Origin of the sequence: Microbacterium sp. KHB019, assembly GCF_037285405.1 — a bacterium.
GTDB lineage: Bacteria > Actinomycetota > Actinomycetes > Actinomycetales > Microbacteriaceae > Microbacterium.
On record NZ_JBBDHF010000004.1, the window covers coordinates 1 to 224,076 of the forward strand.

226 protein-coding genes and 3 tRNA genes (1 of these 229 only partly in view) are annotated in these 224,076 nt (G+C 67.6%); 65 read left to right on the forward strand and 164 right to left on the reverse strand.

Translation table 11 applies throughout. The features are described 5' to 3' along the window. Positions 1–477: 477 nt before the first annotated feature. The 16 genes from rplA to gabT all read right to left on the reverse strand — a co-directional run bounded on the left by rplA (position 478) and on the right by gabT (position 18,083). Positions 478–1,164: a 50S ribosomal protein L1 gene (gene rplA / locus KHB019_RS13120; RefSeq protein ID WP_230104166.1), complete on the reverse strand. Its 687-nt coding sequence runs from the start codon at positions 1,162–1,164 to the stop codon at positions 478–480. Between the two features lie 11 nt (positions 1,165–1,175). Further along, positions 1,176–1,607 carry a 50S ribosomal protein L11 gene (gene rplK / locus KHB019_RS13125; protein ID WP_144792427.1) on the reverse strand — a complete coding sequence of 144 codons (432 nt, stop codon included), beginning with the start codon at positions 1,605–1,607 and terminating at the stop codon, positions 1,176–1,178. A gap of 187 nt (positions 1,608–1,794) precedes the next feature. After that, positions 1,795–2,826: a transcription termination/antitermination protein NusG gene (gene nusG / locus KHB019_RS13130; protein ID WP_230104167.1), complete on the reverse strand. Its 1,032-nt coding sequence runs from the start codon at positions 2,824–2,826 to the stop codon at positions 1,795–1,797. A gap of 45 nt (positions 2,827–2,871) precedes the next feature. Then, positions 2,872–3,135, reverse strand: coding sequence for a preprotein translocase subunit SecE (gene secE / locus KHB019_RS13135; protein ID WP_337459166.1), 264 nt, complete (start codon positions 3,133–3,135; stop codon positions 2,872–2,874). Between the two features lie 40 nt (positions 3,136–3,175). Continuing rightward, positions 3,176–3,248, reverse strand: a tRNA-Trp gene (locus KHB019_RS13140). 128 nt (positions 3,249–3,376) lie between these two features. Beyond that, positions 3,377–5,101: a ubiquinone-dependent pyruvate dehydrogenase gene (gene poxB / locus KHB019_RS13145; RefSeq protein ID WP_230104169.1), complete on the reverse strand. Its 1,725-nt coding sequence runs from the start codon at positions 5,099–5,101 to the stop codon at positions 3,377–3,379. Between the two features lie 89 nt (positions 5,102–5,190). Further along, positions 5,191–6,612, reverse strand: a complete 1,422-nt coding sequence (locus KHB019_RS13150) for a GntP family transporter (RefSeq protein ID WP_325471820.1) — start codon at positions 6,610–6,612, stop codon at positions 5,191–5,193. 69 nt (positions 6,613–6,681) lie between these two features. Continuing rightward, a complete protein-coding gene (locus KHB019_RS13155) occupies positions 6,682–7,572 on the reverse strand; it encodes an NAD(P)-dependent oxidoreductase (protein ID WP_337459167.1) in 891 nt (296 codons plus the stop codon). A 50-nt stretch (positions 7,573–7,622) separates the two neighbouring features. Continuing rightward, positions 7,623–9,017 (reverse strand): four-carbon acid sugar kinase family protein, encoded by a 1,395-nt coding sequence (locus KHB019_RS13160; RefSeq protein WP_337459168.1) that lies wholly within the window; start codon positions 9,015–9,017, stop codon positions 7,623–7,625. A gap of 128 nt (positions 9,018–9,145) precedes the next feature. Next, a complete protein-coding gene (locus KHB019_RS13165) occupies positions 9,146–9,853 on the reverse strand; it encodes a FadR/GntR family transcriptional regulator (RefSeq protein WP_337459169.1) in 708 nt (235 codons plus the stop codon). A 44-nt stretch (positions 9,854–9,897) separates the two neighbouring features. Next, a complete protein-coding gene (locus KHB019_RS13170) occupies positions 9,898–11,259 on the reverse strand; it encodes an aldehyde dehydrogenase family protein (RefSeq protein WP_337459170.1) in 1,362 nt (453 codons plus the stop codon). 27 nt (positions 11,260–11,286) lie between these two features. Then, on the reverse strand, positions 11,287–12,762 hold the full coding sequence (locus tag KHB019_RS13175) for an NAD-dependent succinate-semialdehyde dehydrogenase (protein ID WP_337459171.1): 1,476 nt from the start codon (positions 12,760–12,762) through the stop codon (positions 11,287–11,289). A 33-nt stretch (positions 12,763–12,795) separates the two neighbouring features. Next, entirely contained in the window at positions 12,796–14,352 is a 1,557-nt protein-coding gene (locus tag KHB019_RS13180; RefSeq protein ID WP_337459172.1) for an APC family permease, read from the reverse strand. After that, positions 14,349–15,254, reverse strand: a complete 906-nt coding sequence (locus tag KHB019_RS13185) for a universal stress protein (protein ID WP_337459173.1) — start codon at positions 15,252–15,254, stop codon at positions 14,349–14,351. Before KHB019_RS13185 ends, KHB019_RS13180 begins: the two co-directional genes overlap by 4 nt. Further along, complete coding sequence (locus KHB019_RS13190; RefSeq protein ID WP_337459174.1) at positions 15,251–16,636, reverse strand: flavin monoamine oxidase family protein; 1,386 nt, start codon at positions 16,634–16,636, stop codon at positions 15,251–15,253. Before KHB019_RS13190 ends, KHB019_RS13185 begins: the two co-directional genes overlap by 4 nt. An 85-nt stretch (positions 16,637–16,721) precedes the next feature. Further along, a complete protein-coding gene (gabT, locus tag KHB019_RS13195) occupies positions 16,722–18,083 on the reverse strand; it encodes a 4-aminobutyrate--2-oxoglutarate transaminase (RefSeq protein WP_337459175.1) in 1,362 nt (453 codons plus the stop codon). Positions 18,084–18,139: 56 nt separating this feature from the next. Between gabT and KHB019_RS13200 the strand changes: the two genes are divergently transcribed. Continuing rightward, on the forward strand, positions 18,140–19,705 hold the full coding sequence (locus KHB019_RS13200; protein WP_337459176.1) for a PucR family transcriptional regulator: 1,566 nt from the start codon (positions 18,140–18,142) through the stop codon (positions 19,703–19,705). 30 nt (positions 19,706–19,735) lie between these two features. On the opposite strand, the gene KHB019_RS13205 is transcribed toward KHB019_RS13200, so the two are convergent. Then, the gene (locus tag KHB019_RS13205) at positions 19,736–20,566 is read right to left on the reverse strand and encodes a hypothetical protein (RefSeq protein WP_337459177.1); all 831 of its coding nucleotides are present in this window, start codon (positions 20,564–20,566) and stop codon (positions 19,736–19,738) included. Between the two features lie 76 nt (positions 20,567–20,642). Between KHB019_RS13205 and KHB019_RS13210 the strand changes: the two genes are divergently transcribed. Then, positions 20,643–21,077: a GNAT family N-acetyltransferase gene (locus KHB019_RS13210; RefSeq protein ID WP_230104182.1), complete on the forward strand. Its 435-nt coding sequence runs from the start codon at positions 20,643–20,645 to the stop codon at positions 21,075–21,077. Between the two features lie 7 nt (positions 21,078–21,084). On the opposite strand, the gene KHB019_RS13215 is transcribed toward KHB019_RS13210, so the two are convergent. Further along, positions 21,085–22,536 (reverse strand): helix-turn-helix domain-containing protein, encoded by a 1,452-nt coding sequence (locus KHB019_RS13215; RefSeq protein WP_230104183.1) that lies wholly within the window; start codon positions 22,534–22,536, stop codon positions 21,085–21,087. A gap of 159 nt (positions 22,537–22,695) precedes the next feature. On the opposite strand from KHB019_RS13215, the gene aceB reads away from it, so the two are divergent. Continuing rightward, complete coding sequence (gene aceB / locus KHB019_RS13220; RefSeq protein WP_230104184.1) at positions 22,696–24,366, forward strand: malate synthase A; 1,671 nt, start codon at positions 22,696–22,698, stop codon at positions 24,364–24,366. A gap of 142 nt (positions 24,367–24,508) precedes the next feature. On the opposite strand, the gene KHB019_RS13225 is transcribed toward aceB, so the two are convergent. Beyond that, positions 24,509–26,233 (reverse strand): acyl-CoA dehydrogenase, encoded by a 1,725-nt coding sequence (locus KHB019_RS13225; protein ID WP_337459178.1) that lies wholly within the window; start codon positions 26,231–26,233, stop codon positions 24,509–24,511. Between the two features lie 102 nt (positions 26,234–26,335). On the opposite strand from KHB019_RS13225, the gene KHB019_RS13230 reads away from it, so the two are divergent. After that, positions 26,336–26,770 carry a hypothetical protein gene (locus tag KHB019_RS13230; RefSeq protein WP_230104187.1) on the forward strand — a complete coding sequence of 145 codons (435 nt, stop codon included), beginning with the start codon at positions 26,336–26,338 and terminating at the stop codon, positions 26,768–26,770. A gap of 39 nt (positions 26,771–26,809) precedes the next feature. After that, on the forward strand, positions 26,810–28,009 hold the full coding sequence (locus KHB019_RS13235) for a pyridoxal phosphate-dependent aminotransferase (protein ID WP_337459179.1): 1,200 nt from the start codon (positions 26,810–26,812) through the stop codon (positions 28,007–28,009). Positions 28,010–28,134: 125 nt separating this feature from the next. On the opposite strand, the gene KHB019_RS13240 is transcribed toward KHB019_RS13235, so the two are convergent. The 12 genes from KHB019_RS13240 to KHB019_RS13295 all read right to left on the reverse strand — a co-directional run bounded on the left by KHB019_RS13240 (position 28,135) and on the right by KHB019_RS13295 (position 35,653). After that, positions 28,135–28,533 (reverse strand): VOC family protein, encoded by a 399-nt coding sequence (locus tag KHB019_RS13240; RefSeq protein ID WP_337459180.1) that lies wholly within the window; start codon positions 28,531–28,533, stop codon positions 28,135–28,137. Between the two features lie 29 nt (positions 28,534–28,562). Then, on the reverse strand, positions 28,563–29,699 hold the full coding sequence (locus tag KHB019_RS13245) for a UDP-N-acetylmuramate dehydrogenase (RefSeq protein ID WP_337459181.1): 1,137 nt from the start codon (positions 29,697–29,699) through the stop codon (positions 28,563–28,565). A 17-nt stretch (positions 29,700–29,716) separates the two neighbouring features. Beyond that, a complete protein-coding gene (locus KHB019_RS13250; RefSeq protein WP_337459182.1) occupies positions 29,717–30,115 on the reverse strand; it encodes a MaoC/PaaZ C-terminal domain-containing protein in 399 nt (132 codons plus the stop codon). Next, on the reverse strand, positions 30,112–30,573 hold the full coding sequence (locus KHB019_RS13255; RefSeq protein WP_337459183.1) for an FAS1-like dehydratase domain-containing protein: 462 nt from the start codon (positions 30,571–30,573) through the stop codon (positions 30,112–30,114). The genes KHB019_RS13250 and KHB019_RS13255 overlap by 4 nt, the downstream gene beginning before the upstream one ends. 65 nt (positions 30,574–30,638) lie before the next feature. Then, on the reverse strand, positions 30,639–31,436 hold the full coding sequence (locus KHB019_RS13260; RefSeq protein ID WP_325470644.1) for a sulfite exporter TauE/SafE family protein: 798 nt from the start codon (positions 31,434–31,436) through the stop codon (positions 30,639–30,641). Between the two features lie 122 nt (positions 31,437–31,558). Continuing rightward, the gene (gene rplQ / locus KHB019_RS13265) at positions 31,559–32,257 is read right to left on the reverse strand and encodes a 50S ribosomal protein L17, sunset domain variant (protein WP_325470643.1); all 699 of its coding nucleotides are present in this window, start codon (positions 32,255–32,257) and stop codon (positions 31,559–31,561) included. A 34-nt stretch (positions 32,258–32,291) separates the two neighbouring features. Next, the gene (locus KHB019_RS13270) at positions 32,292–33,281 is read right to left on the reverse strand and encodes a DNA-directed RNA polymerase subunit alpha (RefSeq protein ID WP_230104195.1); all 990 of its coding nucleotides are present in this window, start codon (positions 33,279–33,281) and stop codon (positions 32,292–32,294) included. 128 nt (positions 33,282–33,409) lie between these two features. Further along, the gene (rpsK, locus tag KHB019_RS13275) at positions 33,410–33,808 is read right to left on the reverse strand and encodes a 30S ribosomal protein S11 (protein ID WP_033106075.1); all 399 of its coding nucleotides are present in this window, start codon (positions 33,806–33,808) and stop codon (positions 33,410–33,412) included. Positions 33,809–33,838: 30 nt separating this feature from the next. Beyond that, complete coding sequence (gene rpsM, locus KHB019_RS13280; protein WP_047524098.1) at positions 33,839–34,213, reverse strand: 30S ribosomal protein S13; 375 nt, start codon at positions 34,211–34,213, stop codon at positions 33,839–33,841. A 149-nt stretch (positions 34,214–34,362) separates the two neighbouring features. Further along, positions 34,363–34,479: a 50S ribosomal protein L36 gene (gene rpmJ / locus KHB019_RS13285; protein WP_005050492.1), complete on the reverse strand. Its 117-nt coding sequence runs from the start codon at positions 34,477–34,479 to the stop codon at positions 34,363–34,365. A gap of 64 nt (positions 34,480–34,543) precedes the next feature. Continuing rightward, complete coding sequence (infA, locus tag KHB019_RS13290; RefSeq protein WP_017201569.1) at positions 34,544–34,765, reverse strand: translation initiation factor IF-1; 222 nt, start codon at positions 34,763–34,765, stop codon at positions 34,544–34,546. 225 nt (positions 34,766–34,990) lie between these two features. Continuing rightward, positions 34,991–35,653 carry a DsbA family protein gene (locus tag KHB019_RS13295; protein ID WP_337459184.1) on the reverse strand — a complete coding sequence of 221 codons (663 nt, stop codon included), beginning with the start codon at positions 35,651–35,653 and terminating at the stop codon, positions 34,991–34,993. A gap of 389 nt (positions 35,654–36,042) precedes the next feature. On the opposite strand from KHB019_RS13295, the gene KHB019_RS13300 reads away from it, so the two are divergent. After that, entirely contained in the window at positions 36,043–36,939 is an 897-nt protein-coding gene (locus KHB019_RS13300) for a hypothetical protein (RefSeq protein ID WP_325470642.1), read from the forward strand. 91 nt (positions 36,940–37,030) lie between these two features. Here KHB019_RS13300 and map read toward each other — a convergent pair whose 3' ends face one another. From map to KHB019_RS13490, 38 genes are all read right to left on the reverse strand, one after another. Continuing rightward, positions 37,031–37,879, reverse strand: a complete 849-nt coding sequence (map, locus tag KHB019_RS13305; RefSeq protein ID WP_290368271.1) for a type I methionyl aminopeptidase — start codon at positions 37,877–37,879, stop codon at positions 37,031–37,033. A gap of 1 nt (position 37,880) precedes the next feature. Next, positions 37,881–38,477 carry an adenylate kinase gene (locus KHB019_RS13310; protein WP_325470641.1) on the reverse strand — a complete coding sequence of 199 codons (597 nt, stop codon included), beginning with the start codon at positions 38,475–38,477 and terminating at the stop codon, positions 37,881–37,883. Next, positions 38,474–39,796 carry a preprotein translocase subunit SecY gene (secY, locus tag KHB019_RS13315; RefSeq protein ID WP_230103681.1) on the reverse strand — a complete coding sequence of 441 codons (1,323 nt, stop codon included), beginning with the start codon at positions 39,794–39,796 and terminating at the stop codon, positions 38,474–38,476. Before secY ends, KHB019_RS13310 begins: the two co-directional genes overlap by 4 nt. Positions 39,797–39,898: 102 nt before the next feature. Then, a complete protein-coding gene (rplO, locus tag KHB019_RS13320) occupies positions 39,899–40,555 on the reverse strand; it encodes a 50S ribosomal protein L15 (RefSeq protein WP_337459185.1) in 657 nt (218 codons plus the stop codon). Next, on the reverse strand, positions 40,555–40,740 hold the full coding sequence (gene rpmD / locus KHB019_RS13325; protein WP_017201575.1) for a 50S ribosomal protein L30: 186 nt from the start codon (positions 40,738–40,740) through the stop codon (positions 40,555–40,557). Before rpmD ends, rplO begins: the two co-directional genes overlap by 1 nt. Next, positions 40,740–41,444, reverse strand: coding sequence for a 30S ribosomal protein S5 (gene rpsE, locus KHB019_RS13330; RefSeq protein ID WP_230103683.1), 705 nt, complete (start codon positions 41,442–41,444; stop codon positions 40,740–40,742). Before rpsE ends, rpmD begins: the two co-directional genes overlap by 1 nt. Continuing rightward, positions 41,441–41,800 (reverse strand): 50S ribosomal protein L18, encoded by a 360-nt coding sequence (gene rplR / locus KHB019_RS13335; protein WP_230103684.1) that lies wholly within the window; start codon positions 41,798–41,800, stop codon positions 41,441–41,443. The genes rpsE and rplR overlap by 4 nt, the downstream gene beginning before the upstream one ends. 2 nt (positions 41,801–41,802) lie before the next feature. Then, positions 41,803–42,339 (reverse strand): 50S ribosomal protein L6, encoded by a 537-nt coding sequence (rplF, locus tag KHB019_RS13340; protein ID WP_230103685.1) that lies wholly within the window; start codon positions 42,337–42,339, stop codon positions 41,803–41,805. A 6-nt stretch (positions 42,340–42,345) separates the two neighbouring features. After that, the gene (gene rpsH / locus KHB019_RS13345) at positions 42,346–42,744 is read right to left on the reverse strand and encodes a 30S ribosomal protein S8 (RefSeq protein ID WP_230103686.1); all 399 of its coding nucleotides are present in this window, start codon (positions 42,742–42,744) and stop codon (positions 42,346–42,348) included. Positions 42,745–42,867: 123 nt separating this feature from the next. Beyond that, positions 42,868–43,458: a 50S ribosomal protein L5 gene (rplE, locus tag KHB019_RS13350; RefSeq protein WP_337459186.1), complete on the reverse strand. Its 591-nt coding sequence runs from the start codon at positions 43,456–43,458 to the stop codon at positions 42,868–42,870. Then, positions 43,458–43,817 carry a 50S ribosomal protein L24 gene (gene rplX / locus KHB019_RS13355; RefSeq protein ID WP_325470640.1) on the reverse strand — a complete coding sequence of 120 codons (360 nt, stop codon included), beginning with the start codon at positions 43,815–43,817 and terminating at the stop codon, positions 43,458–43,460. Before rplX ends, rplE begins: the two co-directional genes overlap by 1 nt. 2 nt (positions 43,818–43,819) lie before the next feature. Continuing rightward, the gene (rplN, locus tag KHB019_RS13360; RefSeq protein WP_230103689.1) at positions 43,820–44,188 is read right to left on the reverse strand and encodes a 50S ribosomal protein L14; all 369 of its coding nucleotides are present in this window, start codon (positions 44,186–44,188) and stop codon (positions 43,820–43,822) included. Between the two features lie 26 nt (positions 44,189–44,214). After that, entirely contained in the window at positions 44,215–44,523 is a 309-nt protein-coding gene (gene rpsQ, locus KHB019_RS13365) for a 30S ribosomal protein S17 (protein ID WP_230103690.1), read from the reverse strand. Continuing rightward, complete coding sequence (gene rpmC / locus KHB019_RS13370; RefSeq protein ID WP_290368272.1) at positions 44,523–44,840, reverse strand: 50S ribosomal protein L29; 318 nt, start codon at positions 44,838–44,840, stop codon at positions 44,523–44,525. Before rpmC ends, rpsQ begins: the two co-directional genes overlap by 1 nt. Further along, on the reverse strand, positions 44,840–45,259 hold the full coding sequence (gene rplP, locus KHB019_RS13375; RefSeq protein ID WP_144792547.1) for a 50S ribosomal protein L16: 420 nt from the start codon (positions 45,257–45,259) through the stop codon (positions 44,840–44,842). The genes rpmC and rplP overlap by 1 nt, the downstream gene beginning before the upstream one ends. Further along, positions 45,259–46,017: a 30S ribosomal protein S3 gene (rpsC, locus tag KHB019_RS13380; RefSeq protein ID WP_230103691.1), complete on the reverse strand. Its 759-nt coding sequence runs from the start codon at positions 46,015–46,017 to the stop codon at positions 45,259–45,261. The genes rplP and rpsC overlap by 1 nt, the downstream gene beginning before the upstream one ends. Continuing rightward, on the reverse strand, positions 46,017–46,415 hold the full coding sequence (gene rplV, locus KHB019_RS13385) for a 50S ribosomal protein L22 (protein ID WP_230103692.1): 399 nt from the start codon (positions 46,413–46,415) through the stop codon (positions 46,017–46,019). Before rplV ends, rpsC begins: the two co-directional genes overlap by 1 nt. Before the next feature lie 25 nt (positions 46,416–46,440). Next, positions 46,441–46,722 (reverse strand): 30S ribosomal protein S19, encoded by a 282-nt coding sequence (rpsS, locus tag KHB019_RS13390; RefSeq protein WP_120229702.1) that lies wholly within the window; start codon positions 46,720–46,722, stop codon positions 46,441–46,443. A 12-nt stretch (positions 46,723–46,734) separates the two neighbouring features. Next, a complete protein-coding gene (gene rplB, locus KHB019_RS13395) occupies positions 46,735–47,574 on the reverse strand; it encodes a 50S ribosomal protein L2 (protein ID WP_230103693.1) in 840 nt (279 codons plus the stop codon). Positions 47,575–47,595: 21 nt separating this feature from the next. Further along, the gene (rplW, locus tag KHB019_RS13400; RefSeq protein WP_230103694.1) at positions 47,596–47,919 is read right to left on the reverse strand and encodes a 50S ribosomal protein L23; all 324 of its coding nucleotides are present in this window, start codon (positions 47,917–47,919) and stop codon (positions 47,596–47,598) included. Next, a complete protein-coding gene (gene rplD / locus KHB019_RS13405; RefSeq protein WP_325471221.1) occupies positions 47,916–48,578 on the reverse strand; it encodes a 50S ribosomal protein L4 in 663 nt (220 codons plus the stop codon). Before rplD ends, rplW begins: the two co-directional genes overlap by 4 nt. A gap of 3 nt (positions 48,579–48,581) precedes the next feature. After that, positions 48,582–49,241, reverse strand: coding sequence for a 50S ribosomal protein L3 (rplC, locus tag KHB019_RS13410; protein ID WP_230103696.1), 660 nt, complete (start codon positions 49,239–49,241; stop codon positions 48,582–48,584). Positions 49,242–49,249: 8 nt separating this feature from the next. Next, positions 49,250–49,558 carry a 30S ribosomal protein S10 gene (rpsJ, locus tag KHB019_RS13415; protein WP_085018734.1) on the reverse strand — a complete coding sequence of 103 codons (309 nt, stop codon included), beginning with the start codon at positions 49,556–49,558 and terminating at the stop codon, positions 49,250–49,252. Positions 49,559–49,998: 440 nt separating this feature from the next. Then, complete coding sequence (locus tag KHB019_RS13420; protein ID WP_230103697.1) at positions 49,999–50,211, reverse strand: hypothetical protein; 213 nt, start codon at positions 50,209–50,211, stop codon at positions 49,999–50,001. Between the two features lie 152 nt (positions 50,212–50,363). After that, a complete protein-coding gene (tuf, locus tag KHB019_RS13425; protein ID WP_194421673.1) occupies positions 50,364–51,554 on the reverse strand; it encodes an elongation factor Tu in 1,191 nt (396 codons plus the stop codon). A 155-nt stretch (positions 51,555–51,709) separates the two neighbouring features. After that, positions 51,710–53,824, reverse strand: coding sequence for an elongation factor G (gene fusA, locus KHB019_RS13430; RefSeq protein WP_230103698.1), 2,115 nt, complete (start codon positions 53,822–53,824; stop codon positions 51,710–51,712). 86 nt (positions 53,825–53,910) lie between these two features. After that, positions 53,911–54,381: a 30S ribosomal protein S7 gene (gene rpsG, locus KHB019_RS13435; RefSeq protein ID WP_017201608.1), complete on the reverse strand. Its 471-nt coding sequence runs from the start codon at positions 54,379–54,381 to the stop codon at positions 53,911–53,913. 5 nt (positions 54,382–54,386) lie between these two features. Then, the gene (gene rpsL, locus KHB019_RS13440) at positions 54,387–54,755 is read right to left on the reverse strand and encodes a 30S ribosomal protein S12 (protein WP_017201609.1); all 369 of its coding nucleotides are present in this window, start codon (positions 54,753–54,755) and stop codon (positions 54,387–54,389) included. 215 nt (positions 54,756–54,970) lie between these two features. Beyond that, positions 54,971–55,618 (reverse strand): spermidine/putrescine ABC transporter substrate-binding protein, encoded by a 648-nt coding sequence (locus KHB019_RS13445; RefSeq protein ID WP_230103699.1) that lies wholly within the window; start codon positions 55,616–55,618, stop codon positions 54,971–54,973. A 53-nt stretch (positions 55,619–55,671) separates the two neighbouring features. Beyond that, entirely contained in the window at positions 55,672–56,163 is a 492-nt protein-coding gene (locus tag KHB019_RS13450; protein WP_337459187.1) for a hypothetical protein, read from the reverse strand. A gap of 7 nt (positions 56,164–56,170) precedes the next feature. Then, complete coding sequence (locus KHB019_RS13455) at positions 56,171–57,235, reverse strand: ABC transporter (protein WP_337459188.1); 1,065 nt, start codon at positions 57,233–57,235, stop codon at positions 56,171–56,173. Between the two features lie 114 nt (positions 57,236–57,349). Beyond that, positions 57,350–57,520 carry a hypothetical protein gene (locus tag KHB019_RS13460; protein WP_230103702.1) on the reverse strand — a complete coding sequence of 57 codons (171 nt, stop codon included), beginning with the start codon at positions 57,518–57,520 and terminating at the stop codon, positions 57,350–57,352. Between the two features lie 91 nt (positions 57,521–57,611). Beyond that, complete coding sequence (locus KHB019_RS13465; RefSeq protein ID WP_337459189.1) at positions 57,612–58,397, reverse strand: hypothetical protein; 786 nt, start codon at positions 58,395–58,397, stop codon at positions 57,612–57,614. Next, on the reverse strand, positions 58,394–60,298 hold the full coding sequence (locus KHB019_RS13470) for a glycoside hydrolase family 13 protein (RefSeq protein ID WP_337459190.1): 1,905 nt from the start codon (positions 60,296–60,298) through the stop codon (positions 58,394–58,396). Before KHB019_RS13470 ends, KHB019_RS13465 begins: the two co-directional genes overlap by 4 nt. 11 nt (positions 60,299–60,309) lie before the next feature. Further along, entirely contained in the window at positions 60,310–61,818 is a 1,509-nt protein-coding gene (locus KHB019_RS13475) for an alpha-amylase (protein WP_337459191.1), read from the reverse strand. A 4-nt stretch (positions 61,819–61,822) separates the two neighbouring features. Further along, positions 61,823–62,758, reverse strand: a complete 936-nt coding sequence (locus tag KHB019_RS13480) for a sugar ABC transporter permease (RefSeq protein WP_337459192.1) — start codon at positions 62,756–62,758, stop codon at positions 61,823–61,825. A 1-nt stretch (position 62,759) separates the two neighbouring features. Then, positions 62,760–64,385: an ABC transporter permease subunit gene (locus KHB019_RS13485; protein WP_230103707.1), complete on the reverse strand. Its 1,626-nt coding sequence runs from the start codon at positions 64,383–64,385 to the stop codon at positions 62,760–62,762. A gap of 79 nt (positions 64,386–64,464) precedes the next feature. Then, positions 64,465–65,703: a sugar ABC transporter substrate-binding protein gene (locus tag KHB019_RS13490; protein ID WP_337459193.1), complete on the reverse strand. Its 1,239-nt coding sequence runs from the start codon at positions 65,701–65,703 to the stop codon at positions 64,465–64,467. 195 nt (positions 65,704–65,898) lie between these two features. Here KHB019_RS13490 and KHB019_RS13495 point away from each other — a divergent pair, with 195 nt between their 5' ends. Further along, positions 65,899–66,387, forward strand: a complete 489-nt coding sequence (locus tag KHB019_RS13495; protein WP_230103709.1) for a YajQ family cyclic di-GMP-binding protein — start codon at positions 65,899–65,901, stop codon at positions 66,385–66,387. 18 nt (positions 66,388–66,405) lie between these two features. Here the strand turns inward: KHB019_RS13495 and KHB019_RS13500 are convergent, their stop codons facing one another. Genes KHB019_RS13500 through KHB019_RS13525 form a run of 6 tightly spaced genes read right to left on the reverse strand, consistent with a single transcriptional unit; the run spans position 66,406 to position 71,945 of the window. Then, on the reverse strand, positions 66,406–66,996 hold the full coding sequence (locus KHB019_RS13500; protein WP_337459194.1) for a class I SAM-dependent methyltransferase: 591 nt from the start codon (positions 66,994–66,996) through the stop codon (positions 66,406–66,408). Between the two features lie 44 nt (positions 66,997–67,040). Then, on the reverse strand, positions 67,041–68,090 hold the full coding sequence (locus KHB019_RS13505; protein WP_325471988.1) for an alpha/beta hydrolase: 1,050 nt from the start codon (positions 68,088–68,090) through the stop codon (positions 67,041–67,043). Positions 68,091–68,114: 24 nt separating this feature from the next. Then, on the reverse strand, positions 68,115–69,488 hold the full coding sequence (locus KHB019_RS13510) for an FAD-dependent oxidoreductase (protein WP_337459195.1): 1,374 nt from the start codon (positions 69,486–69,488) through the stop codon (positions 68,115–68,117). Between the two features lie 37 nt (positions 69,489–69,525). After that, entirely contained in the window at positions 69,526–70,587 is a 1,062-nt protein-coding gene (locus tag KHB019_RS13515) for a polyprenyl synthetase family protein (protein WP_230103723.1), read from the reverse strand. A 21-nt stretch (positions 70,588–70,608) separates the two neighbouring features. Further along, positions 70,609–71,364, reverse strand: a complete 756-nt coding sequence (locus tag KHB019_RS13520) for a class I SAM-dependent methyltransferase (protein WP_325471989.1) — start codon at positions 71,362–71,364, stop codon at positions 70,609–70,611. Then, complete coding sequence (locus KHB019_RS13525) at positions 71,361–71,945, reverse strand: hypothetical protein (protein ID WP_230103724.1); 585 nt, start codon at positions 71,943–71,945, stop codon at positions 71,361–71,363. Before KHB019_RS13525 ends, KHB019_RS13520 begins: the two co-directional genes overlap by 4 nt. A gap of 57 nt (positions 71,946–72,002) precedes the next feature. On the opposite strand from KHB019_RS13525, the gene KHB019_RS13530 reads away from it, so the two are divergent. Further along, the gene (locus KHB019_RS13530; protein ID WP_337459196.1) at positions 72,003–73,280 is read left to right on the forward strand and encodes an isochorismate synthase; all 1,278 of its coding nucleotides are present in this window, start codon (positions 72,003–72,005) and stop codon (positions 73,278–73,280) included. A 4-nt stretch (positions 73,281–73,284) separates the two neighbouring features. On the opposite strand, the gene KHB019_RS13535 is transcribed toward KHB019_RS13530, so the two are convergent. The 4 genes from KHB019_RS13535 to KHB019_RS13550 all read right to left on the reverse strand — a co-directional run bounded on the left by KHB019_RS13535 (position 73,285) and on the right by KHB019_RS13550 (position 76,410). Continuing rightward, positions 73,285–74,139: a PPK2 family polyphosphate kinase gene (locus KHB019_RS13535; protein ID WP_230103726.1), complete on the reverse strand. Its 855-nt coding sequence runs from the start codon at positions 74,137–74,139 to the stop codon at positions 73,285–73,287. 102 nt (positions 74,140–74,241) lie between these two features. Further along, a complete protein-coding gene (gene menD, locus KHB019_RS13540; protein ID WP_337459197.1) occupies positions 74,242–75,915 on the reverse strand; it encodes a 2-succinyl-5-enolpyruvyl-6-hydroxy-3-cyclohexene-1-carboxylic-acid synthase in 1,674 nt (557 codons plus the stop codon). Then, positions 75,912–76,259: a PLD nuclease N-terminal domain-containing protein gene (locus tag KHB019_RS13545; protein WP_230103728.1), complete on the reverse strand. Its 348-nt coding sequence runs from the start codon at positions 76,257–76,259 to the stop codon at positions 75,912–75,914. The genes menD and KHB019_RS13545 overlap by 4 nt, the downstream gene beginning before the upstream one ends. Before the next feature lie 78 nt (positions 76,260–76,337). Continuing rightward, a tRNA-Met gene (locus KHB019_RS13550) sits at positions 76,338–76,410 on the reverse strand. Positions 76,411–76,518: 108 nt separating this feature from the next. Here KHB019_RS13550 and KHB019_RS13555 point away from each other — a divergent pair. Further along, complete coding sequence (locus KHB019_RS13555) at positions 76,519–76,836, forward strand: DUF4229 domain-containing protein (RefSeq protein WP_230103729.1); 318 nt, start codon at positions 76,519–76,521, stop codon at positions 76,834–76,836. A gap of 20 nt (positions 76,837–76,856) precedes the next feature. On the opposite strand, the gene KHB019_RS13560 is transcribed toward KHB019_RS13555, so the two are convergent. The 3 genes from KHB019_RS13560 to KHB019_RS13570 are packed head-to-tail and all read right to left on the reverse strand — an operon-like array spanning position 76,857 to position 78,635. Further along, positions 76,857–77,825 (reverse strand): 1,4-dihydroxy-2-naphthoate polyprenyltransferase, encoded by a 969-nt coding sequence (locus KHB019_RS13560; RefSeq protein ID WP_337459198.1) that lies wholly within the window; start codon positions 77,823–77,825, stop codon positions 76,857–76,859. Positions 77,826–77,856: 31 nt separating this feature from the next. Then, positions 77,857–78,147, reverse strand: a complete 291-nt coding sequence (locus tag KHB019_RS13565; protein ID WP_230103731.1) for a DUF4287 domain-containing protein — start codon at positions 78,145–78,147, stop codon at positions 77,857–77,859. A gap of 35 nt (positions 78,148–78,182) precedes the next feature. Further along, positions 78,183–78,635 carry an Lrp/AsnC family transcriptional regulator gene (locus tag KHB019_RS13570; protein ID WP_325471993.1) on the reverse strand — a complete coding sequence of 151 codons (453 nt, stop codon included), beginning with the start codon at positions 78,633–78,635 and terminating at the stop codon, positions 78,183–78,185. A gap of 71 nt (positions 78,636–78,706) precedes the next feature. Between KHB019_RS13570 and KHB019_RS13575 the strand changes: the two genes are divergently transcribed. Both KHB019_RS13575 and KHB019_RS13580 read left to right on the forward strand, forming a co-directional pair. Beyond that, positions 78,707–80,125, forward strand: a complete 1,419-nt coding sequence (locus KHB019_RS13575) for a DUF6421 family protein (RefSeq protein ID WP_337459199.1) — start codon at positions 78,707–78,709, stop codon at positions 80,123–80,125. 33 nt (positions 80,126–80,158) lie between these two features. Continuing rightward, a complete protein-coding gene (locus KHB019_RS13580) occupies positions 80,159–80,800 on the forward strand; it encodes an SDR family NAD(P)-dependent oxidoreductase (protein WP_337459347.1) in 642 nt (213 codons plus the stop codon). 9 nt (positions 80,801–80,809) lie between these two features. On the opposite strand, the gene KHB019_RS13585 is transcribed toward KHB019_RS13580, so the two are convergent. Continuing rightward, a complete protein-coding gene (locus tag KHB019_RS13585) occupies positions 80,810–82,201 on the reverse strand; it encodes an MFS transporter (RefSeq protein WP_337459200.1) in 1,392 nt (463 codons plus the stop codon). A 70-nt stretch (positions 82,202–82,271) separates the two neighbouring features. On the opposite strand from KHB019_RS13585, the gene KHB019_RS13590 reads away from it, so the two are divergent. Further along, positions 82,272–83,351 carry a threonine aldolase family protein gene (locus KHB019_RS13590; protein ID WP_337459201.1) on the forward strand — a complete coding sequence of 360 codons (1,080 nt, stop codon included), beginning with the start codon at positions 82,272–82,274 and terminating at the stop codon, positions 83,349–83,351. A gap of 97 nt (positions 83,352–83,448) precedes the next feature. Here the strand turns inward: KHB019_RS13590 and KHB019_RS13595 are convergent, their stop codons facing one another. After that, positions 83,449–84,048: an NUDIX hydrolase family protein gene (locus KHB019_RS13595; RefSeq protein ID WP_230103736.1), complete on the reverse strand. Its 600-nt coding sequence runs from the start codon at positions 84,046–84,048 to the stop codon at positions 83,449–83,451. Between the two features lie 44 nt (positions 84,049–84,092). On the opposite strand from KHB019_RS13595, the gene KHB019_RS13600 reads away from it, so the two are divergent. Continuing rightward, positions 84,093–84,746, forward strand: a complete 654-nt coding sequence (locus tag KHB019_RS13600) for an alpha/beta hydrolase (protein WP_337459202.1) — start codon at positions 84,093–84,095, stop codon at positions 84,744–84,746. On the opposite strand, the gene KHB019_RS13605 is transcribed toward KHB019_RS13600, so the two are convergent. Next, complete coding sequence (locus KHB019_RS13605) at positions 84,735–85,046, reverse strand: hypothetical protein (protein WP_337459203.1); 312 nt, start codon at positions 85,044–85,046, stop codon at positions 84,735–84,737. The two genes, KHB019_RS13600 and KHB019_RS13605, sit on opposite strands and share 12 nt — an antisense overlap. A gap of 279 nt (positions 85,047–85,325) precedes the next feature. Between KHB019_RS13605 and KHB019_RS13610 the strand changes: the two genes are divergently transcribed. Beyond that, the gene (locus KHB019_RS13610) at positions 85,326–87,032 is read left to right on the forward strand and encodes an ABC-F family ATP-binding cassette domain-containing protein (RefSeq protein ID WP_230103739.1); all 1,707 of its coding nucleotides are present in this window, start codon (positions 85,326–85,328) and stop codon (positions 87,030–87,032) included. Here the strand turns inward: KHB019_RS13610 and KHB019_RS13615 are convergent. Next, positions 87,025–87,438, reverse strand: coding sequence for a DUF6157 family protein (locus KHB019_RS13615; RefSeq protein WP_230103740.1), 414 nt, complete (start codon positions 87,436–87,438; stop codon positions 87,025–87,027). The two genes, KHB019_RS13610 and KHB019_RS13615, sit on opposite strands and share 8 nt — an antisense overlap. 70 nt (positions 87,439–87,508) lie before the next feature. On the opposite strand from KHB019_RS13615, the gene KHB019_RS13620 reads away from it, so the two are divergent. From KHB019_RS13620 to KHB019_RS13635, 4 genes are all read left to right on the forward strand, one after another. Continuing rightward, positions 87,509–92,215, forward strand: a complete 4,707-nt coding sequence (locus KHB019_RS13620; protein WP_337459204.1) for an Lhr family ATP-dependent helicase — start codon at positions 87,509–87,511, stop codon at positions 92,213–92,215. 2 nt (positions 92,216–92,217) lie between these two features. After that, positions 92,218–93,078 carry an EI24 domain-containing protein gene (locus KHB019_RS13625; protein WP_325471999.1) on the forward strand — a complete coding sequence of 287 codons (861 nt, stop codon included), beginning with the start codon at positions 92,218–92,220 and terminating at the stop codon, positions 93,076–93,078. Further along, positions 93,071–93,844 carry a DNA-formamidopyrimidine glycosylase family protein gene (locus KHB019_RS13630; RefSeq protein ID WP_337459205.1) on the forward strand — a complete coding sequence of 258 codons (774 nt, stop codon included), beginning with the start codon at positions 93,071–93,073 and terminating at the stop codon, positions 93,842–93,844. Before KHB019_RS13625 ends, KHB019_RS13630 begins: the two co-directional genes overlap by 8 nt. Before the next feature lie 79 nt (positions 93,845–93,923). After that, entirely contained in the window at positions 93,924–94,331 is a 408-nt protein-coding gene (locus KHB019_RS13635; RefSeq protein ID WP_230103744.1) for a transferase, read from the forward strand. 8 nt (positions 94,332–94,339) lie between these two features. Here the strand turns inward: KHB019_RS13635 and KHB019_RS13640 are convergent, their stop codons facing one another. From KHB019_RS13640 to KHB019_RS13650, 3 genes are read right to left on the reverse strand one after another with little or no spacing between them, the layout of a single operon-like run. Further along, positions 94,340–96,166, reverse strand: a complete 1,827-nt coding sequence (locus KHB019_RS13640) for a PhnE/PtxC family ABC transporter permease (RefSeq protein WP_325472001.1) — start codon at positions 96,164–96,166, stop codon at positions 94,340–94,342. After that, positions 96,163–97,059, reverse strand: coding sequence for a phosphonate ABC transporter ATP-binding protein (gene phnC, locus KHB019_RS13645; RefSeq protein ID WP_230103746.1), 897 nt, complete (start codon positions 97,057–97,059; stop codon positions 96,163–96,165). Before phnC ends, KHB019_RS13640 begins: the two co-directional genes overlap by 4 nt. Positions 97,060–97,100: 41 nt before the next feature. Continuing rightward, a complete protein-coding gene (locus KHB019_RS13650; protein ID WP_337459206.1) occupies positions 97,101–98,048 on the reverse strand; it encodes a PhnD/SsuA/transferrin family substrate-binding protein in 948 nt (315 codons plus the stop codon). 148 nt (positions 98,049–98,196) lie between these two features. Here KHB019_RS13650 and KHB019_RS13655 point away from each other — a divergent pair, with 148 nt between their 5' ends. Next, a complete protein-coding gene (locus KHB019_RS13655) occupies positions 98,197–98,805 on the forward strand; it encodes a LysR substrate-binding domain-containing protein (RefSeq protein WP_337459207.1) in 609 nt (202 codons plus the stop codon). Positions 98,806–98,819: 14 nt separating this feature from the next. Here the strand turns inward: KHB019_RS13655 and KHB019_RS13660 are convergent, their stop codons facing one another. Then, positions 98,820–101,354 carry an ATP-dependent Clp protease ATP-binding subunit gene (locus KHB019_RS13660; protein WP_337459208.1) on the reverse strand — a complete coding sequence of 845 codons (2,535 nt, stop codon included), beginning with the start codon at positions 101,352–101,354 and terminating at the stop codon, positions 98,820–98,822. Positions 101,355–101,468: 114 nt separating this feature from the next. On the opposite strand from KHB019_RS13660, the gene KHB019_RS13665 reads away from it, so the two are divergent. Continuing rightward, positions 101,469–102,182, forward strand: coding sequence for a glutamine amidotransferase-related protein (locus KHB019_RS13665; RefSeq protein ID WP_337459209.1), 714 nt, complete (start codon positions 101,469–101,471; stop codon positions 102,180–102,182). 60 nt (positions 102,183–102,242) lie between these two features. Here the strand turns inward: KHB019_RS13665 and KHB019_RS13670 are convergent, their stop codons facing one another. Further along, a complete protein-coding gene (locus tag KHB019_RS13670) occupies positions 102,243–102,701 on the reverse strand; it encodes a glutaminase (protein ID WP_230103751.1) in 459 nt (152 codons plus the stop codon). Positions 102,702–102,775: 74 nt separating this feature from the next. Here KHB019_RS13670 and purU point away from each other — a divergent pair, with 74 nt between their 5' ends. Beyond that, the gene (gene purU / locus KHB019_RS13675; RefSeq protein WP_230103752.1) at positions 102,776–103,639 is read left to right on the forward strand and encodes a formyltetrahydrofolate deformylase; all 864 of its coding nucleotides are present in this window, start codon (positions 102,776–102,778) and stop codon (positions 103,637–103,639) included. Between the two features lie 9 nt (positions 103,640–103,648). Here the strand turns inward: purU and KHB019_RS13680 are convergent, their stop codons facing one another. The 6 genes from KHB019_RS13680 to KHB019_RS13705 form a co-directional block, all read right to left on the reverse strand. Further along, the gene (locus tag KHB019_RS13680) at positions 103,649–104,377 is read right to left on the reverse strand and encodes an amino acid ABC transporter ATP-binding protein (RefSeq protein ID WP_230103753.1); all 729 of its coding nucleotides are present in this window, start codon (positions 104,375–104,377) and stop codon (positions 103,649–103,651) included. Next, positions 104,374–105,786, reverse strand: coding sequence for an amino acid ABC transporter substrate-binding protein/permease (locus tag KHB019_RS13685; RefSeq protein WP_337459210.1), 1,413 nt, complete (start codon positions 105,784–105,786; stop codon positions 104,374–104,376). Before KHB019_RS13685 ends, KHB019_RS13680 begins: the two co-directional genes overlap by 4 nt. A 149-nt stretch (positions 105,787–105,935) precedes the next feature. Next, complete coding sequence (locus KHB019_RS13690) at positions 105,936–106,331, reverse strand: type II toxin-antitoxin system VapC family toxin (RefSeq protein WP_337459211.1); 396 nt, start codon at positions 106,329–106,331, stop codon at positions 105,936–105,938. Further along, a complete protein-coding gene (locus KHB019_RS13695; protein WP_337459212.1) occupies positions 106,322–106,573 on the reverse strand; it encodes a type II toxin-antitoxin system Phd/YefM family antitoxin in 252 nt (83 codons plus the stop codon). Before KHB019_RS13695 ends, KHB019_RS13690 begins: the two co-directional genes overlap by 10 nt. A 124-nt stretch (positions 106,574–106,697) precedes the next feature. After that, positions 106,698–107,117, reverse strand: a complete 420-nt coding sequence (locus KHB019_RS13700) for a hypothetical protein (protein WP_230103757.1) — start codon at positions 107,115–107,117, stop codon at positions 106,698–106,700. 40 nt (positions 107,118–107,157) lie between these two features. Next, the gene (locus KHB019_RS13705; RefSeq protein ID WP_337459213.1) at positions 107,158–108,192 is read right to left on the reverse strand and encodes an NAD(P)H-dependent flavin oxidoreductase; all 1,035 of its coding nucleotides are present in this window, start codon (positions 108,190–108,192) and stop codon (positions 107,158–107,160) included. A gap of 45 nt (positions 108,193–108,237) precedes the next feature. Here KHB019_RS13705 and KHB019_RS13710 point away from each other — a divergent pair, with 45 nt between their 5' ends. After that, on the forward strand, positions 108,238–108,525 hold the full coding sequence (locus tag KHB019_RS13710) for a DUF6412 domain-containing protein (protein WP_337459214.1): 288 nt from the start codon (positions 108,238–108,240) through the stop codon (positions 108,523–108,525). Positions 108,526–108,589: 64 nt separating this feature from the next. Then, positions 108,590–109,336: a YidC/Oxa1 family membrane protein insertase gene (locus tag KHB019_RS13715; RefSeq protein WP_337459215.1), complete on the forward strand. Its 747-nt coding sequence runs from the start codon at positions 108,590–108,592 to the stop codon at positions 109,334–109,336. Between the two features lie 8 nt (positions 109,337–109,344). Here the strand turns inward: KHB019_RS13715 and KHB019_RS13720 are convergent, their stop codons facing one another. The 5 genes from KHB019_RS13720 to KHB019_RS13740 all read right to left on the reverse strand — a co-directional run bounded on the left by KHB019_RS13720 (position 109,345) and on the right by KHB019_RS13740 (position 114,793). Then, positions 109,345–110,268, reverse strand: a complete 924-nt coding sequence (locus tag KHB019_RS13720; RefSeq protein ID WP_337459216.1) for an EamA family transporter — start codon at positions 110,266–110,268, stop codon at positions 109,345–109,347. Positions 110,269–110,321: 53 nt separating this feature from the next. Beyond that, complete coding sequence (locus KHB019_RS13725) at positions 110,322–111,410, reverse strand: zinc-binding dehydrogenase (protein ID WP_337459217.1); 1,089 nt, start codon at positions 111,408–111,410, stop codon at positions 110,322–110,324. A gap of 1 nt (position 111,411) precedes the next feature. Continuing rightward, positions 111,412–112,119, reverse strand: coding sequence for a phosphonatase-like hydrolase (locus KHB019_RS13730; RefSeq protein ID WP_325472011.1), 708 nt, complete (start codon positions 112,117–112,119; stop codon positions 111,412–111,414). Further along, positions 112,064–113,296 (reverse strand): TIGR03364 family FAD-dependent oxidoreductase, encoded by a 1,233-nt coding sequence (locus tag KHB019_RS13735; RefSeq protein ID WP_337459218.1) that lies wholly within the window; start codon positions 113,294–113,296, stop codon positions 112,064–112,066. Before KHB019_RS13735 ends, KHB019_RS13730 begins: the two co-directional genes overlap by 56 nt. 357 nt (positions 113,297–113,653) lie before the next feature. Further along, positions 113,654–114,793 carry a sensor histidine kinase gene (locus KHB019_RS13740; RefSeq protein WP_337459219.1) on the reverse strand — a complete coding sequence of 380 codons (1,140 nt, stop codon included), beginning with the start codon at positions 114,791–114,793 and terminating at the stop codon, positions 113,654–113,656. A gap of 231 nt (positions 114,794–115,024) precedes the next feature. Here KHB019_RS13740 and KHB019_RS13745 point away from each other — a divergent pair, with 231 nt between their 5' ends. Continuing rightward, positions 115,025–115,681: a response regulator transcription factor gene (locus KHB019_RS13745; protein ID WP_337459220.1), complete on the forward strand. Its 657-nt coding sequence runs from the start codon at positions 115,025–115,027 to the stop codon at positions 115,679–115,681. Between the two features lie 9 nt (positions 115,682–115,690). Here the strand turns inward: KHB019_RS13745 and KHB019_RS13750 are convergent, their stop codons facing one another. Next, the gene (locus KHB019_RS13750; protein ID WP_337459221.1) at positions 115,691–116,557 is read right to left on the reverse strand and encodes an EamA family transporter; all 867 of its coding nucleotides are present in this window, start codon (positions 116,555–116,557) and stop codon (positions 115,691–115,693) included. A 207-nt stretch (positions 116,558–116,764) separates the two neighbouring features. On the opposite strand from KHB019_RS13750, the gene KHB019_RS13755 reads away from it, so the two are divergent. The 3 genes from KHB019_RS13755 to KHB019_RS13765 all read left to right on the forward strand — a co-directional run bounded on the left by KHB019_RS13755 (position 116,765) and on the right by KHB019_RS13765 (position 120,181). Continuing rightward, entirely contained in the window at positions 116,765–118,048 is a 1,284-nt protein-coding gene (locus KHB019_RS13755; protein WP_337459222.1) for a M18 family aminopeptidase, read from the forward strand. A 112-nt stretch (positions 118,049–118,160) separates the two neighbouring features. Continuing rightward, entirely contained in the window at positions 118,161–119,609 is a 1,449-nt protein-coding gene (locus KHB019_RS13760; protein WP_230103768.1) for a purine-cytosine permease family protein, read from the forward strand. After that, on the forward strand, positions 119,606–120,181 hold the full coding sequence (locus KHB019_RS13765; RefSeq protein WP_230103769.1) for a cysteine hydrolase family protein: 576 nt from the start codon (positions 119,606–119,608) through the stop codon (positions 120,179–120,181). Before KHB019_RS13760 ends, KHB019_RS13765 begins: the two co-directional genes overlap by 4 nt. A 92-nt stretch (positions 120,182–120,273) precedes the next feature. On the opposite strand, the gene KHB019_RS13770 is transcribed toward KHB019_RS13765, so the two are convergent. After that, positions 120,274–120,981: an MBL fold metallo-hydrolase gene (locus KHB019_RS13770; RefSeq protein WP_230103770.1), complete on the reverse strand. Its 708-nt coding sequence runs from the start codon at positions 120,979–120,981 to the stop codon at positions 120,274–120,276. 77 nt (positions 120,982–121,058) lie between these two features. Here KHB019_RS13770 and KHB019_RS13775 point away from each other — a divergent pair, with 77 nt between their 5' ends. From KHB019_RS13775 to KHB019_RS13795, 5 genes are read left to right on the forward strand one after another with little or no spacing between them, the layout of a single operon-like run. Beyond that, positions 121,059–121,589 (forward strand): TetR/AcrR family transcriptional regulator, encoded by a 531-nt coding sequence (locus KHB019_RS13775; protein WP_230103771.1) that lies wholly within the window; start codon positions 121,059–121,061, stop codon positions 121,587–121,589. Positions 121,590–121,634: 45 nt separating this feature from the next. Continuing rightward, complete coding sequence (locus KHB019_RS13780) at positions 121,635–122,699, forward strand: alpha/beta hydrolase (RefSeq protein ID WP_337459223.1); 1,065 nt, start codon at positions 121,635–121,637, stop codon at positions 122,697–122,699. A 41-nt stretch (positions 122,700–122,740) separates the two neighbouring features. After that, complete coding sequence (locus KHB019_RS13785; protein WP_337459224.1) at positions 122,741–123,628, forward strand: tryptophan 2,3-dioxygenase; 888 nt, start codon at positions 122,741–122,743, stop codon at positions 123,626–123,628. After that, positions 123,625–124,671 carry a hydrolase gene (locus tag KHB019_RS13790; RefSeq protein ID WP_337459225.1) on the forward strand — a complete coding sequence of 349 codons (1,047 nt, stop codon included), beginning with the start codon at positions 123,625–123,627 and terminating at the stop codon, positions 124,669–124,671. The genes KHB019_RS13785 and KHB019_RS13790 overlap by 4 nt, the downstream gene beginning before the upstream one ends. A gap of 1 nt (position 124,672) precedes the next feature. After that, entirely contained in the window at positions 124,673–125,884 is a 1,212-nt protein-coding gene (locus tag KHB019_RS13795; RefSeq protein WP_337459226.1) for a kynureninase, read from the forward strand. 172 nt (positions 125,885–126,056) lie between these two features. On the opposite strand, the gene KHB019_RS13800 is transcribed toward KHB019_RS13795, so the two are convergent. Then, complete coding sequence (locus KHB019_RS13800) at positions 126,057–126,542, reverse strand: FBP domain-containing protein (RefSeq protein WP_230103776.1); 486 nt, start codon at positions 126,540–126,542, stop codon at positions 126,057–126,059. Positions 126,543–126,879: 337 nt separating this feature from the next. Here KHB019_RS13800 and KHB019_RS13805 point away from each other — a divergent pair, with 337 nt between their 5' ends. Further along, the gene (locus KHB019_RS13805; protein WP_230103777.1) at positions 126,880–127,224 is read left to right on the forward strand and encodes a hypothetical protein; all 345 of its coding nucleotides are present in this window, start codon (positions 126,880–126,882) and stop codon (positions 127,222–127,224) included. A 121-nt stretch (positions 127,225–127,345) separates the two neighbouring features. On the opposite strand, the gene KHB019_RS13810 is transcribed toward KHB019_RS13805, so the two are convergent. Beyond that, a complete protein-coding gene (locus KHB019_RS13810) occupies positions 127,346–127,750 on the reverse strand; it encodes a hypothetical protein (RefSeq protein WP_337459227.1) in 405 nt (134 codons plus the stop codon). A 166-nt stretch (positions 127,751–127,916) separates the two neighbouring features. On the opposite strand from KHB019_RS13810, the gene KHB019_RS13815 reads away from it, so the two are divergent. Beyond that, a complete protein-coding gene (locus tag KHB019_RS13815) occupies positions 127,917–129,290 on the forward strand; it encodes an MFS transporter (protein WP_337459228.1) in 1,374 nt (457 codons plus the stop codon). Between the two features lie 74 nt (positions 129,291–129,364). Here the strand turns inward: KHB019_RS13815 and KHB019_RS13820 are convergent, their stop codons facing one another. Beyond that, positions 129,365–133,537 (reverse strand): PQQ-dependent sugar dehydrogenase, encoded by a 4,173-nt coding sequence (locus tag KHB019_RS13820; protein WP_337459229.1) that lies wholly within the window; start codon positions 133,535–133,537, stop codon positions 129,365–129,367. A 174-nt stretch (positions 133,538–133,711) separates the two neighbouring features. Here KHB019_RS13820 and KHB019_RS13825 point away from each other — a divergent pair, with 174 nt between their 5' ends. Beyond that, positions 133,712–134,722, forward strand: coding sequence for a LacI family DNA-binding transcriptional regulator (locus KHB019_RS13825; protein WP_337459230.1), 1,011 nt, complete (start codon positions 133,712–133,714; stop codon positions 134,720–134,722). Here KHB019_RS13825 and KHB019_RS13830 read toward each other — a convergent pair whose 3' ends face one another. The 3 genes from KHB019_RS13830 to KHB019_RS13840 are packed head-to-tail and all read right to left on the reverse strand — an operon-like array spanning position 134,723 to position 137,456. Continuing rightward, complete coding sequence (locus KHB019_RS13830) at positions 134,723–135,226, reverse strand: MarR family winged helix-turn-helix transcriptional regulator (RefSeq protein ID WP_337459231.1); 504 nt, start codon at positions 135,224–135,226, stop codon at positions 134,723–134,725. It lies immediately after the preceding gene. Between the two features lie 59 nt (positions 135,227–135,285). Beyond that, positions 135,286–135,741 carry a MarR family winged helix-turn-helix transcriptional regulator gene (locus KHB019_RS13835; protein ID WP_325472017.1) on the reverse strand — a complete coding sequence of 152 codons (456 nt, stop codon included), beginning with the start codon at positions 135,739–135,741 and terminating at the stop codon, positions 135,286–135,288. A 2-nt stretch (positions 135,742–135,743) separates the two neighbouring features. Next, positions 135,744–137,456: an MDR family MFS transporter gene (locus tag KHB019_RS13840; protein WP_337459232.1), complete on the reverse strand. Its 1,713-nt coding sequence runs from the start codon at positions 137,454–137,456 to the stop codon at positions 135,744–135,746. A gap of 141 nt (positions 137,457–137,597) precedes the next feature. On the opposite strand from KHB019_RS13840, the gene KHB019_RS13845 reads away from it, so the two are divergent. Then, on the forward strand, positions 137,598–138,197 hold the full coding sequence (locus KHB019_RS13845; protein ID WP_325472019.1) for a dihydrofolate reductase family protein: 600 nt from the start codon (positions 137,598–137,600) through the stop codon (positions 138,195–138,197). Between the two features lie 52 nt (positions 138,198–138,249). Here the strand turns inward: KHB019_RS13845 and KHB019_RS13850 are convergent, their stop codons facing one another. The 5 genes from KHB019_RS13850 to KHB019_RS13870 all read right to left on the reverse strand — a co-directional run bounded on the left by KHB019_RS13850 (position 138,250) and on the right by KHB019_RS13870 (position 145,211). Next, positions 138,250–139,845 carry an isocitrate lyase gene (locus KHB019_RS13850; RefSeq protein ID WP_337459233.1) on the reverse strand — a complete coding sequence of 532 codons (1,596 nt, stop codon included), beginning with the start codon at positions 139,843–139,845 and terminating at the stop codon, positions 138,250–138,252. Between the two features lie 115 nt (positions 139,846–139,960). Further along, positions 139,961–141,667, reverse strand: coding sequence for an ABC transporter ATP-binding protein (locus KHB019_RS13855; protein ID WP_337459234.1), 1,707 nt, complete (start codon positions 141,665–141,667; stop codon positions 139,961–139,963). 1 nt (position 141,668) lies between these two features. Continuing rightward, positions 141,669–142,517: an ABC transporter permease gene (locus KHB019_RS13860; protein WP_230103788.1), complete on the reverse strand. Its 849-nt coding sequence runs from the start codon at positions 142,515–142,517 to the stop codon at positions 141,669–141,671. Continuing rightward, positions 142,514–143,587 carry an ABC transporter permease gene (locus tag KHB019_RS13865; RefSeq protein WP_325472022.1) on the reverse strand — a complete coding sequence of 358 codons (1,074 nt, stop codon included), beginning with the start codon at positions 143,585–143,587 and terminating at the stop codon, positions 142,514–142,516. Before KHB019_RS13865 ends, KHB019_RS13860 begins: the two co-directional genes overlap by 4 nt. Further along, entirely contained in the window at positions 143,565–145,211 is a 1,647-nt protein-coding gene (locus tag KHB019_RS13870) for an ABC transporter substrate-binding protein (RefSeq protein WP_337459235.1), read from the reverse strand. The genes KHB019_RS13865 and KHB019_RS13870 overlap by 23 nt, the downstream gene beginning before the upstream one ends. 249 nt (positions 145,212–145,460) lie before the next feature. On the opposite strand from KHB019_RS13870, the gene KHB019_RS13875 reads away from it, so the two are divergent. From KHB019_RS13875 to KHB019_RS13885, 3 genes are all read left to right on the forward strand, one after another. After that, positions 145,461–146,879: an NtaA/DmoA family FMN-dependent monooxygenase gene (locus tag KHB019_RS13875; RefSeq protein WP_337459236.1), complete on the forward strand. Its 1,419-nt coding sequence runs from the start codon at positions 145,461–145,463 to the stop codon at positions 146,877–146,879. Positions 146,880–147,089: 210 nt separating this feature from the next. Beyond that, positions 147,090–148,403 carry a VCBS repeat domain-containing M23 family metallopeptidase gene (locus tag KHB019_RS13880; protein ID WP_337459237.1) on the forward strand — a complete coding sequence of 438 codons (1,314 nt, stop codon included), beginning with the start codon at positions 147,090–147,092 and terminating at the stop codon, positions 148,401–148,403. A gap of 65 nt (positions 148,404–148,468) precedes the next feature. Next, positions 148,469–149,002, forward strand: coding sequence for a hypothetical protein (locus tag KHB019_RS13885; RefSeq protein WP_230103793.1), 534 nt, complete (start codon positions 148,469–148,471; stop codon positions 149,000–149,002). Between the two features lie 97 nt (positions 149,003–149,099). Here KHB019_RS13885 and KHB019_RS13890 read toward each other — a convergent pair whose 3' ends face one another. From KHB019_RS13890 to KHB019_RS13900, 3 genes are all read right to left on the reverse strand, one after another. Next, the gene (locus KHB019_RS13890) at positions 149,100–149,507 is read right to left on the reverse strand and encodes a hypothetical protein (RefSeq protein WP_230103794.1); all 408 of its coding nucleotides are present in this window, start codon (positions 149,505–149,507) and stop codon (positions 149,100–149,102) included. Positions 149,508–149,630: 123 nt separating this feature from the next. Then, positions 149,631–149,720 (reverse strand) — tRNA-Ser (locus tag KHB019_RS13895). A gap of 59 nt (positions 149,721–149,779) precedes the next feature. Next, positions 149,780–150,826: a hypothetical protein gene (locus KHB019_RS13900; protein ID WP_337459238.1), complete on the reverse strand. Its 1,047-nt coding sequence runs from the start codon at positions 150,824–150,826 to the stop codon at positions 149,780–149,782. Between the two features lie 101 nt (positions 150,827–150,927). On the opposite strand from KHB019_RS13900, the gene KHB019_RS13905 reads away from it, so the two are divergent. Beyond that, complete coding sequence (locus KHB019_RS13905; protein ID WP_230103796.1) at positions 150,928–151,701, forward strand: aspartyl/asparaginyl beta-hydroxylase domain-containing protein; 774 nt, start codon at positions 150,928–150,930, stop codon at positions 151,699–151,701. Positions 151,702–151,721: 20 nt separating this feature from the next. Next, positions 151,722–152,216, forward strand: a complete 495-nt coding sequence (locus tag KHB019_RS13910; protein WP_230103797.1) for a hypothetical protein — start codon at positions 151,722–151,724, stop codon at positions 152,214–152,216. Positions 152,217–152,243: 27 nt separating this feature from the next. On the opposite strand, the gene cydC is transcribed toward KHB019_RS13910, so the two are convergent. From cydC to KHB019_RS13935, 5 genes are read right to left on the reverse strand one after another with little or no spacing between them, the layout of a single operon-like run. Next, positions 152,244–153,902, reverse strand: a complete 1,659-nt coding sequence (gene cydC / locus KHB019_RS13915; RefSeq protein ID WP_337459239.1) for a thiol reductant ABC exporter subunit CydC — start codon at positions 153,900–153,902, stop codon at positions 152,244–152,246. A 4-nt stretch (positions 153,903–153,906) separates the two neighbouring features. Beyond that, the gene (gene cydD, locus KHB019_RS13920) at positions 153,907–155,553 is read right to left on the reverse strand and encodes a thiol reductant ABC exporter subunit CydD (protein WP_337459240.1); all 1,647 of its coding nucleotides are present in this window, start codon (positions 155,551–155,553) and stop codon (positions 153,907–153,909) included. Further along, a complete protein-coding gene (cydB, locus tag KHB019_RS13925; RefSeq protein WP_230103851.1) occupies positions 155,550–156,575 on the reverse strand; it encodes a cytochrome d ubiquinol oxidase subunit II in 1,026 nt (341 codons plus the stop codon). Before cydB ends, cydD begins: the two co-directional genes overlap by 4 nt. Before the next feature lie 29 nt (positions 156,576–156,604). Further along, complete coding sequence (locus tag KHB019_RS13930; RefSeq protein WP_325472192.1) at positions 156,605–158,020, reverse strand: cytochrome ubiquinol oxidase subunit I; 1,416 nt, start codon at positions 158,018–158,020, stop codon at positions 156,605–156,607. A gap of 27 nt (positions 158,021–158,047) precedes the next feature. After that, the gene (locus KHB019_RS13935; protein ID WP_337459241.1) at positions 158,048–158,683 is read right to left on the reverse strand and encodes a helix-turn-helix transcriptional regulator; all 636 of its coding nucleotides are present in this window, start codon (positions 158,681–158,683) and stop codon (positions 158,048–158,050) included. A gap of 100 nt (positions 158,684–158,783) precedes the next feature. Between KHB019_RS13935 and radA the strand changes: the two genes are divergently transcribed. Then, positions 158,784–160,160: a DNA repair protein RadA gene (radA, locus tag KHB019_RS13940; RefSeq protein WP_337459242.1), complete on the forward strand. Its 1,377-nt coding sequence runs from the start codon at positions 158,784–158,786 to the stop codon at positions 160,158–160,160. Between the two features lie 93 nt (positions 160,161–160,253). Here radA and KHB019_RS13945 read toward each other — a convergent pair whose 3' ends face one another. The 4 genes from KHB019_RS13945 to KHB019_RS13960 all read right to left on the reverse strand — a co-directional run bounded on the left by KHB019_RS13945 (position 160,254) and on the right by KHB019_RS13960 (position 164,717). After that, on the reverse strand, positions 160,254–160,655 hold the full coding sequence (locus KHB019_RS13945; protein WP_337459243.1) for a dehydrogenase: 402 nt from the start codon (positions 160,653–160,655) through the stop codon (positions 160,254–160,256). A gap of 178 nt (positions 160,656–160,833) precedes the next feature. Continuing rightward, positions 160,834–161,493, reverse strand: coding sequence for a hypothetical protein (locus KHB019_RS13950; protein WP_337459244.1), 660 nt, complete (start codon positions 161,491–161,493; stop codon positions 160,834–160,836). Further along, on the reverse strand, positions 161,490–161,990 hold the full coding sequence (locus KHB019_RS13955) for an amino-acid N-acetyltransferase (protein WP_337459245.1): 501 nt from the start codon (positions 161,988–161,990) through the stop codon (positions 161,490–161,492). The genes KHB019_RS13950 and KHB019_RS13955 overlap by 4 nt, the downstream gene beginning before the upstream one ends. A gap of 195 nt (positions 161,991–162,185) precedes the next feature. Continuing rightward, positions 162,186–164,717 carry an ATP-dependent Clp protease ATP-binding subunit gene (locus tag KHB019_RS13960; RefSeq protein ID WP_337459246.1) on the reverse strand — a complete coding sequence of 844 codons (2,532 nt, stop codon included), beginning with the start codon at positions 164,715–164,717 and terminating at the stop codon, positions 162,186–162,188. A gap of 173 nt (positions 164,718–164,890) precedes the next feature. Here KHB019_RS13960 and KHB019_RS13965 point away from each other — a divergent pair, with 173 nt between their 5' ends. The 5 genes from KHB019_RS13965 (at position 164,891) to KHB019_RS13985 (ending at position 167,256) form a co-directional block, all read left to right on the forward strand. Then, positions 164,891–165,652: a hypothetical protein gene (locus KHB019_RS13965; RefSeq protein ID WP_325472196.1), complete on the forward strand. Its 762-nt coding sequence runs from the start codon at positions 164,891–164,893 to the stop codon at positions 165,650–165,652. Next, positions 165,652–166,386, forward strand: a complete 735-nt coding sequence (locus tag KHB019_RS13970; RefSeq protein ID WP_325472197.1) for a hypothetical protein — start codon at positions 165,652–165,654, stop codon at positions 166,384–166,386. The genes KHB019_RS13965 and KHB019_RS13970 overlap by 1 nt, the downstream gene beginning before the upstream one ends. Next, a complete protein-coding gene (locus tag KHB019_RS13975) occupies positions 166,383–166,634 on the forward strand; it encodes a helix-turn-helix domain-containing protein (protein WP_230103809.1) in 252 nt (83 codons plus the stop codon). Before KHB019_RS13970 ends, KHB019_RS13975 begins: the two co-directional genes overlap by 4 nt. Further along, on the forward strand, positions 166,634–166,849 hold the full coding sequence (locus KHB019_RS13980; protein WP_325472198.1) for a hypothetical protein: 216 nt from the start codon (positions 166,634–166,636) through the stop codon (positions 166,847–166,849). Before KHB019_RS13975 ends, KHB019_RS13980 begins: the two co-directional genes overlap by 1 nt. Before the next feature lie 71 nt (positions 166,850–166,920). Continuing rightward, positions 166,921–167,256: a hypothetical protein gene (locus tag KHB019_RS13985; protein ID WP_230103811.1), complete on the forward strand. Its 336-nt coding sequence runs from the start codon at positions 166,921–166,923 to the stop codon at positions 167,254–167,256. A 16-nt stretch (positions 167,257–167,272) separates the two neighbouring features. Here the strand turns inward: KHB019_RS13985 and KHB019_RS13990 are convergent, their stop codons facing one another. Next, positions 167,273–168,985 (reverse strand): cation:proton antiporter, encoded by a 1,713-nt coding sequence (locus KHB019_RS13990; RefSeq protein WP_230103812.1) that lies wholly within the window; start codon positions 168,983–168,985, stop codon positions 167,273–167,275. Between the two features lie 54 nt (positions 168,986–169,039). Here KHB019_RS13990 and KHB019_RS13995 point away from each other — a divergent pair, with 54 nt between their 5' ends. Together KHB019_RS13995 and KHB019_RS14000 are read left to right on the forward strand one after the other, a co-directional pair. Next, positions 169,040–170,086 (forward strand): LLM class flavin-dependent oxidoreductase, encoded by a 1,047-nt coding sequence (locus KHB019_RS13995; RefSeq protein WP_337459247.1) that lies wholly within the window; start codon positions 169,040–169,042, stop codon positions 170,084–170,086. A 184-nt stretch (positions 170,087–170,270) separates the two neighbouring features. Beyond that, positions 170,271–170,480 (forward strand): methyltransferase, encoded by a 210-nt coding sequence (locus KHB019_RS14000; RefSeq protein WP_230103814.1) that lies wholly within the window; start codon positions 170,271–170,273, stop codon positions 170,478–170,480. A gap of 36 nt (positions 170,481–170,516) precedes the next feature. Here KHB019_RS14000 and pheA read toward each other — a convergent pair whose 3' ends face one another. Next, positions 170,517–171,467, reverse strand: a complete 951-nt coding sequence (pheA, locus tag KHB019_RS14005) for a prephenate dehydratase (protein WP_230103815.1) — start codon at positions 171,465–171,467, stop codon at positions 170,517–170,519. Between the two features lie 73 nt (positions 171,468–171,540). Between pheA and pgm the strand changes: the two genes are divergently transcribed. Beyond that, complete coding sequence (gene pgm, locus KHB019_RS14010; RefSeq protein ID WP_337459248.1) at positions 171,541–173,184, forward strand: phosphoglucomutase (alpha-D-glucose-1,6-bisphosphate-dependent); 1,644 nt, start codon at positions 171,541–171,543, stop codon at positions 173,182–173,184. A 78-nt stretch (positions 173,185–173,262) separates the two neighbouring features. Here the strand turns inward: pgm and KHB019_RS14015 are convergent, their stop codons facing one another. The 9 genes from KHB019_RS14015 to KHB019_RS14055 form a co-directional block, all read right to left on the reverse strand. Beyond that, positions 173,263–174,054, reverse strand: a complete 792-nt coding sequence (locus KHB019_RS14015) for an ABC transporter ATP-binding protein (RefSeq protein WP_230103817.1) — start codon at positions 174,052–174,054, stop codon at positions 173,263–173,265. A 44-nt stretch (positions 174,055–174,098) separates the two neighbouring features. Next, positions 174,099–175,133 (reverse strand): ABC transporter substrate-binding protein, encoded by a 1,035-nt coding sequence (locus KHB019_RS14020; protein ID WP_337459249.1) that lies wholly within the window; start codon positions 175,131–175,133, stop codon positions 174,099–174,101. Positions 175,134–175,179: 46 nt separating this feature from the next. Beyond that, entirely contained in the window at positions 175,180–176,034 is an 855-nt protein-coding gene (locus KHB019_RS14025) for an ABC transporter permease (protein WP_230103819.1), read from the reverse strand. Positions 176,035–176,173: 139 nt separating this feature from the next. After that, positions 176,174–177,280: a glycerate kinase gene (locus KHB019_RS14030; protein WP_325472204.1), complete on the reverse strand. Its 1,107-nt coding sequence runs from the start codon at positions 177,278–177,280 to the stop codon at positions 176,174–176,176. Beyond that, positions 177,277–178,308, reverse strand: coding sequence for a LacI family DNA-binding transcriptional regulator (locus KHB019_RS14035; protein ID WP_337459250.1), 1,032 nt, complete (start codon positions 178,306–178,308; stop codon positions 177,277–177,279). Before KHB019_RS14035 ends, KHB019_RS14030 begins: the two co-directional genes overlap by 4 nt. Before the next feature lie 65 nt (positions 178,309–178,373). After that, on the reverse strand, positions 178,374–179,237 hold the full coding sequence (locus tag KHB019_RS14040; protein WP_337459251.1) for a sugar phosphate isomerase/epimerase family protein: 864 nt from the start codon (positions 179,235–179,237) through the stop codon (positions 178,374–178,376). Continuing rightward, the gene (locus KHB019_RS14045; protein WP_230103823.1) at positions 179,234–180,418 is read right to left on the reverse strand and encodes a dihydrodipicolinate synthase family protein; all 1,185 of its coding nucleotides are present in this window, start codon (positions 180,416–180,418) and stop codon (positions 179,234–179,236) included. Before KHB019_RS14045 ends, KHB019_RS14040 begins: the two co-directional genes overlap by 4 nt. A gap of 3 nt (positions 180,419–180,421) precedes the next feature. Then, positions 180,422–181,585, reverse strand: a complete 1,164-nt coding sequence (locus KHB019_RS14050; RefSeq protein WP_230103824.1) for a Gfo/Idh/MocA family protein — start codon at positions 181,583–181,585, stop codon at positions 180,422–180,424. 139 nt (positions 181,586–181,724) lie between these two features. After that, a complete protein-coding gene (locus KHB019_RS14055; RefSeq protein ID WP_337459348.1) occupies positions 181,725–182,738 on the reverse strand; it encodes a LacI family DNA-binding transcriptional regulator in 1,014 nt (337 codons plus the stop codon). A 153-nt stretch (positions 182,739–182,891) separates the two neighbouring features. On the opposite strand from KHB019_RS14055, the gene galT reads away from it, so the two are divergent. The 5 genes from galT to KHB019_RS14080 all read left to right on the forward strand — a co-directional run bounded on the left by galT (position 182,892) and on the right by KHB019_RS14080 (position 188,427). Next, positions 182,892–184,181, forward strand: a complete 1,290-nt coding sequence (gene galT, locus KHB019_RS14060) for a galactose-1-phosphate uridylyltransferase (RefSeq protein WP_337459252.1) — start codon at positions 182,892–182,894, stop codon at positions 184,179–184,181. Beyond that, positions 184,178–185,365: a galactokinase gene (gene galK / locus KHB019_RS14065; protein ID WP_337459253.1), complete on the forward strand. Its 1,188-nt coding sequence runs from the start codon at positions 184,178–184,180 to the stop codon at positions 185,363–185,365. The genes galT and galK overlap by 4 nt, the downstream gene beginning before the upstream one ends. Positions 185,366–185,461: 96 nt before the next feature. Continuing rightward, positions 185,462–186,439 carry a UDP-glucose 4-epimerase GalE gene (gene galE, locus KHB019_RS14070; protein WP_337459254.1) on the forward strand — a complete coding sequence of 326 codons (978 nt, stop codon included), beginning with the start codon at positions 185,462–185,464 and terminating at the stop codon, positions 186,437–186,439. A gap of 3 nt (positions 186,440–186,442) precedes the next feature. Beyond that, complete coding sequence (locus KHB019_RS14075; protein ID WP_337459255.1) at positions 186,443–186,964, forward strand: GNAT family N-acetyltransferase; 522 nt, start codon at positions 186,443–186,445, stop codon at positions 186,962–186,964. Next, positions 186,961–188,427, forward strand: coding sequence for a carboxylesterase/lipase family protein (locus KHB019_RS14080; RefSeq protein WP_337459256.1), 1,467 nt, complete (start codon positions 186,961–186,963; stop codon positions 188,425–188,427). The genes KHB019_RS14075 and KHB019_RS14080 overlap by 4 nt, the downstream gene beginning before the upstream one ends. Positions 188,428–188,508: 81 nt before the next feature. Here KHB019_RS14080 and KHB019_RS14085 read toward each other — a convergent pair whose 3' ends face one another. From KHB019_RS14085 to KHB019_RS14115, 7 genes are all read right to left on the reverse strand, one after another. After that, positions 188,509–189,033 (reverse strand): gluconokinase, encoded by a 525-nt coding sequence (locus tag KHB019_RS14085; protein WP_337459257.1) that lies wholly within the window; start codon positions 189,031–189,033, stop codon positions 188,509–188,511. Then, positions 189,023–190,261, reverse strand: coding sequence for a D-mannonate dehydratase ManD (gene manD, locus KHB019_RS14090; protein ID WP_337459258.1), 1,239 nt, complete (start codon positions 190,259–190,261; stop codon positions 189,023–189,025). The genes KHB019_RS14085 and manD overlap by 11 nt, the downstream gene beginning before the upstream one ends. Further along, on the reverse strand, positions 190,258–190,653 hold the full coding sequence (locus tag KHB019_RS14095) for a hypothetical protein (RefSeq protein ID WP_337459259.1): 396 nt from the start codon (positions 190,651–190,653) through the stop codon (positions 190,258–190,260). The genes manD and KHB019_RS14095 overlap by 4 nt, the downstream gene beginning before the upstream one ends. Before the next feature lie 129 nt (positions 190,654–190,782). Beyond that, positions 190,783–191,760: a DNA-methyltransferase gene (locus KHB019_RS14100; protein WP_337459260.1), complete on the reverse strand. Its 978-nt coding sequence runs from the start codon at positions 191,758–191,760 to the stop codon at positions 190,783–190,785. After that, on the reverse strand, positions 191,757–192,806 hold the full coding sequence (locus KHB019_RS14105) for a lipoate--protein ligase family protein (RefSeq protein ID WP_230104260.1): 1,050 nt from the start codon (positions 192,804–192,806) through the stop codon (positions 191,757–191,759). Before KHB019_RS14105 ends, KHB019_RS14100 begins: the two co-directional genes overlap by 4 nt. Before the next feature lie 43 nt (positions 192,807–192,849). Further along, a complete protein-coding gene (locus KHB019_RS14110; RefSeq protein WP_230104261.1) occupies positions 192,850–193,704 on the reverse strand; it encodes an alpha/beta fold hydrolase in 855 nt (284 codons plus the stop codon). A 32-nt stretch (positions 193,705–193,736) separates the two neighbouring features. Further along, positions 193,737–194,468, reverse strand: coding sequence for a copper homeostasis protein CutC (locus tag KHB019_RS14115; protein ID WP_443193216.1), 732 nt, complete (start codon positions 194,466–194,468; stop codon positions 193,737–193,739). A 56-nt stretch (positions 194,469–194,524) separates the two neighbouring features. Here KHB019_RS14115 and KHB019_RS14120 point away from each other — a divergent pair, with 56 nt between their 5' ends. The 3 genes from KHB019_RS14120 to KHB019_RS14130 are packed head-to-tail and all read left to right on the forward strand — an operon-like array spanning position 194,525 to position 198,239. Then, positions 194,525–194,965, forward strand: coding sequence for a MarR family winged helix-turn-helix transcriptional regulator (locus tag KHB019_RS14120; RefSeq protein WP_337459262.1), 441 nt, complete (start codon positions 194,525–194,527; stop codon positions 194,963–194,965). 5 nt (positions 194,966–194,970) lie between these two features. Then, positions 194,971–196,296 (forward strand): MFS transporter, encoded by a 1,326-nt coding sequence (locus KHB019_RS14125; protein WP_337459349.1) that lies wholly within the window; start codon positions 194,971–194,973, stop codon positions 196,294–196,296. 38 nt (positions 196,297–196,334) lie between these two features. Next, a complete protein-coding gene (locus KHB019_RS14130) occupies positions 196,335–198,239 on the forward strand; it encodes a BCCT family transporter (RefSeq protein WP_337459263.1) in 1,905 nt (634 codons plus the stop codon). A gap of 116 nt (positions 198,240–198,355) precedes the next feature. Here KHB019_RS14130 and rocD read toward each other — a convergent pair whose 3' ends face one another. The 5 genes from rocD to KHB019_RS14155 all read right to left on the reverse strand — a co-directional run bounded on the left by rocD (position 198,356) and on the right by KHB019_RS14155 (position 202,360). Then, a complete protein-coding gene (gene rocD / locus KHB019_RS14135; protein ID WP_337459264.1) occupies positions 198,356–199,573 on the reverse strand; it encodes an ornithine--oxo-acid transaminase in 1,218 nt (405 codons plus the stop codon). Then, a complete protein-coding gene (gene ddaH, locus KHB019_RS14140; RefSeq protein ID WP_230104265.1) occupies positions 199,570–200,448 on the reverse strand; it encodes a dimethylargininase in 879 nt (292 codons plus the stop codon). The genes rocD and ddaH overlap by 4 nt, the downstream gene beginning before the upstream one ends. Positions 200,449–200,708: 260 nt before the next feature. After that, positions 200,709–201,707 (reverse strand): NAD(P)-dependent alcohol dehydrogenase, encoded by a 999-nt coding sequence (locus KHB019_RS14145; RefSeq protein WP_337459265.1) that lies wholly within the window; start codon positions 201,705–201,707, stop codon positions 200,709–200,711. Positions 201,708–201,710: 3 nt separating this feature from the next. Then, complete coding sequence (locus KHB019_RS14150) at positions 201,711–201,926, reverse strand: helix-turn-helix transcriptional regulator (protein WP_337459266.1); 216 nt, start codon at positions 201,924–201,926, stop codon at positions 201,711–201,713. Next, a complete protein-coding gene (locus KHB019_RS14155; protein ID WP_337459267.1) occupies positions 201,926–202,360 on the reverse strand; it encodes a hypothetical protein in 435 nt (144 codons plus the stop codon). Before KHB019_RS14155 ends, KHB019_RS14150 begins: the two co-directional genes overlap by 1 nt. Positions 202,361–203,213: 853 nt before the next feature. Between KHB019_RS14155 and KHB019_RS14160 the strand changes: the two genes are divergently transcribed. Beyond that, positions 203,214–203,531 (forward strand): hypothetical protein, encoded by a 318-nt coding sequence (locus tag KHB019_RS14160; protein WP_337459268.1) that lies wholly within the window; start codon positions 203,214–203,216, stop codon positions 203,529–203,531. Positions 203,532–203,723: 192 nt separating this feature from the next. Here the strand turns inward: KHB019_RS14160 and KHB019_RS14165 are convergent, their stop codons facing one another. Next, positions 203,724–207,392 (reverse strand): proline dehydrogenase family protein, encoded by a 3,669-nt coding sequence (locus tag KHB019_RS14165; RefSeq protein WP_337459269.1) that lies wholly within the window; start codon positions 207,390–207,392, stop codon positions 203,724–203,726. A gap of 58 nt (positions 207,393–207,450) precedes the next feature. Between KHB019_RS14165 and KHB019_RS14170 the strand changes: the two genes are divergently transcribed. From KHB019_RS14170 to KHB019_RS14180, 3 genes are read left to right on the forward strand one after another with little or no spacing between them, the layout of a single operon-like run. Then, positions 207,451–208,137, forward strand: a complete 687-nt coding sequence (locus KHB019_RS14170) for a hypothetical protein (RefSeq protein ID WP_337459270.1) — start codon at positions 207,451–207,453, stop codon at positions 208,135–208,137. Continuing rightward, a complete protein-coding gene (locus KHB019_RS14175) occupies positions 208,134–208,697 on the forward strand; it encodes a DUF4352 domain-containing protein (protein ID WP_230104272.1) in 564 nt (187 codons plus the stop codon). The genes KHB019_RS14170 and KHB019_RS14175 overlap by 4 nt, the downstream gene beginning before the upstream one ends. Then, on the forward strand, positions 208,694–209,284 hold the full coding sequence (locus KHB019_RS14180; protein ID WP_325472039.1) for a hypothetical protein: 591 nt from the start codon (positions 208,694–208,696) through the stop codon (positions 209,282–209,284). The genes KHB019_RS14175 and KHB019_RS14180 overlap by 4 nt, the downstream gene beginning before the upstream one ends. Here the strand turns inward: KHB019_RS14180 and KHB019_RS14185 are convergent. From KHB019_RS14185 to KHB019_RS14195, 3 genes are all read right to left on the reverse strand, one after another. After that, complete coding sequence (locus KHB019_RS14185; protein ID WP_337459271.1) at positions 209,239–210,639, reverse strand: hypothetical protein; 1,401 nt, start codon at positions 210,637–210,639, stop codon at positions 209,239–209,241. The two genes, KHB019_RS14180 and KHB019_RS14185, sit on opposite strands and share 46 nt — an antisense overlap. 54 nt (positions 210,640–210,693) lie before the next feature. Then, positions 210,694–211,116, reverse strand: coding sequence for a hypothetical protein (locus KHB019_RS14190; RefSeq protein WP_230102754.1), 423 nt, complete (start codon positions 211,114–211,116; stop codon positions 210,694–210,696). A gap of 66 nt (positions 211,117–211,182) precedes the next feature. Further along, positions 211,183–211,743, reverse strand: a complete 561-nt coding sequence (locus tag KHB019_RS14195) for an acyl-CoA thioesterase (protein WP_325472041.1) — start codon at positions 211,741–211,743, stop codon at positions 211,183–211,185. Between the two features lie 131 nt (positions 211,744–211,874). On the opposite strand from KHB019_RS14195, the gene KHB019_RS14200 reads away from it, so the two are divergent. Next, complete coding sequence (locus tag KHB019_RS14200; RefSeq protein WP_230102752.1) at positions 211,875–212,384, forward strand: GNAT family N-acetyltransferase; 510 nt, start codon at positions 211,875–211,877, stop codon at positions 212,382–212,384. A 122-nt stretch (positions 212,385–212,506) separates the two neighbouring features. Here KHB019_RS14200 and KHB019_RS14205 read toward each other — a convergent pair whose 3' ends face one another. From KHB019_RS14205 to KHB019_RS14230, 6 genes are all read right to left on the reverse strand, one after another. After that, complete coding sequence (locus tag KHB019_RS14205; RefSeq protein WP_325472042.1) at positions 212,507–213,679, reverse strand: cytochrome b/b6 domain-containing protein; 1,173 nt, start codon at positions 213,677–213,679, stop codon at positions 212,507–212,509. A gap of 536 nt (positions 213,680–214,215) precedes the next feature. Next, the gene (locus KHB019_RS14210) at positions 214,216–215,187 is read right to left on the reverse strand and encodes an electron transfer flavoprotein subunit alpha/FixB family protein (protein WP_230102750.1); all 972 of its coding nucleotides are present in this window, start codon (positions 215,185–215,187) and stop codon (positions 214,216–214,218) included. A 2-nt stretch (positions 215,188–215,189) separates the two neighbouring features. Beyond that, positions 215,190–215,966 carry an electron transfer flavoprotein subunit beta/FixA family protein gene (locus KHB019_RS14215; RefSeq protein WP_230102749.1) on the reverse strand — a complete coding sequence of 259 codons (777 nt, stop codon included), beginning with the start codon at positions 215,964–215,966 and terminating at the stop codon, positions 215,190–215,192. 102 nt (positions 215,967–216,068) lie between these two features. Next, positions 216,069–216,698, reverse strand: a complete 630-nt coding sequence (locus KHB019_RS14220; RefSeq protein ID WP_230102748.1) for an EthD family reductase — start codon at positions 216,696–216,698, stop codon at positions 216,069–216,071. Between the two features lie 4 nt (positions 216,699–216,702). Then, complete coding sequence (locus tag KHB019_RS14225) at positions 216,703–217,038, reverse strand: EthD family reductase (RefSeq protein WP_325472044.1); 336 nt, start codon at positions 217,036–217,038, stop codon at positions 216,703–216,705. Further along, entirely contained in the window at positions 217,038–218,603 is a 1,566-nt protein-coding gene (locus tag KHB019_RS14230; protein WP_337459272.1) for an acyl-CoA carboxylase subunit beta, read from the reverse strand. Before KHB019_RS14230 ends, KHB019_RS14225 begins: the two co-directional genes overlap by 1 nt. 121 nt (positions 218,604–218,724) lie before the next feature. Here KHB019_RS14230 and KHB019_RS14235 point away from each other — a divergent pair, with 121 nt between their 5' ends. Next, a complete protein-coding gene (locus KHB019_RS14235; RefSeq protein ID WP_230102745.1) occupies positions 218,725–219,210 on the forward strand; it encodes a MaoC/PaaZ C-terminal domain-containing protein in 486 nt (161 codons plus the stop codon). Between the two features lie 33 nt (positions 219,211–219,243). On the opposite strand, the gene KHB019_RS14240 is transcribed toward KHB019_RS14235, so the two are convergent. The 4 genes from KHB019_RS14240 to KHB019_RS14255 are packed head-to-tail and all read right to left on the reverse strand — an operon-like array spanning position 219,244 to position 223,840. Further along, positions 219,244–220,251, reverse strand: a complete 1,008-nt coding sequence (locus KHB019_RS14240) for an MBL fold metallo-hydrolase (RefSeq protein ID WP_230102744.1) — start codon at positions 220,249–220,251, stop codon at positions 219,244–219,246. A gap of 1 nt (position 220,252) precedes the next feature. Beyond that, entirely contained in the window at positions 220,253–221,026 is a 774-nt protein-coding gene (locus tag KHB019_RS14245) for an ABC transporter ATP-binding protein (RefSeq protein ID WP_337459273.1), read from the reverse strand. Further along, entirely contained in the window at positions 221,023–222,978 is a 1,956-nt protein-coding gene (locus KHB019_RS14250; protein WP_230102742.1) for a branched-chain amino acid ABC transporter ATP-binding protein/permease, read from the reverse strand. The genes KHB019_RS14245 and KHB019_RS14250 overlap by 4 nt, the downstream gene beginning before the upstream one ends. Then, entirely contained in the window at positions 222,971–223,840 is an 870-nt protein-coding gene (locus KHB019_RS14255; protein ID WP_230102741.1) for a branched-chain amino acid ABC transporter permease, read from the reverse strand. Before KHB019_RS14255 ends, KHB019_RS14250 begins: the two co-directional genes overlap by 8 nt. Before the next feature lie 199 nt (positions 223,841–224,039). Between KHB019_RS14255 and KHB019_RS14260 the strand changes: the two genes are divergently transcribed. Then, positions 224,040–224,076 carry the 5' portion of an ABC transporter substrate-binding protein gene (locus tag KHB019_RS14260; RefSeq protein ID WP_230102740.1) on the forward strand. It continues 1,211 nt past the right edge of the window, so the window shows 37 of its 1,248 coding nt (coding positions 1–37); it begins with the start codon at positions 224,040–224,042; its stop codon lies off the right edge, out of view.

The window sequence follows — 224,076 nt, forward strand, 5'->3', positions numbered from 1 at the left end:
CTCACCCCAACCAAAGGCTGGAGTCGAGGTTATTTGGCATTTGACAAGTGCACGCTGTTGAGTTCTCAAGGATCGGACGCACCCACGACCCAGTCATCACAACCAGGCCCGCAGGGCAACTTCTCAATCTTATCCGCCTCATCTGTCCTGTCAAATCGACGCGCCGACCGGATCTGAGATCCGCTGCGCGGTCGAATTGAACCGCAGAAGAGGTGGAAGCTCCCATTCTAGACGCAAGCGTCCAGGTCTCTCAAGTGAGAGATTCGGGAGGTGGTTCTCCGCTTGAGGGGGGTGAGGCTCTGAGCCTCTCCGCTTCCCTGTGGGGCGAACAAGTAATAACTTACGTGCGATCCTGGGGCCTGGCAAATCGAGCTCGTTTCCCTGGCGTGTCGCGCACTCGCGCCTCCCGCACAACGCCCTGATGGTACGACGAAGGGCCCCCACCGAGACGGTGGAAGCCCTTCGAAACAGTCAGCGTCAGATGGCGTTGACGTCCAGCGGGATGCCGGGGCCGAACGTGGTCGACACAGCGCCCTTCTGGATGTAACGGCCCTTTGCGCTGGACGGCTTGAGGCGGACGATCTCCTCGAGCGCAGCACCGATGTTCTCGTCGAGCTGCTCAGCCGAGAACGAGGCCTTGCCGACGACGAAGTGAACGTTGGCGTGCTTGTCCACGCGGAACTCGATCTTTCCGCCCTTGATCTCCTCGACGGCCTTGGCCGGGTTCGGGGTGACGGTGCCGGTCTTCGGGTTCGGCATCAGGCCACGGGGACCCAGCACCTTTCCGAGACGACCGACCTGGCCCATGAGCTCAGGGGTCGAGACCGCGGAGTCGAAGTCGGTCCAGCCGGCGGCGACCTTCTCGATGAGCTCGGCGCCGCCGACCTCATCTGCACCTGCGGCGATCGCAGCCTCGGCCGCTGGGCCGGTGGCGAACACGATGACGCGGGCGGTCTTTCCGGTGCCGTGCGGCAGGATGACGGTGCCGCGCACCATCTGGTCGGCCTTGCGCGGGTCGACGGCGAGCTTCAGCGCGACCTCGACGGTCGAGTCGAACTTCGCCGAGCCGGTCTCCTTGGCGAGAGCGACAGCCTCGGTCGGAGTGTAGAAACGGTCTGCCTCGATCTTCGCGACGGCAGCCTGGTAAGCCTTGGACTTTGCCATGATTATTCCCCTCAGCCCTCGACCGTGATGCCCATGGAGCGGGCGGTGCCGGCGATGATCTTCGAGGCGGCCTCGATGTCGTTCGCGTTCAGGTCGGCCTGCTTGGTCTCGGCGATCTGACGGACCTGGTCCTTGGTGATCTTGCCGACCTTGACGGTGTGCGGCGTGGCCGAAGCCTTCTGGACACCTGCGGCCTTCTTGATGAGCTCGGCAGCCGGCGGCGTCTTCAGGACGAACGTGAAGCTGCGGTCCTCGTAGACGGTGATCTCGACCGGGATGACGTTGCCGCGCTGCGACTCGGTCGCGGCGTTGTACGCCTTGCAGAACTCCATGATGTTGACGCCGTGCTGACCGAGCGCGGGGCCGATCGGCGGCGCCGGGTTGGCGGCACCGGCGTTGATCTGGAGCTTGATCAGGCCGGTCACCTTCTTCTTAGGTGCCATTTCCTCTTCCTTTCATCGAGCGGATGCCTGAGGCATCCCTCTCCCGCAGATCCGGCGTGTCCGAACCGCGGTGCTGCCTGCGGGCGCGCGAAATGCGCACACAAACCACGCAAGTCTACCTGATCTCCGGCGGATGCCGTAAACCACGAACGGCCGCCCCGAGGGACGGCCGTTCCAGAAGCGTGGATCAGATCATCTTGGTGACCTGGTCGAACGACAGCTCGACCGGGGTCTCGCGCTCGAACAGCGACACGAGCACCGTGAGCTTGCCGCTCTCGGGCTTGATCTCGCTGATCGAACCGGGGAGCCCTGCGAACGAGCCCTCCTTGATCGTGATGGTCTCGCCGATCTCGAAGTCGACCTCGGCGGCGACCGGGCGGGCGACGGCCACGCCGCCCTTGGACTGGACGTTCTTCGCCGTGGAGACGTCCTTGACCTCGACGAGCGCCTTCAGCATGTTGAACGCCTCTTCGAAGCGCAGCGGCGTCGGGTTGTGGGCGTTGCCCACGAAGCCGGTCACCCCGGGGGTGTGGCGAACGACGGACCAGGTGTCCTCGTTGAGCTCCATGCGCACGAGCACGTAGCCCGGGATGCGCACGCGGGTGACCATCTTGCGCTGGCCGTTCTTGATCTCGACGACGTCCTCCATCGGGACCTCGATCTGATAGATGTCGTCCTCGACCTCGAGCGTCGACTTGCGCTGCTCGATGTTGGCCTTCACCTTGCGCTCGAAGCCGGCGTAGGAGTGGATGACGTACCACTTGCCCGGCATCATCCGCAGGTCCATGCGGAAGGCCTCGTAGGGGTCCTCTTCCGCGTCGTCGTCCGAGTCGTCGGGTTCCGCGGCATCCGCGTCGCCGTTCACGTCCGGTCCGTCGTAGGGCGTCACCTCGTCGGCTGCAGCAGCCTCGAGGTCAGCGGCCTCTTCGGCCGTCGAGTCGTTCAGGACCTCGGCGGCAGCTTCGGTCTCTGCCGTCTCGTCCAAGTTGAGAGCGTCGTTCACGATCGCGTCCGCCTCCGGGTCGTCGATTTCGATGTCTTCCGTGCCTTCGTCGTCCGAGCCGTCCTCGTCACCCTCGATGTGCACGGCCTCGCGCTCAGCAGCAGAGGACGCCTTCTCCTCGGCGGAGAGGACGTTGCCCTCCTGCGCCTCGTCGTCCTCGCTGGACTGCTCCGCGGCGGTCGCCCAGTCGGCGTCGTCGGAATATCGTTCAGACACGTTGTTTCTTTCCACTCAGTGCGGCCGGAACCGCGGGAGCGTCGCTTACTGCGGCACTCCGAAGACCTGCGAAGTCAGCCACGAGAATGCTGTGTCCAGACCGTACACGAAGGCCATCACGATCACGACGAACACCAGAACGACTCCGGTGAACTTGAACAGCTCCATGCGGGTCGGCGTGACGACCTTGCGCAGTTCGCCGATGACCTGGCGGAAGAACAATGCGATCCGCCCGAAGAAGCCGAGCCTCTTCACACCGGCGGCGCCGCCTGCCGCGACGATCTCGCCGCGCGGTTCGTCCTGATCCATCCTGAATGTACCTTTCGTGTGCCAGCGTGGCGCTGACGCGCAGGGCGGACAGGAATCGAACCTGCAACCTGCGGTTTTGGAGACCGCTGCTCTGCCAATTGAGCTACCGCCCTAGAGCCCTGGCGGGCTCTGGGTCTGCGTCCTTCCCGCACCCGAGGGCACGGGAAAAGAATGCAGACAACTGCCTGTCCAGTGTAAGGCATGGCGCGCGACGCGGCGAACCGACGCCGGTGCGCACACGTCAGAAGAGCTGTCGCCAGTTCGCCCTGGCGAGATCGAGCAGCTCATCACCGCGCCCCGACATGACCGTGCGGATGGCGTACAGCGCGAAGCCCTTGACCTGTTCTGCTGTGACCGCCGGCGGCATCGAGAGCTCCTGCCGCTCGGTGACGACATCCAGCAGCGCCGGCCCGTCGTGGGCCAGCACCTCCGCGACGGCATCCGGCAGGTCCTCACTGCGCTCCACGCGTCTCGCGAAGATGCCGAGCGCTTCGGCGACTGCCGCGAAGTTCGGATTCTCGAGGTCGGTGGCGTACGTCACGAAGCCCGCCGCCTTCATCTCCAGCTCGACGAAGTTGAGGGATGAGTTGTTCACCACGATCGTCTTGACCGGCAGCTTGTTCTGGGTGAGTGTGATCAGCTCGCCGAGCATCATGGCCAGTCCCCCGTCGCCGGCGAGGGCGACCACCTGACGCCCCGGCTGCGCAGCCTGCGCGCCGATGCCGTGCATGAGGGCGTTCGCCATCGATCCGTGGGTGAACGAGCCGACCAGACGGCGTCGACCGTTCATCGTCAGGTAGCGGGCGGCCCACACCGTCGGCGACCCGACGTCTGCGGTGAAGACGGCGTCATCCGCCGCGTTCTCGTCGAGCAGCCTGGCGAGGTACTGGGGATGGATCGGGTTGTTGCCCTTGGCCGGAACCGCGAGGTCGTCGAGCTTCGCGCGTGTCTTGCGGTAGTGCGCCACGGCGTCGTCGACGTGCGAGCGGTCGCTCTTCTCGGCGATGCGGGGCAGCAGAGCCTCGGCCGTGGCTCGCACATCGCCGACAAGACCGAGGTCGAGTGGATGCCGCTTGCCGAGCTGCGAGCCGCGGATGTCGACCTGGATCGTCGTGGCGTCCTCCGGGTAGAACTGCGTGTACGGGAAGTCGGATCCCAGCACGAGGAGCGTGTCGGCGGATTCCATCGCCCGGTATCCCGATGCGAAGCCCAGCAGACCGGTCATGCCGACGTCGAACGGGTTGTCGTACTCGATGAACTCCTTGCCGCGCAGCGCATGCACGATCGGAGCTGCGAGTCGGTCGGCGAGAGTCACGACCTCGTCGTGCGCCCCCTCCACGCCAGCGCCGGCGAGGATCGTGACCCTGTTCGCCGCGTTCAGCAGCTGCGCTGCGTTCTCGAGTTCGTCCGGACTCGGCACGATGACCGGGCGGGCGCGCTCGATGACCGTCGCACGGTTCTCGGGAACCTCGGCGAGGGCGACATCACCGGGGATGACGATGACGGCGACGCCCCGCTCTTCGATCGCGGCGCGCATGGCGATCTCCAGGACGCGAGGCATCTGCACGGGGTCGGCGACGTACTCGACGTACACGCTGCACTCGCGGAAGAGCTCCTGCGGGTGGGTTTCCTGGAAGTACCCGCTGCCGATCTCCTGCGTGGGGATGTGCGCCGCGATCGCGAGGACGGGCACACGGGACCGGTTCGCGTCGAACAGGCCGTTGATGAGGTGCAGGTTGCCCGGTCCGCAGGAACCGGCGACGACGGCGAGGTCGCCGGTGATCGCGGCATCCGCCGCCGCGGCGAACGCGGCCGACTCCTCGTGACGCACGTGCAGCCACCGGATGGTGCCGTCTTTCCGCAGGGCGTCGGTGAAGCCGTTGAGCGAATCGCCTGGGATGCCGTAGACCCGGTCGATCCGGTTGGCGCGGAGCGTCTGGACGATGTTCTCTGCGACGGTGACCATGGCTCCGACCCTAACCCGACGATCCGTGCAAGACGAGAGGCCCCCGGTTTCCGCTCGCGCGACACCGGGGGCCTCTGACACCGACGGCGTCAGCTCATCGGGATGACGATGTACGCCAGCCAGGTGAGGAGGAACCCGGCGACGCCGAGCACGGTCGTCAGCGGCGTCCAGGTGCGCAGGCCGTCCTTGACCGAGAGGCCGAGGTAGCGGGTGACGACCCAGAATCCGGAGTCGTTCACGTGGCTGAGGCCGAGCGAGCCGTACCCGATCGCGACGGCGACGAGTGCGATGTGGATCGTGTCGAGTCCGAGCACGGCGACCGTCGGCAGCAGCAGACCGGCGGTCGTGGTGATCGCGACCGTGGCCGAGCCCTGCGCTGCGCGCATGACAAGCGAGATGAGGAACGCCGCGAGCAGGATCGGCATGCCGCTGCCTGCCATGAGTTCGGCGACGGCGCCGCCGATTCCGGTCTCGGTGAGGATCTTGCCGAAGGCGCCACCGGCACCGGTGACGAGGATGATGACGGCGGCCGACGGCAGTGCCGACTCCATGACCTCGCCGAGCTTGGCCGGCGACCAGCCACGACGCACTCCGAGGAAGAACATCGCTGCGGCGATGGCGACCATCAGGGCGAAAATCGGCTGGCCGATCATCGACAGGAAGCCGTTCCAGAACGTGCCGGCCTCGAACGCCGGGGCGACGGTGGTGCCGATCATGATGAGCACGAGGGGCAGCAGGATGAGCCCGAGGACCGTGAACGCGCTCGGAGCCTTCTCACCGTCGCGCAGGCCGGCGTTGATCGACGCCTTCTCGGTGCCGAAGCTGTCGAACATCTCCTTGGTCGCCTCGATCATCGCGAACTCGCGACGGTTGATGACCTTGCCGACCCAGAACGAGAGGGCCGCGAGCGGGATCGAGATGATCAGCGCGAAGATGAGCACCCAGCCCATGTCGGCCCCGAGGATCGTGGCGCCGCCCACGATGCCGGGGTGCGGCGGAACCGCGACGTGCACGGCGAGCATGATTCCGGCGACCGGAAGCCCGAACTTGATCGGGTTGAGGCCGGCGATCTTCGAGAACGCGAAGATGATCGGCACGAGGATGATGAAGCCGGCGTCGAAGAACACCGGAATCGCGAGGATCGCGGCGGCGATCACCAGGGCGATGCCGACCCGCTTCGGGCCGAGCCACTTCGTGAACTTGCCGGCGAGGGCTTCTGCCCCGCCCGACAGCTCGATGATCTTGCCGAGCATCGAGCCGAGCGCCACGAGGACGGCGACGGAACCGAGTGTGCCGCCGACACCGGCGATGATCGCCTGGATGATGCCGAGCTGCTCCGGCGCATCCCCGCTGGCGGGGATCGTCGTCATCGGCAGGCCGGCTGCGATCCCGACGAGGATCGACACGAGGATGAGGGCGTAGAACGCCTGCATCTTGAAGCGGATGATCAGCAGGAGCAGCAGGGCGAGGCCTGCGATGCCGATGGCGATCAACGCGGGAAGAGGAAGCATCTCTGGATCTCTTCTTTCGGTTTCACGGGCGCGGGTGCGCCCTTGTTGTTGAGGTTAGGGGCGGGTGGATCAGGACAGGCGCTCTGGAGCGATGACGCGGATGACGGCGGAGTCGTCGTGCGCACCGAGGCCCTGGGCCTCGCCGAGCAGGAAGAGCTGTTCTGCCGCGTTCGCGACGGGCGTCGACAGGTGGGCGGCGCGCGCCGCTGTGCCGACGATTCCCATGTCCTTGACGAAGATGTCGAGGCGGCTGAGCACCTCGGCGCCGTCCTCGTCGTAGGCCTGGAGGCTGCGCGGGCCGCGGTTGCCGAGCATGAAGGAGTTCGCCGCCCCTGCGGTGAGGGCGTCGAGGGTCTTCTCGCGGTCGAGACCCAGAGCGTCGGCGAGAGCGAGGGCCTCGGCGGCCGCTGCGATGTGCACGCCGCAGAGCAGCTGGTTGACCGTCTTCAGCGCCTGCCCGTCGCCGGGCTTGTCCCCCACGATCGAGAGGGTGGACGCGAGCTGCTCGAGCACTGGCAGGGCGACCTCGAGCGCCGACGGGGCTGCGCCGACGACGATGAGGAGATCGCCTTCGCCTGCCCGGACGGGACCGCCGGAGAGCGGAGCATCCACCAGCTGCGCGCCGTGCTCGGCGAGACGGTCGGCGATGTCGCCGATGCCGTCGGTTCCCACGGTGCTCGTGAGGATGACGACGGCGCCTTCTGCGAGGTGCGACGCCAGCCCGGTGCCGTCGAACAGCAGGTCGTTCAGCTGGGCGCCGGTGCGGACGGCGACGAGCACGGCCTCGGCGTTCGCGACTGCTGCCGCTGCGGAGTCGGCGGGCCGGACACCCTTCTCGGCGGCGAGCGCGATGCGGTCGGCTGCGATGTCGAAACCGCTCACCTCGAAGCGCTCCGCGAGGCGGGTGGCCATCGGCAGGCCCATGGCCCCAAGGCCGATGACGGCGACGGTGGAGGTCATTGCTGTTCCTTTCAGGGGTGTCGGCGGGCGCCGGTGCGGCGCGGGCCTGATCAGTCGGCGAGCGTCGAGACGACGCGCGCCAGAGAATCGGTGTCGCCGACGTTGCCGGCGAAGACGATGTACGGGATGCCGACGGCGGGGCCCGTCTGCGGCTGCCACAGCGAGACGATGCCGGGGAGCATCGGGCCGAGCACAGTGGCGCGACGGATCTCGAGCGCTTCGCTCGCGACGTCGCTGGACGTGATGCCGCCCTTCGCGATCACGAATCGCGGGGGCGCGATCGCGAGCACCCTGCGGACGAGTTCGACCACGCCGCTGGAGACCTGGCGCGCAATCTCGAGGCTCGCATCGCCGTCGGCACCCGTGACGAGCTCGCGCGTCGTGTGCACGATGACTGAGTCGGATGCCAGGGCTTCTGCGACCGCATTCGCCTGGGTGTCGAGGTGCTGCTCGCGACGCTCGTCGATCAGCTGACGGACGTCGAGCTCGATCGTGACCGTGTCGGGGCGCCGGCGGCGGAGTTCTTCGAGCTGGGCCGTGGTCAGCGGCACGTGGCTGCCGACGACGACGAGACCGCCGCGGTCGTACGCGAACGGGATATCGGATGCCGAGACGGGTTCGGCGATGTCCTGCCCGATGTGCGCACGCACGTACGGAGGGCCGACACGGAGCAGCACCTCGCGGTCCATCTCGTGCAGGGCGAGCGCGACGACGCGCATGTCGCTCTCGTCGACGACATCGACGGCCACGACGGAGCCGGAGGGCAGACTGCGCAGGAACGTCGTGACGGCGCCGACACCCGTGCGGATGATGTCGATCGTGAGCGCGGCGACAGCAGCGGCCGGAATGCGGTTCTCGGTCTTCTCCGCGACCCAGTCACGCAGGTTCGATGACGCGAACCCGAACGTCGCATCCTGCGCGAACGGCGTCTCGCCGACGGGCGTGGCCTCGCCGTCGGTGACCCAGTAGTGCACCGAGTCGACCGTGATCCGGCCGGCATCGGGGAAGGCGGGGACGAGGAGCGTCAACTCGGGGGCAGCGCCGCCGTGCGCGACGATCTCGGCTGCGAGCACATCGGTCTCGAGCGGGAAGTGTCCGCGCAGGGTCGAGTCACCGCGGGAGACGAAAGTCACGTGCCGATCGGCCTCGGACGCAGCGGCGAGAGCGACGGCGACGACCTCGCGATTGCGCTCAGCGGCTGTCGCCTCGTCGAGCGAGCGCGTGTTCGTGAGCACGTAGACGGCTGGAGCGCCGGTCGCGAAGGCCCCGGCGAGGTCCTCCTTCTCCCATCGGGTGAGCACGGGGAGGTTCGCGACAGACTGCGTGCCGGTCGGGTCGTCGTCCAGGACGACGAGGACACCACGCGGGTCGGACGACTCGCGAACCTCGACGGCGTCGATATCGACGGGGGCCTGGATGCCGGCGAGAAGCGCGTCGATGTGCACGGGAACTCCTTCGTTCAGAGGGGGCTGCGTGATCTCGGAGGGTTATCCGATATCAGATAACGAGCGTACGCCCTAAATTCGCACTCGGCAAACGACGGCGCAGGATCGTCGTTAGCCGAGAGCCGCGACTACTCCCCGAGGACGTAGTGGAGCAGGTCGTCGCGGGTCTGGCGCATGTGGCTGGCCATCGCCTCTCGCGCGGCCTCAGCCGACTTCGACCGCATGGCGTCGAGGACGGCGGTGTGCTCGGTGATGGCGTGCTCGCGGATCTCGAGCACCGAGCTGGTCTCGCTCCGCGAGTCCTGCAGCATCGTGGTCAGCGGGCGCATGGATGCCACGAGGATCCGGTTGTCGGCAGCGGCGAAGATCACGTCGTGGAACGCGAGGTCCGCCTCGACGAAGCCGGGGACGTCCCCGTGCGCATGCGCGACGCGCATGGCCTGCAGCAGCTCGTCGAGCCGGGCGATGTGCTCGTCGGTCGCTCGAGGAGCCGCCAGCTCCGCAGCCCCCGTCTCGAACATCACGCGCATGTCGAGGAGCTCGAGCGATGAACGGCGCCGCGCTCCCCCGCTGCGCGCGTGCCTGACGACGGCCTCGAGACCCGTCCACTCGTCGACCGGGGCGATGCGGTGACGGCTCCCCGGCACGGGGACGATCACGCCCTGCGCCTGCAGTAGTCGGACGCCCTCGCGCAGCGTCAGGCGCGAGACGCCGACGAGCGCTGCGAGATCGGCTTCGGCGGGCAGCGTCTCCCCCGCGACGAGGCGACCCGCGATGATCTCGTCGAGCAGCCCGTCGACGACGGACTGCGTGCGGGTGACTCGCTCGGCCTTCATGCCTCCAACGCTACTGCGATCCGACCCCTGAGCCCGTCGAACGCTCAGGCTCTGCGGATGAGCTTCTTGTTGACGAACTCGTCCGCAGCGAGCAGACCCAGCTCCCGCGAGGTGCCGCTGCGCTTGACCCCGCCGAACGGCAGCTCAGGGCTGTCGGCGAGCACGAGGTTCACGTAGACCATGCCTGCCTCGATCCGGTCTGCGACGCGCTCGGCCTGCTCGGCGTCCGTGGTGAAGACGTACGACCCAAGGCCGAACGGCGTGCCGTTCGCGATCTCGAGCGCGGCATCCTCATCGGCTGCGCGGTACACGACGGCGGCGGGGCCGAACAACTCCTCCCGATAGGCGTCCATGTCCGGCGTGACGTCGGCCAGCACGGTCGGAGCGAAGAACGCTCCCTCGCGGGTGCCGCCGGTCAGCAGGGTCGCGCCCTGTTCGACAGCGCGATCGACCTGCTCCTGCAGCCGCTCTGCGGCCGCCAGCGACGCGAGCGGACCGAGCACCGTGTCCTCCTCGGTGGGATCCTCGGCGTCGACCGCGGCGAGCGCAGCGACGAACTTCGAGGTGAACTCCTCGTACAGGTCGTCGACGACGATGAAGCGCTTGGCGCCGTTGCAGGACTGGCCGTTGTTGTCCAGACGCGCGTCGACCGCGTTCTGCACGACGGCATCCAGATCGTCCGCCGAGAGCACGATGAACGGGTCGGATCCGCCGAGCTCCAGAGCGACCTTCTTCAGGTTGCGGCCGGCGACCTCGGCCACGGCGGCTCCTGCCCGTTCCGACCCGGTGACGGAGACGCCGTGCACGCGCACGTCGGCGATGATCGTCGCCGCCTGATCGTTCGTCGCGTACACGTTCACGTAGGCGCCGTCCGGGAGGCCGGCATCCTGGTAGATGGTCTCGAGCATGGCGGAGGACTCGGGGCACTGCGGTGCGTGCTTGAGGATGATCGTGTTCCCGATCGCGAGGTTCGGACCGGCGAAACGGGCCACCTGGTACGCGGGGAAGTTCCACGGCATGATCCCCAACAGCGGGCCGAGAGGTGCGCGGCGGATGATCGCCGTGCCGTCGCCTGCGATGTCGATCGGCTGGTCGGCCGTGATCTTGTCGATGTTGTCTGCATAGAACTCGATGATGTCGGCAGCGAACTCGACCTCGCCGACGGCAGCGGCGATGGGCTTTCCCATCTCCTTCACGATGATCGCGCCGAGCTCATCCTTGCGTTCGCGGTGCAGCTCGGCGATGCGGCGGATGACGGCGGCGCGGTCTGCCGGCGCCGTCGCCGCCCAGGTCACGGCCGCGGACGCGGCGCGGGCGACCGCCTCCTCGATCCGGGCATCAGTGAACGTGTCGTAGGCGGCGAGAGTTTCGCCGGTGGCCGGGTTGACGACGGCGTAGTCGGTCATGTCTGGTCCTTTCCGGGGATGCTGCGGTCAGCTGTTGGGGATCAGGGTGTACTTGGTGGACAGGTACTCGTGGATGCCCTCGAGTCCGCCCTCACGGCCTACGCCGGACTGCTTGACACCGCCGAACGGAGCCGCGGCGTTGGAGACCACGCCCACGTTCAGCCCCATCATGCCCGTCTCGAGCGCGTCGATCATCCGATGCCCGCGGTCGAGATCCGAGGTGAACACGTATGAGACCAGCCCGTACTCGGTGTCGTTGGCGAGGCGGACGGCATCCTCTTCGCTGTCGAAGGTGGCGATCGCGAGAACCGGGCCGAAGATCTCCTCGCGGAGGATGTCGCTGCCCTTCGCCACGTCGGTGATGACGGTGGGCTCGAAGAAGGTGCCGGCACCGTCGACGGCGTTGCCGCCGGTGCGGATGCTGGCACCGCGGCCGACGGCGTCCTGGACGAGGTCACGGGCCTTGTCGACGGCATCCGCGTCGATCAGCGGACCGATCGCGACGCCGTCCTCCGTGCCGCGGCCGATCTTCATGGCGTTCACGCGCTCGGTGACCCGCGCGGCGAACTCCTCCGCGATCGAGGCGTGGACGATGAATCGGTTCGCCGCAGTGCAGGCCTGCCCGATGTTCCGGAACTTCGCCAGCATCGCGCCATCTACGGCCTTGTCGAGATCCGCGTCCTCGAAGACCACGAACGGGGCGTTTCCGCCGAGCTCCATCGACACGCGCAGGACACCCTCTGCGGCCTGCGCGATGAGCTTGCGGCCGACATCGGTCGACCCGGTGAACGAGAGCTTCCGCAGCCGCGGGTCGGCGATGATCGGGGCGGACAGCTTCGACGACGACGAGGTCTGCACGACGTTGACGACCCCGGCGGGCAGCCCAGCCCGCTCGAGGAGCCGGGTGAAGAACATCGTCGTCAGCGGCGTCAGCGCCGGCGGCTTGATGACGACGGTGCAGCCGGCCGCGAGTGCCGGAGCGATCTTGCGCGTCGCCATCGCGAACGGGAAGTTCCATGGCGTGATGAAGAACGACGGCCCGACTGGACGCTGCGAGACGATCATCCGTCCGGTCCCCTCCGGGTTCTGTCCGTAGCGTCCGGAGATGCGCACCGCCTCCTCGCTGAACCAGCGCAGGAACTCGCCGCCGTAGGCGACCTCTCCCCGCGACTCCGCGAGCGGCTTGCCCATCTCGAGCGTCATGAGGAGTGCGAGGTCCTCCTTGTGCTCCTGCACGAGGTCGAACGCGCGGCGCAGGATGTCGCTGCGCGTTCGCGCCGGCGTCGCAGCCCAGTCGTCCTGTGCGGCCACCGCGGCGTCGAGGGCGCGGACGCCGTCCTCAGCCGTCGCATCCGCGATCGAAGCGATCACGGCGTTCGTCGCGGGATCGCGCACATCGAAGGTGCGGCCGCCCTCGGCATCCGTCCATTGACCTCCGATGAACAGTCCCTTCGGGACATCAGACAGGAGGGCGGTCTCGTTCGCTGCGAGTGCGGTGGTCATCGATCTCTCTTTCCGTGGGGGTGAACAGGTCTTCTATCGGCGGCGCAGACTGGCCGGAGCATCCATTCCGAGGGTCTCCCCGCGGAAGAACGCCGGGCGCTTGATCGCCTGCCAGATCATGATGACGATGCCGAGCGCGATCACCGTGACGCCGAGGATGAACACGAGGCCGACGCCGCCGACGTTGGATCCGCTGCCGTAGTCGGGGTTCATGCTGTCGACGAGCGTCATCACGAACAGCGCGGCGAGGATGACGCCGCCGACCAGCGGGAACAGCAGGGTGAACAGAAACATGCGCGTCGAGTCGAACCACTGCTTGCGGAAGTACCAGACGCACGCGAAGGCCGTGATGCCGTAGTAGAAGCAGATCATCATGCCGAGCGCGGTGATGGTGTCCCAGAGCACGTCCTCGCTGACGAACCGCATGATCGCGTAGAAGGCGGAGGCGACGATGGATGCGACGATCGTCGCGTAGCCGGGCGTGAAGAAGCGCGGGCTCACCTTGGCGAAGCTGTCCGGCAGAGCGCCGTAGTGGCCCATCGCCAGGAGCGTGCGGGCAGGCGAGACGAACGTCGACTGCAGCGACGACGCCGAACTGGTGAGGACGGCGAGCGAGACGAGGAACGCGAGCGGTCCGAGTACTGGTCCGGAGAGGTAGAAGAAGACATTGCTCTGAATGTCTTCGTTGCCGAGTCCCAGCTCACCCGTGCCGATGCCGGCGAATGACAGCAGCGCGATCGAGAGCAGCAGATACAGGACGACGATCGTGATGACCGTGAGAGTCGCCGCGCGGCCGGGGGTCTTCTCCGGGTCCTTCGTCTCCTCGTTCATGGTGAGGGTGACGTCCCATCCCCAGAAGATGAAGATCGACAGCGAGAGCCCGGCGACGATCGCGCCGACCGATCCCACCGCGAACGGGTTGAACCAGCTGATGTCGATCGGACTCGCGTCGAAGGCGTTGCCCTGAGCCACCTGCACGAATGCGGTGATCGAGAAGATCAGCAGCACGAGCACCTGGAACCCGACCAGGAAGTACTGCAGCTTCTGCGTGGTCTGCATGTCGCGGTACGAGATGAGCGTCGCTCCGAGCATGAACAGCAGGCAGACGGCGACGTTGATGAACGGGTTGAAGGCGAGTTCCGCGATCGTGCCGGGGTTGCCGGCGATCTGGTCGATGAGCAGGAAGAGGAACTCGACGGCTATGCCGGCGAGATTGGAGAGCACGAGGATCGTGGCTGCGATCAGTCCCCAGCCGGCCATCCACCCCACCCACGGTCCGAACGCGCGGGCGGCCCACGTGAACGATGTGCCGGAGTCGGGCATGGTGCGGTTGAGCTCGCGGTATCCGAACGCGACGAGCAGCATCGGGATGAAGCCGATCAGGATGATCGCGGGCACCTGGAACCCGACCTCTGAGACGGTCGGGCCCAGCGCCGCGGTGAGCGTGTACGCGGGGGCGATGCACGAGATGCCGATGACGACGGCGCCGATGAGGCCGACCGTCCCCGCGCTCAGGCCCTTCTGGGAGAGTCCACCGGTGACGGGAGCCGGTTCGTCGGTGCTCGGCACCGGCTGGGGTGTTGTGCTCATGTGCGGTCTCCTTCGACCTTGCCATCGACGGCACCGATGCCGGTGCGTGGCACGACGATCATGGGTACGGGGAGGACGTGCAGCATCTTCGCTGCCGTCGACCCGAGGAACAGCCGGCGCGGCTGAGCCAGCCGGCTGGATCCGACGAGGATGACCTCGCCCGGCAGCCACGCCAGGTGCGAGACGGCATCCTCGACGCTGTCTCCTGGGGCCTGCTCGACGGTGGCGGCGACGCCGGCCGGCAGAGCCTCCTGCGCCGCGGCGAGCACCTCGTCGGCGTGCGAACCCGCGACGACACGGATCGCGCCGGTGTCGAGCCCGGGCGGCACGTCGAACGGCACGAGCGAGACGAGACGGAGCGCGCTCGCGCTGTCGGCGGCGAGCGCCACCGCCTCGTCGAGCAGCACGTCGGCTCCTGCCCTGGTTCCCAGGGCTGCGGTGATCCGCGGAACGGCCGCATCATCCGCCTTCGCCGTCCCCGAGGGGGCGAGCGCGACGGGGATCGGCGAGGAGTGCAGCAGTGCGGATGCCACCCCTCCCAGCCTGTGACGTCCCAGAACGGCGCCGGTGGCAGCTCCGACGACGATCAGTCGTGCGCCGAACTCCTCGCCCGCTGCGATCAGCCCCTCGGCGAACGACTCGGCGAATCGCACGTGGCCGCTGCGGGTGAGATCCTGCGGGAGTTCGGTCATCGCCTCGGCGAGCCACTTCTTGCCCTGATTGCGGATGACGTCCTCGTAGGCGCGCTCGGGTGGAACGGCCGCACTGCGGGTGCCGTCGGCCGGGAGCACGATCACGAGGTGCAGTCGAGCGTCGAGACTGCGGGCCAGGCGGGCACCGAGGGCCGCCGCATCCACTCCTGATTCCGTCGCGGTGTACCCGACGACGATCGCGCCGCTCATCGCGAGGTTCCTGCCGTGGCGGCGGCCGAGCGACTCGCCTCGACGATGTTCGAGGCGACCAGGTGGCCCATGCGGATCGCGCCGTCGACGTGCTGGTAGCCGGCGCCGGCGAGGTCGCTGCACGCGAAGTGGATCGGTCCGACCGGTGTGCGCAGATCTGCTCCGTAGCGGTGCAGGCCGCCGAGGTCGAAGCTCGCAGCGTACGCGCCTCGCGTCCACTCCTCGCTTCCCCAGTCGCTCTCGTAGTACACCACCGGGTTCATCGCCTCGGGTCCGTAGTAGTGGGACAGCGACTCGAGGATGCGCTGCTTGCGGTCCTCGGCCGACATCGCGAAGACGTCGTCGGCGTTGCGATCGCTCACGAAGCCGACGAGGGTGCCCCGTTCATCGCCGTGGTTGGTGTTGTCGTAGGCCTCGTGCGACAACTCGTACGGGCTGAACGCCGTGCCGCTGAGTCCCTGCTCCCGCCAGAACGGACGGTCGTAGACCGCGTGCACCTTGATGACGAAGCCCATCGAGAGATGCTGGTGCAGCTGGTGCTGACGCCGCGGCATCGGGGGGATGAACGAGATGCGGTTGTAGAGGACGGGTGCGTGCGCGAGGATCGCGAACCGGGCGGTGACGGTCAGGTCGTCCGTGGTCGCGGTCACGCCGTCCTCGCCCCATTGCAGGGAACGGACGGGCTGGCCGAGGTGCACGTCGTCACCGAGACGTTCGGCGAGCAGCAGCGGAACCTGCTGCAGACCGCCGACCACGCGCTGGTCGAGGATGAAGTCGGCGTCGACGAGGTTCGAGTACGAACCGGCGGATGCCGCCATCAGCAGCGACTGCAGCAACGAGAAGGCATGGGTGGGCTTGGTCAGCATCGCGGAGCCGGTGGCGAAGGCGAGGTTGCGCACGGCCTCGTCGTCGTCGGTCTGCCGGCGGAGCCAGGCGTCCCAGGAGATCTCGTCCCACTCGGCCGCGTTCGGATGCTCCCACGGCCTGTCCGGGTCGATCTCGGCGACCATGGCGTCCAGCCGGTCCGTGATCTCGGCGATGACCTTCTCGGTCTCCGCCGTCACGGGGAACATCTCGCCGGTGAACCGCGCGGCGACACCATCAGGGCCGACGTACACGCTGTCGCCCTCGCGGTAGCGGCTGAAGGTCTCCAGGCCCAGCTCGTCGATCGCGTCCTTGAGCGCGTCCTGGTCCGGCGAGACCCACTGCCCGCCGATCTCGAGCATGGCGCCGTCGATGACGTCGGTCCACAGCCGGCCCCCGACGCGGTCGCGCGCTTCGAGGACCGCCACGGACAGTCCTGCCTTGCGCAGGTCGTTCGCCGCGGTCAGACCGGCAGCACCCGCTCCGACGATGAGCACGTCACGTGTGATCTCAGCCATTTGCAACTCCTTCGTTGTCGTGCCGCTTCGTTGTCATGCCGGTCGCGGCTCCGGAATCCCCCGATCCTGCCGCGACCGGACGGTGTCAGGCTGCGGCGAGTGCCGCTGCGATGATGTCGAGCCCTTCGCTCAGCAGTTCGTCGCCGATGGACAGCGGCGGCAGGAAGCGGATGACGTTGCCGTAGGTGCCGCAGGTCAGGACGATCACGCCCTGGGCGATCGCGGACTTGGCGACGGCTGCGGTGAGCGCCGCATCCGGAGCGTTCGTCTGCGGGTCGACGAACTCGGCGGCGATCATCGCGCCGTGTCCTCGGACGTCCCCGATGCGGGCGTCGGAGGCCTGCAGCTCGCGCAGACGCCCGCCGAGGAGCTCGCCGATCTGCTGCGCTCGCTCGATCACACCGTCGTTCTCGAAGACGTCGATCGCGGCGAGGGCAGCTGCGCAGGCGATCGGGTTGCCGCCGTACGTGCCGCCGAGACCGCCGGCGTGCGAGGCGTCCATGATCTCGGCACGACCGGTGACGGCAGCGAGCGGGAGGCCGCCGGCGATGCCCTTGGCCGTTGTGATGAGGTCGGGTTCGATGCCGAAGATCTCACTCGCGAACATGTGACCGGTGCGGGCGAACCCGGTCTGCACCTCATCGGCGATGAAGACGACGCCGTTCGCTGCGCACCAGGCGGACAGCGCGGGCAGGAAGCCGTCGGCGGGCACGACGAACCCGCCTTCGCCCTGGATGGGCTCGATGATGATCGCGGCCAGGTTGTCCGCGCCGATCTGCTTCTCGATCTGCAGGATCGCTCGTGCCGCGGCGTCGGCGCCGGAGAGCCCGTCGCGGAACGGGTACGACATCGGAGCCCGGTAGACCTCGGGGGCGAACGGACCGAATCCGCTCTTGTACGGCATCGATTTGGCCGTCAGCGCCATGGTGAGGTTGGTGCGGCCGTGATAGCCGTGGTCGAAGGCGACGACGGCTTGGCGGCCGGTGTGCTTCCGCGCGATCTTGATCGCGTTCTCGACGGCCTCGGCTCCCGAGTTGAACAGCGCGGTCTTCTTGGCGAAGTCGCCGGGGGTGAGCCGGTTCAGCGCCTCGGCCACCTCGATGTACGACTCGTACGGCGAGATCATGAAGCAGGTGTGCGTGAACTGGGCGACCTGCGCGGCGACCGCGGCGGCGATCTTCGGATGGGCGTTGCCCACGGTCGTGACGGCGATACCGGATCCGAGATCGATGAGCGAGTTGCCGTCGGCATCCACCACGACTCCCCCGCCGGCTGCCACCGCGGCGACCGGAACGGTGTGTCCGACCCCGGCGGGCACGGCCTCCGCCTTGCGAGCGAGGATCTCGGCCGAGCGCGGCCCTGGCAGGTCGGTGACCAGGCGACGCTCCTGAGGGAGGTCGGGTCCGCCGAGGGGAAGAGCTGGGGCGTCCGTGTCGAGAAGGGCCATGTTCGCGAGCGTAGACCGGACGATGCAGCCTCGCACTCGCCGCCCAGTACAATTTCTTGAATCAGTTCGCCGCTTTGTACAAGCACATCGAACCCTCGGAGGATGCCGTGGACCACCCCACCCTGCGTGCACTGCTCGGGCGCCGGGACCTCGGTCTTCGGCTCGTGGGAGACGAGGCCGAGCTGGACGACGGCGCGCTGGATCAGCCGCTGCGGTGGGTGCACTCCTCCGACCTCGTCGATCCCACTCCGTTCCTCGCCGACGATCTCACCCTGCTCACCACCGGCAGTCAGTTCACCGACGACGACGCAGACGAGTACGTCGCCCGACTCGCGGCGCGCGGAATCCTCGGGCTGGGCTTCGGCACCGGGGTGCGGCGTCCGCAGGTTCCCGACCGGCTGATCGATGCATGTGCACGGGCGAGCATCCCGCTGTTCGAGGTGCCGTACGACACCCCGTTCATCGCGATCGCTCGCGCCCATGCCGAGGCGATCGCCGCCCAGACCTACGCCAGACGAACCTGGGCGCTGGACGCGCAGCGTGCTCTCGCCGTCGCGGCGCTCCGGCCGCGCGGCTTGGAGTCCACCCTCACCGAGCTCGCCAGGAGACTCGAACACTGGGTCGGGATGTTCGACGCGACCGGACTGCTGGTGCACGAGCATCCGCACGAGGCGCTGCACCCGGACGACCTCGCCGGCCTGACCGCGCGGGCGACCGAGCTCATCACCCGAGGAGGCCAGGCAGGGCAATCCCTGACGCTCGGAACCGACTCGTTCACCCTCTTCACTCTCGGCCGCACCGGCCACCTGCGCGGGGTGATCGCCATCGGGACCGCCTCGCTCGACGCCGAGGCGCGCGCTGTCGTGACCTCCGTGATCGCGATGGCCGGGCTCGCTCTGGAGCAGAACGAGCAGCTCGACCGCAGTCGGCGCCGCCTGCGGTCGCAGGTGCTCGCCTCGCTTCTGCTTGACGATCCGACCCTCGCGCGCCGTGTGCTGGGCTCCGTTCCTCCCGCACCGATCATGATCGCGATCGCGGATGCGGATGCCCCCGCCGACGCGATCGCGGACTGGTGGGAGCGCCGGCGGGCCGAGTACGGCACGGCGGTGTTCGGCGGAATGTCGGACGCCGGGATCACGATGGTCGTGTCCGCCGAAGACGTCGGCCTCTTCGACGAGCTCGCCGAACGTTTCGGCATCCGGCTCGGGGTATCGGGCCCTGTGGGGTACGGCGCGTTCTCTCGCGCGCACGCCCAGGCTGCCGCAGCCCTCCGGCACGCCGTGGGGCGCGGTGCCGGAGACAGCAGCGGCGTGCGGGCTGTGCGCTACGCCGACACGGTGGCGACGAGCATTCTCAGCACTCTCGTGACGGACGACGCGCGATTGGTGGCGGAGTCGCGGTTGGCTCCGATGCGGGCCGACGGACGGGAGCTGGAAGCATCGCTGCGCACCTGGCTGCAGCACGACGCGCGATTCGAGTCGGCCGCCGCGGAGCTCGGCATCCATCGACACACGCTGCGTTCACGCGTGACGCAGGCGAGTCGCCTGCTGGACACGGATCTGTCGACGTTCCCGGCACGCGCCGAACTATGGGCGCTGCTGCAGGCGTCGCCCGCCTCCTGACCCCGCGCTGGGAGGGGGGGATGGCACGAGTCAGCCGCGTGCGGCGCGGGTGCGCGCGAACAGCACGCGTACGCATCCCCAACCCATAACGGCGACTCCGGCCACGACGAACACGACGCCGAGCAGCCACATCGCGTCCTCCCAGTCGAAGTAGCCGTACGACATCGAACGCAGGAAGCGCCCGAGGTCCTCCGGGAACTCGAGGATGCTGCCGCCGTCGCCGAACACCCAGAGCACGATGCCCAGCGTCGTCGCGCCGAGCCCGACGAAGACGAACGCAGTGATCGACATGCGGTTGCCGACCTCGACCTTCTCGAGGTGCGAGCCATGTGCGGCGATGTGCGGAGCACGGATCGAGATGATCGGCAACACGATGATGAGGGCGATGCCGAGCGGGATGCACATGCCGACGACGTAGCCGCCGAAAGGCACGAGAAACAGCTGCGAGGCGATTCCCTCGTTCCAGTAGTAGTGGAAACCGCTGTTCCGCGACTCGGCCTCGGCGATCGCGGCACCCACCCCCGGAAAGGCGACGGCGATCAATTGGATCAGTCCGACGGGCACCGCGACGAACGCGGGCGCGAAGAAGCACGCGGAGACGAGCCTCAGCAGCACCGTCGCGATCGACGCCAGCTTCTTCCATGCGATCTCGAGCATGCACCATCCGGCGTATATGCCGGGAGCCGCGACGACGAGGTTGCCCGCGAAACGGTCGCCGTCGGCATCCGTCATCGAGTCGAAGACGCCCCACGTGCCGCCCGCGACAGCGGCGACCAGCACGACGAGGTTGAGGCCGGTCAGAAGCGACCTTGTCTCTTCCCGCCAGAGATGTGCATCCGTATCGGCAGCCTGTTCCGCCATGGCATCCCCTCCCGAGTCACGACCTCGACAGGCTATCGCGGCTGGTGGGGCAGGTCGCGAGGCTAGGGTTGCGTACGTGAGTTGGATCCTCCGCCCGAGCGTCGTCGCCGACGCGGAGTGGATCGCCGAGCTGCGTGCCGTCGTTCTGCGCGCCGATCTCGAGCGACTCGGGCGCTTCGATCCGGTGCGGGTTCGGCACCGATTCCGCGCGGCGTTCGACCCGGCGGTGACCCACGTGATCGTGGTCGACGGTCGAGAGGCGGGATCGATCGCACTCCGGCCCGCCGATGACGGGATCTGGCTCGAGCACTTCTACCTGGATGCCGCGCTGCAGGGGCACGGCATCGGAAGCGGCATCCTCGCATCCGTTCTCGACGCACCAGACACGTTCCGTCTGAACGTGCTGCAGGGCAGTCCGGCGCGACGCCTTTATGAACGTCACGGATTCGAACCGGCATCCGAGGACGAGATCGACGTGTTCATGGTCCGACCGTCGCGAACCGACCGCTGATACCGCCTCAGCGCGGCGCGTGCGCCTCGAGGAACTCGTACACGTCGGTGGTGTCGACACCCGGGAACGATCCGGTGGGCAGCGTGGCGAGCAGAGTGCGCGGGGTCTTGACGTTCGGCCAGGACTGCTCGCGCCAGCGCTCCTCCAAGTCTGCGGGCGCGCGGCGGCAGCACACCTCGACGGAATGCTTCGAGACGCCGCGGTGTGTCGTGTCGCGCCCGACGAACCACTTCGTGTCGTCGAAGCGCACGCCGACGCTCACCGAGTGCAGACCTTCGCTGGATGCCTCGACGCGAGCCGTGCACCAGTACGTCCCGTTGCCGGTGTCGGTGTACTGGTAGTACGGGTTGAAGCGGTCGTCCTCATCGAAGACGACCCGGCTCGTCCAGCGGCGGCAGCACATCTGCCCCTCGATGGAACCCAGACGGTCTGTCGGGAAGTTCACGTCGTCATTCTCGTACGCCTTCGTGATCGTGCCCGACTCGTGCACCTTGAGGAAGTGCACGGGAATGTCGAGGTGCCGGGTGGCGAGGTTCGTGAAGCGGTGCGCCGCCGTCTCGTACGAGACCGAGTAGGCGTCGCGCAGGTCCTCGATCGAGATCGCCCGGCGGTCCTTCGCGGCCTTGAGGGTCGGCACCACGTGGGCCTCGGGGATGAGCAGGGCCCCGGTGAGGTAGTTCGTCTCGACGCGCTGACGAAGGAACTCGGCGTAGCTGTGCGGTTCGGCGTGCCCGAGCATGCGGCTCGACAGCGCCTGGAGGACGGCGGTTCGCGCATCGCCCTTGGCCGGGATGCTGCTCGAGAGATACAGCCGCCCGTTGGCGAGGTCGGCGACGCTGCGCGTCGTCTGCGGCAGGTCTGGGGCGTAGTGCAGCGTGAACCCCAGATAGGCGGCGATCTCGGATGCCGTGCGCTGGGTCAGCGGGCCCCCGGGGTGCCCGACCGCGGCGAGGATCTCGGCGGCCTTCTTCTCGAGGTCCTCGAAGTGGTTGTCCTGGCTGCGCATGAGGTGGCGCAGCTCGACGTTCGCGCGGCGCGCTTCTTCCGGGGTCGCCGCGCGCTCGTCCTTCAGGCGATCGATCTCGCCGTGCAGCGCGAGCAGTGCCTTGAGCGCATCCGTCGGCATCGTCTTGGAGATGCGGAACGGCTCGATCCCGAGGGCCTGGAACGTCTGCCCCTTCATCGCGCGCTCGAGCGCGATCTCGGCGGCGCTGCGCTCGTCGAGCGGCTCGCCCTCGAGTAGAGCGTCGATCGTGACTCCGAGGGCGCGCGCGATGGCCTGCAGCTGCGTGAGCTTCGGCTCGCGCTTGCCCGTCTCGATCATCGACAGCTGGCTCGGGGCCCGGTCGACGGCTGTGGCGAGATCGTCGAGCGTCATCCCCCGCGACGTTCGGAGCTGGCGGATGCGACGACCGATCGTGAGGGCGTCGGTGTCTTCTGCGGCGTCAACGGCGGTCATGCGGCCGATTCTGTCACGAAAGCAGAATATTGAGAATTCTTCACCCCGAAAATGTCCAGTGGCGGTGCTGATCTTCACTCAGAGTGGGTGTCAAGCCAGTCATATCGCGAGGCAGACCCGCCCCATTCTCGACACAGACACTCGCAAAGGACCACGATCATGACCACTCCCACCGCTCCCCCGACCACCGCCGGCCCGACGACCGAGCCCACGCAGACGATCCAGCAGGGGCCGACCCTCACGGTCACCGGTCCGATCCGCGATCGGTTCGACGAGATCCTGACGCCCGACGCGCTCGCGTTCCTCACCGAGCTGCACCACCGCTTCGCGCACCGCCGTCACGATCGGATGGCCGACCGCCTGCGTCGGCGCTTCGAGATCGGCAGCGGGCACGACCCGCACTTCCGAGACGACACCAAGCACATCCGCGAGGACGCCGACTGGCGCGTCGCCGGTGCCGGCCCTGGACTCGAGGACCGCCGTGTGGAGATCACCGGCCCCACCGACCCGAAGATGACGATCAACGCGCTGAACTCCGGAGCGAAGGTGTGGCTCGCCGACCAGGAGGACGCCACCAGCCCGACCTGGAACAACGTCATCGGCGGCCAGCTGTCGCTGCGCGACGCCATCAGAGGCGAGCTCAGCTTCACCAACGATCAGGGCAAGACCTACGAGGTCACCGCCGAGCAGACGCCGACCATCGTGATGCGTCCGCGCGGCTGGCACCTGGTCGAGAAGCACCTCACCTTCATCGATCGCACGGGCCGCAGCATGGCGGCATCCGGATCGCTGATCGACTTCGGCCTGTACTTCTTCCACAACGCGAAGGAGCTGATCGAGGCGGGCCGCGGCCCGTACTTCTACATCGCCAAGCTCGAGTCCAGCGAAGAGGCGAAGCTCTGGGATGACGTGTTCACGTTCGCCGAGGAGTACGTCGGAATCGAGCACGGCACGATCCGCGCGACGGTGCTCATCGAGACGCTGCCCGCGGCGTTCGAGATGGATGAGATCCTCTACGAGCTGCGCGACCACTGCGCAGGGCTCAACGCCGGACGCTGGGACTACATCTTCTCGATCATCAAGAACTACCGCGGTCGCGGCGCACGCTTCGTACTCCCCGACCGCAGCGAGATCACGATGACCGTGCCGTTCATGCGCGCGTACACCGAGCTGCTGGTGCAGACCTGCCACAAGCGTGGCGCTTTCGCGATCGGCGGCATGAGCGCGTTCATCCCGAACCGACGCGACCCCGAGGTGACCGCGAGCGCGATCGAGAAGGTCTCCGCCGACAAGAAGCGCGAGGCCGGCGACGGCTTCGACGGCACCTGGGTCGCGCATCCCGACCTGATCCCGACGGCTCAGGCGGAGTTCGACGCCGTGCTCGGCGACCGGCCGAACCAGATCGACCGGCAGCGCGAGGACGTCCGTGTGACGGCCGAGCAGCTGCTCGACCTGCGCATCGGGCGACCGATCACCGCACAGGGCGTGCGCGACAACGTCTCCGTGGCGATCCGCTACATCGAGGCGTGGCTGCGGGGTCTCGGCGCGGTCGCCATCGACAACCTGATGGAGGATGCCGCGACCGCGGAGATCTCGCGTTCGCAGGTGTGGCAGTGGATCCACCAGGACCGCTCGACCGACGACGGTACCCGCATCACCCCGGAGTACATCGAGGGGCTGATCGCCGAGGTGCTGGCGCAGACCACGCGGTCGGTGGGCGACCGTTTCGACGATGCCGCCGAGATCTTCCGCGAGGTGTCGCTGGGCACGGAGTTCCCGGCGTTCCTCACGCTGTCGGCCTACTCGAAGTTCCTGGTCGAGGAGGACTGACCCCGAAGCACGCGCAGCCCACCGGGCACAACTTCGGGCCCCCGCGACGACACGCCGATGCAGGCGACCACTGCATCGGCGTGTCGGACGCGTAATCCGAAGTTGTGCCCGGTGGGCTGCGTCGGCCTGGCGGGCTGCGCGGTCAGGCGATCTCGCCCGCGGCGACCGTCTCGGCCAGCGCGTGCACGCGGACCAGGTGGTGGGCTGCGTAGAAGTCGGCGTCGGTGAGGCGCGCGGCATCCTCGTCGCGCGGCGTCTGGTGTGCGACGACGGCGACGACGGCGAGCGCGTGCATCCAGCCGCCGGCGAGCGTGCCAAGCAGCATGAGATACGGGACGCTGACGGCAGAGGCATCGCGCCCGGCCCCGAAGCCCAGGAGGGCGTCGGTGGCGGTGCGTGCGGCATCCACCGCTCGACCGAGCCGGTCCGCGACACGGACGGCGACCTCGCCACCTGCCGCGCGCAATGCTGCGACCGTCGCGTCGATCTGTGCGAACAGCGCGCTCACCGTCCCTCCCTGGTCGCGCAGCACCTTGCGACCGATCAGATCGTTCGACTGGATCGCCGTCGTGCCCTCGTAGATGGGGATGATGCGCGAGTCCCGGTAGTGCTGGGCAGCGCCGGTCTCCTCGACGAAGCCCATGCCCCCGTACACCTGGATGCCGTCGCTGGTGACGCGCAGCGCCTCTTCGCTCGCCCATCCCTTGAAGATCGGGACGAAAAGCTCGGCCATCGCCAGAGTGGCATCGTCATCGCCTGCACGATCGAACAGGTCGCCGACGTGGACGGCGAGCGCCCGCATCGCGAACACCCGGCTCGACATGGACCGCAGGATACGACGCACATCCGGGTGCTCGGCGATCGGCGTCCCGGCGGGGCGGCCCTGGACCGGTCCCTGGAGCCGACCGGCCGCGTAGGCAGCCGCGCCCTGGAGCGCCCGATCCGAGATGCCGGTCGCCTGGTGCCCCATGCCCACCCGAGCCGAGTTCATCATGACGAACATCCCCGCGAGGCCGCCGTGCAGCTCGCCGACGAGGTAGCCGGTGGCGTCGTCGTACGACAGCACGCACGTGGGGCTGGCGTGGATGCCGAGCTTGTGCTCGATCGCGATGGTCTCGATGCCGTTGCGGTCTCCGAGCGAGCCATCGGCGTTCACGAGTACGCGCGGCGCGACGAAGAGCGAGAGGCCCTTGGCGCCTTCCGGCGCACCGGGGGTGCGCGCGAGGACGAGGTGGACGATGTTCTCGGCGATGTCGTGGTCGCCCCAGGTGATGAAGATCTTCTGGCCGCTGATCGCGTAGGTGCCGTCTTCTCGCGGCGTGGCGGTGGTGCGGATCGCGCCGAGGTCGGTGCCGGCCTCGGGCTCGGTGAGGTTCATCGTGCCGGTCCACTCGCCGCTGACGAGTTTGGTGAGGTAGGTCTCGCGCAATTCATCGGATGCCGCGGCGTCGAGCGCGTGGATGGCTCCGGCACCCAGCATCCAGCACAGCGCGAAGGCCATGTTGGAGGCGTTCCAGACCTCGCCGAGGCCGGCGCCGACCGACTCAGGGAGACCGTCGCCTCCGGCGGACTCCGGGGCGGTCGCACTCACCCATCCCGATTCGACGAGCGCCTGGTACGCCTCGGCGAAGCCGTCGGGCAGGTGCACCTGGCCGTTCTCGAGGCGCGCGCCGACCTGGTCGCCCTGCCGGTCGAGCGGAGCGAGCACCGAGGCTCCGAACTCGCCGGCACCCGCGATGATCTCGACGGCGTCGTCGGCGGTGATCGCTCCGCCGGATGCCTCGGCGACGATGTCGCGGCCGAACGCCTCCCGGTAGAGGAAGGCGTAGTCCGCGGTCGGCGGGATGTAGGGGGTGGCAGCGCTCATCGTTCACTCCTGATCAGGTGTTGCGAGACTGAGAACCAGTGTAACTGGAACTCAGTCTCACAACCAGGGCCGCATGACCTCCGACGGGCGTACCCTGGGCGCATGAGCACGGTCTGGGATGACATCGCCGCGGAGTTCCTGCATCTCTACAAGCGAGGAGCGCGCCTCCTCGCGGTGGCCGGAGAGGATGCCGAGCGCTCCCGCAGTGCGGCCGACGACCTGGCAGCCGCGCTGATCGCCGCCGACCAGACGGTCGAGCGGATGCACACCGCCGACGGCGACGAGCAGAGGCTCCGGGATGAGGTCATCGCTCCGTTCCGCGCCGACCCGCAGACCGATCGCATCGTCATCGTGTCCGGACCCGCCGATCTCATGAGTCAGAGCGTCAGGGGCCTGTGGAACTACCTGCTGTGGCAACTGGCCGGAGACGAGCAGCCGCACAGCGCGGCATCCGCCCTCGTCGACGTCACCGACCCGGCGAATCCGACCAGGCGATTCGCCGACTACTGCGCGCTCCCCTCGTCATACGGCGCCTGAGCCCGACGGCCGCGGACGCAGCCGAGTACCATCTGAGGTGTGACCGAACGCGCTCCTCTCTCCCGCAAGCTGTCCGCCATCGCCGAATCGGCGACGCTCAAGGTCGATGCCAAGGCCAAGGCGCTCAAGGCCGAGGGCAAGCCCGTCATCTCTTACGCTGCCGGCGAACCCGATTTCGCGACGCCGCAGTTCATCGTGGATGCCGCAGCAGAGGCCCTCGCCGACCCGGCGAACTACCGCTACACCCCGGCCCCCGGCCTGCCGGCGCTGCGCGAGGCAATCGCGGCGAAGACCCTGCGCGACTCAGGGCTCGAGGTTTCCCCCAGCCAGGTGATCGTTACCAACGGCGGCAAGCAGTCGGTTTATCAGGCCTTCCAGGCTGTCGTGAACCCGGGCGATGAGGTGCTGCTGCCCGCTCCGTACTGGACGACCTATCCCGAGGCGATCCGTCTGGCCGACGGCATCCCGGTCGAGGTCTTCGCCGGTGCCGATCAGGACTACAAGGTCACGGTCGAGCAGCTCGAGGCCGCTCGCACCGAACGGACCACCGTGCTGGTGTTCGTCTCGCCGTCGAACCCGACCGGCTCGGTCTACACGACCGAGGAGACCACGGCCATCGGCGAGTGGGCGGTCGAGCACGGCATCTGGATCATCTCGGATGAGATCTACCAGAACCTCACCTACGAAGGCGTGAAGGCGACGTCGATCGTCGAGGCGGTCCCGGATGCCGCCGGCCAGACGATCCTCGTCAACGGCGTCGCCAAGACCTACGCGATGACCGGTTGGCGGGTGGGCTGGATGGTCGGCCCCGCGGACGCGATCAAGGTCGCCGGAAACCTGCAGTCGCACCTGACGAGCAACGTGAACAACGTCGCCCAGCGCGCGGCGATCGCGGCGCTCAGCGGCCCGCAGACCGAGGCGCTCGCGTTCCGCGATGCGTTCGATCGTCGTCGGAAGCTCATCGTGTCCGAGCTCTCGAAGATCGACGGGGTCCGTGTGCCGAACCCGCTCGGAGCGTTCTACGTCTACCCCGACGTGCAGGGTCTGCTCGATCGCACGTGGGCGGGCAAGACCCCCACCACGTCGCTGGAACTCGCCGACCTCATCCTCGACGAGACCGAGGTCGCTGTGGTGCCCGGCGAGGCGTTCGGCCCGTCCGGATACCTGCGCCTGTCGTACGCACTCGGCGACGACCAACTGCTCGAGGGCATCCAGCGCCTGCAGCAGCTGTTCGCGTAGTCCGCGCGTTCATCTGCTTCGCCGAGCCCCCGTCTTGCTGTCGACACCCCGTCGTATCGTCGTGCGCACGACGGGGGCTCGGCGCTAAGACGGGGGCTCGGCGCTCGGAATGTGCGGCGCCCGGATCAGGATTCCTGGTAGCCGATCAGCCAGTGGACGCCGTAACGGTCGGTGACCTGCCCGTCGTAGTCGCCCCACGGGCGCTTCTGAAGCGGGCCGGTGATCGTGCCGCCGTCGCCGAGCGCGGCGAACCACCGCTGCAGCGTCGCGGCATCCGCGGTTCCGAGCAACGAGAAGGTCGCGCCGGAGATCTGCACGGCATCCTGATCTCCCGCGGCATCCGAGCCGAAGATCTCGACGGCGCCGCGCACCAGGCCGTGCGCTATCGCATCGCCCGGTCCGTCGGTGCGACCGAACTGTTCGTACGTGAACAGCTCCATCTCACCGCCGAACACATCGCGATAGAAGGTCAGCGCCTCGGCTGCGTTGCCGGGGAAGAACAGGTACGGCACGAGTCCACTCATCCCGCGAGTGTAGACCCAGTGGTCTCAGTTCAGAGTTCGACACCCACCAGGACGGGCTCCGGTTGGAGCAGCAGCCCGAACTCGGAGTGCACACGCGCCTGGATGTAGCGCGCGAGTTCGGCGAGTTCCGCGCCTGTCGCATGACCGCGGTTGGTGAGCGCCAGAGCGTGTTTCGTCGAGATCCCGGCGCGCGACCGCGGCAAGCGGAAGCCCTTCGTGATGCCGGAGTTCTCGATGAGCCACGCGGCGCTGACCTTCACTTCGGGGCGCACGGTCTGCGTCGGCGGGACGTAGCCGTCGAACGATTCGAGCGGGATCACGGTCGCGGCATCCAGGTCGGGGGCTACCTGCCAGCGCGGGCACGCGGAAGGCAGCTGCGCCGCGACGACCTCGGGGACGATGAGGTTCTGGAAGAACGAACCTGCGCTGCTCGTGTCCGGATCGTGGGGGTCGAGGAGCATGCCCTTGGCCGCGCGGATCGCGAGGATCTGTTCGCGCACCCGGGCGAGCGGAACGGTCTCGTCACCGGTGATTCCGAGCGCGCGACGCAGCTGGTCGCCGCCGATCGCGCGCCCCGTCTCGCCGACCTCGGCGAGATCGAGGGTGACCGACAGGATGACGGCCCGCCGGATCGGCGCTCCCCCGTAGTGGTGCTTGAGCACGGAGGTCCGGAATCCCAGCCCCAGCTCGGATGCCGGCGCCGTCGACACCTCGCCGGTGGACTCGTCGATCAGCTCGACCTCGACGAGCGTCTCCTGGATCTCCTGGCCGTAGGCGCCGACGTTCTGTACCGGAGCCGCGCCCACGGTTCCGGGGATGCCGCTCATCGCCTCGATCCCGGCGAGACCGTGCTCGACGGTGTAGGCGACGAGATCGTCCCAGTTGTGCCCCGCCTGAACCCGCACCCGGACGCGGCCCGCGTGCGGGGAAGCGAGGCGCTCGATGCCCGTGGTGAGGATGCGGATGACCGTGCCGTCGAAGGGCTCGTCGCCGACGAACAGGTTCGACCCTCCCCCGAGGACGAACCACTCCTCGTGGCGCGACCACACCTCGCGCAGCGCGTCGACGAGCTGGTCGGTGGTCGTCGCATCCAGCATCCGCTCCGGGGCGGCACCGGTGCGCAGGGTCGTGAGCTCAGCGAGCGGAATCGGGGTGATCTCTGCCATCGGGTCTCGGCCGCTTCTCAGAGCGCGACGCGCAGCTGCGCCTTGACGAGCACGGTCGTGTCGACGTGCTTCACAGTGAGGTCGATACGCGCAGAGGCGTCATCGACAGCGCCGACCTTGGCGAGCACCGAGACGTCGGCGCCGTTGTCGGGGTCGACGACGACGGGGCGGGTGAATCGCACGCCATAGTCGGTGATCTTCGCGTCGGCGTCGAGAGCGGCGACCACGACGGACGATGCGAGACCCATCGTCAGCATCCCGTGGGCGAGGACGCCCGGCAGGCCGACGGAGGCCGCGACGTCGTCGCGGTAGTGGATCGGGTTGAAGTCTCCCGATGCACCGGCATAGCGGACGAGGGACTCGCGGGTGAGGTGGACGGTGCGCTCGGCGATCACGTCTCCGACTTCATACGTCATGCCGCTGCCTCCTCATCGTCGGAGCCGACGAGCAGGACGCTCGTCGCGGTGACGACATGGTCACCGGCGGCATCCGTGATCTCGGCTTCGCTGGTGATCATCGCGTTTCCCGCCATCATGCGGATGCCGGTGACCTTCAGCTGCCCGGTGAGCTCGTCACCGGCGACGATCGGCTTCGAGTAACTGAACTTCTGCTCGGCATGGATGGTACGGGCCAGCACGATGCCGGAGTCCGGCTCGGCGAGAAGCTGCTGGAGCGTGAGGTCCTGGATGACCATCGCGAAGGTCGGAGGCGCCACGACATCAGCGTGGCCGAGGGCGCGCGCGGCCTCGACGTCGGTGTGCAGCGGAGCGTCGGCGAAGACGGCGCGGGCGAACTCGCGCACCTTCTCGCGGCCGACCAGGTACGGCGGTGTCGGCGGGAACTCCCAGCCGATCAGTTCGTTGTTCACAGGCACCAGACGAGTCTACCGAGCGGATGCCGCGGCAGTCTGTGCGGGCGGCCGTGGAAAGGTGCGGAGACTCAGCGGCGCCGAGCGCGCAGCGCCTTGATCGCCATCTGCACGGCGATGAACGCCAGGTACGCGGCGAAGAGCATGTTTCCGAGGAACGGGTCGATCAGGGTGGCGAGCCACGCGCCGAGCGCCGTCATCGTGCACGCGGAGACACCGATGATGCCGGCTGCGAGCAGGTCGACGTTGCGGTGGCGGAGGTTGCCGATCGTCCCGGAGATCGCTGTGGGGATCATCATGAGCAGTGACGTCCCCTTCGCCTCGAGATCGCTGGTGCCGAAGGCGAGCATCAGGACGGGAACGACGATGACGCCGCCGCCGACGCCGATCAGCCCGGCGATGATCCCTGTGCCGACGCCGACGAGCGCGAGCGCTGCGCCGTTGATCCAGCCGAGTTCGAACACGGCATCACGCGACGGGATCACCAGGAACAGGCTGACGATCACGATGACGAGGAATCCGACGAAGCCCCATCGGAGGGCGCTCTGCGAGATCCGAGGGAGCAGGCGCGTGCCGATCTGCGCGCCGATGACGGCGCCGACGGCGAGGATGAGGGCGGGGATCCAGGCAACAGAACCACTGACCGCGTACGAGATAACGCCGACGCTGGCCGTCGGAACGATCGCGGCGAGTGAGGTGCCGGCGGCCAGGCGCTGGTCGAAGTGCAGCATCAGCACGAGCAGCGGGACGATGACGGTGCCGCCACCGACTCCGAAGAGTCCGGAGAGCAGGCCGGCGATCAGGCCGATGATGATGAAGGTCAGGTACGCGCGGGGGCCGCGGACCCTTGCATCCTGGATTTCACTCACTCGCGCAAGCCTAGCGCGGGCAGCATCCTCCCCCGCGTCGACGGCGCCGGCGTGGACTCGCCGAGTACGCGAGAAGGCCCGCCCATCCCTGATCGGGATGGGCGGGCCTTCTGCGCGGTGATTTACTCGCCGGCCTCGGTGAAGCCTGCAGCCTGGGCAGCCTCAGCGGTGCGGAACCACACCTCGGCGACGGTCTGCTCGTACCACTGGCCATCGGGGCGGTGGAACTTCATGGAGTCCTTGTTGCCCTTGATGTCGAAGCCCTCGGGGGCGGAGCCGTCCTCGTTCGCGGGAGCGGAGTCCGCACCGAACTCACCGTCGACGAGTGCAGCGGCGGCCACGGCCTCAGCGGCTGCGCCCTCCTCCTGCGACTCGGCACCGGCGTCAGCGGCATCCTCGGCGGGCTTCTCGGCCTTGGGGGCCTTCTCAGCCTTGGGTGCGGCCTTCTTCGCCTTGGGGGTGACGGGCTCGAGAACGAGTTCGATCACGGCCATGGGGGCGTTGTCGCCCTTACGGTTGCCGACCTTCGTGATGCGGGTGTAGCCACCCTCGCGCTCGGCGACAAGCGGCGCGATCTCGGCGAAGAGGACGTGGACGGCCTCCTTGTTGCCGAGGATCGACAGCACGCGGCGGCGCGCATGCAGGTCGCCGCGCTTGGCGAACGTGATCATGCGCTCAGCGAGCGGACGCAGGCGCTTGGCCTTGGTCTCGGTCGTCTTGATCGACTTGTGGGTGAACAGTGCCGATGCGAGGTTGGCAAGCAGCAGGCGCTCGTGGGCGGGGCCGCCTCCGAGGCGGGGTCCCTTGTTGGGCTTAGGCATATTCGTCTAACTCCTGGTCAGATATTCGGGAAGGTCAGAAGGACTCGTCTTCGCCTGCGCCGTAGAAGTGGGCGCCGTCGAAACCGGGCACCGAATCCTTGAGCGACAGACCGAGCGAGATGAGCTTGTCGCGCACCTCGTCGACCGACTTCTGGCCGAAGTTGCGGATGTTCATGAGCTGCGTCTCCGACAGAGCCACGAGCTCGGACACCGTGTTGATGCCCTCGCGCTTGAGGCAGTTGTAGGAGCGAACCGACAGGTCGAGGTCTTCGATCGGCATGGACAGCTCGCTGGAGAGCACGGGCTCCACAGGTGCCGGGCCGATCTCGATGCCCTCAGCCTCGACGTTCAGCTCGCGAGCGAGGCCGAACAGCTCGGTCAGGGTCTTCGCGGCAGAGGCGACGGCGTCCCGCGGGAGGATGCTGTTCTTCGTCTCGACATCGAGGATGAGCTTGTCGAAGTCGGTGCGCTCACCGGCACGAGTCGCCTCGACGCGGTAGCTGACCTTGAGGACCGGCGAGTAGATCGAGTCGACGGGGATCTGCCCGGCCTCGGCGTACTCGTTGCGGTTCTGGGTGGCAGACACGTAGCCGCGCCCGCGCTCGATGGTGAGCTCGAGCTCGAACTTGGCGGTGTCGTTGAGGGTCGCGATGACGAGCTCGGGGTTGTGCACCTCGACACCGGCCGGAGCCGAGATGTCAGCGGCGGTCACTTCACCCGCACCGGTCTTGCGCAGGTAAGCGGTGATGGGCTCGTCGCGCTCGGACGAGACGACCAGCTGCTTGATGTTGAGGATGATCTCGGTGACATCCTCCTTCACGCCGGGGATGGTGCTGAACTCGTGCAGGACACCATCGATGCGGATGCTGGTGACAGCAGCGCCGGGGATCGACGAGAGCAGGCTGCGACGCAGCGCGTTTCCGATGGTGTAGCCGAAGCCGGGCTCGAGCGGCTCGACGATGAACCGGCTGCGGTTCTCGGCGATCTTTTCCTCGGTCAGTGTGGGACGCTGTGCAATGAGCACTCTGTGTTCCTTTCGATCACATGCCCGCTATATGACATGTGGTGGGTGAGGTCTTGAGTTGTGAAGTTCGTGCCCGTGATCGGGCGTGTGCCGCTCGCCGAGGAATGGCGAGCGACACACGAGCCGGATCAGACGCGGCGACGCTTCGGCGGACGGCAGCCGTTGTGAGCCTGAGGCGTCACGTCCTGGATCGAACCGACCTCGAGGCCGGCGGCCGTGAGCGAGCGGATCGCGGTCTCGCGGCCGGAGCCCGGACCCTTCACGAAGACGTCGACCTTCTTGACGCCGTGCTCCTGAGCCTGGCGGGCAGCCGACTCGGCAGCCATACCAGCGGCGTACGGGGTCGACTTGCGCGAGCCCTTGAAGCCCACGCCGCCGGACGATGCCCAGCTGATGACGGCGCCGGACGGGTCGGTGATCGAGACGATGGTGTTGTTGAACGTCGACTTGATGTGGGCCTGGCCCAGCGCGATGTTCTTCTTCTCCTTGCGGCGCGGCTTGCGCGCGGCGGCCTTAGGTGCAGCCATGAAAGTTTTCTCCTGTTCCCTGGCCGCTGCTTAGCGGGCCTTCTTCTTGCCGGCGACGGTGCGCTTCGGGCCCTTGCGGGTGCGGGCGTTGGTCTTGGTGCGCTGACCGCGGACCGGAAGGCCACGACGGTGGCGGATGCCCTCGTAGGAGCCGATCTCGACCTTGCGGCGGATGTCTGCGGCGACCTCGCGGCGCAGGTCACCCTCCACCTTGTAGTTGCCTTCGATGTAGTCGCGGAGTGCGATGAGCTGGTCGTCGGAAAGGTCCTTGACACGGATCGACTCGTCGATCTCGGTGGCCTTGAGGATCTCGACCGAGCGGGTACGGCCGACGCCGTAGATGTAGGTAAGGGCGATCACCACGCGCTTGTCGCGCGGGATGTCAACGCCGGCAAGACGTGCCATGCGGTTTCTCCTGGGATGAGTAGAGGTGTGGGGCAGGATGTGGACCCGGGCCTCTGTCCCGAGGTGTCAGCCGTGGCCCCTGAGCTTGTCGAAGGGTCGGCGTCTTGATCCTGCCTGTTCGTATTGAGTTGTGTGTCAGATCCGGTAGATCAGCCTTGGCGCTGCTTGTGGCGCGGGTTGCTCTTGCAGATCACCATGACGCGGCCGTGACGGCGGATCACCTTGCAGTGATCGCAGATGGGCTTGACGCTGGGGTTGACCTTCATTGTGTTTCCTGTTCGCTGTCTTCACCGGGCAGGCGGAAAGCCTGGGGCGTTACTTCTCGACCGATCAGCGGTAGCGGTAGACGATGCGGCCGCGGGTGAGGTCGTAGGGGCTGAGCTCCACGACTACGCGGTCCTCGGGGATGATGCGGATGTAGTTCTGCCGCATCTTGCCAGAGATCGTGGCGAGCACCTTGTGTCCGTTGGAGAGCTCAACGCGGAACATCGCGTTGGGCAACGCCTCGGAAATGACGCCCTCGATCTCGATGACACCGTCTTTCTTAGCCATAGCCTCGCTGACGCTTCTGCAGACCGGTCGATCTGCGGTGGATGGATGATTGTGATGCCAGCATCGGACGGACACGCCGAAACCGGGCGCAAGGCACCAACGCTCTATCTTATCCGCTTCGGTTCCGTGCGGCAACTCGGGCAGACAACAGCGGGCCGTCCCGAAGGAACGGCCCGCTCAGAGTCGGCCCTGCACAGCCGAGGATGTGCTCAGCCGAGAGTCTGCTCAGCCGAGGATCTGGGCGAAGCGCGCGCCGATCTCGGAGTTCTCGATGCGCTCACCGTCGATCTCCACGGTCGGAGTGCCCTGGATGTCGTGGTCGTTCGTCTGCGAGGTGACGAAGCGCTTGTACGTGCCGTCGGCGATGCAATCAGCAGCCGCGCCGGCACCGACCTGATCGGCGAGGGACACGAGCTCGTCATCCGACAGACCGGCGGTGTTCTCCTCCGGCTGGTTGGCGAAGAGCAGGTTGAAGTAATCGAGAGCGGAGTCGGGGGCCTCGGCGGCGACGCAGTAGACTGCGCTCGCGGCGCGCGTCGAGAACTCGGTGTTCTGCGAGTAGCGGTCGAGGATCGAGATCGGGTGCAGATTCAGCGTGATCTTGTCATCGGCTGCGGCGCTCTGGAGCTGCTCGCCGTACGTGTCCTCGAAGTCGCCGCAGATCGGGCACATGAAGTCGACGAACGTGTCGACCTCTGTCTCGCCCTCGCCGAAGCTGATCGCGCCGGTCTCCTCGTTCACGATCGCGCTGCTCGGGGCCGTTCCGGGTGCGGTCGCCTGGTTGTTGAGGACCACGACGAGGGCGCCGAGGGCAACGAGGACGACGACGACCGCGGCGGAGATTCCGATCGCGAACCAGTTGGTGTTGCTCTTGGCAGCAGCGGCCATGCTTTTCCGTTCTTTCAGGCCCGCGCTGTGAGCGGGTCAGGGCAGGGGGCTGTCCAATCTTCCCGCGTAATCCTATGCCCCTCTTGTGAGCGGCCTCCCGCCTCTTGTCCCCGAGAAACCATCATTGGCTTGAGACACCACGCCCCACGTGATGTCTCAGCCGTCGAATGGTGTCTCGGCCTGGCGTCTTGTCCTGCACACCTGCAGCAACTCGGCGCCTCGTTGGAAATATGTGGATAGCGCGGATTCCTCGTGTGCGCGCGATGCAGGATGCTGGAATGCCATTGCTCCTCGCCGATCGCGCCGTACTCGCATCTCCGTCGGCACTGCTCACGCCGGCGGATTGCCGGATGCTCGGAATACCGCTTTCTCCACAAAGACTCCATCGCGTGCGCAAGGGCACCTACGTCGATCGTGAGCAGTACGAGAATCTCCCGTCCTGGGCGAAGTACGCCGTCCGAGTGCATGCCTTCGCACTGAGTCACCCCGACGCGATCCTCGCATTCGAATCCGCCAGTGTCGTGCACGGCCTCCCCCGCTTCGGTGAGACCCGCGACATCCACCTCTTCGATCCGGATCGCACCCGATCACGCCGATTCGGCGACGTCGTCGTTCACACCAGCAACGATCCGCGCGAGTTCGATCGCGTGCACGGTTTGCTGACCACCGGCATCCTCGATACCGTCGTCGACCTGGCCAGGGCGCTTCCGCCGGCCCGAGCACTGGCCGTCATGGACGCAGCGATCTCCACCGTCCAGGGCGGTCCACTGAGTCTCGATGACATCCGCATTCGGGCAGGCGAGCAGGAGAACCGCCGGGGTCGCGCACGCCTCGCCTGGCTCCTCGCGCATGCCGACGGCGCCGCGGAGTCCCCGTCAGAGAGCGTCAGCCGAGCGGTCATCGAATGGTGCGGCTTCGAGACCCCGGAACTGCAGAAGGAGTTCCGCTACGAAGGCTCACTGGACCGCGGCGACTTCTACTTCCCGACGAGTCGGACGATCGGAGAGGCCGACGGCTGGCAGAAGTATCAGCTCGATGACCCGGAGCAGGCAGCTCAAAGCCTGACCGATGAGAAGCGGCGTGAAGACCGGCTGCGACGCCACGGGCATTCCGTGGCGCGATGGGAATTCGCCGACGCGTGGAAGGTCGATCCGCTCGCACGGGCTCTCGATGCCTCGGGTGTGCGGCGTGTGTCGCATCCCCAGCAGGCGATGCTCGCCACGTTGCGGCGGGATCCGCGCGAGCAGCCCCCGACACGTCGTCGCGAGACATCAACGCGCGCGTGAGAAACCATTCGCCACGTGGTGTCTCGAGTGGCAGATGATTTCTCAGCGAAATGCTGGGCGCGGGGCGCGGGGCGGCGGGGCAGCGCGGGGGCTACGCCGGGCGAACGGGAACGACGCCGAAGGGGGCGAGGCCGGCCGCGCCGCCGTCGGGCGCGGTCAGCACCCAGATGCCGTCGGCATGAACCGCGACGCTGTGCTCCCAGTGACTCCCGTCGCTGCCGTCGACGGTCGAGACCGTCCAGTCGTCGTCCTCGACGAACGTCTCCTCGGATCCCGCTGTGACCATGGGCTCGATCGCGAGCACGAGCCCCGGCTTCACCTCGGCACCGGGGTCGGGCGTGCGGTAGTTGAACACGCTCGGCGCCTCGTGCATCTTGCGGCCGATGCCGTGGCCGACGTACTCGCGCAGGATGCCGTACGTCTCGCCGGAGACCGCAGAGGGCCCCTGAGCCTCGATGTACTCCTGGATCGCTGCACCGATCTCGCCGATGTGACCGGCGGATGCCATCGCTGCGATGCCCGCCCACATCGATCCCTCAGTGACACGCGAGAGCTCTGAACGAGCGGCGACGAGATCAGGACGCGCCGGGTCCGGAACGACGAACGTCCGCGCACTGTCGCCGTTCCATCCCTGGAACTGGGCGCCGCTGTCGACCGACACGATGTCGCCGGGCTCGAGCACGCGCGCGCCGGGGATGCCGTGCACGACCTGCTCGTTGACCGAGATGCATGTGGTGTGGTGGTAGCCGCGCACGAGCTTGAAGTTCGACTCGGCCCCACGGGAGAGTACGGCGGCAGACGCAGCCTCATCGACGGAGGCGGTCGTCGCCCCGGCGCGGATCGCGGCGCCCGCGGCATCCAGTGACGCCGCGGTGATGAGACCGGGTTCGATCATCGACCGGAGCTGAGCCGGCGTCTTGTAGATCGAGCGACGGAACACGTCAGGCAGCGAGCGTCAGCCCGCGCGCAGCGAGCGCCGACATGATGCGCTCGGTGATCTCGTCGAGGGAGCCGACGCCGTCGATCCGGTCGACGATGCCACGCTCGCCGTACACGGCGAGGATCGGCTCGGTCTCCTTCTCGTAGATGTCGAGGCGGTGCGCGATGCCGTCTTCGGTGTCGTCCGAACGACCCTGCTCCTCGGCACGAAGCTTCAGGCGCGAGATGCTCTCGTCCCGCGGGACGTCCAGCAGGATCACCGCATCCAGAGCCTCACCACGGCCGCTGAGGAACTCGTCGAGATGCCCGACCTGTGCGGCGTTGCGAGGATAGCCGTCCAGCAGGAACCCGTTCTCGGCGTCGTCCTGCGACAGCCGGTCGCGTACGATCTCACCGGTCAGCTCGTCCGGCACGAGGTCGCCGCGATCGAGGATCGCCGTGACCTTGAGGCCGAGCTCGGTCCCGCCCTTGATGTTGGCGCGGAAGATGTCTCCGGTCGAGACGACCGGGATGCCGAAGGCCGAAGCGATGCGCACGCCCTGCGTGCCCTTGCCGGAGCCCTGCGGGCCGACGATGAGAAGTCGTGCGGATGCTGTCAACGGAGAAGCCCTTCGTAATGGCGCTGCTGGAGCTGTGCGTCGATCTGCTTGACCGTCTCGAGTCCCACACCGACGATGATGAGGATCGATGCGCCACCGAACGGGAAGTTCTGGTTGGCGCCGACGGTCGCGAGTGCGATCAGCGGAATCAGCGCGATCAGACCGAGGTAGATCGAGCCGGGGAACGTGATGCGGGTGAGCACGAAGTCGAGGTACTCGGCCGTGGGCCGACCGGCACGGATGCCGGGGATGAACCCGCCGTACTTCTTCATGTTGTCGGCGACCTCGACAGGGTTGAACGTGATCGCGACGTAGAAGTACGCGAACCCGATGATCAGCAGGAAGTACGCCGCCATGTAGAGCGGGTGGTCGCCTGTGGTGAAGTACTGCGAGACCCAGACCACCCAGCCGGCCGGCTCCGTGCCATCCTGCGGGGTGTTGAACTGGGCGACGAGCATCGGGATGTACAGCAGCGACGACGCGAAGATGATCGGGATCACACCCGCCATGTTCACCTTGATCGGGATGTACGTGTTCGTGCCGCCGTAGGTGCGGCGGCCCACCATGCGCTTGGCGTACTGAACGGGTATGCGCCGCTGGGATTGCTCGACGAACACGACAAGCCCGGTGACGACGATTCCGATCGCGAGCACCAGCAGGAACGTCTCGAAGCCGTTGGTCTCGAAGATCGTCCACATCGCGGCGGGGAAGGTCGCGGCGATGGACGTGAAGATGAGCAGCGACATGCCGTTGCCGATGCCGCGTTCGGTGACGAGCTCGGCGAACCACATGATGAGGCCGGTACCGGCGGTCATCGCGATGATGATGAGCAGCTGCGCCCACCAGACATCGTTCGTGAGGAGCTGCTGACACGCGGCGACGTCAGTGGTGCCGAACAGCTGACCGCTGCGAGCGACCGTCACCAGAGTCGTCGACTGCAGCAGTGCAAGCGCGATCGTGAGGTAGCGGGTGTACTGCGTCAGACGGGCCTGCCCGGCCTGGCCCTCCTTGTGGAGCGCCTCGAAGTGCGGGATGACCACGCGCAGCAGCTGCGTGATGATGGTCGCCGTGATGTAGGGCATGACGCCCAGGGCGAAGATGGAGAGCTGGAGGAGCGCGCCACCCGAGAACAGGTTGACCAGGCTCAGCAGTCCCTCGGTGCCCGCGTTGATGCGCAGGCACTCCTCGACGTTCGGGAAGTGCACGAACGGAGCCGGAACGTGGGAGCCGAGCCGGTAGATGGCGATGATCGCCAGAGTGAAACCGATCTTCCGACGCAGGTCGGGAGTGCGGAAGATCCGCGCGATAGCGCTAAACAAGGGCGTTCCTCCAGAAAAGGGTAGCCAGTCCGCGGCGGACGGCCGAAAGACCAGCGTAACGCAGAGAGGGGCCGGAGAATCTCCGACCCCTCTCTGATGCGGTTACTTGACGGATCCGCCCGCAGCCACGATCTTCTGCTCGGCAGAACCCGAGACCTTGTCGACCGAGACGGTGAGCTTCACGTCGATGTCGCCGTTGCCGAGAACCTTGACCTTCTCGTTCTTGCGAACAGCGCCCTTGGCGACCAGATCGCTGACGGTGACATCGCCGCCCTTCGGGTACAGCTCCGCGAGCTTGGCCAGGTTCACGACCTGGTACTCGACGCGGAACGGGTTCTTGAACCCGCGCAGCTTCGGGGTGCGCATGTGCAGAGGCATCTGCCCACCCTCGAAGCCGACCCGAACGGTGTTGCGAGCCTTGGTGCCCTTGGTTCCGCGACCGGCGGTCTTGCCCTTGGAGCCCTCACCGCGACCGACACGGGTCTTCGCGGTGTTGGCGCCGGGGACGGGACGCAGGTGGTGGACCTTGAGGACACCGGGGCGGGATGCCGTGGCATCCGCCTTCGGAGCGGCCTTCTTGGCAGCCAGCTTCTTGGCAGCAGTCTCAGCCTTGGCGTCAGCGGCCTGAGCAGGAGCCTTCTTCTCAGCAGGCTTCTTGGCAGCGGCCTTGGGAGCAGCCTTCTTCTCGGCAGCGGCCTTGGGAGCAGCAGCCTTCTTCGTGGTCTTCTCGGCCTCGGCCGAAACGTTCTTCTCAGCCATTAGTCGATCTCCTCAACCTTGACGAGGTGTGCGACGGTCTTGACGTAGCCGCGCGTCTGCGCGTCGTCGGGGCGAACGGTGGTGTCACCGATGCGCTTGAGACCGAGGCTGCGCAGCGTGTCGCGCTGGTTCTGCTTCTCGCTCACCTTGGACTTGATCTGGGTCACCTTGAGACGGGCGGCCATCAGGCACCTACCTTTGCAGCGGCCGCAGCGGCGGCCTTTGCCTCGTTGCGGATGATGATGCCCGGAACGACGGCGTCGTAGTCGAGACCACGGCGGGCCGCGACAGCACGAGGCTCCTCGAGGCCCTTCAGCGCCTCAACGGTCGCATGCACGATGTTGATCGTGTTCGACGAGCCGAGCGACTTCGACAGGACGTCGTGGACACCGGCGCACTCGAGCACGGCGCGGACCGGACCACCGGCGATGACACCGGTACCGGCAGCAGCCGGGCGCAGCAGCACTACGCCGGCAGCGGCCTCGCCCTGCACCGGGTGCGGGATCGTGGTGCCGACGCGGGGCACGCGGAAGAAGTTCCGCTTGGCCTCTTCGACACCCTTGGAGATGGCCAGGGGAACCTCGCGGGCCTTGCCGTATCCGACACCGACCAGACCGTTGCCGTCACCGACGACCACGAGAGCGGTGAAGCTGAAGCGACGACCACCCTTCACGACCTTCGAGACGCGGTTGATGGTGACGACGCGCTCCAGGAACTGGTTGTCGCCACGATCGCGCGAGTTGCGGTCACGGCCGCCCTGGTTGCGGTCACGGCCGCCGCGGCGGCCTTCGCGCTGCTCGCGAGCGGGCTCGGCTGCCTCAGTGGCAGCGGCCGTCTCCGGAGCGGCAGCAGCCGTTTCGGTCACTTCGTTCTCCTTGTTGTCACTCACAGTGCCAGCCCCCCTTCGCGGGCGCCATCGGCGATGGCCGCAACGCGACCGGCGTAGCGGTTTCCACCACGGTCGAACACGACCTCGGTGACACCGGCGGCCTTCGCGCGCTCGGCGACGAGCTCGCCGACCTTGCGGGCCTTGGCGGTCTTGTCGCCGTCGAACGAGCGCAGCTCGGTCTCGAGCGTGGATGCCGAGGCGACGGTGTGGCCCTTGCTGTCATCGACCAGCTGGACGAAGACGTGGCGAGCCGAACGGTTGACGACGAGGCGCGGACGCGACTCGGTGCCGACGATCTTCTTGCGAAGGCGGCTGTGACGACGCGCGCGGGCGTCAGACTTTGACTTGAGAGCCATGGTTACTTACCACTCTTTCCGGCCTTGCGACGCACGTTCTCGCCGGCGTAGCGCACGCCCTTGCCCTTGTACGGCTCGGGCTTGCGGATCTTGCGGATGTTGGCAGCTGCCTCACCGACAGCCTGCTTGTCGATGCCACTCACGGTGAGCTTGTTGGTGCCCTCGACCGTCAAGGTGATGCCGGCGGGCGGGTCGATCAGGACCGGGTGCGAGAAGCCGAGAGCGAACTCGACCGAGCTGCCCTTCTGCTGCACGCGGTAACCGGTGCCGACGACCTCGAGGCCCTTGGTGTAGCCCTGGGTGACGCCGATGATGTTGTTGTTGATGAGCGTGCGGGTCAGGCCGTGAAGCGACCGCGACTCGCGCTCGTCGTCGGGACGGGAGACAACCACCTGGTTGTCCTCGACCGCGACCTCGATGGGCTTGGCCACGTTCAGGGTGAGCTCACCCTTGGGGCCCTTCACCGCAACCGCACGGCCGTCGACCGAAACGGTGACGCCCGCGGGGATCTCGATGGGAAGTCGTCCAATACGCGACATTTGGGATTACCACACGTAGGCGAGAACTTCTCCGCCCACGCCCTTCTGCTCAGCCTGACGGTCCGTGAGGAGACCGGAGGAAGTGGACAGGATGGCCACGCCGAGGCCGCCGAGGACCTTGGGGAGCTCCGTGGACTTCGCGTAAACGCGCAGACCCGGCTTCGACACGCGCTTGATGCCCGCGATCGAACGCTCACGGTTGGGGCCGTACTTCAGCGTGAGGGTGAGGCTCTGGCCGACGCGTGCGTCGGTGATCTCGTAGCCGGCGATGTAGCCCTCCTGCTGGAGGATGTCGGCGATGTGCGTCTTGAGCTTGCTCGACGGCAGCGACACAGTGTCGTGGTGAGCCGAGTTCGCGTTGCGCAGACGGGTCAGCATGTCTGCGACCGGGTCTGTCATTGTCATGGGTTGTTTCCTTTGGTCATGAGGTTTCGGCTGCCGTTACACGACAGACGACCTTCGATGAGTCGCAATCTTCAATTGTAAGCGCACGCGGAACCCCCGCCCGACGGGCGGGGGTTCGAAGCGTCACGCCTTGGCGTCCTCCGACTGGAACGGGAAGCCGAGGTGGCGGAGCAGTGCCCGACCCTCGTCATCCGTCTTCGCCGAGGTGACGACAGTGATGTCGAAGCCGCGGACGCGGTCGATCTTGTCCTGATCGATCTCGTGGAACACGCTCTGCTCCTGGAGACCGAAGGTGTAGTTGCCGTGGCCGTCGAACTGCTTGGCCGACAGCCCGCGGAAGTCGCGGATGCGGGGCAGCGCCAGCGAGACCAGGCGGTCGATGAACTCCCACGCACGGTCGCCACGGAGGGTGACGTGCGCGCCGATGGCCTGGCCCTCACGCAGCTTGAACTGCGCGATGGACTTGCGGGCCTTCGTGACGATCGGCTTCTGGCCGGTGATCTTGGTGAGGTCCTCGACCGCGCCATCGATCACCTTGCTGTCGCGAGCCGCCTCACCGACACCGGTGTTGACGACGACCTTGACGAGGCCGGGGATCTGCATCACATTCTGGTAGCCGAACTCATCCTGCATCTTCTGCTGGATCTCGGCCTTGTACTTCTGCTTCAGGCGCGGCTGGATCTTGCCAGCCGGCGCGGCAGTGTCGGTGCTCATCAGAGGTCCTTACCTGACTTCTTCGCGTAACGCACGCGGACGGTGCGCTTGACGCCGTCCTTGGTCTGCTCCTCGACCCGGCGGCCGACACGGGTCGGCTTTTTGGTCTCGGGGTCGACGAGTGCGACGTTCGAGATGTGGATGGGAGCCTCGAGGGTCTCGATGCCACCCGTCTTGGTGCCACGCTGCGTCTGACCGACGCGGGTGTGCTTGGTGACGTAGTTCACGCCCTCGACGATGACGCGGTTCTGCTCGGAAAGGACCTCGAGGACCTTGCCCTGCTTGCCGCGGTCGCCGCCACGCTCCTGCTTGGCGCCGGTGATGACCTGAACCAGGTCACCCTTCTTGATGTTCGCCATGATCAGATAACCTCCGGGGCGAGCGAGACGATCTTCATGAACTTCTTGTCACGAAGCTCACGACCGACCGGGCCGAAGATGCGGGTGCCGCGAGGCTCCCCGTCGCTCTTCAGGATGACGGCGGCGTTCTCGTCGAACTTGATGTACGAGCCGTCCGGACGACGGACTTCCTTCTTCGTGCGAACGATGACCGCCTTGACGACGTCGCCCTTCTTCACGTTGCCGCCCGGGATCGCGTCCTTGACCGTGGCGACGATGGTGTCACCCAGACCTGCGTAACGACGGCGAGAGCCACCGAGAACGCGGATCGTGAGCAGCTCCTTCGCGCCGGTGTTGTCGGCGACCTTGAGGCGGGATTCCTGCTGAATCACAATTACTCCTTAAGCAAGCCGAGGGCTTACTTGGCCTTCTCGACGATCTCGACCAGACGCCAGCGCTTGGTGGCGCTGAGCGGACGGGTCTCGCTGATGACGACGAGGTCGCCGATGCCCGCCGAGTTGTTCTCGTCGTGCACCTTGCGCTTCTCCGTGCGGCGGATGACCTTGCCGTACAGGGGGTGCTTCACGCGGTCCTCGACCTCGACGACGATGGTCTTGTCCATCTTGTCGCTGACGACGTAACCACGCTGCGTCTTGCGGTAACCGCGAGCGTCCTCGTCACGCACGTCGTGCGAGACGGGAGCTTCCGCTTCCTTCTTGGTGGCCATTACTCAGCCTTCCCTTCGGCGTCAGACGAGGAATCCTCGGTCTTCTTCGCCTTCGACTTGGACGCCTTCTTCGCCGGCGCCTCGACCGGAGCGGGCGTCGCACGGATGCCCAGCTCGCGCTCGCGGATCACCGTGTAGAGGCGCGCGATGTCGCGCTTGACGGCGCGGATGCGGCCGTGGCTCTCCAGCTGGCCTGTGGCCGACTGGAAACGGAGGTTGAACAGCTCCTCCTTGGCCTTGCGCAGCTCCTCAACGAGGCGCTGGTCTTCGAACGTGTCGAGCTCCGCCGGGGCGAGCTCCTTGGTGCCGATCGCCATTACGCGTCGCCCTCCTCGCGCTTGATGATGCGTGCCTTGAGAGGCAGCTTGTGAATGGCTCGGGTCAGTGCTTCGCGAGCGAGTTCCTCGCTGACACCAGCGACCTCGAAGAGGACGCGACCCGGCTTGACGTTTGCGACCCACCACTCGGGCGAACCCTTACCGGAACCCATGCGGGTTTCAGCAGGCTTCTTCGTGAGCGGACGGTCGGGGTAGATGTTGATCCACACCTTTCCACCACGCTTGATGTGACGCGTCATCGCGATACGAGCTGCCTCGATCTGACGGTTGGTCACATAAGCGGGAGTCAGGGCCTGGATGCCGTACTCGCCGAAGGAGACCTTCGTGCCGCCGGTAGCCTGACCCGAGCGACCCGGGTGGTGCTGCTTGCGGAACTTGACCTTACGGGGGATGAGCATTATGCCGACGCTCCTTCTGCAACAGGTGCCTCGTTGCGCGGGCCACGACGACGGTCGCCACCGCGGTCATCGCGACCACGGGACTTCGGCGCGTTGGCCTGCTCGCGAGCAAGTTCCTTGGCGGTGAGGTCGCCCTTGTAGATCCAGACCTTCACGCCGATACGGCCGAAGGTGGTCTTCGCCTCGTAGAAGCCGTAGTCGATGTTCGCGCGCAGCGTGTGCAGAGGCACACGTCCCTCGCGGTAGAACTCCGAGCGGCTCATCTCCGCGCCGCCGAGGCGGCCGGAGACCTGGATGCGGATGCCCTTGGCGCCGGCGCGCTGAGCGCCCTGCAGACCCTTGCGCATCGCGCGACGGAACGCCACACGAGCAGAGAGCTGCTCGGCGATGCCCTGGGCGACGAGCTGAGCGTCGGCCTCGGGGTTCTTGACCTCGAGGATGTTCAGCTGGATCTGCTTGCCGGTGAGCTTCTCGAGGTCGCCGCGGATGCGCTCGGCCTCGGCGCCACGACGACCGATCACGATGCCCGGGCGGGCGGTGTGGATGTCGACGCGGACGCGGTCACGGGTGCGCTCGATCTCGATGCTCGAGACACCAGCGCGGTCGAGCTGAGTCTTCAGCAGGTTGCGGATCTTGACGTCCTCGGCCACGTAGTCGGCGTAACGCTGGCCCGGCTTCGTCGAGTCCGAGAACCAACGGGACACGTGGTCCGTGGTGATTCCGAGGCGGAAGCCGTACGGGTTTACTTTCTGGCCCATTACTTGCTCGCCTTCTTCTTGCTGTCGCCGTCAGCCGCAGCAGCGACCTCAGGCGTCGAGAGCACGACCGTGATGTGGCTCGTGCGCTTCTTGATCTGGAAAGCGCGACCCTGAGCGCGGGGGCGGAAACGCTTGAGCGTCGTGCCCTCGTCGACGTACGCGTTTGCCACGTACAGGTCCTGCTCGTCGAGGAACTCGCCGTCGCGATCCGCCTTCACCTGTGCGTTGGCCATGGCCGACGCGACAAGCTTGTAGATCGGCTCACTGGCGCTCTGCGGGGCGAACTTCAAGATCGCCAGAGCCTCCTGGGCCTGCTTGCCCTTGATGAGCGCGACGACACGACGAGCCTTCTGAGGGGTCACGCGGATGTGTCGCACGCGTGCGATGGACTCCACCATTTCTCTCTCCTCTATCGTCCCCGCGTCAGCGGCGACGGCCCTTCTTGTCGTCCTTCTCGTGGCCGCGGAAGGTGCGGGTGGGCGCGAACTCGCCCAGCTTGTGACCGACCATGGTCTCGGTGACAAACACAGGAATGTGCTTGCGACCGTCGTGGACCGCGATCGTGTGACCCAGCATGGCCGGGATGATCATGGACCGGCGAGACCAGGTCTTGATGACGTTCTTGGTACCGGCTTCGTTCTGCACGACGACCTTGCGAAGCAGGTGCTCGTCGACGAAGGGGCCCTTCTTGAGACTCCGTGGCATCTTCTTCTACTCCTACTTGCGCTTCTTGCCGGCGGTGCGACGGCGCACGATGTACTTGTCGCTTTCCTTGTTGGCGTGACGGGTACGACCCTCAGCCTGACCCCAGGGGGAGACGGGGTGACGTCCACCGGACGTCTTGCCCTCACCACCACCGTGCGGGTGGTCAACCGGGTTCATCGCGACACCGCGGACGGTCGGGCGGATGCCCTTCCAGCGGCTGCGGCCTGCCTTGCCCCAGTTGATGTTCGACTGCTCGGCGTTGCCGACCTCGCCGATCGTGGCGCGGCAGCGTGCGTCGACGTTGCGGATCTCACCCGACGGCAGGCGGAGCTGCGCGTAGGGGCCGTCCTTGGCGACGAGGCGAACGGATGCTCCAGCCGAACGAGCGAGCTTCGCTCCTCCACCGGGACGGAGCTCGATCGCGTGGATCACCGTACCGGTCGGGATGTTCTTCAGCGGGAGGTTGTTGCCCGGCTTGATATCAGCCGATGCACCGTTCTCGATGATGTCGCCCTGCTTCAGCTTGTTCGGCGCGAGGATGTAGCGCTTCTCGCCGTCGAAGTAGTGCAGCAGCGCGATGCGCGCGGTGCGGTTGGGGTCGTACTCGATGTGAGCGACCTTGGCGTTGACGCCGTCCTTGTCATTGCGACGGAAGTCGATGACACGGTACTGGCGCTTGTGTCCACCACCGATGTGACGGGTCGTGATGCGGCCCTGGTTGTTGCGACCACCGGTCTTCGAGAGCGGGCGCAGCAGCGACTTCTCCGGCGTCGATCGAGTGATCTCGGCGAAGTCAGCCACCGACGAGCCACGGCGACCCGGGGTCGTGGGCTTGTACTTGCGAATAGCCATGATTGTCCTTTATCCCCCGGATCAGCCGATTGCCGTGAAGATGTCGATGGTGCCCGACTTCAGGCTCACGATGGCGCGCTTGGTGTCCTTGCGCTTACCGGTGCCGAAACGGGTGCGACGGGCCTTGCCGACGCGGTTGATCGTGTTGACCGACGCGACCTTGACATCGAAGATCTTCTCGATGGCGAGCTTGATCTCGGTCTTCGAAGCGCGCGGGTCGACGAGGAAGGTGTACTTGCCTTCGTCGATCAGCGAGTAGCTCTTCTCAGAGACAACCGGCTTCAGGATGACGTCACGGGGGTCCTTGTTGAACGCCGTCTGGAGGGCGCCGTTCTGCTCGGTCATGCCGAGACCTCCTCGGTTGCGCCGGTCTTGGAGGCGATGAAGCCCTTGAGAGCGGCCTGGGTGAAGACGATGTCGTCGGAGACGAGCACGTCGTAGGCGTTGAGCTGGTCGAAGCTGATCACGTGGAGGTTCGGAAGGTTCCGGATGCTCTTGGTGGTCAGTTCATCGTTGCGCTCGGTCACGACCAGCACGTTCTTCGACGAGGCGACGGTCGCGAGGAACTTCGCGGCGGTCTTCGTCGAAGGCGCACCGTCGATGCCGAAGGACTCGATGGCGTGCAGGCGGTCACCGCGGAAGCGGTCGCTGAGCGCACCCAGGAGGGCGGCCGCGATCATCTTCTTGGGGGTGCGCTGCGAGTAGTCACGCGGCTTCGGGCCGTGGACGATGCCACCGCCGGTCATGTGCGGCGCGCGGATCGAGCCCTGACGGGCGTTACCCGTGCCCTTCTGCTTGAAGGGCTTGCGGCCGGCACCGGAGACCTCGCCACGACGCTTGGTCGAGTGCGTGCCCTGGCGAGCCGCCGCGAGCTGCGCGACGACGACCTGGTGGATGAGCGGAATGTTCGTCTTGACGTCGAAGAGCGCGGCGGGCAGCTCGATGGAGCCGGCCTTCTTGCCGTCGGCCTTGAGGACGTCGAGCGCGAGAGTCGAGTCAGCCATGGACTAGGCCCCCTTCACTGCGTTGCGGACGTAGACGACGCGGCCACGAGCACCGGGGACGGCGCCCTTGACGAGCAGCAGACCCTTCTCGGCGTCGATGCCGTGCACCGTCAGGTTGAGGACGGTCACGCGCTCGCCACCCATACGGCCGGCCATGCGCATGCCCTTGAAGACGCGGCTCGGGGTCGACGATGCGCCGATCGAGCCGGGCTTGCGGTGGTTGCGGTGTGCACCGTGCGATGCCGAGACGCCCTTGAAGTTGTGGCGCTTCATGACACCCGCGGTGCCCTTGCCCTTGCTGGTGCCGACGACGTCGACCAGCTGGCCCGCTTCGAACACGCCGTCGACCGTGATCTCCTGACCGAGTGAGTAGTCAGCAGCATCCGCAGTGCGGATCTCGGTGACGTGACGGCGCGGCGTGACGCCGGCGGCCTCGAAGTGAGCGGTGAGGGGCTTGTTCACCTTGCGGGGGTCGATCTGACCGGCCGCGATCTGAACAGCGTTGTAGCCGTCCTTCTCGGGCGTACGGACCTGAGTGACCACGTTGGGTGCCAGCTCGATGACGGTGACGGGGACGAGCTTGCCGTCCGCGTTCCACACCTGGGTCATGCCGAGCTTCGTGCCCAGCATCCCCTTGGAAATCTTTGCGTTGATGTCAGCCATGTCGATCCTTACAGCTTGATCTCGATGTTGACGTCAGCCGGGAGGTCGAGACGCATAAGCGAGTCGACGGCCTTCGGCGTCGGGTCGACGATGTCGATCAGACGCTTGTGCGTGCGCATCTCGAAGTGCTCGCGGCTGTCCTTGTACTTGTGGGGAGAACGGATCACGGCGACCACGTTCTTCTCCGTCGGAAGCGGCACGGGGCCGACGACAGTCGCGCCCGCACGGGTCACGGTGTCGACGATCTTGCGCGCCGACGTGTCGATGACCTCATGGTCATACGACTTCAGGCGAATGCGGATCTTCTGTCCCGCCATTGTCTGCTCACTCTCTTTAAAGCGTCTTACCGTCCTGGATCGGGTGACCCAGGGGCATTGGACGCACGTCGGCGCTGTTCACGCCAGGCACTCCCCCCATCAACTCGACTCATTGAGCCGGCTGAAGAGCTGCGCACCACTGTTCTTCTGTCAGCCCGCACGCCTCTCAGCGCACGGCAGAACCTCCTGGTGGAGGTGGTGATGTTCTGCTGCCCGCGGCCTAGAACCCTGCATCTTCTTGTTCGGGAGAACGGATGCCGTCTATGCACTGCCCTGGCAGTGATCCTGCGGACGCACTGGGCGCACCGCTGGAATGTGGAACTTATCTATTCTGCCATGCCGGATTTCACTTACGCAAACCCGGGCGTGTCGCGCCCGTCGTCCGCGTGAACACGGCGAAGGCGGCGCATCCGAGGATGCGCCGCCCGAGGGTGATGCGACTACTCGTTACCGATCGACTTGTCGGCGGAATCGCGGATCTCATCGATCTTCTCAGAGGCTCCGGGCGCGATCTTCTTAGCGAAATCGGCCACGCCGTCGAGGACCTTGTCGCTGACGTCCTCGGCCTGCTCGCTCTTGACCGCCTCCGCGATCTTGTCCTTGTTCTGCTCGTACAGATCCTTGCCCTTGTTGACGATGTCGTCGATACCCATGAGATCCCCCTTCAGAGGCCGTGTCGCCGGCGAGACATCCCCGCGGCCCTCTCATTGTGCACGCGGAGACCGCCGGACGGAAGAGCGCAGCACAGAAACGACGACAGCGGGGCCGGACCCGAAGGCCCGACCCCGCTGTGAAGCAAGCGAACTTACTTGATGATCTTCGTGACCGTACCGGCACCCACGGTGCGTCCACCCTCACGGATGGCGAAGCCGAGGCCCTCCTCCATGGCGATCGGCTGGATCAGCTCGACCGTCATGTCGGTGGTGTCGCCGGGCATGACCATCTCGGTGCCCTCAGGCAGCGAGATGACGCCGGTGACGTCGGTGGTGCGGAAGTAGAACTGCGGGCGGTAGTTCGTGTAGAACGGGTTGTGACGCCCACCCTCGTCCTTGGACAGGATGTACGCGGTGCCCTCGAAGTTCGTGTGAGGGGTGACCGAACCCGGCTTCACGACGACCTGGCCGCGCTCGACGTCCTCACGCTTGAGGCCACGGAGCAGCAGACCACAGTTCTCGCCGGCCCATGCCTCGTCGAGCTGCTTGTGGAACATCTCGATACCGGTGACCGTGGTCTTCTGCGTCGGGCGGATGCCGACGATCTCGACCTCGGAGTTGATGGCGAGGGTGCCGCGCTCGGCGCGGCCGGTGACGACCGTTCCACGACCGGTGATCGTGAAGACGTCCTCGATCGGCATGAGGAACGGCTTGTCGCGGTCACGCTCCGGGTCCGGAACGCTGTCGTCGACGGCCTGCATGAGCTCGAGGATCGCGTCGACCCACTTCTCTTCGCCCTCGAGCGCCTTGAGCGCCGAGACCTTGACGACAGGAGCGTCCTCGTCGAAGCCCTGGCCTGCGAGCAGCTCGCGGACCTCGAGCTCGACGAGCTCCAGGATCTCCTCGTCGTCGACCATGTCGGACTTGTTCAGCGCGACGAGCAGGTACGGAACGCCGACCTGCTTGGCGAGCAGAACGTGCTCACGGGTCTGAGCCATCGGGCCGTCGGTGGCGGCGACCACGAGGATGGCGCCGTCCATCTGAGCAGCACCGGTGATCATGTTCTTGACGTAGTCGGCGTGGCCGGGAGCGTCAACGTGCGCGTAGTGGCGCTTGGGGGTCTCGTACTCGATGTGCGAGATGTTGATCGTGATACCACGCTGGCGCTCTTCCGGCGCCGAGTCGATGGAAGCGAAGTCACGCTGGACGTTGGTGTCCGACGGGTACTTGTCAGCGAGCACCTTGGAGATGGCTGCGGACAGCGTCGTCTTGCCGTGGTCAACGTGACCGATCGTTCCGATGTTCACGTGCGGCTTGGTCCGCTCGAACTTGGCCTTGGCCACTGGGTCCTCCTCAGGACGTTCGTGTAGAGATTGCCGGGCACTGGATTGTGACCGGTTCTCTACGGGGTTTGATTCTCAGTTTAGTAGAGAGGGCTTTGTGAAGTTGTGTGTTGTCCGACCGGCCTCCGGCGAAGGAGGCCGGCCGGGTTCAGGGCTTACTCGCCCTTGGTCTTCTGGATGATCTCGTCGGCGACGGCCCTGGGGACCTCGGAGTACGAGTCGAACTCCATCGAGTACACCGCGCGACCGGAGGTCTTCGAGCGCAGGTCGCCGATGTAGCCGAACATCTCGGACAGCGGGACCGACGCGCGGACGACCTTGACGCCTGCGGCATCCTCCATGGACTGGATCTGGCCACGACGCGAGTTCAGGTCGCCGATGACGTCGCCCATGTACTCCTCAGGAGTACGGACCTCGACGGCCATCAGCGGCTCGAGGAGCACGGGGTTCGCGCGGCGCGCGGCCTCCTTGAAGCCCATCGATCCGGCGATCTTGAACGCCATCTCCGAGGAGTCGACGTCGTGAGCAGCACCGTCGACGATGGTCGCCTTGACGCCCACCATCGGGTAGCCGGCGAGCACGCCGACGTTCATCGCATCCTGGAAACCAGCATCGATGGAGCCGATGTACTCGCGCGGGATACGACCACCGGTGACCGAGTTGACGAACTCGTACGTCTTGTCGGCCGTGACCTCAAGAGGCTCGATGTTGAACTGGATCTTCGCGAACTGACCAGAACCACCGGTCTGCTTCTTGTGCGTGTAGTCGTGCTTCTCGACGGCCTTCTTGATCGTCTCGCGGTAGGCCACCTGGGGCTTTCCGACGTTCGCCTCGACGCGGAACTCGCGCTTCATGCGATCGACGAGGATGTCGAGGTGCAGCTCGCCCATGCCCTTGATGGTCGTCTGACCGGTCTCGGGGTTGAGCTCCGTGCGGAAGGTCGGGTCCTCCTCAGCGAGCTTCTGGATGGCGACACCCAGCTTCTCCTGGTCGGCCTTGGTCTTCGGCTCGATGGCGACCTCGATGACGGGCTCGGGGAACGTCATCGACTCGAGGACGACCGGGGCGGCCGGGTCGGCGAGGGTGTCACCGGTGGTGGTGTCCTTCAGGCCGATGACGGCGTAGATGTTGCCCGCGGTGAGCGAGTCGACCGGGTTCTCCTTGTTGGCGTGCATCTGGAAGATCTTTCCGATGCGCTCCTTCTTGCCCTTGGTCGAGTTGACCACGGCCGAACCGGAGTCGAGGTGACCCGAGTAGACGCGGACGTAGGTGAGGCGACCGAAGAACGGGTGCACGGCGACCTTGAAGGCCAGCGCTGCGAAGGGGTCCTTCGCGTCGGGGTGACGCTCGATGACCTTCTCCTCGTCCTTCGGGTCGTGCGCCTCGATGGCACCGACGTCGAGAGGGTTGGGGAGGTAGTCGACGACGGCGTCCAGCATCGGCTGCACGCCACGGTTCTTGAACGCCGATCCGCAGAGCACGGGGTAGATCTCCGAGGCGACGACCATCTTGCGGATGGCGCCCTTGATCTCGGCGACCGTGAGCTCCTCGCCACCGAAGAACTTCTCGAGCAGGACGTCGTCGGTCTCGGCGACGGTCTCGAGGAGCAGCTGACGGTACTCCGCAGCCTTCTCCTTGAGGTCCTCGGGGATCTCCCGCACCTCGTAAGAGGCGCCCATGGTGACATCACCCTTCGAGTCGCCGGGCCACACCAGGGCACGCATCTCGACGAGGTCGATGACGCCGACGAAGTCGTTCTCAGCGCCGATGGGGAGCTGGATCACGAGCGGCTTGGCGCCGAGGCGCTTGACGATGGTGTCGACGGTGAAGTAGAAGTCGGCGCCGAGCTTGTCCATCTTGTTGACGAAGCAGATGCGCGGGACGTTGTACTTGTCGGCCTGACGCCACACGGTCTCGGACTGGGGCTCGACGCCCTCCTTGCCGTCGAAGACGGCAACGGCACCGTCGAGGACGCGGAGCGAGCGCTCCACCTCGACCGTGAAGTCCACGTGACCGGGGGTGTCGATGATGTTGATCTGGTTGTTGTTCCAGAAGCAGGTCACGGCGGCAGACGTGATCGTGATGCCGCGCTCCTTCTCCTGCTCCATCCAGTCGGTGGTCGAGGCGCCATCGTGCGTCTCGCCCAGCTTGTGGTTCACGCCCGTGTAGAACAGGATGCGCTCGGTGGTGGTGGTCTTTCCGGCATCGATGTGGGCCATGATGCCGATGTTGCGGACCTTGCTCAGGTCGGTGAGCACGTCTTGTGCCACAGGAGTGTCCTTTTCTGTCTAGCAGTGCGACTGCGAAGAGAGGGGGTGCCCGCCTCCGATGCGGAGACCGGAGGCGGGCGAGGCTGTTACCAGCGGTAGTGAGCGAACGCGCGGTTCGACTCGGCCATCTTGTGAGTGTCCTCACGGCGCTTGACTGCAGCGCCCAGACCGTTCGAGGCGTCCAGGATCTCGTTCTGGAGACGCTCGGTCATCGTCTTCTCACGACGACCCTTCGCGTAGCTGACGAGCCAGCGCAGCGCGAGCGTGTTGGCGCGGTGAGGCTTGACCTCGACCGGCACCTGGTAGGTCGAGCCACCGACGCGGCGGCTGCGGACCTCAAGGGTGGGGCGCACGTTGTCGAGCGCCTTCTTGAGGGTGGCGACGGCATCCTGGCCGTTCTTCGCCTCGACACCGCGGAGGGCGCCGTAGACGATCGACTCGGCCAGCGACTTCTTGCCGTCGACGAGGATCTTGTTCACCAGCGAGGTGACGATCGGAGCGCCGTATACGGGGTCGTTGACGACGGGGCGCTTGGGGGCGGGACCCTTACGAGGCATCTAACTCAACCCTTCTTCGCGCCGTAGCGGGAACGAGCCTGCTTACGGTTCTTGACTGCCTGGGTGTCCAGGGCGCCACGGACGATCTTGTAACGCACACCGGGGAGGTCCTTGACACGACCGCCGCGGACGAGCACCAGCGAGTGCTCCTGCAGGTTGTGGCCCTCACCGGGGATGTAGGCGGTGACCTCGGTGCCGTTGCGGAGCTTCACACGTGCGACCTTGCGCATCGCCGAGTTCGGCTTCTTCGGCGTGGTGGTGTAGACGCGGGTGCATACCCCGGCCTGCTGGGGGTTCGACTTCAGGGCGGGCGCCTTGGTCTTGGTGACCTTGGGCGAGCGACCCTTGCGAACCAACTGCTGAATGGTTGGCACGTTCTCTCCTCATAATGCTGCACGGTGACAGCGTGATGGGTTTCACATCATGACCCACCGGCGCGCCTGATCAGACGCGCTTTTGGTGTGATGGGTATGCCGTGGGGGCTGACCGATACGGATCGGAGCCCGTGTGCAGGCACGCCGAGACGTGCACACACCTGATCAAGTGTAATCCTGCGTAACGCAGCGGTCAAATGATCGCGGGATCGCTGCTACGGCGTCTCCGGATCGAACGGAGAGTCGAGCGCCCGCGTGAGCTCGGCGAGCATCGCCTCGATCTGCGGCTCCACATGCTGCGAGATCGCCGCCTGCACCGCCAGGCGGTGGCGCAGCAGCATCCCGCAGATCTCGCGCCCGACCATGTTCGCGTACTCGTCGGCGAGGGCGACCTCCTGCCGAAGCGCCGCTTTGGCCTCGTCGGAGAGCGGGGGCAGCGGAGGCAGCTCGGCCACGTCGTCATCGGCGAGCCCGGCGATCGTGAAGAGGAACGGAGCGCCCGGCACCGGGTCCGGGTCCAGAGGCATCCCCTCGTACTCGGGGTCGAGGTCCTCTGAAGGGCGATAGCTGCGGGCACGATTGCGCGCCGCCTGCTGATCGAGCTCGGCCTGCAGCATCGGCAGGTTTCGTGCGGTGTACTCGGCGACCGCGTGGTCGACGACCGTCTTGATGCGCGTGGAGAGTCCGTGCTGCACGCCGTGCGGCACGTTCGAACCGATTCCGACGGCGGAGAGGATCGGCGACCCGAGGCAGCGGCGGCACGGCGCGACGCGACCGCGATGAGTCGCCGGCTCCCAGCGCGGCACCCATCGCAGCCAGGCCTCGACGGCCAGGTCCACCTGCGTCTCCAGTGAGCGCTCCACAGGTCAAGGGTACGGGGAACGAGCGCGAACACCGCAGATTTCCGGCATCCCGTTCAGCCGGCGTCGTCACGCTCCCACGGCCAGCGGGGTCGACTCGCGCGCGTGCGGCGCAGGGCGACGCCCGCCCAGCCGGCGATCGCCGCAGCGACCAGGACGATGAGGCTCGCTCCCCCGGTGATCAACCCGCCCATGACGGCCAGCGCGGTGACGAACTCGCCGGTGACGACGAGGACCGTGAATCCGACCGCCAGCAGGTGCGCGAGTGTCGTCGCGATCGCGATCGTCCACACCGAACGGAACCGCGGGCGAGCGATCCGGACGGCGAGCCACAGGATGCCGGCGAACACGATGATCGCGATGATCATGCCGGTGATGCCCGGCGCCTGACCGAGGCCGGGCACCGGGATGATGTCGGCATCGGTCGCGATGCTCAGCGCCCCGAGCCCGAATACGGCGAGCGCGAAGAAGCCGATCGTCGTCATCGTCGTGGCCAGAATCGCCGAGACCCCCGCCGGCGCGGGGCCGCGGGGGTCTGACGTGGTCATGATCCGACTACCTCGAGAGCTGCGGACCGGCCTCGAGCGTGCGCTCGTACTCGCGCTGGGCCTCGTCGTTGAGCTCGGTCTTGCGGGCGCCGCTGCGGGCGACCCACGCGCCGAACCAGATGGTGAGCTCGCGGCCCAGGACGAAAGCTGCGAGGGCGAGCGGGGTGAACAGCTGCTGGCCGACCAGTTCGGATGCCTCGGATGCCGTCACGAGCCAGAACGGCGCCTCGAAGAGCTGACCGAGGATGTAGCCGAAGTACGCCGCGACGCCGACCAGAAGGCCGAACACGACCCACAGGCCCCAACGACCGCGATTGATGATCGCGCCGAGCAGCCAGAATCCGATGAAGAAGACGACCACGGGGGTCCAGAACGCCCAGGTCATCAGCGGCGCCAGAACGGCATCGACCAGACCATCCGCCGTGACGTCGCCTGCCAGCGCGCCGAGGCCGAGCGTGATGCCGAGGTACAGGACCGCGAACGCGAGCGTCGCCAGCAGACCGATCGCCCCGGCGGTGCCGCGGTTGCCGCGCTCACGGGGAGGCTCGGGCGCCTGGACGAAGATGGGCTGCTGCGCCTGCGTCACCGGTACGGCGACCACGGTCTCCGCAACGGTCGGCTCGGACGGGACGACCCGAGTCTCGGTGTCGTCGGCGGCCGACGACAGGTAAGCGGAGTCCGCGATCGACGCGTCCGCGACCGCTGCGGAGTGGTCCCGGGGGCGGAAGCCACCGGTCTCGTCCGCACGCGAAGAATCTGCGTCGGAAGAATCGAAGGGCGACGAGTCGGTGCGCGACGAACGGAAGCCGTCGCCGGATGCCGCGAAGGTGCCGGGGTGGTCCCGCTCTGCAGCGTCGAACGCTGCCAGATCGGGGTCGACGGCCTCGCGGTCCGCGGGCGCGCCAGCGCTCTCCGCGGCGGCGATGTCAGGGGCATCGGCGTCGTCGGCCACGGGGGCGCCGTTGACATCGGCGCGCGCTGCCTCGGCCTCCGCAAGGCCAGCGTTGGCGCTGTCGACGACGTCGTCGACGTCGGACTTCTGCTCGTGCTGGGGGACCTCGGGGTCACTCATAGGGGGCGCCTCTCCTCGTTATCTGCAGTGCGAGGATATCGCCGCGGCACCGCGCCCGAGCGCAGGCGTGCCGACGTGTCGTCTGACCCGCTGCCGCAGGGTTTTCGCGGTGGGTCAGGGAGATTCCGCCGTACCAGGAGCCACAGTGCGCAGCGTGTCGCCGACGAACTGCACCATGACCGGGCCCATCGGCAGGGCGAGCCAGAGCAGTGCCGCGACGATGCCGGCGCTGATGACGCCTGCGATCCAGCTCATCGCGATGTTGCTGCCGTCTGCCCGTGCCATGCTCCCACGGTACGACCGTGCGCGCCCGTCCCCGAGCTGGACACGCTGTGCGGTCGCTCCGACCCGATCAGTACGACGACGAAAGGGGCGTTCATGCCCAGCCGAGCCGGACTTCGACCGTCTCGACCGCCTTCGTCGGGAACTCGTCCCAGCCGCGCTCGAGCTCCTTGAGCACCGCGAGGAGCGCCTTCGCGGCATCTTCCTCCGGTTGCGCGAGTGCGACGGCGATGCGCTCTCCCCAATCAGGGAAGTCCCGCTCGAACCGGCGCATCGGATCATTCACGTCGCGCAGGGACGTCGACGACTCGGCGAATCGTCCGCGGATCGCTTTCGCCAGGTGCGCGACCGCCCATTGACGTATGAAGGCTCCGCCGTTGAGTCGTTCGCCCCGCCGGACTCTGCCGACGCCGATCAGCAGCTTCACCAGCACGAGACGCGCATCGTTGGCCGGGTCGAACGAGTCGGCCGTGTTCGCCCTGGCCTGCGCACGCCCGACCAGCCCGGCCACGGTCTGCTCCGCGTCGTCCACCACGATCGTCGCGTCCACCGCGACAGCGCCACTGAGCTCCTGGGCATCCGCGAGGGCGAACTCGCACACATGACCGTCGTCGTACAGGGCGACGAAACCGATCTCGCCCTCCCGAGCTGTGAGCACGATCCGCTCCTGATCGGGCAGCCAGGACAGGTCAGGCCGCACATCGACTCCTCGGCCGTCAGCCGTGATCGCGAAGAAATCGTGATCAGACCACTCATCGCGGCGGAATCGCGCGCTGTCCGCGGCAGAGCCGAGGAGGACGAGCCCGATCAATCCGTCTCGCTCGCGAACGCCCGCGGCCAGCCCCTGGCTGATCGCCTCGTACCGCGCGGGTGTCGTCATGCGCCCGGCACCTCGACACCCGGCAGGGACCATGCCGCGAACGCCGGCCCGTCGGCGATGAGAAGGACGCCGCCGTCGGATGCCACGGCGAGTGTCGCATCGCCGTGCAGAGCCTCGGCGCGGGCGGCTCCGGCGAGCGCGCCGAGGGGGATCGTGACATCCGCTCCCCCTCTGGTCGCGAGCGCGAGCACGGACTCGTCCGCCGACTCGCGTACGAAGACCATGGTCTCGTCGTCGACGTGGAGCCAGCGCATTCCGCCGGTGCCGAGCACGACGTGCTCGCGACGCAGTCGCACCAGGGAGCGGTACAGCTCGAGTATCGGAGCGACGGACGGGTGCGCCTCGCTCCCCCACGGCATCGGAGTCCTTGATGCCTCGCCATCGGCACCGACCATGCCGAACTCATCACCGGCGAAGACGACGGGGACACCGGGGAGCGTCATCGACAGTCCCAGCGCCACCGGCACCGTGCCCGGGGCCGCGTTCGTCGCGAACCGCCCGGTGTCATGCGTGTCGAGCGGCTGCATGTTGCCCAGGCGCACCCGCCACGGGACGCCGGCGGTGAACCGCGTGATCGCCCCGGCGACGTCCTCGGCGGTGTACCGAGGGATGCCGCCGATGGGCTGACCGAAGAACCAGGGCTCGGTGCGGACTTCGCCCTCAGCCGTCGTCCAGGGCTCGAACTCGTCGCCACACAGCCAGCCCCACACAGGGCGCGTGAACGACGGGTATGTCATGGCGCCGTGCCAGCCGTCGCCCTGCAAGTCGCTGATCGCGTCGTTGGTCGACTCCCCGAGCAGAACCGTGTCAGGATCGATGCGCAGCATCGTCTCGCGCAGCAGACCACGCACCTCGGCGTTCAGATCGACATCGCCCAGGCGTCCCGTCATGTTCGCCACGTCGATGCGCCAGCCATCGGCGTTGAACGGCGGCTTCAGCCATTTCGCGACGATGGAGTCCTCACCGGAGATGAAGCGCTCGCGCAGGGCCGCGGAGGACCAGTCGAACTTCGGCAGCGTGGGCGTGCCGAGCCACGACACGTACTCGGTGTTCCCGTCGTCGGTGAAGTAGTAGTAGCTCTCGGTCTCAGCGCCGGGGTTGCCGAGCGCCTGCTGGAACCACTCGTGCCGGTCGCCGGAATGGTTGCTGGTGAGATCGCCGATCACTCGGATGCCGCGGGCGTGCGCTTCCTCGATGAGGCGGATGTACGCCTCCTCGCCGCCCAGCAGCGGGTCGATGCGGTCGAAGCTCGACGCGTCATAGCGGTGGTTCGATCCGGCAGGGAAGATCGGCGTCAGGTACAGCAGGTTGACACCGAGCTCCACCAGGTGATCGAGGTGTTCGATGATTCCGGGGAGATCTCCGCCGTAGAACTGCTGCGAGCGTCCGGGCATCGCCGGATCCACAGGATCAGTCCACGCCGCGGGGATCGCCCAGTCCGGCGTCGGGTGCTCGTCCGCCTGCGCCGAACGCGCGAAGCGGTCGGGGAACACCTGGTACATGACGCTGTCGCTAAGCCAGGCCGGCGGCGCCGGGTGCGCGACGAGTGCGAAATCCTCGGCATCCAGCGTCTCACCACGATGAACGCCCGACTGGTTGACCCATTCGACCGTGCCGTCGTCGTGCTGCAGCACGAAGCGGTATCCGTGTCGACGGTTGCGCACCGTGATCGGCGCTTCCCACCAGTCCCAGCCGTCCGCACTGCCGACCAGCCGAGCCGTCGTCCACTCGGGTTCGTGGTCGGGGTTCGATCGGGTACGCACCGCCGCGAGGGGACCGTAGCCGTGTGGCACTCGGAGTCGAACCGTGACGACGTCGCCGAGCTGCGGCGCCGAATCGGAGACGTACAGCTCGGAGCCGTCGTGGTGCGGAAGCACGTGATGCGAACGGGTGTCTGTCATGTCGGTTCCCTTCAGGATGCCGGCGGCGCAGCCGCGTCGATGTGGATGGCGGCCGCGGTGCGGCCGGGGAGCTTCAGCGTGGCGACGCCGTCGTCGACGATGAACACCGCGCCGCGGCATCCGTCCTCGGTCGTCGCGTCCGGCCCACCGGAGACGACGTCGCAGTAATCGCCGGCTGGCATGGTCGTGGGGATCTCGAGCGTCTCTGCCGCTTCGCCCGGGTTCACGGCGACGACGCCGCGCCCTGCGCGCTCGAAGCCGTAGGCGTCGCCGGACTCGACGCCCGGCATACGGTGCACGTCGCCGACGGCGTCGTGGAACGCCAGCATCCCGCGGATCGCCGTCCACGACTGCACGCAGGTTCGTTCGCCGTCCTCGTACGCATCGACGGGTCCGTCGACGCCGGCGCACGATGCGTCCTGCGCTCGGCCGTCCTCGTCGGCGCGGGGTCCGGCATCACGATCCGTGAACGCGTAGCCGGAGTACACCACCGGCGTGCCGTAGTCATCGCCGAGCATGAGCACGTTGGCGAGCACGTAGAGGTCGCCGCGCTTGTAGGTGATCTTCGCCTCTCCGCGCTCGGTGTCGTGATTGTCGACGAACACGATCGCGCGGTCGGACGGCACATGCTGCGCACGGACGTACTCGTCATCGGCGTCCCGAAGGGTCGGGTCGGACCAGACGCCGGACTGCAGGGGCTGCGCGAGATCACGCCCGTAAGTGAACTCGAACACGTCTCCGAACCCGGTGTACTCCTCGGGCTGAACGGGCTCTCCCGCCCCTCGGATGACCTCGCTCAGGATGCGCGTGCCCCCTGGCAGCTGCGAGACGATCGCCTCGACGTCGTCGGCCGCCATGTGCTTGGCGGCATCGACGCGAACGCCTGCGACGCCCAGCGAGAGCAGATCATCGAGGTAGCCGACGGTCTTCGCCCGCACCGCCTCTGATGAGGTGTCGAGGTCGGCGAGATTGACGAGCTCGCAGTCCTGCACCTGCTCACGTGATCCGTAGTCCTCGATGTCGCCGCTCGCGGCCAGGCCGCAGTAGTGGAAGTCGCCAGGACCGTAGAGTCCCGGGTAGTCGTAGTGCTCGAACGCGGTGCCGGCGAAGCCCGTGCCAGCTGTGTTCTGTCCGGTCATGTGGTTGATCACGGCATCCGCCACGATCTCGACTCCGGCTGCGTCGCAACGCGCGACCATGTCGGCGAACTCCTCGCGAGTGCCCAGCCTCGACTCGATGCGATGGCTCACCGGCTGGTAGGACGTCCACCATTGTTCGCCGACGATGTGCTCGTTCGGCGGCGAGGTGAGCACCCATGCGAATCCGGCCGGGCCCAGCGTCTGCTCGCACTCATCGGCGATCGATGTCCAGGGAAGCTGGAACAGCTGAACTCCCGCCCCGGTCGCCTCGCCGGGCTCGACGTGCTCTGTCGGCGCCGGCTGCGCGCTGCATCCGGCCAGTACGGCGACCGCCGTGACGAGGAATCCTGTGAACGTCGCGACCGTCAGGGTGCGAGGCATCCGATCACTTCACGCTTCCCGCGGTGAGTCCGCCCACGATGTACTTCTGCAACGCGAGGAAGAGCGCGACCGGCAGGATCGCGGCGAGAACGGCACCGGCGGCGAACACGCTCCAGTTCTTCGAGAACTCATCCGCAACGAACTTGTACAGGCCGACCGCGAGGGTCTGCTTGTCGGGGTCGATGAGGATGACACTCGCGAGCACGAACTCGCTGCAGGTCCCGATGAAGCTGAGGAGGCCGACCACGGCGAGGATCGGTGCGACCAGGCGAAGGATGATCGTGAAGAAGATCCGTGCATGGCCGGCACCGTCGATCTTCGCAGCCTCGTCGATCGACGCAGGCACCGTGTTGAAGAAGCCGTACATCAGGTAGGTGTTGGCGCCGAGCGCACCGCCGAGGTACACCATGATCAGACCGATCTGAGAGTTCAGTCCGATCGCGGGGAAGATATCGCCGATCCTGACCATCAGCAGGAAGATCGCGACCATCGCGAGCATCTGCGGGAACATCTGCACGACCAGCAGCGAGGTCAGGCTGAACCGTCGGCCGGTGAAGCGCATACGCGAGAAGGAATATGCCGCGAGCGCGCCCAGGATCACGGTGAAGAACGCCGTGACCAGGCCGATCACGAGCGTGTTCATGAACCAGGCGCCGTACGGGTGCTGCGAAGACGTGAACAGCGCCGTGTAGCTCGTGAAGTCGAAGTTGCTGAACAGCGAGTTCGCCGTGAGCAGTGTGCCCCCCGGGTTCAGCGACGCCGAGAAGACGTACAGCAGCGGGAAGATCGCGAAGGCTCCGATCGCGATGCCGACGATGTGCCGCCAGCCCGTCTCGCGGAAGTACTTCTTGAACGGCCGGCGTGGAGCCGCCGCCTCGCCGCGGACGCCTGCGCTCTGCGTCACGATCGCCGTGGTCGATTCGTCCTTGACGGTGCTCATGTCAGTTCAGCTCCTCAAGTGCCTTGGTCCGCCGGAACGCGATGACCGAGATCGTCGCGACGAGGATGAAGATGATGATCGAGAAAGCGCTCGCGAGACCGTAGTCGGAACTCGAGCCGACGAACGCCACCTTGTAGACCATGGTGATCAGGATGTCCGTGGCGCCGACGTTGACATTCGCCGAGACATCGCGCGGTCCTCCGCCGGTGAGCATGTAGATCAGGCTGAAGTTGTTGAAGTTGAACGCGAACGAGGAGATCAGCAGCGGCGCGACCGAGACGAACAACAGCGGCAGCTTGATCGATCGGAACACCTGCCAGGCGCTGGCGCCGTCGACTCGTGCGGCCTCCTGCACATCCTCGGGTATGGCCTGCAGCGCACCGGTGCAGATCAGGAACATGTAGGGGAAGCCGAGCCAGAGGTTCACGAGCAGGATGCTGAACTTCGCCAACCACTCGTTGGTGAGCCACGGGATGTCGGCGCCGCCGAACAGCACGACGTTGAGGAATCCGAACTCCTGGTTCATCATGCCGGCCCAGACGAGTGCCGAGAGGAACCCGGGGAACGCGTACGGCAGGATCATGAGGATGCGGTAATAGCGCTTGGACTTCATGCGCGGGTCGTTGAAGACGATCGCGACGAACAGTCCGAGTGCGAAGCACGTCAGCACCGACATGATCGCGAAAACGAACGTCCACACCAGGACGGAGAAGAACGGCCCGCGGATGGACTCCTCCGCGAATGCGCGGACGAAGTTGTCGACCCCGACGTTGATCTGCCAGCCGGGGCGCAGCTCGGTGCCGTCCTCCGCTGTGAACGCGCCGGTCCCTGTGTCTGCGTAGACGACGCCGGTTCTCGTGTCGGTCATCGTGTCGGCGGCCTCGTCGTAGACCAGCTTCGACAGGTAGACGTACGCGCTCGATCCGTCAGGGGTCCGCAGGGCGCCGTCGTTCGGGTCGTCGCTGATCGGCACCGACATGTCGGCGATCGCCTTCTGGTTGGCGACGATCTGCTGGAAGCCGAGCGTGTTGTAACCGGCCAGCCCTGTGGCCTTGCCGCCGTCCATCTCGGCGCCGTCGACCTCTTCGAGCGGACGTTCGTCGCCGCCGATCGACACGTCGCCGTCCGGGGAGGTGACGAGGAAGGAGAACTCGCCGAGCTGCTCGACGATGCTCAGGTCGTACGCCGGAGAGTCGGGCACGCGCTCCTGTGCGGACAGCATCAGCGAGTTGATCGCGCTGTCCTTGTCGCTGTTGTGGCCAGTGCCGTAGTTCGTGAACGCGATGTACCCGGTGTAGAGCGCCGCGAACACCTGGAAGATGAACAGGAAGATGAGTCCGGGGACCAGGTACTTCGCCGGAAGGTTGCCGCGACTGAAGTAGATCCAGTTCGCGAACGCCGTGACCGCGAGCACGATGACCGCGGGGACGATCTGATCGCTGCGCCACAGCACGAAGATCGCGTAGATCGCGAGGGCGTCGATGACACCCAGCGCGACGACCTTGAACAGCAGCAGCTTCCAGCCGACGCCGGCGTGTTCGGCGATGTGCGCTGCGCGCTTCTGGTTGCGGTCACGTCGGGTCCGCTGGATCGCAGCGTCGCGTTCGTCTGTGGTGGGCGTCGTCATCGATAACCTCGGTGTGCTCAGCGGTACGGCGGGCGCGGGCGGCACCCGAGTGTCGGGTGCCGCCCGCTTCTCAGAGGGATCAGCCGATTGCAGCCTGGATGTCTGCGGCCATCTTCGACCACAGGGCTGCGGAGTCGCCGCCGTTGATGATGGCCGCCTCGGTCACACCCCAGAACTCCCACACAGCACCCATCTCAGGGATGCTGGGCATCGGAACGGCGGTCGCGCCGACCTCGCCGAAGCCGGCGGTGATCGGGTCGGAGGTGACAGCGGCCTCGAAGGCGGAGGTGAGGGCCGGGGCGCGGCCGCCGACCTCGTAAAGGGCGGTCTGCACGTCTTCACTGCCGATGTAGTTCACGAGGAACTCATTGGCCGCGAGGCGGTTCTCGCTCTCAGCGCTCAGGAAGAAGCCCTGTACGCCGGCGAACGGCTGTGCTTCCTGGTCGCCTGCTGCGGGGATCGGGTCGACGGCGATGTTCAGACCCGCCTCGACGGCTGCCGGCGCGTTCCACGGACCCGTCAGGAAGAACGGGGACTTGCCGGAGTTGAAGTTCTCCTTGGCGAGGTCGCCCGTGATGTTGGTGTTCATGACACCCGCTGCGCCCTGCTCCTTCAGCCAGGCGGCGAAGGCGGTGCCGCCCTCGTTGCCGATCTGCAGGTCTGCGGCGTCGTAGCCGCCGTCGGCGGTGGTGCCGAAGACCGGAGCGCCGAACGAGGTCTGGAACGGGTACAGGTGGTACGGATCGGCTGCTTCGGGGTCGAGGCCGACGAGGAACGGGTACTCGGTTCCCGCTGCCTCGCCCTTCGCGATCATGTCGGCGAAGTCGGTCGGCGCCTCGGGGACGAGGTCGGTGTTGCGCAGCAGCGCGATGTTCTCGATCGCGTACGGCACGCCGTAGGTCTGGCCCTCGTAACTCCACGCGTCGATGGCGACCTTCTCGAACTCGGCGGCCTTGTCGCCGAGCTCGACGGGTGCGACGACGCCGTTGGTGGCGAGCACGCCCAGCCAGTCGTGCGCGCCCACCGCGATGTCGGGCCCTTCGCCGGTCGGAACCTGCTGGACGAACTGGTCGCGGATCTCGCCGAACTCCTTCTGGACGAGCGTGACCTTCACGCCGGTGTCCTCGGTGAACGCGTCTGCCGCGTCCTCCAGAACACCTGCACGGTCGGCGTCGACCCAGACCGTGATCTCGCCGGAGAATTCCGCATCACCGGAGTCGGAATCGCCTGCGCCGCCGCTTGCACAGCCGGCGAGCGTCAGTGTGGAAATGGCTGCGATCGCGCCGAAGGCGACGATGCCCCTCTTGTTCACCTTCATTGGTGGTGGCCTCTCTTAGTGCTGATGGGCGCCTGCAACAAAACTGCAAGCGCTTACAGTATGCACGGCAGAGCTGCCGTTAGGCAATGGCTGGATCGGCCGATATCAAGCTGTGACACAAGGGGCGCAGAAGCGTGTCGTGATGGAAGCGCTTCCAAGATCGTGTGGGCAAACGCGAATCGATAGGATGGCGCCATGGCAGACTCATCGTTCGACATCGTCAGCAAGGTCGACCACCAGGAGGCGGAGAACGCCCTCAACCAGGCCCGCAAGGAGGTCGAGCAGCGCTACGACTTCAAGGGCACCGGCGCCTCGGTCGAGTGGAGCGGCGAGTCGATCCTGATCAAGGCGAACACCGAAGAGCGCGCGAAGGCCGTTCTCGACGTGTTCCAGTCCAAGCTCATCAAGCGCGGCATCTCGCTCAAGAGCCTCGAGTCGGGCGACCCGTTCGCCAGCGGCAAGGAGTACCGGATCGTCTCCACGCTCAAGGACGGCATCTCGTCGGAGAACGCGAAGAAGATCGGCAAGATCATCCGCGACGAGGGCCCGAAGGGCGTGAAGAGCCAGATCCAGGGCGACGAGCTGCGCGTGCAGTCGAAGAGCCGCGACGACCTGCAGTCCGTGATCGCGCTGCTCAAGGGGTCGGACCTCGACATCGACCTGCAGTTCATCAACTACCGCTGACCTCCGGCCACTCCCGGATCACGCCGGCGCGCGACCCTCATAGAGCACGACAGGTGTCGGCGGCAGCGGCCGATCACTGACCCGCACGCGGCGGACATCGACGTCGATGAAGCCGGCCTCCGCGAATCTCGAGAGCGTGTCGCGATTCTGATGGCACCCCGCGCACCAGTGCACCGTGAACGGGGTCGCTGCGCGTTGCAGCAGCGGCAGCACCCATCCCCGTGGCGCGAGCACGTGTTCGACGAACAGCATCCGTCCTCCCGGAACGAGGACGCGCCGCAGCTCGTTCAGGGCCGCGCGGACGTCGGGCACCGTGCACAGCACGTATGTCCCGACCACCACATCGATCGAGCCGTCCGGGAGCGGTACGCTCTCGGCCCCGGCCGCCATCGGTACGGCGGCGTGCCCCCACTCGCGCGCCCGACGTGCGAGTTCCTCCCGCCGAACGTCGTCGGGCTCGAGCCCCTGCCACACGACATCGGGCGGCAGCGCCCCGAAGTTCTCACCGCGCCCCGCACCGATCTCGAGCACACGTCCGCGAGCGCGACCGACGAGCTCGCGCTCCAGATCGTCCAGCTGATCGTCATCGGTCAAGGGGTCCTTGGGCACGAACTCAGTCTGCCCCGATGAGGCTCTCGCGGTCGTGACATCCATCACGAACTTCGCGGGCTGCTCGCCGCCCATCCGACGACCCAGCGCTCCAGCCGGGCGTACGACTCGTCGCGCGCTGACTTGCGCGACAGGAAGACGTCGTGGAGTGCGCCGTCGATCCGCTCCACGGTGACCGACGATCCCAGACGCAGGGCGCGCTGGGCGACGCCCTCCACCACGAGCACGGTGTCGGCCGAGGTGAGCTCATCCGACCAGCGCGTGGGCAGAGCCGACCGAGCAGACAGCAGTACGCACACCGGGGCCGTGATCGAGAGCCCCTCGGCGACGGTACGGTGCCCGTGCAGGATGGCGCGCAGCCACCCGGCATGAACGGACATCGCCGGCACCGGGCGCCATTCCGGGTTCGTCTCCATGAGGTCATCGGGGTCGACGACGGCCGCCTGCGCGCGTGCGTAGAAGCCGAGATCGATCTGGGGCGCCGCCTCCATCGGGCGCAGCCGCGCCTGCAGTTCGACCATCGGGGTGATCGCAGCACGCAGCGGCGCGAGCTGGAACTCCAGCCACGGCGAGTTCAGGATGACGGCGTCCGTCGCCTCAGGATGCCGCGACGCCCACAGGCTGAGGACGAGCCCACCGGTCGAATGCCCCATGAGGACGAGCCGACGAGAACCACGGGCATCGGATTCCATGGCCGCGACAGCGGCTTCGATGTCCTCGTCATAGGTCGCGAGGTCGGCGATGTACCCTGGCGTCTGCCCGTCGCGCAGGCTGCGGCCGTATTTGCGCAGGTCGAGCGCGAAGAACCGGGCACCGCGTGAGGTCCAGAACCGCGCCAGCCGCTTCTGGAAGAAGTAGTCGGACCATCCGTGCACGTACAGCACGTCGACGCCGTCGAGCAGCGGCGGCGGAACCTCGACGGGCCGCCCGCGGAGTCGGCGCACGAATCGATTCCACCCGCGCGGCGGTTCGGGGAGAGGATCGGGCAGCGCGCGCACGAGCGTCGCGACGACCTCGCCCTCATGGTCCTCACCCAGCGGCAGCGTGGTCTGCTCGAACTCGTCGCCGAGGACGTCGGGCAGCCAGGCGGTCATGGCGCCAGCCTAGCCGCGGGTGACTCACTCCCCGCGGGAGATGCGCACCATCTCGTCGCGCGGGACCACCTTGATGCGCGCGCGCTCGTGCGGCGCACCGAGGGCGACCTCGTGCTCGTCGAGTCGGTGCCAGCCGTCGAGGTCGGTCCACTGGATGCCGCGAGACTCGAGCAGTGCCGGGATCGCCGCCTCCGACGGATCGGCCGGCTGCCACCACGAGCCCTGGTCGTTAACCAGGTGCTGCACCGTCTCCATCGCGTCGGACTTCGTGTGGCCGATGAGTCCGACCGGTCCGCGCTTGATCCAGCCGGTGGCGTAGATGCCGGGGACGCGCTGATTGGAGTCCTTGGCGATGACCTGACCCTCGCGGTTCGGGATCACCCCGTGCTTCTTGTCGAAGGGGACATCCTTCAAGGGCGACCCGAAGTAACCGACCGCGCGGTACATCTGCCCGATCGCGATCTCTCTCAGCTCGCCCGTGCCAGTCATGCCACCGGAGCCGTCCGACTGCGTGCGCTCGTAGACGATCGCGGCGACTTTGCCCTCGGCATCCGTCTTGATCTCGACCGGCTTCGCCCAGAAGTGCAGGTGCAGACGGCGGGACGCCTCTCCCCCGGCGTTGTTCACCGACGGACGCGTGCGCCACTGCTGCAGGATGCGGTCGATGACCTTGACCTGCTTGTTGCTGGCGACGGCATCCTTGGATGCCTCGTCGTAGTCGAAATCCTCGTCGTAGACGACCATGTCGACGTCGCGCAGCTCACCGAGCTCGCGCAGCTCGAGCGGGGTGAACTTCACCTGGGCCGGCCCTCGGCGCCCGAAGACGTGGACGTCGGTGATCTTCGATGCCTCGAGGCCGGCGTGCACGTTGTCGGGGATCTCGGTCGGCAGCAGGTCCTCCGCATGCTTGGCGAGGATGCGGGCCACGTCGAGCGCGACGTTGCCGTTGCCGAGGACGGCGACGGACTCGGCATCCAGCGTCCAGTCGCGCGGCACGTCGGGGTGGCCGTCGAACCAGCTGACGAAGTCGGCTGCGCCGAAGGACCCGCCCGCGTCGATGCCCGGGATGTCGAGCGTGGTGTCGCGGATGGCGCCGGTGGCGAAGATCACCGCGTTGTAGTGCTTCTTCAGGTCGTCGAGCGTGATGTCCTCGCCGAAGTGCACGTTGCCGAAGACACGGATGTCGCCGCGGTCGAGCACGTCGCGAAGAGCGTTGACGACGCCCTTGATGCGCGGGTGATCGGGGGCCACGCCGTAACGGACGAGGCCGTACGGTGCGGGGAGCTGCTCGAACAGATCGATCGACACGTCGAACGATCGCTCGGTCTTCAGCAGAATGTCAGCGGCGTAGATGCCAGCCGGGCCTGCCCCGACGATGGCCAGCCTGAGCTTGGTCATGGGTGTCCTTTCGGATGCTGCAGCGATACGGATGCGATCAGCTGCTGCGGTCTGCAAGTGTCTCTGCGAAGCGGATCAGCGCATCGCGCACCGTGCCCTTGGGCAGCGGCGCAAGGGCTGCGATGGCATCCCGGGTCCAGGTGCGGGCGAGCTCGAGCGTCTTCTGGGTGACGACGTGGTCACGCAGCTCAGCGAGCGGCTGATCGAGGATGACGGCATCCGCCCCGTCGGCGATGCTGGCCACGCCGTCGTCGATGCGCGTCGCGAGGCCGGCGGACGCGGCATCCGTCTCCGCCTTCAGGAGCAGGTACGGCATGGTCGGCACCCCGGCTCGGAGGTCGGTGCCCGGGACCTTTCCGGTCTCGGCCGGGTTCGCTGACAGGTCGATCACGTCGTCGAGGAGCTGGAACGCGACGCCGACCTTCTCGCCGTAGACCCGAAGCGGCTCCTCGTATTCGGCAGGGGCGTTGGAGAAGATCGCCCCGCCCTGGGTGGCGGCGGCGATGAGGGAGCCGGTCTTGTCAGCGAGCACCTGGAGGTAGAACTCGATCGGGTCATCACCCGGCTGGGCACCCACGGTCTCGTGGAGCTGCCCCATCACGAGCCGCTCGAACGTGTCGGCCTGCAGCCGGATCGCGCGGTCGCCGTAGTGCGACATGAGCTGACTCGCGCGGGAGAACAGGATGTCACCGGTGAGGATGGCCACGTTGTTGCCCCACACCGCGTGCGCTGCTGGTACTCCGCGTCGGCGGTCGGCGCTGTCCATGACGTCATCGTGGTAGAGCGAGCCGAGGTGGGTCATCTCCAGCGCCTTGGCGATGTCGATCACCGGCGCGATGTTGCCCTCGCCGAGCTGTGCCGTGAGCAGCGTGAGAACGGGGCGGATGCGCTTTCCACCGGCCTCGTACAGATAACGAGCAGAGGCGTCGGCGATGGAGTCGGCGACGCGCAGTTCTTCAGCGAGGCCGTTCTCGACGAGGTCGAGCCCTTCTTCGATCTGCCGTGCGATGCGGCGTGCGGCAGGCCCGACGAACACGCGGTCGCTGAAGCCGAGACGGCTCGCGAGGCGCGAACCCGGGGCAGCGGGGCTCGAAGTCACGGTTCCCACCCTACCTGTGGCTCACGCCCGGTCGGTCGCCGCTGCGGCGTCTGCCGCGGGCTGGTCGAGCGGCTTGGTCGCACGGTGAAGCGCGACGATGCCGAAGGAGAGATTGCGGTAGGCCACGTCGGTCCAGCCCGCTTCGCGGATCCAGGCGGACAGGCGCTTCTGGTCGGGCCAGTCGCGGATCGACTCGTTCAGGTAGTCGTAGGCATCGCCGTTGGTGCCGGCCAGACGCGCGACCCGCGGGAGGACCTGCGCGTTGTAGAACCGGTAGAGCCCACGGAACACCTTCGCCGGCGGCGTGGAGAACTCGTTGATCACCATGCGCCCGCCCGGCTTGGTCACGCGGAAGAGCTCGGCGAGCGCCTTCTTCGGATCCTGCACGTTGCGCAGGCCGTAGGACATCGTCACCGCGTCGAACTCGTCATCGGCGAAAGGCAGGTTCGTGGCGTCGGCTTCGACGAACGAGAGGTTCGGCAGGTGGCCGTGCCGGCGCTCGCCCTCGGCCAGCATCCCCGGCGAGAAATCCGCCGCGACGACGTCGGCTCCGCTCGCGGCGAGGGATGCCGAGGAGGATGCCGTGCCCGCCGCGAGATCGAGGATCCGCTCGTAGCGCTGCGGTGCGACGGCACGGGTGGTCGCCGCACGCCAGAACGCGTCATTGCCGAACGTCATGACGGTGTTCGTGCGGTCGTATCCGGCCGCGACCTGGTCGAACATGCCGCTGACGCGCTTCGGGTCCTTGCCGAGGTCGGCGCGGTTGGGCTGGCTCACTCCTCCAGTCTAGATCTGTCCGGCCGCAGCGACTGGAGTCGGTCGAGCCAGCGGTCGGCGGTCGCGTCGTCGAAGGGCGCGGTCTGGGCGCGGACGCGCTCCTCGAGGCTGAGCGTCAGCGCTTCGAGTCGCGCCATGACGTCGGCCGGATAGCCGTACCGGATGCTGTGCTCCGCCCACTCGTCGCGGTCGTCGACCCAGGTGCCGCTCGGGCCTTCCGCCGGGTCCCTCTCCTTCTCGAGCCGGATCACGTCGAGGTCCATGTCGATGCCGGTCGCCAGCAGCGGGTCATCCGACCAGCGGACGTCCCAACCCAGGTCGATGTAGATCCGCATCCCGAACGGATGATCGCGGTTCACGGTCAGGGCGAAGTCACCGGACGGCGGAACGAGCGTGACGTTGGGCGCTTCGGCGTGGAACTCCGCGCCGGGGCGGATGCTGTGCCATCCGATCGGCTGCCCGACCCAGTCGCCCCACTCGTCGGATCCCAGATAGACGCACTCGTGACGCCAGTGCGGCGAGTCGTCCCACTTACGCCACTGGAAGATCATCTCGGTGCCGGGTTCGGGGCGGGAACTCACGCGGCCAGCCTAGTGGCGGCATCCGACCGGTATCGCCCGACGAACTATCCTGGATGGGTGACCAAACGCCTGATCGTGCAGACCCGCGAGTTCGATCCGGTCGACGATCTACTGGCGTATGCCGACCCCGATCGGCCGCTCGCCTGGTTGCGTCGCGGCGACGGCATCGTGGCGGTCGGCTCCTCGGATCCGGCCACAGCACCGGCATCCATCCGTGTCTCGGCCGGGCAGGGCGTGCTGCGCAGCGCGATCATGGCCGACGCTTGGCGCGAGATCGTCGCGAACGCCGAGGTCGACGACCCTGTGGGGTTGCCGGGGACGGGCCTGGTCGGTTTCGGAGCGCTCACCTTCGACGAAGGGTCGGAGGCCGACAGCATCCTGATCGTGCCGTCGATCATCCTCGGCAAACGCGCCGGGCGCGGCTGGATCACCCGGATCGCCATCGCCGGTGATGAGCTGCCGCAGGATCAGCCGGGCGCCACCATCGACCCGTGCGCGTACGGACCCCACTGGGCCGGGACGGTCGGGCCAGGTGCGCAGTCGCCGAACGGCTATCAGGCATCCGTGCGCACGGCACTGGATCGCATCGGGAGCGGCGCGGTCAGCAAGATCGTCCTGGCGCGCGATCTGGCAGGGACGATCCCCAGCGGGTCCGACCTGCGGCGACTCGTCCGCGCACTCTCGACCGGCTACCCCGACACGTGGACGTTCGCGGTCGACGGTCTCGTCGGTGCGAGCCCGGAGACCCTCGTCACGGTGCAGGACGGCACCGTGACCGCGCGCGTGCTCGCCGGGACGATCGGGCGGGGTGCGGATGCCGACCAGGATGCCGCCGCGTCGGCGCATCTGGCGTCGAGCACGAAGGACATCGACGAGCACGAGTACGCGGTGCAGAGTCTGCTCGACTCGTTGCGCCCGCACGTTCGGGCGATGGCTTCGAGCGAGCAGCCGTTCCTGCTGAAGCTGCCGAACCTGTTCCATCTGGCCACCGATGTCGAAGCAGAGCTCTCAGACGGCGGATCGGCACTGGATCTCGTGGGGGCGCTGCACCCGACGGCCGCTGTGGCCGGCACGCCGACGAAAGTCGCTGTGGCGGCGATCCGCGAGATCGAGCCGTTCGACCGCGGCCGATACGCGGGTCCGGTCGGCTGGATCGACGGCGACGGCAACGGCGAGTGGGCGATCGCGCTGCGGTGCGCTCAGTTCACCCCGTCTGCGGACGCGATCGCCGTCACGGCATACGCGGGTGCCGGGATCGTCGCAGCGAGCGACCCCGAGACCGAGCTGCTCGAGACGCGGGTCAAGTTCCGTCCGCTGGTCGACGCGCTGGCCTGAGGCTTCAGCTCGCTGCGAGGCGCTTCTTCTCGGTCTCGACGTCGAAGTCGGCGGGCGGCCACTGCGGATCGATGTCCTGGAGAACGGCGAGCAGCAGTTCCTGGACGGCGAGGCGCGCGTACCACTTGCTGTTCGCCGGCACGACGTACCAGGGCGCATGCTCAGCCGAGGTGCGGTCGAGCACGGCCTGGTATGCCTGCATGTACTGGGGCCACAGCATCCGCTCGTCGACGTCGCCCGGGTTGTACTTCCAGTACTTGTCCGGACGATCGAGGCGCTCGGCGAGGCGCTCCTTCTGCTCGTCGGCCGAAATGTGCAGCATGACCTTGATGATGCGCGTACCGGATCCCGCGATCCGGGCTTCGAACTCGGTGATCGCGTCGTAGCGCCGTTCGATCTCGTCGTCGGAGGCCAGCTTGCGCACCTTGCCGATCAGGACGTCCTCGTAGTGGGAGCGGTCGAAGACGCCGATGAAGCCGGGCTGCGGCAGCCGCTTCTCGACGCGCCAGAGGAAGTCGTGCGCGAGCTCCTCGTCCGTCGGAGCTTTGAACGCGACGAGTTCTATGCCCTGCGGATCGACACCGCCGACGACATGCCGGACGACGCCGCCCTTGCCCGCGGTGTCCATCGCCTGCAGCACGAGCAGCACGGAGTCGTGCGCGTCACCGCCCCGACTCGCGGCGTACAGCCGCTCCTGCAGTTCGCCAAGACTCTGGATGCCGGTTACGAGGTCCTTCTCGCCGTCCTTCTTGTCGCCGCCGTAGCCGGGGTGACTGCCCGGGTCGACGGCGGAGAGCGTGAAGCCCTCCCCTACGCGCAGCAGTTCGGTCGCTTCTGCGCTCCAGCCTCGCTTGCTCATGCGTACATCCTGCCCGGGCCTGCCCGATCGCGCGAGGATCAGAACGCGCCGAGTGCCCGAAGCCCCGCAGTTTCACCGCTCCATGCCGTGAGTCTGTCCTGTTCACTCACGCGGCAGCGGAACCTCGATGATCTGACGGCCTGCCACGGGCGAGGTCAGCGCCTGGTCGAGCGCGGCGCGCGTGGTGATGCGCTGATAGGCCCAGCCGTACGCGAGCGCGAGCTGTTCGAGTCCAGTGGTGTGAGGTGTGTAGAAGACACGGTCGAGATCAGCACGCGGGGCGGAGGCCGCCACCTCGAGCCCGTCGAAGATCGTGCCTCCCCCGTCGTTGCCGACGATGACCTGGATGCGCGGCTCGGTCTCGTCGGGCGGCAGCAGCAGTGCGCCGACATCGTGGAGAAAGGCGAGGTCGCCGAGCAGCACGCGCGTGATTCCGGCCGCGCCGTCGGCCTGACTGGCGATCGCGATGCCGGTGGCCGTGGCTATTGTCCCGTCGATCCCAGCCAGCCCGCGGTTGGAATGCACCGGAACCTTCTTGCCGCCGAGCACCGCGTCGGCGACACGGACGAGCCTGGAGGACCCGAACATCAGCCGGTCGTGCGGCCAGGTCGCACGCCACACGGCGTCGACGAGCAGCTCGCGATCGAGCGGGCGACGAACGGCTTCGAGCTCGGCGCGCATCGCATCGCGGCGCGCCCCGAGGTCGGTGGAGTGCAGGCCGTCCTGGTCGGGTGCGTTCTCGCTGAGGTCGATGACGGAGGCGGCTGACGCCCGCATCCATTCGCCGAGCCAGGCGCGGTCGGCTTCGCCTTCCGCGACCGAGACGGATGCCGCGGCACGGGTGCGTCCGTTGAGGTTCAGCGACTCGCCACCCGAGCGCACGGCGACGATGTCGACGTCGTCGCGCTTCAGCAGCGCAGTCGCCTCCCGGCTGAGGGTCGGATGCCCGAGCACGACGACCCGTTCGATGCGGCCGCCCAGCTGCTCATCGCGCAGGTGCTCGCGGTAGCCGTGCACGACATAGCGTCCGAAGCGCGAGCCGCTGACGATCTCGGCGATGAGCGGCCAGGATCCGGCGAACGAGAGCTCCTCGGCCGCAGGCCCTGCGTCGGCGCCGGCGAGGACGACGGTACGGGGTCCGCGTTCCAGGGCATACGACTCACCGGCATCCGAGGTCGGCGCCGTGCCGGCCACCGCCGCGAAGTCGTCGGGCAGAGCGCTCGAGAGCGGCTCACGAGTCGGGAGGTTCAGATGCACGGGGCCGCGGACGCCCGGCAGGGCGTCGGACGCGGCATCCGCTCCCATGGCGGCTGCGGTCGCGCGCGCGCCGAGGCCGTCCCAAGAACCGTCGCCCGGCACGGGGGCATCGTGCTGCCAGCGCACGAACGGACCGAACATGCCGGGCTGGATCGTCGCCTGATTCGCCCCGACGCCGCGCAGTTCCGGCGGGCGGTCCGCCGTGAGCAGGAGGAGCGGGACTCCGGAGTGGAATGCCTCCATGGCAGCGGGCAGGAGCCCGGCAGCGGCGGTGCCCGAGGTGCAGACCACGGCAGTCGGAACCCCGCTCTCGCGGGCGAGGCCGAGCGCAGTGAAGCCGGCGACGCGCTCGTCGATGCGGATGTGCACGCGGATCGCGCCCTGGCGGGCGAGATGCGAGGCTGCGAGCGCGAGCGCCTGCGAGCGGGAACCGGGCGAGATCACCACGTCGCGGATGCCGGACGCGACGAGCTCCGCGAGCAGGGATGCCGCGGCATCCGCAGCAGGCGATGAGGTCATGAACGCGAGTCCGCGGCCGGGCCGTCGGTCTCGTCGTCGAGGCGCGCGAGTTCCTCCTCGAGGCGCCGGATGCGTTCGTCCTGCTCGCTGTTGCCGAGGCTGCGGAGGAACTCGGGGTCGTCGTCAGGGGCGACGGAGCGCATGCTCTCCTGGTCGCTGCGGCGGCGGCGCCCGATCACGAACCAGAGGATGCCGCCGAGCACGGGGATCAGCACGACGATGGCGATCCAGGCGGCCTTGGGCACACCGCGGTGCCGCGTCGCCGGCTGCACTGCGCAGTCGACGATGCTGAACACCCAGAAGACTAGGGCGAGGAAAGCCAGAACAGCCCATACCCGGAACACGTATCCAGTCTAGGCGGGTTCCGCGATGGCGGGCCCCGGGGTGCGCTCGGACGGTGGACGCTCGAACCTGAGCCGTAGACGCGACGGCGGGAGTCGAACCCGCTGCACTTCCGGGTATGAACCGGAGCCCGGGACCACCCGGATCGCCGCGATGACATCGACGCTACCGGCCGCGGTCCTGCACTCCCAGCATCCGCGCGAAGATCTCGCAATACGACGAAGAATGTCGGGACGTTTCACGCCGATCTAGACTGGTGAGATGAAGTTGCCGCCTATTCTCGTGTACTCCGTGCTGCGGCTGCTGGCGTTTCTCGTACCTCTGGCGATCATGTGGTTCTTCTTCCCGATCCTGCGCGAATACTGGTGGCTGACCGTCATCTTCGCCGCGCTCATCGGTGCGAGCCTGTCGGTGCTGTTCCTCCGCAAGCCGCTCTCCGGGGCATCCGCCGACATCTACGAGCGCCGGGAGGCACGTGGCCCCGGCAAGCAGACGGGCGCACAGCAGGATGCCGGTGCCGAGGACGCCGCCATCGATGACGCGGCCCCCAGCGAGCCCAACCCTCCGCGCGAGAGCTGACGCTCGGCCGACGCTCGCCGTCAGCCCACGAAAGCCCAGTACAGCGCGCCGGCGTACAGCAGAGCCGTGAGCGAGGTCAGCCCCAGCGCCACGACGAGCTCGCGCGGCTGACGGTACGTCCACACGATGACGATCGCCGGGATGCCGGCGAGCAGCGCCATCAGCGCGAGCCAGGCGATCGGGTACAGCAGCGCGATGAAGGCTGCGATCAGGAACGGCACGACGATGAAGACGGTGAAGAGCACGCGCGTCGCGGGGCGGCCGATCTTCACGGTGAGCGTGCGCTTGCCCACCTCGCGGTCCTGATCGATGTCGCGGAGGTTGTTCGCGAGCAGCACGGCGCAACCGAAGAGCCCAGCGGCCACGGCGCCCAGCCACGCCTCCTGAGGCAGGTGGAACGCCTGAACCCACGTCGTGCCGAGCACGGGGACGAGCCCGAAGAACACGAAGACGAAGACCTCGCCGAGTCCCATGTAGCCATAGGGGCGCTTGCCGCCCGTGTAGAACCAGGCCGCGACGATGCAGGCTGCCCCGACCGCCAGCATCCACCATTGTCCGGTGCGGATGACGATCGCGAGGCCGACGAGGGCGGCGAGCGCGAAGAAGGACAACCCGATGATCAGCACCGTGCGCGGATTCACGCGGCCGGATGCCGTCAGGCGGGCAGGACCGACCCGATGGGCATCGGTCCCGCGGACGCCGTCGCTGTAGTCGTTCGTGAAGTTCACGCCGATCTGCAGCAGAACCGCGACCGCGAGGCAGGCGAGCGCGATGACCCAGTGCAGCTCACGATCGACGAGCTGCGCCGCCCCGGTGCCGATGACGACGGGGGCGACGGCGAGCGGCAGTGTGCGCAGACGGGCGGCCCCGATCCAGTCCTCCGCGGTGATCGGCGGAGCCTCGACGATGGGTCGCTTGGCCGGATTTCCGCTGGTGCGGACCGACTTCCGCTTCGTCGCCGACTTCTTGCGCTTCGAGGATGCTGCCACGGAGGGTCAGTTTAGTCGGCGCGCTGATGCGCTACGGATTCGGGTTGCTGTCCTTGCCGTCCAGCCACAGGGTGTCACTGGCGTCCGCATGCGTTCCACCGGAGTCGACGTGCTTGGCGGAGATCCGCGGGCCCTTCGTGATGACATGCACGATCGCCATGCCGTGGCCGCGACCGAGCTCGTAGTCCGCCTTCAACCACTCGAGGATCGGCGTGGCCTTGGTGCTCTGGTCGAAGCCTTTCTCACGAGCGAGGTCGACGATCTGGCGCGGCGTGAGTCCCGTCTTGGTCTCGACGGCATCGAGGTAAGCCTGGAATGACATGACCGCAGATTACCCTTCGACAGGCTCGGGGACCGCTAATCCGGCTCGACTGCGATCGGGCGATTCTCGTAATAGGTCTGCAGGACGATCGTTGTTCGCGTGCGCACATTGGCGACGGCGCGGATGGTGTTGACCAGCTCCTCCAGCGCCCGCGGAGACGCGACCCGCACGAACAGCATGTAGCTCGCCTCACCGGCGATGGAGTGACACGCCTCGATCTCGGCGAACTTCTCGAGGAGCTCCGGTGCGTCGTCTGGTTGCGCCGGGTCGAAGGGAGTGATCTCGATGAACGCCGACAAGGGCTTGCCCAGCGCCTCGGCGTCGAGAACCGGCCGGTACCCGGTGATCACGCCACGGGATTCCAGCCGTCGAAGCCGGGATTGCACGGCCGACGTCGACATCCCGACGGCGTCCGAGAGCTGAGCGAGCGTCGCCCGGGCGTCTCGGGAGATCTCGGCGATGATCCGGCGGTCGACAGCATCCTCCATAGGTGGAATAATATCGGCATACTTACGCTTTCGCCGGATATTTTCCGCTGAGTCATCGATCGGAGGTCCCGATGTCCACTCCTCTTCAGACCACTGCCATCATCGGCGAACCCGAGGTCGTCGAGGACGCAGCCCGCGCAGAGACCAGCGCAGCCTGGCGGATGCTGAAGGACGCGGCCATCGCGATCCGTGAACTGCAGGTGAAGGACGGATCGGTTCCGGATGCTGAAGCGCGCGACGCCGCGCAGCGACATGTCGCCGCGATCGTGGCCGGCATCCGCGCGCTCGCCCCGGCGTTCCCGCACGACGCCGAGTACCTCGCCGCGTCGGTGCGCGACTTCGAACGCTGGGCCGCGGAGGATTTCGGCATTCCGGACTTCCTCGACTCGCTCGTGGCCTTCCAGCCGCAGCAGCACCGCATCGACGGCATCCGGCACCTCGTGGTTTTCCCGATGTACACCCAGAACGGGTCGCCCGACCGGCTGGTCGAGGCCCTCATCGTCGAGACGATCTGGCCCGAGTTCATCGCCGAGCTCGAGGCGGGCGACTACGGCAACAAGCTGTTCGTCTCGCTGCGGCTGATCGACTTCACCCCCGGCTACGACACGAACTCGGCCGTGCTGTTCCCCGAGACGGTCGCGATGCGCGAGATCCCGACGTTCACGTGGGGCGCGATCTTCCAGGACCGCGAGGCCGCCCGGTACCGCCGCGTCGTCCGCGCTGCATCCGAGATCACCAAGCTCGAGCTGCCCGACGACGCCGCGCGGATGCTCGACGACCAGGACCTCACCGAGAAGACGTTCGTGATGTGGGACATCATCCACGACCGCACGCACATGCGCGGTGACCTGCCCTTCGACCCGTTCATGATCAAGCAGCGGATGCCGTTCTTCCTGTACTCGCTCGAAGAGCTGCGCTGCGACCTGACCGCTTTCAGGGAATCGGTCGCGATTCACCGCGCTCTCTCCGCACGCACCGACGAGCTCTCGCGTTCGGAGCAGGAGATGCTCGAGCACGCCGGGCTCGTGCAGTACGCCGTGATCTTCGACCGCATCTTCCGCTTCGCGATCACCGGTTCGCGCGTGCGCAACTACGACGGACTGGGCGGACAGCTGCTGTTCGCGTGGCTTCACCAGCACGGCGTGCTGCACTGGACCGACACCCGGCTCACCTTCGACTGGGACGGTGTGACCGATGCCGTCATCGCCCTCGGCGAGAGCATCGACGAGCTGTACTGGCGTTCCATCGACCGTCCGAAGACGGCGCACTGGCTGGCAGCCTACGAACTGGTGCGCAGCGTGCTGACGCCGAATCCGGCATCCGCCTGGGCTCGCGGCCTGTCGGACGAGGTTCTCGCCGGAGCTCCGAAGGGCTACACGGACGCGGTGATGGACGACGAGTTCCCGCTCTCGATGTTCTTCGAGGCGCTGGAGAAGAAGATGCGACCGGTGATCGAGTCGACCTCGGGCATCCGTGGCACGGATGGCTGACTCGGCCGAGCGCTCTGAAGCATCGGGCGCGTGATGACTGCTGAGGGACGCACGATCGTGCTCGCCGGGGGAACGAGCGCGGCGGGGATAGCGATCACGCGGGCACTGGTGGATGCCGGTGCCCGCGTGATCGCGACCGGCCGGTCTGCGGCCGGCCTCGGAGCCGCGCGGGATGCCGGTGCCGAGACGCACATGGCGGATGCGACCTCGCTCAAAGACATGAACAGGCTTGCTGGGGCGCTCGAGGCCGTCGACGCGGTGATTCCGCTGGTCGGCGGCTGGCGCGGGGGCGGCGGACTCATCGGACAATCCGATGATGACTTCGCCGCCCTCCTGCCGGCGCTTGAGGCCGTCCGTGCGACGTCGCGCGCGTTCGACGCGCTGTTGCACGCGTCGGATGCCGGACGCTTCGCGATCGTGTCATCAACGGCGGTCGCCCGCCCCCTCGCCGGGGGCGCGAACTACGCGGCGGTGAAGGCTGCGAGTGAAGCGTGGGCGCGCGCCCTCGCGCACGGGTTCGCGAAGCACGCTCGGGATGCCGGCGAGCCGCTGCGTGCGGCATCCGTCATCTTCCGAGCCAAGGCGCTTGAGCCGGATGCTCTTGCAACGGCCGTTGTCCGGCTATGGGATGCCGCGGCGGACGAGCTGAACGATCGCGTGATCGAACTGGGCTGAAGCCGAACGTCAGTCGCGCCGCTCCGGCGGGACGCCGGGGACGACCGGCGGAGCATCCGCGGTATCGGGTCCGTCCGGGATCTGCTGCTCGGGTGCGTTCTCGTAGAGCAGCGTGAGCTTGCGGTAGGAACGGGTGAAGAACGCCAGACCGGCGGCGACGACCATGATGAGCCCGGCGAACAGGCAGACCAAGGCGATCCCGCGCGCATCTCCCTCGCCGAGCAGCCAGCCCCACCGCTGTCGACCGGCCGAGCTGTCCATGTACGGGATGATGAGGAACTCGGCGATCGGGGCGATGAGGAACGCCGTGACCGGAGCCGCACTCGCCTCGACCGCTGCCGCTGTGCCGAACACGCGCCCCTGCCTCTGGAAGGGCACCACCTTCTGGATCACGGTCTGCTCCGCCGCCTCGACCGGCGGCACGAGCATCATGTAGAACCACATGCCGACCACGTAGAGCGGCCACCACTCGCGCAGCATGAACACCGCGCCGAGCAGCCCCATCGCGATCACGACGAGCAGCATCGTGCGCACCGGCCGCTTACCGAGCCCGAACTTGGCCACCAGCGCGCCGCCGATGAGGAAGCCGGTCGATGCGAACGCCAGGGCGATCCCCCACAGTTGAGCGTTGAACAGCGTCAGCCCGTACGGGTCCATCAGCGCCATGTAGACGCCGCCGATGAGGTTGTTGAACGTCGAGAAGATGATCAGGGCGAACAGGCCGGCCGCCATCCGGATCGCCTGCACACTGCCGCGGAAGTCGAGGGCGCCGGAAGAGTTCGGGTCTGGGACGGGCTCCGCCTCGGGAATCCGGATGAACAGCAGATGCACGAAGGTCACGCCCATGAAGAAGATGGCGATGACCAGGGTCCATCCCATGCCGAGGAAGCCGATCGACAGCCCGGAGAACACGCTCGTCACCAGGAACGCGATTCCCTGCACCGTTCCGACCAGGCCGTTCGCGTTGGCCCTCTTCTCCTCATCGATCAACAGGGTCACCGTCGTCGACAGCGCGATGTTGCGCAACTGCTCGATCACACCTCCGAGCAGGATGATGCCGGCGAACACCCAGAACCACGGCGCCCCGAGGTCGAGCAATTGCGCCTCGGTGAAGAACAGATACAGCACGCCCGCGGCGCCGAAGGCGACGGCCGAGACGACGCTCGAGAGCAGCATGACGGCGTGTTTGCGGTGCCGGTCGACGACGGTACCGAACACCATCGCGAACAGCGCGACGAAGAGCATGTAGGCCCCGCCGATGATGCCCGTTGCAAGCACCGACTGCGTCTCGATGTACACCCAGAATGTCAGCGCGAACCACAGGAAGCTCGTCGTCACATTGGCGATGAGCGTGTTGACCAGGACGCCTGCGAACGCCCGCCGAGCCGCGGTTCGGTCCATGCGGAAAACACTAATCATGGGGACGGACATTGCACAGAGCCAACGGAAACTTCGCAAGTAGGCTTGTGCGGTGAGCACTCTGCATGACCCACTCCATGACCCTGATATCCGGGGATTCGCGTCGGACAACTACTCCGGCATCCACCCCGAAGTCCTCGCGGCGATCGCGGCGGCGAATGAGGGCCACCAGATCGCCTACGGCGAGGACCAGTACACCGAGCGGCTGCAGGAGGTCTTCCGCAGCCACTTCGGCGACGGCATCCAGGCTTTCCCGGTCTTCAACGGCACCGGCGCGAACGTCGTCGGCCTGCAGTCGATGCTCCCGCGCTGGGGCGCGGTGATCGCGGCATCCACCGCCCACATCAACGTCGACGAGGGCGGCGCTCCCGAGCGCATGGGCGGCATGAAGCTGCTCACCGTCCCGACGGATGACGGCAAGCTCACCCCCGAGCTCGTCGACCGCGAGGCCTGGGGCTGGGGCGACGAGCACCGCGCGCAGCCGCTGGTCGTCTCGATCACGCAGTCCACCGAGCTCGGCACGCTGTACACCCCCGATGAGATCCGCGCCCTCGCGGACCACGCGCACGAGCGCGGCATGCGCCTGCACATGGACGGCTCACGCATCTCGAACGCCGCAGCCGCGCTCGATCTGCCGTTCGCCGCCTTCACCCGCGATGCCGGCGTCGACGTGCTGAGCTTCGGCGGCACCAAGAACGGCGCCATGCTCGGGGAGGCGATCGTGGTGGTGAACCCCGAGGCGTCCGACGGTCTCATCTACAGCCGCAAATACTCGATGCAGCTGGCCTCCAAGATGCGCTTCGTCTCGGCTCAGCTCATCGCACTGCTCGAAGGCGACCTGTGGAAGCGCAACGCCTCGCACTCGAACGCGATGGCCGCGCGCCTGAGGACCGGCATCGAGGCGGGGATCGCCGACGGCACGATCCGCGGCGTCGAGTTCACCCAGCCCACCCAGGTCAACGGCGTCTTCGCGACGCTGCCCGAGGGCATCGCCGACCAGCTGCGCGACGTGTTCCGCTTCTACGACTGGGATGCCGCGCGGCGCGAAGTCCGCTGGATGTGCAGCTTCGATACGCAGGAGTCCGACGTCGACGCGTTCATCGCCGCGCTGGGACGCCTGACGACCGCCTGAAGGCGCGCGAGACCCCGTCTTGTCTCCGAGGCCCCGTCGTAATCTCGGATCTACGACGGGGTGTCGAGCGTAAGACGGGGTCTCGGCGGGAAGGTGCTCAGCGCAGCAGGCCGAGGCTGGCGAGCGCGGTGCGGATCAGCGCGCCCCGTCCGCCTTCCATCTCGTCGGAGACGGCATCCGATGCCGCTTCCTCCGGCGAGAACCAGGTGACCTCGAGGGCGTCCTGACGCGGCTCGCACGTTCCGGTGACAGGCACGACGAACGCGAGCGACACCGCATGCTGCCGGTCGTCGTGATACGCGCTGACACCGGGAAGCGGGAAGTACTCGGCAACGGTGAACGGCACCGGCTGCGGAGGCAGGAGCGGAAAGGCCATCGGGCCGAGGTCGTTCTCGATGTGGCGGAACAGCGCGTCGCGCACGGTCTCACCGAACCGCACGCGTCCGGACACGATCGTGCGAGTCATCTCACCCAGCGGCGTCGAACGCAGCAGGATGCCGAATTCGGTGACCTGACCAGTGCCATCCGTGCGCACGGGGATGGCCTCGACGTACAGCATGGGCAGACGACGCCTAGCCTCGGCGAGCTCGAACTCGCTCAGCCAGGCCGGATTGTTCGCGTCGGAGGGCAGCTCGCTGTACTGCGAGAGATCGTCGCTCTCGCCGTCAGGGTCTGGATCTGGTGTGCGCACCGCCATGATCCATTTCTACCAGTGTCGGTGCGCGCTGGCAGGATGGCTGTGTGAGCGACCTCCTGAATATCGATGCGGATGCCACTCGCTGGGCGCCCGCGCACCGTGACGGCCTGCCGCTTCTCGTGATGCTGCACGGCTACGGCTCGGACGAGAACGACCTCTTCGCGCTGCGACCGTTCCTGCCCGAGGGGATCGCCGTGGCATCCGTGGCCGCGCCCCTCACCCCGCCGTGGCCGTCACCCGGTCGCTCCTGGTACCCGATCGAGGGGTTGGAGAGCCGCAGTTCCGAGGCGACGACCGCGGCGGCCGAAGCTCTGCTGCGTTGGCTGGACGCCGAGGCGGCCGATGTCCCGAAGGTCGCGCTGCTCGGCTTCTCGCAGGGCGCTGCCGTGTCGTTGCAGGCCATGCGTTTGGATGCCGCCCGCTTCGGCGCGATCGTCGCCCTGAGCGGCTACGCGACGCCCGGCGATCTTCCCGACGACGAGGGGCTGCGCGCGTCGAAGCCTCGGGTGTTCTGGGGCCGAGGCACCAACGACGACGTCATCCCCCAGCCGCTGATCGATCACACAGCGCAGTGGCTTCCCGACCACTCCGATCTCACCGGGCGGGTCTATCCCGGCCTGACGCACAGCGTCTCCGAGGACGAGCTGCTGGATGTGCGGGTCTTCCTGGAGAAGTGGCTGGACGACTCAGCGGACTGAGCCGCCGTCCCGGTCATCGGTGTCCGGATCGATGTCCGACCCGCTTGCCCCAGAGGCTTCGTCATCGAAGGTCGGGTCCGCCGCGACGTCGTCTGCCGTGTCGTCAGGGCGCTGACGGCGACCCGCTGCGCCGAACGCCAGCGCGAAGGCGATGCCGATGGCAATGCCGATCGCGATGCCCAGGCCCATGTTGTCGAGTGCGGAGCCCATCGCGACGCCGACGCCTATGCCGAGGGCGATGCCGATTCCCCAGCTCGCGCGCTGGCGGGCCTCGCCGGTGCTCATGTCCCTGTCAGCCATCCTTCAACGGTACGCGCGGGAGGTCGGGGCGGCATCCCCTCACGACGGACAGCGCAACACGCCCGACGGTTGCGCAGTGCGACACGCCCGGGTAGCATCGACGAGTCCTGTCCGCCGTGTTTGGAAGTTCATTGATCTGAGTCGTCGCCTCCGCGCCCATCTTTCCGCGCGCTGACACGACCATTCCTCACGGCCTCGCCCGGCCGATCCGGCGCTCGCTCCGACGCGCCCCGGCCGGCTGCCGGTGTCAGTGCATTCGCACACCCCGGAGACAGACTCATGCACGCACCAACCACACACTCATCGGTCACCCTCGACCGCATCACCCTGACCTGGGCCGACGGCCAGACGGCACTCGACGACGTCACCGGTTCGTTCAGCGCCGGCAGGACAGGACTCGTAGGACGCAACGGGTCAGGCAAGTCGACGCTGCTGCGCCTCATCGCCGGCGACCTCGAGCCGACCTCCGGCGCGATCGTCACGGCAGGCGACGTGGCGTACCTGCCGCAGCGCCTGACGCTCGACACGGATCGACGGGTCGCCGAGCTCCTCGGCATCGCCGCGCCGTTGGACGCCGTCCGTTCGATCGCCTCCGGCGACGTCGACCCGGCGCACTTCGATGCCGTCGGCGACGACTGGGACATCGAGGCGCGCGCCGAAGTGGCCCTCGCCGACGCAGGCCTTGACCCGTCGTTCCTCGACAGGAGCGTCGGAGAGCTGTCGGGCGGCGAGGCCGTGCTCGTCGCCATCGCCGGCATCCGCCTGCGCCGCGCGCCCATCACGCTGCTCGACGAGCCGACCAACAATCTCGACCGCGAGGCGCGAGCCAAGCTCGCCGCGATGGTGCACGCCTGGAAGGGCACACTCATCGTGGTCAGCCACGATGTCGCGCTGCTCGAGCTGATGGATGACACGGCCGAGTTGTACGCACACACCCTCAGCGTGTTCGGCGGGCCGTACTCGGAATGGCGCGCCTGGCTGGAGGCCGAGCAGAACGCCGCGCGTCAGGCAGAGCGCGATGCCAAGCAGAGCCTCAAGAAGGAGAAGCGTCAGCGGATCGAGGCCGAGACGAAGCTCGCGGGTCGCGCTCGTGTCGCCAACAAGGCCTTCGTGGAGAAGCGCGTGCCCAAGATCATCGCGAACGGGCGGAAGATGGCCGCGCAGGTGTCGTCCGGCAGGCTGCGCACGGAGGTCGCCGAGAAGGAGAGCATCGCCCGCGAGGCTCTCGACGCGGCCGGGCATCGCGTCCGCGGGGATGCCTCGATGAAGATCGAGCTGCCGGATCCCGATGTGGCCAGGAGCCGACGCATCGCGACCATCAGTGACGCCGAGCGGTCCTGGGTGGTCCAGGGGCCCGAGCGCGTCGCCATCGTCGGTGCCAACGGCGTCGGAAAGACGACGCTGCTGCAGCGGCTGGTGGCATCCGGCACCCCGCATAACTCCGGAGTTTCTTCGCAGATCCGCGCCGATTCGGCCGCGGAGCGCGCCGAACAGCAGATTCTCCGGAGTTATGCGGCTGAGACGGATCCGCCGACCGTCGACGCGCACGCCCACACCGACCGCATCGGGTATCTGCCGCAGCGGATCGACGGACTCGACGATTCGCGTTCGGTGATCGAGAACGTGGCACTGGCGGCACCGGAGATTCCCGAGAAGGAGCTGCGCAACCGCCTCGCCCGCTTCCTCATCCGCGGGAACACGACGGATCGCGCGGTGAGCACGCTGTCGGGCGGTGAACGCTTCCGGACGGCTCTGGCGACGCTGCTGCTCGCCGACCCGGCCCCGCACCTCGTCGTCCTCGACGAACCGACGAACAACCTCGACCTCGACACGGTCGATCAGGTCGTCGAGGCGCTGCGCGCCTACCGGGGCGCGGTGCTCATCGTCAGCCACGACGACGCGTTCCTCGCCCGACTCGATCTCGATCTGATCCTCGAGATCGAGGCCGATGGACGGTTGACCGAGGTCGCCGCGCTGACTACTTAGCGCGACTGCTGCGCATCGCCCTGGTGTGCGCGAGCGACGAGTCGGCGGCGAGTGCCGCGTACTCCTCGGAATCTCGCGGCACCAGGGCGACGCGTCCCTCCGCATCGTGGTGCGTGCCCCAGCCGTAGCGCTTGCCGAGCGGCGACGACCGGAGGCACGGCTGCCCCTTCGAGAAGAACTCCGCGCGAGCCGCCGCGTCGCTCGGATCGATTCCCCTCCGCAGGGCGTGAGTCTCGAAGAGAACGTCATCCGACGTGCGCCCGTATGGCTTCTCGGAGATCAGCCGGTAGTGCAGCGCGGCGATCGACAGGTTCTCCGCGATCGGCGGTTCGGCACCGTGATCTATCGGACAGTCCTCTGATACCTCGATGAACGTGCCGCTGTAGTTCGTCGTGTGGTCGGTCATGACACCACCATCCCCCGCGGCGCCGACATTGTCGAGAGCGCATGTCGGATGCCTGCACGATGATGGACATGTGGGTGATGTCCTCGACCGCTTCACCCCGGCCACGCAGGACTGGTTCCGGGGTGCATTCGCCGCGCCCACGAACGCGCAGGCCGGAGCCTGGGATGCGATCTCGGCCGGCAAGCACGCGCTCGTGGTCGCACCGACCGGTTCCGGCAAGACGCTGTCGGCGTTCCTCTGGGCGATCGACAGCGTGTTCCGCGAGAAGGCGGATGCCCCTTCGACAGGCTCAGGAACCGATGCCACCGGCACCCGCATCCTGTACATCTCGCCCCTGAAGGCGCTCGGCGTCGACGTCGAGCGCAACCTCCGGTCGCCGCTGGTCGGCATCGGCCAGTCGGCTCGCCGGCTCGGCATCCATGCCCCAGGCGTCACCGTCGGCGTCCGATCCGGTGACACCACATCAAGCGATCGACGCAAGCTCGTCTCGAATCCGCCGGACATCCTGATCACGACGCCGGAGTCGCTTTACCTGATGCTCACCAGCCGCGCCGGCGAGACGCTCCGAGGCGTGCACACGGTGATCATCGACGAGGTGCATGCGGTCGCCGCGACCAAACGCGGAGCGCATCTCGCCGTGAGCCTGGAGCGTCTCGACGCGCTCCGGCGGACCGCGGGGGCGGATGCCGCGGCGCAGCGCATCGGCCTGTCGGCGACCGTGCGCCCCATCGATGAGGTGGCACGGTTCCTGGGCGGGTCGGCGCCCGTCGAGATCGTCGCCCCCAAGGCGTCGAAGACGTTCGAGCTGACCGTGACCGTCCCGATGGACGACATGACCAATCCGCCTCCTCCGCCCGGCGCTCCAGACGCTTCGGCCGACACGGACGCCGAGTACACCGAGGTCACCGGGTCGGTGTGGCCGCACGTCGAAGAGGCCATCGTCGACCGCATCCTCGAGAACAACTCGACCATCGTGTTCTCGAACTCCCGCCGCCTCGCCGAGCGCCTCACCGGCCGGCTCAACGAGATCTACTCCGAGCGGATCGGCGTCCCACTTCCCGACTCGTCAGCGCCTCCGGCCGCCATGATGGCCCAGGCCGGTTCCACCGCAGGCGCCGACCCCGTGCTCGCCAAGGCGCACCACGGCTCCGTCTCGAAGGAGCAGCGGGCACTCGTCGAAGAAGAGCTCAAATCGGGCGTCCTGCGCTGCGTCGTCGCGACCAGCAGTCTCGAGCTCGGCATCGACATGGGCGCCGTCGACCTCGTGATCCAGGTCGAGGCCCCGCCGTCCGCGGCATCCGGTCTGCAACGCGTCGGGCGAGCCGGTCACCAGGTCGGCGAGGTGAGCCGCGCGGCACTCTTCCCCAAGCATCGCGGCGACGTGCTGCACACCGCGATCGTCACCGAGCGGATGCTGGCCGGCAAGATCGAGGCGATCGCCGTGCCGCGCAATCCGCTCGACATCCTCGCCCAGCAGACGGTCGCCGCGTGCGCGCTGGACGCGATCAGCGTCGAGGAGTGGTTCGAGACGGTGCGGCGCTCGGCGCCGTTCCAGTCGCTGCCGCGCTCGGCGTTCGAGGCGACGCTGGACCTGCTCGCCGGACGGTTCCCGTCGGACGAGTTCGCCGAGCTGCGCCCTCGACTCGTCTGGGACCGGGATGCCGGCACCCTCACCGGACGCCCCGGCGCGCAGCGCATCGCGGTCACCAGCGGCGGGACGATCCCCGACCGCGGGCTGTTCGGGGTCTTCGTCGCCGGCGAGGGCGCCGGTCGGCGCGTCGGCGAGCTGGATGAGGAGATGGTCTACGAGTCGCGCGTCGGCGACGTCTTCACGCTCGGCACGACGAGCTGGCGGATCGCCGAGATCACCCACGACCGGGTGAACGTGCTTCCGGCCTACGGGCAGCCGGGCAAGGTGCCGTTCTGGCACGGCGACGGCATCGGTCGTCCCTACGAGCTCGGGGAGGCGCTCGGCGCGTTCTCGCGCGAGGTGGATGCTGCGCCGCCGGAGAAGGCCTCCCAGCGTCTGATCGACGCGGGTCTCGACGAGCAGGCACGGGCGAATCTGCTCGCACACCTCCACGAGCAGCGCGAGGCGACCGGCACGCTGCCCACCGACCGGAACCTCACCGTCGAGCGCGGTCGCGACGAGGTCGGCGACTGGCGCGTCATCCTGCATTCCCCGTACGGCATGAAGGTGCACGCACCGTGGGCGCTGGCCATCAATGCGCGCGTCCGCGAACGTCTCGGCGTCGAAGGTTCGGCGGTGGCGAGTGACGACGGCATCATCGTTCGAATTCCGGATGCCGACGCCGAGCCACCCGGCGCCGACCTGTTCGTCTTCGAAGCCGACGAGATGGAGCACATCGTCACCGAGGAGGTCGGCGGTTCGGCGCTGTTCGCCTCGCGGTTCCGCGAGTGCGCCGCGCGTGCTCTGCTGATGCCCCGGATGAACCCGAACAAGCGCACGCCGCTCTGGCAGCAGCGGCAGCGTTCGGCGCAGCTGCTCGAGGTGGCCAGGCGCCACCCCACGTTCCCTGTCATCCTCGAGACGCTGCGCGAAGTGCTGCAGGACGTCTACGACCTGCCGTCGCTGCGCCGGCTCACGAACGCGATCGCCGAGCGTCGCGTGCGGCTCGTCGAGACTGAGCCAGCCCAGCCCTCGCCGTATGCGCGCGACCTGCTGTTCGGGTACGTCGGCGCGTTCATGTACGAGGGCGATTCGCCGCTGGCCGAGCGCCGGGCAGCCGCGCTCTCGGTGGATCCGGCACTGCTGGGCGAACTGCTCGGCACGGTGGAGATGCGCGAACTCCTCGACCCAGAGGTCATCGCTCAGTTCGAGCACGAGGCGCAGCGGTTGGACCCCTCGCGGCGAGCCCGAGGGCTCGAGGGCGTCGCCGATCTGCTGCGCACGCTCGGCCCGCTGGATGCCGCCGAGGTCGCTGCGCGGCTGGAGCCGGAGGACTCGACTTCCCCCCGCGGGTCGTTCAGCGAGCCGAAGGGGAGACGAAACGGGCTGAGCGAGGACGGCGACGCCGACCGAGTCGAAGCCGCCTCTGAAGCCGAGGCGTCCTCCCACCTCGACGCTCTGATCACCGCGCGCCGTGCCATCCCGGTCACGATCGCCGGCACCGCACGGGTGGCGGCGATCGAGGATGCCGGGCGTCTTCGCGACGCTCTCGGCGCAGCGCTTCCCACCGGCATCCCGGTGGCCTTCCTCGAGCCGGTCGCCGATCCGCTCGGCGACCTGGTGTCGCGTCACGCGCGTACGCACGGACCGTTCACGACGGATGCCGTGGCCACGCGCTTCGGCCTGGGGGCAGCCGTCGCACGGCACACCCTGCAGCGACTCGAGCAGTCCGGACGCGTGACGAGCGGGTACTTCCTGCCCGACGCGGCCGGGAGCGCAACCGAGAACGAGTGGTGCGACACCGAAGTGCTCCGCCGGCTTCGGATGCGCTCGCTCGCCGCGATCCGCGGCAGCGTCGAACCGGTCGCACCGGAGGCGTACGCGCGGTTCCTGCCCGACTGGCAGCATCTCACCCGACCGCTCGAGGGCGTCGACGGGGTGTTGGCAGTGATCGAGCAGCTCGCCGGTGTGCCGATCCCGGCCAGCGCATGGGAATCGCTCGTACTGCCCTCACGCGTGCGCGACTACTCCCCCGCTCTGCTCGACGAACTCACGTCGAGCGGCGAGGTCGTCTGGGCCGGGCACGGCACCCTGCCGGGGCGCGACGGCTGGGTGTCGCTGCATCCCGCAGACCTGGCGCCGTTCACGCTGCCGATCCCCGAACCTGTCGAGGGAGCGGATGACGCGCTCGAACAGGCTCTGCTCGATGCGCTCAGCCGCGGGGGCGCATACTTCGCAGCGCAGCTCAAGGAGATGGCCGGAGCCGAGAACGAGCAGTCGGTGCTCGAGGCCTTGTGGAGCCTGACGTGGTCCGGCCGCGTGACCAACGACACGTTCGCACCGGTGCGGACCCTGCTCGCCGGCGGATCGCAGGCGCACAAGTCTGTGCGGCGGGCTCCGCGCACCCGGACATTCCGCGGGGTCTCGTTCTCGAGCGCAGGGCAGACTGCTCGGCCGACAGCCACGGGTGGACGCTGGTCGCTGCTGCCGGCGGACGCTGCCGCCCCCGCAGGGAGCGAGTCGCGCGCCAGCCGCAGGGCGACCGTGTCGGCAGGCCTTCTGCTCGACCGCTACGGGGTGGTGACGCGCGGCGCGGTGCAGTCCGAGGGGACACCGGGCGGCTTCGCGCAGGCGTACCGCATCCTGGCGGGCTTCGAACAGGCGGGACACTGCCGTCGCGGCTACGTCATCGAGAAGCTGGGAGCCGCCCAGTTCGCGGCATCCACCACCGTCGATCGCCTCCGCACCTTCGCGAATCTGCCCGACCCTGTTCCGATGCGTGCCATCACGCTCGCCGCCACCGACCCGGCGAATCCGTACGGTGCGGCGCTCGCGTGGCCACGCCGAGAGGGCGTCTCGCACCGACCCGGCCGCAAGGCCGGCGGCCTCGTCGTGCTCGTCGATGGATCGCTCGTGCTGTACCTCGAGAGGGGCGGCAGGACCGTGCTGGCCTTCGACGATGATCCAGAAGCGCTGCGTGCCGCGGCATCCGATCTCGTCGCGACCTCGCGCGCGCGGCGTCTCGAGACCCTCACCGTCGAGAAGATCAACGGTGAGCCGATCTACGGCACGACATTCGCGACGGCGTTGCAGGAGGCGGGTTTCGTCGCCACCCCACGTGGCTACGCCCTTCGGAAGGTGATCTGAGCATGTTCCGCGAGTTCTTCGCCGGCGTCGGGACGCTGCTGCGCGGCTTCCGGATGTGGAAGACGCACACGCGACTCATGGCGCTCGGCCTCATCCCCGCGTTCATCGCCTGGGCCGTGCTGCTCGCGGCCATCATCCCGCTCCTGATCTGGCTCGGACCCATCACCGACTGGATGACGCCGTTCGCCGACGGCTGGAGCGAGCCATGGCAAGCGCTGGTGCGGTTCGGACTCGGCGCCGTGATCATCGTCGCGGCTCTGGCACTGGCGGCCGCCGTCTTCACCGCCCTCACCCTCACGATCGGCGACCCGTTCTACCAGCGGATCTGGCGCGGCATCGAGCGATCGCTCGGCGAGGAGCCCACCGGCGAGACCGGATTCTGGTCGACGGTCGGCGAGGGCATCCGGCTCGTCCTGATGGGTCTCCTCGTCGCGCTGCTGACGTTGCTGATCGGGTTCATCCCCGTGATCGGCGGGATCGCGGCGACCGTCATCGGCGTGCTGCTGAACGGACGGGTTCTGGCCCGCGAGCTCACCGGCCGAGCATTCGATGCCCGTGGACTGACCGGATACTCGCGATCAGGGATGCTGCGCGCCGGTCGTGCACGCGTCATCGGGTTCGGGGTCGCGACGCAGCTGTGCTTCCTGGTGCCGTTCGGTGCGATCGTCACGATGCCGGCCGCTGTCGCCGGCTCGACCCTGCTCGCCCACGACCTGCTGCGTCGGGCGAAGCCCGGGCAGCAGGTGGCGCAAGGTGTCGTCTCCACGCCCGCCGGGCGGCGCGAAGCGACACCTCCCGTTGCGGACGGCGCCCCGGCGCCCGTCTCCCCGCCTCCTCCGCCGCCGGGATACTCGCGTGCCTGAGGGCGACACCGTCTTCCGCACTGCGAGACGACTCGACGACGCTCTCGCCGGGCACGAGGTCACGCGATTCGACCTGCGTGTCCCCCAGGCCGCCACTGCCGATCTCACCGGTGCGACGGTCCAGAGTTGTGTCGCGCGCGGCAAGCATCTACTGCTGCGCATCGGCGAGTACACGCTGCATTCGCATCTGCGCATGGACGGCGCCTGGTTCGTCTACCGACCCGGTGACAAGTGGCGGCATCCGGCGTTCAAGGTGCGCGCGATCGTGGGCACGGCCCAGCACGAAGCCGTGGGCGTCGACATCGCCGACATCGAGCTCGTCCGGACCCGTGACGAGGATCAGATCGTGGGTCACCTCGGCCCCGACCCGCTGTCCGAGCACTGGGACGCCGCCGAGGCGGCGCGGCGCGTGAGCGCGGATTCGCGCAGCATCCACGTCGCCCTTCTCGACCAGCGGAACGTCGCGGGCTTCGGCAACGAGTACGCCGCTGAACTGCTGTTCCTGCGCGGAATCCTGCCGACCACGCCCGCTGCGGACGTCGATTCTGCAGCCCTCGTCGACCTCGGTGCGCGCACGATCCGCGCGAATCGCGACCGCGCCGATCGCACCTTCACAGGCGTGAACCGGCCAGGTCAGACCACCTGGGTCTACGGGCGCGGGAATCGTCCGTGTCGACGCTGCGGAACCTCGATCCGACGCGGTGAACAGGGCGCCGATCCGACGCGCGAGCGGGTCACTTTCTGGTGCCCGAGCTGCCAGCGCTGAAGATCATCCCTGAGCGGGAATGAATCCCCCTCTCCCGTGGTTGTTGATATATCCGGGGATGTCCGGACTGGGAGGAATCTTGGGTAAGAACTACATCGATATCGAGGACGACCAGGGCACGACGCTGCGTTACCGCAAGCACGTCAACGGCCGTGGCCTTGTCGCGCACGGCGCGAAGGTGCATCCGAAGGCCGTTGTCGAGGTCGGCGCCTATATCGAACCAGGGGCTCGCGTAGGCGCAGGAGCCAGGGTGATCCGCGGAGCGTGGATCGAACCGGATGCCGTGATCGGCGAGAACGCCTACATCGACGCCCATGCCCACATCGGCCAGGGCGCCGCCGTCGGAGACGGGGCACATATCGGCGTCCGCACCGAGATCGGGGCAGGGGCGCGCATCGCGCGCGGAGCGAAGATCGGCGACGACGAGATCGTCGCAGCTGGCCTGCGGATCGCCACCGACCGCAAGGGGTTGTGGCTGGCGGCGTGAGCCCCCTGCTACTTGAGCGCCCGGCGAATCAGGATCGACGCGCTCTCGACGAGCACGACCATCCCAATGATGACGAGCACGTAGGCGAGCACCTCGTCGAAGTGCCGCCCCTGCAGAGCGTTCAGCAGCAGGAATCCGATACCGCCGGCGCCGACGATGCCGAGCAGCGTCGCGGAGCGGATGTTCTGCTCGAGCAGGTACATGAGGTGGCTGACCATCGCTGGGACCGACATCGGCATCGTCGATGAGAAGAACACCTGCGTGCGGGTGCTGCCACCCGCCTCGAGAGCGCGCTCCGGGCCGTTCGGCACCTCTTCCATCGAGTCGCCGATGAGCTTCGCAAGCAGACCCACACCGCCGATGCCGAGCGCCAACGCGCCCGCCTGCGGTCCGATGCCGGCCGCGATGATGAACAGGATCGCGACGACGAGGTCCGGGATGGCGCGGATCACCAGCGCGATCCCACGGAAGGTGTTGCGCACCCAGCTGTTCGGCGCGACGTTGCGGGCCGAAAGCGGCCCGACCACCGCGGAGATGATCGCGCCCATCAGGGTCGCTGCGAAGGCGATCTGGATGGTCGTGACCACCGCAGCCAGAACGTCGTCCCAGCCGCGGCTGCCGAAGTGCGGCGGCCAGATCGCGCGGTCGCGCGTCGGATCGACGATCTCGTTCCACGACGGCGAGAACATCCTGGTGACGTCGGGCGCCGTGTAGAGGAATGCACCGACCACGACGAGGATGCCGAGCCAGATCCACAGAGTATTGCTGACGCGGCTGCGATCCCACGGTCGATGCATGGCTGCCTCGATGCGCGCGTTGCGGTCCTGCGTCCTGATCGTGCCGGTGCTCGTGGCGCCCTCGGTGGATACTCGGTTGCGCGCGACGGCGCGGGCGACCGCGTTCCCAAACCCCCTGCCGGTGGGCTGCACGCCGAGCAGCTTCGTGCGCAGCAACGACGAGACGATCTCGAAAAGCACGCAGAGGACGATGATGATGACGACGATCGGGATGACGCGGCGCATGCCGGCTGGTCCGCCGTGCAGCGCCTCATCGAGCTCGTAGCCCACACCGATCACGCCGACGACACCGAGGATGACCGTGCCGCGCAGGTTGATGTCAGCCCGGTGCAGGGTGACGGCCACCCAGGCCGGCAGCACCTGCGGCACGACGCCCGACCAGAACTCCTGCGCCTTCGAGCCACCCGCGGATCGGATCGCGAGGCGCGGCCCCTCGTCGATCTGCTCGATCGCGTCGGCGAACATCTTCGAGATCATGCCGACCGAGTGCAGGCCGACCGCGACGATCGCGGGCAGCATCCCGGAATTGAACCAGAGGAACGCGAAGACGACGACGAACACGACATCCGGAATCGCGCGGGCGACGACGCCGATCCCGCGGCAGAGCCCGAGCACCAGGCCGTGCGGGGTCGTGTTCCTGGCTGCGCCGTACGCGACGGGAACCGACAGCACTGCGGCGAGCGCTGTGCCGGCGACGACGAGTGCGAGCGTGATGACGATGGTGAGGAACATCTCCCAGATCGGCTCGAAGCCGACCCAGGTCGTGGTGAAGATCTTGGCGCCGCCGGCACCGACCTCAGCCGTGACGTTCCACCCCGGCCACTGCATCGGCAGCGCCATGCTCAGAAATCGCGAGATGTTGTGCCCTGTGGTCTCCAGGCTCTTCAGGCTGTAGTCCAGGCCGATGAACGACCAGACGCCGAGGCCGAGGATCGCGATGATGACGCCGTAGGAGACGACACTCGACAGTCGGGGCGCCGGACGCGGAACGGTCGCGATGCGTTCTGCGAGAGCGGGGCGCTCCGCGGTGATCGTCATGCGGGCTCCTCGTTCGCGAAGTCCTCGGCGAGGCGTTCGCGGGATGCCGAGCGCTCCGCCTCGCGCTCGCGGATCTGCTCGCGCGCCTCGGCGAGCTCGTCCTCGAGTGCCTGGATCTCGCTCGTCGTCGTGGCGACACGGCCGTAGATCTCCATGACCTCTTCGCGGCTGAGGCCTTGGGTGTGCATGTCGAGCACGACCTGACCGGCGCGCAGGCCGACGATACGGTCGCCCCAACTGAGCGCGAGGTCGACCTGGTGCAGCGAACAGATGACTGTGAGCGAGCGCTCGGCGGCGATCTCGCGGATCAGCGCCATCACCTGGCTGCTCGACTCGGGGTCGAGAGACGCGACCGGCTCGTCGGCGAGCAGGATCTCTGGATCCTGCATGAGCGCACGGGCGATCGCGACGCGCTGCTGCTGCCCACCCGAGAGCTGGTCGGCCCGCTGGTACGCGAACTCGAGCAGGCCGACGCGGTCGAGATGACCGAGGGCCTTCTCACGCTGGGCGCGGGGATAGGTGAAGATGCCGACGCGCGGGCCACGCAGCGTCGACAGGCCACCGGTGAGCACGTTCTCGAGCACCGTGAGTGCTCCGACGAGCTCGAACTGCTGGAAGATGAACCCGATGCGGCCGCGCAGTGCACGGAGGTCGCGCCCTCGCAACGAGGCGACGGATTCGCCGAGCGAGACGACTGCACCCTCTGTGGGAACTTCAAGTCCGTTCACATGACGCAGGAGCGTCGACTTGCCCGAGCCCGAGAGCCCGAGCAGCACGACGATCTCGCCGGGTTCGACGGACAACGACACCCCCGAGAGAGCCGGGGCCTTGGCTCCGGGGTACGTCTTGCCCAGATCAGTGATCCGGACGGCGGGGGTGTCGCTGTTCGTCATGTGCATTGCTCCTGGCTGCGTCTACGTGGTCGGAGTCAGGGTCAGGCCTGGCAGGCCTCGACCTCGTCGGCGATCTCTGTGCACAGGGTGCGGATCAGGTCGTAGTACGCGTCGTCGACCTTGCCGAAGCCGAACCAGCCGTCGGTGAGGAACTCGTTGAGCTCGATTCCGGCGTCGGTCAGGTCCGACTGCGTGCTGTCGGCGAGGGCAGCGGTGAGCTGGTCCTTGACGTCCTGCGGCAGAGCGGCCTGCATCACGATCGGCGCTGCGGGAACCTGCACGCGCGTGACTTCTTCGAGCTCGCCCGACTCGATCAGCGGGTCGGCGTCGATGTCCTGCGCGAACCCGACCTGGCAGTCGGTGCCCTGGGCGACCTTCTTGGCGTTGAGGTCGTGCTCCTCGCCGAACAGGCGGTTGTCGTCGGAGACGGTGACACCGGCCTCGAGCAGGCCGCCCATCGGAACGGCGAAGCCCGAGGTGGAGGTCGGGTTGACGAAGCAGACCGGCTGGTCGGCGAAGTCCTCGAGGGACGTCACGTCGGTCGCTGCCGGGTTCTTGACGGCGACGGAGAAGTAGCCGGGCTCGGCGCCCTCCTGGGTGATCTGCGCACCGATCGGCTCGATGTCGGCGCCGGCGTTCTGCGACTGGAAGTACGTGAAGGCCGAGATCTGCGCGATGTCGATCTGGTCGGCGGCGAGGCCCTGCACGACGGCGGTGTAGTCCGTTGCTTGGAAGAACTCGACGTTCTTGCCGGTGATCTCGGCGATCCAGTCGGCGATCGGCTGAGCGTCCTGGTCGGCGCCCTCGTGGTCGGGGAGGACGGCGAAGACGAGCGTGTCGGAGTCGCCGGAGGCGAAGGTGCCCTCACCGGCATCGGCGGTGCCGCCGTCGGTCGAGGAGTCGGCAGTGTCCGCGGCACACGCCGTGAGACCGAAGGCGAGGGTGAGACCAGCGGCGATCGCGAGACCGCGCTTGAGGGTGGACTGCATGGGGGAACCTTTCGAAGGTGCGGGTGCAGGGTGAATTGTTCGGCAGAGCAGCCGACGTGACGAGCTAAAGCCCGCCCAGCGACGTGCGCGGAGCGAGATCCTGACCGCACCGTGAACTCGACATGAACAGCCGAGTACCCTGAAACGCATGGCATCGCCCTCGTCCCAGCCCCGCGCCTTTCGGTTAGGGGCCGTCCCCGGAGCGACCCCCGGCAAGTGGATCGACACGTGGAAGCAGCGGATGCCCCGGGTGCCGCTCGAACTCGTGCCGATCGAGGTGGCTACCCAGCGCGCCGCTCTCGAGGATCTGGATGCCGCGCTCGTTCGCCGCCCGATCGACGACCCCGACGAGCTGCACGTGATCCCGCTGTACGAAGAAGTGCCCGTGGTCGTGGCATCCGCTGAATCGCATCTCATGGCGGCGGACGAGCTGACAGCCGAGGACCTCGCCGGCGAGGTGCTGATCACGCCGCTCGACGACGTGCTCGGCCCGCTCGGCCTGCCGACCATCGCGCCGAACTTCCCGGCCCTGGCGACCACGGAGGATGCCGTCGCGACGGCGGCGACGGGGGTAGGCATCGTGGTCGTGCCGATGTCGCTGGCGCGCCTGCATCAGCGGAAGGATGCCGGTTACCGGCCGCTCCTGGACGCGCCGACGTCCTCCGTCGCGCTCGCCTGGCTGCGAGATCGCACGACGGAGGACGTCGAGACCTTCATCGGGATCGTCCGCGGTCGCACCGCGAACTCCTCCCGTTAGGGGCGGCCGCCAGATCAGCCGACCAGCACCGGCACCCCGACACGGAGACCGTCGCCCGCGGCATCCACCCGCACGGCGCCGCCGTCGGTGAGCTCACCGGATACCAGCAGGTCGGCGATGCGGTCGTCGACCTCGCGCTGGATGAGCCGGCGCAGCGGCCGGGCGCCGTACTCCGGCTCGTAGCCGTGCTCGCCGAGCCAGTCGACCGCGGCATCCGTCACCTCGACCGACACGGAACGCGATGCGAGCCGCGCCGTCGTCGCACCGAGCATGAGCCGCACGATGCGACCCAGTTCGTCACGCGACAGCTTCTGGAACAGCACGATCTCGTCGATGCGGTTCAGGAACTCCGGACGCATGGCCTCGCGGAGCTTGCCCATGACGCGAGCGCGCAGGTCGGCGGCGGACGCGAACCCGTTGGCCGAGGCATCCTGCGACGAGACGAATCCGAGCGCACCTGAACGCGAGGCGAGGAACTCCGAGCCGATGTTCGAGGTCATCACGATCACCGTGTTGCGGAAGTCGACCGTGCGGCCCTGACCGTCGGTCAGGCGCCCGTCGTCGAGCACCTGCAGAAGCAGGTTGAACACGTCGGGGTGCGCTTTCTCGATCTCGTCGAACAGCACGATCGAGTACGGGTTTCGCCGCACACGCTCGGTCAACTGGCCCGCCTCGTCGTAACCCACGTATCCCGGAGGGGCGCCGACGAGGCGCGACACGGTGTGCCGCTCGCCGAACTCGCTCATGTCGAAGCGGATCACGGCGTTCTCGTCGTCGAAAAGGCGGTCGGCGAGCGACTTCGCGAGCTCGGTCTTGCCGACACCGGTCGGGCCGAGGAACAGGAACGATCCGACAGGGCGACGGGCGTCGCCCATGCCGGTGCGGCTGCGGCGAACGGCGCGAGCGACCGCGGTGACGGCGGCGTCCTGCCCGATCACACGGGCGTGCAGCTCGGTCTCGAGGTCGGCGAGACGCTCGCGCTCGCCTTCCGTCAGACGGCTGGCGGGGATGCCGGTGGCACGAGCGATCACTTCGGCGATCTCTCGCTCATCGACGACGGCGTCGGCCTCGTCGGTGCGGCCGGATGCCGAGTCGATCCGAACCTGCGTGGCAGTGATCTCGTCGCGCAGATGCGAAGCCTCCTCGTACTTCTCCGCGGAGACGGCGGCGTTCTTGCGCGCTTCGAGATCAGCGAGCTCGGTGAGAAGCGCGGACGTGTCGACGGGCAGGCCGAGCTTCAGCCGCAGTCGGGCTCCGGCCTGGTCGATGAGGTCGATCGCCTTGTCGGGCAGCACGCGGTCGGGCAGGTATCGGGCGCTCATGCTCACGGCTGCGCGAAGAGCGGCATCCGTGTACGTCACGGCGTGGTGCTGTTCATACGCATCCTTCAAGCCCTCGAGAATCAGGACGGCATCCGTGATGGACGGCTCATCGATCTTCACGGGCTGGAAGCGGCGCTCCAGCGCCGGGTCCTTCTCGATCTGGCGGTATTCCTTGAGCGTTGTCGCGCCGACCATGTGCAGGTCGCCGCGGGCGAGCCGGGGCTTCAGGATGTTTCCGGCATCCATCGCACCGTCGCCGGCACCGCCAGCGCCCACGACCGTGTGCACCTCGTCGATGAAGACGATGACCTCGTCCTTGCGGGCGGCGATCTCGTCCATCGTCTTGGTCAGACGCTCCTCGAAATCTCCGCGATAGCGCGTGCCGGCGAGCATGCCCGGCAGATCGAGGGTGATCACGCGGCGGCCGGCCAGCTGCGCTGGGACAGCACCGTCGACGATCGCCTGGGCGATACCGTCGATGATCGCGGTCTTGCCGACGCCGGCCTCGCCGATCAGCACGGGGTTGTTCTTCGTCCGGCGGCTGAGGATCTCGATGGTCTGCTCGATCTCGTCGCTGCGGCCGATCACCGGGTCGAGCTCGCCGGCACCGGCGCGGGCGGTGAGGTCGATGCCGTACTTGTCGAGCATGGGCGAGTCGGATGCTGTGGACTCTCCCTCTGTATCCGAACCATCGACCGGGGCCGACACGTGCTCGCGCGCGCCCTGAGTGAGCGCCTCGGCGGTCACGCCGGCGCGCGCGAGGACCTGCCCGGCCGGCACGTCCTGGCCGAGCACGAGCGCGAAGAACAGGTGCTCGGGGTCGATGTAAGTCGCGCCGGAGGAACGGGCGACCTGGTACGCGTGGAACAGCGCTCGGCTCGCGCTCGACGTGATGGTCGCGGCGTCGACGGCCGTCGCCTCGCCGGGCAGCGGGAGGCGCGACTCGACGGCCTCGATGATCTGTGCCGGGTCGACGCCGATGTTCTCGATCGCGCGCACCACGGTGTCGTCCTCGACGATCATGCGCAGCACGTGCAGAGCGTCGAGCTCGGTCTGGCCGCGCTCGAGGGCGAATCGACCTGCGCGCTGCAGAATGCGCTGTGTGCGCGCGGTCAGGAAGCGACTGAGATCGATGGATCGGGCCTGTCGGGACTGCTCGCCCGCAAGGTATCGGGCGAGAAAGTCGTCGAAAGAGCCGGCGCCGGTGTCGCTGAAGTCGTTGGGCACGTTTCCTCCTGAAAGTTGAGCGGACTTCGCTCAGGTATGAAGTTGAGTGTACGGCACTCAAGTTCAACGCGGGCCGACGGCGAGTATTCCCGGGGCGGCGAATAGAATCTTGAGGTGGCCTCGATCCTGTATGTATGCGTGAGGCCGGAGCAGGGCGCGGCGGATGCCGAACACGAGTCCTTCCGGCGCGCTCTCGGCGCACCCGCGCTCGACCGGTGGGATCTGCTGGACCAGCCCCTGGATCCATCGGTCGCGGATCGCTATGACGGCGTCGTCGTCGGCGGGTCGCCGTTCAACGTCGTCGCCGAAGAGCGCAGCGACCTGCAGCGACGCGTCGAGAACGACCTAGAACGTCTGGCTCAGGATGCCGTCGCCGAGCACCTCGCCGGAATGTTCACGTGCTACAGCATCGGGGTCGTCACGCGGATGCTGGGCGGCACCGTCGGCACGGCGGTACCGGAGTCCACCCGCGCCACGAGCATCCGCATCACAGCGGCCGCAGCCGATGACCCGCTGTTCGGGGCCTCCGCACCGGAGATGTCGGTGCTGACAGCGCACAAGGAGGGCTCGATCGAGCCGCCGCCAGGAGCCGTGCTGCTCGCGACGAACGACGACTGCCCTGTGCAGGCGTATCGAGTCGGCGGTCGGCTCTACGCGACGCAGTTCCACCCCGAAGTCACGCCGCAGGACTTCGTCGGCCGCATGGCCTACTACCGGACCACGGGGTACTTCGACCCGCACGAGTACGACCTGACGGCCGAGCGCGTCTTGGCGTCGTCTCCCACGGGCACGGACCTGCTGCGGCGGTTCGCGGGGCTGGTGGGCTGAGCGGCTTCGACTCGTCGCTGCGCTCCTCGCTCGGCTCGTTTCGTCTCGCCTGCGGCTCGCTCAACGACCAGCAAGCAACTCCAGCTGCTCCCGCAGATACTCCTCCAGCGGCCGCCACGACGCCCCCGACCAGCGCACCGACACGACGCCGTCGCGCATCGCGAGCGGACCGGACGCGCCGCCGGCATCCACAGCATCCACGTCGATGACCGACCAGCCGACGTGTGCTACCTCGCCCTCGCGGAAGCCCCCGCGCAGCGCCATCTGGCGCCTCGCCGCACGCTCGCGCGCCGATTCGGCCGTGTACCCGCGGCGTCCTGGATCGGCCGCTCGCAGCACCTCCCCCGTCGCCAGCACTCGGTCGTCCGTGAGCAGCAGCACGCCCACGTGCCACGCCTCACCGATGCGCAGGATCCGGTCGCCTCTCCAGCGCGAGGAGCGCTCTTCGCCGAGCCCCTCCTTCGGGATCCCGGCCAGCACGGTGCGCGCATCGGCGAGCAGTCGGGCTGCGGAAGTCATCCCATCAGGTTACCGATTCGTCACCTCAGGCGCGGACGCGGCAGAATCGATGCACACCCCTGCAAGGAGCATCCATGTCTCAGACCGATACCGCACGTCTGCTCATCGCCTGCGATGACCAGCCCGGGATCGTCGCCGCCGTCGCGAACGTCCTCGCCCAGCACGGCGCGAACATCATCTCGCTCGATCAGCATTCGACGGATGCCGAGGGCGGGCGCTTCTTCCAGCGGACCGTGATCCACCTTCCGGGGCTCGCCGCCGCGCGTCCGGCGCTGGAGGCGTCGATCGACGAGGTGGCCGAGAGGTTCGGCATGGAGTGGTCGCTGCACGACACCTCGCGCCGCAAACGCGTGGCGATCTTCGTGTCCAAGTACGACCACTGCCTGATGGAGCTGCTGTGGCGCCAGCAGCGAGGGCAGCTCGACGTCGACATCACGATGGTGGTCTCGAACCACCCCGACCTCGCCGAGTCGGTGCGTTCGTTCGGCGTGCCGTTCGTGCACATCCCGCGCGGCACCGGCGACGACGCGAAGGAGGCGATGGAGGCCCGCCAGCTCGAGCTGCTGCAGGGCAACGTCGACCTCGTCGTGCTCGCGCGGTACATGCAGATCCTCACCGACGACTTCATCGGCAGGATCGGGGCGCCGGTGATCAACATCCACCACTCGTTCCTGCCGGCGTTCATCGGCGCGAACCCGTACGCGCGCGCCAAGGAGCGCGGCGTGAAGCTCATCGGCGCAACGGCGCACTACGCCACGGCAGACCTCGACGAGGGCCCGATCATCGAGCAGGACGTCACGCGCGTCACGCACTCCGAGTCGGCCGCCGAGCTGCAGAGCCGCGGCGCGGACGTCGAGCGCCTGGTGCTCGCGCGAGCCGTGCAGTGGCACGCGGAGGACCGCGTGATCGTGCACGGCCGCTCGACCGTCATCCTGTAGGCGCGGGCGTTACAGGACCTTCGCGAGGAAGTCCTTCAGGCGGTCGCTCTTCGGAGCCCCGAACAGGTCGGCAGGCACAGCCTCTTCGACGACGACGCCGCCGTCCATGAACACGGTGCGGTCGGAGACCTCGCGCGCGAAGCCCATCTCGTGGGTCACGAGCACCATGGTCATCCCGCCCTCAGCCAGGTCGCGGATGACCTGCAGCACCTCGCCGACCATCTCCGGGTCGAGGGCGCTGGTGGCCTCGTCGAAGAGCATGATCTCGGGGTCCATGGCGAGCGCGCGCGCGATGGCGACGCGCTGCTTCTGACCACCCGAGAGGGATGCCGGCTTGGCATCGACCTTGTCGGACAGGCCGACGCGCTCCAGCAGAGCCAGTGCGCGCTCACGCGCCTCGGTCTTGGACATGCGGCCGAGCTCGATCGGGGCGAGGGTGATGTTCTCGAGCACGGTCATGTGCGGGAACAGGTTGAAGTGCTGGAACACCATGCCGATGCGCTGACGCACCTCGTCGAGCTTGACGCTCTTATCGGTGAGGTCGACGCCGTCGATGATCACCTGGCCGGAGGTCGGCTCCTCGAGCTTGTTCAGGCAGCGCAGCAGCGTGGACTTGCCCGAGCCCGACGGTCCGATGACGGCGACGACCTCGCCGTCGGCGACGGTCAGGTCGATCCCCTGGAGGACCTCGTTGCTCCCGAACGACTTGTGCAGGTCGCGGACGTCGATCTTGCTCATGCGTTGAACTTCCTCTCCAGGCCGTTCGCGAGCAGCGTCAGCAGCGTGATCACGACGAAGTAGATGATGGCGACGATGGTCAGCACCTGGGCCGACAGGTAGGTAGAGGCGATGATCTGCCTCGACTGGAACGTGAGCTCAGCGAGGCCGATGACGCTGATGAGCGACGTGTCCTTGAGGGTGATGATGCCCTGGTTCACGAACGACGGGATCATGATGCGGAACGCCTGCGGCAGGACGACCTTCTGCATCGTCTTCCAGTGGCCGAGGCCCAGCGAGCGCGAGGCTTCGTTCTGCCCTGGGTCGACGGCCTGGATGCCACCGCGGATGATCTCGGTCATGTAGGCGCCGGTGTTCAGCGACAGCGTGATGGCACCGGCGACGAACGGGTTGAACGTGATCCCGGGGAACAGCTGCGGGATCGCGAAGAAGACGAAGAACGCCTGCACGAGGATCGGTGTACCGCGGAACACGTACACGTAGGCGGTGGCGAGCCAACGGAACGGCAGGAACTTCGACAGGCGCCCGAACCCGAACACGATGCCGAGGATGAATGCGGCGACGATCGCGATGATTGTGGAGAGGATCGTCAGCCACAGGCCCTCCATGAGGGCGGGCCAGTACTTCACGGCGACCGAGATGATGTCGGTGGGCTGCGTCGACTCCTCGCCGCCGCTGAGGTATCGGTCGACGATCTCGTCGTACTCGCCGGACTCGGTGACGTTGGCGAGACCGGTGTTGAACATCTCGAGCAGTTCGGCGTTCATGCCCTTGTTGACCGCGAAGCCGTACTCACCGCCGAGCTCCGGTTCGCCGACGAGGCGGAAGCCGGACCCCTGCTGGATGCCGTAGGCGAGCACCGGGAAGTCCTCGAAGTAGCCGACGGCCTGACCGGCCTTGACGGCATCCACCATGTCGGTGGTATCGGTGTACGGGGTGACGCGGAAGCCGTACTCGTCCTTGTTGTCCTCGGCGAAGGTCTGGCCCTGCGTGCCGGTCTTGACGGCGACGGTCTGGCCATCGAGGTCGTCGAGGGACTGGATGTCGCTGGCGTCGAGGACGCCGAGCTGGATGCCGCTGGTGAAATACGGGTCGCTGAAATCGAAGACCTTCTTGCGCTCGTCGGTGATCGACATACCGGCCATGACTGCGTCGACCTGGTTCGACTGCAGCGCCTGCACGGCGGCGTCGAACCCGAGTTGGCGGATCTCGACCTCGAAGCCCTGGTCCTCGGCGATCGCGCGGAGCAGATCCATGTCGATGCCGACGAGGTCGCCGTTGGCGTCGGTGAACTCGAACGGCGCGAACGTCGTGTCAGTGCCGATGACGTAGGTCTCGCCGCTGTCGTCCGCGGCCGTGGCGGGGGCTGGGACGCCCAGCATCACGCCCGCTGCGACGAGCGCAGTCATCGCAAGTGCGGCGATCCTGCGCGCGAGCGGGCGCGAAGGTTCGGAAAGATTTCGGATCACGACGGATGCTCCTCGGATCGGTTGACGACAGCCGGATGGCCGCGCGGTCATCAAGCCTAGAGCAGAGCGTCGGGCGGCATGAGTGCCGTTCACCCGTTGACGATGTCGACGGCTAGGCCGTGGGATGCCGCGGCGAGGCGCCTGTCGTTCGTCCAGAGTTGCGACGCACCGGCGAGTTGTGCGGCCGCGAGGTGGATCGCATCCGGTGTCTTGAGCCCGTGATCAACGCGCAGTTCGGCGGCGCGCAGATAGGCCTCGTCATCGAGTTCGACGGTTTCGAGGTGGTGGTACATCGCGAGATACCGGTCGCGCATCACGTGGTCACCTGTACGCAATGGGCTCACGAGACATTCCGGAAGGACCAGCGGACTCGTGGCCAACGGCTCTCGCGCCCCAGCCATCGCCGCGCGCACGGCGTCGCCGCGCGCACCGGAATCCTCCAGCGCGTATATGAGGATGCAGGCGTCGAGATAGATCACTCCCACGACTCGCGCTCTTCAGCGATCCGCGCGTCGAGTTCCTCCGGCGAGCGCCGGGCCGGAAGCGGGTTGGCCTGGAGCCACTCCACGATGGCAGGACCGTTCATGACGACGTCCGGCCTTCCGACAGGGACGACCTTGACCACCGGCACGCCTCTGTTGGTGATGACGACGTCCTCACCGGAACGCGCGTCGGCGATCAACCGCGAGAGGTTGTTCCGCGCATCGAGAACGCTGTACTGGGCCATGCATCCAGATTAGCCATCTATCTGGCTAAGTTCTACGCCTCATCGAGCAGTACCCCCGCCCGGGTGTTGTCGACAGAACATTGAGGCGAGCCGGCGCCGCAGTGCGGAGCGATCGCAGTGAACGCTACTTCAGCGTGAGCGTGTGCGCCTCGGGCCAGTCCTCGTAGCCGACCTCGACGATGACGGGGCTGCCTGTCACGTCGTTCGGCAGTTCGAATTCGTGCGTCGTCGGTGACATATCCGCGGTGCAGGGATCGTTGGGCGACGACCCGAATGTCACGGCGACGCGGTCCGGCCCGTCCGCGGTGAGGGCTGTCGCGATGGGCGGGCAGCTCCCGCTGCCCCAGGTGACGATGGCGAATGTCTCGCCGCGCTCTATCCAGGTCGCAGCGGGCTCTTCGCTGAGCGGCTCGAAGACGACGCCTTCGGGGATGCCGGGCTTCATCGCCTGGGCGACGCCCGTGCCGGAGCCGCTGCAACCGACCAGGATGCCGGCCGCGACCACGATGGCGAGGCCCGCGCTGCCGACGCGTTTGATCATCACGGCCCCATTGTCGCCGATCGCGGCCGAAAGAGCAGCCGTCTCACACTCCGGCGAGAAGCTCCTCGAAGACCGCACGCGCATCGTCATGGCGAGCGAGCGGCGCCGCCTGCCCGAGCCACAGCGACTGCAGCTCGCCGAGATTCTGCTCGCCTGCCGCCGCGCGGAACCTTCCGGTGAGCCAGTTCTGCATCGGGAACGGAGCAATCGTGCCGCTCGCCTCGATCGCACGAACGGCACGGTTGCGGACGCCGCGTGCGAGTCGCCCGCTCATCGCGCGGGTGAGGACCGTCTCGTCGGCTGCGGTCGCGCGGATCGCCGCACGATGCGCGTCGGTGGCTGCTGACTGCGCCGTCGCGAGGAACGCGGTGCCGACCTGGACTCCCGACGCGCCGAGCGCGAGCGCGGCCGCCACCCCGCGCCGATCGGCGATGCCGCCGGCCGCGATGACGGGGACGGACACGGCATCCACCACCTGCGGCACGAGCGCGATGGTGCCCACGAGCGACTCCTCGGTCGGGCGCAGGAACGACACTCTGTGCCCCGCGGCCTCGGCCCCTGAGGCGATGACGGCGTCGACGCCACCGGCTTCGAGCGCGACGGCCTCGGCGACGGTGGTGGCCGTGCCGATGACCCGCATGCCACGGCGATGCGCCTCTGCGACGACCTCAGCCGATGGGACGCCGAACACGACGCTGAGTGCTGCGGGCGCGGCATCCCAGATCGCCTCGAGCTGTTCCTCGAGCGACGGGAGGTAGCGCTCCGGGCGGTGGGGCACCTCGACACCGACGGCCTCGTAGAACGGCTCCAGCGCTTGAGCGAAAACGGAGTGCTGCGGGCCGGGCAGGGCTTCGTCGCCGGTGGGCAGCCAGATGTTCAGGGCGAAAGGCTTGTCCGTCGCCCTCCGCAGGTCGGCGGCGGTCTCGCGGATGCGGGCCCCGTCGTATCCGTAGAGGCCGTATGCGCCCAGACCGCCGGATTCGCTGACCGCGGCGGTCAGCGCGACGGACGAGATGCCGCCGAATGCGCCGAGGAGGATCGGATGCCGGATGCCCAGAAGCTCGCGCAGATCGCTCATGCTCCCCAAGCTACGCCTCAGCCACCCGCTGGTATCGTCTGTGACATGGTGGACGGACTCGAGCAGTTGCTGCAGCTCATGCTGTCTGCGCTCGGGCTGGTCGCGATGCCCGACTTGGCTTCGCTCGATCTCGCCGCCCTCACCCTCGCCCTCGCCCTGCTGACGGTCGCCGCGCTCATCGTCGCGATCACGCTCGGCGTCGTAGGGGCTGGTCAGGGTTCGGCGCCGCATCCGCTCCGCGCCATCGGAGCATCCGTCGTGCTCGCCCAGAGCGATCCGGATGCCGACGGCCACCCTCGTCCGAGGGCGCCGGGAGTCGCGCGCGCCGTGTGACCGTCCGTTCGTGACGGGAGCACGGCACACGCCGACCTTCCCGACACTCAGAACGGACCTTCCCTTGGACATCTATGCCTTCCCGCCCATCGCGGCGATCCTCGACGCCGCATACGGCGCACTGACTGCGCTCTCCGCAGCGCTCGAGCCGATTACCGGCACCGCCGCGGCCGCGGCCGCCGTCATCCTCGTCACCCTCCTGATCCGCGCCCTCCTCATCCCGGTCGGCATCTCCCAGGCCAAAGCCGAGCAGACCCGCGCACGCCTCGCCCCGAAGCTGCACGAACTGCAGAAGCGCCACAAGAAGAACCCCGAGCGGCTGCAGCGCGAAACCATGCAGCTCTACAAGGACGAGAACACCTCGCCGTTCGCCGGTTGTTTGCCGGTGCTGCTGCAGGCTCCCGTCGTCGGCATCCTGTACACGCTGTTCCTGCGCACCGACATCGCCGGCCACGCGAACGAGCTGCTCACACACGACCTGTTCGGGGCGACGCTGGGCACGAGCCTCGTGCACATGCTCTTCGCCGGCCCCTTCTCGCTGCCGACCCTGCTCGTCTATCTCGCACTCATCGCGATCATGATCGCCGTCGCCGAGGTCACACGCCGCGTCTTCCGCCCGACGCCGGTCGACGACTCCCCGCTCTCGTCCCCCTCGGTGCTGCGCATGATGAGCGCTCTGCACTACCTGACTGCGATGTTCGCGATCTTCGTACCGCTCGCGGCGTCGCTGTATCTGACGGTGACGGTGGCCTGGACGCTCGGGCAGCGGGTGATCCTGCGGCGGCGGTACCCGCTGCCGGTCGCCACCTGATCGCGGAGTCAGTTCGGGACGACGGGAATCGTCCCCGTGAACGGCGGCGGCTCCGCTCCCCTGGCGTCACGCCGTGCTCCGAGGGCGGTGCCGACACTGGCAGCGACGACGAGCCCGATCGCGAGGAGTTTCAACGGCGTCGCCGACTGGCCGAGCACCAGCCACCCCGCAAGCGTGGCGAACGCCGGCTCGAGACTCAGCAGCACGCCGAAGACGCGCTGCGGCAGGCGGCGGAGAGCGGCGAGTTCGAAGCTGTACGGGATGACGGACGACAGCACCGCGGTCAGGAGCGCGAGCAGCAGCAGGCTCATGTCTCCCGATGCGCCGACAGCGGCGACCGTCGGGATGCCGACGGGGAGCAGGAGGACGGACGCCGCGAGCAGCCCCACGACGAGGCCACCGCTGCCGGGAATCGCTTCGCCGACGCGGGCGCTCATGCGGATGTAGAACACCCAGAAGCCCGCAGCGATGAGGATGAAGAAGACGCCGAGGAGGTCGAGCGGCTCGGCACCGAGCATCCCATCGAGCCCGAGGAGCGCCATCCCGATCAGAGCGATCCCGACCCACATGCCGTCCAGGAGTCGGCGCGTGAGGACGGCCGCGAGGATGAGGGGACCGAGGAACTCGATCGCGACGGCCGGCCCGAGCGGCACCCGCTCGATCCCGGCGTAGAAGAAGCCGTTCATCCCAGCGAGCGAGACTCCGAACAGCACGGCCGCTCCCCACTGCCGCCTGGTCCACCCGCGCACCCGTGGGCGCACGAACACGAGCAGCAGCACAGCGGCGAGACCGATGCGCAGCGAGGTCACTCCCCACGCGCCGAGCGCGGGGAACAGCTGCGCGGCGACGGCCGCGCCGAACGGCAGCGACAGGCAGGATCCGACGACGAGCGCCACCCCGACGGCGGGGCGAGAAGACGGATTCGAGGCCACGTGACCAGCGTGCTGCCTGCGGGCGTCCCCGTCCAATCGGCGACCCGACAGGCTCAGCGCGGGTTGATCCCCACGCGCAGCGGCGCGTCCGGTGCGGAGGCTGCGGTGATCGCGGCATCCACCTCGGCGAGCGGATAGACAGCCCCGACCGCCTCTGTGAACGGATACGCGCGTCCCGTGCCGGTGAGGAATGCCGCGGCCGCCGCGAGCTCGTGCCCTGTGTAGTTGTGAACGCCGGTGATCGTCAGCAGGCGCCGCACAGCATCTTCGGCGTCGAAGGGCACGGGTTCACCCTGGAAGACGCTCCCGACCAGCACGACCGTGCCTCCGACATCCGCCGCCTTGATCGCGTCGGCCACGGCGTGGCCGGATGCCTCGATCACGATGTCCGCCGGTCCTGTCGACGCCGTCACCGCGGTCCCCCCGAACCGCTGCGCGAACGCTCGTCGCACGGGTGACGGGTCGACGACCGTCACCTCGGCACCGGCATCCGCGGCGATCGCGACGGCGGTCAGACCGACGAGACCCGCGCCGTAGACGAGCACCCGCTTTCCCTCCAGAACATGCCCGCCCGCTCCGCGACTCACCGCCGCCCAGGCTGTCGCCGTCGCACAGGAGGCCGGTGCGAGCACGGTAGCCGGCAGTGCCTCGGGAACGCGCACGATCGAGGTTCCAGCCCGCAGATGCGCATGCGTTGCGAACCCTCCGGTGAGTTCCCATCGCGGGCCGATCCGTTCGTGACCGTACTTCTGCACGGTGCGGCACTTCTGCGTCACCCCCGCCGTGCAGCGGTCGCAGTCTCCGCACGAGACGGTGACCGACCAGACGACGCGGTCCCCGATGCGCAGCTCGGTGCCGTCGACCGCCTTCACGCCGTCATCGCCGATTGCGATGATCCGGCCGACGCTCTCGTGCCCGAGCACCAGTGGCGTCGGCGCTGAGCGGTGCCCCGCGACCGTATGGACATCGGAGCCGCAGACCGTTGAGAGTTCGATCGCGATCAGCACGTCGGCATGGCCGAGGGCGACCCCGGGCACGGCGACCGTCTCGTGCTCCTGCCCGACGCCGAGCCACACCTTCGCGGTCGCTGCCGGTCTGAGATTGACGTCGTGCCGCTCTTCGTGCGGCGCAAGGACACGCATCTCACGACGTCCGTGCTGCGAGGACGGTACCGAGCAGACCCCGTTCGGCGAGCGCAGCGGGCAGTTCCGCGACGGTCTCGAGCACCGCATCGGCGCCGTCGAGCGCGGCACGATCATGCGCCCCCGAGAGCACTCCGGCGACGAAGCCCGCGCCGGCACGACGGCCGGTCTCGACATCGCTGCTCGTGTCGCCGGCGACGGCGACGGCCTGCACAGCCGACACTCCGGTGCGCAGCAGCGCCGTGAGCACGAGGTCGGGTGCAGGGCGTCCGCGGCCGGCATCCGCCGGGGACAGCGCGAGGTCGATGAGGTCTCGCCAGCCGAGGGCGTCGATGAGGGCATCGCGTGTGACCGGCGCGAATCCTGTCGTCAGTGCGACCTTGATGCCCGAGTCCCGAAGAACGGCGATCGCGTCGGCGGCCCCGGGGATCTCCTGGGCGCCCTGCTCGGCGATGATCTCGGCGTACGCGCCTTCGAACGCTGCTGTCGCAGCAGCGGCTGCGACCACGTCGCCGTCGGCGAGATGCGTGAAGACGTCGATCTTGGAACGCCCCATCGTGTCCCGGACGTACTGCAGGGCTTCCGGCCACGGCATCCGATCAGCGACGCCCGTCCGTTCAGCCGCCCGCTGGAATGCCTGCTCCACGACACCGTCATCGCGGACGGTCGTCCCTGCCATGTCGAGGACGACGAGTTCGATGGCGTTCATGATGCTCCTTCTGCTGCGAGCTGCGGTGCTCGCTCGTATGCGGCTGTGGTCGCGGGTCCGTGGTCGCGGACTCTGTAGTCGCGGAATCGGCGATCATGCGTTCGGCGAGACCGAGTCCGGTCGTCATGCCGATCCCCGTGGTCGCGGCGATGACGTGCAGGCCGGGCTCCGGTTGTTCGATGAGGAACTCCTCCGGCCCGGAGGCGTACACCCCCTGCCAGCGTTCGATGACCCGAACATCGTCTAGCTCCAGCAGCGCAGCAGCTTCTGCGATGAAAGCATCGAAGGCGGGCTCCGGCTGGAAAGGACCGGGTTGGATGCCGCGGACGTGGGAATCGCCCAGGATCAGCGAGCCGTCCGGCAGCTGCGTGTACATCTGGTTGAGGTCGAGGCCGGCGAGCTCAGGGCGCTCCGCGTACAGACGCTCGCGGAGCGCGACGGTCTCGGGGAATGCGGCGAAACGTCCGTAGCGAAGGAGCGACCAGGCGGTGAGCAACGGGGCGGCCAGCGGGCGAGGCGTCATGGCGCTCACGCGCATCATGTCGAGGGCGCACCGGACGACACCGACTCTTTCGGCGATCTCGGGCAGCAGTTGATCGACGTCGTGATTCACGGCGACGACGACGCGTCCGCAGTCGATCGCGCCCCGCGTCGTCTCGACCCGGATGCTGGAGACCGCCGTCACCGCAGTGCGGAAGCGGAACTCCACGCCGAGCGCTACGAGGTGACGGACGATCGCACCCGCAGCCTCGCGCGGATTCGTCTGCAGATCAGTGCGAAGGCGCGCTCCGCCGGCGACTCCGACCCGCACGGGCGCGTGACTCCGGAGTTCTTCTGCCGTGAGGAGTTCGATGTCGCCGTCACGCGCGGCGCGTTCGAGGACGGCGAGCTCGGTGGTGTCTCGAGCGGCGACGAGCGTTCCGGATTCGCGAAGCCAGAACCCGGCATCCGTGGCGAGTCGCAGCCAGATGTCACGGGACGCGTCGGCGAACTCGCGGGCGAGTCCGGTCTGCGCGCCGATGCAGATGTGACCGAAGTTCCGCACGGTGGCCCCGACGGGCGACGCCGTCCGGTCGACGACGATCACGCGAAGCCCTCGACGTGCGGCCGCGTATGCCGCACCCAGGCCCACGATGCCCGCGCCGACGACGACGACATCGGCGCGGTCCGAGGCCACAGGGTGACGCGACATGAGGGCCTTTCGCTCCGAGGGATCGAAGACCACTGTGACACTCGGCGTCAGGCGTTCCGCGCCGTTCTCGGAAGAGTTTGCCTCGCGTTTACCCGACCTTCGCCGAGGCGATTCGCGCATGAACGCGCGCTGAACTGGCGCGAATGGCGGCGTCGGAAAGCGTCCGAAACAAGAAATGACCGCGAGCGCGAAGAGTCAGAAATGGTCGCGCCCGCGGTCAGCGCTGGGGACGCTTTCTCTGGGGTAGTTCCGAAACTAGTGACTTGGCATGACAAGTCCAAGTAACGTACGTCGACAATGTGCTGGCCATTCGTCCAGTGCACTCGGCCGGCCCCGGGCAACTCACGTGATCGGTAGCTTCGCCGACACCTGCCAATCGCCGTCCACGGCCTGAGCGCTGAATGCGCCGCTCGCCCCTATTACCCGCTCGGCCATCCGGTTCAGGCCTGTCCCGCTCGAGGGCAGGTCGCGTCGAGGGGTGGCCGGGAGGGGGCTGCGGATCGAGAGGGACGCGGCTTCGTCATCGACGTCGAGGTCGATGTGGACCGCACCGTGCCCTGCGTGCTTGAGGATGTTGGTGGCGGATTCGCGGACGATGCGCGCGAGGACGATCTCGGCGACGCGCGGCAGGCGCTCATCACCCGGGTCCCCGGAGCTGACGACCGCGTGTCCAGCGGACTCGATCTCGGAGCGCGCCTCATCGATGGCTTCGGCGAGGTCTCCGGTCTGCACCGCGGAGGCGCGGGGTCCGTCATCGGCGAGTTCGATGACGAACCGGAGGTCGGCCATCGCCTTCTTCGCCGCGGACCGGATGGCCTCTTGCGAATCCTTGCTGATGGTCGGATCGTCCAGCATCTGGACGTGGAGCGCGACCACGGTGAGATGATGCGCGATGCTGTCATGAAGCTCGCCGGCGATCCATCGCCGCTCGGCGAGTACTGCTTCACGTTCCTGCTCGGCTTGAATGACGAGCTTTTCTTCCAGCCGACGTCCACGTGCCGATGCCACCCGGAGCGCGAATCCGATCACGCCCGAGACAGTCGCGATGATCAGGTAGATGCCGACGTTGACAGGAGTGCCGAGATCTCCGTACGCCACGATCGCCGTCGCGACGAGGAACGAGGCGAGGTACGTCAAGATCAGCGCGGTCTTCCCCAGCCTCATGACGAGGCCTGCGGCCACGGCGGCAGCGAGGATGACAGTGAACTCGGTGCCGGTCACGAAGGACAGCCCGAATACGAGGCCCAAGGCCGCGGTCGCTATCCAAGGAGACCAGAGGTAGAGCGCGAAAGCGGCGGTCGTCGCGATGCTCAGAAGCAGAGCAGGGACGTTGACGCCTGGAGTGAAGAGGATCCCGAACACATCACCGACAACGAGGACGACGATGATGGCGAGCATCGTTATGCGCTCCGGAAGACTCAGCGATTCTTCCGCTGTCAGCCGAAGAAGGTCGGTGTCGTCTCTGGCTGGTACGAGGCGCATAGCTTCACTATCTCCTATTCGCCAGGTAATCTAGCGAATGATGCCAAGTGCACGAGCAAGCTGTTCCCAAAACGACATATTGTTCACCGCCTTATCTATGTCTTTAGTCGGATGTCTGTATTCATCTTCTCGGCGATCCTCACGGCGCACATCAGACAACCGTTCACTCTTTGATAGCCAAACGTCTACATACGCGATATGGGTAGTAGTGCCCACCGTTAGGCTTCGTCCATGCCGCAGATCCGCGTTCTCATCGTCGACGACGACCCACTCGTGCGCACCGCGCTGTCCCACTTCGTGTCACGGGATGCCGAGGTCGAGGTCATCGGCGAGGCCGAGACCGGGCTCGAGGCGATCGCGTTCGTCGAGAAGGATCGCCCCGACGTCGTGATGATGGACGTGCAGATGCCCGAGATGAACGGGATCGAGGCGACCGCTGCGATCTCGGAGCGCTGGCCCGAGGTGCGGATCCTCGCCGTCACCACGCTCGACGGCAGCGACACCGTGCTGCCGATGCTGAGCGCCGGCGCCTCCGGGTACATGCTCAAGGACTCGAGCGCCGAGAGCATCCTCGCCGCCGTTCGCGAGGTGAACAGCGGCGCGAGCTCGCTTTCGCCGTCTATCGCCTCGCTGCTGATCAAACACGTCCGCGACGAGACCCCGTCCGGCGTCGGCGCGGAGGAGCTCGAGACTCTCACCGAGCGCGAGGGCGAGGTGCTCGAGTGCTTGGCGCAGGGCATGTCGAACTCCGAGATCGCCCGCACGCTCATCGTGTCGGAGGGCACCGTCAAGGCGCACCTCGGCCGCATCATGTCGAAGTGGCACGTGCGCGATCGCGTGCAGATCCTCGTCACGGCCGCCCAGGCCGGGCTCGTGAGCTTCCGCTGACGGGAACGATCAGCGGGCGAGCAGCACGATGCCCGCGACCACGATTCCAGATGCGACCAGTCGCGCGAGGGGTCTGCTCTCCTTGAGCGCGAAGACGCCGAACAGGCTGACCAGCACGACGCTGACCTCGCGCAGCGGCGCTACCAGCGCGACGGGTGCGATCGTCACCGCGACGAGGATGAGGATGTAGGACAGCGGTGACAGGACCCCGAACACGATCACCCGGCGCCACTGGAACCGTGCGAATGCGACCGTCTCGCGCCATCTGCGCCGCAGCATGACGGAGTAGATGACGATCTCCACCACGCAGGTTCCGACCATGTACGGCACGGGTGCCAGGTGCCACTCGCGAACGGCATGGGTGTCCCAGATCGTGTACGTCGCGATCGCGAGCCCTGTCAACAGCCCGAACACGATCGACGGATCGACCCCGCTCCGCCCTTCGCCGCGGGGGCGTCGTTCGACGAGCCCGAGCGCGAGCACGCCGGCGATGATCGCCAGCACTCCGGCGAGCGCCCAGCCGGACGGCCTCTCGCCGAGCAGCAGGATCGCTGCGAGAACCGACAGGAACGGCCCGCTGCCGCGCGCCGTCGCATACACGGTCGAGAGATTCCCCACCCGATAGCCGTGCTGCAGCACGAGCATGTACGCGACATGCAGGACCCCTGAGACGCCGACGCCGAGGATGAATCCGGGCAGATCGCTCCGTTGCATCCCACCGGTGAACGGAATCGCCGCGCCCCAGATGACGGCACCGGCGACGGCGCCGCACCAGAGGAACGGAACGCCTGCACGGCTGATGCCGTGGGCGAGGATGTTCCACGCCGCGTGCACGACGGCGGCGGAGAAGACGAGGACGAGAGCGAATGCAGACACGGGAGCCTTCTGTCCGTCAGCGGGCGCGACGAACGGGCTCCTCCGGGCTTTTGTCCTGTCAGATGACGGCCGACCTGCGAAGGCCGACCGTGGTGCCGCTCGGACCAGGCGGGCGTGAGCCCCGGAACCCTAGGCACTGTCGCGCGACACCATAACACCCCGTTGTGAACGGGTGGGAGCCGAAGCTGCGCGGATACGATCGAAGGCATGGCCGTCACCCCCGCAGCTCTCTCCCACGCCGAGGATCTCGCCGACTTCGTCGCCGCCTCGCCCTCCAGCTACCACGCAGCCGCCGAGGTGGCCCGCCGCCTGGAGGAAGCTGGATTCGTCCGACTCGACGAAGAGGCGGACTGGCCGGCACAGGCCGGCGGGCGCTTCGTCGTCGTGCGTGACGGCGCGGTGATCGCCTGGGTCGTACCCGCGGATGCCGCGACGACGACGCCTGCGCAGATCCTGGGCGCCCACACCGACTCCCCCGGATTCAAGCTGAAGCCGCAGCCGACGACCGGCTCGCGCGGCTGGCTGCAGGCAGGTGTGGAGATCTACGGCGGTCCACTGCTGAACTCCTGGCTCGACCGCGAGCTGCGACTGGCCGGGCGCCTCGCTCTCGCCGATGGCCGCGTCGTGCTCGCCGACACTGGGGCACTCCTGCGCCTGCCCCAGCTCGCCATCCACCTCGACCGCGAGGCGAACAAGGCGCTGACCCTCGACAAGCAGCTGCAGACGCAGCCGGTGTGGGGTCTCGGTGACCCGGTTGAGGAAGACCTGCTCGGTGAGCTCGCATCCTCGGCCGGCGTGAACGCGGCCGATGTGCGCGGCTTCGACGCCGTCGTGGCGGACTCCGCACGCGGCGCGGTCTTCGGAAAGGACGACGCGTTCTTCGCGAGCGGTCGCTTGGATGACCTCGCATCCGTTCACGCCGGCGTCGTGGCGCTCGCGGCCGCATCGGAGGACCCGAGCGGCAGCATCGCCGTCCTCGCGGCGTTCGATCACGAGGAGCTCGGCTCCGCATCGCGCTCCGGCGCCGCTGGTCCGTTCCTCGAGGACGTGCTCGCGCGCGTGTACGCCGGCCTCGGGGCAGACGCCACCGAACAGCGCCGCGCGTTCGCGGCATCCTGGCATCTGTCGAGCGACGTCGGCCACTCGGTGCACCCGAACTACGTCTTCAAGCACGACCCCGTCGTCCAGCCGCTGCTCGGCTCGGGTCCGATCCTCAAGATCAACGCGAACCAGCGCTACGCGACGGATGCCGTCGGGTCCGCCGCCTGGGCGCAGTGGTGCGAGACCGCCGGGGTCGCCTCGCAGGAGTTCGTCTCGAACAACACCGTGCCGTGCGGCTCGACGATCGGCCCGATCACAGCCACTCGCCTCGGCATCCGGACGGTCGACGTCGGCATCCCTATCCTGTCGATGCACTCGGCACGCGAGCTCGCCGGCGTCGCCGACCTCCACGCCCTGACCCGCGTCGCCGAGGCGTTCTTCCGCGCCTGACCCACCCTGACACCCCGTCTATTTCTGCCGCGCGCACGCTTTCGGTGGCCCGGGGCGCGCATAAGCCAGAAATAGACGGGCCTGGGCGGGGATGCGGTGCCAATATGGGGGCATGTCAGACAAGATCGCGGCGGCTCCTGGGCTGATCGAGCGCGCCGGTATCGAGATCATTCCAGAGTCCGACCGGACGGCGAAGCCGCGCGACCTCTTCTGGCCGTGGTTCGCGGCGAACGTGTCGGTGTTCGGCATGTCCTATGGGGCGTTCGTGCTGGGTTTCGGCATCTCGTTCTGGCAGGCCACCCTCGTGTCGATCATCGGCATCGTCGTGTCTTTCGCCCTCTGCGGGCTGATCGCGATCGCAGGCAAACGCGGATCGGCGCCGACCATGGTCCTCTCCCGAGCGGCGTTCGGCGTGCACGGACAGAAGGTCCCTGGCATCGTGTCGTGGCTCACGTCGATCGGCTGGGAGACGTTCCTGTCGATCATGGCCGTGCTCGCCACTGCCACGGTCATCACGCAGCTCGGCGGCGACGGAGACAGCGTCGCACTGAAGATCATCGCCACCGTCGTGGTCGCGGCGCTCATCGTCGCGGCATCCGTTCTCGGGTATCACACGATCATGAAGATGCAGTCGGTGCTGACCTGGATCACGGGAGTCGTCACGATCCTCTACGTCATCCTGACGATCCCGCACATCGACTTCGCGGCCGTCATGGCGCGCCCGAGCGGCGGAATCGGCGCCGTGATCGGAGCCCTCGTCATGGTGATGACCGGCTTCGGACTGGGGTGGATCAACATCGCCGCGGACTGGTCGCGGTATCAGAAGCGCACGGCGTCCGACGGCGCGATCGTGTTCTGGAACACCTTCGGCGGCGCGATCGCCCCGGTTCTCCTCGTCGTGTTCGGCCTGCTGCTGGCGGGCTCGGACGATGCGCTGATGGATGCCGTCGGCGCCGACCCGATCGGCGCCCTCGCGACCCTGCTGCCGATCTGGGTGCTGGTCCCGTTCCTGCTCACCGCGGTTCTCGCGCTCGTCTCCGGCGCGGTGCTCGGTATCTACTCCTCCGGACTCACGCTGATCAGCCTCGGCATCCGCATCCCCCGACCATCGGCCGCGGCGATCGACGGAGTCATCCTTACCCTCGGGACGATCTGGGTGGTGTTCTTCGCCACCGACTTCCTGGGGCCGTTCCAGTCGTTCCTCATCACGCTCGGCGTTCCGCTGGCGTCGTGGGCCGGCATCCTCATCGCCGACATCCTGCGCCGCAAGAAGGACTACGACGAGGACGCCCTGTTCGACGCGAAGGGGCGCTACGGCGCCTGGGACTGGACGTCGATCATCACGATGGTCGTCGCATCGGTCATCGGATGGGGGCTCGTCGTGAATAACTTCGCCGATGCCGCCCCGTGGAACAACTGGCAGGGCTACCTGCTGTTCCTCATCGGAGGCCGTGATGGCGATTGGGCGTTTGCGAACCTCGGTGTCTTCTTCGCTCTGGTGCTGTCGTTCCTCGTGACGTGGTTCGCGCGCGCGTCGAAGATCCGGCAGCAGGAAGCGTGAGCGACGCTTCAACAGGCCCAACGGGCCCGGAGGAGTGGCTGGTCGTCATCGATCCGCAGAACATCTTCGCCTCTCCCGATTCGGCGTGGGGCTCGCCGTTCTTCGCGGAGGCGATGCCGCGCATCCGTGAGCTGGCCGACGCCTTCGGCGAGCGCGTGCTCGTCACTCGATGGATGCCGACCGCCGATCGCTCGACATCATGGGGCGAGTACTTCGCGGCGTGGCCGTTCGCGGATCAGCCTCCGACCGACGAGCTGTTCGACGTCGTGCCGGATGCCGTCGGCCTGGCATCCCGCGCGACCCTCGATCTGCCGACGTTCGGGAAGTGGGGGCCGGAGCTGGAGTCCGTCGTCGGCCACGGCGGCAGATTCGTGCTCGCCGGCGTCTCGACGGACTGCTGCGTGATCTCGACGGCTCTGGCCGCTGCGGACGCCGGCGCACGCGTGACGGTGGCGACCGACGCCTGCGCGGGTTCGACAGCCGAGAACCACGCCGCAGCCGTGCAGGTGATGGGGCTGTACCCGCCGCAGATCTCGCTCGCCACGACCGACGAGGTGCTCGCGAGACGCTGAGCCGCGCCCCGATCTGCGGAGGTTTCCCCGATCTGCGGGCGAGTTCCGACGAAACGTCCGCAGATCGGACGCATGTCCGCAGATCGTTCCCGTCAGGCGGCGCGAACAGCCGCCGCGATGTCTGCCGGCGTTCCGTGCCAGGGCGCCCCATGCCCCGGCAGCACCCAGGATGCCGACACTACGGCGAGCCGGTCGAGGGATGCCAGCGCCTCAGCCGGCTCGTCCGTGAACGGCGCCGGCTGCGCGCCTTCACGGCCGGTGAGGACGTGGCGGGTGGTGAGCGCGTCTCCGACGAAGACGGCATCCACGGCGGGGATGTGCACGGCGATGCTGCCCGGCGAGTGCCCAGGCATCCCGATCACGACCGGTGAACCGGGCAGTCCCAGGACGTCGCCGTCGGCGACCTCCACGACCTCCTGCACGTGACGCGTGCGCACCGCGTTCTTGCGCAGGCCGTAGGCGAAGAATTTCACCAGAGGCCCGAGATGGGCGGGGCCCATCGGCGTCTTCGGCTTCTCCCCCGTTCGCACCCGATGGGCGTCGGCCCGGTGGATGAACACGGGCACACCCGTCTTCTGCCGCAGGCGCTCCGCGAAGCCGATGTGGTCGCTGTCGCCGTGCGTGAGCACGAGACCGCGGACGTCGCTCAGCGGACGACCGATGACCTCGAGCTCGCGCTGCAGGTCTTTCCAGTGACCAGGCAGTCCGGCGTCCACGAGCGTGATGCCGTCCGGCAGGTCGATGAGGTACGAAGCGACGATGTCGTTGCCGAGGCGATGCAGATGCGGTGCGAGCTTCATGGCGTTCCCTTCGGGCTGGTTGCGATGGCTACAATACGTAGCTATCATGGCTAATGTCAATAGCCATGGAGGTTCGGATGCCGACGCCCGAGCGCACGTCACTCGCCGAGATCATCGAAGCAGGCCGCGAGATCCTTGAAGATGCAGGGCCCGACGGGCTGACCATGCAGGCGGTCGCGATCCGTGTCGGCGTCCGCGCGCCCTCGCTGTACAAGCGCGTGCGTGGACGGGACGCCCTGCTTTCAGCCGTCGCGGAGGCGACCATCGCCGAGCTCGCCGAGCGACTGGACGCCGCCGGCCACAACCTCCCGGCTCTCGCAGGCGAGTTCCGGGCGTATGCGCACGAGCGCCCGGAGGGATTCCGGCTGATGTTCACGGCATCCGCACCGATCGACGCGCTCGACAGGGCCGCGGAACCGGTGCTTGCAACAGCCCGTGAGCTCGTCGGTGACGAACACGCGCTCGACGCCGCACGTCTGTTCACCGCCTGGGCGACCGGTTTCCTGCAGATGGAGCTGGCGGGGGCCTTCCGCCTCGGCGGTGACGTCGATGCGGCGTTCGCGTACGGACTCGACCACCTCCGTCGGGGCCTGCAGACAGCGGCGTGACCGCGAGCGCACGCCTCTGTCACACTGATTCCCGGAGGGGCATACATGACCGCGCACGAGCACGCCGAAGCATCCATCGAACCTGCATCCGGACAGGAGAGGCCGCACCACCGGTGGCGGAAGACCAGGATCACCCTCGGAATCATCGTCGTCATCGTGCTCGTCGTCACGATCGTCGGCGCGATCACGCCGTGGCCGTCGGCGATGGCCATCCGCGCCGTCTTCACCCAGGGCGGCGACGCGACCGCCGCCGAGATGGACAGGCACGTCCCCGACACGAAACTGTCCGAGACCCTCGACGTCGCCTACGGCGATGACGGCAGCGACACGACCATGGATGTCTTCACACCGGCGTCCGCCACCGCGCCCCTGCCGACGATCGTGTGGATCCACGGCGGAGCGTGGATCTCCGGCTCGAAGGAGAACGTCGACCCCTACATGCGGATCCTCGCCGCCGAGGGCTACACGACCATCGCCGTCAACTACACGATCGGACCCGAGGGCACCTATCCCACCGCGGTTCATCAGCTCAACACGGCCCTCGCCTACATCGACGCGCACGCCTCCGACCTGAACGTCGACGCGTCGCAGATCGTGCTCGCCGGCGACTCGGCCGGTGGGCAGCTCGCCAGCCAGATGGCGACGATCATGACCAATCCGGACTACGCGGAGATCATGTCGATCGACCCGGCACTGCACGCCGACCAGGTCGTCGCGACCGTGTTGAACTGCGGCGTCTACGACCTCGCCGCCCTGGCCGCGCTCCAGGGCGGCGCCGGCTGGGGCCTGAAGTCGGCCATGTGGGCGTACGCGGGTTCCAAGAGCTGGGCCGAGAACTCGACGGGCGCGACGATGTCGACCGTCGACTGGGTCACGGCAGACTTCCCGACCACGTACATCTCGGGCGGGAACGGCGACGGGCTCACGTGGCTGCAGTCGATCCCGATGGCGCAGCGACTCGATGAGCTCGGCGTCGATGTCACGACCCTTTTCTGGCCTGCGGCGCACGAGCCGGCGCTGCCGCACGAGTACCAATTCCATCTCGACATGCCCGATGCGCAGACCGCTCTGCAGAAGACCATCGACTTCCTGGATGCGCACACGGACTGAGCCTGACGCCTGACCGATCGTTCAGGATATCCTCGGACATCATGGGCACAGACGCGACGGGCACGGCCGACTCCCCCGATTCCACCGGCAACGAGCGGCAGCTGGAGGAGACGATCGTCACCGATCTCTCCGGACGCATGACGTACGGGTCCTACCTCGAACTCGACAAGCTGCTGGACGCGCAGCATCCGATCTCGCGCCCCGAGCACCACGACGAGATGCTGTTCATCATCCAGCATCAGACCACGGAGCTGTGGCTCAAGCAGCTGCTGCATGAGCTGTCCTCCGCGCGCGATCTGCTGGCGAGCGACGACCTGCGCGAGGCGCTCAAGCGGGTCGCGCGCGTCAAGCGCATCCAGGACGTCATGACCCAGCAGTGGTCGGTGCTGGCGACGCTCACCCCGACCGAGTACGCGCAGTTCCGCGGATCGCTCGGCAACTCGTCCGGCTTCCAGTCCGTGCAGTACCGCGCCGTCGAGTTCGCGCTGGGCAACAAGAACGAGCGGATGCTGTCGGTGTTCCGCGACCACCCGGCGAACCTGGCGCTGCTGACCGCGGAGTTCGAACGGCCGACGCTGTACGACGAGTTCCTGCGCTACGCGTCACGGCGCGGTATCTCCATCCCGGCCGAGATCCTCGAGCGCGACGTGCGCGAGCCGTATCGTCCGCACTCGTCGCTGGTGCCGGCGATCCGCGAGATCTACGAGAACCCGCGCACCCACTGGGATCTGTACGAGGCGTGCGAGGACCTCGTGGACCTCGAGGACAACTTCCAGTTCTGGCGGTTTCGCCATCTGAAGACCGTGACCCGCACGATCGGAATGAAGCCGGGCACCGGCGGATCGAGCGGCGTCGGCTTCCTGCAGCGAGCGCTCGAACTGACCTTCTTCCCCGAGCTCTACACGGTCCGCACCGAGATCGGGGCGTGATGCGCAGGGCGGTCACCTGGTTCGACGGCGGCGACTGGCACGAGGGCGTCGTCACTGCGGACGCTGACGGTGTCCGGCTGCTGCCCGGTGGGTCGACGGCAGGGCTGCCCCGGCTCGACGGCGTCGTCACGGGCGGCTTCACCGATCACCACGTGCACCTGCAGCTCGTCGATGCGACGCGGCTCGCGGATTCGACACTCGGCCGGGTCGTGGACCTCGGCGGGGACCCAGCCGTCCTGGCAGTGATAGCTCTGCACAACTCCGGAGTGTTGACGCGAACATGGCCCGATGCGGCCGAATACGCGCCGATCGGCGGAAAAACTCCGGAGTTACGCAGGTCGGCGGGCGTCGAGATCCTCTTCGCCGGCGCCTTCCTCACCCCGCCAGGGGGCTATCCGGGAGGCCGGGCATGGGCTCCGGCCGGCTCCGTGCGCGAGATCGCCGACGAGGATGCGGCCGAGCGCGCCATCGTCGAGATGAAGGACGCCGGTGCCGCACGCATCAAGGTCGCCAGCAACAGCACCGCCGGGCCCGTCTTCTCCGACGACATGCTCCGAACGATCATCAGGATGGCGGCATCCCACCGCATGCCGATCGTCGCCCATGCGGAGGGGCGGGGCGAAGCACAGCGCGTGGTCCGCCTGGGCGCCCAGCGCCTCGCGCACGCGCCCTTCACCGAGAGGCTTAGCGACGCCGAGACGGCAGCGCAAGTGGCATCCGCGTCCTGGATCTCGACGCTCGCCATCCACGGGGGCGAGGAGTACGACACCGCGGTCGACAACATCCGGAGCTTCCACACTGCCGGCGGCCGCGTGCTCTACGGCACGGACATGGGCAACGGCCCCACCCCCATCGGGCTGAATCCGCACGAGATCGCCGCTCTGCGCGATGCCGGGATCGACGGTTCGGATCTGTTGCAGTGCCTGGACCCGACTGATCCGCGCGACTCCGGATCCCGCCTGCTGTTCTTCCCCGGCGGATCGCCGGATGACGCCGATCCGCTCATCGCGCGCCCCCTCACCACCGCCGATCTGGAGGCATGACGTGTCAGACCTGCTCGCCCTCGCCCGCGACCTCGACGCCCGCGACCCGCTCGCTTCCCACCTCGACGCGTTCGTCGAGGCTCCGGGGGTCGCGGCGTATCTCGATGGGAACTCACTCGGCAGGCCCCTGCGCGAACTGCCCGACCGGCTCGCGGCATTCGTCCGCGAGGACTGGGGCACGCGCCTGATCCGCTCGTGGGACGAGCAGTGGATGGACCTGCCCACCGAGCTCGGCGATCGGATCGGCCGGGTCGCTCTCGGCGCCGCCGCCGGGCAGACGGTCGTCGCCGATTCGACCACGGTGCTGCTGTACAAGCTCATGCGCGCTGCGGTCGACGCACAGGCGGGTCGAGCGGAGATCGTGATCGAGGAGGGCAACTTCCCCACCGATCGGTTCGTCGCCGAGGGCATCGCCGCCGAGCGCGGGATGACGCTGCGTTGGATCGCTGCCGACCAGATCGCCGGCGTGCAGGTCGCCGACATCGAGGCGGTCGTGAACGAGAACACCGCGCTCGTCGTGCTCAGTCATGTCGATTACCGCTCGGGTGCGCTGGCGGACATGAGGGCGATCACGGATGCCGTGCACGAGGCAGGGGGCCTGGTGCTATGGGACCTGTGCCACTCGGTCGGCGTCATCCCGACGGAGCTCGACGCATGCGGCGTCGATCTCGCCGTCGGCTGCACGTACAAGTACCTGAACGGCGGGCCGGGCTCCCCCGCATTCGCGTACGTCAACGCGCGCCATCACGGCGTGCTGCGCCAGCCGATCCAGGGCTGGATGGGAGCGGGCGACGTGTTCGCGATGGGCTCCGCCTACGCACCGGCCGGCGGTATCCGCCAGTTCATCAGCGGCACCCCACCGGTGCTCGGGATGCTCGCCATGCAGGGGATGCTCGACCTGATCGAGGCCGCATCGATCGGTGCGGTGCGCGAGAAGTCGAAGACTCTCACCGGCCTCGCCGTGCAGGCATTCGATGAGGAGCTCGCGCCGCTCGGGGTGCGACTGCTCAGCCCTCGGGATGCCGCGCAGCGCGGCGGCCACGTCACGATCGGCCACCCGGACTTCGCCGAGGTGACGAAGACGCTCTGGGCGGACGGCGTGATCCCCGACTTCCGGTTCCCTGACGGCATCCGCCTCGGGCTGTCGCCGCTGAGCACCTCGCATGAAGAGGTACTCAGCGGCGTGCTCGCCGTGCGCGACGCGCTGGGATGAGCGTGTCCGTTTCGACTCGCTGACGCTCGCTCAACGCGTTTCGTCTTCGGGCTTCGCCCTCCGCTCAACGCCCCGCGGAAACAGCTGTTGCGGGCCCTTGAGCTTGCGGGGCGTTGAGCGAGCGGAGCGAGACGAAACGGGCTGAGCGAGCGAAGCGAGTCGAAGCCTTGCCTCACCCGGCGACGGCCCGCAGGAACGCGCGTACGTTCTCTCCGAGCCGCGCGATGCGCTGCTCGCGCGCGGCTTCACGGTCGAAGCCTTCGTACGCCAGCGGCGGCAGCCGCCGGACGTTGTGCGAGCACCCGAACTCCGAGCACGCGAGGGTGCCGACCGTGTCGCCGTTGCGACCGGCTGTGCCGGCCTTGCGCGCCGTGAACATCTGCACATCGTTCCGGAGGGTGACGTCATCGCACCACGAGCACTGCGCTCGGGAGAGGACGCGCTGCTCGGCACGCTGCAGCATGACGCCGGTCAGAACCCCGTCGACCTCGGTGACGACGTACGCACGGCGAGCGAACTTCTGGTCCGACCAGCCGAGGTAGTCGAGCCGGTCGAAGTCGAGCTCGGCGAAGTCGGACGGCAGTGACAGGGACGAGACCTCTTTGCGGGAGGCGTTGATGAAGGATGCGCGGATCTCGCGCTCGGTAAGGGGACGCATGATGATGCTTTCTGTTCAGACGTGAGAGGAATACGGCATCGCTCAGATGGATGCCGGGTACGGCGAACTGCCGGCGACGGGGATCCGCCTCCGGCCGATGCTCAGCCTCTGCCGCCGGCGCGATGAGCGCCTGTGACCGCCTTCCGCGCCCGCGGGGCGCTTTCCGTGAACAGCACCCGGCGAGTTTACCCGTCGGATCGGCGTGTGTCACGGCGGGGAGTGTTGCGCTGTGTTTCGGGCGTCGTTGGCCCTTCGCCTGCGGCGGCGTACCGTGAGGGCACAGCATCCGCTGAACTCGGCCGTCCGAACCCGGCCATCCAAGCTCAGGAGTCCCATCGTGTCCACCGCGCACCGCACAGCATCCGCCCTCGAGGTGAGCGGGCGTGCGGCGTGCATGTGCGACCACGGCGATGTCTGCTCATCGTTCGCTCCTGGCCACGCTCTGCACCTGATCCAGGCTCGCCTCGCGTCGGCGACGCCTAGCGAGTGGGTCGACGGGATCGTCGAGCGAGCGGATGCCGCCACCGGCGAAGTGCGCATTCATACACTGAACGGTGAGGAGTGGGCGCTCTGGAGCGCCCAGGGTGCTGCGCTGGAGGCGACCCCGGGAACGCCGGTCGCCCTGCATACGCGGTACCACGTGCTCGCCGTCGGGCGCGTGCGGTTCAACGTCGCCGTCTGAGGGAGTCTCGGCTTCGACTCGCTGCGCTCGCTCAGCCCGTTTCGTCTTCGGCGCTGCGCGCCTCCGCTCAACGACCCGCCCGCCGCCTCCGCTCAACGGCCCGCGGGTTGAGCCCGCGGGGTCAGGCGGCCGCCATCATCATCTTCTTCATGTCCATGCAGGCGTCCATGCAGGCCTTGCAGGACTGAGCGCACATCTTGCAGACCTCGCTGTGGTCGGCGTGCTCCATGCAGGCGTCCATGCACAGCTGACACATGGCGATGCAGGCATCCAGCATCGACATCATCACCGCCGGCGTCATGCCCTGCATCCGCAGCATCGATCGCATCATCGTGTTGCACATGTCGGCGCAGTTCATGCAGGCCGGCGCGCAGTCCATCATCTGCATCGAGCAGACGGTGCAGGCCTGTTCGCAGGCCGCGCAAGCGTCCATGCAGGCCTGCATGACGGCCATGTCCATCATCTCCATGCCGCCGCTCATCGACTTCATGTCCTGGGACATAGCACCCATCATCATCGAGTCCATCCGCACACCTCGCTCCGCATCGTGGCCGAGCCTCCGCACGACTCGCGCCGGGACGGCGGGCCGATCAACCCGCCTGACGCCAGGGTAAACCCCTCGTCGTCGTGCGTCGATGGTGATCTCGTGAAGCCCGACCCTCACCCCTCGGCCAGGGCGTAGTCTCATCCTCGTGCCAGCCTTCTCCGCCCTGCAGCGGCTCGTCATCACGATCGCCGTGCTCGCGTCCTTCGTGACCTTCCTGGACGGCACGGTGGTGACCGTGGCCCTTCCCGCCATCAGGGACGAGCTCGGCGGCGGCATCGCGACGCAGCAGTGGGTGGTCGATGCGTACCTCATCACCCTCAGCGCGCTGATCCTGCTCGCCGGGTCGCTGTCGGACGCCTACGGGCGCGTGCGGATCATGCGCATCGGGCTCATCGCCTTCGGCATCGCATCCATCGCGGTCGCCGCGGCCCCCGAACCGCTCACCCTCATCATCGCCCGCGCACTTCAGGGCGCAGCGGGTGCACTGCTGGTGCCGAGTTCGCTCGCGCTCATCATGGCCACGATGCGCGGCGAGCTGCAGTCCCGCGCGATCGGCGTGTGGACGGCGTTCACCACGGGCGCGCAGATCGCCGGCCCGCTGCTGGGCGGGCTGTTCGTCGACCTGCTGTCGTGGCGCTTCGTGTTCCTCATCAATGTCATCCCCATCGGCATCACGCTGTTCCTGCTCGCCCGCCTGCAGCTGCCGGACCACCCGCGCGGAGTGCGCGTCGACTGGTGGAGCGGGGTGCTGTGCGCCGTCGGTCTCGGCGCTGTGGTGTTCGCGCTCATCGAGCAGCCGAATCTCGGGTGGGGGTCGCCGGCGATCTGGATCCCCGCTGTCGCCGGAGTCGCCCTGTTCGTCGGATTCCTGCTGCGCCAGCGCACGTCGGATGCTCCGCTGATGCCGCTGTCGCTTTTCAGCGCCCGAAACTTCGCCTGGGGCAACCTCTCGACGCTCTTCATCTATGCGGCGCTCTCGCTCAACGGCTTCGTCATCGGCGTCTACCTGCAGGAGGGCGCGGGCCTTCCCGCGACGGTCGCCGGGCTCGCCAGCCTGCCGATCACGATCCTGATGATCCTGCTCAGCTCGCAGGCCGGAGCGTGGGCGGGCAAGCTCGGGCCGCGCCTGTTCATGACCGTCGGCCCTCTGCTCATGGCCGCCGGAGCACTGCTGCTCCTGACCGTCGCACCCGACTTCAGTTATTGGTGGCAGGTGCTTCCCGCGATGATCGTGCTCGGCCTCGGCCTGTCGCTGACGGTCGCGCCACTGACCTCCGCCGTATTGGGAGCGATCGACGAGAACCGCTCCGGCATCGCCTCCGCCGTGAACAACGCCATCTCGCGCGTGGCCGGGCTCATCGTCGTCGCGATGCTGTCGACGATCGTCGGCGGCACGCTCGACCTCGACGGCTTCCACAGTGCGGCCTGGGTGACGGCTGCACTGATGGCTGCCGGCGGAATCGTCTCCTGGATCGGCATCCGCAAGTCAACGCCGGTCGACGTCGACGAACCGGTCTGACCCGGTTCGAATGCACCGGACGCGACGAAGGTCCGTGAGAGCCGACCTGCGCTCCCACGGCCCTTCCTGTGCCGCTACGGAGTAGCCGCTCCGAGAGTGAACGTCAGGGTCGTCGCGTTGCCGGCGACGTCGTACACCACCAGGGTGTTCTCCCCCTCGACGGCTCCGAACTGCCCCGGCGTGACGAAGTCGAGGTCGGACCAGACGTTGTCCGTGAGGTCCTTGCCCTTTCCGTTGAGCGTGAGACGCGAGACCTTGCCCGCGTCATTCAGCTTGAACGACACCTTGCTGTAGACGCCGTCCGCGCCCACCGTGAACTGCTCACCCTCCTTCACGGTCACCGTCGGCGCCGTCACGTCGAGGGTGAACGCGACGGTCGTGGCGTTGCCGGCGACGTCGTAGACCACCAGGGTGTTCTTGCCCGCCACCGCGCCGAACTGTCCCGGGGTGACGGAGTTGAGGTCGGACCAGACGGCATCCGTCAGATCCTTCTCGACCCCGTTGAGGGTGAGTCGTGAGACTTTGCCCTCGTCGTGCAGCTTGAACGACACCTTGCTGTAGACGCCGCCGCTGCCCACCGTGAAGTCCGCACCCTCCTTCACGGTCACCGCGGGGGCTGTGGCGTCTTCGAGCGCGGGGGTGACGGTGAGGTTGCGGAGCCGTCCGAAGTTGTCGAACGAGCCGAAGCCGACCCGGCCCTCGCCGAACGTGTCATCGTTCGCCGTGAACAGCGGTGTGTCGAGGCCATCGACGTACACGGCGATGTCTCCGCTGTCCACGCACCTGACGACTCGCACGTCGTGCCACTGCTCATCCGTGACTGCCGGTGGTGCTCCCACTTTGCCGTCCCATTGGTCATCGATCCGCTCACGATCCGCGTTGTCGACCTTGAAGATGCCGTTATGGGCGTAGATCGTGTTGTCCTGGGACAGATGCGTGTAGTAGTACTCCGTGTCGGACTTCCAACCGAACACCAGGATGACATCGCGGTTGTTCACGGAAGCCGGTTCGTCCAGCCGGACCTGCGCCGAGAGGTCGAAGGAACCGAACTCGGGCCCCTCGACCAGGACGGCGTACTCGAACGGACGGCGGATGCCGTCATTCGGGTCGGTGCCCGCCTCTGTGAGGACCACTTCATCCCCGGGGAAGTCCCACTTGGCCGGGGTTCGGGGCGTCCAGTCGTCCGCAGCCATCACGTCGGTGATCGGCGTCCCCGCCGGTGTGCAGGTCGGGGGTGCGGGGTCCTCGGTCGGCGGCACGGCGAACAGTGCGTATTGCGCTGCGATCTGCTCGGCCGTGGGGACGGTGTCGAGGATCGCGATGTCGTCCATCCGTCCGTTGAACGGGTTGGCCTCACGGTCGTTCTGCGGGAAGCTCCCGCCGATCTTGATTCCGGCGGGCGCCGAGGCGGATACCGGGCCCGACCCCCACGGGTTGGATGCCGTATACGTGCCGGCGAGCTCCTCACCGTTCATGTACAGCTTCATCTCCCCTGCGGTGAAGTCGAACGTGGCTGCGAGGTGCACCCACTTGCCCTTCTGCAGGATCTCATCCCAGGGTTTGTCCGCGGCGAACGTCCACGACCCTTGACCGTCAACGCGACGCCCGAGGGCGACGAGCTTGAGCTCGCCGTTCACGGTGATGACCTCGAGCAGCGCACGGACGTCATGTCCGTTCGACGTGCCGGTGAGCACGCCGGCCAGACCGATCGCGTTGTACACGTCATCCGGATTCTCCGTCCCGGAGTTCGGCGCCGGGTGATCGCCCGTCGGCTTGAACCATCCCATGACGGAGATCTTGTCGGTATCGCCGAGCGCTTTCAGCGAGTCGACTCCTGACGCGTCGTAGACGCCGGCCTTCCAATCGTCGTTCGACGCGGTGCCCGGGCTCATCTGCTGCGTCTGCAGAGCCTCGCCCGCACCGGGGTACGCCCGATCGGCGACGCGCATCTCGACCCCGCCGTTGACGAGCGAGATGTCCGTTCCCGACCGGCCCTGGTCGGTCTCGAATGTGGCCGCGCCGGCGGACGGGTGGTCGAAGTCGTATCGCGTGACGAGGTTCTCGGCGAGCTCGGGGAGCACGAACGGCGACGGGTCGACGGTCTTCGCTCCGGTGACCTTCCAGATCTTTCCGTTCGCCTTGGCGATCAAATAGAGCTCGCCATCGGCATCCGACCCGAATCGCAGGTCGACGCGCTTGTCTCCCACGAGTTCCTGGAACGTGGTCTCCTGCCCGTCGACGAACACGCGCAGTTCCTCGATCGGGGCGAGATCGTCGATGTCTCCGTCGCCTCGCACCATCTCATCGGAGTCTGCGGAAAGCACCCATCCGCGCACGAGGTCGGTGAAGAGGTAGCGGCCCTGCAGCTCGGGGATGTCGCCGCGGTAGACGAAGCCACCGTTGACAGCCACGCCGGCGTCGCCGGTCTGACCGGGGTCGCGGTTGTGATCGTACGCGGCGACGGGATACGTGTAGCCGTTCTCGGCGTCGTCATCCGGCAGCGGATAGATCTGGCGGTTCTCCGCGAGGAACGGACCCTCACGTTCGGACCAGCCGAAGTTGTCGCCCGGCTCGACCGCGTAGATCGACTCGACCTGCCACTCGCCGATGTGTGCGAGGTACATGGTGTGATCGCCCTCTGGATCCCAGCTGATGCGGTGCGGATCGCGCATGCCGACGGCGTAGATCTCGGGGAGAGCATCGGCGTCGTCCACGAACGGGTTGTCCGCCGGCACACCGTACTCGCCGTTGGCGCTGTTGTCGCCGGAGGGGGTGATCCGCATGATCTTGCCCTGCGGCGTCGCGAGGTCCTGCGGGTTGCCGTTTCCGACACCCGTACCGCCGTCGCCGACCAGCACGTAGAGGTTGCCGTAGTCGGCATCCCCTGGCTTCACCGTCGGGTTGAAGGCGATCTGCTGGACCGTGTGCACGCGGCCGCCGAACGGGATGCGCATGATCTCGCGATGGCTGCCGGTGAAGGTCGCCGCCGACGGGTCATCCGCCGTCCACTCCGTGATCACGCTGTGGAACTCGGTGTTACCGAACTCGGGGAAGTCAGGCGTGTCCTCCGTGATGGCGGTCCCGCCCTCGGTGTGGACGGTGTAGAACTTTCCGTTGTCGGCGAAGTCGGGGTCGAACTCCGCTGCGCCGAGCCCGGTGCCGAGGCCCGCGCTGTTGTGGAAGTTGTCGAGGAACTCGTCACGGACGTCGAGGTACGGGACGTAGTCGCCGGTCTTCTTGTCGACCAGGTAGAGCGTGCCGTTGTTGTCCGGGACCATCAGTCGACCGGTTCCGTCCGGCACCTCATCGAGATGCGTGATCCGGTTGTGGCGCACCAGCCGTTGGTCCTGCGTGGCCGGCGTCGTGTGCGATTCCGGCAGCTGGGCGAGCTCGGTCACCTCGATTCCCAGGTCGGATCGCGGCGGGTCGGGCAGCGGGTTGAGCAGCGGGTCGGTCGGGGTCTCGCCGGGGGCGCAGTCGCCGGGGTTGCCCGTCGCGATCGCGAGGTTCTCGCCCGTGGTGTCGACGGCGACGTCGTCGAGCATGAGGCGACCGGTGCTGGACGCGCCGTTCTTCCAGAAGAACCGATCCAGCGCACCGCTCACCGCCTGCCGGAATCCGAACTGCTGCTCGGCACCCTCCGGCAGACGGGTGATCTCCTCGTACGGCCCGCCCTGGCTGTAAACGGAGACCTTGTCTGCTGCGTTGTCAGCGACGATCCAGACGCACTGCCAGCTGTCCTTGGACCAGGCGCCGGCGGGTGTGAACTTGCCGCCGTCACGGACGAGCATGACGTTGTCGTTCTGGTTGTTGACGTATGCGCGGCTGTTCGCGTAGTCGTTCGGAGCGTCCACGTCCGTCAGCCCGAAGGACGTGTCGACGCTGCCGGTGCGCATGAACCGGAAGAACAGCGTGCCTGTGTCGCCCTCTTCGATCGCCGGGATCGTCCGGTAGGCCTGTTCTCCCCCGCCGACCGACTCGAGCACCTGGTTGTTCCCGTTGAGCGGATCGGCGATGACGCGCAGGGCGCCGGATGCCGTCCAGCCGTCCTGTCCGTCGAGGGCGGTGCGCTCGTACTGCTCGAAGCTGAGCACCTCGGTGAACGACTCTGCTGCAGCCGCGGGCATCGCCGTCAATGCCGATCCGACGACGGCGAGCGCGACGACTCCTGCCGCGGTGCGTCTGCCGACGGACCGGGAGTCACCCGGCCCGCTCGTGTCCGTCGTCCTCGTGGTTCGTTCGTACATCAAAGACCTCTCAACGTCGTCGGTGATGGTGATGTGCCGATGCGATGTACTGCCACTCGTCCGGGGTGGCACTGCGACGGGCGAGCCTTACGAAAGCGCTTACGTAAGCGCTTTCGTCACTATAGTGGGGCTTCAAGGACGAAAGCAACGGTCCTCCCTCCGAGAGGAACACACGTGAAGGGTGCTGGTGCTCCGCGATTGACCGACGTGGCCGAAGCCGCGGGGGTCTCGCTGGCGAGCGCATCCCGTGCCATCACCGGCCGATCGGGCATCTCGCCCGAGGTCGCAGCTCACGTCCGCCGCGTCGCCGAACAGCTCGGGTACGAGCCGAACATGCACGCACGAGGACTGGCCGGCGGGCTCGTACCGACCATCGGGCTCGTCGTGCACGAGATCGGCGACCCGTACTTCGCGGACATCGCCAGTGGCGTGATCCACAGCGCGTCGCTCGAGTCGCGGTCCGTCCAGATCGCCCAGGCCGAGCGCACCCCGGCCAGCGAACTCGCCCAGGTGCAGTCCCTCGTGCGCCAGCGGATCGGCTCGATCATCATCGCGGGTTCCGGCTACGCCGATGCCACGCGCGAACGCACGATGGAGCACGCGCTCGCCGACTTCACGCGCGCTGGAGGACGTGTCGCCGTGATCGGACGCCATCACCTTCCGGTGGATGCCGTGCTTCCGGACAATCACGCTGCCGGCGTCTCGGTGGGGCGCCACCTGGCAGAACTCGGTCATCGCCGGATCGGCGTCGTCGCGGGCCCCTCAGATCTCAGCACCGTCGCCGATCGCCTGGCAGGGCTGCGCGAGGGCGTCAGCTCGAGCGACGTGGCGCTGACCGTCGTCTCGCAGGAGTTCACGCGCGAGGGCGGCATCGTCGGCACCCGCGAACTGCTCGACACCGACGTCACCGCGATCATCGGCCTGAACGACGCCATGGCCATCGGCATCCTCAGCGAGTTGCGCAGGCACGGCGTCCGAGTCCCGGAGGACCTGTCCGTCGTGGGCTTCGACGACGTCGCCGTCGCGGCGGATGTCGCCCCGGCTCTCACGACAGCGCGGATTCCGATGTTCGAGATGGGGCGCGAGGCCGTCGCCCTCATCGTCCGCCCTGCCAGCGATGAGCCGCGGACGATCGCCACGACGCATGAGCTGATCGTGCGTCAGTCGTCCGGTCCGCCGCGCTGATCAGCGCCCGAGCGCACCGAGCAGATCCACGAAGTGATCGAGATCGGCTGCCGACCACGCGTGCAGTCGCTCCTTGATGCGCGTCTCGTATCCTGCCCTGGCGACCGCGATGCGCTCCTGCGCGAGCTCGGTGGCGACCAGTACACGAGCGCGCCGGTCCTCCGGATCGGGAACGCTCTCGACGAGGCCGAGCTCCTCGAGCTGACGCACATGCCGGCTCACCGCCGACTTGTCGGTCTGCAGGCGCTCGATGATCGCGCCGGCCGACGTCGCCTTGCCGCTCGCGATGGACGTGAGCACCTGGTAGCCGAGCGGCTGGAGGTCGGGATGCACCGTCGCGGCGGCCTCCCGCCAGCTCACGCGGATGCGTGCGAACAGCCGCCCCAGCTCCTGCTCGACCCTCGCTACAGCCATGTCCAGGTCGGGGCCTTCGCCGATGCTGCCGCCGGCGCCGGCATCCTCCGGTGCGGACCCGGTATCCGACCCAGCGGACGACACACTCATGCTCGCCAGTTTAGGGCGAAGCCCCGCCGCTCCCGGCGGCGGGGCTTGCTCAGTCGGCATCAGATCTCGGCGATGAGCCGGAAGACCTTGGACGCGGCGCGGATCTCCTCGGGCGTCAGCTCGGACAGCGTCTGGCGCAGCCGCTCCGCATGGTCTCGTCGCAGATCGGCGAGAGTCTCGCACGCGGCTGGCGTCGCGGTGAGCACGCGCTGGCGTCCATCGGCATCATCGGGGCGGGATTCGAGGAAACCGAGGTCCTCCAGCATCCGCACCTGACGGCTGACGACCGACTTGTCCATCTCGAAGGTGTCGGCCAGCCGATGAGCGTTCGCACTGCCCGCGCGGGCGATGAACGTCAGCAGCTTGTAGCCGGCGGGCTGCAGCTCGGGGTGGAGCCGCGCGGCCGACTCCTTCCAGAGCGTCCGCGCCCTCGCGAAGATCAGGTTCAGATGACCCTGAAACTCTGCGAGCGCGTCATCGACGTCATCCGACACCGCGGTCTCTGCGGCCGCCATGCTCAGTCGCCTCGTTCCCGATCTTCACGCTCGAGCACCGTCACCGAACTCGTCGACGGGCTCGCGTTCTCGAGGTTCGCGATCCGGATGCTGCCGGTCGCCGTCGTCGCGCCGACCTCGGCCTCGCCGACTGCGATCGCCGATTCCTCGGCCTGATCGCGCAGCTGCTCGGCGGCGTTCTTGGTCGACAGCGGCTTGTTCTTGATGAACGCGATCGCGAAGATCGCGATGACGGCGAGCGGGATGGCGATGATGAACGAGTCCGCGATGCCGTGGCCGTACGCGCTCTCGACGACCGTCCGGATGGCATCGGGCAGTTCATTGACCTTCGGCACGTTGCCGGATGCCAGGTGCTTCAGAGCCTCGATCTCCTCAGGACTGGTCGGGGTGAACGTCGACAGGCCACCCTTGACATAGTCCGCGACGCTGGTCGACATGAGCGATCCCATGATCGTCACGCCGATGGTGCCGGCGATGGTGCGGAAGAAGTTGACGTTCGAGGACGCGGCGCCCAGCTGCGTCGGGGGCGTGTCGTTCTGCACGATCAGGGTGAGGTTCTGCATGACCATGCCGAGGCCGGCGCCGAGCACGAACATGTACACGGCGACGAGCGTGAACGGGGTGTCGTAGCGCAGCGTCGCCATGAGGCTGACGCCGACGGTCGTGAGCACGGAGCCCAGGAGCATCCAGCCCTTCCACTTGCCGAACCGGCTCACGAGCTGGCCGATGATGATCGAAGCGCCCATCTGGCCGACGATCATCGGGATGGTCATGAGACCCGACTCGGTGGGCGTGGCGCCACGCGCCAGCTGGAAGTACTGCGCGAGGAACACCGAGGTCGCGAACATCGAGACGCCGATGGCGATCGACGCGACGACGGACAGCGTGAACGTTCGATTGCGGAACAGCGACATCGGCACGATCGGCTCTTTCACGAAGAACTCGACCGCGATGAAGGCGGCGATGGCGGCACCGGCGACGATCGCGAGGGTGATGCTCGTCGACGAGTCCCACTCGAACTGGCTGCCGCCCATCGACACCCAGATCAGCAGCGTGGAGACACCGACCGCGAGGAGTACGATGCCGAAGTAGTCGATCGACACCTTCGCCTTCTGCGGCTTCGGCAGGTGCAGGGTGAACTGCAGCAGGACGAGCGCGACGATCGCGAACGGAACACCGACGAAGAAGTTGGCTCGCCAGCCCCAGGCGTCGGTGAGGAGTCCGCCCAGCAGCGGGCCGCCGATGGTGGCGAGCGCCATGATGCCACCCACGACACCCATGTACTTGCCGCGCTCGCGCGGCGAGATGATGAGGGCCACGGCGATCATGACCAGCGACATGAGGCCGCCGACGCCGATGCCCTGGACGACGCGCACCGCGATGAGCATGTTCGTGTCGGTCGAGAAGCCGGCGATGACCGTGCCGACCGTGAACAGGATGAGCGAGATCTGCACGAGGACCTTGCGGTCGACGAGGTCGGCGAGCTTGCCCCAGATCGGGGTCGAGACGGCTGTCGCCAGCAGGCTCGCGGTGATGACCCAGGTGTACTGCGACTGGGTGCCGCCGAGATCGGCGATGATGACGGGCAACGATGTCGACACGACGGTGCCCGAGAGCACGGCGACGAACATGCCGACGACGAGGCCGGAGATCGCGGTGAAGACCTCGCGCGCTGAGCGCTGGGTCTCCGGAACGGAGGAGGAAGAGTGAGTCAAAGTGGGAGTGCTCCTGAATAGGAAAGTTGATACCGGTCAACTATAAGGCTTTAGTTGCTCATGGTCAACTGTCGCGCAAAAGCAACTATTCCCCCGATGCTCGGATCGGCTAGATTGTGCGCACCGACGAAAGGGCAACGGATGCCGGACACCACCTGCCACATGTCGATCTCACTCGACGGGTTCGTCGCCGGCCCGAGCCAGAGTCGCGACGATCCCCTCGGTGTCCGAGGGATCGAATTGCATCGCTGGCACATCGGAGACGAGCGAGCGACCGACGCCGACGCCGTCGCGGCGGACTGGCTCATGCGTCCCAGGGGCGCGTACATCATGGGGCGGAACATGTTCGGCCCCATCCGCGGCGAGTGGGATGAGGACTGGCGCGGATGGTGGGGCGATGAACCGCCCTACCATGCCCCGGTGTTCGTGCTCACGAACTACGCGCACGAACCGATCGCGATGGAGGGCGGGACCACGTTCCACTTCGTCACCGACGGCTTCGACGCGGCCTACACTCAGGCGCTGGAGGTCGCGGGCGAGCGCGGCGTCGACATCGCCGGGGGTGCATCCACCGTCCGGCAGGCACTGGATGCCGGGGTCATCGATGAACTCACCCTCGACATCGCTCCTGTGCTGCTGGGGTCGGGCGAGCGCATCTTCGACGGCAGCCGGTTCGACTTCGAGCCCGTCGAAGTGCTGCACTCACCCCTGGCGACGCACATCCGCTACCGGCGGGCGTGAATGCGACGGAGGGGGCCCGGCAGCGCCGAGACCCCTCCGTGATCGCGAGCGATCAGCTGAACTGGTTCATCGTGTTGTCCTTGCCGCCGGCCTTGAGAGCGGCATCCCCCGCGAAGTACTCCTTGTGGTTGTCGCCCATGTCGGAGCCCGCCATGTTCTGGTGCTTGACGGTCGCGATGCCCTCGCGGATCTCGCGGCGCTGCACCCCCTTGACGTAGGCGAGCATGCCCTCTTCGGCGAAGTAGCCCTTGGCCAGGTCATCCGTCGACAGCGCGGCCGTGTGGTACGTCGGCAGCGTGATGAGGTGGTGGAAGATGCCGGCGCGGGCCGAGCCGTCACGCTGGAACGTGCGGATCATCTCGTCAGCGCGCTGCGCCAGCTCGGTCTCGTCGTAGTCGACGCTCATGAGTGCGCTGCGGTCGTAGGCCGAGACGTCCTTGCCCTCCTTCTCGAACAGGTCGTACGCCTGCTGGCGGAAATTGAGCGTCCAGTTGAACGACGGGCTGTTGTTGTAGACGAGCTTCGCGTTCGGGATCTCCTCGCGGATGCGGTCGACCATGCCGGCGATCTGCTCGACGTGCGGCTTCTCGGTCTCGATCCACAGCAGGTCGGCGCCGTTGCGCAGCGAGGTGATGCAGTCGAGCACGACACGGTCCTCTCCGGTGCCCGCCCGGAACTGGTACAGGTTGCTCGCCAGGCGCTTCGGACGCAGCAGCTTGCCGTCGCGTTTGATGATGACATCGCCGTTGCCCAGGTCGGCGCCGTCGATCTCCTCGACGTCGAGGAACGAGTTGTACTGGTCGCCGAGGTCACCGGGAGTGCTGGTGACGGCGAGCTTCTGCGTGAGGCCGGCGCCGAGCGAGTCGGTACGGGCGACGATCACGCCGTTCTCGATGCCGAGCTCGAGGAATGCGTAGCGGACCGCGTTGATCTTCGCGACGAAGTCCTCGTGCGGCACGGTGACCTTGCCGTCCTGGTGGCCGCACTGCTTCTCGTCCGAGACCTGGTTCTCGATCTGGATCGCGCACGCACCGGCCTCGATCATCTTCTTGGCCAGCAGGTACGTCGCCTCGGGGTTGCCGAAGCCGGCGTCGATGTCGGCGATGATCGGCACGACGTGCGTCTCGTAGTTGTCGATCTGCGACTGGATGAATTCCGCTGCCGTGTCGTCGCCGGCCGCGCGGGCGTCGTCGAGCTGCGTGAAGAGGAGGTCGAGTTCGCGGGCGTCAGCCTGACGCAGGAACGTGTACAGCTCTTCGATGAGGGCCGGCACCGAGGTCTTCTCGTGCATCGACTGGTCGGGAAGCGGCCCGAACTCGGAGCGGAGGGCGGCGACCATCCACCCTGACAGGTACAGGTAGCGCTTGTTGGTGGTCTTCAGATGCTTCTTGATCGAGATGAGCTTCTGCTGACCGATGAAGCCGTGCCAGACACCGAGCGACTGCGTGTAGACCGAGTGGTCCGCGTCGTACTCGCCCATGTCTCGGCGCATGATGTCTGCGGTGTACTGGGCGATCTCGAGCCCGGTCCTGAAACGGTTCTGCGCACGCATGCGGGCGACCGACTCCGGGTTGATCGCGTCCCAGCTGGACCCGGCCTCTGCCTTGAGAGCCTGGATGGCGTCGATGTCGTCTTGGTAGGCGGTCATGATTCTTCCTTTGCTGTGCGGACGGTGGCGATACGTCCACTCTTGGGCAAGAAGAAGCCGTTCTCGCACCAATCAGCGTGTGAAATTCACGCGATCTTCTGCGCTGGAGAAGAGATCAGCCCTCCAATCTCGCCAGCGACGCGACCAGCTCCTGCGTGTACGGGTGCGCGGGTGCGTGGAAGATCTGGTCGGACTCCCCCTCTTCCACCACGACGCCGTCCTTCATCACCAGCACACGGTCGCTCATGTGGTGGATGACTCCGAGGTCGTGCGAGATGAAGAGGTAGCTGAGGCCGTACTCGTCCTGCAGGTCGACCAGCAGGTCGAGGATCTGGGCCTGCACGGAGACGTCCAGTGCGGAGACGGCCTCGTCGAGGACGAGGATCTCGGGCGACGTGGCGAGCGCCCGCGCGATCGCGATGCGCTGGCGCTGACCGCCGGACAGCCGCAGCGGGAACCTCTCGGCGACGGCAGCGGGAAGCGCCACCTGCGCCAGCAGGTCACGCACCCGTTGCGCCCGCTGAGCCCGATTCAGTCCGAGATCGGCCGGGATCGCGTCGAGCAGGATCCGCTCGACGTTCCAGCGAGGGTCGAATGAGCTCAGCGGGTCCTGATAGACGACACCGATCCGCGGCCGCAGCGCCCGACGCCGCGGCTCTGAGACCGCCGACCACGGCCGGCCGAGCAGCGCGACCTCACCGGCATCCGCCGTCTCGAGGGCCAGCGCGATGCGCGCCGTCGTGCTCTTGCCCGACCCGGACTCCCCCACGATCCCCAGGGTCTCGCCCCGATGCAGGGCGAACGAGACGTGATCGACCGCCCGGGTGAGTCGGCCATCCGGCGTGACGAAGTTCTTCACGAGATCGCGCGCCTCGAGCACGGGCTCGCCGCGCCCGCCTGCGCCTTGATCGACAGCGCCTTGATCGGCACTGTGAGCGCGGGCGAGGTGCAGGTTCGGCACCGTACTGGCCTGAGGCGCGAGGCGCTCCCCTCGGGTGTGCCCGCCGGGTACCGCATCGACCAGGCTCTGCGTGTACGGATGCTGAGGAACGGCCAGGACGGCCGCGGCATCCCCCTGCTCGACGACCTCGCCACCGCGCATCACGAGGATGTCGTCGGCGAGGTTGGCGACCACGGACAGATCGTGGCTGATCAGGATGATCGAGGTGCCGCGCACCTTCGCGTCGTGCAGCAGCGAGAGCACCTGAGCCTGCACTGTGACGTCGAGCGCGGTGGTCGGCTCGTCCGCGATGATGACCTCGGGGTCGAGTGCCAGCGCCGATGCGATCAGGGCCCGCTGGCGCAGGCCGCCGGAGAGCTCTCCAGGTCGCTGGCTGGCACGAAGTTCGGGGTTCGGGACGTCGACGCTCGCGAGCAGCTCGACGACCTTGCGTCTGCGGGCGACGCGATCGTTCCAGCCGTGCAGGCGCAGCGCCTCGCCGATCTCCGCACCCACCGGGCGCAGCGGGTCGAGCGAGACGAGGGCATCCTGCTGGACGAATCCGATTCGCCGACCCCGGATGCCGCGCCAGGTGCGGTCGGTCTGCGCGGTCAGATCGGCATCGCCGAGCATGATCGCGGCCGCCTCCACGACGGCATCCGCGCCCGTCAGCCCCACGAGCGTGCGCGCTGTGACGCTCTTGCCCGATCCGGACTCTCCGACGATCGCGACGCAGCGTCCCGGCCCGAGGTCGAACGTGACCCCGTGCACGACCCGGCGCGTCTGACCGCCCTTGGCGAATCCGACCCGCAGATCGCGCACGCTCAGGCGTGGAGCCTTTCGAGTTTCGACCGGCGGTGCTGTTTCTTCCACGATGGTCATGTCATTCGCCCTTCTCGAGGCTGTTCTGGATGTGCTTTCCGAGCGACGTGGCCGTCAGCGCGAGGACGAGGATCACGAGTCCGGGGACGAAGGTGAGCCACGGCGCCTGCAGGATGTATGCGCGTCCGGCGTCGAGCAGGGCGCCCCACTCCGACGACGGCGGTGCGACACCGAGGCCGAGGAACGCGAGACCGGATGCCCAGACGATCGACTGCCCGACGGCCATCGTGAACACAGCCACCAGGGGGCGGACGGCGTTCGGCAGCACATGCCTGGCGAGGATGCGGCGACGACTGTGCCCGAGGGCCCGCGCAGCTTCGACGTATCCGGCGTTCTTGGCGGCGAGGATCTGACCTCGCACCATGCGCGCGTACCCCGGCGCTGTACTGACGCCGACCGCGATGACCTGGGTCCAGGCCGAGGCTCCCAGGATCGACACGAGCAGCAGCGCGAGCAGCAGGATGGGGAAGGCGAAGACGACCTCGATGCCGCGGTTGACGATCGCCGAGGTGAACCGGTCGCCGAGCGCTGCCAGCGAACCGAGGACGAGCGCCACGACCAGAGCGATCCCCGCGGCGCCGATGCCGATCAGCAGCGACTCCCTGGTGCCGAAGATCACCCGGCTGTACAGATCGCGGCCGGACTCGTCCGTTCCGAACCAGTGGTCGAACGATGGCGGCCGCAGGGCGTCGGCGAAGCTCTGCGCCGTGGGCTCGGCGGTTGCCAGCAGCGAAGGGACGATGGCGGCGAGCGCGAAGAACGCGGTCAGCACGATCGCGACGACGAGGCCGGGGTCGACCCGACGGCGCTCGGTGGCCGTCGTGGTCAGAACCGGTGCGGTGTCGGTCATGACTTCTCCAATCGCGGGTCGATCAGCGTGTAGACGACGTCGACGAGCAGGTTCGCCAGTACGTACGCCAGCGCGACCATGATCACGATTCCGGTGACGACAGGAAGGTCCTGCGCCCCTACCGCGGAGACCAGGGTCTTCCCTATTCCCGGCCGGGAGTAGATCTGCTCGACGATCACGGCGCCCGAGATCGTCGCTCCGATCGCCCAGCCGGTCAGCGTCACCGCCGGCAGCGATGCGTGGCGCAGTACGTGCCGAAGCCGGATCTGCAGGTCGCCCATGCCGCGCATCCGCGCGCTCAGCACGAACGGCTGCTCGAGCGCCCGCTCGTACTCGGCGCGCACGGACTGCCCCATGAAGCCCGCGAGCGGAATGGCCAGCGTGAGCGCCGGCAGAACGATGCCGATGATGCCGGTGCCGCCCATCACAGGGAACCAGCGCAGGTTCAGGGCGAAGACGAGCAGCAGCAGAATGCCGAGCCAGTACGGCGGGAGAGCTGCGGCGACCGTGTCGGCGATCGACCCGAATGCGCTCACTCGGCGGCTGCGTCCGGCGGTGAGGGTGACCCAGACGACCATGATCACCCAGGCCAGCGCGATCGCGACCAGGCTGAGGACGAACGTCGCCCCCAGCTGCTCGCCGATCAGGTCCCACACCGGCCGGAACTGCTGGTACGACGTCCCCAGGTCGCCTCGCAGAAGACCGGTGATGTAGTGCAGGTACTGCACGAGGACCGGGTCGTGGAGCCCGTAGGCCTCGATGATCGGGGCCAGCTCGTCCGGCGTACGCTCCTGCGCCTGACCGGTGCGGATGTTGAGGATCGCCGTGGCCCTGTCCCCGGGGAGGGCGACCTGGGCGAGGAAGGCGGCGGTCGCCGCACCCCAGAGCACCACCACCGCTCCGATCAGGCGGGAGACGATGCGCCGGGCCTGTTGAGACCGGCGGCGGGCGGCGGTGGCGGCATCCCGTGCCGGTTTGCCCGGAACCGCCGCGGCGCCCCCACCGGATGCCGGGGCCCCCACCCCGGCATCCGGATTCTGAATCACGTCACTCGACGAAGTACGCGTCATAGAACGTCGGTCCTCCCTGTGCGTTCTCCTGCCAGACGTCCCGCAGGTGCGGGCTGACACCGAGAGTGCTGAGCCGGTCGTAGAGGCCGAAGGCCGTGGCGTGCTCGGCGATGTACTCCTGCGCCTGCTCGTAGAGCGCGTTCTGCTCGTCGATGTCAGCGGTCGAGTTGGCATCGAGGATGATCTGCTCCAGCTCCGGGTCGTTGTAGAAGGCGCTGTTGGAGAAGTTCGGGTTGTCCTCGGTGCTCTGACGCCAGTTGATGTAGAGGATGCCGGCGTTGACCGACGTCCAGTACCCCGCCGAGATGTCGTAGGTGTCGGGGCCGGCGTACTTGCCCGCCCAGGTCTCGGACGGCGGCACCGGGATGAGCTTCACCTTGAACCCGGTCGCCTTCGCCTGCTCCTGCACGGCCTGGAAGATCGCTGCGCCGTCGGCGTTGATGATCGTTCCGGCGTTGTAGGGGAAGACGACGTCGAGGGTCTTGCCGTCCTTGACGCGGTATCCGTCGGCGTCGCGGTCGGTCCATCCGGCCTCGTCGAGCAGGCTGTTCGCCTCGTCCGGGTCGTAGTCGTAGAAGTCCGCGGCCTTCTCGCTGTAGCCCGGCGTCGCCTGGCTCACGCCGCCGTTGCCCTCGTAAGGGATCACACCGTGGCCGATGGTTTCGACGATCGTCTTGCGGTCGAGGCTGTAGATGAAGGCCTTGCGCAGGCTCTCATCGTCAAACGGCGCGCGCGTCGTGTTGAACGAGATCTGCTGCGGGCGGCCTGGCGTGACGTACTTGAGCAGGTCCCACTCCTCGCTCTCGAGGCCCGCCCATTCCAGGGCCGGGACGTCGTAGATCGCGTCGGCCTCGCCGGAGCGGAGAGCCGAGACACGGGTCACGCCGTCGGCGACGAAGCGCCAGTCGATCGCGTCGACGTATGCAGCGCCGGTGTGCTTGGCGTTGGCCGGCGGCGAGGTGTAGTCGTCGTTGCGGGTGAGCAGGACGTTCTCGCCGCGGTTCCACTCCTTGACCTTGAAAGCACCCGAGCCGATCGGCTGCTCGCAGTTCTCCTCGTCTGTCCTGGTCTCGAGCGCGTGCTGCGACTGGATGCCGAAGTACGACTGGCTGAGGTTCTCGAGGAAACGCGTGTAGGGCTTGCTCAGGTGGATGGCGACCGTCAGGTCGTCGAGCGCCTCGGCCGACTCGTAATATCCGCCGAGCCAGACGGCGGCCGTGCTGTTGCCGCCGGCGACCCAGTAGTCGAAGTTGTAGGCGACGGCCTCGGCATCGACCGGGGTGTCGTCGGTGAACCTCACGCCGTCCTTGAGCTTCAGCGTGTAGGTGAGTCCGTCGGCGGACGCCTCCCAGCTGTCGGCGAGCCACGGGACGACCTCGCCGTCCTCATCGAGCGAGACGAGGTTGTCGATGAACTGGTACGAGATGTACGCCTGCTCGATCCAGCCGCCGAAGAGGCACTGCGGCTCCTGCTGGTGGGCGTAAACGATGGTGCCGCCATCGACCCGCTCGGCGTCTGCCGCCGGGGTGGCAGCCGACGACGTGCCGCAGGCGGTCAGTGCCATCATCGCGGCGGCTGCGATCGCTGCGATCGGAGCGAGTCTGCGGGTGCGGTGAGTGGTCATCGTGCGGATGCCTTTCGTGGATGCCGTATGTCTCAGATGCTGGTGGGCGCTGGATGCTGCCCAACGGAACGAGACCGAGCATGGCGAGGTCTTCGCGCCGTGGGAAGGGGCCGCGTCATGCGACGCCGCGAAGCGTCACAGTTCGTCATGTCGCGGAGCATTTCGTCATGAGACGGGTGCTGCGCCTGCGCGGGCGGCAGTATCGACCTCGGCTCGCATGCGGCGGGCTCGGAAGGAGCATCCCCCGCCATGTCTGATCCGAAGCGTCTCATCCTCAACCTGTTCGAGATGAACTGCGTCAGCCACATCACGCATGGCCTGTGGCGGCTTCCCGGCAACAGCCGCACCCGGTTCAACGACATCGAGTACTGGACCGAGCTGGCGCAGCTGCTCGAGGCGGGCGGGTTCGACGCCGTGTTCCTGGCCGATGTGATCGGCGCGTACGACGTGTTCCGCGGCGGGCCGGAGACGGCGATACGTGAGGGGCTGCAGATCCCCAGCAACGACCCGATGCTCGTAGTGCCGGCGATGGCGGCCGTGACGAAGAACCTCGCCTTCGGCATCACGTTCTCGACGACCTACGAGCCGCCGTTCGCATTCGCCCGGCGGATGTCGACGCTCGATCACCTCACCAAGGGTCGGGTCGGATGGAACATCGTCACCTCGTACCTGCCCAATGCCGCTCGGAACTTCGGGCTGACGGGAGAGGTCGATCACGACACCCGCTACGAGATCGCTGATGAGTACCTGGACGTGCTCTACAAGCTGTGGGAGGGGTCGTGGGATGACGACGCCGTGATCGAGGATCGCGAGCGAGGCGTCTATGCGGATCCGTCGAAGATCCGGTACATCGATCACGAGGGACCGCGGTTCTCGGTCGCCGGCCCGCACCTGTCGTCGCCGTCTCTGCAGCGGACGCCGTTCCTCATCCAGGCGACGCAGTCATCGCGCGGCATCGAGTTCGCCGGCCGCCACGCAGAGCTCATCTTCACCGGCGGAACGTCCTTCGAGCAGGTGAGCGGGACGATCGGTCGCATTCGTGACGAGCTGGAGCGTCAGGGGCGGCCGCGCGATGCGATCAAGTTCGTCGTCGGTGCGACGGTCATCGTGGCTGCGACGCGAGCCGAGGCCGAGCGGAAACTGGCAGAGTACGAGGAGTACGCCAGCATCGACGGCGTCCTCGCGCATGCGAGCCTGCCGTTCGACCCGACCGCCCACGACAGCGACATCACGATCGGCGAGGCGTTGCGAAGGGAGGGCCGGGGTGACGACGTGCAGGCGGCGTTCCTGCCGCAGGATGTGACGATCGCGGACTTCTTGAAGAACATGAAGGGCTTCCACCGCAAACCGTTCATGGCTGTGGGTTCGGCGACTGAGGTCGCCGACGAGATCGAGAGCTGGCTCGACGATCACGACATCGACGGCATCAATCTTGTGCAGTACCACTCGTACGACACCGCGAAGGATTTCATCGAGCACGCGGTGCCCGAACTGCGGCGGCGCGGACGACTGCGCGAGGCGTACACGCCCGGCGAGACGCTGCGCGAGCGCGTGCACGGGGCAGGGCCGCGGGTCGCGGAGTCGCATCCGGCCGCGCGGTTCCGCGGTGGCCGTGGGCTGACGACGGAGGAGGAGCTCGTCTCGGCTCCGGCATCCGCCGCTCGGTGACGCGCGCCGCGGGCTTGCCGTCGCTGAGGATGCCGTCGTTGAGGATGCCGTATCAGTTGCGTCGGTTCTGAGCGCGGAGAACCGACCGTATCGATACAGCATCTCGCGTTGAGCCGTCCGCCCGGAACGTCGAGGCGCTGATACGGTGACCTTCGATACTGTTGCGCCCGCCGGGGCCGGCCGAGGCGGAGGACACTCGAGATGAAGCGGATGCCCCGTTGGCGTTTCACGGGCCTCGCCATGCTCGCGACGGTGGCCGTCCTCATCGGGATCATCCCCTCGCTCACGACGGCGGCTCCGGCGTCGGCGGCGACGGACGGGCAGATGGTCTACCCGGCATCCGGCACCATCCAATCCAGGGTGGGGGACGGATGCCGCGGCACGAGCAGGCCAGGTCATGACGGCATCGACATCTCCGGTCAGGGCGGCACGCCCATCCTCGCCGCGTACGACGGCGTCATCAAGACGCGCGCGTACAGCAGCGGCTACGGCTATTACGTCGACATCCAGCACATCGGCGGATACGTCACGCGGTACGCGCACATGGTCTCGCAAGGGTCCGTCGCCCCGGGCGTGCGCGTGGTGCGCGGCCAGCAGATCGGGGTCGTCGGGAGCACCGGCAACTCGACGGGCGCCCACCTGCACTTCGAGGTGTGGCGGAACGGATCCGTGTACACCGCGGTCAACAACGGGTTCGTCTGCCTGTCCACCGTCACGCGCGGCAAGCCTCTTCCCCTGGTGTTCCCGGGTCTGCGCACTGTGCCGATCTCGCCGGTGTCCTCGGCCGACTTCAACGGTGACGGCAAGGCCGACCTGCTCGGCATCGCCGGCGACAGCGATCTCCAGCTCCTAGCCGGCAACGGCAGCGGGGGATTGCTTCCTGCCTCGGTCATCACCAGTGGGTGGGGCCTCTACCGCCATCTGACGCACACCGATCTGAACGCCGACGGCAGGGCCGACATGCTCGCTGTGCGCAGCGACGGCCTGCTCGAGTACTACGCCGGAGGCGCCGGCGGCGGCTTCGACCGGTACGACCGCCTCGAACTCGGGTGGTACGACATGCTGCACGTGGCGTCGGGCGCGGACTACTCCGGCGACGGCCTTCAGGATGTGCTCGGCGTATCGGCGAGCGGCGTTCTCACCATCTACAGCGGCGACGGCAGCGGAACGCTCTCCGGGCCGCGCATCACCGTCGGCAGCGGGTGGGACACCATGAAGTTCATCGCCGGCGGCGATTTCAACGGCGACGGCATCGGCGACATCATGGCAGTGCCCAAGGACGGCACGCTCTACTTCTACCGCGGTCTCGGAGGTCGCTTCAGCGCGCGGGTAGCCGTCGGAGCAGGCTGGGGTTCGTTCACCGCATTCACCGGCGGCGTCGACTACAACGGAGACAAGCACGTCGACATCGTCGCGCGCAACGCGGCGGGCAACCTCTACCTGTATCCAGGAGACGGAACGGGCAGGCTCAAGGCCAACACCCTCATCGGCTCCGGCTGGGGCGGATATTCGCAACTGGAGTGACGGCAGAGGCATCCTGTGGCCTGATCTCCCTCAGCTGGGACGGAGAGCACTGATACCGTCGGGGCGTGGGAACGGAAGCGAAGGCGACACCGAGGACCGATGAGGAGCCGATGGCCTTCTCTCGTGCTGAATTCTTTCGCGGAGCGATCGCCTCGTGGTTGTGGTTCATCGTCGTCCATCAGCTCTGCCTGCTCCTCACCATGGGCGGCTACGGCGTCGTAGTCCTGTCGCTCACGCTCCCGTGGTCGTTCGGCGCCCTCCTCATCGGCTCGCCGCTGGCATACCTGATCGGACGCGCGCTGCGCGGCGAGCGCCGCCGATGGGTGCACGAGCTGATCTTCGGATTGTTCGGGCTCGTCGTCGGCGTGCTCACCACGGCGCTCGCCGTGTGGCTGACGGGTGATGGTCTGGGAGACCCGGCAGGGTGGTGGCCGATCGCTGCGATCATGGCTGCATCCGCATGCCCAGCCGTCGTCCTCGGCTGGCGATTCGGCGCACGCGAGACACGCGGACCGGAAACAAGACGAAGGCCGCGTCGGCGCGTGGACCCGGATGCCGAGCACGAGGATTCCGCGACCGCTGAGAACAGCAGGCACTGACCGGGGCGAGATTCTCGCCCCTCAGACTCACCTCACGAGGCAGGTGACGTAGTTCGCCAGGTGCACGACGATCATCTCGCTGAGGTGCGGCCCGGTTTCACGAACGTCCATGAGGCCTCTCGAAGAACCTGTCGGCCTGAGCGCGCTGTTCCGCGATGGTCACCGTCATGCCCGGATCGATCGGTGCGAATGTGTCGACGAGATCCCCTGCGCCTTGGGGAGTCAGGCGATAGGCCCGCAGCCCACCGCCCTGATCGCGAGCCATGCCGCTCGGCCATACGTTCGGGAGCGCACCGGCGACCCCGATGTGCCATCCCAGCGGCTCCAGCTCCTCCCGGATGAGACACAGCGCTTCGAACGCGTCGTCAGCGCTCACCTGCATCGTCCCGAACCCGTCCGAGCGGATCGTGACCGTCCAGACGGGGTACGCGTGACTCCACGACACCGTCGCCTCGCGATGGATGCCCTCACGTGCGACCTGAACGGTCTGCGAGCCCTGCATCATTTCGGCGCTCCGGCTCGTGGCGACTCAAGGATCACGTTGTCCACCCTCCATCGTCCACCTCAGACAGGGTAGTTGTTCGGGTCATCGAATACGGAAAAACCCCCGATCTCTCGGGGGTTTCCATGGCGGTGACGGTGGGATTTGAACCCACGGTAGGGGTGAACCTACACAACATTTCGAGTGTTGCACCTTCGGCCGCTCGGACACGTCACCGCGGAAGAGTTTACGCGACGCCGGCCGCTCGCGCGAATCGAGAGGCGCGCCCGCCCGAGTCACCAGGCCGCAGCTACCTCGGCGTGGGTTCGCAGGATCCCCTCCGTCGTTCCGTCCGGCGCGCGTCCGATGCCGCATTCGGTGGCGACGCCGAAGGATGTCACGACAGCGGATGCCGCGGCGATCCGCCGCTGCGCGCCCTCGGCGCCGTCCTCCCGATGCACGAGCCCGAGATACAGCTCGGCAACGGGCGTCAGGGAAGCCAGCGCCGCGAAGTACGCCGCGTCATCCCGCTCGATCGGCACCGGCAGGTGCAGCCACGAGAGCGACCGAGACGCCCCCGCGATCACGGCGTTCGCGAAACGCACGAGGGTCGCGGCATCTCGCGGCTCGATGAAGTGCTTCTCCCCGGCATCGCCGTAACAGAGATGGATGCCGTCCTCGACGCCCTCCGGCACCGCGTCGACCAGCGCCACCAGACGAGCGACGAGTCCGTCGAAGGGATCGCCCTCCCACCAGGCATCCATCAGCGCGCCGTATCCCGACGCGCGCTCGATGATGCCCAGCTCGCTGGCGACATCCCACTGGATGGCCAGATCCTCATGGGGGATCGCGTCCAGGATCCGCGCGAGCTCGTCGAGCAGCGCGGTGGTGTACACGGGCTCGATCGCGGCACGATCGTCACCCGAGAAGAACGACGAGATGATCGCGACCGGCGTCGGCAGCGACACCTGGAAACGGATGCTCGCGGGCACCGCTCCCTCGTCACGGAGCCGCGTGAACACCCGGTACGACTCGATCGCGGCATCCGCGTAGCCCAGCGGCGGAAGCGTGATGGATGCCGCATCCACCCCGTCGCCGATGCGAAGGGGGCGCGCATCCAGGCCGGCCGGGAACGGGATCGGCTCATCACCCACCCGTTCGATGCCGTCCGCCTGCCCCAGCACATCGGGTTGGAACATGATCCAATGGAACCGCTTGCCCACCTCGCCGTCGGGGATCCGCTTCAGGTGGCCGCGCAGAAGAGAGGCGGCGGTGCGGATCGTCGTCTCGGCGTCGTCATAGTTCACACTGCCCACGAGGAGGGCACCCTGCGGCTGAGTCATGCGCCCAGAGTAGCCACGCGACCCGCAGCTGAATATCCCCGGCGACACATCCCGTCACGGACCACCGCGCTGGTTAGGATGACCTTACGGAGGTTGTTCCCATGAGCTTCATCACGTCGGCTGCGCTGGCAGAGACCGGCTACGTCGTCCTGTCCCCTCTCGAGCGCCCGATCGATCCGGCCGAATGGCGCGAGCTCGAATACATCGGATGGCGGTCGTCCGGCGTCACCCGTTTCGCCCCGCTGGCGAGTTACGCCGGCGAGATCGAGTGCAACGGCTTCTGGAATCAGACTCCCCCGCGCACCGACAAGGACGGCATCTGGATCCCCTCGCAGGTCGAGAAGGCCCCGACGCTGACCAGGCTCGCTCAGGAGCCGGGCGCGAACGTCGGCCGCTGCCGTGTGATCGAGCTGCAGCCGAACACGTACGCCGACGCGGTCTACAACCTCCACCAGGACGACAACAACCGCCTCAACGACGAAGGCACCGGCTGGGTGGTCCGTTCGTACGTCAACCTCACCGACGACTCGGACTCGCTGCTCATCCTCCGCGAAGACCGCTTCGACCCGGCGACCGAACAGCGGCTCGCCCTTCCCGCCGGCACCCGCATGGTCGTCGACACGCAGCGCTTCTGGCATGCGGTCTGGCACCGCGGCAGCACGCCGCGATACTCGCTGATCACCTCGCTGACATCAGGGCCCGAACTCGATGCGTACATCGCCGCAGGCGGCGGAACGCCGCACGTCGAGAGCGTTCCGCTCGACCCAGCACTGATCGATGAGGCGCAGGTCGAGCAGCATCGCCGCATCGAGGAGCGCCGCCGCGCCTTCGAGGCGCAGGGCATCGTGATGGAGCCGCCGGTCGAGCTGTACTAGGGCTCCCCTACGATGAGGCCATGACCCGCATCCGAACCGTCGCCCTCGTCCCTGCCGCTCTGCTGCTTCTCGTCGGCGGATCGCTCGCGGGGTGCGCACCGGAGCCCTCGCCGACGCCGACCGCGGAGCAGACCACCTCGACACCGACTCCGACGGCGACCACCGGCCGCACGTCCACGCCGACACCCATGACGTCCACGCAGCCCTCCGCTCCGCCGGCGGCATTCACCACGGATGAACTGGTGCAGATCTGTATCGACGTGACCACGTCGGCATACGACACCGATGTCGTATTCGAGCCCGCCGGGGCGCGCATCGAGAAGCGCACCGTGACGCCCGAATGGCTGGTGCTCGTGCCGGCCAAGACCAACGGCTACGACGCGGAATCCGTCTGTACGATCGGCGGGTCGCCGTCCGATCCCGACGTCGAGCTGTCATCAGCATCCGTCCAGCCGCTGCCGGAGGAGCAGATCCAGAGGCTCATCCGCGGGGAGAACGAGGGCGGAACGGAGTAACGAACCACCTGGCGGACGCGCGTCCGCTCAGACCGTGCGCCCCGCCTCGATCCGGACGACGCGGTCGACCGTCCCCTCCGGCGGCGCGACGTGCGAGATGAGCAGCACCGACTGCTCTCCCGCGGCACCCAGCAGATCGCGCAGCAGCGCGTCGGACGCCTCGGGGTCGACGCCGGCCGTCGGCTCGTCGAGCACGAGCACCGGGAAGCCCCGCAGCAGCGCCCTCGCCAGCGCTATGCGCTGCGCCTGACCGCCGGAGACCAGGGCCCCGCGGTCACCCACTCGGGCGTCGAGCCCGCCGCGTTCGCGCACCCATCCGCCGAGGCCCACGCGTTCGAGCACGGCCATCAACTCGTCGTCGCTCGCCGTGTCGCGCGCGAACAGCAGGTTCTGCCGGATGTCCTCGTCGAAGAGCTGCGGATGCTGCTCGCACAGCCCGATCGTGCGCCGGAGCGCCGGGCCGCTGAGGGTCGCAGCATCCGTCCCGCCGATCGTGAACTCCCCTTCGCTTCGGAGGAATCCGACGAGCACCGAAGCGAGTGAGCTCTTGCCTGCGCCGCTGGGGCCGGAGACGAGCACGCGCTCCCCCGGTGCGACATCCAGCGTGACGTCGCGCAGCGCGGGCGCGCCGCCGGGCCACGTCGCACGCACGTCGCGCAGGTGCAGGGCCGTGCCGGACGGCGCCTCTTCGGCGCCGTCATCCGGTCGGAGTTCGTCGGGAACAGATGCGGGCAGCACGTCGACGACCCGCTGCGCACTGGCGCGAACGCTCCGCCAGGACGCCGCGGCGACCGGCACGGCGCCGAAGACCTCGAACACGACCATCGGCACGAGTACGACCACAGCGAGCCATGGGCCGTCGATCGCGCCCGTGTCCAGTCCTGGGGATGCCGCCGCCACCGCCCACGCCGACGCGACTCCCGCGAGCACGGAGACGACGCCGGCAGCGATCGCCTGTGAGACCGAGGCTCGCGTCACGGTGCGGCGGACCGCGGCATCGGCACGCTCGATGCGCGCACGTGCCGCCGGTTCGGCGCCGTACGCGAGCAGGACGTCGAGGCTGCCGAAGTAGTCGACGAGGGATGCCGAGAGCTCGGCCCTGTCGTGCGAGACCCGAGCTTCTGCGCGAGCGCCGAACACCCACCCGAGCCCGATCGCCAAAGCGGCAGCGACGATCAGGCAGATGGCAAGGGAGAGAGCAGCCGGCGGCGAGATGATCCCGACGAACACGATGGCTCCCACCGCGACGACACCCGCGACGGCGAGGGGCTGAACCACCCGCAGCGGAAGATTCTGCAGATTCTCGACGTCATCGACCAGGGCCGACAGCACCGCTCCGCGGTCGGTGCGGCCGAGGCCTGCCGGGGAGAGCGGGATGAGTCGGCGCACCATGTCGGAGCGGGTCGTCGCGAGCTGGCGCAGCGCGGCGTCGTGCCCGGAGAGGCGCTCGAGATAGCGGAACACGGCCCGTGAAACGGCGAAGAACCGGACGCCGACCACCGCGACCGACAGCGGAACGAGCGAGTCGACGATCGAGGCGCTGACGATCAGCCAGCCGCTGACTGCAAGCAGTGAAACGGCTGCGGTCGCCGAGAACACACCCCAGACGAGCCCGGGGAGGAACCGCCGCAGCGGCGGCTGCGCGAGGCGCAGGATGTCTCGGACGCGGGTGGACTGGACGTTCACGCGCTCACCCCGTCCCTGAATCTGTCGAAAGAGAGACGATCTCGTCGGCGATCTCGCGTGCCGTGCGACGGTGCGAGACCAGCAGGATCGTGGCTCCGGCATCCGCCCGCTGACGCAGCGTCGCCCACAGGCGCGCCTCGGTGCCGGCATCCAGCGCGCTCGACGGCTCGTCGAGCACGAGCACGCGCCGCGGATCTTGGGAATGGCGGTACAGGGCGCGGGCGACGGCGACCCGCTGCGCCTGACCGCCGGAGAGTCCGCTCCCCTGAACGCCGAGCTCATGCTCCGGGTCGAGGTCCTCGGCGCACGCGGCATCCAATGCGCGGCGGATGCCGGCGGCGTCTGCCTCGGCGCCGAGTGAGACGTTCGCCGCGATCGTGCCGCGGATCAGGCCAGGAGCCTGGCCGGCCCAGGCGAGCCAGTCGAGGGTGAGCCGGCCGGTATCCGTGTCGCCGAGCGTCGCCGCGCCCTCGAACGCGACCGCACCCCGCAACGCGGCGATGAGACTGGACTTTCCGGAGCCGCTCGGGCCCTCGATCAGGGTGATCGTGCCGGGTTCGGCCGTGAATGAGGCCGGCGGGAGGTCGCGGACGCGGAGGTTCTCGACGCATAACTCAGGAGAAACTGCCTCGGGCGAGCGACCGTGAGCCGAGAAAACAACGTTCTGAGGAAAAACTCCGGAGTTGTGCGGGGTGGCCCGTGCAGCTGTCGCCTCATCCAGCACGCCGAACACGTCCTCCGTCGCCGCTACACCTTCTGACGCGGCGTGGAACTGCACTCCGACCTGACGGATCGGCAAGAACGCCTCGGGCGCCAGCAGCAGCACGAACAGCCCGACCTCGAGCGACATGTCCCCCGCAAGCAGCCGGAACCCCACCGCCACCGCGATCAGCGCGACGGCTAGCGACGAGAGCAACTCCATCGCGAAGCCCGACAGGAATGAGAACCGCAGCACCTTCATCGTCTCGCGCCGGTACTGATCAGCGGTCGCCTCGATCTGTGTCGCGGCGCGACGCTCGCGCCCGAACAGCCGCAGCGTCGCCAGCCCCTGCACGGTGTCGGCGAAACGTGCGGCCAGATGCTGCAGCGTCTGCCATTGCTTGCGCTGCACGGTGCGCGTGGCCATGCCGATGAGGATCATGAAGATCGGGATCAGCGGCAGGGTTATGATCGCGGTCAGTCCGCTCGGCCAGTCCTGCCACCACATGACGATGACGATCACGGGCGTCGCGATCACCGTGAGCACCAACTGGGGCAGGTACTTCGCGAAGTACTGATCGAGCGCCTCGAGTCCGTGCCCCGCGGTCACCGCGAGGGATGCCTGGTTGCGCGATGCGAGCCATCCGGGGCCGAGCCGCCGGACAGCGAGGATCAGCGCCCGACGCAGTTGCGTCCCCGTCGCAGCCGCCGCTCGCATCCCCGCGAAATCGGATGCCGCGATGAGCGCGCCGCGCAGCAGCGCGAGTGCCAGCATCCACACCAGCGAAAGGACCACAGAGCGCCCCGCGAGCGCGCCGGTCACGGCATCCGTCAGGAACCAGGCGAACGCGATCACGACCGCCGTCTGCAGAACACCGATCGCCGCTGCGAGAACGAAGAATCCTCGCGCGGCGCCGGCGTACTTCAGAAGGCGCGGGTCGACGGGTTTCACGCGTGGACCGGCGCCCCCTCGATCGAGGCACGGGTGACGCGTTTGCGGAAGATCCAGTACGTCCACCCCTGATACAGCATGACCAGCGGCAGAGCGACCAGCGCCGTCCACGACATGATCGTCAGCGTGTACTGCGTGCTCGAGGCGTTCGCGATCGTGAGGCTGAACGCCGGATCGATCGTCGACGGCAGCACGTTCGGGAACAGCGCGGCGAACAGCGTGACCACGGCGAACAGCGTCGTGGCCGCGCCGAACGTGAACGCCCAGCCCTCGCGACCTCGGAGGTTCGCCCCGATGGACAGCACCAGCGACACCGCGGCGAGCACGGCGAGCACGAGGACGGCGATCGAGAAGTGCGCGACGACCGTCCAGACGAGGAAGACGGCCGCGACCACGAGGGTCACGACTCCGGCGCGGAAGGCGAGGCGACGGGCATCCGACCGCAACTGCCCGTCGGTCTTGAGCGCGATGAACGTGGCGCCGTGCGTGAAGAAGAGGAGCAGCGTCGTGAGTCCGCCGAGCACCCCGTAGCCGTTGAACAGGTCGAACACGGTGCCGATGAAGACGTGGCGCTCGTCCAGTGCGACGCCCTGGACGATGTTGGCGAAGGCGACACCCCAGAGGAACGCCGGCGCGGCTGAGCCGATCACGATCATGCGGTCGAAGCCGGCCTTCCACTTCTCCGACTTGCCCTGGTGGCGGTACTCGAACGAGACGCCGCGCATGATGAGCGTGAGCAGGATGATCAGGAGTGCGAGGTAGAAGCCGCTGAACAGCGAGGCGTACCACTCGGGGAACGACGCGAACAGGCAGGCGCCGGCGACGATGAGCCATGTCTCGTTGAGGTCCCACACAGGGCCGATCGTGTTGATGATCTGCCGCCGTGTCACATCGTCGCGGTTCTTGCCGACGCCGCCGAGGAACGGCAGCGACATGCCGACGCCGAAGTCGAAGCCGTCGAGCACGAAGTAGCCGACGAACAGGAAGGCGATGATTCCGAACCACAGGGTTGGGAGATCCAGTGTTGCGAGATCCATGGTGTTCGCCTTTCTCAGTACACGACCGACGGCAGCTGGGCCGTCTCGTCTGCGGGCTTCTCGTCGGTGTCGGGCCCCTTCTGCGCGGCCTTCACGATCAGCCGGACCTCGACCACGGCGAGGGCGGCGTAGATCACGGTGAACGAGATCAGCGAGATGAGGACCTCGAGCCCCGAGGTGCCGGGCGAGACGCCGTCGCGGGTCGACATGAGGCCGAACACCAGCCACGGCTGGCGCCCCATCTCGGTGAAGACCCATCCGACGATGTTCGCGAGCAGAGCGAGGGGGAACGACCAGATCGCGATCTTCCACATCCACTTCGCCACCGGCCGCTTCGCGCCCTTGCGCGTGACCCACAGACCGACGAGGGCGATGAAAGCGTGCAGCATGCCCAGCCCGATCATCCAGCGGAACGCCCAGTACGTGATCCACAGCACCGGTGCGAAGTTGTCGATCCCGAGATCTGCGTATGTCGTGGCGTATTCGGCGTTCAGGTCGTTGATGCCGTGCACGCAGGCGTCGAGCGTGTGCGTCGACAGCAGCGACAGCAGGTAGGGGACGCGGATCGAGAACAGCTCGGACGAGCCGTCCGGTGTGCCGAGCGTGAACAGGCTGAAGGACGCATCGGCGCCGCAGACGGTGTTGAACGTCGCCTCCGCCGCGGCCATCTTCATCGGCTGCGCGGCGTACATGGCCAGCCCCAGCTGGTCACCGGTGAGCGCGACGCCGGCGGTGGAGACGAGCATGCCCCACAGGCCGAACTTCAGCGAGACGCGCATGGTGTCGAGGTGCTGCCCGCGGTAGATGTGCCAGGCGGAGACCGAGATGATGACCCCGGCCGCGAACATGAGCGCGCCGAAGATCGTGTGCGGGAACGCGGCGAGTGCGACCGGGTTCGTCAGCAGCGCCCAGAAGTCGACGAGCTCTGCGCGGTTCGTGACCGGGTTGTACTCGTAGCCGACCGGGTTCTGCATGAACGCGTTGGCGGCGATGATGAAGTACGCCGACAGGATGCTGCCGATCGCGACGAACCAGATGCTCATCAGGTGCAGCTTCTTCGGCAGCTTGTCCCAGCCGAAGATCCACACGCCGATGAACGTCGCCTCGAAGAAGAAGGCGAGCAGCCCCTCGAACGCGAGCGGTGCGCCGAACACGTCGCCGACGAAGCGGGAGTAGTCCGACCAGTTCATGCCGAACTGGAACTCCTGCACGATGCCGGTCACGACGCCCATGGCGAAGTTGATGAGGAAGATCTTGCCGAAGAAGCGCGTCAGGTGCAGGTAGTGGATCTTCGCAGTGCGCACCCACGCGGTCTGGAAGATCGCCGCCGCGAGCGCCATGCCGATCGTCAGCGGCACGAACAGGTAGTGGTAAACGGTCGTCAGACCGAACTGCCACCTGGCCAATGCAAGCGGATCCAGCCACTCCATCAGATGACTCCCTCTCTCAGACGGCGATCAGGCCGCGGTGTCCCTCAGCTGTACGGTGCTCGTCAACTGCACAGTGCACTCCTCAGGCAGCGCGGGGTCGCGCACGAAGCCGGCGGCGAGTGGGCCGCCCGCCTGCGTGAGCACCCCCTGCATGAGACCGAGATGCACCCGGCACAGCACAGGGCGGTCCTCGGGCCGGGCCGCGGCATGCGGGCACGGCGTGAGGTCGATCGTGAGCTTCCGGTCGTCGATGACGGGCTCGAATCCGCTTTCTTCGAGGTGCTCGACGAGGGCGTCGAGCTGATAGGTGGCCTGCCGGCCGAGATCGGATGCCGTGGCCGGCAGCGCACGACGCATGAGGTCGCCGCGGCGAGCCGCGGCCGTCACCTTGTCGCGGGCGACGGGACTGGATGCCTCGGGGGTGCCGGTGGCCGCGCTGTACAGCGTGCGGGGCCGTCCGCGCGTGGTGCGGTGCTCGGTCTCGACGATGACGTAGCCGCCTTCGACGAGACGCTGCAGGTGCTCGCGGATCGTGTTCTGATGGAGACCGGTCGCCTCGCACAGTTCGCCGATCGTGCGGCGGGATCGCGACTGCACCAGGTGCAGGATCTGCACCCGGGAGTAGGTCGAGATCGGGCCGCATGCGGGCCGGGCGGTAGCCATACTTCGATTATTGCTACCTCCTGGTCAGCTGTGGTTTTCGGGGCCGTGAATAATGCCTTTCGGTGATAGGGATGTCGGATCCCGTCGATAGCCTTGCTACATGGCAACTCGTCGTCCGGCTCCCGCCCCGTTCAAATGCTCCGAATGCGGGTGGACGACGTCGAAGTGGGTCGGCCGCTGCGGCGAGTGCCAGCAGTGGGGAACCGTCGAGGAGGCATCGGCCGTCGTGCCGCGTGTGAGCGCCGTCGCACCAGGCCTCGATCGAGCCGCCCGGCCGATCACGCAGGTGACGACCACGGACACGCCGCGCCGATCGAGCGGTGTCGGCGAGTTCGATCGAGTTCTCGGTGGCGGCATCGTGCCCGGCGCAGCGATCCTGCTCAGCGGCGAGCCCGGCGTCGGCAAGTCGACTCTGCTCCTCGAGGTGGCCGCTCAAGCGGCCCGCGGCGGGCGGCGGGTTCTCTATGCGAGCGCGGAGGAATCCCAGGCACAGGTGCGACTGCGGGCTGAGCGCACCGGTGCGCTGCACGACGAACTGTATCTGGCGAGCGAGACAGACCTGGCGACGATCCTCGGGCACATCGATGAGGTGAAGCCGCAGCTGGTGATCGTCGACTCGGTGCAGACCGTGTCGTCCTCGCTGTCCGACGGCGCGGCCGGCCAGCCGAGCCAGGTGCGCGAGGTGGCTGCGACCCTCATCCGCGTGGCGAAGGAACGGCATCTGCCGATCATCATCGTCGGTCACGTGACGAAGGACGGGCAGGTGGCCGGCCCTCGCATCCTCGAGCACCTCGTCGACGTCGTGTGCCATTTCGAGGGCGATCGACAGACGGCACTGCGGTTCATTCGCGCGCTGAAGAACAGGTTCGGGCCCACGGATGAGGTCGGATGCTTCGAGATGACCGGCGACGGCATCGCCGAGGTTCCCGACCCGTCGGGGCTGTTCCTCGGCCATGGTTCCACCGAGCCGGGCACGTGCGTGGCCATCGCGATGGAGGGGCGCAGAGCAATGCCCGTCGAGGTGCAGGCCCTGACCGTCGAGACCTCGGCGCCGAATCCGCGTCGCGTGGTGTCGGGGCTGGATTCTGCGCGTGTCGCGATGGTGCTGGCGATCCTCGAGAAGCGGGGACGCATCGCCACGTCCAAGCTCGACGTCTACGTCTCGACGGTGGGCGGGGTGCGCTTCACCGAGCCGGCCGCAGACCTGGCGATCGCGATCGCCGTGGCCGGTGCCATCACCGGGGTGTCGGTGCCGCGCACCACCGCCGCGGTGGGCGAGCTGTCGCTCGCGGGCGAGATCCGGCCAGTGACGCAGGCGGCTCAGCGTCGCAGTGAAGCGGCGAGGCTCGGCTACACACGCGTCGTCGACGAACGCTCCGAGAAGCTGGCGGATGCTCTGGACGCAGTGCGGATGCGCATCCCCCGGTCAGCGCCCGCCGCGCCTCGTCGTCACGAGGATGCCATCCCCCCGTTCTGAGTGCGCACGGCTTCCCCGCCGCCGGACGTTGAGCGGAGCGGCCGACGGCCGCGCAGATGAAACGGGTTGAGCGAGCGCAGCGAGTCGAACCCGCTACCCCAACGCCTTCAGCAGCTCATCGGGCGACGCCTGCATCGGGTGGGGGCCTGCGATGTCGAGGAACACGGTCGTGATCGTCTCACCGTGCTGGGTGAGGAACTGCCGCAGCCACTCCGGCGAGTAGATCCCGACGCCCGGTGGCAGATTCGCCGGCTTGTTCTTCGCGTCGCTGAACAGCAGCAGGGCGACGTCCCCCGTGTTCGGGTCGCGGAACGTCCAGACCTCGCCCCCGTCGAGCGGGTTGTCCCGGACACCGGCGCGCAGCAGCGGGACGACGGTGTTGCCGTGGCGCAGTGCCAGTGCGACCGCCGCTACGTCCTGCTTCTCGAGCGCCTGAGCGAGCGCTTCAGAGCGGAATTCCTCTGGACGGGGCTTGGGGGACTTCTTCGCTGCCATGTCTTCAAGCATAAAGTGGGGCCCTTTCGGGCCATCCATTGGGGATTGGACGACTCGAAAGGGCCCTCGGACTCTCGATCCGCGAAATGTCGAAGCGCTGGGGACGCTGAATACGACGCCACTGGGGATGGTCTTCGCCGATGTATGCCGAGAGTCGATCAATCCTAACCCAGATGGATCAGTAGAGCAGGATCTGTCGCGTATTCACGGCATCGAACCCGCCAATCGACACCGCAACGTGATACGAAGCTCCGCCACCGGGGGCTCGCGGCCGGTTCTTCTCTTCGCAGGTGGAGGTGCTGGAGCGGGTGCGATCCCAGGTGATCGGCTCAGCGCTCGTGGCCTCCTGGCCCGCTTTCAGCGTCACGACCATGCTGCTCGGATTCTCCTGGCAGTCAGTCGAACGCCACCACACGTCGTCACCGCTGGAAACCGTGAACACCTGCGTCGCGGAGCCGACATCGATCGTGCAGTCGGCCGAGCTGCTGTTCTTCAGCGAGATCGAGAGTCTGGGGTTCGTGCCCGCTTGGTAGCTCTCCGCGTCGGTGACCGCTTCGATCACGACGTCGGCCGAGCGACAAGGGGCCGCCCCCGCCGCGGTTTCAGTGGGCTCGGGGCCGGGCGTGTCAGTGGTAGCCGTCGGTGCCGGGGTCTCGGAGTCGGAGGCAGTCGGACTCGCCGACGGCGTCTTGGCCGGATCAGGGTCGCCGCTCGCGGCGTCTGCCCATGGCTGGGCGATGATGAGCCATACGGCGACGGCGATCGCCACGAGCAGCAACAGGATCCCGCTGAAGAAGAAGAGTCGTCTGCGCCGGTAGACGGCTTTGCTCGGGGTCATGCGATGTTCTTCAGCATCCGGGTGTTGCCGAGGGTGTTCGGCTTCACGTGGGCGAGGTCGAGGAACTCGGCGACGCCCTCATCCGGGCTGCGCAGCAGCTGCGAGTACACGTCGGGGTCGACGACCTGCTCACCGATCTGCGAGAAGCCTCGCCTGGTGAAGAAGTCCACCTCGAACGTCAGGCAGAACAGCCGGGTCAGCCCCAGTTCATGGGCGCGCGACTCGAGAGCCTCGACGATCGCGCGGCCGACTCCGTGGCGCAGCCAGTCGTCGCGCACGATGAGGGTGCGGATCTCGCCGAGGTCCTCCCACATGACGTGCAGCGCGCCGCATCCGATGAGCTGGCCGTCCTTCTCGGCGACGACGAACTCCTGCACGGCGCCGTAGAGCACCGCCAGGTCTTTGCCGAGGAGGATCCGACGCTCGACCAGGGGCGCCAGCAGATGATGGATGCCGAGGATGTCGGCGCTGCGCGCTGGGCGGACGGTATAGCTCACGCTTCCAGCCTAGAACTCGCCGCCGCGAGACCCTGTGCGCCGCGTCGATGGAGCACAGCTTCGGATGCCAGGAACGACGCGCCGTGTGACAGCGGGAATCCGCGGCGTGTCGCGCCTCGGGTCCGCAGTTGTGCCCCGGCACGGGCACACGAGAGGGGGCGGATGCCGAAGCATCCGCCCCCTCTCGTCAATGCGTCACTCGCCCGACGCTGCCGCCAGGTCGGGTGTCGCGGTGATCGCGCCGCCGTTGGTGTTCACACCCACGGACACCTTCTCGCCGCGCGGACCGGTCTCGAACAGGAACTGTCCGTTCGCGGCATCCACCTTCACGTGGTCGCCGGGGTTCAGCTCGCCGTGCAGGATCTTCTCCGACAGCTGGTCCTCGATCTCGCGCTGCATCGCACGGCGCAGCGGCCTGGCGCCGAGCGCCGGGTCGAAGCCGATCTCGATGAGCCGCTCCTTGGCCGCCTGAGTCAGCTCCACCGTCATGTCGCGGTCGAGCAGACGGTCGCCGAGGCGCTTCACGAACAGATCGACGATCTGGACGAGCTCGTCCTTCGACAGCTGCGGGAAGACGATGACGTCGTCGACGCGGTTGAGGAACTCGGGCTTGAAGTGGCGCTTCAGCTCTTCGTCGACCTTGCCCTTCATCCGCTCGTAGCTGGTCTGGGCGTTGCCCTCGATCTGGAAGCCGACGGGGCCGCCGGCGATCGCGGACGAACCGAGGTTCGTGGTCATGATGATGACCGTGTTCTTGAAGTCCACGACGCGACCCTGGCCGTCGGTGAGGCGACCCTCTTCGAGGATCTGCAGCAGCGAGTTGAAGATGTCGGGGTGTGCCTTCTCGATCTCGTCGAACAGCACGACCGAGAACGGCTTGCGGCGCACCTTCTCCGTCAGCTGACCACCCTCTTCGAATCCGACGAATCCGGGAGGGGCGCCGAACAGACGCGAGACGGTGTGCTTCTCGCCGAACTCGCTCATGTCGAGCGAGATGAGCGCGGCTTCGTCGTCGAACAGGAACTCGGCGAGCGCCTTGGCGAGCTCGGTCTTTCCGACACCGGTCGGGCCGGCGAAGATGAACGAGCCGGAGGGACGCTTCGGGTCCTTCAGACCGGCGCGCTGACGACGAATCGTGCGGGACAGGGCGGCGATCGCCTCTTCCTGACCGACGACGCGCTGGTGCAGTGCCTTCTCCATGAAGACGAGTCGGCTGGACTCCTCTTCGGTGAGCTTGAACACCGGGATGCCGGTGGCCTGCGCGAGAACCTCGGCGATCAGGCCCTCGTCGACGACCGCGTGGGTGGCGACGTCGCCGCTTCTCCACTGCTTCTCCAGGCGCAGACGCTCGGCGAGGAGGCTCTTCTCCTCGTCGCGCAGGGCTGCGGCCTTCTCGAAGTCCTGCTCCTCGGAGGCCGCTTCCTTCTGCTCGCGGACCTTGGCGATCTTGTCGTCGAACTCGCGCAGCTCGGGCGGGCTGGACAGGATCGACAGGCGCAGGCGGGCCCCTGCCTCATCGATCAGGTCGATGGCCTTGTCAGGCAGGAAGCGGTCGGAGACGTAGCGGTCGGCGAGGTTCGCCGCTGCGACGAGAGCGCCGTCGGTGATCTGCACCTTGTGGTGCGCCTCGTAGCGGTCGCGCAGCCCCTTGAGGATGTTGATCGCGTGCGGGAGCGTCGGCTCGTTCACCTGCACCGGCTGGAAGCGGCGCTCGAGCGCGGCATCCTTCTCGAAGTGCTTGCGGTACTCGTCGAGCGTCGTGGCGCCGATCGTCTGCAGCTCGCCGCGTGCGAGGAGCGGCTTCAGGATGCTGGCGGCGTCGATCGCGCCCTCGGCGGCACCTGCACCGACAAGGGTGTGGATCTCGTCGATGAAGACGATGATGTCGCCGCGAGTGCGGATCTCCTTGGTGACCTTCTTGAGACGCTCTTCGAAGTCGCCGCGGTAGCGGGATCCGGCGATGAGCGAACCGAGGTCGAGCGAGTACAGCTGCTTGTCCTTCAGCGTCTCGGGAACGTCGCCCTTGACGATGGCCTGGGCGAGACCCTCGACGACGGCGGTCTTGCCGACGCCGGGCTCGCCGATCAGGACGGGATTGTTCTTGGAGCGGCGCGAGAGGATCTGCATGACCCGCTCGGCCTCCTTCTCGCGGCCGATGACCGGGTCGAGCTTGTTGTCGCGCGCCGCCTGGGTGAGGTTGCGTCCGAACTGGTCGAGCACGGCCGATCCGCCCTGGGCGGCCTGCGCGTTGTCGTGCGCCTGCGCGCCGACGGCGGCCGGCTCGCGACCGGGGGCGCCGGAGAGCAGCTGGATGACCTGCTGGCGCACCTTGTTCAGGTCGGCGCCGAGCTTGACGAGTACCTGTGCGGCTACGCCCTCGCCCTCACGGATGAGGCCGAGCAGGATGTGCTCGGTGCCGATGTAGTTGTGGCCGAGCTGCAGGGCCTCGCGGAGACTGAGCTCGAGCACCTTCTTGGCGCGCGGGGTGAAGGGGATGTGGCCGGTCGGCTGCTGCTGACCCTGGCCGATGATGTCCTGCACCTGCTCGCGTACGGCGTCGAGGGAGATGCCGAGACTCTCGAGCGCCTTGGCTGCGACGCCCTCACCTTCGTGGATGAGGCCGAGCAGGATGTGCTCGGTGCCGATGTAGTTGTGGTTGAGCATCTTCGCCTCTTCTTGGGCGAGGACGACCACACGACGGGCTCGGTCCGTGAATCTCTCGAACATGTCAACTCCTTTGGGCACTCTCCGGTCCGGGAGTGCTTGGTTACGAGAGTAACTATCCGGTGCGCCGCTTGAGGCCGTGTTCGCCGTCGGCATACGTGGGGGTTGATCTTGTTATCGAGAGTCGTTATGTTAACGAACATCGATAACAACGAATGTCGATATGGAGGCTTCTGATGGGCATGTTCCTGTGGTTCGCCGCTGCCGCGCTCGTCGTCGCGCTGTGCATCGCGGTGATCGTCGTGTTCCTCCGTCCGAGTGCGCACAGACGCATGCTGCCGGATGGCGTCCCCTCGCTGGTTCGCGTGACTCTTGCCGTCGCGGTGCTGTGGGCGGGAATCGCGCTGGTCGGCGCGATCGTCACGACGATCACGACGCTGGTTCAGACGGCAGTGCCGATCACCGTCCCGACGCAGACCTACTGGCCGACGTTGCCCGACGGCGCGTTCGTGGAGGGGACGACGGCGACGCGAGAGGGCGGTGGGTTCGTGTCCGCCGACGTGGTCGTGAACGGTCTGAGCTTCGGGGCGCGCATCTGCTGGGCGATCGGCCAGGCACTGTGGTGGATCCTGCCGGGTGCGATCGCGAGCATGGTCGCTCTCGCCTGCTTCCAGTTGATCCGCGGGCGCGCCTTCGCTCCGGTCCTGGCGCAGGCGTCGATGGTGATCGCGGTCATCGTCAGCGCAGGCGGCGTCGCCGCTCAGGTGCTGTCGGACATCGCCGGGAGCATGGCGTCGGCAGAGCTGCTCTCGTATTCCGGCGGAGGCTATGAGGAGGTGGCCGGCGTGGAGGACGTGCTCGCCGCGTGGTGGCCGCAGGAGGCGTTCGTCGTGAACTTCCCATTCTGGCCGATCGCGGCAGGCCTCGCATTCGCTGCTCTCGCGGCGGTCCTGCGTCGCGGCGCGCATCTGCAGCGCGAGACGGAAGGGCTCGTCTGATGTGGTTCACGACTTCGCTGTACTACGCGTTCTTCCTCGTTCCGGTGATCGCGGCCGTCGTCATTCTGCGACGACGCAACCGCGTCGAGCCGCGCGACAGAGCACCGGGGATCATCTATCTGACGCAGTTGGTCGGTGTGGTGGCTGCAGGGTGGGGTGCGGTCGTAGCGATCAACCAGTCTGTGCTGGCTTTCCAGCCGTTGACGGCAGTGCACGCACTTGCTTCCGTCGCCCCCTTCCAACCGTGGGATGTTCGCGGCTTTCCCCGGGAATGGGACTCCCCTGAGACGTATCTGATGTTCGTCGACATCGATCAGGTGCGCGTAGCGGTGGCTCAGGCGGACGTCTGGGTCCGCTTACTCCAGGCCGTCGGGAACGTCCTGATGCAGGTCCCGACCATCACGATCGGTGTCTTCGTGGTGATTCTGTGCGGGCGGATCATTCACGGTGTGCCGTTCGCGGCAACTCTCGTGAAGCTGTCGTGGATCGGCGCGGGCGTGTTTGTGCTCACCGGATTCGCCGGACAACTGTTGTCGGGGCTCGCAGCGTTCCAGCTCGCGAACGTGGCGTTCGAGTTCGTCCGTGCAGAGCATCCTGTCGCGGAGTTGCCGACACCGATCTGGCCCGGGCCACTGGACTGGTGGCCGCTGTGGGGCGCGCTTGCCCTCGCCGTTCTCGCGGTGCTCATCCGTCACGGCGCGAGGCTGCAGAAGGACACGGAGGGGTTGGTATGACCCCGGCGGCTTCGGACGAGGAGGAGACCGGCATCCACTGCCGGCTCGATGAGCTGCTCGCCGAGCGGGGCATGACACTCACGGAACTGAGCGCGCGGGTGGGCGTCTCGATCGTTAATCTGTCGGTGCTGAAGAACGATCGGGCTCGGGCAATCCGGTACTCGACGCTTCGGGCGATCTGCGACGCGTTGCAGTGCGAAGTGGGCGAGCTGCTCGTGCTGGCACCGGCTTCTGGGACCGTGGACTGATGAGCACAGCACACGGGTTCGAATACGAGGTGCGCGGCGACACCGTGACCATCACGCACCACGGCCGCAAGGCGACTGTTCTTCGCGGCGCTCGCGCCGAAGAGTTCCTCCAAGACGTGAGCTCCGACCCGCAGGGCGCGATGGCTCGCTGGACGGGCAACTACAAGCGCGGGAACGAGCGCGCGGCCAAGCAGCATCCACGCAATTCGCGTTAGCCGCCACAAAAACATCACCCGGATACCCCTACCCATCGACGCACCGGTCGCGGCCGCCTACCGTTGACGCCATGAACAGCAACCTGCGCACTCGCACCCGCCTGCTCCTCGCCCTTCCTGTGGCGGCCGTGGCGATTTCCCTCACGGCGTGCTCCGGCGGCGGCGCAGGCCGTCCTTCAGCCGACGAACTCAGCGACGGAATCGCATCGATCCTCGAAGAGGCAGGCCAGGGCGACGCCCTCACCGACGAGCAGCTCGACTGCGTCGCCGACGCGTTCCTCGAATCCGAGGTATCAGACCAGGACCTCGCGAACCTCGCCGAGGGCAAGGACCTGCAGACGTCGCAGGACGCCAAGGACCTCGTGTCTCAGACGATGGCCGAGTCGTTCACCACCTGCGCGAGCTGACGGCGCGAACCCAGAGCTACGCCCGCCCCGGCGTCCGCGTCGCACCGCGGGTGTCGAGCGCAAGCTCTTCGGCATCGATCGCCGTCATGAGCTCACGCATCAGCTCCTCGTCGAGGTTGTCGGCGTCGCGCTCGGCGAGGAGAACCTCGCGCCGCACGTGCAGCCACCCCTTCGACAGCGCCACGAGGTCCTCATATGACGGCTTGGGCATCGAATCCTCGACCTCCTGCGCCTGATCCGTGTCGGTCTCCACCCGCGTCATCCGCGACGCGAACATGTCGAACGCTTTCATCTCCGCCTCGCCGTACTTGCCCGCCCAAACCTTACGCTGCGACGCCAGGAACGCCTTGCCCGCCTCCCTGCTCCGCGCGCGCACGGCAGCCATGGCCGCGGCATCCGCTTCTTCATCCGCATCCCCCGCGACACCCAGCCGACGGATCAGCAGAGGCAGCGTCAGCCCCTGCAGCAGAAGCGTCGCGACGGTCACGATGAAGGCGACGATCACGATCGCGTGCGAGGGTCCGGTCGGCAGCTCGGCGATATCCGCCGCGGCGAGCGCCGTCGCCAAGGTCACGACGCCTCGCATGCCCGCCCACGAGATGACGGCATTGTCCTTCCAGTCCAGCGCCGGCTCGGTGAGCCGCGCCTTCATCTGCTCCGCGGTGACCGGAGGGCGCCCCGGTCTCTGCCGGCTCTCATCGAACCGCCCTGCGGCCACCGCTCGATCCCAGCGGCGCAATCGTGCTCGCTCCTGCCAGCGAGCGAGCGCGTGAGCCGGATAGATGTACAGCGGCCGCACCAGCAGCACGACCAGCAGCACAGCCCCCGACAGCAGCAGGATGTGCCACACCGACTCGTCGCCCAGGTCGCTCAGCACGCGCTTGAACTGCAGGCCGATGTACGCGAAGACGAAGCTCTCCAGCAGCAGATCCGCCGACAACCACAGCGGCGCCTCCTGCTGCCTGGTCGTGTAGTCGGTGCGCGGCGCGTTGAACCCGACGTACAGCCCCATCGCGACCACGGCCAGCACGCCCGACCCGCCCAGGTGTTCGGCGATCGCATATGCCCCGAACGGCACGAGCAGTCCGAACGTTCCGATGACGACCGGATCAGCCACTCGCATCCGCAACTGATGCAGGATGATGCCGAACACCAGTCCGATGACGACGCCGACCACTACGGCCAGAGCGAACTGCCAGATGCCGTCCCACACCGTGAGCGTCGCACCCGCGATGATCGCCGCGAACACCCGATACAGCGTCAGCGAGGTGGCGTCGTTGATGAGGCTCTCCCCCGACAGCACCGTCATGATGCGTCTGGGCAATCCGAGCTTTCGGCCGATGGCGGCGGCCGACACGGCATCCGGCGGCGCCACGATCGCTCCCAGCAGCAGCGCCCCGGGAAGCGTCAGAGCCGGGAAGATCAGCCAGGCGACGAGTCCGGCGGCGGCCGCCGTGATCAGCACCAGCCAGATCCCGAGCCGCCGGATCTGCGGCAGACTCCGCTTGAAGCCCACGAACGACACATCCAACGCCGCCGAATACAGCAGCGGCGGCAGAACCAGGTTCAGCAGCAGATGGCCGTCGAGATCCAGGTCGGGGATGAACGGCAGAAAGGATGCCGCGAGCGCCACGACCGTGACCAGCAAGGGTGCGGGCCACCCGCGCCACCGCGCGATGGCCGCCACGATCACTGCGCCGACGAGAACGTAGAAGAGCATGGCGTCCATGCGCAAAGACTACGCGGGGGAATGCCCGCGCTCGCCGCCGGGTTGCCAGAAGTGATGACTGCTGCAGCCCCCGCCCTGTCCGTGCTCGACCTCGTCCCGGTGCGCACCGGCCAGACCAGCTCCGAGGCCATCACCGCCTCGATGTCGCTCGCCGAAACCGCGGACCGCCTCGGCTACCGCCGCTACTGGTTCGCCGAGCACCACAACATGCCGGCCGTGGCATCCACCACTCCCCCTGTCCTCATCGCCGCCGCCGCGACCCGCACGACGACGATACGACTCGGCTCGGGCGGCGTCATGCTGCCCAACCACGCCCCCCTCATCGTCGCCGAGCAGTTCGCCGCCCTCGAGGCGATCGCTCCGGGGCGCATCGACCTCGGCCTCGGCCGCGCCCCCGGCAGCGACCCGGTCATCACCCAGCTGCTGCGGACCGCGGGCACAACCAGCGACGTCGAGCAGTTCCCCCGTCACGTCCAGGACATCTCCCTGCTCCTCGGCAGCGAAGGCGCGACCCTGCGCTTCACGTCAGGCGGCGAGTACAACGTCCACGCGACGCCCGCCGCTGTCGGCGTCCCCGAGGTGTGGCTGCTCGGCTCCAGCGACTACTCGGCGCAGCTCGCGGCATCCCAGGGCCTCCCCTACGTCTTCGCCAATCACTTCTCCGGCCAGGGGCTCGAACGCGCGCTCAATCTCTACCGCGCCGGCTACCAGCCGAGCGAGGCGCACCCCGAGCCGCGGACCTTCCTTACCGTCAACGTCGTCGCAGCCCCCACGGCAGAGGAGGCTGAGCAACGTGCCCTCCCGCAGCTGCGCATGATGTCCCGCCTGCGATTGAACAAGCCGCTCGTCGCGCTCGAGACGGTCGACGAGGCGCTTGCAGCGGCATCCGATCCCGCCACCGACCAGGTGGTCGAAGCCGCACGCTCGCGCTGGTTCGTCGGCACCGGTGAGTCCGTCGCCGCGGAGCTCCGCGACTTCGCGACGAAGTTCGGCGTCGACGAGGTCATGCTCTCTCCTGTCGCCGGCGCGTACGACGCCGAGGCGATGGATGCCGCGACCGGCCGCGCTCAGACCCTCGAGCTCGTCACCGCCGCCCTGTAGCGCCCCGTCGCGCTCTCCATCGCCGACGCTGCGCCGTCGCCGATTGCCGTATCGGTTCGGTCGGTTCTGAGCGCTCGCAACCGACCGAAGTGATACGGCACGTGGGGCGCGAGCGAACAGAGGGCTGGCCGGAACGCGCGGGCGGGAGTACGGTCGGCTTACCGGTGAGGGAAGGAGTTCGATGATGAGCACCACGCAGACGCGCGGCCTCTGGGTCGCGTACGGAACGAACGGGGTCGTCGGCAGCATCCGTCACGAGGACGAGGACTACATCGTCGTGATGGCGGCAGCGGATGCCGAGACCGGGCGCTATCCGAGCCTCGAAGTCGCCAAGGGCGCCCTGTACTCGCACATGTCGCCGGGAAGCTCCTGGCCGAGGTACGAAGAGCACTGAGCGGACCGCGGCCCCCACTCGACGACCGGCAGCGCCTCAGGCGTCGGGCTCACCCGTGATGAGCCCGCGCAGCCAGTCGCGCGCCTCGACGAACACGTCGTCGGCGTAGCGGTCCGGATACTGCACGACCCGGCGATCGGCCCGGGGGTACGACCCGAGGAACACCACCCGAGGGCTGAATCGGCGGATGCCGAGCAGCGCGTCAGCCATGCGCTCGTCCGCCACGTGCCCATCGGCGTCGATCACGAAACGGTAGCGTCCGAGAGCGTCGCCGATCGGACGCGACTCGATCAACGAGAGATTGATCCCTCTGGTTGAGAACTGCTCGAGCATGTCGAGCAGAGCACCGGGGTGATCGTGCGGCAGCTCGACGATGAGCGAGGTCTTGTCGGCGCCGGTCGGTTCCGGCGGCATGGCGGTGCGCGTCACGAGGACGAACCGCGTGACGGCCGACGTGTTGTCGCCGATCTCCGATGCGAGCACGTCCACGTCGTAGTGCTGCACGATCCCTGGGGGCGCGATCGCCGCCTGAGCGGGCGAGGATCCGTCGAGCACGCCGATGGCGGATGCCACGTTGCTGGCTGCCGGAACATGGGAGTGCCTCGGCAGGTGCTCGCCGAGCCAGCCGTGGCACTGCGCGTACGCGACGGGATGAGCTGCGATGACCGTGACGTCCTCGAGTTTCGTCCCCCGCGGCGCGACGAGCACGAAGTTCACCTTCACCAGGTACTCGCCGACGATGCGGAGCCCTGGGAGTGTCGCCAGCGCATCCTGGGTCGTCGAGACCCCGCCCTCGATCGAGTTCTCGATCGCGATCATCGCGGCGTGGCTGCGCCCCTCGAGCACATCCCCCAGCGCTTCACCGACGTTGTGGACGGGGCGCCAATCCTGCCCCCGAGCCTCGGCGACCTGGTCCAGTGCCGCTTCGGTGAAAGTGCCCGCAGGGCCCAGGTAGCTGTAGGTGCGCCGTTCAGTCACGCGTTTCACCCTAGCCCTGTGTCGGGCTTCCGTCTGCGTCACGCAGGGTGCGCACGAGCCGAGATCGGGGCACACTGGACCCATGACCAGCCGTGCCGGCCTCCCCGCGGAGGAAAGTGACCTCATCGATGTCGACGAACTGATCGCCGCGTACTACGACCGGCATCCTGACCCGTCCGACCCGGCACAGCGCGTCGTCTTCGGCACGAGCGGCCACCGCGGCTCCTCGCTCTCCGGTAGCTTCAACGAGAATCACATCCTCGCCACCACCCAGGCGATCGTGGACTACCGGCGCGAGCAGGGCATCACCGGCCCGCTGTTCCTCGGCCGGGACACCCACGCCCTCTCGCTCCCCGCCGAGCGCAGCGCGATCGAGGTGCTCGTCGCCAACGGCGTAGACATCCGCGTCGACTCCCGCGACTCGTGGGTGCCGACCCCGGCGCTCAGCCACGCCATCCTGACGTACAACCGCACGCTGGCTCCGGATGCCGCTGAGCGAGCCGACGGCATCGTCGTCACCCCGTCGCACAACCCTCCCCGCGACGGCGGCTTCAAGTACAACCCCCCGCACGGCGGGCCGGCGGACACCGACGCCACGAGCTGGATCGCCGACCGCGCGAACGAGCTGATCGAGGGCGGCCTCGAAGGCGTCAAGGCCCAGAGCTTCGCCGACATCGACTGGGATGCCCTGCCGAGCTACGACTTCCGGGACGCCTACGTCCGCGATCTGCCGTCGATCATCGACGTCGAGGCGATCAAGAACGCCAGCGTCCGCATCGGCGCCGACCCGCTCGGCGGAGCATCCGTCGACTACTGGGCACTCATCAAGGAGATGCACGGCCTCGACCTGACAGTCGTCAACCCCGAGGTCGATCCGACCTGGCGCTTCATGACCCTGGACTGGGACGAGAAGATCCGGATGGATCCGTCCTCGCCCTCGGCCATGGCATCCCTCGTCGCGAAGAAGGGCGACTTCGACGTCCTCACCGGCAATGATGCGGATGCCGACCGCCACGGCATCGTGACGCCGGATGCCGGCCTGATGAACCCCAACCACTACCTCGCCGTCGCCATCGACTACCTCTTCTCGCACCGCGCGGACTGGCCGCGGGATGCCGCGATCGGCAAGACACTGGTGTCGTCGATGATCATCGATCGCGTCGCCGAGTCGCTCGGCCGCAGACTGCTCGAGGTCCCCGTCGGCTTCAAGTGGTTCGTCCCTGGCCTGCTCGACGGCTCCGTGGCGTTCGGAGGTGAGGAATCGGCCGGAGCGTCGTTCCTGCGCCGAGACGGCAGCGCGTGGACGACCGACAAGGACGGCATCCTTCTCTGCCTTCTCGCGGCCGAGATCATCGCCGTCACCGGCAAGTCCCCGTCAGAGCGCTACCGGGAGCTGGAGCAGGCGTTCGGAGCATCCGCCTACCAGCGGGTCGACGCACCGGCCACGCCCGAGCAGAAGTCGACGCTGTCGAAGCTCGCACCCGAGTCCGTCACGGCGACGACGCTCGCCGGCGAGGAGATCAGCGCGAAGCTGTCGCACGCGCCGGGCAACGGAGCCGCGATCGGCGGGCTGAAGGTGCAGACCGAGCACGCCTGGTTCGCGGCCCGCCCGTCCGGCACCGAGGACGTCTACAAGCTGTACGCCGAGAGCCTGAAGGGCTCGGAGCATCTCGCCGAGGTGCAGGCGGAGGCGCGCGCCGTGGTCTCCGCCGCTCTGGTCGGCTGACGCGCCGTTCCCGTCGCAGTTTTGGTCGCCGGAGCGGCGGCCGGGCGACCAAAACTGCGACGGGAAGCGAGCCGCGAGTCAGTCGGCGACCGCCGGTGCCCCGAGCAGCTCGCGCACGCGGCTGGAGACGCGGTGGAATTCGGGCGTCTCCAGCGTGCCGGCGTAGTCGCGCTGCCCCGGCAGGTCGATGCGGTGCTCCTCGAGGATGCGTCCTGGACGCGGGCTCATCACGATGACACGACTGGCGAGGTAGACGGCCTCGGCGACGCTGTGCGTGACGAGCAGGACCGTGGTGCCGGTCTGGCTCCAGATGCGATTCAGCTCGACGTTCATCCGTTCGCGGGTGAGGGCGTCCAGTGCACCGAACGGCTCGTCCATGAGCAGGACGCGCGGCTCGTGCAGCAGGGCGCGGCACAGTGACACGCGCTGCTGCATTCCGCCGGACAGCTCGTGCGGAAGAGCCTTCTCGAATCCGGTCAGCCCGGTCATCTCGATGAGCTCGTCCGCACGGGCCTGCGCCTTGCGCATGTCCATGCCGCGCATCTCCGCCTGCAGCAGGATGTTGCCGCGGACGCTGCGCCACTCCAGCAGGGCTGCGCGCTGGAAGACGTAGCCGATGTCCTGCCGCGGGCCCTTGACCTCGTCGCCGCGCAGCCGTACCGAGCCGGCGCTCGGGGTCGTGAGGCCGGCAACCGCCTTCAGGAGCGTCGACTTTCCGCACCCCGACGGGCCGGCGATCGTGATGAACTCGCCCTCCTGGACGTCGAGGTCGACCCCCTCGAGGGCGGTGACCTCCCCGCGCTTGGATGCGAAACGGATCGCGAGGTCGGTGATCTGCAGCACGGAGTCCGTGCCCGGTGTCGCCATCATCTGTTCTTTCTCCTGAATCTGCGGTGCCGGCATCCCGATGCCCCTTACTCGCCTGGCGCGAACGACGCGTCGAAGTAGGTGTCGACGTCGCCGTCACCCGAGATGAGACCGGCGTCCGAGAGCACCGAGAGCGTTGCCTCCCAGTCCTCGGTCGCGTTGGTGCCGGGGGCCTTGCCCTCTGTGGCCGCGGTGCTGAGCAGCTTGATGGTCTCCTGCCACTGGTCCAGCAGCACGTCCTTCGCCGGCATCTGCGGGTCCTTGCCGTCCATGGCCGCGACCGCGGCCTCCGGGTCCTCCTGCGCGGCGGTGAACGCCTCGGAGGTCGCGGCGACCAGCTCCTTGACGAGCTCGGGGTCGCTCTCGATCGTGCTCGTGGGCGCGACGAGGCCATTGCTGAAGAAGTTCAGCCCGGCGTCCGAGTAGCGGAGGTACCGCATCTCCTTGCCGCTCTTGGCCGCGATGGTCGGGCCCTGGTCGTGTGCGAAGCCGATCAGTCCGTCGACCTGACCGGAGAGCACGGCTGCGATCTTGCCGGCGGCATCGAGGTTCTGCTGCTTGACGTCGGACTCCTTGAGACCCACGGCATCCAGGTAGACCGGGAAGGTCGTGGTCGGCGCATCGCCGGCGGACACGGCGATCGTCTTGCCCTTGAGATCCTCAGGACTCTCGATGCCCGAGTCGGCGAACACCTGCACAGCGGAAGGCGTCGTCTGCAGGAAGACGCCGACGCTCTTGATCGCGACGCCCTTGTCGATGTTGGCCAGCACGGCGGGGGTGTCGGCCCACCCGAAGTCGACCTGTCCCTGTCCGACGGCCTGGGCGGTCTTCGTCGAGCCCTGCCCCGCCTTGATCGTCAGGTTGATGCCGTGGTCCTCGAAGATGCCCTGTTCGACGCCGTAGTAGAACGCCGCGTGCTCGCCGTACGGGTACCAGTTGAGCATCAGGATCACGTCGGTCATCTCGCCGCCGGCGTCCCCCTCCGATGCCGGGGTCTCGCTCGCCCCGCCGCAGCCGGTGAGGGCGAGGGCGGATGCCGTGAGCAGCGCTGCGACGGAGAGGATGTTGCCTGACTTCTTCATCAGTGTGTTCCTGCTTTCGTTGGGGGGTTTCAGAGACGGACGGTGTCTACAGCCGAACGGTGGCTGCGGCCACGTCGCGCTTGGACGAGTGCCACGGGATGAGGAACTTCTCGGCGATCTGGATGATCGCGAACAGCACGACTCCCATGAGCGACATGATGATGAGCGCCGCGAACAGCATCGCGGTGTCGAGGTTGCCGTTGGCCTGGAGGATGACGTAGCCGAGCCCCTCGTTGGCCCCGACGAACTCGCCGACGACCGCGCCGGTGACGGCGAGGGTCGCTGCCACCTTCAGCCCGGAGAGCAGCTCGGGAAGGGACGCAGGGAGCCGGACCTTTAGGAACGTCTTGAACTTGCCTGCCCCCATGGTCGAGGTCAGCTGCAGGATCTCCGGGTCGACGGTGCGGAGCCCGGCGAGGCCCGAGATGACGACGGGGAAGAACGCCATGAGCACGGCGACGAGGATCTTCGGCGATGCGCCGAAACCCAGCCAGACGACGAACAGCGGGGCGATCGCGATCTTGGGGATGACCTGCGCGAACAGGATGACGGGGTACAGCGTCTGCTCGAGCCCCTTCGAGTAGACCATCACCACGGCGACGAAGAGGCCGACCACCACGGCGATGACGAAGCCGATCACGGTCTCGTACGTCGTCACCCAGGTGTGCTGCATCAGGTACGGCACGTTGTCGGCGAAGGCGTTCCACGTGTCGCCCGGCGACGGGATGATGAACGGCTGGACCCACTTCAGCGCGGTCGCCACCCACCAGAGCGCCAGCACCGCGACGACGAAGACCACGGGGTGCCAGTTGCGCGACCACCACCGGGCGAAGCCATTGGGTTCGGTGCGTTCCTGAGCCAGCGCCAGGGTCATCGTTGCGTTCTGCTGCGTTGCCGACATGGGTCCTCTGCATCTTCGTCGGAGGAAGTGGGAAAGCGTATTCCCAACTCGTTCTGCGAGTCTATGGCCGCCGTCTCACGATGTCAACGCGAGGGCGGCGCCACGTGCTCTGGCCGTGGGAATCGTGCCCGTCGAGCACTCACGCAATGAGCGTGCGAGCCAGCGCAGCACCCGCCGCCCGCAGGTGCCGTGCAGGCCCAGCGAGCGCGGCATCCGACGATCCAGCGAGCTCGGTCAGCGACACCACCGCCGCGAACGGCCCCGTGTCGGCATCCGGGGTGACGCGACCGGCAGCGAGCGCCGCACGCGCGCCCACGGCATCTCCGAGCCCCGCGACGTACGAGGGGACCTTGCCGTCCCCCGACTGGCCGTCGTACGACCCTTCACCGGTCACGACGACGTCGGCGCCCTCGAGGGTCCCTGCGAGATCGACCAGGCGCGCGACCTCCTGCGCACCGGATGCCAGCACCGCCCCCCATGCGACGAGCGCGCCGCCGACGCCTCCCGCAGCGCCGGAGCCCTGGAGGTCCGGATCCAGATCCATCAGCCGAGCGAGCCTGGCCAGCGAGGCATCCACCGCCTTGATGTCGGATTGCGCGGTCAGACCCTTCTGCGGCCCGAACACCGCGGCTGCACCGCGGTGGCCGGTCAACGGATTGGTCACGTCCGTGAGGACGAGCGTGTCCGGTGCCGCGCGCAGTGCAGTGACGTCCACCTCAGCGATGTCCGCGAGGCCCCGGGCACCAGGCTCGACCGGTGCCCCATCGCTGTCGAGGAATCGCGCACCGAGCGCGGTGAGCATGCCGGTGCCGCCGTCGGTCGAGGCGCTGGAACCGATCCCCAGCACGAGCCGCGAGACACCATGATCGAGGGCAGCGGCGATCGCCTGCCCGAACCCCGAGCTGTCGGCTTCGAACGGGCGCAGTTCATCGAGCAGCTCGATCCCCGACGTCGAGGCGAGATCGATCACCCCCGTACCGTGCGGAGCATCCGACGTCGGTGGCAGCAGCAGCCACGCCGTCTGCACGGGAGTGCCGGCCGGACCGTCCACGGTCACCGGCATCCGCTCCGACCCGGTCACGGCGGCTGCGAAGGCCTCGACGGTGCCCTCGCCGCCGTCCGCCATCGGTCGCAGCACGATGTGGGCCGTCGGATCCACCGACGTCCAGCCGTCGGCGAGGGCCGCAGCGGCGTCGGCCGCCGTGATCGAGCCCTTGAAGCTGTCCGGCGCGAACACGACCCTCATGCCGCGCATCCTGGTGTCGAGTCGCGGACGACGATCTGCAGCGGAAGCGGCTCAGCCGTCCAGTCGTCATCGACTGTCGCCCGGAACGCCTGGTACCCGACATCGCTGAGCGGCACGCGCACGGTCGTCAGCTGGGGCGTCACGTCTCCGCTCGATGGCACATCGTCGAACCCGCACACCGCGATGTCCTCGCCGATCACGCGGCCCGCGTCCCTGATCGCCGACATCGCGCCGATCGCGACCACATCGCTCATTCCGAAGACGAGCGTCCCGGGGTCGACACCGGCGCGCAGTGCGCGCGCCATCGACTCGTAGCCGGACTCCCGTTGGAAGTCGCCCCGTTCGATCCGCTCCACGACACCGCCGTCGGCCTCGAAGCCCTCGGTGAAGCCGCGGACGCGATCGTCCGAGGTCAGCACGCCGTCGGCCGCCGCGAGCACGACCGCCGATCGGTAGCCCAGAGCAGCCATCTCCGCACCCAGCATCCTGGCGCCCTTCGCGTTGTCGATGCTCACCGTCCGTTCGCCGGCGACGCTGCTGCCGAACGTGACGACACGGCCGCCGAGGGCCTCGAAGGCACGGATCTCTTCGGCTGTCGCGCTCTCCTCGCCGCCACGGGATGCCGCGAGGATGAGCCCGCGCGGACGCTGCCCACGCAGCGTCCTGACGATCTCGCGCTCCCGCGCCGCATCGCGCTCGGTGACGGCGATCGTCACGATCAGTCCGCGTTCATCCGCTCCGCGGGCGACGCCGGAGGCGATGAGACCGAAGTACGGGTCGGCGATGTCTGCGACGAGCAGGGCGATCACGGCCGAGGTGCCCCGAGCCGTGGCCTGGGCCGAGGCGTTCGCGGTGTACCCGAGCTTCTCCGCCGCTCCCTCCACCCGCTCACGGAAGGACTCGGCGACCTTGCGCGCGGAGCCGTTCAGGACTCGGGAGGCGGTGGCCAGCGAGACCCCGGCCTCGCGTGCGACGTCGTGAAGAGTCGGCGCCGACCCCCGACCCGCTCTGGTCGGCTGAGATGTCATGGATCAGAGCCTACTGTCCGCGTTTTCGGATTCGCGCAGGCGCCCGTCCGCGCGCAGCGCGCGCATCACAGGTGCGGTGCGACAGCGGAACTGAATCCGGCCGCCGTGCGCCGCACCGCCTCGAGCGGATCGGTGGCCCAGATCTGCTCGTTGAAGATCTCGACCTCGATGTCGCCGGTGTATCCGGCATCCACGACCGCACGGGTGAGCGATTCGAAGTCGATGACCCCGTCGCCCGGATAGTGGCGCCCCAGCAGCACGTCCGCGGGGAGCGGCGTCTTCCAGTCGCACACCTGATAGGTCGCCAGGCGCCCTTCTCGGCCGGCGCGGGCGATCTGGGTCAGGACGTCCGGATCCCAGAAGATGTGGAACGTGTCGACGGTCGCCCCGACCGCTTTCGCGTCGAAGTCGCCGGCGATGTCGAGCGCCTGACCGAGCGTCGAGACGACGCAGCGATCGGAGACGTACATCGGATGCAGCGGCTCGATCGCCAGCGTGACGCCGGCGGCGAGCGCGTCGGGGACCAGCTCGCCGATCGCATCGCGGACGCGTTCGCGGGAACCGGCGAGGTCGCGCGATCCCTCTGGCAGACCGCCGGCGACGAGCACGAGAATGGCGGTGGAGCCGTCGGCCCCTGCGGCGGCGAGCGTGGCGGTCTCCTCGATCGCACGCCTGTTGTCGTCGAGCGCCTTCTGGCGATCGGGCCCGTCGGGGATCGTGAAGAATCCGCCGCGGCAGTGCGTGGTGAACCGCAGCCCCGAGTCGGTGAGCATGCGCGCAGCCACGTCGAGGCCGACCTCGTTCACAGGCTCGCGCCAGAGCCCGATCGCCTCGACGCCCGCCTCGGCGGTCACCCTCAGGGCGGTCTCGAGATCGGCATGCTTGATGGTCGCCTGGTTGATCGAGAGGCGCGGGTGCGGGGCGGTCATGCGTCCAGCCTTCCTGTTTCGATGCCGTTCAGTCGCAGCATCCCGTGCCAGCGCTGGAGGGCCAGCTCCGGCTTCTCCAGCGCCAGTGACGTGTTGGCGAGTTCGACGATCCTGCTGAGGTGCGGCAGGCTGCGCGCCGAGTGCAATCCCCCGACCATCTGGAATGCGGGCTGGTGGCCGTTCAGCCAGGACAGGAACGCGACGCCCGTCTTGTAGTAGAAGGTCGGAGCGGCGAACACCTGACGGCTGAGCTCTTCGGTCGGGCCGAGAATGCGCTCGTAGGCGGCCTGGTCACCGGCATCCAGCGCCTGGATCGCCGCCGAGGCGACCGGCGTGATCGCGGCGAACGCGCCGAGCAGCGCGTCGGAGTACGACCGCTCCCCCACGCCGGAGTCGCCGATCAGCGAGACGTAGTTGAAGTCGTCGCCGGTGAACATGCGCACGCTCTCGGGGAGGCGCTCGCGAACCGAGATCTCGCTCTCGGCGTTCAACAGGCTCATCTTCACGCCGGCGACCTTGTCGACGCTCTCGGCGATGACGTCGAGCAGCACGCCGGAGGCCGTCTGCCAGTCGGATGCTCCGAAGTAGCCCTCGAGTTCCGGATCGAAGGCCGTACCGAGCCAGTGCAGCACGACGGGCACGGTGGCGCTGGCGAGCACCTCGCGATAGACGCGGCGGTAGTCGTCCGCGCTCGTCGCGACACGAGCGAGGTGCCGGGAGGCCATCAGCACGGGGCCGGCGCCCTGCTCCTCGGCGAAGTGCAGCTGCTGCTTGTAGGCGTCGATCACCTCGTCGAGGGTGATGCGGTCATCGTCGACATGGTCGGTGTTGACGCCCACGACCACCGAGCCGCCCTCCTCGCGGGCGACCTGCGCGCTGCGCGAGATGAGCTCACGGGTCGCCGCGGCATCCAGACCCATGTTGCGCTGCGCGGTATCCATGGCGTCGGCGACGCCGAGACCCCATGAGTAGGCGTTGCGGCGGAACGCGAGCGTGGCATCCCAGTCGATGTCGGCCGGCTGCCCCGGCGTGTTGTCGGCGTGCACGCGGGGGACGACGTGCGCCGCCGCATAGGCGACGCGACTCCGCAGCGGCGAGGTCGGCCGAGTGTAGGCGCCGGTCTCGTTCAGCGGAGCATCCGACAGCTCACCGTCGGCGGAGATGAGACGAAGCGTGCTCATCGATCAGTCCAGGCTCAGCGCGTCGAGAACGATCTTGCGGCCCTCGGCGCTCGAGGCGAGTCCCGCCTCGGCGAACTGCACGCCCTTGGCACCGGCGAGCAGGTCGAAGGCGTACTCGGTGCCTTCCACGTAAGAGGCGAGGTACTCCTCCCACTGCTGGCGGAAGCCGTTGAGGAAGACGTCATTGGTCGGGACGTCCTGCCAGTCGTCGTCGTAGTCGTGGCTGTCCTCGAGGTCGGGATTCCACACCGGCTTGGGAGTGGCATTGCGAGGCTGGATCTTGGCCCCGAAGAGGCCGACCACGGCGGACCCGTGCGTGCCGTCGACCTGGAACTCGACGAGCTCGTCGCGGTTCACCCGGACGGTCCACGACGAGTTGATCTCGGCGACGATACCGCCTTCGAGCTCGAAGATGCCGTATGCGGCGTCCTCGGCCGTGGCGGTGTACTTCTCGCCCTTCTCGTCCCAGCGCTCCGGGATGTGCGTCGCGGCCTGCGCGTAGACGCTCTTCACCTCGCCGAACAGATTCTCGAGCACGTAGTTCCAGTGCGGGAACATGTCGCTGATGATTCCGCCGCCGTCCTCGGTGCGGTAGTTCCAGCTCGGACGCTGGGCTGGTTGCCAGTCGCCCTCGAACACCCAGTATCCGAACTCGCCGCGGACGGAGAGGATGCGACCGAAGAATCCGGAGTCGATCAGGCGCTTGAGCTTCTGCAGCCCGGGAAGGTACAGCTTGTCGTGCACGACGCCGGTCTTGACACCGGCATCCTTCGCGAGGCGGGCCAACTCGAGCGCCTCCTCGAGCGACTCCGCCGTGGGCTTCTCGGTGTAGATCGCCTTGCCGGCGGCGATCGCCCTGCGGATGGCGGAAGCCCGGGCCTTGGTGACCAGGAAGTCGGCGTAGATCTCCCACTGCGGGTCGGCGAGCGCCGCGTCGAGGTCGGTGGTGTAGTCGGCGATGTCGTGCTGAGCGGCGAGTTCTGCGAGCTTCTGCTCGCTGCGACCGACGAGGATCGGTTTCACGGTGACCTTGGTGCCGTCGGAGAGTTCGATCCCTCCCTCATCGCGGATGGCGAGGATCGAACGGACCAGGTGCTGCCGGTAGCCCATGCGCCCGGAGACGCCGTTCATGATGATGCCGATCTCGCGGGTCGTCGCCTGTGACATGTGTGATCCGTTCTGTCTGTCTACCGTCGTTGGTGGGTAAGCGCTTTCCCGTATCATTGCACGACATCAGGATGAAGGCAACCGGAGGGCGACGAGGACGTCGGCCACCCTGACGGCCTTGCAGCCGCAGGGGTGGCGCCTACGCGCGCTTGGTGCTGAGTCGCTCGATCAGGCGCGTGGCGATGAGGCGCGGGTCGGATGCCGTCGTGGCAGTGGTGTGGACCGATCCCCCGCCTTCGACCGCAGTGCCGCCTTCGACCGCACCGCCGCCCTCGATGTCGGCGATGAGTGTCGAGACGGCCGCCTCGGCCAGAACGGTGAAGTCCTGCTGGATCGTCGTGAGCGGCGGGCGGTAGTTCGCGGCATCCGGCACGTCATCGAAGCCGACGACGCTCACGTCGTCCGGCACCGCGCGGCCACGGTCGGCGAAGCCGCGGATGAGACCGAGCGCCATCTGATCGTTCGCGACGAAGACCGCGGTCGCACCCTCGAGCAGCGCGGCCGCGGCGTGGCCGGATTCCGAAGACCAGTCGCCCCGCGCGACCCGCGGCACCTCGGCACCTGCCGCAGTCAGCGCAGCGCGCCACCCGCGCTCGCGCTCGACGGCGGCGAACGAGTCGGCCGGGCCGGCCACGTGATGCACTGTGGCGTGCCCGAGCCTCAGCAGATGCTCAGTCGCGGCGACTGCGCCACCCGCATGATCGCTGCGCACGCCCCGGAACCCCTCTTCGGCGGCAGCGTCCACGAGCACCAGCCGCAGCCCGGCGGGAAGATCGGCCGCGTGCGTGAGCGCGGACGCCTCATTCAGGACGATCGCCCCGTCGACACCCTGATCCTGCAGACGGGCGAAGGCGTCGGCGACATCCGAGGACGCGGTCACGACCATGAGGGTGTATCCGCGCCGATCGGCCGCTTCGGCTGCGGCCTGCAGCATCCGGGAGTTGCCGATCGTCGCGAGCGTCGTCGCGACGATCCCGAGCATCTGCGAACGACCGGTGCGCAGTGCCCTGGCTGCGCGATGCGGGCGGTATCCGAGCTCGGCCATGGCCCGCTCGACCCGCGCTCGCGTCGCCGGGTCCACACGAGGGCTGTCATTGACGACGCGGGAGACGGTCTGCCCGGAGACCCCGGCGCGGCCGGCGACCATCGCCATCGACACGCGGCCGGACGGAGTGCTGCGGCGCGGCGGTCGCGGCGGCACGAGGCCTGACAGATCGTCGGTCACCGGCGCCCCCGTTCATCACTTCTTGTCGCGCACAACTCCGGAATGTTGACGTTATCACTCCGGGACAGCTACCGTGTTTACGTGAACATGGAAGATTCTCCGGAGTTGCGCACCACTCGACCCGACGCGACCAAGCCCGACGCGACCAAGCCCGACGCGACCAAGCCCGACGCGACCAAGCCCGACGCGACCAAGCTCGGCGCGACCAAGCTCGGCGCGACGAAGCTCGGCGCCGGCGTCATCAAGCGCGCCACGCGCCTCGCGGACGGGCGCGAGCTCATCTACTACGACGACCCGGGCACGACCCTCGGCCCGGACCGCTCGGTCGACGCTCGCACGCTGGATCCGCGACCTGGCACAGCGAACATGCGCCTCGACGTGCTCACCGGCGACTGGATCACGGTCGCCGCGAACCGGCAGAACCGCGTCATGATGCCAGGCGCCGACGCCGATCCGCTCGCACCGCAGTCGCCGACCAACCCTTCCGAGGTCCCGTCGAACTACGACGTCGCCGTGTTCGAGAACCGCTCCCCCGCGTTCGGCCCCGCTCTTGCTGAGGCCACGGGCGACGAGTCCGCCGCAGCGGACGCACCGCGCGGACTCGACGACCTCGCCGCGCTCGATCTCGGCCGCACACGCACCGCCGTCGGCCGATGCGAGGTCGTCTGCTTCAGCCCCGATCACGCAGGGTCCTTCGGCACCCAGACCGTCACCCGCGCTCGCACGGTCATCGAAGCCTGGGCCGACCGCACCGCGGCGCTCTCGCACCTGCCGGGGATCGAGCAGATCTTCCCGTTCGAGAACCGCGGTGAGGCCATCGGCGTGACGCTGCCGCATCCGCATGGCCAGATCTACGCGTATCCGTATGTCACGCCGCGAACCACGCGGCTGCTGCAGAGCATCGAGAGCACGGGGGCCGACCTGTTCCAGCGCATCCTCGAGCACGAGCAGAACGATGCCCGTGTCGTCCTCCGCGGCGAGCACTGGACGGCGTTCGTGCCCTTCGCCGCTCGCTGGCCGCTCGAGGTCCACCTCATGCCGAACCGTCACGTGCCGGATCTCGCCGAGACCACAGCCGCCGAACGCGACGAACTCGCCCCGCTGTACCTGAAGCTGCTGCGCGGCGTCGACGCTCTGTATGACACGCCCACCCCGTACATCGCGGCGTGGCACCAGGCTCCGGTGCACGTCGGGCGCGACAGCGTTCGCCTGCACCTGCAGCTGACCAGCCCGCGGCGCGCGGCCGACAAGCTGAAGTTCCTCGCAGGTTCCGAGGCCGCGATGTGGGCCTGGGCCGCCGAGGTCGCCCCCGAGCAGGGAGCCGAGCGACTGCGCGACGCCATCGCCCGCGCCGAGAGCGCCTCCGCATGACGACGCAGGATGCCGCAGTCCGGCTGTTCCACGACCTCATCGGCCACGCCCCCGACGGCATCTGGTCCGCACCGGGACGCGTCAATCTGATCGGCGAGCACACCGACTACAACGACGGGCTCGTTCTGCCGTTCGCGATCCCGCACCGCACCTATGCCGCGGTCGGCATGCGTTCGGATGATCGCATCCGGGTCGCTTCGACATTCGCGGACGCTCCCGTCGAAGTCTCTCTCGATGAGCTGCGGTCGCTGTTCCCGACGGGCGCGGGGGCCCAGCCGGCCGTAGCCGAGTGGGCCGCGTATCCGCTCGGCGTCGCGTGGGCTCTGCAGCTCGCCGACGCGACGGCGCACGGTATCGAGCACGGTGTCGACATCGCGATCGCCTCCGACGTCCCCGTCGGAGCCGGCCTGTCGTCCTCCGCGGCGATCGAGGGGGCCACGGCTTCCGCCCTGAACGAACTCTGGGCGGTAGGCCTCGACCGCACGGCCCTGGCCGGCATCGGCCGCCGAGCCGAGAACGAGGCCGTAGGCGCTCCAACCGGGATCATGGACCAGATGGCATCCATGCTCGGCGAAGCGGATGCGGCGCTGTTCCTCGACTGCCGATCCCTCGAGGCGCAGACCGTCGGACTCGGCATGGCCGAAGCCGGTCTCGCGATCCTCGTGATCGACACCCGCGTCTCGCACGCGCACTCCACAGGCGGCTACCGCGAGCGCCGCGCATCGTGCGAACTCGGAGCGCAGATCATGGGCGTCCCGGCGCTGCGCGACGTCTCGGTCGATGACCTCCCCCGCGCGCAGGAACTCATGGACGACGTCACGTTCCGCCGCGTGCGCCACATCGTGACCGAGAACCAACGCGTCCTCGACACCGTACAGACGCTGCGAGAGAGCGGCGCGCGCGCGATCGGCGATCTCCTCGTCGCTTCGCACGTCTCGATGCGCGACGACTTCGAGATCTCGGTGGCCGAACTCGACACCGCCGTGCAGGCTGCGCTGGATGTCGGGGCGCTCGGGGCCCGGATGACCGGGGGCGGCTTCGGCGGCGCAGCGATCGCGCTCGTCGAACAGCACGCGGCGCCGACCGTGACGGATGCCGTGACCGCCGCCTTCACGGCATCCGGGTTCACCGCCCCTCACATCTTCCCGGTCACGCCATCCGCCGGAGCCGCGCGCGACGCATGACCAGCCTTCCCGCCGTCTGTTTCTGCCGTACGTACGCGCCGGGCAGGCGACACCGTGCATTCGGCAGAAACAGACGGGGCTGAGAGAATGGAACACATGTCTTGGATCGTCACCGGCGGCGCCGGCTACATCGGTGCGCACGTCGTACGCGCACTCGCCCAGGCCGGACTCACTCCTGTCGTCCTGGACGACCTGTCCAGCGGCGTCCCGTCGTTCGTCCCCGGTGACGTGGCCCTCGTCGAGGGCAGCATCCTCGACCGCGAGCTCGTCGAGAACACGCTGCGCGAGTACGACGCCGAGGGCGTCATCCATGTCGCCGGCTTCAAGTACGCCGGCGTCTCCGTCCAGCGCCCGCTGCACACCTACGCCCAGAACGTAGAGGGCACGCGCGTGATCCTGGAGGCCATGCAGGCCGCCGGCGTCCGCAACATCGTGTTCTCGTCATCCGCCGCCGTGTTCGGAACGCCCGATGTGCCGCTGGTCGTCGAGGGCACCGCCAAGAAGCCGGCCAGCCCGTACGGCGAGTCGAAGCTCATCGGCGAGTGGATGCTGCGCGACCAGGCGATCGCGACGGCCGAATCCGATCGTCCGCTGCGTCACACGTCGCTGCGCTACTTCAACGTCGTCGGCTCGGCTGACCCGACCGTCTACGACGTCAGCCCGCACAACCTCTTCCCGATCGTGTTCGAGAAGCTGCTCGCCGGTGAGACGCCGGCGATCTTCGGCGACGACTACGACACTCCTGACGGCACGAACGTCCGCGACTACGTGCACGTCGGCGACATCGCCGCAGCCCACGTCGCGGCGGCCCAGCGCCTGTCCGGCGGACAGAGCATCGAGCCCGCCTACAACCTCGGGTCGGGCGACGGCCTGTCCGTGAAGCAGATCATGGATGCCATGGTCCGCGTCACCGGCATCGACTTCGTCCCCGAGATCGGCCCCCGCCGGCCCGGCGACCCCGACCGGATCGTCGCCACTGGCGAGCTCGCCGCCCGCGATCTCGATTGGAAGATGCGCTACACCGTCGACGAGATGGTGCAGACGGGCTGGGAAGCCCGCCGCAGCGCCGGCTGAGCGATGCACGTCCGCGCCGCTGCTCTCACCGATGCCGACGGCATCGCAGCGGTCCACGTGCGATCGTGGCAGGCTGCGTACCGCGGCCTCATGCCGCAGGAGGTCCTAGACGGGCTGTCCGTCGAGGAGCGAGCAGACGGCTGGCGGAGCATCCTCGCCGATCCGGAGCGGATCTCACGGACCCTGGTCGCGCAGCGCGACGGGCGCGTCGTCGGCTGGGCCGGCTTCGGAGACGCGCGCGATGAAGACGCCCCCGGCACCGGAGAGCTCTGGGGCATCTACGCGCTCCCCGACTCATGGTCGTCCGGTGTCGGGCACGCTCTGATCACCGCCGTCGAGCGCGAGCTCGCCGATGCCGGGCACGCCGTCGCCTATCTGTGGGTGCTCGAGGGAAACGAGCGCGCGAGCGCATTCTACGAACGCCACGGCTGGGCCGCGGACGGCGCCGCCAAGGTCGAGAATCGCCCCGGTCTCGTGCTCCACGAGCGCCGGCACGTGAAGACGCTGAAGGATGCCGTCGGATGACCGACTCCCCCATCGTCGACACGGCATCCGGCCCGGTGCGCGGCTTCTGGCGCGGGCACGGCACGCCCGACGCTTCGGCCGCGTTCCTCGGCATCCCGTTCACGAAGCCGCCGGTCGGAAAGCTCCGGTTCGCGGCTCCCGCCCCTCCCGACCCGTGGACAGAACCGCTGGACGCCACGACTTACGGCGCCACACCGTTGCGCATCACGGGGGAGGAGAACCTCATCCCCGAGCCGGCCGTCCCCGGCAAGAGCACGCTGAACGTCAACGTCTTCACGCCCGCCACGGGCGGTTCCCTGCCCGTGCTGGTCTGGATCCACGGCGGCGGGTACACGGAGGGGTCGCCGGCGAGCCCCTGGTACGACGGCGCCCGGTTCAACCGCGACGGCGTCGTGACCGTCTCGATCTCGTACCGGCTCGGGTTCGACGGCTTCGGGTACATCTCGGGCGCCCCGGCCAATCGCGGAGTGCTCGACTGGATCGCCGCCCTCGAGTGGGTGCAGCGGAACATCGCGGCGTTCGGCGGCGACCCGTCGCGCGTCACGATCGGCGGACAGTCCGCCGGCGGTGGGGCTGTGCTCACGCTGCTCGGGATGCCGCAGGCCCAGCACCTGTTCGATCGGGCCATGTCATTCTCCGGCGCTCTCGCCGATGTCCCGCTCGCCATCGCGAAGGCGCGCGCCGACCGCATCGCCGAACTCGGCGGAGTCACCCCGGATGTCGAGGGGTTCCGCGCCCTGACCGAGCGCCGGATCCGCCAGCTGCAGCCGAAGGCCGCGACTCCCCGTGCGGGCATCGGCATGGTCCTGGATCTGCTGAACGACGGGCTGCCCTGGGGGCCGATGGTGGACGGCGAGCTGCTCAGGCATCCGACCGTGGACTCACTCACAACCGGCACCGGATCGGACAAGCCGCTCCTGCTCGGCTCGACCGACGACGAGTTCACGATGGTCGCCGAGCGCGAGGGCGGCCGGTTTCGCAGGATGCCGTCCGGCATCCTGCTGCTGCCGTTCCTGCACGGCCGCTCGACCCGCCGTGCGTATCTCAGAGCCAATCGTCCACAGCGCAAGAAGGGTGGCGCCGCGATGGTCGGGCGCTTCATCAGCGATCACGTCTTCCGCGTGCTGGTCCCTCGCGTCGCCGAAGCGCGAAGCGGGGCGGATGCCGAGACCTGGGCCTACCGGTTCTCGTGGGTGTCCCCCGTCAAGGGCTGGGCCTGCCACTGCCTCGACGTGCCGTTCTGGTTCGACGGACTCGACCGTGAGAAGGTCGCGAATCTCGCAGGCGTCGCTCCGCCGCAGGCCCTGGCGGACGACATGCACGCGGCCGCGGTGAGGTTCATCACCGACGGCGACCCCGGCTGGCCCGCTTGGTCGACCGAACCCGGGACGGCGCGAGTGTTCGACGCCCCGGCATCCGGGACGGATCGGGATGCCTACGCGAGCGTGCTGCCGCTCGTGTGAGGGGGCGGCAAGACCGATGGAAGAAGAATTTCCCGGCTTCGATGCAGGCGGAAGCCGGGAAATCCTTCTTCTTTCGAGCCGTCAGCGCGCGAGCCGCTCCACGATCTCCACGACGAGGACGTCCGGCGCACGGTCGACGGTCACCTCGAGTCCGGCCTCATCCGCGCCCAGCGGCTCGAGCGTGGCCAGTTGCGAGTCGAGCAGCGAGGCCGGCATGAAGTGGTCGGTCCGTGCCTCTGCGCGCGAGGTGAGCAGCTCGCGCGATCCGGTCAGGTGCACGAAGACGACGTCCGAGGCGACCGAGCGGATGCGGTCGCGGTAGACACGCCGCAGCGCACTGCACGCCATCACGAGTCCGGTGCCGGACGCCGAGTCGAACGCGCCTCCCACGGCGTCGAGCCATGGCCAGCGGTCGTCGTCGGTCAGCGGCGTGCCGGCGTTCATCTTCGCCTTGTTGGCATCCGAGTGCAGGCCGTCGGCATCCGCGAAAGACACGCCGAGCGTTTCGGCGAGGGCGATGCCGACGGTGGACTTGCCGGCCGCCGACACCCCCATGACGCAGATCAGCGGAGCACTGCCTTCCGACTCTGGAATCTCACCAGTCATGCACGGTTCCGTCAGCGAGACGGTTGTAGGGCAGGTACGCCTGCTCGTACGGGTACTTGCCCGCCTCGTCCATGTTGAGCTCGACGCCGAGGCCGGGGTTGTCTCCCGGGTGCAGCAGGCCCTCCTTCCACGTGAACGACTGCTCGAACACCTGGTCGGTCTTCGCGCCGTGCTGCATGTACTCCTGGATGCCGAAGTTGTGGATCGCGAGCCCGAGGTGCATCTGGGCGGCCATGCCGACCGGCGAGATGTCGGTGGGGCCATGGAAGCCGGACTTGATCTGGTACATCGCCGCGTAGTCGACGGTCTTCTTCAGCGGCGTGATGCCGCCCATGTGCGTGACTGCGCCGCGGACGTAATCGATGAGCTGGTCGCGGATCAGGTCCTTGAAGTCCCAGATCGTGTTGAAGATCTCACCGATCGCCAGCGGCGTCGTGGTGTGCTGGCGGACGAGTTTCAGCGCTTCCTGATTCTCGGCCGGGGTGCAGTCCTCGAGCCAGAACAGGTCGTAGGGCTCGAGCGACTTGCCGAGCTTCGCGGCCTGCAGCGGGGTCATCCGGTGGTGGCCGTCGTGCAGCAGCGGCATCTCGGGGCCGAACTCGTTGCGGACAGCCTCGAAGACGCCGGGCAGATGACGGAGGTACGCGCGGGTGTCCCAGTCCTCCTGGACTGGCTTCGCTCCACGACGGGCGGGCTCGTGGTCGTAGCGGGCCTCGCCGCCGCCGGTGTCAGCCGCCTGCGACGCGATGCCGTAGATCGCCTTGAGACCGGGGACGCCGGTCTGCACGCGGATGGCGCGGTATCCCTGCTCCTGGTGCGAGCGGATGCTGTCGAACAGCTCGGGCAGCTCCTTACCGGATGCGTGGCCGTACGCGAGCAGGCCCTCACGGGAGGCACCACCGAGCAACTGGTACAGCGGCATGCCTGCAGCCTTCGCCTTGATGTCCCACAGCGCCATGTCCACGGCGGCGATCGCGGCCACCGTCACGGGTCCGCGGCGCCAGTAGGCCGAGCGGTAAAGGAACTGCCAGGTGTCCTCGATCTTCGAGGCGTCCGAGCCGATCAGCAGCGGCACGACGTGCTCCTGCAGGTACGCGACGACCGACAGCTCGCGGCCGTTCAACGTCGCGTCTCCCAGGCCGGTGAGCCCCTCGGCCGTGGTCAGCTTCAGCGTGACGAAGTTGCGATCGGGGCTGGTGACGATGACTTCAGCCTTGTCGATGATCATGATTCCTCCAGTGGTGTCAGTTCTGAGTGACGTCGTCGGCGGCTCGGGTGACAGCCTTGACGATATCCGGTTCGGTGAGGCGCTTGTCGATCAGCGTCAGCAATGCCTCGACCGCGCGATCGCCCTGAGCCGCGGCCTGTGCGACTGCGACCCCGTTGGTGTCCTCGGGCAGTGCGCCCAGAACGGGCCTGCGCGACCCACGATCCGAGCACGCGGATGCTCGCGGCGGCATCCCGACCGGCCTCGCGCTCCGCCAGCAGCACCTCCACGATGCGCATGCGCAGCTTGGTCGTGCCGTCCTTGCCGATCTGGGCGAGCAGGTGCTGGATGCGGGCGTTGTCGAAGCGGTCCTGAGCGAGTTCGCCTCGATCGACGACGTCCTCGAACTGCACGACGGACGGGCGGTCGTTCCCCGCTCAACCCCGTTGCGGGTCGTTGAGCGCAGCGGCCGCCGGCCGCGAAGACGAAACGGGCTGAGCAAGCGCAGCGCGCCGAAGCCGCCACATCGGGCGGGTCTGCCCTCAAGGACCGGAGACCTCGGCGTGCGGCATCCGCTCGCGCATCACGCGGATGGCCTCCGGGTTGTCGTCGACGAGAACGGCGTCGCGACCGAGGGCGGATGCCACGGCTCCGGTCGTTCCGGAGCCGGCGAACAGGTCGAGCACTCGGTCGCCTGGGCGGCTGGACGCCTGCACGATCCGCCGCAGGATGCCCTCGGGCTTCTGCGTGGGGTAGCCGGTCTTCTCACGGCCGGTGGTCGGCACGATCGTGTGCCACCAGACGTCGGTGGGGAGCTTTCCGCGCGCGGCCTTCTCGGCCGTGACGAGGCCGGGGGCCATGTACGGCTCGCGGTCGATGTCGTCGGAGTTGAACACGTGTCCGCCGGGCGTCTTCACGTAGACGAGGATCGTGTCGTGCTTGGTGGGCCAGCGTCGTCGCGACTTGGCGCCGTAGTCGTACGCCCAGATCAGCTCGTTGAGGAACGCGTCGCGACCGAACACGGCATCCAGCATCACCTTGGCGTAGTGCGCCTCGCGGTAGTCGAGGTGCAGGTACAGCGTGCCGTCGTCGGCGAGCAGTCGCCAGGCCTCCTCGAGACGCGGCATGAGGAACCCGCCGTAGTCGTCGAACCGGTCATCGTACGTGCGCAGCATGCCGCGCACGCGCTCGTACTCGTGCCCGTGGAACCCGTGCCGGATCTCGCGCGGTGCATCAGCGGGCGCGGGGACGCCGCCCATCCCCGCCGCATAACTCCGGAGATTTTCGCCGGATCCGCCCGTTTCCGGTTCCGGTTCGGGCGATTCGGCAGGTTTCTCCGGAGTTGTGCGGGTGCTGGGGCGCGTCCGGCGAGCGGTGACGACCTGCCGCTCCTGCGCGCGCCCGGTGTTGAACGGCGGGTCCAGGTAGATCAGGGTGAAGGATGCCGAGGGCAGCGTGCGCGCGACGTCGAGGTTGTCGCCCTGGATGATGTCGACGGATCCCGACGCGTCAGCGCTCACGGCACACGATGCAGCCACGCGTCCGTCGAGAACTTCGACTCGACGAGCGCTTCGGCGTCGGCGTACTCGTCGGGAGCGATCGTGCCGTCCTCGGCGTTCGTCAGCGACCGGAACGTCGCTTTGAACCGCTCGATGATCTCGGCACGGCTGAGACCGGTCTGCGTACGCAGCGGGTCGACCCGCTTGGCTGCAGAGGTCGTGCCCTTGTCACTGAGCTTCTCGCGCCCGATCCGCAGCACCTCGGTCATCACCTGACCATCGATGTCGTACGAGATCGTCGCATGGTGCAGCACTCCGCCGTTGGCGAGACGCTTCTGCGCGGCGCCGCCGATCTTCCCGGTCGGACTCGCGATGTCGTTGAGCGGCTGGTAGGTCGCATCGACGCCAACCGAACGCAGCGCCTGCAGCACCCAGTCGTCGAGGAACGCGTACGAGTCGGCGAACGTCAAGCCCTGCACGAGGGAGGCAGGCACGTACAGCGAGTACGTGATGATCTGCCCGGCGGCCATCATCATCGCACCGCCGCCGGAGATCCGCCGGACGACATCGAAGCCGTGCTTCGCCGCCCCCTCGGGGTCGACCTCGTTGCGATACGACTGGAACGAGCCGATCACGACCGCGGACTCCTCCCACTCCCAGATGCGCAGCGTCGGGCGCCGGCGCCCCTCACCGACACGCGAGGTCAGCACCTCGTCGAGGGCGAGGTTCATGCGAGGCGAGACGGCCTTCTCGTGCACGATCTCCCAGTCGAAGTCGCGCCAGCCGGGTGCGGTCACGAGCGCGCGGCGCACGGCTGTTCCGACGGACTCCGGATTGAAGCCGAGCAGCTGGGCACCGGCGGGCAGGGCGGCTCGCACGGCATCGGCGATGACCGTGGCATCCGACTCCGCAGGCAGGCCGTTGACCGCCGCGTTGATGTCGTCGAGCGCCGAGTCCGGCTCGAGGAAGAAGTCTCCGGCGAGACGGAAGTCCGTCAGCCTGCCGTCTGCGACCTCGACGTCGACGACGACGAGCTTTCCACCGGGGACCTTGTACTCACCATGCACGAGACCAGCTTAACGACCCTCGACAGACCCAGGGCCGACGAGTTCAGCGGCGCGGGATGTGCTTGTCGAGCCAGGCGAGAACGTCGGCGCGCACCTCTTGCTGCTGCTGCTCGTTGAAGATCTCGTGACGGGCATCCGGATAGACCAGAGTGGTGATGTCGGTGAGCCCTGACCGTGACCGGTACTCGTCGGCGAGCTTGTGCACGCTGCGCGGCCCGCCGACCGGATCATCCCGGCCCACCAGGAGCAGCATCGGGATGTCACGCCCGAGATCCTTCGCCGGGCGCCCGTAGAGCTTGAGGGCCTCGATCGGACCGAACAGCTTCAGCAGCGGCACGTTGGTCGTTAGCGGATCGTCGTCGAACTCCTGCCACACGGTCTTGTCGCGGCTCAGCCATTCGTAGCCCGTGGCGTCCTTGCCCTCCCACCGCGCATTGAGCGGCGCCGCGTTCAGGTCGCGGATCGTGCGCAGGGCGGATCCCGAGAGCACGACGGCATCCCACGCCTCCGGATGCTCGTTCACGAGCTTCTGCGCGAGGAACGACCCCCACGAATGCCCGAGCAGCACGAGCGGCAGGTCGGGATGCTCGTCCTTGATGATCCCGGTCAGCTGCCAGACGGCGTCCGTGGCTGCGCGCAGACCGCCCTTTCCGAGACGACCCAGCTTCTCCGGCCCGCCGTGCTGACGGATGCCGGTGCGCCCGTGCCCGCGGTGATCGTCCGCGTAGACGATGAAGCCCGCATCCGTGAGCGCCGCAATGAGCTTGCCGTAGCGGCCGGCGTGCTCGCCGACGCCGTGCAGCAGCTGCACGACGCCACGAGGCGTGCCCTCAGCGGCGTGAACGTCGTAGACGATCGCGACGCCGTACGCGTCGGTGAACTCCGAGGTCTGGGGCATGGGATGAGTCTACGGTCGCGGGGTGCCTCGCGTCAGAGCCCCAGAGCTTCCCGCACGGCGAACGCTGCATCCCGGTCGGTGACCTCGTGGCCGCCCATGCTGTCCGCCACCGATCCGTCACCGGTCGCAGCGATCGTCCGCTTGGCGGAGAAGTGCAGTGCGTCGACCCCGGCACCGACGAGCGCCGGCGCGGATGCCGCGTTGACACCGCTGCCCGCCATGACCTCGATCCGCCCTGCAGCCGCCGTCGCCATGGCGCGCAGCGTCTCGATCCCGTCGATCGCCGCGGATGCTCCGCCCGATGTCAGCACGCGGCGCAGCCCGAGTGCTGCCGCGGTCTCGAGCGCCACCACCGGGTCGGCGGTGACGTCGATCGCACGGTGCAGGGTGACGGATGCTGCGCCTGCGGCATCCCGCATCCGCGCGATCGTGCCGGCATCCAGACGTCCTGATTCGTCGAGAGCGCCGACGACGACACCTGCCGCGCCCGCGGCCACCGCCCGCTCGATGTCCCGCACCGACACGGCGATCTCGTCGTCGTCGTAGTGGAATCCGCCGGCCCGCGGGCGGATGAGGACGTGGACCTCCGGCCCGCGCTCCCCTGCGGCATCCAGGGCCAGCTCGAGCGTGGCGAGCGACGGCGTGAGGCCGCCGAGAGCGAGCGCCTGGGTCAACTCCACACGTGCGGCGCCGACCTCGCGGGCGATGCGGACACCGGATGGATCCTGGACGGCGAGTTCGAGTGCGATGGTCACGGCATCCATTCTCACCGCATTCTTCTGACCGATCACTCAGAAAATTTAGTTAGACTACCTAAGTAATGACTGAACCCGACGACCTCCTCCACGACACCGCGACCGATCTGCGCATGGCGACCTTCCGCCTCGCACGCCGCCTGCGCCGCGAGCGCGCGAACGACGGACTCAGCGATGCGCACTTCGCCGTCGTCGCCAATCTGCACAAGCACGGCCGCCTTGCGGTCGGCGAACTCGCGCAGCACGAGCGGGTGAGCGCGCCGACGATGTCGAACTCCGTCGACGCCCTCGTCGAGGCGGGCCTGGTCGTGCGCGTCCCGTCCGAGGACGACCGCCGGCGCGTCTACATCGAGATCACCGACGCCGGCACGCAGATCGTCGCCGCGACCGTGCAGAAGCGCGACGCCGCGCTCGCCGATGCGCTCGCAGAACTCGACTTCAGCGACAAGGAGCTGCGGACCCTCGGCGAAGCGGCCGCCCTGATGCGGAAGGTGGCAGAGCGATGAGCGCCATGTTCCGTTCCTTCTCGAACTTCAACTACCGGATCTGGTTCCTCGGCGCCCTCGTGTCGAACGTCGGCGGCTGGATGCAGGCGACCGCACAGGACTGGGTGGTCCTCACCGAGCTGACGGACAACGACGCCACCGCGATGGGGGTCACGATGGCCCTGCAGTTCGGCCCGCCGCTCGTGCTCGTGAGCGTCACCGGCTGGGTGGCCGACAGATTCGACCGTCGCAGGATCCTGCTGCTGACCCAGTCGGTGCTCATGGCGCTCGCACTGGGGGTCGCGGCTCTCCTGCTCACCGGTGTCATGACCCTTCCGCTGATGTTCGCGTTCGCGCTGGCGTTCGGCATCACCAATGCGTTCGACGCCCCGGCGCGCCAGGCATTCGTCTCCGACATGGTCACGCTCGAGGACGCCTCGAACGCGGTCGCGCTCAACTCGGCGTCCTTCAACATGGCTCGCCTGATCGGCCCCGCTGTGGGCGGTCTGCTCATCGTCGCCGTCGGCAGCGGATGGGTCTTCGTCCTGAACGCGGCCACCTTCCTCGCCATGCTGGTGGCGCTGCTGCTCATCCGCCGCGGCGAGCTGCTCCCCCGTGTCAAGAGCCGCGGGCGCACCGGGCTCGCCGAGGGCTTCCGCTACGTCTGGTCCAGAAGCGACCTCAAGGTCGTCTTCGTGATGGTGTTCCTCATCGGCGCGTTCGGCATGAACTTCCCGATCTTCGCTTCGACGATGGCACTCGAGTTCGGGCGTCAGGCCGACGGCTACGGCATCCTGAGCTCCGTTCTCGCGATCGGCTCCCTCGTCGGAGCCCTGCTGGCCGCGCGACGCGATCGCGCCAGGGTGCGGGTGCTGATCGTCGCGGCCGGACTGTTCGGGGTGGCATCCATCGTCTCGTCGTGGATGCCGACCTACTGGACGTACGCGACCGTCCTGATCCTCGTGGGGTTCTCGACGGTGACGATGCTGACCACGGCCAACGGCTACGTGCAGACGACGACCGACCCGCTGCTCCGAGGACGCGTGCTCGCGCTGTACATGGCCGTCGTGATGGGTTCGACGCCGATCGGCGCGCCGATCGCCGGGTGGATCACCGATGTGGCGGGACCGCGCGCCGCGATCCTCGTCGGCGGCGTCGCCGGACTGGTCGCGATGAGCGTCGGGCTCTCCTGGATCATCGGCTCCGGGCGACTGCGTCGGCACGAGAGCGCAAGGTTCCGCCTCACCCTGGACGAGACGATGCCCGTCTCCGTCGTGCGCGTCGATCCCGTCGCGTTCAGCGACGAGGTCGCCGCGGTCACGACGCCGATCCGCACGGAACGCACCGACTGACACTGCCGCTCGGCCGCGTTTGTCGTTAGCGTGGGCGCATGACCGCACCGGGGGAAGATCAGACGCAGGATGCCGCGGCTCCGGCCGCCGAGAACACCACGGATGCCGCAGCTGCGACGCCTCACCGGTCGCTGCCGCCCGTGCAGCGCTGGGTCTTCTGGCCCGCCGCGGTGATCGTCATCGCGTTCGTCGCGTTCACCCTGATCGCACCGGGGGTCGCGGAGAGCCTGTTCCAGACGATCCAGACGAGTATCGTCAACGCCTTCAACTGGTACTACGTGCTGATCGCCGCCGTGTTCGTCGCGTTCAGTCTGTTCCTCGGCTTCAGCAAGTACGGCGACATCAAGCTCGGCAAGGACGACGACGAGCCGGAGTTCTCGCTGATGAGCTGGTTCTCGCTGCTGTTCGCCGCCGGTATGGGCATCGGCCTGGTGTTCTACGGCGTCTCCGAGCCGCTGACCCACTTCGTGACCCCGCGCCCGGGCGTCACCGGCACGCCGGAGCAGCTCGCGCAGGCGGCACTCGGACAGACCTACCTGCACTGGGGCATCCATGCGTGGTCTATCTACGTCGTGATCGGACTCGCCCTGGCCTACGCGATCCACCGCCGGCGGCGCCCGATCTCGATCCGGTGGACGCTCGAACCCCTGCTCGGCAAGCGCGTCGAGGGCGGGTGGGGTCACGTGATCGACGTCATCGCACTGGTGGGCACCCTGTTCGGTGTGGCCACCTCGCTCGGGCTCGGCGTGCTGCAGATCAGCGCGGGACTCGATGTCGCCGGCATCGCCGACCCCGATGAGACGACGCAGATCGTCATCATCCTCATCATCTCGGTGTTCGTTCTCGCCTCGGTGCTCTCGGGAGTCACGAAGGGCATGAAGTGGCTGTCGAACATCAACCTGATCATGGCCGGCATCCTGGTGCTGTACCTGCTGATCGTCGGTCCGAGCGAGTTCCTGCTGCGCGACTTCGTTCAGTCGATGGGCTACTACATCCAGAACTTCGTCGGTCTGTCGTTCAACGTCAGCGCGTTCCAGGGCGAGGCTGGCGAGGCCTGGCAGGCGAGCTGGACCTCGTTCTACTGGGGCTGGTGGATGTCGTGGGCGCCGTTCGTCGGCATCTTCATCGCCCGCATCTCGAAGGGGCGCACGGTCCGCCAGTTCGTCGCAGGCGTCATCCTCGTGCCGACCCTGATCGGCATCCTCTGGTTCGCGGTCATGGGCGGATCCGCCCTGGCGATGGAGCTCGAGAACCCGGGCATCCTCCGCAACAGCGAGGGCGGCGTCGATCTGCAGGGCGCGCTGTTCGAGATGCTGCAGCAGGTTCCCGGCAGCACGATCGCGAGCTTCGGCGTGCTGTTCCTGATCTCGATCTTCTTCATCACCTCGGCCGATTCGGGCGCCCTGGTGATGGGCATGATCGCCACGGGCGGCCAGCAGAACCCGAAGCGCTGGATCCGCACGTTCTTCGTCGCGGTCACGGCGGCCCTCGCGATCGCGCTGCTGCTCGCCGGCGGTCTGACGGCGCTGCAGACGGCCGCGATCACGATCGCGCTGCCGTTCAGCGTGGTGATGCTGCTGATCTGCTGGTCGACCATGGTCGCCTTCACGCGAGAGCGCCGCGCCTACGCCCGTGCGGAACGCGCGCAGCTCATCGACAAGATCGGCGACTACTACGGACTCGAGGTCGAGTCGCGTGACGAGCGCGGGATCATCGGCGCGCAGCCGCGCTGGCTGCGGCAGCTGCAGAAGCGGCTGGGCATGCCCGTCTCGCCGACGGCGCCGATCCGCATTCCCCAGGCGATCCTCGATGCGGAGCGCCGGTCGGATGCCGGGCCGGGAACGCTCGACGTCGACGAACTGGTGTCGTCGGATGAGCTGTCCGGGTACGACGACCACGACGTCCCCTCCCACGGCGAGGACGAGGCCCCGCCGGTCCGGTAGGCGGGCGCGCGCCCGCACGTCGGAGAAGCCGTGAAAGACGAGAAACCGGGCCCGGATCATGCATCCGGCCCGGTTTCTCTTCTTTCGTCGGGGGCTCAGCCCGTCTCGACAGTGCCTCAGCCCGCGAGGACCACGCGCAGCTGCTCGAGCGCCCAGTCGATCTCGGTCGCGCGGATCACCAGCGGTGGCGCGATGCGGATCGTCTGGCCGTGCGTGTCCTTGACGAGCACGCCGCGCTCCATGAGCTTCTCGCTGATCTCGCGTCCGGTGCCGCGTGCCGGGTCGATGTCGACACCGGCCCACAGGCCCGCGACGCGGATGCCGGTGACGCCGTCGCCCACGAGCTTCTCGAGCCCTGCGCGCAGGTGCTCCCCGAGCTGGCGGGCGCGCTCCTGGAACTCGCCGGTCTCGAGCATCTCGACCACACGGAGTCCGACCGCGGCCGCGAGCGGGTTGCCGCCGAACGTCGAGCCGTGCTCGCCGGGGCGGATGACACCGAGGACGTCGCGGTTCCCCACGACGGCGGAGACGGGCAGGATGCCGCCGCCGAGTGCCTTGCCGAGCAGGTACAGGTCGGGGACGACGCCCTCGCGGTCGCAGGCGAAGGTCTCGCCGACGCGGCCGAGCCCCGCCTGGATCTCGTCGGCGATGAACAGGACGTTCTTCTCGTCGCAGATCTCGCGGATGCGCTTCAGGTAGCCGTCAGGGGGGATGATCACGCCGGCCTCGCCCTGGATGGGCTCGACGAGCACGGCGGCGGTCTCATCGGTGATGGCGGCGGCGATGGCATCCGCATCTCCGTACGGAACGGCATCGAAGCCGGGCGTGAACGGGCCGAACCCGTCGCGCGCCGTTTCGTCGTCGCTGAAACTGACGATGGTCGTCGTGCGGCCGTGGAAGTTGCCGGCGGCCACGACGATACGCGCCTTGCCTGTCGGGATGCCCTTGACGCGGTAGCCCCAGGCGCGGGCCACCTTGATGCCGGTCTCGACGGCTTCGGCGCCGGTGTTCATCGGCAGCACGAGATCCTTGCCGCACAGACGCGCGAGCGCCTCGGAGAACGGCTCGAGGCGATCGTTCATGAACGCGCGGCTCGTGAGCGTCACCCGCCCGAGCTGCTCGACGGTCGCCTCGACGAGCGAGGGATGCCGGTGACCGAAGTTCACGGCAGAGTAAGCCGCGAGCAGATCCAGGTAGCGCTTGCCGTCGGTGTCGGTGACCCAGACGCCCTCAGCGGACGAGATCGTCACAGGGAGCGGGTGGTAGTTCTCCGCGACGTGCGCCTCGAGCGCCGTGCGCGTCTCAGCCGGTCCCTGAGTCTGCCCAAGGGTCATTTCGCACCCCGCAGCTCGAGCGTGCAGCACTTGATGCCGCCGCCGCCGAGCAGCAGCTCCGACAGGTCGACGGTGATCGGGTTGTAGCCGCGCTCGCGGAGCTGCTTCTCGAACCCCTTCGCACGCGGCGAGATGATGACGTTGTAGCCGTCGCTTGCGGAGTTCAGTCCGAACACCGAGCCGTCCTCGTCGGAGACCAGGATGGCATCGGGGTAGCGCTCCTCGAGGATCGCGCGGCTGGCGTCGTCGAAGGCGCCGGGCAGGTAGGCGATGTTGGCCTTCTCGGGGCCGCCGTTCGCCACGCCCTCCACCGGGTCGAGCACGGCGATCGCGGTGTCGAGGTGGTAGAAACGCGGGTCGATGAGGTTCAGCGAGACGACCTCGCGCCCGAAGACCTCGCCGACCTCGCGGTGGCTGTCGCCGGTCGAGCGGAATCCGGTGCCCGCGAGGATCGTGTCGCCGACGAGCAGGAAGTCGCCCTCGCCCTCGTTGACCTCTTCGGGCATCACGGTGTCGAAACCGTTGGCGCGGAACCAGTCGGCGAAGGCCGGGGCCTCACCCTGCCGCTCGACGAACCGGAACTCGGGAACGTACGCACGGCCGTCGATGAGGAAGCCGCCGTTGGCCGTGTAGACCATGTCGGGGTATCCGGCGAGCGGCTCGATGAGCTCGACCTCATGGCCGAGTTCGAGGTACAGGTCGTAGAGCTTCTGCCACTGGGCGACCGCCTTGGCGGTGTCGGTGGGGTTGGCGGGCTCCATCCACGGGTTGATCTTGTAGCTGACCGTGAAGTGCTCCGGCTTGCACATCAGGTAACGGCGATGCTGCGCGGTGCGAGCGTTCGTGGGTGCCGTGATGGTCTCAGGCGTCGACATCATTCTCCTTGAGAGGGACGCGGCGGACGCTGTCCAGGGGCCCGGCGGAAGTTCGACCCTCTCACGACCCTTCGACAGGCTCAGGGATCATGGCGGGGGAAGATGCGACACAGGCACGCCAGTTCTCATTGTGACATCCGGCCCTGGATGTTCGCCAGCGGCGCGTCAGAGTGCCAGCGGGTTGACCCCGCCAGCCTTCGGGAGGCGTCCTGCATCCCCGGCCTGTCCCACATCAGCACCTGCACAGTGCACAACGCGGCCTACTCCCGTCCGAGAACCACGACCTTGCCGACCGTGTGCCCGGATTCCAGTCGCGCGAGTCCCTCAGCGGCGGCATCCCACGGCAGGAGCTGCTCGATGACCGGCGTGATCCGCCCTTCGGCGGCGAGCGCGATGAGCTGCCGATTGATGTCGGGCTTCGCCACGGCCGCGACGGGGCGGATGCTGCGCCGCGAGCCGATGGAGATGAACACCGCCCGCAGGATCCGCGGGATCGGTCCGAGCACGCGTCCACCGTCACCGGCGACCATCGCGAGCGTGCCGGTCGGCGACAGCATCCGCTTCAGCTGTCGCAGGGGCGCGCCGCCGGCGATGTCGATGATCGCGTCGAAAGTTGCCGGGATGCTGGAGAGGTCGGTCGTGCGGTAGTCGAACGTGCGAGTGGCACCGAGGGACTCGATGAGCTTCCGGTTGGCCTCGCCGCACGTCGCCCACACCTCAGCGCCGCGGAGCGCTGCGAGCTGCACCGCGAAGGTGCCCACTCCCCCGGATGCCCCGATCACGAGCACGCGCTGCCCACCGGCGACGCGGGCGACATCGAGTGCCTGTACGGCCGAGCCACCCGAGATCGGAATCGTCGCGGCCACCTCCGGCGCGAGCCCGCCGGGGCGGGTGACGAGCCGGTCGGCGCGTGCGACGGCGAACGGCGCGAGACCGCCGCCGGCCCCCAGTTCGACCATCACCTCGTCGCCGATGCGGCTCTCGTCGACATCGGCACCGACGGCGACGATCGTGCCGGCGACGTCGATGCCGCGGATCTTCTGCTTCGGCCGACGCAGTCCGAACATGAGCCTCATGAGCAGCGGATCCCCGTGCATGAGGTGCACGTCGGCGGCGTTGAGGGCCGTGGCACGCACGCGCAGCAGCACCTCACCCGGCCCCGGCTCCGGCGTCGGAACCATCTCCTGGCGGGTGGCGCCGGCCGGGCCGTAGTCGTCGTTCAACCAGGCGGGCATCGTGGTGGTGATGGTGGCGTTCATGCGTCAGTCCTCCGGGTATTGGAAGAGGTCGTCGATGCCGACCTCGAAAGCGCGGGCGATCTGAAAGGCGAGCTCGAGCGTGGGCGAGTACCTGCCCTGCTCGATGGCGATCAGCGTCTGACGGGTGACGCCGATGCGTCCGGCGAGGTCGGCCTGCGTGATGCCGGCTTCCTCGCGACGTGCGCGGATGCTGTTGGTGACAAGGGTCGGCTTGACCATCAGACGAGCCCGCGGCGGTAGGCGATCACGCGGGCGATGCCGCCGACGAAGGCCGACACGGCGAACCCTAGGAACATGGTGTTCGCGATCCAGAACACGTCGGCGCCGACCGCGCACAATGCGATCACGCCGAGGCCGGCGATCGTGAGGAAGCCGGATTCCACGCGTCCGCCCAAACGGTTGATGTCGCGGTCCCGAATATCACCGGTCATCGCACCGTCACGATCGCGGATACCGGCGAAGATGCCCCAGACGATCGTGATGATGATGGTGGCGACGATGCCGCCGCCGATGGTCCAGAGCATCAGCGGGAACCAGGCGACGGCGGTGAGGTCGCCGCCCTCCGCCTGCAGGAGAACGGCCGTGATGTAGAAGGCCAGCGTGAGAACGGATGCGACGAGCCCCGCCCATGCGGCGCGTTCGTGGTAGACCATGACGACCTCCGATGTCAAATATTCTTGACACCTGAATGTACTGCGAGCGCAGCATTCGTGTCAAGAATCTTTTACACACAGATGTGCGGCTTCGACTCGCTGCTTCGCTCCTGGATCATGCTGATGAATCGGGTGTCCGACGGTTGCGTCGAAAGCTCCGAACTCTGGACATCGCGTGACAACGGTGCCACGATGCTCTTGACAAGCGATGAGCGCGTCTTGGAGTACCATGACCGCAGATATTGCAGTGAAGCATGGCCCCAGCCCAGTAGCTCGCACGATTGTTGGCGCGCTGGTGTTGGGGTTCCTCATCGGTGTGGCACCTCTCGCAGCTCACGCGGGCCAGGCCGTATCGTCGTGGGGCTACTAGACGATAAACGGCGTCGCCTATAAGAACGCAGCGACGATCAGTACTTCATCCGGCTCGGCGGTAGCGTGGACTGCGGTAGCCAAGAATGGATCCGGCTGCTTCCCCTCCGGGTGGGCGGGCGCACGAGCTCGCATCTTCAATTCCGCGGGCTCGATGCTCAAGCAGAGCAGCATCCTCTACAACTCGGGGTGCACCGTCATGTACGACCAGGGGACCAGCGTTTCGGGATCGGGAGCACGATACTCCTACGGCGTCACGTGGGGCTGGACCGGATCGCAATACAGCGCCGTCTACACCTATAAGTCACCGAACCAGAGCTCTTGAGGAACCAGCATGCGTCGATCGACAGCCACGAAGGTGATCGTAGGTGGGATACTCGCTCTGGGCGTCGGAACCGCCGGCGGAGCGGCTGTAGCCGCTGGGGGTACTGGCCTCCTCTCTCCCTGGGGCATCACAGCGGACCTCAATACCGAGACTGAGCCGATGCCCACCCCGACATATCGAGCGAACGCGTCCGGTGAGACCTTTGGCTCGCTGGCCGACGCACCGTCTCCGGACGACGCTCCCGACCTCATCCAAGTCGTATCAACCGGGGGAAAGACCGGCTACGTACGTCGATCCGAGCTCGAGGCTGTCGACGGAACTGCTGCGATGAAGACGTTCACGTCCCCGGCCGACGCGCTGGCGTGGCAGGAGTCGCAGGCCGACCGCGCGCAAGAGACCGTCCAGGTCTATCTCGAAGACGGCAAGACCGTAATCGGCGAGTTCCTCGTCGCGTTCGATGAGCCCCGGGAACGATAGCCAGACGAAAAGCCTGGTGATGCTTCGACTCGTCGCTGCACTCCTCGCTCAGCCCGTTTCGGCTTCGGGCCCGCGGCCCTCCGCTCAACGACCCGCAGACCGAGCCCCGCCGCCTTCAGCCGCGGGTCGTTGAGCGAGCGGAGCGAGTCGAAACGGATTGAGCGAGCGCAGCGAGACGAAATCAGGCTCCGGTCAGATGACGTCGGCGCTCCAGTCGTCCGGGTTGCCGAAACGGTGCGCGGTGATCGTGATCGCCTGCTCGTGCAGGAACGGCAGCAGCTCGATACGCCCAGCCGATGTCACCTCGCCGTCGTAGACCGCGAGGTCCGGGTCGCCGCCGGTTGCTTCGGCGAGCGCGCGGTGCAGCGCTGCGACAGCATCCCGGGGCCCGACCAGACGAACGCGTGACGCCCGCGGCGCGGCATCCGCCTCGAGAATCGCTTCCTCCGGCGAGGCGGCCATCCGTGCGATCCACTCGTCGTCGCTCTCCACGGCCACGGCCACGCGCAGCTCCGACAGCGATCGGCGCACCTCCGCAGGCAGCCCGACGGGCGTCGACAGGAAGAACTTCGAACCGGTGCGGATGCCGGCGACGACGACGCGCAGCAGCTCGTGCCATCCGGCGTCGCCGGTGGCCCTGATCATGACCGGCAGCGGGCGGTACCGGAACAGGTTCCGCTCGACGCCGAGCTGCGAGACATCCCGCACCTGCCCGAACTCTCGATCCCACGCGATCGCGTCGGAGAGAGCACTGCGGCGCAACCACTCGAAGCTCTCGAAATCGAGGGACGGCTGCGCCGACTCGATGAGGTCGGTGATGCGGGAGTCGAGGCCACGCAGGTGCAGCGTGCTGGATGCCGCTCCCCCGCTGCTCGCGCGCCAGCTGCCGAGGCCGATGAGGTAGTTCGGTCCTCCCGCCTTCGTGCCTGGTCCGACAGACGAGCGCTTCCAGCCGCCGAACGGCTGACGCTGGACGATCGCCCCGGTGATGCCGCGGTTGACATACAGATTGCCCGCCTGAACCCGGTCGAGCCAGGTCGCGAGCTCTTCGGGGCTCTGCGTGTGGAGGCCCGCCGTGAGCCCGTAGGCGACCGCGTTCTGCATCTCGATGGCCCGCTCGAGGTTCGGCGCGTGCATCACGCCGAGCACCGGACCGAAGAACTCCTCCATGTGGAAGCGCGATCCGGGCTGCACACCGACGCGGACGCCTGGATGCCACAGGCGACCGCTCTCGTCACCGTCGATCGGCCGCGGCTTCACGAGCCACTGCTCGTCGCCCTCGAGCTCGTTGAGCGCCCAGGCGAGCTTGCCCTGCGGCGGCTCGATCACTGGGCCTACCTCGTTGAGCGCTTCGGTCGGCCAGCCCACGTGCAGCGACCGGACGGCATCCACCAGCTGACGCGCGAAGCGCTTGGAGCGCCCGACGGGCCCGACGAGGATCGCCAGCGACGCCGCGGAGCACTTCTGTCCTGCGTGACCGAAGGCGCTCTTGACGAGATCGGCGACCGCGAGGTCGAGATCGGCCGACGGCGTGATGACGATCGCGTTCTTGCCGCTCGTCTCGGCGAGCAGCGGCAGGTCCGGCCGCCACGAGCGGAAGAGCGCTGCGGTGTCCCATGACCCGGTGAGGATGACGCGGTCGACGGCCTCGTGCGAGATCAGCTGTTGGCCGAGCGCGCCCTCTTCGATGTCGACGAGCGCGAGCACGTCGCGCGGGATGCCGGCCTCCCACAGCGCCTCGGCGATGACAGCCGCACACCGGCGCGCCTGCGGCGCCGGCTTGAAAACGACACCAGACCCTGCGGCGAGCGCGGCGAGCACGCCACCGGCGGGGATCGCCAGCGGGAAGTTCCACGGCGGGGTGACCACCGTGAGCCTTGCCGGTTCGAATGCTGCGCCGGCGACGGCATCCAGTTCACGCGCCTTCGCGCCGTAGTAACGGGCGAAGTCGACGGCCTCGCTGACCTCGACGTCGGCCTCGGCGAGGACCTTTCCCGTCTCGGACGCTGCGACCTCGATGAGCTCTGCGCGGCGCGACTCGAGCGCGGCTGCAGCGCGCAGCAGCGTCTCCGCGCGCTCGGCGGCCGGGCGCGCACCCCAGGCCGGCGCAGCGGCGAGCACCTTCTGAACGGTCTCCTCGAGCAGCCCCTCATCGTCGACGAGGGCGGCTCGGAGAGTCGCGTCTCCTGCGGTCGACGTCGCGATGCGCGAGCGGATGCGGCGTGCCCACTCGCGGTTCGCGGGAAGGGCGGGGTCGCTGTCGGGAGTGTTGTGGAAGCCGGGCGCACCGGCGGAGTCCGCCTCCGCCTCGCGGCGCGAGTACACGGCTGTCTCGACGAACGCGTCGCCACTGGCGGCGGCGCTGGAGCCCCGGGCGATGCCGAGCACGGCCTGGGTGAGGTCGCCGTCGTCGACCTCGGCCGGCGCGGAGGGCCGAAGCGATTCGTGCACCGGGGTCTGTCGGTTCTGCGTCCGGAACGGAACCGTGCGCAACGTCGAAGTTGTGCGGGTCGTCTGATCGCCGGCGCGTTCCAGGGCGCCCAGGAACCGGTCGCGCTCACGGGCGAACAGGCTCTCGTCGTCATGCAGGTGGAACGCTGCGGAGAGGAAGTTGTCCTGCTCGGCGTTCTCCTCGAGGCGTCGGACGAGGTAGCTGATCGCGACGTCGAACTCCTCAGGCTTGACGACCGGCACATACAGGAGCACGTGGCCGACCTCACGGGAGACAGCCTGCACCTGCCCCTGCGCCATGCCGAGCAGCATCTCGAACTCGATCTGACTGCGGACGTCGCGTTCCCCCGCCAGAAGCCAGGAGTACGCGATGCCGAACAGGTTGTGTCCGGCGATGCCCACCCGGACAGCCGAGGCGTTCTCCGGGCGCAGTGCCTCGTCGAGCACGCGCAGGTAGTTCGCGTCGCTGTCGAGCTTGGTGTCGTAGGTGGCGAGCGGCCAGCCGTGCATCACGGCATCCACCTTCTCCATCGGCAGGTTCGCGCCCTTGACGAGCCGCACCTTGATGGCGGCACCGCCGTGCATGACGCGATCCTTCGCCCAGGCGGTGAGCTCGCGCATGGCGCCGAGCGCGTCGGGGAGGTACGCCTGCAGGACGATGCCCGCCTCGAGCAGCTGCAGCCGCTGGTCTTCGAGAATCCGGGTGAAGACCGCGATCGTCAGATCGAGGTCGCGGTACTCCTCCATGTCGAGGTTGATGAACGTGCCCGTCTTCGCGGCTGTGAGGTACAGCGGCGTCAGGCGTTCGACCACGCGATCGACGACCTCGTCGAACGCCCACATCGACAGGTGGCTCATGACGGACGAGACCTTGACCGAGACGTAGTCGACGTCGTCGCGCCGGATGAGGTCGTGGATGCCGTCGAGTCGGCGCTTCGCCTCGTCCTCGCCGAGGACCGCTTCGCCGAGGAGGTTCAGGTTCAGGCGCGCGCCGGATTCGCGGAGCTTCTCGATCGCCGCACCCAGCTTCGCGGGCCGCGCGTCGACGACGAGGTGCCCGACCATCTCGCGGAGCACCTTGCGGGCGATCGGCACGACCGGCGACGGCAGCACAGGGGCGACCACTCCGCCCAGACGCACCGCGCCTCGCAGGTACCAGGGCAGGAACTCGGGCACTATCGGGGCGATGCGCTGCAGCTGCGCCGCTGCGGCGGAGAGACTCTCCGGACGCATCACTCCGTCCACGAATCCGAGGGTGAACGGCAGGCCGTTCTCGTCCTGCAGGACATCGGCGAGTCGGGCGGCGGCGGGATCGACTTCCGCCTCGGATGCCTCGATGATCCAGCGCTGCGCGAGTTCGACGGCGCGGTCGGCGAGAGGGGGTGCCTTTTGGGCGGGCGACACTGACATGAGATCAGCCTAATTCCGTTGCGAGCCGCCGGATGATCGGACACTCTATGCTGTTGCCGTGGCGGGGGCGCAGAAGGCGACAGACGGCGACTCCGCTGCGCCTGCAGCATCCACGAACGCCGACGCCAGAGCGAAGGTGCTCGGCTGGGCGCGACGCAGCATCGACCTCATCCCGACGTCGTGGATGATCACCGGCGCCGGTGCCGTGCTGCTGGCGGCGACGGCGCTCTTCGGCGGCCTCGAGGCCGCTGCGGTCGACCCGATCCCGGTCATTTCCGTGGGCGAGACCTTCGCGGGTTCGGATCTCGAGATGACCGTCACCGGAGTCGAGCTGCGCGATGACCGCGGCCCGATGGCGATCTTCCCCGACGAGGAGAAGGGGGAACGGATCCTCGTCGTGACGGTGGATGCCGTCAACACGTTCGCGACCCCCCGCGGCGCGACCTCCCTCTCGGAATCATCGCCCATGATCGACGGCATCCGGATCGAGGGCCTGGAGGCGAAGGGCGAGGTCTTCCGCGCAGACGACGGCAGGATCTCGCCGACGCTGCAACCCGATGTCCCCGCCCGCCTGCTGCTGGCGTGGATCGTCGGACCCGGCGACTTCCACGACGGCGACGAGATCGCCCTCACTCTCCCCGATTCCACCCACTACGTCGGCCAGAGCGTCATGCGCGGAGACTATTGGACCGACGTGCGGGTCGGCGCGACTCTGTCTGCGACGATCGACGAGGTGAACTCGTGAAGAAGCAGGTGCTCACCTGGTTGCTGACGGCGGCGCTGCTCGCGTGCGCCTGGGTTGTGGTCAAGGTCACGCTGCCGGACGACGCCACGATCGCACCGTTCCCCGCGACGGCGCAGGTCGGTGAGCAGGCTGCGGTGCGCAACCTCGTGGTCACGGTGACCGACGTGCATCTCGCCGAGAGGGTGACGGATGCCGAGGGATGGGCCGCGGATGGCACCTGGCTGGTCATCGACCTGGAAGCCGCAGGCGCCGGCACGCAGGATCGGGGGACGCTCGGGCTCGCGCAGCTCACCATCGGCGAGCGCACGTTCAGCGCAACCGAACGCGGCACCACGTTCTATCAGCAACGGCTGGTCACCGGGGTGCCACGTGCGGGCAGTCTCGCGTTCGAACTTCCCGATGAGGTCACGGGCGATCGGGCCTCTCTCCGGCTGGGAGTGCCGAGCGGCGCCCCCGGCGAGGTGCTGGACGACGGCGTCATCGACCTGTCTCTGGACCTTGCGGCGCTGACGGCGGAACCAGAGGTCCTCCTGGATGAGAACGGGTGGGCGGACCGATGACGATCCCGCCCCTACCCCCGTCCCCCGCGCGATCTGAGACGCCGGCCGCTGCGGCGAAAGCCCCCTCCTGGTGGCGGCGCAACGCGGTGGCCCTGATCGGCGTCGCCGTCCTCGTGCCGATGACCGCCGCAGCGATCGGATGGCAGGAGTGGTACCAGTACTTCGGCTTCGGCGCCCGCGCCGTCACTGCCATCGCAGTCGCGGAGGACGACACGGTCGACTTCGTCGGAGCCACGTGGGGGCCGATCCGCGGCGGCGAGATCGACGACCTCACGGGGCTGGACGTGCCGGACGGCACGCGTCTGCTCGCCGCCGCGATACCCGTGCAGGCGAGCACCGAGGGAATCGGCTGCGAGACCCCGAAGCTGGTGGAGCAGTCGACCGGACGCATCTGGACTCCGACGCGGCTCGAGATCGGGCTGCTCTCCGATCCCGACGAACCGGAGACGTGTCTGAGCGCAGAAGCCGGAGACTACGAGCTGATCGTGCCGTTCGTCGTGCCGGATGACGCAGAGGGTCCGTTCTGGGTCGATGTCCGACCCTACGACGCCGGCGGCTCGTTCCTCAGGTTCTCGTTCGAACCCTGACCGCCCACGACGTCCCTGGGTGGTGCGGCGACGGCGGCCGCGGCGACGGCGTCCACCACTGCGGGCAACAGGCCGGCTGCGTCGGCGACGGCTCGCATCTCCGACTCCTCCGACGAGACCGTCGGGTCGTCGGCGAGCTCCTGGCGCTTGCGGCGAAGACGACCCAGCGTCGCGTCGTAGGCACCGCTGATGACGGCGATGCGCACCGGTTCCATGACCAGCACCGGAACCAGGGACACCAGGGGCATGGCGATGGCCCAGAAGACGAACTCGCGCGGGCCGACGAGCCGGGTGACGCCGAATGACAGGAGCGATTCGAGCGCCTTGACCACCACGTAGGCGAGTGCGTACGAGGCGACGAGCAGCGGACCGGAGCGCCACATCAGCAGGAGGGCGCGCCAGATCGGGCGGAAGCGGGCGCCGAGCTCGTCGCCGAGATCGCGCAGCCGTCGCACTACCGGATTCGGGATCGCCTTGGCGTGCTCACGGAACCGCGAGACGAGTTGGCTCTCCAACCGCAGCTTCTCGGCGACGATCGCCTGTCCGAACACCACACCGGCGATCGTCAGCCAGGCGAGCGGGGCGAGCAGCACGGGTCCGGCTTCGGCGAGCACCCAGCCGACGCCCTCCCATAGCCAGCGCAACGGCGCGACGGCATCCAGAACCTGCTCGCGGATCGACTCGAGGAACGCCATGGCCGCGCGGCTGTCGACCCAGCCCTTGATCGCCTCGAAGATGTCGCCGATCACCATGACCGAGAAGAACACCCACACGACCTCGAAGTACACGGCGACCGGCGACAGCCAGGCAGCGAGCTTCGGCGACCACTTCGACCATGCCCACCGACCCGCGAACGCGACTGCGATGATCGCGATCGTCCAGACGTTGATCGGCAGGTTGAGGACGGTGTCATCCGCGCTGACCGGATCCTCGCCGTTGAAGATCGCCGTCGCGACGATGCCGCTGCGCACCTCCAGGGCGCGCGACGAGTACGCGCGCACATCTTCCCCGAGCAGACCCTGCGCCCAGTACACCGCGAAGAACGGCAGGATGCCGGCGAGCAGAGCCGTGAGGAACGTTCGTCGCCGTTCCGCCGCGGACTCCGGCAGCGGCGCGACCTCCTGCAGGTTGCGCAGACCGTCGCGCAGCACCAGGAACATCGCGACCAGGCTGACGAGCCGGGCGAGGATCGCGATCGGCAGCACCAGGAAGCCGAGCGTGGCCGACGAGGCGCCGATGTATCCCGCGGTCTGAGTGACCACGTAGTGCACCAGGACGCCGGCCAGATACCACGCCATCAGCGCGGGCCAGTGCCGCCACAGCACGCGCCCGGCAGTCGTCAGGATCGCCAGCACACGCTCACATTAGCGTGTGGGCACTGCCCCGCTCACTGCTGCCGCCGGGGTGCGTCAGGCCGACGCCATCGGCAGCCACATGAAGATGAGGAACAGCACCATGAGTCCGGTGAGCACCGCCAGCCCCGAGAGGATCAGTGCCGTCACCCCGAAGCCCTTGCCACGAGGCTTGCGCAGCGTGAGGATGCCGAGGACGATGCCGACAACGGCGAGGATGAGCCCGGCGAACGGGATCCAGCCGAAGATGAAGGCAGCGATGCCCACGACGAGCGCGGCGATCGCCAGCCCGCCAGGACCGTTGCTCTGCGTGATGGGAGCCGGTGGGTACGGTGACGGACCGGTGTATCCGGGGTACTGCTCGTGCATGCTGCCCTGCACGAATGCTCCGGGGTGCGCCGACGGGTCCGCTGGATCGCGGAACTCCGGAGCGCCGTACTGCTGAGCACCCGGTTCGGAGTGCGTGCGGTCATCGGACATGTGTGGCTCCTTCCCCTCACGCACGACCCTAAACCGTCGACCGGGGTGCCGCCAGGCGCAGTCCGGTCAGTTCCAGATGCTCGGAGCTTCGGCTCTGGTCGGCGGGAGGGAAGTGGCATCCGCCCAGTCGTGCACCCACGGCTCGATCTCGGGGATGCCCTCCGGTCGCCCGACGGCCCCGAACAGCTCTTCGTGCGACAGGGTGCCGCCGCTGCGCTTCAGCATGCGGCTGCGGATGATCGCCCGCGCGTAGATCTCGCCGTCGACGACCGCCCGGTGCTCCAGGTAGATCGCCTTGTCGTCGTGGCCGATCAAGCGCGACTCGACGTCGAACCGCTGCCAGAGCTCGAGCGACTTGCGGAAAGTGATCGTCTCCGATGAGACGACCGCATACCAATTGTTGCGCTTCATCACGTCCAGCATCCCGGTGCGCACCAGCAGATCCCAGCGACCCAGATCGAACAGCGACAGATAGCGGCCGTTGTTCATATGGCGGAGGATGTCGAGGTCTGTGGGCAGCGTCGTCACGCGGATGCGGCTGATCTCCGTCGGAGCGAGGCGGCCTTCGCTTCGGGCTCGACGGCGCGCACGCCACATCACAAACAGGGTTCGCCAGATCACGTTCACGATCTCTGATGGTAGCCAGAGGCGCACGATGAGCGGAGACGTTTGTGGACTTCCCACAGTCGCGTCACCCGAATTCCCGTTCATCCTCTCTCGATTTCCCGTTAGCAGAGGGCGCGCGTAGAGTCACGGGCATGAGCGCCGAAGCCCAGCCTGAAGTCATTGTCCGTCCGGTCCGTGATGTGGATGCGGAAGCCCTGGGGCGCGTGCACGCCAAGTGCTGGCACGAGACCTACGACCACCTGATCAGCAAGGCCGCTCTCGAGCGCGTGTCACCCCGTCGCATGGCGGAGCTCTGGACGCACTGGGCTGCGCAGGGCGATGATTTCACGATGCGCGCCGCGCTCGTGGACGGCGAGATCGTCGGATTCGTCGGATCGGGTCCTGCTCGCGACAAGGATGCTCCGGCGTTCCGCGAGCTGTACTTCATCTACCTGCTGCACGAGTGGCACTCCACCGGCCTCGGCCAGAAGCTCTTCGACGCAGCCGTCGAGAAGGATGCCCCGCTCTACCTGTGGGTCGCCGAGGACAACCCGCGCGCGCACCGCTTCTACGAGCGCAACGGCTTCCACCTCGACGGCGCATCGCACACAGAGCCCTTCCTGGGCGAGACGCTGACCGAGGTCCGCTTCGTCCGTCCCTGACGCCGCCACTTCCCGCCGAGACCCCGTCTTCGTGCCGAGACCCCGTCGTACTCACGTGAGTACGACGGGGTCTCGGCGATAAAGCGGGGGCTCGGCGGCGGACGATGCCGGGGCGGCGGCGCTCAGCGGCTGCTGACGCTGCCGAAGAGCTTCGCGATGGGTGCGAGCACGAGGGGTCGTGCGGCGACCCAGGCTGCGGCGATGACCACGAGGGATGCCGCGAAGAACCAGAATCCGGTCCAGTTGTCGGCATAGGCGTTCGGGTCGACAGAGCCCTGTGCGGCGTACATGTGGTTGAGGTTGCGCAGCGCGCCGGTCGCGAACACGAGGAACACGTGGATCGCGATGAAGACCACGAAGTACAGCATCACCGGGAAGTGCAGGGCGCGCGCCCACTCGATCGGGTACGCCTTGCTGAGCTTCTCGGCGTTCTTGGGCCACATGCCGCTCATCCGGAATCCGGTGACGGCAGCGAGCGGGGCTGCGATGAAGATCGTCACGAAGTAGGTGATCTGCTGGATCGAGTTGTAGTTCACCCAGCCGTTCTCGGTCGGCCAGTCCAGCGAGATGTACTGCAGGACGGCCGAGATCGCGTTCGGGATGACCTCCCAGCTCGTGGGGATCACTCGCATCCACTGACCTGACGCGAACAGCAGCACGATGAACACGACGCCGTTGAGCAGCCACAGGATGTCGAGCGCCTGGTGGAACCAGATCGTCAGACTGACTTTGCCCTTGGGGTTGTTCCGCGGCGTCCAGAACGCCGTCGGCCGCTTCTCGTTTCGGATGCGGAGCCCCGAGCGGATGATCAGCACCATCAGGAACACGTTGAGGAAGTGCTGCCAGCCCAGCCATCCGGGGAAGCCGACGGGAGCGCCCTCTGGCAGGTGGTACTCACCGGGGTAGGCCGCCAGGAAGTCCTGCATACCGGACAGGCTGAGCAGCCAGCGCACGAACAGCACGGCCATCGCTGCGGCGCCGAGCAGTCCGATTCCTCCGACGATCACAGCTCCCGCCCACTGGACCTTCGTGAACGGGCCGATGCGCTTCGGCTCGGGCGCCGGCGCCGGGCGGTTGAACGCGTTCTTGCCGGGGAACACCGTTCGCTGGAACGGCAGCGGCGTACTCACGTCGACCGTCGCGACGGCCGTGGATGCCGGCGCCTCGGATGCTTCGACGAGCTCGGCAGCGGACGTGGCCTCGGCAGCGGACGCCTCGACAGACTCGGCGTCGGCGACGACGGTCGCGACGACTGCAGCGGTCCCCTCCGGAGGCCACGGCTCTCCGCCCGGCATGCGCGGCAGGCCACGGCGGAGGGATGCCCCAGATGTTGACGTCGCGGCAAGGCCAGCGGTTTCGACTCGCTCCGCTCGCTCAACCCGTTTCGTCTCACCCTCGGCTCGCTCAACGCTCCGCGAAGTCGGAGTTCTCGCAGGAGTCGGCGCAACAGCATCGGTCGCGGCGACGGTGGTTGCGATGGACGCGGCAGCGGTAGAGTCCGCCGGAGGCCAAGCCTCCCCACCCGGCGTGCGCGGCAGCCCGCGACGCAGCGTCACGCCTTCAGCGGACGTCCCCTGCGGGTCGTTGAGCGGAGGCTGCGGAGCAGCCGGAGACGAAACGGGCTGAGCGAGCGTCAGCGAGTCGAAGCCGTCTTCTGTCGCGGCAGCAGGGGCAGTCGTTTCGACTCCCTCCAGTCGCTCAACGTCCCGCGAGGGCTCAGCGACCGCGACGGCGGCCGCAGCATCCGCCACCTCGACGTCCCCGGCGGGGGGCCAGGGGTCGCCGCCGGCCACGCGCGGCAGGCCCCGCCTGAGCATCCGCGTCGCCATGGTTACTTCTTCCGTGCTTCGAGGGCCTCGACGACCTGCGGCACGATCGTGAACAGGTCGCCGACGATGCCGAAGTCGGCGATGTCGAAGATCGGGGCGTCGCCATCCTTGTTGATCGCGACGATGGTCTTCGCGGTCTGCATGCCGGCACGGTGCTGGATCGCACCGGAGATTCCGACAGCGACATACAGCTGCGGCGACACCGAGACACCGGTCTGCCCGACCTGGTGCGCATACGGGATGTATCCGGCATCCACCGCGGCGCGCGACGCGCCGATCGCGGCACCGAGCGCGTCAGCGAGCTGCTCGACGAGCACGAACTGCTCCTTCGAGCCGAGCCCACGACCACCCGAGACGACCCTGGTGGCTCCGCGCAGTTCGGGACGCGACGACGCGACCTCGACGACCTCGACCGTGCCGGCCGACGCTGCGGCGGCGCCGGATGCCGTCACCTCGAGCGCCTCGACGGCAGGTGTGCCGACGGCCTCGGCACGAGCATCCACCGCGCCCTGACGGACCGTGATCACCGGGGCGCCGAACGTCGGAGCCGAATCCGTGAGATACGCGCCGCCGTAGACGGAGTGGTGAGCGACGATGCCCTCATCATCACGCGAGACGCCGGTCGCGTCGACCGAGATGGCGAGCCGCTCGCGCACAGCGAGGCGCCCGGCGACATCGCGCCCGGTGATCGAGTTCGAGATCAGGATCGCGTCCGGTTGCACCTTCTTGTACGCGGCCTGCAGCGCGTCCACCAGCGGAACCGTGAGGGACCCGGCATCGGCATCCGCCGTGAGGACGACGGATGCACCGGCAGCGGCCGCGGCATCCACCGCGCTCTGCGCACCACCGGGAACCAGCGCAACCGGAGAACCGATCAACGATGCGGCACCGATCAGCGCGGCCGTACTCGAGGCAGCGTCACCTGCGGGGGTCACGTCGACGAGGACGAGGATGGAGTCTGCGGGGTAGCTCATGGTCACACCAGCCTGTTCTGCACGAGGAAGTCGACCAGCTGTGCGCCGGCATCCCCCTCATCGGTGATCTTCACGCCCGCCGCACGCGGGGGCTTCTCGGAAACCGTCGTCATGATCGTCCGCGGCGCTGCAGCCGGGTCGGCGGAGACGCCGAGATCGGCCAGCGACAGAACCTCGAGCGGCTTCTTCTTCGCGGCCATGATGCCCTTGAAGTTCGGGAACCGCGCATCGGGCAGAGCCTCAGTGATCGAGATCACCGCCGGGAGCGGAACGGTCACGGACTGGTTCCCGTCGTCGGCCGCACGGGTACCAGTCACACCGTCGGCCGTGATCTCCACCGCGCTCAGGGCAGTCGCCTGCGCGAAGCCGAGGTGCTCGGCGAGCATCGCCGGGATCATGCCACCCGAACCGTCGGTGGACAGGTTCCCCGTGATCACCAGGTCGGGCTCGGCGCGGCGGATCGCCGCGGCCAGAACCTCGGCGGTGAGTCCGAGATCGGCTCCGGCAAGCTCCGCGTCGACGACGTGCACGGCGGATGCCGCACCGATCGCAAGTGCGCGGCGAATGGAAGCCGTCGACGACTCGGGGGCCATCGAAAGGGCCACGACCTCGGTGCCATCGTTCTTGTCGGCGAAGCTCAGAGCCACCTCAAGAGCACGCTCGGTGATCTCATCCAGCACCACATCACCGGCGCCACGATCAGCCAAACCCGTCTCCAGATTCAACTTGCGATCGCCATAGGTATCTGGCACCTCTTTGACCAGGACGAAGATCTTCATCGAATGCTCCTCACGACTGAGTCGAGTCTAGTCGGCCGGCAAAGGTGGAATTGAGTGTCAAGTATCATGATACTTAGAATCACCACGGAGCGCGCAGAGCGGTCAAACGATGACCTTCTCCTCAGCGAGCAGCACGTCAAGGTCTGCCAAGCTGTCGAGTCTCGCCGCCTCACGCAACACAGTCGCACGCGCGTGCTCGGGGTCCTGTCCGGACTCCAGACCGAAGCACACGGCGACCTGCGGTGGCCTTGGGTTGACCGTGAGGCGTTCGCGAGTGAGTTGGGGTCCGCTGGGGTCGACGATGTTGACGGCAGCGACCGCACCGATTCCACGCGCAGTCCGACGCGACCACGCGACCAGAACGTCAGATGCGTCTTGATCCGTCCATCGCGCCAGAACCCAAACCTTGGTCGGCCAGTACTGCGTCGGCGCGCCAGAGTCCACTGCACCACCAACGAGACCGCTGAGGAATCGCGGTTCGTCCTCGACGAGCAGATCCGCGACCTCCGAATCGATTCCGGCTGTCACCACTTCATCGTTGGCGAACCACAGCTCCACGATCCCGTCGACGTTGTACACGGACGATCCGCCACCGACGACGTGGTTCTGACGGTACGACTCGATTCCGGGCAGGTTCACGGCGATGGCCGCGTGCGAGGTCGACCAGTGCGCGCTGAACTGCTCGGCGCTGAGGTCGGACCGCTTCGTCAGGTAAGTGATTCGTTTGGGCACAGCTCTACTCCTTGTTCAACAGCGACGCCAATGGGACATCTCGCCCTTCGTCGGCGATGAACCACGTCGCGTCCTCGAGGAAATCCTCCTCATGCGCGAACAGCTCCCGCGCCTCGACGCAGTCGAACGCACGAGCGATGTCACCGAGCGAATCGAAGAACAGCTCCGCCATGCCGTCGAACGGCCATTCCTTGCGATGCTCGATTGCCGGGCTCTGCCGGTATGCCCGCACGCCGGGAAGACGCTCGACGAAGCGCGGATGGTCGGCGAGCCAGTGCTCGAGGAATTCCTCACGCGCCATCCCCACCTTCCGGCGGATGACCACGATCACTCGGTACATCAGACAGGCGTTACTGCTTGGCGGCGCTGCACGGGCACGGCGTCACGCTTCTTGTACAGGCGAAGACGCTTGGACAGTTCTCCGCGCAGCTCGTCCGTCGGCACCACCGCTTCAACTGCGTTGGCGTCGGCGATCTTGAAGACGTCGATGCCCTCGGCGTACTCGGCGTGCTTCTCGGCGACGAACCTCGCGCGCTCCTCGGGGTCTTCGATGGCGTGGATCTGGTTGTAATAGACGCCGTTGACGGCGGCATCCGGCCCCATCAGCGCCGGGCGAGCCGTCGGCAGCGCGATGATCGCGTCGGGGTGCATGGGAGCTCCGGACATCGCGAGGTAGCCGCCACCGTACGCTTTGCGCACGAGCACTGTGATGCGAGGGACGCGGCACTCCGACACGGCGAAGATCATCTTCGCGCCGTGACGGATGATGCCCTGGCGCTCGACCGCGGATCCGATCATGTATCCCGCGATATCTACGAGGAACAGGATCGGGATGTTGTAGGCGTTGCAGATCCAGATGAAACGGGCCGCCTTGTCGGACGAGTCGGGGAAGATCGTGCCGCCCATGTGCTTGGGCTGATTCGCGACGAGTCCGACGGGCTGTCCGTTGATCCGGGCGAAGCCGGTCAGCATCTCAGGCGCGAAGAGCTCCTTGTAAGGGAAGTAGCTTCCTTCATCGACCAGCGATTCGACGAACTCCTCCATGTCGAACACCTCTGCTTCGCGCAGCGGAACGATATCGCTGAGCTTGCGTCCCTCGCGCGGTTCGGCCGCCGGAGCAACGGGCGCCGGGTTCTCCCAGTTCGCAGGAAGGAAGCTGAGCCAGACACGGATCGCGTTGAGGGCTTCGATGTCGTCCTCGACGAGGACGTCGCCCAGACCCGAGACGGTGCAGTGCATCTCCGCACCCCCCATCTCTTCGAGGGTGACCTTCTCCCCCGTGACCATCTCGGCCAGGCGGGGAGACCCGAGGTATGCCGTCGCGTGACCGCGGACCATAATGGTCAAGTCGCAGAGGGCCGGGACGTACGCAGAGCCCGCAGGCGAAGGGCCGAACAGCGCGCACACCTGCGGTACGCGCCCAGAGATCTGCACCTGGTTGTAGAAGATGTTGCCCCACGCGTGACGACCTGCAAAGCTGTCGAGCTGCTCGTCGATACGTGCGCCGGCGGAGTCGAAGAGGTACACGATCGGGATGCCGGCGGCCGTGGCCGTGTCCTGTGCGAAGGTGATCTTCTCGAAGGTGCGGTAGCCCCACGTGCCCGCTTTGACGCTGTAGTCGTTGGCGATGACGCAGACCTCGCGGCCGTCGATGTTGCCGTACGCGCACACGACGGCATCACCGGGCAGACCCTCGGAGAAGCGAGCCAGTAGGCCGTCCTCGATGTACTCGCCGTCATCGAACAGGTGCGCAAGACGCTCGCGCACGAGCATCTTGCCCGACGCCTTGATCTTGTCGCGGTTCTTCTGCGAGCCGCCGAGCTTGGCAGCCGCGGCGTACTCCGACAGAGTGTCGTGCACGGTCTTCTCGGCAACCTGGCCGTCTTCGGGCTGGGTCTCAGTCACAGCGTTCGTCATCGTTGACCTCCATGAGGTGGGTAGTTCTGCGAACGAGCGTACGCTAGTCTGATCGTTAACGGAAGTCGCCGATGTTCTGACAGGCTTCCTGGAGAGCAAGGAGGCCCTCATGACCGAGACGATGCCAACGCCGGGAAATGTGAAAGCACCGCAACCACGGCACTGGGAAGATCTGATCGCGGGAGACGAGCTGCATTCGACCGGGATCACGATCACAGATGCGCATCTCGTCAACTGGGCAGGGCTCACCGGCGATATCGTGCAGTTCCACATCAACGCCGACTACGCCGCATCCACGCCGTTCGGTGAGCGCATCGCCCACGGGCCGCTGACTCTCTCCCTGTCCCTCGGTCTTGTCACGCAACTCGGCTACTTCGGCAACGTGATCGCCTGGCTCGGACTCGACGAGGTGCGCGCGAGCAAGCCCGTGCTCATCGGCGACTCGATATACGTTCGCGCCACGGTCCGCGAGGCGCGCGTGACTTCGAAGCCGGAGAACGGGGTTTGGACGATCGACTACTCGACCATGAACCAGCGCGGCGAAGTGGTGATGACATTCACGTCCAGTTTTCTCGTGCGGCGGCGCGACGCATAACTCCTGGCGCGAGCCGGCCACGCCTGTGACGCGTTACGCGGATCCGGTTGCCAGCGTTGCGATATAAGCAGCCGTCTCCACGACGGCCATTCGCTGCGCCTCCACCCCGAACTGCGTCCACGGGCGTGACCACGTCAAGTCGCGCGCGACCTCCCACACCGTCGATCGGGGAGAACGCTCGAGCACGTTCGAGACTTCGCACGCTCGGAGCGCAACATCATCCCTGAGCGACTGCGTCCGCGCGCGGAGTCCCCTGAAGCGATACTCATGCGCCGGGAGCACCTCGACATCGCCGATCTGCTCGACAACGAGAAGCGACTGAAGGTACTGATCCAGCGGATCGGGCTCCCCGAACGGATTCAATGCGATGTGCGGTGTGATCCCTGGAAGGACGTGATCGCCGCTGAACAGCAGGTCGCGTCGTTCATCATGGATGCACACGTGCCCTGGGCTGTGTCCTGGCGTGGACAGGACCCGAAGCGATTCCCCCTCGACCGGCAACACGTCCAAGTGACGCAACAGGAGACCAGGACGCAGATGGTCCCGTGTGTAGCGGTAGTCCTCCACAGCAGCGAACTCAGCCGCTCGTTCTGCCGGGACTCCGAACTCGCGAAACCGCTCGATCGCGGCTTTCAAACTCAGAACGTCATCGGTCAGCCGGTCGATCCAATTCTGCTCGCTCGCACCGATCGCGACCCACGCCCCGCTCTGCTGTGCAAGTGCGTCCGCGGCCTCCCAGTGATCGAAGTGGTAGTGCGTGATGACGATGCCCGTCAGCGATCGCACCGGCATCCCGATTGCATCCAATCCACGGGCGAGGGCGGCGTCGCCCTCGGGACTGCTTGCACCCGGATCGATGAGCACCGCCTGACCGTTGGAGCGGATCAGATACGCGTACGTGAACCGGATCGGGATGCGCGACACTGGCACCGGCACCGCCCAGACCCCGTCGGCGATTCGCTCGGCTGCCGGCACCGCACGGCGGGACCAGGCGTGGAACTGCTGTGCGCTGGTAGGAGTGACATCCGCGGTGACGCGCATGTCACTCCGGAAGTTCGTCGTTGAGCGCCGCCTCGATCGTCGGCGCCACCGGCTCAGACGACGCAGCCCCACCGAGGTAGATGTGCTGGATCATCGGGTTGGCACGCAGCTCCTCAGCAGATCCTTCGAGCAGAACCTCGCCGCCACTGAGCACGTACCCACGGTCTGCGAGTCCGAGCGCGGCATGCGCGTTCTGCTCGACGAGCATGATGGTCAGCCCACGGTCACGGCGAAGCTTGCCGAGCACGGCCATCACCTGCGCCGTCATCTGCGGCGATAGCCCGAGACTGGGTTCGTCCAGCAGCATCACGCTGGGTTCACTCATGTACGCTCGGCCGACGGCGAGCATCTGCTGCTCACCACCGGACAGGGTTCCGGCGAGCTGAGTCCGTCGTTCCATGAGCCGGGGAAAGTAGCCGTACACCTCATCGAGGAGTCGCTTGAAGTCGCGGCGACGCGTGTATCCGCCGAGCTGCAGGTTGTCCTCGACAGACAGCGTCGAGAAGACCTGACGCCCCTCGGGCACGAGCACACACCCCGATCGGACCACCTGCGCCTGGCGCATCATCCTCGTGTCCTTGCCCATCACCGTGACTGTTCCACGACGGAGCCTGTGGCTGCGCGCGATCACGTTCAGGAGCGTCGACTTGCCCGCACCATTCGGACCGATGACCGTGACGATCTCACCGGCATCCGCCGCGAAGGACACATCACGCAGCACCTGCGCGCGCCCGTACGAGAAACTCACGTTCGAGACATCGAGTGCAGTACTCATCGCTTCCACCACGTCTTCTTCTCGACGACCGTCATGGTCGTGGTCGTGACCGGCTCGTTCTCGTGCGAGACCCCGAGGTACGCGTCGATCACCGCCTGGTCGTTCTGGACTTCCTCCGGGGTGCCCACACGGAGCGTCGCCCCGAAGTTCAGCACTTGCACGCGATCAGCGCTCGCCATCACGAATTCCATGTCGTGCTCGATGACCAGTACAGCGAGCCCTTCCCTACCGAGTGCCCTCAGAAGCTGCATGAGCGACGCCTTCTCCTGCTTGTTCAGGCCGGCACAGGGCTCATCCAACAGCAATACCTTCGGCCGCGAGACGAGAGCGCGAGCGATCTCGACCTGCTTCTGCTGACCGAGCGAGAGCGCTTTAGCATCGCGGTCAGCCAGTTCCGCGAGACCCAAGCGTTCCAGCACTTCTGCGGTCTCCGCAGCGAGCTGCCGCTCCTCCTTGAGCGCTCCGATCGTAGGAACGGAAGATCGCAGCATCCCGACGGATCCGCGCAGATGCGCCCCGACCTTGACCGTTGCTTCGACGTCCATGCCTTCGAACAAGCACGGTGTCTGGAACGTCCGCGAGAGCCCATACCTTGCCACCTGGAAAGCCTTGAGATCGGTCGTCTCCCTGCCGTCGAGCTGCACCCTTCCCGCCGTCGGCGACAGGTTGCCTGACAGCAGGTTGACCAGCGTCGACTTGCCCGCGCCGTTGGGCCCGATGACGGCCAGGACTTCACCGGAACGCAACTGCAGCGAGACCTCGCTGACGGCCTTGACCCCGCCGAACCTCTTGACGAGACCGCTGGCTTCGAGCACGACTTCACCCGGGGCGCGTGCAGCACGGTCAGCATCTTCGGCGCGCCGGAGCGACGCCATGTCCGTCCGCCCCCCTTCCGAAACCTCGGCGCTCTCCACGAGAGGTCCCGGAGCGCTCGTCGATCGACGTCGCCGATCGATCGAGCGTCGCACGAAGCCGAATAGCGAGCCGAGAGCGCCGGCCACTCCGTCCGGGCGAGCCACCAGGATGACCACGAGAAGAACACCGATGACGAGTTGCTGTCCGGCACCGACCGCGCCGCTGCCGAGCAGTCCAGGAAGTGCGGACTCGATCCACTGATTGAGCAGTTCCAGAACAATCGCACCGATGATGGCGCCCCAGGGGCTGCGCATCCCACCGAGGACGGCGATCATGAGTACGTCGATCGCGGTAGCCAGGCCGAAGGGCGGCGGGTTGACGTAGAGCATCTGATGCGCGTACAGGGAGCCCGCAACGGCACTGATCACAGCCGACGCCGTGAACACCCGGGCCTTGGACGATGCGATGTTGATACCCGCCGACGCAGCCGCGGCCTCGTGGCCGCGAATCGCCAGCAGCGCCCGGCCTTCACGGCCCTTGCGCAGCATCAGAGCACCCCAGAGGACGATTCCCACGATGAGCCAGTTGAGAATCATATGGCTCTGGCTCGAGGTGAATGCGAAGCCGAGAACGTCCAACGGCCGGAGCCCGCCCATACCCGTCGAGCCGCCCGTGTAGGACGAGTTGTTCACGAGCAAGTAGAACACTTCGGTGAGGGCGAGAGTCGCCATTGCGAGGAAATGCCCACGCAGGCGGAACAGCGGCCGTGCCAGAGCGAATCCGACAGCGGCAGCGATGGCCGCAGCGAGCACCAATGCCAATAGCCCGTACCAACCGAACTTCACCGTCAGAATCGTGGAGCCGTAGGCCCCGATCCCATAGAACGCACCGACGGCGAGCGAGAACTGCCCCGCATACCCGGTCACCAGGATCATCCCGAGACCGAGAAGGGCAAGGATTCCGACGGATGCTCCGAGCCCCGCGGAGTACGCGTTCGAGGTCGCGGCGAACAGCACCACGGCACCGATCCACACCAGAATGCCTACGGCGTGCTTCCAGGTGAGCATGTGCAGCGAACTCGTCGTTGTCTTAGACACGGTCTGCCGCCACCTTTCGAGTAAGGCCCTGGGGGCGGACGATCAGGAGCACGATCAACAGGGCGAACATCACGGTCTGCGCCTGCGCGGCATCCACGAAGCGGGCGAACGCGACTTCTACGAAGGCGACCAGCATGCCACCCACAAGCGTCAGTCCGAGCTTGTCGAACCCGCCGAGGATCGCGGCGATGAATCCTTTCAGGCCGAGAGCGAGCCCGGCTCCAGCGGTGATGAACGACGTCGGGGTCTGCGCCGCAAGCACACCGCCGGCGATCGCACCGGACAGCGCGAAGGCGATCGTGGCCATCCCCGTCAGCCCGATACCGACGACTCCTGCGGCGTACGCATTGACGGAGAACGCGCTGAGGGCCTTGCCAGAGAGAGTGCGATCGAAGAACAGTGCAAGCCCGATGTAGCCGACGACGGCGATACCGATCAACCACAGCGACTGCGGCGGGATGGATCCTCCGAGGATGTTGATCGACCCTCCCCCCGTGATCGGATCGAACTGACGCGGTCCGCTGCCGAACATCAGCTGCAGCAGCGACCGCAAGGCGATTCCGACGCCGAGCGTCACGATCGTCTGCACCATGAGGCTCTCCTTGCGGAGCGGGTGAATCGCCAGGTGATACATCGCCACGCTCACGAGCGCCCCGACGACAGCACCGGCGAGGATCGCGAGGAACGGCGGCATCACAGCCGAGGCGACGACGGCACCGAACGCTCCGGCGACGGCGATGTCGCCCATTGCGAAGTTCACCATTCCCGTCAGACGGTGCACGATCACGAAGCCGATGCCGATCGCGCCGTAAAGGGCACCCGTGGCGACGGCCGTGAGGAGCAGTTGCATGACCACTTCCACTGAAGCCTCCTTGATTCAGAGCTGGATCACGAATGCGTCACATCCGAATGTCCATATTGACATACGAACGCACGTTCGCTTGAATCAGCGTAGACGTCGTTTCGCATCACGTCAATGTCGGCCGCCCAGCTGACCGGCGATGTCCGACGACTGACATTCAACGAAGAAGTCACAAGAATCAGAGAGAAGGGACAGCTCGATGAAGAAGCTATCCACGGTGTCGGGAATCTGGCGTC

Excerpts from the sequence above, each read along its gene's own strand:
- KHB019_RS13650 (WP_337459206.1), bottom strand. The coding sequence starts at position 98,048 with ATGCAGTCCACCCTCAAGCGCGGTCTCGCGATCGCCGCTGGTCTCACC.
- KHB019_RS14050 (WP_230103824.1), bottom strand. The coding sequence starts at position 181,585 with ATGTCACAGGCGACGACCCGCGAGATCGGCATCATCATGAACGGCGTC.
- KHB019_RS13835 (WP_325472017.1), bottom strand. The coding sequence starts at position 135,741 with ATGGCGGCCGCAGAGACCGCGGTGTCGGATGACGTCGATGACGCGCTC.
- KHB019_RS13460 (WP_230103702.1), bottom strand. The coding sequence starts at position 57,520 with ATGGCACGGGCAGACGGCAGCAACATCGCGATGAGCTGGATCGCAGGC.
- KHB019_RS13980 (WP_325472198.1), top strand. The coding sequence starts at position 166,634 with ATGAGCACAGCACACGGGTTCGAATACGAGGTGCGCGGCGACACCGTG.
- KHB019_RS14235 (WP_230102745.1), top strand. The coding sequence starts at position 218,725 with ATGACCGAGACGATGCCAACGCCGGGAAATGTGAAAGCACCGCAACCA.
- KHB019_RS13870 (WP_337459235.1), bottom strand. The coding sequence starts at position 145,211 with ATGACCACTCACCGCACCCGCAGACTCGCTCCGATCGCAGCGATCGCA.
- KHB019_RS14190 (WP_230102754.1), bottom strand. The coding sequence starts at position 211,116 with ATGTCCGATGACCGCACGCACTCCGAACCGGGTGCTCAGCAGTACGGC.
- KHB019_RS13710 (WP_337459214.1), top strand. The coding sequence starts at position 108,238 with ATGGTGGACGGACTCGAGCAGTTGCTGCAGCTCATGCTGTCTGCGCTC.
- KHB019_RS13535 (WP_230103726.1), bottom strand. The coding sequence starts at position 74,139 with ATGAGCAAGCGAGGCTGGAGCGCAGAAGCGACCGAACTGCTGCGCGTA.
- KHB019_RS14040 (WP_337459251.1), bottom strand. The coding sequence starts at position 179,237 with ATGACCGCCCCGCACCCGCGCCTCTCGATCAACCAGGCGACCATCAAG.
- infA (WP_017201569.1), bottom strand. The coding sequence starts at position 34,765 with ATGGCTAAGAAAGACGGTGTCATCGAGATCGAGGGCGTCATTTCCGAG.
- rpmJ (WP_005050492.1), bottom strand. The coding sequence starts at position 34,479 with ATGAAGGTCAACCCCAGCGTCAAGCCCATCTGCGATCACTGCAAGGTG.
- KHB019_RS14085 (WP_337459257.1), bottom strand. The coding sequence starts at position 189,033 with ATGACTGGTGAGATTCCAGAGTCGGAAGGCAGTGCTCCGCTGATCTGC.
- galE (WP_337459254.1), top strand. The coding sequence starts at position 185,462 with ATGTCTTGGATCGTCACCGGCGGCGCCGGCTACATCGGTGCGCACGTC.
- KHB019_RS14160 (WP_337459268.1), top strand. The coding sequence starts at position 203,214 with ATGCCCACCCCGACATATCGAGCGAACGCGTCCGGTGAGACCTTTGGC.
- KHB019_RS13810 (WP_337459227.1), bottom strand. The coding sequence starts at position 127,750 with ATGGACTCGATGATGATGGGTGCTATGTCCCAGGACATGAAGTCGATG.
- KHB019_RS13845 (WP_325472019.1), top strand. The coding sequence starts at position 137,598 with ATGCCGGACACCACCTGCCACATGTCGATCTCACTCGACGGGTTCGTC.
- KHB019_RS13830 (WP_337459231.1), bottom strand. The coding sequence starts at position 135,226 with ATGAGTGTGTCGTCCGCTGGGTCGGATACCGGGTCCGCACCGGAGGAT.
- KHB019_RS13685 (WP_337459210.1), bottom strand. The coding sequence starts at position 105,786 with ATGACTGCGCTCGTCGCAGCGGGCGTGATGCTGGGCGTCCCAGCCCCC.
- KHB019_RS13680 (WP_230103753.1), bottom strand. The coding sequence starts at position 104,377 with ATGAGCAAGATCGACGTCCGCGACCTGCACAAGTCGTTCGGGAGCAAC.
- KHB019_RS14020 (WP_337459249.1), bottom strand. The coding sequence starts at position 175,133 with ATGAAGAAGTCAGGCAACATCCTCTCCGTCGCAGCGCTGCTCACGGCA.
- KHB019_RS13855 (WP_337459234.1), bottom strand. The coding sequence starts at position 141,667 with ATGACCATCGTGGAAGAAACAGCACCGCCGGTCGAAACTCGAAAGGCT.
- KHB019_RS13215 (WP_230104183.1), bottom strand. The coding sequence starts at position 22,536 with ATGACCGCCGTTGACGCCGCAGAAGACACCGACGCCCTCACGATCGGT.
- KHB019_RS14225 (WP_325472044.1), bottom strand. The coding sequence starts at position 217,038 with ATGTACCGAGTGATCGTGGTCATCCGCCGGAAGGTGGGGATGGCGCGT.
- KHB019_RS13655 (WP_337459207.1), top strand. The coding sequence starts at position 98,197 with ATGGCATCGCCCTCGTCCCAGCCCCGCGCCTTTCGGTTAGGGGCCGTC.
- rocD (WP_337459264.1), bottom strand. The coding sequence starts at position 199,573 with ATGACCCTTGGGCAGACTCAGGGACCGGCTGAGACGCGCACGGCGCTC.
- secE (WP_337459166.1), bottom strand. The coding sequence starts at position 3,135 with ATGGATCAGGACGAACCGCGCGGCGAGATCGTCGCGGCAGGCGGCGCC.
- rpsG (WP_017201608.1), bottom strand. The coding sequence starts at position 54,381 with ATGCCTCGTAAGGGTCCCGCCCCCAAGCGCCCCGTCGTCAACGACCCC.
- KHB019_RS13505 (WP_325471988.1), bottom strand. The coding sequence starts at position 68,090 with ATGACCGCCTGGCTGCCCGACGTCCTCGGCGACGAGTTCGAGCAGACC.
- ddaH (WP_230104265.1), bottom strand. The coding sequence starts at position 200,448 with ATGTCGACGCCTGAGACCATCACGGCACCCACGAACGCTCGCACCGCG.
- KHB019_RS14075 (WP_337459255.1), top strand. The coding sequence starts at position 186,443 with ATGCACGTCCGCGCCGCTGCTCTCACCGATGCCGACGGCATCGCAGCG.
- KHB019_RS13880 (WP_337459237.1), top strand. The coding sequence starts at position 147,090 with ATGCCCCGTTGGCGTTTCACGGGCCTCGCCATGCTCGCGACGGTGGCC.
- KHB019_RS13490 (WP_337459193.1), bottom strand. The coding sequence starts at position 65,703 with ATGAAGGTGAACAAGAGGGGCATCGTCGCCTTCGGCGCGATCGCAGCC.
- KHB019_RS14145 (WP_337459265.1), bottom strand. The coding sequence starts at position 201,707 with ATGAACGCCACCATCACCACCACGATGCCCGCCTGGTTGAACGACGAC.
- KHB019_RS13150 (WP_325471820.1), bottom strand. The coding sequence starts at position 6,612 with ATGCTTCCTCTTCCCGCGTTGATCGCCATCGGCATCGCAGGCCTCGCC.
- KHB019_RS13695 (WP_337459212.1), bottom strand. The coding sequence starts at position 106,573 with ATGGCCCAGTACAGCGTTCTCGATGCGCGGAACAACCTCTCGCGGTTG.
- KHB019_RS13755 (WP_337459222.1), top strand. The coding sequence starts at position 116,765 with ATGGCCGTCACCCCCGCAGCTCTCTCCCACGCCGAGGATCTCGCCGAC.
- rpsS (WP_120229702.1), bottom strand. The coding sequence starts at position 46,722 with ATGCCACGGAGTCTCAAGAAGGGCCCCTTCGTCGACGAGCACCTGCTT.
- KHB019_RS14150 (WP_337459266.1), bottom strand. The coding sequence starts at position 201,926 with ATGGTCAAGCCGACCCTTGTCACCAACAGCATCCGCGCACGTCGCGAG.
- KHB019_RS13155 (WP_337459167.1), bottom strand. The coding sequence starts at position 7,572 with ATGACCTCCACCGTCGCCGTCATCGGCCTTGGGGCCATGGGCCTGCCG.
- rpsJ (WP_085018734.1), bottom strand. The coding sequence starts at position 49,558 with ATGGCGGGACAGAAGATCCGCATTCGCCTGAAGTCGTATGACCATGAG.
- KHB019_RS13905 (WP_230103796.1), top strand. The coding sequence starts at position 150,928 with ATGAGCTTCATCACGTCGGCTGCGCTGGCAGAGACCGGCTACGTCGTC.
- rplE (WP_337459186.1), bottom strand. The coding sequence starts at position 43,458 with ATGAGCACCGACACTGCCGCGCCGGCTGGCAAGATCCAGCCGCGCCTG.
- KHB019_RS13730 (WP_325472011.1), bottom strand. The coding sequence starts at position 112,119 with ATGAACGCCATCGAACTCGTCGTCCTCGACATGGCAGGGACGACCGTC.
- rplB (WP_230103693.1), bottom strand. The coding sequence starts at position 47,574 with ATGGCTATTCGCAAGTACAAGCCCACGACCCCGGGTCGCCGTGGCTCG.
- KHB019_RS13175 (WP_337459171.1), bottom strand. The coding sequence starts at position 12,762 with ATGACCACCGCACTCGCAGCGAACGAGACCGCCCTCCTGTCTGATGTC.
- KHB019_RS13485 (WP_230103707.1), bottom strand. The coding sequence starts at position 64,385 with ATGACGACGCCCACCACAGACGAACGCGACGCTGCGATCCAGCGGACC.
- KHB019_RS14205 (WP_325472042.1), bottom strand. The coding sequence starts at position 213,679 with ATGCCGGGCGGAGAGCCGTGGCCTCCGGAGGGGACCGCTGCAGTCGTC.
- rplQ (WP_325470643.1), bottom strand. The coding sequence starts at position 32,257 with ATGCCTAAGCCCAACAAGGGACCCCGCCTCGGAGGCGGCCCCGCCCAC.
- gabT (WP_337459175.1), bottom strand. The coding sequence starts at position 18,083 with ATGGCCCTTCTCGACACGGACGCCCCAGCTCTTCCCCTCGGCGGACCC.
- KHB019_RS14115 (WP_443193216.1), bottom strand. The coding sequence starts at position 194,468 with ATGGATGCCGTGACCATCGCACTCGAACTCGCCGTCCAGGATCCATCC.
- KHB019_RS13850 (WP_337459233.1), bottom strand. The coding sequence starts at position 139,845 with ATGACCGCCTACCAAGACGACATCGACGCCATCCAGGCTCTCAAGGCA.
- KHB019_RS13570 (WP_325471993.1), bottom strand. The coding sequence starts at position 78,635 with ATGGAGGATGCTGTCGACCGCCGGATCATCGCCGAGATCTCCCGAGAC.
- KHB019_RS13230 (WP_230104187.1), top strand. The coding sequence starts at position 26,336 with ATGAGCACGGTCTGGGATGACATCGCCGCGGAGTTCCTGCATCTCTAC.
- rpsK (WP_033106075.1), bottom strand. The coding sequence starts at position 33,808 with ATGGCTGCACCTAAGGCCGCCGCGCGCAAGCCGCGCCGCAAGGAGAAG.
- rplX (WP_325470640.1), bottom strand. The coding sequence starts at position 43,817 with ATGGCGAACATCAAGAAGGGTGACCTGGTTCAGGTCATCACCGGCGCC.
- KHB019_RS13705 (WP_337459213.1), bottom strand. The coding sequence starts at position 108,192 with ATGAGCGATCTGCGCGAGCTTCTGGGCATCCGGCATCCGATCCTCCTC.
- rpmC (WP_290368272.1), bottom strand. The coding sequence starts at position 44,840 with ATGGCGATCGGCACCAAGGAGCTCGCCCCGGCGGAGCTCGACACGTTC.
- KHB019_RS13865 (WP_325472022.1), bottom strand. The coding sequence starts at position 143,587 with ATGACGCGTACTTCGTCGAGTGACGTGATTCAGAATCCGGATGCCGGG.
- rpsM (WP_047524098.1), bottom strand. The coding sequence starts at position 34,213 with ATGGCACGTCTTGCCGGCGTTGACATCCCGCGCGACAAGCGCGTGGTG.
- phnC (WP_230103746.1), bottom strand. The coding sequence starts at position 97,059 with ATGACGAACAGCGACACCCCCGCCGTCCGGATCACTGATCTGGGCAAG.
- KHB019_RS13975 (WP_230103809.1), top strand. The coding sequence starts at position 166,383 with ATGACCCCGGCGGCTTCGGACGAGGAGGAGACCGGCATCCACTGCCGG.
- KHB019_RS13935 (WP_337459241.1), bottom strand. The coding sequence starts at position 158,683 with ATGGCTACCGCCCGGCCCGCATGCGGCCCGATCTCGACCTACTCCCGG.
- KHB019_RS13575 (WP_337459199.1), top strand. The coding sequence starts at position 78,707 with ATGTCCACTCCTCTTCAGACCACTGCCATCATCGGCGAACCCGAGGTC.
- KHB019_RS13495 (WP_230103709.1), top strand. The coding sequence starts at position 65,899 with ATGGCAGACTCATCGTTCGACATCGTCAGCAAGGTCGACCACCAGGAG.
- KHB019_RS13985 (WP_230103811.1), top strand. The coding sequence starts at position 166,921 with ATGAACAGCAACCTGCGCACTCGCACCCGCCTGCTCCTCGCCCTTCCT.
- KHB019_RS13565 (WP_230103731.1), bottom strand. The coding sequence starts at position 78,147 with ATGTCATTCCAGGCTTACCTCGATGCCGTCGAGACCAAGACGGGACTC.
- rplR (WP_230103684.1), bottom strand. The coding sequence starts at position 41,800 with ATGGCTCTCAAGTCAAAGTCTGACGCCCGCGCGCGTCGTCACAGCCGC.
- KHB019_RS13585 (WP_337459200.1), bottom strand. The coding sequence starts at position 82,201 with ATGGACCGAACCGCGGCTCGGCGGGCGTTCGCAGGCGTCCTGGTCAAC.
- pgm (WP_337459248.1), top strand. The coding sequence starts at position 171,541 with ATGACCAGCCGTGCCGGCCTCCCCGCGGAGGAAAGTGACCTCATCGAT.
- KHB019_RS14240 (WP_230102744.1), bottom strand. The coding sequence starts at position 220,251 with ATGCGCGTCACCGCGGATGTCACTCCTACCAGCGCACAGCAGTTCCAC.
- KHB019_RS14245 (WP_337459273.1), bottom strand. The coding sequence starts at position 221,026 with ATGAGTACTGCACTCGATGTCTCGAACGTGAGTTTCTCGTACGGGCGC.
- poxB (WP_230104169.1), bottom strand. The coding sequence starts at position 5,101 with ATGGTCACCGTCGCAGAGAACATCGTCCAGACGCTCCGCGCCAACCGG.
- rplP (WP_144792547.1), bottom strand. The coding sequence starts at position 45,259 with ATGCTCATCCCCCGTAAGGTCAAGTTCCGCAAGCAGCACCACCCGGGT.
- KHB019_RS14165 (WP_337459269.1), bottom strand. The coding sequence starts at position 207,392 with ATGTCAGTGTCGCCCGCCCAAAAGGCACCCCCTCTCGCCGACCGCGCC.
- KHB019_RS13250 (WP_337459182.1), bottom strand. The coding sequence starts at position 30,115 with ATGACGTATGAAGTCGGAGACGTGATCGCCGAGCGCACCGTCCACCTC.
- aceB (WP_230104184.1), top strand. The coding sequence starts at position 22,696 with ATGACCACTCCCACCGCTCCCCCGACCACCGCCGGCCCGACGACCGAG.
- rplK (WP_144792427.1), bottom strand. The coding sequence starts at position 1,607 with ATGGCACCTAAGAAGAAGGTGACCGGCCTGATCAAGCTCCAGATCAAC.
- galK (WP_337459253.1), top strand. The coding sequence starts at position 184,178 with ATGACGACGCAGGATGCCGCAGTCCGGCTGTTCCACGACCTCATCGGC.
- KHB019_RS13910 (WP_230103797.1), top strand. The coding sequence starts at position 151,722 with ATGACCCGCATCCGAACCGTCGCCCTCGTCCCTGCCGCTCTGCTGCTT.
- KHB019_RS13595 (WP_230103736.1), bottom strand. The coding sequence starts at position 84,048 with ATGGCGGTGCGCACACCAGATCCAGACCCTGACGGCGAGAGCGACGAT.
- KHB019_RS13965 (WP_325472196.1), top strand. The coding sequence starts at position 164,891 with ATGGGCATGTTCCTGTGGTTCGCCGCTGCCGCGCTCGTCGTCGCGCTG.
- KHB019_RS13770 (WP_230103770.1), bottom strand. The coding sequence starts at position 120,981 with ATGAAGCTCGCACCGCATCTGCATCGCCTCGGCAACGACATCGTCGCT.
- KHB019_RS13860 (WP_230103788.1), bottom strand. The coding sequence starts at position 142,517 with ATGACCGACACCGCACCGGTTCTGACCACGACGGCCACCGAGCGCCGT.
- KHB019_RS13970 (WP_325472197.1), top strand. The coding sequence starts at position 165,652 with ATGTGGTTCACGACTTCGCTGTACTACGCGTTCTTCCTCGTTCCGGTG.
- rplC (WP_230103696.1), bottom strand. The coding sequence starts at position 49,241 with ATGGCTGACATCAACGCAAAGATTTCCAAGGGGATGCTGGGCACGAAG.
- KHB019_RS13420 (WP_230103697.1), bottom strand. The coding sequence starts at position 50,211 with ATGGGTATCGACGACATCGTCAACAAGGGCAAGGATCTGTACGAGCAG.
- KHB019_RS13785 (WP_337459224.1), top strand. The coding sequence starts at position 122,741 with ATGGGCACAGACGCGACGGGCACGGCCGACTCCCCCGATTCCACCGGC.
- KHB019_RS13900 (WP_337459238.1), bottom strand. The coding sequence starts at position 150,826 with ATGACTCAGCCGCAGGGTGCCCTCCTCGTGGGCAGTGTGAACTATGAC.
- KHB019_RS13945 (WP_337459243.1), bottom strand. The coding sequence starts at position 160,655 with ATGGCAGCGAAGAAGTCCCCCAAGCCCCGTCCAGAGGAATTCCGCTCT.
- KHB019_RS13875 (WP_337459236.1), top strand. The coding sequence starts at position 145,461 with ATGTCTGATCCGAAGCGTCTCATCCTCAACCTGTTCGAGATGAACTGC.
- KHB019_RS14025 (WP_230103819.1), bottom strand. The coding sequence starts at position 176,034 with ATGTCGGCAACGCAGCAGAACGCAACGATGACCCTGGCGCTGGCTCAG.
- KHB019_RS14110 (WP_230104261.1), bottom strand. The coding sequence starts at position 193,704 with ATGCCCCAGACCTCGGAGTTCACCGACGCGTACGGCGTCGCGATCGTC.
- KHB019_RS14215 (WP_230102749.1), bottom strand. The coding sequence starts at position 215,966 with ATGAAGATCTTCGTCCTGGTCAAAGAGGTGCCAGATACCTATGGCGAT.
- KHB019_RS13510 (WP_337459195.1), bottom strand. The coding sequence starts at position 69,488 with ATGACCAAGCTCAGGCTGGCCATCGTCGGGGCAGGCCCGGCTGGCATC.
- KHB019_RS13990 (WP_230103812.1), bottom strand. The coding sequence starts at position 168,985 with ATGGACGCCATGCTCTTCTACGTTCTCGTCGGCGCAGTGATCGTGGCG.
- KHB019_RS13820 (WP_337459229.1), bottom strand. The coding sequence starts at position 133,537 with ATGTACGAACGAACCACGAGGACGACGGACACGAGCGGGCCGGGTGAC.
- KHB019_RS13190 (WP_337459174.1), bottom strand. The coding sequence starts at position 16,636 with ATGGCTGAGATCACACGTGACGTGCTCATCGTCGGAGCGGGTGCTGCC.
- KHB019_RS13800 (WP_230103776.1), bottom strand. The coding sequence starts at position 126,542 with ATGCGTCCCCTTACCGAGCGCGAGATCCGCGCATCCTTCATCAACGCC.
- KHB019_RS13225 (WP_337459178.1), bottom strand. The coding sequence starts at position 26,233 with ATGAGCGCTGCCACCCCCTACATCCCGCCGACCGCGGACTACGCCTTC.
- KHB019_RS13960 (WP_337459246.1), bottom strand. The coding sequence starts at position 164,717 with ATGTTCGAGAGATTCACGGACCGAGCCCGTCGTGTGGTCGTCCTCGCC.
- rplD (WP_325471221.1), bottom strand. The coding sequence starts at position 48,578 with ATGGCTGACTCGACTCTCGCGCTCGACGTCCTCAAGGCCGACGGCAAG.
- KHB019_RS13950 (WP_337459244.1), bottom strand. The coding sequence starts at position 161,493 with ATGACCCCGAGCAAAGCCGTCTACCGGCGCAGACGACTCTTCTTCTTC.
- rpsC (WP_230103691.1), bottom strand. The coding sequence starts at position 46,017 with ATGGGCCAGAAAGTAAACCCGTACGGCTTCCGCCTCGGAATCACCACG.
- KHB019_RS13640 (WP_325472001.1), bottom strand. The coding sequence starts at position 96,166 with ATGACGATCACCGCGGAGCGCCCCGCTCTCGCAGAACGCATCGCGACC.
- KHB019_RS13555 (WP_230103729.1), top strand. The coding sequence starts at position 76,519 with ATGAAGTTGCCGCCTATTCTCGTGTACTCCGTGCTGCGGCTGCTGGCG.
- KHB019_RS14045 (WP_230103823.1), bottom strand. The coding sequence starts at position 180,418 with ATGAGCACGCTTCGTCTCATCTCCGCCGACGGTGAGCTGTCGGATGCT.
- KHB019_RS14125 (WP_337459349.1), top strand. The coding sequence starts at position 194,971 with ATGTTCCGTTCCTTCTCGAACTTCAACTACCGGATCTGGTTCCTCGGC.
- KHB019_RS13245 (WP_337459181.1), bottom strand. The coding sequence starts at position 29,699 with ATGGCAGAGATCACCCCGATTCCGCTCGCTGAGCTCACGACCCTGCGC.
- KHB019_RS14130 (WP_337459263.1), top strand. The coding sequence starts at position 196,335 with ATGACCGCACCGGGGGAAGATCAGACGCAGGATGCCGCGGCTCCGGCC.
- KHB019_RS13615 (WP_230103740.1), bottom strand. The coding sequence starts at position 87,438 with ATGACCGACCACACGACGAACTACAGCGGCACGTTCATCGAGGTATCA.
- KHB019_RS13745 (WP_337459220.1), top strand. The coding sequence starts at position 115,025 with ATGCCGCAGATCCGCGTTCTCATCGTCGACGACGACCCACTCGTGCGC.
- KHB019_RS13775 (WP_230103771.1), top strand. The coding sequence starts at position 121,059 with ATGCCGACGCCCGAGCGCACGTCACTCGCCGAGATCATCGAAGCAGGC.
- rplO (WP_337459185.1), bottom strand. The coding sequence starts at position 40,555 with ATGGCTGAGAAGAACGTTTCGGCCGAGGCCGAGAAGACCACGAAGAAG.
- KHB019_RS14180 (WP_325472039.1), top strand. The coding sequence starts at position 208,694 with ATGACGATCCCGCCCCTACCCCCGTCCCCCGCGCGATCTGAGACGCCG.
- rplA (WP_230104166.1), bottom strand. The coding sequence starts at position 1,164 with ATGGCAAAGTCCAAGGCTTACCAGGCTGCCGTCGCGAAGATCGAGGCA.
- KHB019_RS13890 (WP_230103794.1), bottom strand. The coding sequence starts at position 149,507 with ATGATGCAGGGCTCGCAGACCGTTCAGGTCGCACGTGAGGGCATCCAT.
- rplV (WP_230103692.1), bottom strand. The coding sequence starts at position 46,415 with ATGGTGGAGTCCATCGCACGCGTGCGACACATCCGCGTGACCCCTCAG.
- KHB019_RS13740 (WP_337459219.1), bottom strand. The coding sequence starts at position 114,793 with ATGCGCCTCGTACCAGCCAGAGACGACACCGACCTTCTTCGGCTGACA.
- KHB019_RS13610 (WP_230103739.1), top strand. The coding sequence starts at position 85,326 with ATGCACGCACCAACCACACACTCATCGGTCACCCTCGACCGCATCACC.
- KHB019_RS13185 (WP_337459173.1), bottom strand. The coding sequence starts at position 15,254 with ATGAGCGGCGCGATCGTCGTCGGGTACACCGCGACGGAATCAGGAGTG.
- rpmD (WP_017201575.1), bottom strand. The coding sequence starts at position 40,740 with ATGGCCGCCCGTCTCAAGGTGACCCAGATCAAGTCCAAGGTGAGCGAG.
- KHB019_RS13930 (WP_325472192.1), bottom strand. The coding sequence starts at position 158,020 with ATGGAGTGGCTGGATCCGCTTGCATTGGCCAGGTGGCAGTTCGGTCTG.
- KHB019_RS13470 (WP_337459190.1), bottom strand. The coding sequence starts at position 60,298 with ATGACAGACACCCGTTCGCATCACGTGCTTCCGCACCACGACGGCTCC.
- KHB019_RS13205 (WP_337459177.1), bottom strand. The coding sequence starts at position 20,566 with ATGGCGGAACAGGCTGCCGATACGGATGCACATCTCTGGCGGGAAGAG.
- KHB019_RS14035 (WP_337459250.1), bottom strand. The coding sequence starts at position 178,308 with ATGACATCTCAGCCGACCAGAGCGGGTCGGGGGTCGGCGCCGACTCTT.
- manD (WP_337459258.1), bottom strand. The coding sequence starts at position 190,261 with ATGATCATCGACAAGGCTGAAGTCATCGTCACCAGCCCCGATCGCAAC.
- rplF (WP_230103685.1), bottom strand. The coding sequence starts at position 42,339 with ATGTCGCGTATTGGACGACTTCCCATCGAGATCCCCGCGGGCGTCACC.
- KHB019_RS14120 (WP_337459262.1), top strand. The coding sequence starts at position 194,525 with ATGACTGAACCCGACGACCTCCTCCACGACACCGCGACCGATCTGCGC.
- KHB019_RS13995 (WP_337459247.1), top strand. The coding sequence starts at position 169,040 with ATGACTGCTGCAGCCCCCGCCCTGTCCGTGCTCGACCTCGTCCCGGTG.
- rplW (WP_230103694.1), bottom strand. The coding sequence starts at position 47,919 with ATGACCGAGCAGAACGGCGCCCTCCAGACGGCGTTCAACAAGGACCCC.
- KHB019_RS13605 (WP_337459203.1), bottom strand. The coding sequence starts at position 85,046 with ATGGCTGACAGGGACATGAGCACCGGCGAGGCCCGCCAGCGCGCGAGC.
- KHB019_RS13165 (WP_337459169.1), bottom strand. The coding sequence starts at position 9,853 with ATGAAGGCCGAGCGAGTCACCCGCACGCAGTCCGTCGTCGACGGGCTG.
- menD (WP_337459197.1), bottom strand. The coding sequence starts at position 75,915 with ATGACCTCATCGCCTGCTGCGGATGCCGCGGCATCCCTGCTCGCGGAG.
- KHB019_RS13465 (WP_337459189.1), bottom strand. The coding sequence starts at position 58,397 with ATGACGACACCCGCGCGGTACGAGGCGATCAGCCAGGGGCTGGCCGCG.
- KHB019_RS13450 (WP_337459187.1), bottom strand. The coding sequence starts at position 56,163 with ATGACCACGTCAGACCCCCGCGGCCCCGCGCCGGCGGGGGTCTCGGCG.
- KHB019_RS13180 (WP_337459172.1), bottom strand. The coding sequence starts at position 14,352 with ATGAGCACAACACCCCAGCCGGTGCCGAGCACCGACGAACCGGCTCCC.
- rpsQ (WP_230103690.1), bottom strand. The coding sequence starts at position 44,523 with ATGGCCACCAAGAAGGAAGCGGAAGCTCCCGTCTCGCACGACGTGCGT.
- KHB019_RS13725 (WP_337459217.1), bottom strand. The coding sequence starts at position 111,410 with ATGCGTGTCCTTGCGCCGCACGAAGAGCGGCACGACGTCAATCTCAGA.
- KHB019_RS14055 (WP_337459348.1), bottom strand. The coding sequence starts at position 182,738 with ATGGCGATGGTCGCCGGCCGCGCCGGGGTCTCCGGGCAGACCGTCTCC.
- KHB019_RS13170 (WP_337459170.1), bottom strand. The coding sequence starts at position 11,259 with ATGACCGACTACGCCGTCGTCAACCCGGCCACCGGCGAAACTCTCGCC.
- KHB019_RS13455 (WP_337459188.1), bottom strand. The coding sequence starts at position 57,235 with ATGAGTGACCCCGAGGTCCCCCAGCACGAGCAGAAGTCCGACGTCGAC.
- KHB019_RS14200 (WP_230102752.1), top strand. The coding sequence starts at position 211,875 with ATGAGCGCCGAAGCCCAGCCTGAAGTCATTGTCCGTCCGGTCCGTGAT.
- KHB019_RS14015 (WP_230103817.1), bottom strand. The coding sequence starts at position 174,054 with ATGATGGCGACACCGGGCACGGACTCCGTGCTGCAGATCACCGACCTC.
- KHB019_RS13625 (WP_325471999.1), top strand. The coding sequence starts at position 92,218 with ATGTTCCGCGAGTTCTTCGCCGGCGTCGGGACGCTGCTGCGCGGCTTC.
- KHB019_RS13670 (WP_230103751.1), bottom strand. The coding sequence starts at position 102,701 with ATGACTTCCGCAGCCCGACTGCTCGCCGATGCGCGCACCGTGCTGGCC.
- KHB019_RS14000 (WP_230103814.1), top strand. The coding sequence starts at position 170,271 with ATGAGCACCACGCAGACGCGCGGCCTCTGGGTCGCGTACGGAACGAAC.
- KHB019_RS14030 (WP_325472204.1), bottom strand. The coding sequence starts at position 177,280 with ATGAGGGTCGTGTTCGCGCCGGACAGCTTCAAGGGCTCGATCACGGCG.
- KHB019_RS14080 (WP_337459256.1), top strand. The coding sequence starts at position 186,961 with ATGACCGACTCCCCCATCGTCGACACGGCATCCGGCCCGGTGCGCGGC.
- radA (WP_337459242.1), top strand. The coding sequence starts at position 158,784 with ATGGCAACTCGTCGTCCGGCTCCCGCCCCGTTCAAATGCTCCGAATGC.
- KHB019_RS13780 (WP_337459223.1), top strand. The coding sequence starts at position 121,635 with ATGACCGCGCACGAGCACGCCGAAGCATCCATCGAACCTGCATCCGGA.
- KHB019_RS13760 (WP_230103768.1), top strand. The coding sequence starts at position 118,161 with ATGTCAGACAAGATCGCGGCGGCTCCTGGGCTGATCGAGCGCGCCGGT.
- KHB019_RS13475 (WP_337459191.1), bottom strand. The coding sequence starts at position 61,818 with ATGCCTCGCACCCTGACGGTCGCGACGTTCACAGGATTCCTCGTCACG.
- KHB019_RS14155 (WP_337459267.1), bottom strand. The coding sequence starts at position 202,360 with ATGGTCTACCACGAACGCGCCGCATGGGCGGGGCTCGTCGCATCCGTT.
- KHB019_RS13240 (WP_337459180.1), bottom strand. The coding sequence starts at position 28,533 with ATGAGTGGACTCGTGCCGTACCTGTTCTTCCCCGGCAACGCAGCCGAG.
- rpsH (WP_230103686.1), bottom strand. The coding sequence starts at position 42,744 with ATGACAATGACAGACCCGGTCGCAGACATGCTGACCCGTCTGCGCAAC.
- KHB019_RS13295 (WP_337459184.1), bottom strand. The coding sequence starts at position 35,653 with ATGGCCGCTGCTGCCAAGAGCAACACCAACTGGTTCGCGATCGGAATC.
- KHB019_RS13480 (WP_337459192.1), bottom strand. The coding sequence starts at position 62,758 with ATGAGCACCGTCAAGGACGAATCGACCACGGCGATCGTGACGCAGAGC.
- KHB019_RS14210 (WP_230102750.1), bottom strand. The coding sequence starts at position 215,187 with ATGAGCTACCCCGCAGACTCCATCCTCGTCCTCGTCGACGTGACCCCC.
- KHB019_RS13580 (WP_337459347.1), top strand. The coding sequence starts at position 80,159 with ATGACTGCTGAGGGACGCACGATCGTGCTCGCCGGGGGAACGAGCGCG.
- purU (WP_230103752.1), top strand. The coding sequence starts at position 102,776 with ATGTCTCAGACCGATACCGCACGTCTGCTCATCGCCTGCGATGACCAG.